This window comes from Wolbachia endosymbiont (group B) of Parapoynx stratiotata (assembly GCF_947250635.1).
GTDB lineage: Bacteria > Pseudomonadota > Alphaproteobacteria > Rickettsiales > Anaplasmataceae > Wolbachia.
Genome location: NZ_OX366335.1, coordinates 461,372 through 692,057, shown reverse-complemented (window position 1 = coordinate 692,057; position 230,686 = coordinate 461,372). Strand labels below are relative to the sequence as shown.

Below are 230,686 nucleotides of genomic sequence, written 5' to 3'. Positions count from 1 at the left end.
GAAGAGCCATACCATTCATACAAGCTGCCATAGCGTGCTCTCTCACTCCATAGTGGACATAAGAGCTACTATAATTATTACTATCTATTGTCTGCATATGCTTATATTTAGTACAATTTGAACCGGTAAGATCAGCAGAGCCACCAATTAGTTCTGGCATAGACTTAGTTAATAGTTCCATTACTCTGCCGAAAGAAGATCGAGTAGCTTCGTTTGGCATTAGCTTACATATTTGTTTCTTCAGATCAGCCAAATCACTCTCGATATTATTCGGCAAACGTTTCTCAAGTCTTCTTTGTAGTTCTTTATTGATCAAGGATGTATAGTTTTGCTTTGCCCTCTTAACTGTTTCTATCCAAGCGTTTCTCACATCTTCTGGTACATGAAATGGTTCATAGTCCCAATTTAATTTTTCTCTCATCTGTTTTACATCTTCCTCTGTAAAGGCACCACTATGAGCAGAAGATGTGCCAGCACGGCTCGAAAATTTTCCGATAATAGTTTTGCAACAGATTAGTGTAGGTTTATCAGACTTTTGCGCCTGCTCTATTGCAAGGGATATAGCATCAAAGTCATGCCCATCGATTTTGTCAACATTCCATCCATACGCTGAAAAACGCTTTTCTACATCATCAGAGCAAGAGAGGCTAGTAGAGCCGTCTATAGAGATGTCATTGTCGTCAAAAAGTGCTATCAGCTTATTTAATTTAAGATGCCCAGCAAGGGACGCTGCTTCATGGCTTATACCTTCCATAAGACAACCATCTCCTAGCATTACATAAGTGTAGTGACTGATTTCAAACTGCTTTTCAAGAATCGATTCAGCAAGTGCCATGCCAACAGCAGTGGCAAATCCCTGACCAAGCGGGCCTGTTGTTGCTTCTATACCAGAAGTTAAGCCAAATTCTGGGTGACCTGGAGTTTTTGATGTAAGTTGCCTGAAGTTTTTTAGTTCATCTATACTAATGTAGCCTGTCAGATATAATATAGAATATTGCAACATTGAACCGTGACCATTTGATAGGACGAAACGATCTCTACTGATCCATTTAGAATCATCAGGGTTATGGTTTAGATATTTAGCAAATAATACAGTGGCAACATCTGCCATGCCAAGTGGCATACCTGGATGTCCAGAATTTGCTTTTTGTACTGCATCAACTGATAAAAAGCGGACAGCATTTGCCATGGATTTTAGTAGTAGATGATTCATGTATTAATAGGAAAACTTAAAAGTGAAGTATACTATATCATAGTGGCAAAAACAAGTTGACACTTAATGTTAAAATCATTAATAATTTATAGTTAGATTGTGAGAATTTTTGTATGACAACTGTTATCAATAGAAAGTATAGAATCAGTCGCAGGCTTGGTGTAAACTTATGGGGTAGAGCAAAAGATTCAGTCAATAAAAGAAAATACCCTCCAGGTCAGCATGGTATTCTTGGATTTAAGAAGTTATCTGATTTTGGTAAGCAGTTTGCTGCACATAAGAAATTTAAGTTCTACTATGCAATTTCAAGTAAGCAGCTTAGACGTACATTTTTAGATGCTTACAAAAGAAAAGGTTATACGGCTGATAATTTTATTGGTGCCTTGGAATCAAGGTTAAGTTCTGTTTTATATCACTCTGGTTTTGTGCCAACAATTTACTCGGCAAAACAGCTTATATCTCATAAACATGTTACAGTTAATGATAAGGTGGTTAACATATCAAGTTATAGAGTGAAGCCTGGTGATATAGTAAAAATAAGGGAAAGAGCAGCAAAAATTCCTATATTAATAGAGGCTGAACAAAAACAAGAACGTAAGGCTCCAGATTATTTAGAGGCAGATAGCAAAGCACTTTCAGTGAAGTATTTGAGAGCGCCTCAATATTCCGAAGTCCCCTATTCAGCAGACATGGAAGTCAATTTAGTAGTAGAATTTTACTCTAGATAAACAACATAAGGCCCGTGTGGCGGAATCGGTAGACGCAGCGGACTTAAAATCCGTGGGTTTTGCGACCTTGGGAGTTCAAGTCTCCCCATGGGCACCAGTTTAATTTATTAAAAAAGTATGAAATGGCTTGATATAGAAGATATTGCAGAAGCTCTAGAAGAGAAATTTCCAAATGAAGATATAATTAGTATTAGATTCACTGAACTTAAAAGAAAAGTCTTGGATTTAGAAGAGTTTGATGATGATGAAAAGTATTGTAATGAAAAAATATTAGAGGCCATTCAAGCAGCTTGGATTGCAGAAAGATCTTAAAAAACAGATAGCTATAAGAAAATTACTGCATACAGTAAAAAGATAATTTTCTTGGAAATACTATACTTTACCCGAATTTTAATTAGCTTCATAATAATTTAACAAATTAAAATTAAAAATGATTACAAGGTAGGAAACACAAAATTCTGGCAAATGCTAGATATACAAATACTGCTTTTTATGTGTGAGGCCGAGGATCATGAAAACAATAAGTTAGTTTTTTGTATAAGAAAGTTGTAATATAATTTAATTTTAAGCACTGGAAAGATGTTTAAATATAGCGGGCCAAAGAAATTAAAATCTATAATAGAAAACTATGCATTAAAATGCATGAAAAATAAGATCAGCAAAAATGAAATACGTCTTATTTTAAACTGGAAAAGTATAGTTGGAGAGGAATTAGCAGAATGTACAAAACCACAAAAGATCTCATACGCACAAAACGTAAATTCTGGTGTTCTGCATCTGTTAGTAACAAATGGCAGTAAAGCATTAGAAATGCAGCATATGGTTTCTCTTGTAATAGAAAAAATTACAGTGTTTTTTGGCTATAAAGCAGTATACGGTATAAAAATCAAGCAAGGGAGTTGACTATTTAACTATATCAGGTTAACCTAGTTACATAGGATAAATTGGTATATTGAAGTGAGTAGAATTTGTGAATTAACAAATAGAAAAAAGTCTTTTGGTAATAAGGTATCGCACTCAAATCGTAAAACAAAGCGTACCTTTCTCTTAAATTTACATAAGGTTACATTAACGAGTAATATATTAGACAAAAAGTTTAGCTTTCGTATAGCAACAAGAACTTTAAGAACTATAGATTATAAAGGTGATCTTGATGCTTTCTTGCTCAATACAAAAACAATTAAACTAAGTAAAGAAGCGCAAAAGATAAAAAGAAGATTAAAGAAAGTTTTAGCAAAACAAGAGGTAGAGCTAGCTGTTTCAAATGCATAGTAAGCCTACATGGCTCAGAGCAAAAGCTCCAGCTGGTAAAGTATTCAATGAAACCTTAAATACTGTTAAGCTACATAACTTACATACAGTATGCGAAGAAGCTGCGTGTCCAAATATTGGTGAATGTTGGAATAAACGTCATGCTACTGTGATGATTCTCGGTTCTGTTTGTACTCGTGCTTGTGCGTTTTGCAACGTTGCAACTGGCATTCCTGATAAGCTCGATCCTCATGAACCAGAAAATTTAGCAAAAGCAATAAAAAAGTTAAATTTAAAGCACGTTGTCATTACCTCTGTTGACCGTGACGATTTACCAGATGGTGGTGCAAATCAGTTTATAAGGTGTATAGAAGAAATTAGAAAGATAACTTCGGAAACAACAATAGAGATCCTCACTCCTGATTTTTTAAATAAGAAAGGAGCGTTTGAAGCAATAGCTATTGCATCACCTGATGTTTATAACCACAACATCGAAACAGTACCAAGGCTGTATGCAAAAATAAGACCAAGAGCTCGTTATTTTCATTCACTATATTTGCTAAAGATGGTGAAACAGATTAATCCTAAACTTTTCACGAAGTCAGGGCTTATGGTTGGTCTTGGAGAAACAAAAGAAGAAATCTTTCAGGTTATGGATGATTTACGTAGCGCCGAAGTTGACTTCATTACAATTGGTCAATATTTGCAACCAACTCCAAAGCATGTAAAGGTTGATAGATATGTTACCCCAGAAGAGTTTGAGCATTATAAATATATTGCTTATTCCAAAGGCTTTTTGGTAGTTGCATCAAGCCCATTGACTCGGTCATCGTACCACGCTGAAGAAGATTTTAACAGGCTCAAGGCTTGTAGTTAATATCTTAATTTTTTCAGAGTACAGTTTAATATAGTAATTAATATCTTGACTTTATTTAGAATATAATTTAATATAGGTATTGATGAAGCGAAAAAGTTATGGGCGATTCTAACGAAAAAGTTGACTACACTGAGTTATCAAAACGTTCTTTTTCTGACAAAAAAAAGCCAAAAAAAAAGGTCAAATTTTGTCCGAAAGTCCAAGTTAAAGAAATTCCACTTGAAGGAAAAAAAGGAGAGTGTAAACGACGCAAGAAAAAGAAACAGAGCAAAAAAAAGAATTGGACCCGAGGGCAGTACCCGGCGCCTTCACCATATTTTCTGTTAATACGGGGGCGAGTACAGAAAACACAATTATGGGAAAGAGGTGCAGCAATTATTGTTCCACCAGTAATTGGGCTTCTAGGAGGTTTAATAACTTTAACACTCATAACAGAAGAAATAAGTTCACCATTTTTAATTGCAGCTTTAGTTGCTGTAGCTGTTACATTAGCAATATATGGACTTGAGTATTTATTTAAACCTGAATTGCTAGAAAAGCCTGGTGAAACTTTAAAGGATTTAGTAACAGATTCTTTTGTAAAGGAAGAAAAAAACTCAAGAACTGTATAACAATAAATCAGAAAAGCTTAGTGAGTTGCCCTAGGCTTGACTTTTTACTTAGCTGATCACAAAAAGTATGAATTTTACAGCACCTAAACCAGCTGTTTAAGATCTTATATAAGCAATTGACAGCTACTGAGATGCCAGCTAAAATATTTACATAGTATATTAACAGAGGGTAAGGTGGGTTTTAGTGGATATGTACATGATAAAGCTTTAACAATATCAGATGTAAGTGCTAAAATTGATATAAGAGAGCTAGCAAACTTTCTACAGAGTAAAAAAGGCATTAACGAGCTTAATTTAATAAATGTAGAGATTGATAGTAAAGATGTAAAAGAGTTAAGTAAACTTACACATCTTACTTCGCTCACTCTAAGGAACAATAAACTCGGTTTTGAAGGTGCAGGATATATAGGTCAATGCAATCTAAAAAACCTTACTTTACTTGAAATAAGTAATAACAATATTGGAGACAGAGGTTTTGCATTTTTGATTGGCAGCAAACGTCTCCCAAATCTTACTTTATTAAATGTAGAAAACAACAACATTGTTGGAGTGTGGCGCCACCACTATGGAGGAGATATAGCACTCAAAAATCTCACCTCACTTTATGTAGAAGGTAACGGTAAAAAATTCTTAAATGATAAAGAAGTTATCCTTGATAGTATAAAAAAAAGCTCAATAACCGAAGCGCCTGGACACTCTAGAGTAAAAGATGGTGAAGGTGCTACAAAAAAATTAGTAGCTAAAAGAAAAAAAACGATACAAGCTACCAATAGTCAGTCAGATCCTAGTAGTAGGTTAAGTATAGAACTTTCCAAACAAGATGGGCTGCGTGAAATAGTACTTGACACTTAAACTACAGGTCTTGATGTCAATAGCCATCGAATTATCGAAATAGGGTGTGTAGAACTAATTAATCATATTCCAACAGGCAAAGTATTCCATCGATACATCAACCCAGAAAGGAGCATAGACAAAGGTGCATTTAAAGTTCACGGTATCAGCGAAGAATTTCTAAAGGATAAGCCATTATTTTCAGAGATTGCATCTGAATTTCTTAATTTTATATCTAGCGATACTTTGGTAATTCACAATGCTGGATTTGACATTAAATTTTTGAACATGGAACTTGGTAAACTGAATGCCAAATTAATCTCTTCAGACAGAGTGTTAGATACATTACCGCTTGCAAGAAAGAAATTTGGACCACCGGCTTCTTTAAGTGCATTGTGTGAGCGTTTTGGTATATCGCTAGAGAGCAGGGAGTTACATGGAGCGCTAATTGACGCTGAGTTGCTAGCAAAAGTATATGTTGAGCGATTACAAACTCCTTTGGATCGATGTCAGCATGCAGTACGTAACTTATCTCTTAGAGGACACTTGCCAAGTAATGAAGAAGTTAGTGAGCAGTTAGATGAGATTAACGTATCTGTTCATGAGGGAGTAGTAGATAGAAGATTGTAAAAACGCCTTTTGCTTTCAGTAGCGAAATTATTCTCTCAATGAATGTGTTTTCTAGCTTTAAAAATGCGAATCTCAATATCTTATCTTGAATTACTTAACTGTTGGTTCAAGTTTAAGTTCTTATCATGGTATGTATTTACATCTTTTAACACTTTAAGTGGTTCACCTAGAATATGTTCCACTTTTGTCTCAAATTTAAATCCCAAATTTCCAAAAAATTCTTGAAAATACTCAATAGTAATGTCACACAAACTTCTACCACTTGCTTTATAATTTTTCAGCTCTTTCGGAATATTAATAAGCACTTTACCATCCTCATATGTTATGCTTCTACCCTTAGATTTTAACTTAAATTCTACTGAACTGCAAAAACCTGGTGTTTTAATATCATTAACAAGATCACTGCTGCACACCTTTATACAATCCATGCTAAAATTAAATTTTAGACAATTGGAGTCACGGCAATCCATACTATAAGTTATTGTTATGCTAGAATCTAACACAAGTAAGCCAAATGGAGAAAGAGCCTTTAATATATGAAGAAACAGAAAATGATTATACCCTTCTTGATGATAGTTAGTTATCAATTCTTCCATGATAGAGTCACTCGGAACTTCTGCACCAGCATATTCAAATATTTTTATGAAAATTTGCTTAAGAAATGGACTATAGTTCTTTCTTCCATTCTCATCTTCTAAAATGAGATCTTTATGTTTTGAATATAGCTCCTTGACAAGCTCATTGGTTACTTCCTTTTCGTTAATAGTAAGGTTGTGCGATCTACTAAGGTCAATATATGTGTTGTAACCAGAGTTCCAACAATCTGATTTTATTGGCACAGATTTTAAATCAGCATACTTGAGCTTTTCCACTTCAGATTTTAATGCATTAACTATTTTTTTTGCCATATCATAATTTCATATTATATGTATTAATTTTAACACTAATTTTTATTCCATATTTTCCACAATAAGTAAAGGTTATGCTTCAAAGATTTGCACTTATTTTTCGTTCGGAATTAGGCTTCAAAATTATATATGTAATCCCACCAATCGCTAACGCAGATGTTGCCACCGCAGCAACTATTTTAAGGCAAAATCTTTTTCTTAGCTGCATTCCCGAAGAACACACCCCCTACTCCGCACTGTTTGATAATAGAAAGTTCCAACAATTTATTTCAATGATAGCTTTTCCATTGCTGCCTGGTCTACTTCTGCTTCTTCTAGCTTGTTATCCACCTTATGGTATAGATCCTCCCCTTTCATCCAAGATAGGTCACCATTTATTGTACAAACGTAATTGCCATTGTTCTCTCCGAAAGGGAACGTTCAAAAAAGTGTGTCAAACCGAAAAAAAAGTAATAAATTGATATAAAAAATGGAGGTTTGATATGGGTCAAGCAAATAGAACTACTGGTTTGGTAGATTATAAAGAATTAGAAACAAATATCCTGTCATCTATACGAGAAGGAAGACCATTGACAGGAAGAGATGGAGCATTAACACCGTTTATAAAAAGGTTGCTAGAGGCAAGTCTGGAAGGTGAAATAGAAAGCCACATGTCAGCTAAAAGTGAAGAAAATAACCGAAGAAATGGAAGGAATGCAAAAACTTTACGTACAAGTTCAGGCTCATTTGAACTATTAACACCAAGAGACAGAGAAGGAAGCTTTGAACCGCAAATAGTCAAAAAAAGGCAAACAAGCCTACATCCAGAACTTGAAGCAAAGGTCTTAAGCACATATGCCAGTGGCATGGGATACAGAGATATAGCTTCACATGTTGAGGAAATATATGACCACAAAATATCAGCAGCAGAGATATCCAGTATTACTGATAAACTGCTACCAGTAATCAATGAATGGCGCAGCCGCCCACTGCAATCAGTGTATCCAATAGTGTTTATGGATGGCATGTTCTTTAAGGTCAAGGAGGACGGACATTGTATAAGTAAATGCATGTATAATATATTGGGCATAAATCAAAATGGCAGAAAAGAAGTATTAGGTTTTTATTTGGCTGAAAGTGAAGGAGCTAACTTCTGGTTGGGAGTTCTAAATGACCTAAAAGAGCGAGGAGTAGAAGATATTCTAATTGCCTGCATTGATGGGCTAAAAAGCTTTCCTGCGGCTATAAATAGTGTGTTTCCTAAGGCAGAAGTACAGCTATGTATAGTGCATCAGATAAGGAATTCACTGAAATATGTATCTAGCAAAGATGTAAAAGTTTTCATGAATGATTTGAAAAAAATATATCGTGCTTCAAGTAAAGAGATCGCTGAGAATTATCTGCTTGAGCTGGAAGAAAAATGGGGAGAGAAGTATCCTTTAGTTATAAAATCCTGGCAGAACAATTGGGAAAACTTATCCAGTTATTTTAAGTATTCTGGGCAAGTTAGGAAGCTGATTTACACCACCAATCCAATTGAGGGGTTGCATAGACAAATCAGGAAATTTACTAAAACTAAGGGTTCATTTACTAGTACAAATGCCTTGTACAAACAGGTATATTGTGCTATAAAAAAGGTAGAGCAAAAGTGGATTATGGCTCTCCCTAATTGGGCTTTAACTATTTCTCAACTTGATATTTTCTTTCCAGATAGATTGAAAATTGAGTTGAACTAAAAATGCGGCTTGACACACTTTTTTGAACGTTCCCTTATCTGCTGCACCAACTGATGTAGGTCTAATGTACTTCTTAAACTTTTCTTTCCATTGACATCATCATTAATCACTACTTCTTGAATAGGGAAGTTTTCAATATCAAGTGTTTCATAACCTGAAGTAATTGCACATACATCGTTTCCGCTTAGAACAATATTTCTTCTCTCACTTGCATTGAGTTCATTACATACATCTCTCCTCATAGAATCCGCAGCATTGCTTCTCCCTCTATTATTTAAATAACTATCTAAATATAACTTATTTTTTGACTGATTTAAAAAGGTATGCCTTTCAACATCTTCCACTATAGCAGATATTCTACTTGCTATTTGCTGACTATTTTCTTCAGTTAATATTAACTGATAGTCCACTGCAGTTTGATTATAACCATTTAATTCTCGTATGCTACGTCTCTTGCGAGTAGATCCACAATTTTCAATTTTCCACTTAAATTGACCACCCTCTTCATTTGAAGGCCAGGTAAACACATACCGCCTGTTATTGTCAACTTGGAAAGTAGAAGCACTATTAGGTGAATATAAGTACCTTCCATACTCAACATTCTTGAGATACACATTATCACCATTAGGCTCAACCTTCCACTTAAATTTATCACTATTGCTATTTGAAGGCCAGGTAAACGCATACCGCCTACCCCTGTCACAATCGTTTAAGTGGTATGTACAATCATCATTAGGCGAATACAAATACCTTCCATACTCAACATTCTTTAAATACACATTATCGCCATTGAGCTCAACCTTCCACTTAAATTGATCACTATTTCCATTTGAAGGCCAAGTGAACACATACCGCCTATCCCTGTCACACTTGTTTAAGTGGTACATGCAATCATTATTAGGTGAGTACAAATACCTTCCATACTCAACATTTTTAATACATATCTCTGAAGAAAATACTGCATTTCTCACTGATTCTGGTAATTTGTTTTTTAGCTTTTCAAGATCAGATTTCTCTTCTGAATTGACGCTAGGCGTTGTCATGGTCTCTCTAATAGAGTAAGCTAATTTGAACATTGCACCATCATTCTTTGGTATTTTGTCAAACGCAGCTATATAACCTGGAATAAACTGACCAATATAATGGTGACTGCGTATAAACCTTAATATTCCTTCTATACCTACACCCGCGTATGTGTCATTTACAGCTTCCTTAATTGCTTCATTAAACAACCTTTCATCGAAATTATAAACCTTATCTATGAGTTCAATAGTCGAAGCACTACGACTATGCAGTATACCCTCCTTTAGCACCTTTTTGGCTGCACTTTTTATTGAATCTCTTAAACTACTTATACAAGACTCTACCAATCTTTTTGCATTAGATGGAATATTTGCTTGGTTAACAACTTCCTTCTTTAAAAATCCAACCTGTTTTATCATTTTAGATGCGTCATTACTTTTAGTCTTGATCCTGTTACAAAGAAGTTCAATTACACCTGAGTCATTATTGTAAGCAGCTAAGTACAGAGGTGTTCTACCATCGTTGTTTTTAGCCTCGATATCAGCACCTCTATCAAGAAGAAGATTAATTATATTTTGCTTGGCTTCTTCAACAGCCAAATGCAGGGGTGTCTGACCCTCCTTACTTCTAATTTCAATGTTAGCACCTTTATCTACAAGAAAACTAACCATATCAAAGTTGCTGTAATGAACAGCATAGTGTAAAAGTGCCCAATTATCATCGTTGCAACTAGTTAAGGCATTAATGTCACCTTTCTTCTCTAAAAATGATTTAAATACACTTTTGCTTAATTTCACATTACCGTTGTAAACAGCATAATTCAAAGCTGTCCAGTTCTGTGAACACTGATTTTTATGTTCAACATCAGCAGTACTTTTTTTAGCAGCTTTATCAAGAAGAACTTTAACTTCATCCTCTTTACCTTCATAAACTGCTGTGCTTACCAATGGTTTTAATACCCCCAATCCTGAAGTTATCATCCGCTTATTGCACTGATCTATTATGTCTGAATCATAACCATTCAGCAAAAGATCATTTTCTAACTTTTCAAGCAATGTTAAAATCTGATTACTACTTGGCGTTTTATTTTTTAATTCCTCAATTTGTTCTAAATTACAGGAACTTTCTGTAAAGCTAACCCGGTCTTGCAGTGAAGGAAAACCAAGACATTGATGTGCTGAGTCTCTATTTTCTCTTTCAAAATCGTCAACTGATATTAAACATTTAAAGTCATTTTCTACTTTAGGAGTATATTTACTTCTATTTTGGTAATTTTCTGAAGCTTTATCAATTAAAGCTTGTATTTTTCTTACCTCAGATAAACTAAACCTATCTAATCTACGGAGCGTTATTGGTTCTAAACCTAGATCAAACTCCAACGTAGAAATTCTATAAGATTCAGAATTATTCCAATTGTTCATGTTGATCGTATGATTAGACTTCTTATCACGAAATATCAGATCTGTACCACTACTAGAAACTTCAACCTGATCCGGAGTAATATTTTTTAGTACCATTACTCCTATTCGTTCCTCATCTTGTCCTACAGAAATAGAGATATTTTTTTCTAATTTTTGATTGTGCTGAATGATACTAGTAGAATCACTAAAGTCTTCAATATATTCTTTTACAATTCTTTCATAATCACCTCTAAGTTTATCCTTATACTCCACTACATTATCAACATTTTCTAATAAGCCAGAAGATAGGAAAAGGTCATTATTATTCCATAAAGAATAAGAAATATTTTTCCATTTATTTCGGTTAGTATAAAACCCTTCTATTCTAATAATAAAAGGAATTTCACTTTCTCTTATTAATAAGAGGTCATCTTTATCTTTATATTTTTCAATATCTTCAAGACGGGAATCTATCACTACATGATCATCTTGAAAATCTTTAGGTAACACAAACATGTTTTGAGCTTGTGTAGAGTGGAAAAAAGGAACTAATTTACCCTTTCCCGAAGAAGAGGGAGAACAAAACATTGATTGTATATTGGGGATAAAAGTTTCTCCTTTTTTGTTCATAACTATAAGATGCCTATAATTAGGATCTTGAAAGTAATTTTTCACTCGAATGTTACTATTATTGTATTTTAAATACAGATCACATTGCTGGATTGAAAAATCTTTCTCAACTGCCGACATAAATAGTGTATCTAGTTTTTTATCACTTGAGTTATTATCAATTTTAACTTCTCTACTATTTATATCATTGCTAATAAAATACACATCACTTCCTCCTCCTCCCCTAGCAAACATAGTTCCTTGATCGAAGTTTATTACATCATCTTCCAGAGAACCAAAAACCATATGTGGAACTGCACTATTACCATGATTCTGTACTCTATCTCTGATAACACTAAAGACTTTGTAATCCTTGTTATTGTTTAGAATTTTCTTATAATGACTTGCAACATCGTCAAAATTATCTAAGGAATGTTCTGAATGTAATTCAAATGAAGTAATTTTTATAGTTGATGAATCTGATCTTTCAATCTTAGGAACAATATTACTACCATTTTTATCTATTAGTACAAAGTAAGGCTTATTACTGCTTCGCTCAACGTAATTTTTTATATCGAGAGTAAATTGATTATTTTGACCAAAATTTATTTTCAAAGATAAAGTATTACTGTTTTTAGAGTAAGTTATTTGATCACAATCACTTAATAAATCAAATTCAGGAAAACTTACAGTTCCTGTTCCATCTACGTCAATTTCTGAATATAACCCCCTACCCTTATAGTCTGCAGTTTTTACGTAAAAAGTATAATTGCTTTTTCTACCTTTGACTCTAGTATACGGCGAAATAATTACTTTTTTGCAACTTTCAACTACATCTTTCTCATTGTTGTTAGAGCCACCACCACTATCTATGATAACGTCACGATCATCGGTTCCTGTAAAGTGTTCAGAATAACCCATGCACGAAATCTCATCCACCTTGTTCTTTCTTCCAACATAGTAGTAATTAAAGATGCCATTATTATCAATTTGATCATTGATTAGCCAACGACCATTTACTCTTGCCTTTAATGACCCAGAGGCACTAGGCTTAAAACGATAGTCAATCACACCTGTAACTTTATTTTCTGCTAATTGACTTAGATCAAGTATATTAATAGAGTTACTTCCACCAATCATTTTGCCTGAAAAGCTAGGGTTATTTACAAGAACAAACCTGTTCACTACATTATTACCACCAGTTATTTCTGCTGTACCTGAGCCAATTAGAAAATTATTGTGCCACTCATTACTTCCAACAATTGTACCTCTGTTTACATTTTGTAGATCATAAACAATTGTCTTGTCTTTCTGCGCCACGTTTACTCTACCACCTTGGTTAATAACCATTGCATTTTCACAGTAGTATACAGCCGACTTAACTGAGCTTTTAATACCTTTCTCATAATCTTGATTAGTAATCTGTGGTAAACAAAGCATGTTAGCACCTTTGATATAATCAGGTACAACACGTGAAAGATTTTTTGTATTGGCATTTTTCCTATTCATCATAATCGTTGCATAATCTGGACGAAGAGTATTACCACTTACTTTTCCAAGACCAACACCATAAGCAATAACACTATTAGGAGCATTATTTAAAGCCTTCCAAACTTGTTTAGCTAAACTATTAACTATGTCTTTCCTAGCTGCAAGATGCTGCACATCAGCTGCCATAGGTTGAAAAAGAAGTGTACGCCAAAAAATACTCCAATTCTCTCCATGGGTTGTATCATACTTTTTCTTGTACTCTACGATATTGCTAACACCACTATAAATTCCGCAACCTACCATGAGCCCAAACCCAACTGCAATACCAACTACCGGCATACTTGCTGCTGTAAGAGCAACACCAGAAACAAATGACACACCAGAAAAAGATATAGATGCTATATTATCTCTTATTTCTTTCTCTCCACATGGATTATCACTATTCTCTCTTTTTTTACAATCTACAAGATTACTTGCTGACATGCCTATATCAACAATATCAAAGACACCAGTTAAAGCTCCTGCTGTACCTTTCGCTATTGTACTTCCAAATTTTACTCCTGCAACTCGAATAGCAAATTTTGTCTGTTCACCTAAAGCACCTGGTATAACTTTTCCTACAACCTTTTCAGCTGATGTTACAACTCTTGGAGTAATTTTAACCATTACATTCTCAATTGGTTGAGATGCAAAAGACCATCCTATTCCGCCTAGATTTAATCCACAATCCGTTGCTGTTCCATCCTTACAAGACACAATGGCACCATGGATCCCTCTTATTAATTGTATCCCACCAGCAGCATTCATTAACCTGCTTTTTAGCTTTAGATTTTTTGTTAAACTACTCTCTTGATGTACAATATCACCGTGCAAATCCTTGATACGTTCATTCTGGACATAGCGCTCATATCCTTGATCTTCAATTACCTTATCAACTAAATATTTATAGTCACCTTCAATATTTTTGTTCCTAACAAACTCCACTAGTTGAGCATTTTTTGCTTCATCTTGACTATTTTTAACATAAGTTAGAAATTTTTCGCTATCAACTATAATTTTGTCCACATTATTTCCATCTACTTTCCCTTTACTAAACTCTTCCACATCACCCTTTGAAAATAAACAAGGATTGATACTTCTTCTACTTCTACCTCCTCCTACGCAACTATTTAGGTCGAATTTTGGTTGTTGTGTCCCAGCAAGTACAGCCTCTAAGTTAGCTATACGTTGTGGATCTATACTTAATGTGTTTGAAATACCTTCTCTCATACGTATAAAATGATTTTCTCTTCTTTGAATTCGCAAATGGTTACGTATTTCATCAGGAATATTACTTAATCTATTTCCTTGCAACACAGTATTAATATCTCTAGCGTTTTCTAACGCCCATAAGCCGCAATTATAACCATCTCTTTGTTGAATAACAGAAACATCATTAACGGTAATTTGAGCCTGTTGTAAAACTTGACGAATATTATCTGGAACATTATTACCCAACGAGTCTACATAGTATCCATTATACTGCCCATTTTGATGGGAGATGACCAACGTAACCCAGTGATTATTATCTAAATTAACAATTAAAGTTAATGGCCTTCTTTCACCTCTTGTTGTTACTCTATCTTGAAACTGTTGCAATTGATTAACTATATGTTCTGGTGATCCCACTATTTCAAACAATGTGTCAATTCCATAATCGTATTTTATTCTTGCAATATCAGCTATATCATGTTGTTGAAGCCAATAATGATAATCTTTTTCTGCTGTTGCAGATTCTAATGTACGTAAATTCTCCTCTTGTATACCAATATTTTTGAGTCTCTGAGTTACCTCTTGTATTTCTTCTAAATGTTTTCTCTTAGCTATGTCAATAGAACTATGAACTACTATAGCAGAAACAAACTCATCACTCGTTAATATTAAAGAATTTTTATCTTTAGCCTTCATATTAACAACCACACCCATGAAAAACATTTTATCACTATCTGTAATTGCTTTCAGTGCCGCCCCTTTAGCATATCTAACATTTTGTTCTTTTGTTAATTTATCAACTTCTTTTTTCATTCCTTCTTCATCTAAGTTTTTATCTATAAGCTTAAATTCTAGCGCTATAGGAGTGTATTCTTTAGTACCCTGAGGTGAAGGACCAATACCTTGAATTACCATATCTACACGACCACCTGCTCCTACTTGAAATTCAGGTATAATTACAGTCTTTGCAGAATCTTGTTGTTTTGTAGAAGTCTCTTTTAGCTTCAAATCACTGTAACTACTAAGTAAACCATTAAGAACAGCTTGTAACCTTGCTTCATTAGTAATCAAATCTTTAATAGGGTAAATCGTATCTGCTACTTCAGTAAGCAACACTTTATACGCTTGCAATGAACCCTCACCGTCGGAAGCATGTTGAGAAGTGATTGCTTGATCAAATTTTGCCTTTAATTCATCAGAATTAGGTATCTCAATAAACTTGCCATCTGTAAATTGTTGATCATTACCACTTGATTCATATTTACTTATCTGTTCTATTTCAAAAAGGTCTTCAAAAGATAACCCTGTTTCATATTTTTTGAGACTCATTTTAATTTCTATAACATTGCCTACTCTTCCTATTTCAGGTATGTTCAGCACTGGAATTTTTTTATCAGCATAGAATTCTTTTGTATTGGACTCTCGTATATGAAAAATGAATGCTGTGTTTTCTTGCCCTTCATTACCTTGAACAAATATTAATGTCATAACCGGGCTTTTGGACAAAGTGTACTCCGTTCCTCCAGACCAATCCAGAGGGTACTCACCATATGAGTATATATATTTTTTAATGTTACTTTGATCTTGACCAATCTTGTTGATTAAAATTGATTGACCTAATATGTCTCGACTGAAATAGTAATGATCTTTTGTTTCTTTATTTGCTGGAAAAGTATGGTATTCACTTGATAACAAATCCGTTATTTCTTGCTTAAAATCTTCCTCAGAAATTTGTTGATTATCCCACTCGCCAACTAGTTCGATAAATTCCTCCATCAAAGGAGCTGGTGGTTGTTTAATAGGTTGTACTTCGGTTTTAAACGGTTCCGCGTCATCTAAATTTAACCCAACAGCAATGGCATTATCTGCATTGGTTAAAATCCTCATCTTATTTGGTCTAAAACCTTTTATATAATCTTTAGCTTGCTCAAGTGCATCACTTGGATCAACTTGTCCTTCAGTTCCAGCCTTGAGTTCAATAAGAATTGGAACTGAATCAATAGCACGATTAGGCCCACGAACAAGCAAAACAATATCAGCGTAACCTCCACCAGCAAATTGTTCCAAATAGAGTTTGGTATTATCACGATATCGAAAATTATCGAATATTCCTGCTACAAAGCCATGTTGAGCAGCTTCGCGAGCTTTAATACCATAAACATTACCCTGTAAATCTAAATTGGTATGAACTTCTTTTATGTAAGTTAGAATTTTTTCAAGATTATCCTGAACTTGATCTATTTCTGCATCTGGGTTAGCAAGCTTTTCAATATAACTTTCCAGATAGACAGATTTATCTAACTTTTTTGTCACTTCTTGAAACTTTACTGTAGGCTCGATGGGTTGATCTACAATCTTCTTTTTACTTTCTACCTTAATGTTTATTTTTTCATCTTCTCCATCACTCTTTAAGGTATATCCCTTTGCTGACGTGATTCTTGATAACTCCTTTCTAACATCATCACTAAGATCTTTACCTGACTTATCTAAAAACTGCTTGATTTCATCAAAAAATTTATTTTTAAATGCATTATTACCTTTTAATTCATCAGGACCAATTTGTATCGTTTGAGTATTTCCATATACATCCTTAGCTTTACACTTCAATACGTTATTCCTCAAGTATAAATATAACTTCTTCGATTTAACATCTTTATCTGACTTCGATCTGCTTTTTACTAACTCATACTTATCTTTTAAAATTTTTATTACATCAATTTGAAGCTTATGCGCATCTGATTTAGTATAATCTCTACCCATCACATTCTTCCACTCACCTGTGGTGAATTCGAAATTCTTAGTATTTGTTTGTTTAGAATGTTGAGCTTCTATATCTTCAGTGAAAATAAAAACATGTATTTTGGATTCTGTTTCTGCTACAACTTTTAAAGTTCTCGCCCCCTCAAAACGAAAGTGCAATTTCTTTATGCCTAACTTGTCATTAAGTTTAGTATCTAATACACTGGAAAAAGAACCTAAAAATCGATGAGGAAAAAAGCCAGGCTTTTCACTAGAATGTAAATAAGATTGTATTTGATCAACCAACGACTGATATCTTGCTTCAAAAGATTTATCCAGTGAATCAGAAGTTGAAGAATCTACTTTCCCAAAAAGTAACTCCATTAGCTCGAAATCTTGTGGTTTTTCTTGCTGTTGATCGTTATTAACCATAACTAGCCCCCGATTTTAACCCTTTACAAATTTTATCCTCACTAAGCTCTTTGCATGCTTTCGTTTAAGTCTAAGTAACTGAATTTTTAAAAAGAGAAACTCTACACTTCGCCTCTAACACCACTTACCTTCTGCTGTATAGTTTCTACATCTAATGATGAACTTGGCAACTGATCACCACCTCCACCAACTAGTTGCTTATTTCTAACCTTGGCAAATACCTCATACCTTGACTTATCTTTATCCATAATATATTGTATTTGCTCTTGACTAAGTGAATTGATAATTTCTGACAATATCTCAATAGCCATATTCCTTTCAATTAAACAACCAACTCTATATCTGGACGGTGAGTACTGTCCACTTAACTCATGCAAAAAGTGTTGTCTATGAGACTCAAAGCCAGGACAATTCCACATAGAGGTGAGCATGTCACTGCCAGATTTAACACAATTATCATCTGGTGCAGAAACAAGCGAGTTTAATGCTGAAAACATTGATGTACTGTAAGCTTCAGGAGATAAATCTTCTGGCTTTAAATGTTCAAATAGCTTTCTAGCATTTTCGAAAGAATGGTTTCTTCTTAATATACTTAAAGTATAATAACACCCATGTTGTTTAAAATCCCTTTTCAATAACTCATGATACTTATCTTCATGAAGGTAACGTAGACAGAAATCAACCATACCAACATCGTCAGTGGAAAAACGCCCTTTATTATATGCTACCTCCATCAATAAATCTTCTTTCCTTTTTGGGGATACAGAACCAATTGACTGTAACTTATTCCAGAAGAATTCCAAAGCTTCAACATGCTTTTCCAGCATTGCACATTTAAAAGCGTAAACGTATGGATGCTCATTATTTAATTCTAACTGATGTTCTTGGTTATTCATAGCATGTGACCAATAGATCATTAAAGCCCCTTTATCACATCCCTTAACTAAACTCTCTACTGGTTTACCACCTAATGTTAATTTAAATTCTTCAAAAATAGCTCTTATCTCGTCCTCAAAACAACACCAGCAGGCTATTTTGTAGCGATCAAAGGGTCTAATAAGACTTCTTTGCCCATCCAAAGTTTTCAAGGCTAACAATTTTTCCCCGAAAGTATACCTATTGAGTCTAATTTGTCCTGAAGCATCTTCTATCTTCCAACAAGTTTCATCTTCTAAAACTTTCTTAAAAAGGGGTGGTATTATTGTTCTACCCCATTTATTCAGCAATGTCTGATATGCAATACACCATCTTTTAATCTCTAACTCTTTAAGCCCTTTATGAGGATCATCTTCTTTAATAGACGTTAGTAATATCTTTTGTACATCTTCGTAATCCATACTTACCCCTTAACAAGATTTAATATATTTTAGGGATATTGCTCTACCTTTAAAACTCTGTCAATTACTATTTTAGAAAAATTTTCTAACCTAAAGTGGTTTTCAGTAAAAGGCTCTTAATAGTCTTAATATACGATCTTTTGTTCATTTTTTAATTCTGTTTTTTATAAGTCTACCTTAGTGATTATTCTAAAATAAACTAGTATTAATTTAGCAAAATATATTATTAAGATCTCAAGTAAAATAACCACTTCCAGCGTTCAAAATCAAAGTCGGTGAGAAGTGTTTTTCTTGGGATGGCATGGTCTACCAAGTGTACCATACGAACTTTTTAATATAGTGATTTCATTATACGCTAAAACTAGCCACATTAGCACATTTCATCCATATCTACATACGAACTGTTTTGCCTAAGATTATGGAAATAATTTAAATTTTCTATTTTTATAACCCTATTTTACGTGGCTTGTTCTCGCAAATGTATGACCTTTTTTGAAGGAGTAAATAATTGAAATCCTTATGACACTAAGTTGAGTGTTTTTCTATCCAATTTGAAATAAAAGATATTTTTCTACACCTATATACAACAAATTTGCTGTTCTAAAAAATAAACTCTTGCTAATTATATCAAGTGTATAATAATCAAAACATGGATTTTTAGAGTGAGGTAAATTATGTATCCTAATGTACACGAAAATAATGGTAATACTGAGTTACATTGTGCTGCTAAAGATGACAACTTAGAAGCAGTTCAAGCTTTACTAAACAAAGGTGCTGATGTTGAGGTACAAAACGACAATGGCGATACTGCTTTACATATAGCTGCTCAAGAAGGCCACTTAGAAGTAGTTCAATTTCTGTTAGAAAAAGGGGCTAGTGTTGGAGAACAAAATAGCGAAGGCTGCACTGCTCTTCATTGTGCTACTGAAAATGGTTGCTTAGCAGTAGTTAAGTACTTTATAAATGAAAAAAGAATCAATATTAACCAAAAGAACGATGATAATGACACTCCTTTACATATAGCTGCTGAAGATGGCCACTTAGAAGTAGTTCAATTTCTGTTAGAAAAAGGGGCTAGTGTTGAGGAACCAGGCAGCGAAGGATGTACTGCTTTGCATTATGCTGCTAGAGGAGGTCACTTAGGAATAGTTCAAGCTCTATTAGATAAAGATGCTGATATTGATGCACAAAACAACAATGGCGATACTGCTTTGCATCTTGCTGCTGAAAACGGTTGCTTAGCAATAGTTAAATACTTTGTAGACGAAAAAGGAATTAATATTAACCAAGAGAACGATGATAATGAAACTCCTTTGCATATTGCTGCTAGCGAGGGACGCTTAGAAGTAGTTAAATTTCTGTTGGAAAAAGGAGCCGTTTTTGAGGCAAAAGAAAATGATGACTTAACTGCTTTGCATTATGCTGCTACAAATAGTCACTTAGAAGTAGTTCAAGCTCTATTAGATAAAATGGATAATACTGACATACTAAAGAAGAGTTTCAAATATGTCTTGCATATTGCTGCTCGAGAGGGTTACTTAAAAATAGTACAAGCTCTACTAGACAAAGGTGCTGATATTGATGCACAAAACAAGGATGGCGATACTGCTTTGAATGAAGCTGCTGGACGTGGTCATTTGCAAGTAGTTCAATGTCTGTTAGAAAAGGGTGCTAGTTTTGAAACACGAAACAACGAAGGCTGTACTGCTTTGCATATTGCTGCTGAAACTGGTCACTTAGAAGTAGTTCAAGCTCTGTTAGACAAAGGGGCTAACGTTGAAGCAAAAAGCAAAAATGGCAGTACTGCGTTGCATGAAGCTGCTAGAATGGGTCGCTCAGACATAGTTCAATATCTTGTAGAGGAAAAAAAGGCTACTATTGATGTAAAGGACGTTGATTGTAATACTCCCCTGGATTTAGCTGATAGAAGCGGCCACAAAAATATTGTTGAGTATCTTAATTTTCAAAAAAAGAAGCATTCTGAAACTTCAAGAGCAATAAAGACCGGTTTCTCTGTAGGTGTAATAGCCACGTTGACAGTAACCATTGGATGTATTGTTACTCATATAAGTTTATCAATATTAGTTATTGCTGCATTGATAGTTGGAGCCATTGCTAGTGGCATTACATATGCAATATTAAAGCCTAGTACTAAGCTAAATGAATATGAAATAGGGAGACAAAATTTACCAGAACCAGTTACACCTTAAGAGTAAGTGTTACATAGCTCTTGTTTTTTATGTCAAGTATATAATAATAAAATATGGAGTTTTAAAATGAGGAGAGTTATGAGTTTTGATAAGTTGGAAGAAATACTAGCTTCTATTGATACTGACGTTGGTTTAAGTGAGAGTAATGTGTTCAGAAAAGTAGAAGAGAAGCTAAAACAAATAGATACATCTGGCCTATTACAGCTTGCTGTTTTGAAAAATAATAAACGAATGGTAGAGACTCTTATACAAAAAGAGGCTGATGTTAATGGAATGGATATATACGATCGTGATCCATTATATTATGCTATCTTGCATAGAAATACACGAATGGTAGAGGTCCTGATAAAGAATGGGGCAAGTGTTAGGAAGAAATATAATGATGGAAGTACTCCTTTGCATTATGCTATCTTGGGTAACAAAACAAAAATAGTAGAGCACCTAATAAATAATGGGGCTGATGTTAATGCAGTAGATGAAAAAGGTAGGACTCCATTATACTTGGCTGGCCGAAATACAAAAATGATCTCGATTCTTATGAAGAATGGAGCATGTCCCTTACTGGAAAATAGAAATGTTGAATTTTTGAAGTATTTAAAAGATGGTGATATAGATAATTTGGAGAAGAGAGAAGCGAAACAGAAAGAAGAGCAAGTAGATGATGAATATGAATCACTTAAATACTCATTGCTGCTTAGTGATAACAGCTCTTTGATCTCTATTATAAAAAGGAAAGAATTCAATAATTTAATATCTGAGTGGTCTTCAGGTGCACCTGACTTATTAAAAGAGGGCCAAAAAAATTTGAATAAGGCGTTGTTAAGTCTCCTAAAAGACTTTCCATTTTGTAACATTACAAGGTTTGAGAATTTTTTACAAGACAACAAAAGTAATGATGATCTAAAGATTGTTCTCAATCTTCAAAGAGGAAAGTCCAAGTTGACAATACTGCATGTAATACAAAGTATGGAGCGTTTGGCAGTAGAAAAAGATATGGCCTGGGCAGTTGGAGCATTTATAACTTTACTTTTAAAGGCTGGAGCTGATCCTAACATAGTTGACAGTGAAGGACAAACACCTTTGCACTATGCTGCTTATTATAATACTTTAAATATACCTTTACTTCTGAACAAAGGAGCACGTAATCAACCTGATAAACAAGGAAAAACTCCTCTAGATATTGTAATTATTAACAAAAAACCTTTTGAAGTGAATATTTTAGAACAAATCTTTTTAACTCAGGAGCAAATGAGAGCAAAAAGCCATTTAGAAGATATTTGCGGTCATAGCCTTGACACTAATCAACTAAGAGAGTTTTTAAATCAGCACAGAGGAAATGAAGGTCTTAAAGAGATTTTAAATCTTCGTGATTGCAAAGGAAAGTCTCGTATTTTTCAAAAGATTAGAGATGCTTGTTATGGTGATAAAATTCGTTTTAAAGAAGCAGAAAGGTTACTGTTAGAAGCAGGAGCAATTGATTACAAAGGATGGAAGGACAAAGAACATTTACCTAAAGCTTCCACTTTATGGGACATTTTAATATTAAACCAACGGGAGGAATTGAAAACTTTTTTAGATATGGCCAATGCAGCCGAAAACATGAACGAGTTAGAGCAAGTTGTAAAAAGAGCTATAGAAGCAGGAGTAATGCTGAACTTTGCTGTGTCAGGAAGTTTATATGACAAGAAATATGAGAGTAAATATGGCTTTGCAGATTGTATAATAAGAAAAATTAGTGAATTAAAAAAGAACTCTAGAATTGCAAGTGATGTAGAGGTTGCTAGTCGTATAGTATGTAACTTAGTATCAAAAGGAGTAGTACTACATACTATAAGCAGCATCCTTGTCATTGATGAACTAGAAGAGTTTAAAAGCCACAAAGCTAATATGGTAAAAGCCTATGAAAGTTATGCAAAGCGTAGTTTGAAATTTATGGAAATTGTTAAAAGTGCAACTACTGGCAAGGTGAAAAATGTAAAAGTGGATAACTCTATTCTCTATTTGGAATATTCAGAAAATAGTGTAGTTGAGGTTGCGAAAATCATAAATGAAGCAAATTTAACTCATGGAAGTATAGAATCTAGAAGAGATGTAATAGCAATCGGTGAAAGTGAGGTAGAAATTATAACGGAAGATGGGATAAGAAATTATACTAACCTTACGGGCAATATAGTACTGACTTTCTATACTAGTTTGGGAAAGATAGACGTTAAACTGTATCCTGACGTACAAGATAAAAGCAAAATTATAGTAGAAGCGAGTAATAAAGAGGAAGTATTGGAAAAATTCAAAGGTTATGAAGAAGAATTAGGTGAGAGTTGCTTACTTGGTGGAGATAGGGTCTACGATGCTATTGAGCAAGGATATTTTGAAAGATCTGGTGGATATTTAATACGTCCTGAAGTAATAAGCGAGTCTAACAACAAATGGACAGAACGTGAAGAGTTAAGAAGGACTTCTGATCCTAGGAGAGAAGTTTCTAGGTAGATTGATTTGCTAAAAAAGTTGAAGATTATTATTTAAATATAAACTACTATAATTTATAGGTTAAGGAGTTCGTACCAATGTCTTCTAAGAATACTCTTTTATATTGTTTTTAAGCTGGCTACAAAATGAGGATATGGGACATACAATTGGCTGAGCTGCCTTTTACACTCCAGGTCTACTATTAAAATATGCAGCTAAAATTGGATCATTTTCTACCATTGTTGCACCTAATATGCTAAAATCTTCATCACTTGTATTGATATTTTTACATAATTGATTTTGTAACATTTATTTGCTCTTCTATATCGATTTCAACATCTTTTTGTGTGGCCCTTTGCAGTAGCTCCTTTTGTAATAACCTTTTTTAATTTTCTGGCACATACTTTTTTCGATGTTTTTTCATATTGTTACTTTTATAAACGTTACATTGCTAATCCATAAAATTTTTCTATTTGCTCACTCCATAACATCGGTATTTCTTTTAAATCCACTAAGGGAACGTTCAAAAAAGTGTGTCAAGCCGCATTTTTAGTTCAACTCAATTTTCAATCTATCTGGAAAGAAAATATCAAGTTGAGAAATAGTTAAAGCCCAATTAGGGAGAGCCATAATCCACTTTTGCTCTACCTTTTTTATAGCACAATATACCTGTTTGTACAAGGCATTTGTACTAGTAAATGAACCCTTAGTTTTAGTAAATTTCCTGATTTGTCTATGCAACCCCTCAATTGGATTGGTGGTGTAAATCAGCTTCCTAACTTGCCCAGAATACTTAAAATAACTGGATAAGTTTTCCCAATTGTTCTGCCAGGATTTTATAACTAAAGGATACTTCTCTCCCCATTTTTCTTCCAGCTCAAGCAGATAATTCTCAGCGATCTCTTTACTTGAAGCACGATATATTTTTTTCAAATCATTCATGAAAACTTTTACATCTTTGCTAGATACATATTTCAGTGAATTCCTTATCTGATGCACTATACATAGCTGTACTTCTGCCTTAGGAAACACACTATTTATAGCCGCAGGAAAGCTTTTTAGCCCATCAATGCAGGCAATTAGAATATCTTCTACTCCTCGCTCTTTTAGGTCATTTAGAACTCCCAACCAGAAGTTAGCTCCTTCACTTTCAGCCAAATAAAAACCTAATACTTCTTTTCTGCCATTTTGATTTATGCCCAATATATTATACATGCATTTACTTATACAATGTCCGTCCTCCTTGACCTTAAAGAACATGCCATCCATAAACACTATTGGATACACTGATTGCAGTGGGCGGCTGCGCCATTCATTGATTACTGGTAGCAGTTTATCAGTAATACTGGATATCTCTGCTGCTGATATTTTGTGGTCATATATTTCCTCAACATGTGAAGCTATATCTCTGTATCCCATGCCACTGGCATATGTGCTTAAGACCTTTGCTTCAAGTTCTGGATGTAGGCTTGTTTGCCTTTTTTTGACTATTTGCGGTTCAAAGCTTCCTTCTCTGTCTCTTGGTGTTAATAGTTCAAATGAGCCTGAACTTGTACGTAAAGTTTTTGCATTCCTTCCATTTCTTCGGTTATTTTCTTCACTTTTAGCTGACATGTGGCTTTCTATTTCACCTTCCAGACTTGCCTCTAGCAACCTTTTTATAAACGGTGTTAATGCTCCATCTCTTCCTGTCAATGGTCTTCCTTCTCGTATAGATGACAGGATATTTGTTTCTAATTCTTTATAATCTACCAAACCAGTAGTTCTATTTGCTTGACCCATATCAAACCTCCATTTTTTATATCAATTTATTACTTTTTTTTCGGTTTGACACACTTTTTTGAACGTTCCCGAATTATCTGCTTGAGCTGGAAGAAAAATGGGGAGAGAAGTATCCTTTAGTTATAAAATCCTGGCAGAACAATTGGGAAAACTTATCCAGTTATTTTAAGTATTCTGGGCAAGTTAGGAAGCTGATTTACACCACCAATCCAATTGAGGGGTTGCATAGACAAATCAGGAAATTTACTAAAACTAAGGGTTCATTTACTAGTACAAATGCCTTGTACAAACAGGTATATTGTGCTATAAAAAAGGTAGAGCAAAAGTGGATTATGGCTCTCCCTAATTGGGCTTTAACTATTTCTCAACTTGATATTTTCTTTCCAGATAGATTGAAAATTGAGTTGAACTAAAAATGCGGCTTGACACACTTTTTTGAACGTTCCCCGAGAATCAAAAGTTAGGCAAAATAGTACCTTCATTAGTCAGATTCGTTCATATTAGCGAAAAAATTAATCAAGAAGAGGCAAGGTTGGAAATAGCAAAAAATCTAGTGAAAGAAGGGGTTTCAGTTGACATAATTTCCCAAGCAACCGGCTTATCTATTTACGAGTATGATAATACAGAGAAAGAAGTCTGCACTGATTCTATATACTACAGAATAGGGCAAAGAATAAGAGAATGGAGATTGATAAAAAGGTATACTCAGAAAGATTTAGCAAACAAAGTTGGTTTAACACTCAAGGAAATACACGAGTATGAAATAGGATACACTGCCATATCATTTGACAAATTATATCAAATAGCAGAAGGATTATCAGTGAATATTAAAGTTCTGCTGCCTAAAACAAATGAAGATAGTGAACTACTTAATTTACTAAGAAAAACTGAAGAGCAAGAATTAGTGAAGAAATTTTTATCTAGGGATATGAAGAATAGCAAAGAGAAAGTTAAAAAAACAGAAAAGATCAAGGTTGCGAAAAATCTAGTGAAGGCGGGTGTTTCTACTGATGTTATTTTGCGAGCAAGTGGCCTAACTGCCGATGAGTGTGAAAATTGAATTGTGTTTAAGATACAAGTAAAAATAGTCAATATATTAACCATTATAAATCCTTGTTTAGCTAACTCAACTGAAGCATTTTCATAAAGTTTTGCTGCTAATTCGTGTTGTTTGATAAACTTCAAATTTAATGCTTTTAAAATTGATGCTGAAAACACATATTGCTAATGCTAGCAGAGGAGCTAGTTGGTAAAATCGCCACAGCCGTCAGTACTCCCGATTACTTTTCCTGATAATGTGAGAGTATTCGCAAGTATTATCATATATTACAAAAAAATCAGTTAGCATTTCTGTTTATTAAAATTATGCAATAAAGCTGCATTTTATATAACACTTCTCAAATTATTTCTACTAAATATTTATGAATATGGTTAAACAGTAGATAGAAGAAACCTTTTCTATTATTGATCTTTTGTACAGTAAAGTTATCTCATAAAATATTAAATTTGGAGTTTTATGGATCACAGACTAAGAGCTTATTTGCTTGGAGTTACCTGGTTTATACTCAGTTTACTTAGTAGTGTAGTTAATGATACTATATCAAAGTGTCTCGGTTTACACCTTCAAAGTTTTAAGATAATCTTTTTCCGTTTTTTATTTAGCACTATTACTCTTATACCTTTTATATTTTACTATGGAATAGGAGTTTGTAAAACAAGTCGAATATCTATTCAAATAACTAGAGGTGCATTGTTGTTTTGTGGAATGACCTTATGGACCTATGGGTTGACTATTTGCCCAATAGTAACTGCAACAATTATAGGTTTCTCAATACCATTATTTGTTATGCTTCTTGCAATTCCTTTTCTGGAAGAAAATATAATTTGGCAAAGATGGGTAGTAGCTGTCATTGGTTTTATTGGTATTGCTATTACTACTAAAGCTTATAGTGAGGATTTTAATCCTAAAATTCTTATTTTTATTGTATCCGCATTAATCTTCGCTATACTAGATGTACTTAATAAGAAGCTTGTAATGAAGGAGACAATAATAAGTATATTATTTTACTCAGCTCTAACAACAACAATTTTTTCCACTCCATCTTTGTTATTTTATTGGCATATGCCTTCCTTGTTGGAGTTAGTATTACTGCTGATTTTAGGAATAAGTTCAAACCTAATTCTGTTCTTCATGTTAAAAGCTTTTGCTCTTACTGATGCTACTGCACTTGCACCTTATAGATACATAGAGCTAATAATTTCTGCAATAGTAGCATACGTTATATTTAATGAATTACCTGATAAAAGTGCTTTATATGGTACTTTGATATTAATACCATCAACCTTATTTATAGCTTATTCGGAAGGTAAGGCAATTAAGAAAAATAATGTAACAACAAAAGTTTATAATTGTTAATGGTATTTATTTTAGATGCTAAGCTATATTTTTAAGGTGATAATAAAATGCACATAACTATTATAGGAGTAGGGTATGTAGGCTTAGTATCTGGTACAATGTTATCGGAGCAGGGCCATAAAGTTGATTGCATTGACATAAATACTGAGAAGATTGAACTTTTGAAATCAGGGAAAATTCCCTTATATGAACCTGGATTAGCAGATTATTTAGAGAATAATATAAAGTCACAAAGGATAAGATTTTTTGATTCGTATTCTCAAATAAATCCCAATACAGAAGTAGTATTTGTAACTGTAGATACTCCATCAGACTCCCTAGGAAATGCAAATTTAAAGAATGTATATAATGCAGTAAGTGAAGTTTCTGAGAGAGTTAATCAAGATTGCTTAATAGTGATAAAGTCAACTGTTCCTCCTGGTACTGCAGAAAATATACATAATTATTTATCTAATAAGGGCTATAACTTTGATTTAGGAGTTAATCCAGAGTTTCTCAAGCAAGGCTCTGCAGTATCAGATTTTTTATACCCAGATAGGATAATAATAGGAGTAAAAACTAAGCTAGCTAGGGCAAAACTAGAAGTTATATATAGATCATTTATAGATAAGAATATTCCGTTAATAGTCACTGATACAGTTACTGCTGAAATGATTAAATATGCTTCTAATGCCTTTCTAGCAACAAAGGTTGCTTTTATCAATGAGATGGCAGGTTTATGTGAGCTATTAGGAGCAGACATTGACCTTTTAGCTAACAGTATGGGAATGGACCATAGAATAGGTAAGGAATTTCTCAAAGCTGGTCCAGGATTTGGAGGATCATGTTTTCCTAAGGATTTGTCAGCTTTATTAAGGCTTGCTGAAGACTACAATGTTAAGCTACAAATTTTAAATTCAGTTAAAGAATCTAACTATAATCATATAACAAACATTGCTAAAAAGGTAGAATATGTATTAAATGGAGTCCAAAATAAAAAAATAGCAATATGGGGGCTAACTTTTAAGTCTGGTACTGATGATGTAAGAAATAGCCCAGCTATAGATATTGCAAAATTGTTAGTGAATAACAAGGCTAAAATTACTGCATATGATCCAATGGGGATGGATAATGCTAGGCAAGTTCTAAAGGATATAGAGTACGCAGACAATGCTATAGGGGCTGCAAGAGACGCGGAAGCCTTATTATTATTAACGGAGTGGAAAGAATTTAAAAATCAAGATTTTGCAAGTTTAAAGAGTATTATGGCTGCACCTAATGTTTTTGATTTCCGTAATTTATTAGATAGCGAGCTATTACTAAGATATGGTTACCATGTTTATTCCTTGGGTAAAAAATCTATCTACAAAGTTTAACTGTTGAGAAATTTTTTTTACACCGCTTTACTTAGTTTTTTTAGATCTTTGCTTGATAGTATGGAAAAGCAAACGAGTGCAACAACAGAGCAAATGGAAAAAAATGAAAACATAATACTGTTACCACAGTGCTTAACAAGTACTCCTAAGAGCACGCATGAAAATATTGAACTTGCAATATACCCAAATAATCCTGTTAAGCTTACAATTGCACACACATTATTTTGTGGAGCAATTTCTACAGCTATAACACCTGTCAGTACTTGCACTCCAAATATAAAGAATCCTGATAAGATTGCACCAAGGTTCATAAGAATTATGTTTTGACCAAAGTTCATTGCAATAAAAGTGAGTGCTATACCCAACATGTAAAGTAATGCCAGCAAGCTTCTATTTTGAAAGAAGTACATATCACTAATTCTTCCTGTGATTAAAGTTCCAAGGATTCCACCTAAATCATATACGCCTGTTATTAGTGAGGATTGTACAAGAGAAATTTGTAATTTATCCATTAAAATTATAGGAAACCAAAAAAAGATTCCCATTTTTATAATATAAGCACAAAAAGTAGCACAACATAGAAACCATATGGAACTTGTTACCTTGATACCTATTTGAGATTTCTGCACCTTATAATAGGTAGTAAAGTTGGCACTTTCTTTGTAATATGCTTTTAATATTGTATAAATTCCAAAAAGTAAGCATAAGAGACCAGAGTACAAAAATGCACTTTTTGCATCATATATTTTAATTATACTTGGTAATACAATTAAAGTAATACAAGAACCAAGTTGCTGAGATGAGCTCATAACTCCCCATGATGATGCAATTGAAGAGATGCTAGAGTTTGTAACCATAAACTTGGTAATAGCTGGCCAACCTAACCCTTGTGTCCAAGCTAATAATATTAATGTTAACAGTAATAAAGTTAGATTATTATATGATGAAGTTATACCAATGGTTAATAATCCAGTTGCAATATTGCATAGCCCAAACATAAATAATGGATTATTTTTGGAGTCCATGATTATTCCATTAACAAATTTTGATACTCCATAAAAAAAAGAAAAGCAGGCAAAAAAATAGCTTAATTTTACATGGTCAGTATCTATTAACAGTGGTAGAGCAATTGGTATACTTTGTCTTGATAAATAAAGCAGCATATATCCACAGAAGAATAGTAAATATTGAAAGAAGACAAAGTTCACACCTATTCCCAAATAGCTCTATGCAGATGCTAGCATAATACTATATTGGTATAATATTGTTTGACAAGAAGTTTGCAAACAATTAGTGCAGAAAATTACTTACTTAGTATCTTTCTTATAGCAGATACAGTAGTATTAATATCTTCATAGCTTATATCTCTATGTGTTATAGCTCTGATTTTACCTTTGATGTTAGCCATTCTAATTCCATAATTTGTCATTAGTACGTTTATTAATTCTTGAGTAGATATACAATTAGTATGTAATGAAAAATACGCTATATTAGTTTTATACAGGTCGATATCAATTATAACTTGATCTATAGAGCCTAGGCCTTCTATAAGGTGCTGCATTTTTTTATGATCTTCTTCTAAAGAATTTACATTATTATGTAGAGCATATAAACATGCAGCTGAAATAATGCCAGCTTGGTGCATACCTCCGCCAATTTGAAACTTATAGTACCAAGCTTTTTCAATAAAATCTTCACTTCCAAGCAATATTGCGCCCATTGGAGCACCTAATCCTTTACTAAAATCAATAAATATCGAATCAAAATAACTTGCATACTCTTTTGGAGATATTTTAGTATGAGCACAAGCGTTGAACAGTCTTGCTCCATCTAAATGAGTGAATACGTCATTCTCTTTGCAGAGACTTGAGATCTCTTGAATATATTCTAAAGGCCACACAGCTCCACCACCAAAATTTGTCGTTTGTTCGATAGAAACAAGCCCAACTCTCGGAATATTTCTTAAACTAGGACGAGTAATAAACTCAACAATTTGTTCTCCAGTAAATATTCCTCTCGTACCTTTGATGGGCAAAGGAGTGGCATGTGCCTGGGCTGCGATCAAGCCAGATTGTACTATGAGTGGATGTGAAGTTTCATCAAGCAGCAAGTAATCACCAGGTCTTTGAATGTGTACTTTATAAGCAATTACATTGGACATCGTTCCTGAAATCAAAAAGATTCCTGCAGGTTTACCTAATATTTTACATGCGGTTGCCACTAATTCGTTTACAGTTGGATCTTCACATGCAGCTTCGTTTCCAACTTTTGCTTTAGCCATCGCTTCCCTCATTTTAGCTGAAGGGTCAGTGTTTGAATCGCTAAAGAAATCTATTTTTATTCTCATATTAAATTTAACACAACCTCCTTTATAATTTCAGCAGCTTTCATGATTTCTGTTTCCTTTGTGCCAAGATGGGTAACTGCTCTTATATGAGACTCGAGCCAAGGAAAAAGCAATAAACCATAAGCTTGGCACTTACTCAAGAAAACCTCATTAGTTACATTTAGTGCTTTTATACTGAAGCTTACTATATTAGTTTCTGGATAAGGTAGTACCAGTTTTATGTGTGGAATTTCTTTAATCTTATCTGCAAACAATTTAGCGAGCTTATTATCTTCTTTAAGCCTAGAGATATTATTCTGTAGTACGTATTTTGCTGCATTAGCACAATACCCTATCTGATGATAACCACTACCTAGCCAAACCTGTAGCTTTTTAGCCCTTTCAATTATCTCTCTTTTACCCATAAGCATTGAACCAAAAGGAGCGCCAAGTCCTTTAGTAAAAGAAAAGCTCATTGTATCCACATATTTAGCATAATCTGCTAAAGCAATATTTGTTTCGATATGAGCATTAAATATTCTTGCACCGTCTAAATGAAGATTTACATTGTGAGCTTTTAAAAAGTGATATAACTCGACTTGTTTTTCAAAAGGATAAATTTTACCATTAAACCCATTTATACTATTTTCTATAGAAACAAGACTCACCTGAGCAAAAATTTTATACCTCGGCTTAGAATTAATAGCATATTCTACTTCATCAACATCTAAGATTCCGCTATTATTTCTAATACAATTAAATACGATATTATTTACTTTTGCATTGCCTGCGCTATCGAAAAAATTAACGTGGTAATTATAATGAGTTATTAGTTCATCACCAGGACTTGTTTGACTGGCAATGGCTAATCTATTTGCAAGCATACCGCTGGTTACAAATAATGCTTCTTCTACTTTGAATAATTGTTTGCAATATTCTGATAAGTCATTACAGCTTTTGTCTTCACTATAAGCAAAATCTCCAACAGTTGCATTACTTATTGCATGTATAACGTTGGAGCCCTGCAGAGTTGTAGTGTCACTTCTCAGATCAATAATTTTTTCCATCTTATTTTTTGCCATTCAAACAACCAATTTGAGCATTCCAAAGTTCCTTGTAAAGACCTTGCTTAGAAACTAATTCAGCATGTTTACCATCTTGGACAATTTTTCCTTTGTTAAATACTAGAATTCGGTCCATGTGTAAAAGTGTAGAAATACGGTGTGCTATAGTAATCGTAGTTTTATTTTTCATCAATTTGAATAAACTCATTTGAATTGTTTTTTCTGTTATAGAATCTAACTGACTAGTTGGTTCATCGAGAAATAATATTGGAGCGTTTTTTAAAAATGCCCTGGCTATTATTATTCTTTGTCTTTCTCCTCCAGATAGCTTGATGCCTTTTTCTCCGACTGTAGTTCCATATTGATCTGGTAGAGTCATAATGAAATCGTGAATACCAGCCAGCTTTGCAGCTCTCATTATTTCTTCGATAGTAGATTGAAGTCTACCATATATGATGTTTGCTAAAATAGTATCATGAAATAACAATGGGTCTTGAGGTATTACAGATATTTGTTGCCTCAAAGAACTCTGTGTAACTTCTGATACTATTTGATTATCAATCTGTATATTACCTTTTTTAACATCAAATAGCCTTAGAATTAAGTTTATAAAAGTAGATTTACCACCTCCAGAATAACCAACTAGACCTACCTTTTCGCAAGGATTAATGGTAACTGAGAAATCTTGAAATAATGGCTCCTGACCTTCATAAGAAAAAGAAACATTGTTAAACGTTATTCTTCCACTTAATAAATTTAATTCTTTAGCATTTTCCTTATCTTGAATTTCTGGTACAGTAGTCAAGATTGGCAATGCATCTGAAACTTTGCCGAAATGAGTAGAAAATTGGGTAAGATTCCTAGTTAGATGGTTAAGAAACTCTATAATCGATATATTAATTCCAAGTACAAGAGCAATATCTCCTATTGCAATTTTGTTCAATTGATAGTCATAAATTAAAAAGTACAAGTTTACTGCTTGGAGTATATCAAATGAATAGCCATATATAAACCAAAGACAAAAGTATGCCCATTGTAATTTTCTCTCTGCAATAGTTCTTTTCTTGCATATTTGAAAAAATTTGTGTCTCTCATGTGCTTGCTGAGAAAATAGCCTTACTGATATAACATTTAAAATACTATCTGCTATACTAGCTATTACTTGTGAATTTTGTTTAGAGTAATTATCAGCTAGTTCAGTAAGTACACGAAAGCTGAAAATCGATACTAAAATAAAAATGCTTACCCAAGTGAATGTGGCGATTGCAAATTTTATGTTTACTAATGATAAGGTATAAATAGCTAAGACTAATGCTATGCTGTAACCGAAAAAACAATCTATAAGCAATCTTATTAACTCTATCACACTATCCATTAAGTTACTGGCCTTATGTACTAAACTTCCGGATAAATTGTTCTGATAATAGGAATGGTCTTGTTGGAGTAGCCTACAAAAAGACATATCAGCTATTTTTTGACGCATTAAGGTAAACATTCGAATGTCAACAAAATAGCCATAGAATCTAAAAGCAGTAGTGATAAGTAATGCCATACCAAGATAAGCGCTTACAGGTAATAAAAGATTTTCAATTACATTACCTTCCTGATATTTTACAGCTGTATCTAGAATATTTTTTACTAAATACTTTCTAAAAGACAAATCAACAGCTACCACCAGAGCAACTAAAGACATTATAAGTACATTAAGCTTGAATTTAGATACTATATTCAAGATGAACATCAATACACATTTGAAGCTATCAACTCTACTTCTGTTCATTTACAATGCTAGCTCCACTACGTTGACTTTTTTATTGAGAAATACAAGTAGTGAAAACCATAAATTTTTGTATATTTTTCCTGAGATGTCTCCAGCATCATGTAGTGCTGATGCTTGATTTAGAATAAGCAGCTTATATAAATCTCGCTTAGCCTCAGTAGTGTCGATCTCAGAAATATTTGTAGTTGTATCTGTAATAAAGGCTAACCAGCTCTTGATAAGTTCTTCCATGTTTTTTGCTTTTATACTTTCCTGGTAGCCAAACAATGACAAGCATTCTCTCAGTATAGATTCTGTTAACTCACCACAATTGAGTATACCAAAAACTGAAGGCTGAGGTTTTGGCACATAGGGAAGGTCTTGATCTTTTATAATCCACCTTGTTACATAAGCAAATCTATCTTTAGCATCTGTATTCTTATCACTACCATGCCATAACCGTGAATCAAAAACTATCGCATCTCCTGCTGAAATAGGTAGTGACTTAATTTTGTAATTTTCTCGGTTGTTTGAGTACTGATCAAAAAAATATGGGTACCAAAAATCAACTAAAGGCTGTATTTCCCATTTATGACTGTTTTCTATAATTTGTAGTGCACCTGAAGTTTCACTTACATTATTCAAAGCTAACCAAACGGAAAAGTGGTAAGGATCATTGAAACTATAGGAGATGTCTTGGTGAAAGGGAACTGCATCTATTAAATCAGCAGTTTTACATATAACATTTGATTTTTTCTGCAGTATCTGACACTGAAGTGACTTTTCAAGGTAATTTTTAATAATTTTATCTAATGCTTGAGATATAATTCTAGTTACTTGAGATAACATGCCCCATCTGCCGGTACAGTTTAAGTAGTCAGAAGTTGAAACACTTATTTCTTGGGATAGCTTTGATATCTTATTTGTTATATCACTTAAAGACTGAATTATTAGCTCTAAAGGAACCAGATTTTTGATAATAAAAAAACCATTTTTTTGTAATGTTTCCATGTGATTAACATCTGACATCAATAACTGATAAGTAATCTGTTAAAGGTAAAACAGCAAAAATTTTGAATCCTTTTACTTGTTTGAGTATTTTTTCCCAATCGTTTAATGTTCTTAGTTTACCTCCTGTTTCAACCATGACATTAATATCTACAGAGCCTCCAGTTGGAGAGCGGTAATCTAAAATAGTTTCTATCAATAAAATACGAGATATTCCTTTGACCAATTTTAAATAAGACAATACTTTATCATCATCATAGTGCTGTAGAAAGCGGCAAAAGACACCTAATTCATAATTTGTAACTGATAGTTCTTCCTGAGTTATAAGTTTGACTTTTAAATTTTCTACTAACTGTCTTGGTACTTTATGTTCGTTATATAGGCCTATAGAACCTTTATTGTGTATATCAGAATAAGCAAGAAATAAAGAGTGTACACCAAATAGCAATATATTCTTAGCATCATCTATATTAATTCTAGAATTAAACTCTTTAGTATCAAACCTAGAATATCCTAGTAATGCTTGGTAAAATGCTATTTTCTTATCTTCTGATGCTTCTCTTTCCTTAAAAGATTCAAATGAAGAGATAGACTTCTGTTTTAGTATATCGGCCATCTTTAACCAATTCTTTTCAGCGGCAACTCTTGCCCACATTGTTGCTGCTTTTGGCAAAAATGGTATTTCCTTAAAACACTTACCTTTTGATGATAGTTTCCATAAGTCCTCGTCCTTATCGTAATCAATAAACCCTATTTCCCACAACGCCCTTAACAGCCTTTCTAGATTTGGTACGATAATGTTTAACTTTTTAGATAAAAACGGCACAGTTGCAGGTAAAATATTTAACAAATCAAGTTCAATAGCAACGCTTGTTAGGTAAGTTTTCCAAAAGGCTGAAAGTTCTGCAGAAATCCTATGCACTTGAGATTCTTTACCTAAATCAAAAATACTAAACTTTACATTTCCGGTAATATCGATTTGTCCTAACACACCTTCAAAAGTTTCAACTTTTGCCATCCCATTATAAAATGCTTCTACCATTTTAAATCTCTGCTGGTAAACAGGATCACCATTAATATCTATATGAAACCAACCATGTTGATCTTCTGCAATAGAATACCCTTTATGAAAAACATTAAGTTTTTTATACCATTTATTATGTACTAACTTTCCATGATGATTAATATGTGTAGCTTTACCATCCTTATAGACTACAGCGATACCATCCTTAAAATCTCCAACATAATCATATTCCTCCTGATAAATCCTGTTGCCATTTAAATTAATATGAAAACATTTATCATGTCTTCTAACTACACAAATATCTTCCTGATAATTTCCAATCCATTGATACGACTGTTTGTATACTCTACATCCAGATGAATCAATATGGTAACACCCTGTATCATCTTCTACGGCCGCTCTATTAAAGTAGAATCCAAAAGTTTTTAGAAATCTATGATGATAAACTGCTTCTCCTCTTACATTGATATGATAAGCACCTGTCTGATCATAAACCGGTGCAAGACCGGGCTCATGAAATTTACCAACCTTTATAAACCTATCTTCATACAAAGGATTTCCTAGTAATTCGTGAAAACTCTCACACGGTGAAATTTTAATAGATTTAAGATTATCTTTGATTAATTGATCAAAGGTTTTCTCATGTTGCATGTTTTGCATAATTTGTAATTTAAATAATTCTTTTGTAAGCTTAGGTACTCACTACTCTGCCATATTTCCTCGAGTTTAACCTCATTAACATTACCAAAATTTCCTAATGTCTTACGGAGTTCATCTGGAGCACAGCAAGGACTAAACTTTCCTTCATTGTTTATCCATGCTTCTTTACCTAAAAATGGGCATTGACCACCTGGAGCCAAATCCTTAATACCTTCTTGAGAAAGAATTGTAAAATTTTCTAATTTTATCTTTTTACCATTTGGTAATAGCATATTATCTCTAAGCTCATATAACCTTCTCACCTCTGTATTCCATCTACTAATTGCTAACTCATCTCTTCTCATAGATAGATCCTTAATTTCCTCAAAATGTGCCCAAAGATGATGTCCTTTAACTCTATCTATGCCGTTTTTTATGGCCATCTTAACTATGTCATAGAGTTCATGTAAATTACTTTCCAAAAATGTTAATTGTAAAGTAACGGTACACCTTTCACCTGTATCGCTAAAGTATTTATCTCTAACTTCAAGGAAAGTTTTTAAATTTTCTGTCACTACTTCCCATTTTGAACCTTTCATGATTCTTTCATGAGTTTCTTTAGTTGCCCCATTCCAGGAAATCTTAACATCAGATAAAATTGGTACCAATAGTTCAGCCCATTTTCTAGCTCCTTTAATGGGAAAAGAACCATTGGTTGTGAGGTTAAGCTTAAGGCCGAACTCATGGCACAAATTGATTATTTCATCAAAGCTTTTATACATTAAAGGCTCACCCATAGTAGAAGGAATGATTTCCCTTAAAGGTGTGCCAGCTGCTTCCTTAATTACTTTTCTGATAGTTTCTATCGACAGTATCTTAGGTTTTATTCCTTTAGCTTTCTTTTCTTCTTTAACTTTGCTGTATGGTGAAAAACATTCGCACATTATACAAGCAAAATTACAGTAATCTGGATTAGTATCAAAAGTAATTCTCCAAGGACCGGGTTTAACAGCTACTGATTTGCCTTTCTTTTCAATAGCATTACGGTAAATCTTGTTAAGTTTCTCAATATGCTCACTCATAGAAGGTATATTTCCATTTTTAGTATAAGGATAGCCTTTTTGGGTAAGTTTATTGTATAACTCCTGATTTGTAGATAGGACTTGCATTTTTTCTGACAAACTACTTGCATCTCTGTGCTTAAATAATAGTCCATCTCTTACATATTCTGCCATACCACCATAATCGGCTGTTATAACTGGTATTCTAAGTTGCTGTGCTTCATGTATTACTAACGGTGAATTTTCACCCCAAATTGAAGGAACGACTATTGCATCAACTTTATTAAATACGTCAGTAACTATATTCTTATTATCATAACTTCCCATCCACTCTATTCTTTCTTTAACAACAGGTGAAAACTGATCGGCAATCGCTTTTAAAGCTTTAGTTTCTTCTCTTGCTGCTCCCCAAATTCTAAGTTTTGCTTTAGATGATAAGTGAGAAAAAGCTTTCAATAATAGATCAACACCTTTTTCGGGAGTATGAGTACCAATATAACCGAAAATAAACTCTTTTTCTTGTACTCTATTTCTATTCTTAAGACGATTGAGATCAAAACCATAATCAAGATAAGAAATTTTGTTTATCGGAACATAAAAATCCTGAGTAAATTTATCCATCAAGAATTTCGATGGGGAAATAAAGTAATCTATATAGTCTATTATTTTCCTTGTGTGCTTCATTCTAGTTGCAACCCATTGTTCCCAATAATTTAGGTCTGAATTCAGGAATTCTTCATCTCCTGTAAAATATCCCTTGTAACATTGGGTTGCACATTTTTGATCCTTTTGTCCATCACAAAGCTGTAATAAATCTTCAGAATTGCGTTGAATAAACCTTCCTCTTGGACACATTAACCAAAAGTCATGTAGCGTAAAAATTGTAGGTATATTTTCTTTAAAAGCAATTTCTGGTAAAGTAATTGATAGATGATTAAGATGACCAAAATGTATAAGATCTGGCTGAAAGTTATCTATTACTCTTTTAAATTTTATATCTACTTCTTCATTAATAAATTTATAACGATATTTAGCTATGGGTATATTAATTAAATGCAGTAAGATTCGAGAATCACTACGATCTAGGACTGTAGTGTAATAAAAATCAGGTAAAAAGCTATTTTCATACCTAGTAAATACTTGTACCTCATTGTTATTTGCTAGTTCATGAGCAAGAGTTTGGCTGTAAACCTCTGAACCAGCGCTATAATAAGGAGGGTAACCATGAATAACTTTTAATATTTTCATATATTACCATATCTATATTGTTAGGATACTCTTGTATATTGTTTTGTAGACTTTTTATAAAATTGCTTAATCCTACTTCTAATGAATGCTTTGGAGACCAACCAAGTAGCTCTTTAGCTCTAGTAAAATCACCATGGAACTTAGTTACGTCAAAATTTCTTGGAGGATAAAAATCAATTCTAGAATCACTTTTCGTGACTTTTAATATTGTTTTTGCTAAGTTTTCTAAAGTACATGGGCTATTAGTAGTAAGATGAATAGCAGGAAGAGAAGATTTTTCACTTTGTAAATATTTAACAGTTAAGCATATACCCTCTATAACATCATCCAAGTAGGTAAAATCAAAAACACATTCTTTACCTTCTATTTTAATTGGATCACCTCTTAATGCATTAATACAGAGTGCGGGAATTACTCTACTGTTATGATCTAGTAAACCACCGTATACATTTGAAAAGCGTAATATTGCTACATTAAAATCTTTTAAACTTGTTATTTGCTTCTCAATAAATGCTTTACCTTTGGCATAATTATTTATTGGATCGATACTAGCAGATTCTGTAACCGGCAGTTCCTTCTGCTCTCCATAGACTTCCCTACTACTTGCATATATAAACCATGGTTTATTTGGAAGTGACTTACATAACCCTAAAAACTGCATTGTACCATCAACATTAATTTTTTTACACAGTTCAGGATAAAGTTCACCATGTATAACTCGAGAAATTGCAGCCAGATGAATAATTCCTGTACACTTAGCAAGTAGTGGTACTATATCTTCTGAAAAAAAACTGAGTGGATTGTTGCGAAACCTAATATCACAGTTTATTACTTCATGGCCCTGGTTTTCTAACTTTTTCACCAAGGTTGACCCTATCAAACCTGCAGCACCTGTTATTAATATCCCCATGTATACCCTCTCACTACAAATAGGAAAATTTGTCGTACCAATTATCTTACAAGTAAGAATCAAAAGGTATTATAAAACCAGTATAAAACAAATGTCAACTTAAATTAATGAATAAAAAAATGTAGTTATGAAAGAAAAGTTGGCTGCCTTCTTTCTTGAAAATAGTGTTCGGCTTTAATCAAATCCTCTTTATTATTTACTCCCATTGCTTCTCTTTCATCAGAAACTACATAACCTACACTCAAGTTATTGTTTGCTGCAATGGGCACTATATCATTAAGACAATATTCATTGGTCGAATTATTGAATTTTATTTCTTTTACTAAGGTAAAGAGATCTTTAGCATATAAAGCCATTATTCCAGAGTTTGCAAGAAGCATTTTATCTCCATTTTTTAGGATTTTTTGAACATTTCCGTAATTATCAATTACTAATCTTCCATATTGTTCATCTTGACTATTGAATCCAAGAAGAACTAAATTATTATACTTTAAACAATCAGTCATTTTCATAACTGTATCGCTAGATATAAAAGGAGTGTCTCCATACTGTATTAAAACTATGTCTTGATCAGATAACTCCTCCAGATTTTCTAGAGCAATTTTAACTGCAGTGCCAGTGCCTGTAATATCTTCTTGAATTATTAGTTTTATATTGTATTGATCGATTATACTTTTTAGAGTATCAAAGTTTTCTAAATCTTTTAGAAGGGAGTTGTTAACAACAATTGATAAGCTTTTTAGACTCAGCGATTTTGCATTAGAAATTATATGTTCTAAAAGAGTAAGATTTCCCACTTGGTGCAACGCTTTTGGATATTCAGAATTCATTCTACTGCTCTTTCCTGCTGCTAATATTATCAAAATTTTACTCATACATAATTCAGGAATTGATTAGGTAGTAAGTTAATTTATAATTAGTAAGATGTAAAGTCCACTTTGATTTTCTAGAGGAAAATAACTACCATCGAACAGACAAAATTCGTTAAATTAGCATCTGTAGTAATTCTTAAGTAAAATTTTAGAAAGAGACGCCCCATAGTTATAATTGAGTGTGTGCTACTTTCAAGTATGGTTTTTATTGATGAAACCTCTTAGACCACTCTGTTTGAAATAAGGTAACTACTGCTTAATTCACCAAAAAGCCTGTAATTAAGTTCTAAAGCGAGTGTGTCCAACCCAATCGATTGTATCTCTTTAGCGTCTGTAATGCCCTTTAAAATTTGAATAAAATGTACTTATACTAATTCTATTAGTATAAAATAAACTTGCACATGATTTTATCGTCATTTTTATTCATTGTAAAGAAAATTTTGTATGAAGGTTTTTTAGAAAACTCACTTGCCCCTCTTAAATGCTCTCAACATCCTGAAAATTTGAATAAAAGTAATTGCTATTTTCAGAAACTTTTTGAAAAATTACCACAAAACATCTAAATCTTTAATAGGCAAGACCGCACCATTTGCTTGTAGATAGTAATGTGTTGGCTTTATTAACTTGTGCTCTACTTTATCTCCTACTGAAACTTTAAATTCCATATCCTGCACACAAAGAAATCCATATTTAGAATTGGTCCCATATCCTGCAGCATTACGAAAGAATTTAATCTGTCCAAGAGTTGCAAGATTATTTATTCTTTCTCTAATATTGCGCTCACTGCCAAGCCCCTCTTCTCCTTCAAAACGCTTTGCAAATTGTCCAGCAGTATAAATATTACCTTGATATGCGCTACTGCGAATTAAATTCAAGATAACCTCATGTTTTCTCATCCGTTCTAAATCCAACTTTTTACTATATTGATCTCTGATTATTGGTTCTGAATTTAAAACTGAATTGTCATGTACAAATGCCCCATTTTTCCAGTAAAGTGTCATTTGCCCGTTATTGCACTGCGAATAGTTAGATTTTTTGCGCGATAAAATTCTCTCATCAGGAGAAGCATTAGCTTTATCTGGTCTAGTCAAATACCAACGAGACCTTACTGTATTATTCCATGCTGTTGAACCGCCTGTGCCAGTTTTACGTATTATTCCCGCATCAGAAGGGTGGGCAAGTAATAAAACAGCTCCTTTTATTGCTTGAGCTATTCGACCACAACAACCTTGAATAAATTGTCTCACATGAGAACGGTCGTTTTCATTTCCTCCAAATAGGTCTGCTGCTGTATCTAATATCACAAGCTTCGGCTGAAACGATTCAATATCCTCAAGTAACTCTTGAAAGTACGTAGTTAATTGACCAGTATCTTTGTTATTAAAAACCATAAGTTGATTATTGTGCCCTGCTCGTGACCATAAGCCAACATTATCCTGAAAATCAGAAGATTCCATACCTGATTGATAAAATTCATTTATTGCGCATTGCCGACGCCAAAGTTCTTCTTCATCATCTTCACAGAACACACCATATGTCTTTATTTTTTCCAGATCTATTCCAAGCCAAGGTTTACCAAAAGCAGCGGCTGTCATTAATTGTTGAGCAAGGAGAGATTTTCCAACACCACCATCACCATAAAGAGCTGTAACACTTCCTACAGGGAGCCAATCCTTAATAACCCACTTTCTTTCTGGAGGGATATTGGTCCAAACTGTAGTATCAATTCTTTTTGACTTTCTTGAAGAATAAGGGCTTTTGTTGTTAAGGATAAATTCTTCAACGTTCATTCCTTCTAGCACACTATCTGCAGCATCCCAAGATTTTGGCTTATCTTGAGGAATCTTGAGAATAGAAAGTGATGCAACTCCAAAACCAGAAAGCTTTTTTGCGGCTTCTTGAGCATAATCTTTTCCATGATCATCGTTATCTGGCCATATAATAATGTGTTTACCTTTAAGTGGAGTCCAATCAGTTTTCTCAATAGGTGCTTTTGCTCCAAACATTGCTGTTGTTGCAGTGATCCCTTGTTCTATGAGTAGCTCAGCACATTTTTCCCCTTCTACCAATATCACTCTATCAGATTTAGTGATGCCTGGAATGTTATACAGAGGCCTGATCTCAGGTGCAGTAAAGGTAGATTTTTTAGCATCAAATGGTTGATAACTTTTTCCTGAAGCAGTATCATAACGATATTTGCTGGCAATCAACTGATTATCCTGATCGAGATAGTCCCATTGAGTTATTCTCTTTTGCTCTTTAGTAGGTCGCTTGTTACATCCTATCCATTCACTTATCGAAGAAATTACTTCAACAAATTCTATTTTAGCGTTTTTCCCATGTGCAGCTGCCCAAAGATCAATAATGTCACCACCGTCCCCAGTTGCAAAATCAATCCATAATCCGACCTTGCCATACGCTAATTCAACTTTGAGGCTTTTGCCTTTATTACCTTGTACATCACCTATCTGAAATTTGTCACCATGAAAAGTTCCTCTTGGAAATAAATAAGAAAGGCATGATCTGATGTTTAATAATAGTTGTCTTTTTATTTCTTCTACATCAAATTGTTCTAATGGTTCTAAATGTGAGACAGCGTCGTTAAAATCATAATTTAAAGTATTTTTTTCTTTGACATCAGTTAAAAAATCTTGTACCATGGGTTGAAGCTCCTTTTAAAGTTAAGTGTTTGAAAGGTTTTTGAGCAAGGCTGTATTGGTTGCGGTCTTGTTCTCTTATCATGAAGTAAAAAATGTAGTAGGTGGTTCTCTTGGCAAAGCTTGAAAAATATATTAATAAGTGAAGGAAGTCAGTTCAGGTTTACAGTAAAGGTAAGATTGAAGGCTCTTAGAGTTTTCTTTCTTTTAAGACAAAATACTCTAATATAATTCTACAATATTTTCCTCACTATGTCAACTTCCTATTAAATAATCATAATGCTTCTATTTTGTCACATTGATATATTACATATTTATAGTATGTAATATATATTATATATAAGCAGTTGTGTTAAAAGTCAATAGAAAAATACTAAAAATAAATTTTTACTTAGTGGACTATAAAGCCAAAGATGCTTTTAACACATTTTACGTAATTTAAGTTGTAGTATTTGATTTGAATTCTTTTAAGAAGTGTGGATGTGGATAAGTGCTTTCAGTCTGTGTAAGCGCACTTATCCACAACTACACTAATTTTCAATCTAAGCAGCTTTAGGGCTATATTCCTCAGTAAAAACCCTGCCATCTCTGATTAAAGAGTTAGCAAGGATAAGTAATTTTCTCATGGCAGCAGTAGAAGCAACTTTATATGGTTTTTTGTATTGATCGTATAGCCTATCAAAGAAGATTCTTATATAAGAATGGGAACGTTCAAAAAAGTGTGTCAAGCCGCATTTTTAGTTCAACTCAATTTTCAATCTATCTGGAAAGAAAATATCAAGTTGAGAAATAGTTAAAGCCCAATTAGGGAGAGCCATAATCCACTTTTGCTCTACCTTTTTTATAGCACAATATACCTGTTTGTACAAGGCATTTGTACTAGTAAATGAACCCTTAGTTTTAGTAAATTTCCTGATTTGTCTATGCAACCCCTCAATTGGATTGGTGGTGTAAATCAGCTTCCTAACTTGCCCAGAATACTTAAAATAACTGGATAAGTTTTCCCAATTGTTCTGCCAGGATTTTATAACTAAAGGATACTTCTCTCCCCATTTTTCTTCCAGCTCAAGCAGATAATTCGGGAACGTTCAAAAAAGTGTGTCAAACCGAAAAAAAAGTAATAAATTGATATAAAAAATGGAGGTTTGATATGGGTCAAGCAAATAGAACTACTGGTTTGGTAGATTATAAAGAATTAGAAACAAATATCCTGTCATCTATACGAGAAGGAAGACCATTGACAGGAAGAGATGGAGCATTAACACCGTTTATAAAAAGGTTGCTAGAGGCAAGTCTGGAAGGTGAAATAGAAAGCCACATGTCAGCTAAAAGTGAAGAAAATAACCGAAGAAATGGAAGGAATGCAAAAACTTTACGTACAAGTTCAGGCTCATTTGAACTATTAACACCAAGAGACAGAGAAGGAAGCTTTGAACCGCAAATAGTCAAAAAAAGGCAAACAAGCCTACATCCAGAACTTGAAGCAAAGGTCTTAAGCACATATGCCAGTGGCATGGGATACAGAGATATAGCTTCACATGTTGAGGAAATATATGACCACAAAATATCAGCAGCAGAGATATCCAGTATTACTGATAAACTGCTACCAGTAATCAATGAATGGCGCAGCCGCCCACTGCAATCAGTGTATCCAATAGTGTTTATGGATGGCATGTTCTTTAAGGTCAAGGAGGACGGACATTGTATAAGTAAATGCATGTATAATATATTGGGCATAAATCAAAATGGCAGAAAAGAAGTATTAGGTTTTTATTTGGCTGAAAGTGAAGGAGCTAACTTCTGGTTGGGAGTTCTAAATGACCTAAAAGAGCGAGGAGTAGAAGATATTCTAATTGCCTGCATTGATGGGCTAAAAAGCTTTCCTGCGGCTATAAATAGTGTGTTTCCTAAGGCAGAAGTACAGCTATGTATAGTGCATCAGATAAGGAATTCACTGAAATATGTATCTAGCAAAGATGTAAAAGTTTTCATGAATGATTTGAAAAAAATATATCGTGCTTCAAGTAAAGAGATCGCTGAGAATTATCTGCTTGAGCTGGAAGAAAAATGGGGAGAGAAGTATCCTTTAGTTATAAAATCCTGGCAGAACAATTGGGAAAACTTATCCAGTTATTTTAAGTATTCTGGGCAAGTTAGGAAGCTGATTTACACCACCAATCCAATTGAGGGGTTGCATAGACAAATCAGGAAATTTACTAAAACTAAGGGTTCATTTACTAGTACAAATGCCTTGTACAAACAGGTATATTGTGCTATAAAAAAGGTAGAGCAAAAGTGGATTATGGCTCTCCCTAATTGGGCTTTAACTATTTCTCAACTTGATATTTTCTTTCCAGATAGATTGAAAATTGAGTTGAACTAAAAATGCGGCTTGACACACTTTTTTGAACGTTCCCGATAATTCTCAGCGATCTCTTTACTTGAAGCACGATATATTTTTTTCAAATCATTCATGAAAACTTTTACATCTTTGCTAGATACATATTTCAGTGAATTCCTTATCTGATGCACTATACATAGCTGTACTTCTGCCTTAGGAAACACACTATTTATAGCCGCAGGAAAGCTTTTTAGCCCATCAATGCAGGCAATTAGAATATCTTCTACTCCTCGCTCTTTTAGGTCATTTAGAACTCCCAACCAGAAGTTAGCTCCTTCACTTTCAGCCAAATAAAAACCTAATACTTCTTTTCTGCCATTTTGATTTATGCCCAATATATTATACATGCATTTACTTATACAATGTCCGTCCTCCTTGACCTTAAAGAACATGCCATCCATAAACACTATTGGATACACTGATTGCAGTGGGCGGCTGCGCCATTCATTGATTACTGGTAGCAGTTTATCAGTAATACTGGATATCTCTGCTGCTGATATTTTGTGGTCATATATTTCCTCAACATGTGAAGCTATATCTCTGTATCCCATGCCACTGGCATATGTGCTTAAGACCTTTGCTTCAAGTTCTGGATGTAGGCTTGTTTGCCTTTTTTTGACTATTTGCGGTTCAAAGCTTCCTTCTCTGTCTCTTGGTGTTAATAGTTCAAATGAGCCTGAACTTGTACGTAAAGTTTTTGCATTCCTTCCATTTCTTCGGTTATTTTCTTCACTTTTAGCTGACATGTGGCTTTCTATTTCACCTTCCAGACTTGCCTCTAGCAACCTTTTTATAAACGGTGTTAATGCTCCATCTCTTCCTGTCAATGGTCTTCCTTCTCGTATAGATGACAGGATATTTGTTTCTAATTCTTTATAATCTACCAAACCAGTAGTTCTATTTGCTTGACCCATATCAAACCTCCATTTTTTATATCAATTTATTACTTTTTTTTCGGTTTGACACACTTTTTTGAACGTTCCCATAAGAATTGTACTTTTGTGCACTAAGAACACACATATGTAAAACTGTTCTAATCTGTGATCTACCACCTTGAATACATCTTTTTCCTTTACTAAAACCACTATCTCGATTAAAAGGTGCAACTCCAGAAAGGCTAGATATTTCTTTATGTCGGAGAGTTCCTAATTCTGGTAGATAACAGATCATAGTAATAGCTAAGATTCTACCTGCTCCTGGCATACTAGTTATTGATATGTATTTTTCTTTAAGCTCTTGACTTTGCTCAATCAATGTTATCATCTCGTCTTCTAAAACTTGAATTTGACTTTGCAAAATGGCAAGTAGTTCTTCCATTTGTTTGATTATGGATATATCAGTTACTTGATGAGCTTGAGTTTTTTGTATTTTTGCCATTTCCACTAATTGATTTCTGCGAGATAACTTTTGCTTCAAACTGTCAATATTACTAACCTTTAAAGGAGTAACACGCATATCTGTATTATTGATATAACGTGAGATGATGCTGCAGTCTATTTTATCAGTTTTAGTAGCGATACCAAGGCTTTTTGCATAATCTCTAACCCATCTAGGTTGAATAACATATACTTCGAAACCATGGCTTAGTAAAGTATAAGCACATAATTTTTCGTACCCACCAGTTGCTTCAAGTCCAACTTTGGTTACATTATGCAAACGTAAAAAGTCGAGTATTTGATCAATAGCTTGAACGTCATTTTCAAATACTTTATAATGTCCAAGTGGATGAATGTGGATATCTAGCTTATTTTTGCTAACATCAATGCCAGCAATGATATTTGATGAATTCATAATTCCTCCGTAAGAATAATATAATACTGCATTTTCCACCCTTATATACGAGCCTAAAAACTCAATCAGTTGTTCGGAACTATTCAGTATATAAACAGAGAAGAGAACCTTGCTCCAATACGGTCCCTTATGACCAAGATCTATGACGGTTCCTCTTCTCTATACATCTTTATATTACTACTTCTTAATACTTATAAAGACTTGTTTTTAACATATATGGTAGTTGTGCAGAAGTTAAATTGGGAGCTAATAAAAACAAATTCAAAGTCAGTGAGTTTTTGAATAGTAATTTCTGTCAAGATAATGGAATTTCAGGATTTTCAACTCTGCATAGCAATGGAAAAAATGGAATGCACGGTTTTGTTTCTGAAGAAGGAATAAGGCACTATGTTGTAACTGATGGTGCATACGAAATGACTCTGAATTGGTGTGATGAGGACGGAAAAAAGTGCACTATTATAATTAATATTGATGCTAATGGTATAGAACTTATCGAGCGTAATCGTGTTACTGATGATCAATTGAAAGCAAATAAAGATGTAAAAATAGGTAACTTATTCTTGTATCAAATAAAATTTAGAAATAAGGAGAAAGGCAATCATAAATCATCTGAGATTGTGATAGAAAATAGTAATAGAAATATTAACATTCAAACAACTCAAGAAATTGAGCGTGGCATCAAAGAAGCTCAAATAGGTAGTACTAAAATGCAAGACAAAATTGCACAAGTTGTAGATGACAGCTTAAACGAAAGAATTAATAAATTGGAAAAAGAAAATACAAGATTAACTGGAAATAATCAAACTATATTAGAACAATTACAGCAAAAAATGAGAGAGGTGGAGGAATTAAATGGAAAGGTAAGGGAAAAAGATGAAGTTTTGGCTGAAGTAACACAAAAACTCAAGCAGCTAAGTGATTCGGTAGAGAGTGAATTTGAAAGGAGAAAAGTAGAGAAGGAAAAGTTAGAGGAGAAGTTAAGGAAAGCGCAAAAAGAGATACAAAAGTTAAGTAAAGAAAAAGCTGAATTAGTGCAAGAAAAGCAAGATTTAGAAGAATTTGCTGAAGGTCTAGATGTTGAAGTACAAAGACTAAAGGATCAAATAAGGCAATTAGAGTACAGTGTGGCTGTAGCAGTGAATGAAAATAAAAGATTAAAACAAAAATTGAATGATACTCAAAAAGAGTTGGATGGTAAGTATGGTGAAATCCAGAGATTAGAAAGTCAATCACACGAATTAGAAAGTCAAAAAATAACAGAATTGGAAATATACTTAGAAGAAAAAAAGAAAAAAATAGCAGAGTTAGAGGTGCTGTTGGAAGAAGAAAAGGGGGAAGTTTTTAGTTTAGAATCTAGATTATGTAATTCAGAAGAAGAAAAAAGACGATTACAAGAAAAGTTAAATGAAAAAACTCAAGAAGTGATTAAACTAACTGTAGATTTAGAAGAACTAAGTAAGCAATCGGAAGAGAAAGAAACTAAATATTTCAGTAGGATTAAAGAGTTAGAAAAAATTCTTAATAAAGAAAGAAAAAACAGTGAAGAGTTGGAAAATTATAGCATCAATCTGGAGGAAGAAAGTCAAATTCAACATGAAAAGTACAAAGAGTTACTATTTGAGAAGCATTCTATAAAAGAAGAAATTTCAGATTTGAATGATCAATCTTCATTAGTTCATCAGAATCGTGTGAGCTTAGCACAAGATTTGGCAAAAAACATGATATATTTGTTCAAAGAGAATGTAAGAGAAGGAGATAAAGTGATTATATCGCAGGAAACTGTATTAGAGATTTTGAATAGATTGGAGGAATTAATCAAGAATGTTGGAGTCAGTGATCAAGAAATAAAAGGAGTAATTGAAGAAATATCTGTACAAACTAATGATAGCCTTCCTCCTTCAGATATAAGTAATGGAGATTTATCAGCACTACCAAATAAAGAGCTGGATGAAGCTTCATATTCAGAAGATTTGGGAACGTTCAAAAAAGTGTGTCAAGCCGCATTTTTAGTTCAACTCAATTTTCAATCTATCTGGAAAGAAAATATCAAGTTGAGACATAGTTAAAGCCCAATTAGGGAGAGCCATAATCCACTTTTGCTCTACCTTTTTTATAGCACAATATACCTGTTTGTACAAGGCATTTGTACTAGTAAATGAACCCTTAGTTTTAGTAAATTTCCTGATTTGTCTATGCAACCCCTCAATTGGATTGGTGGTGTAAATCAGCTTCCTAACTTGCCCAGAATACTTAAAATAACTGGATAAGTTTTCCCAATTGTTCTGCCAGGATTTTATAACTAAAGGATACTTCTCTCCCCATTTTTCTTCCAGCTCAAGCAGATAATTCTCAGCGATCTCTTTACTTGAAGCACGATATATTTTTTTCAAATCATTCATGAAAACTTTTACATCTTTGCTAGATACATATTTCAGTGAATTCCTTATCTGATGCACTATACATAGCTGTACTTCTGCCTTAGGAAACACACTATTTATAGCCGCAGGAAAGCTTTTTAGCCCATCAATGCAGGCAATTAGAATATCTTCTACTCCTCGCTCTTTTAGGTCATTTAGAACTCCCAACCAGAAGTTAGCTCCTTCACTTTCAGCCAAATAAAAACCTAATACTTCTTTTCTGCCATTTTGATTTATGCCCAATATATTATACATGCATTTACTTATACAATGTCCGTCCTCCTTGACCTTAAAGAACATGCCATCCATAAACACTATTGGATACACTGATTGCAGTGGGCGGCTGCGCCATTCATTGATTACTGGTAGCAGTTTATCAGTAATACTGGATATCTCTGCTGCTGATATTTTGTGGTCATATATTTCCTCAACATGTGAAGCTATATCTCTGTATCCCATGCCACTGGCATATGTGCTTAAGACCTTTGCTTCAAGTTCTGGATGTAGGCTTGTTTGCCTTTTTTTGACTATTTGCGGTTCAAAGCTTCCTTCTCTGTCTCTTGGTGTTAATAGTTCAAATGAGCCTGAACTTGTACGTAAAGTTTTTGCATTCCTTCCATTTCTTCGGTTATTTTCTTCACTTTTAGCTGACATGTGGCTTTCTATTTCACCTTCCAGACTTGCCTCTAGCAACCTTTTTATAAACGGTGTTAATGCTCCATCTCTTCCTGTCAATGGTCTTCCTTCTCGTATAGATGACAGGATATTTGTTTCTAATTCTTTATAATCTACCAAACCAGTAGTTCTATTTGCTTGACCCATATCAAACCTCCATTTTTTATATCAATTTATTACTTTTTTTTCGGTTTGACACACTTTTTTGAACGTTCCCGAAGATTTTGGATATTCTAGTAGATGTTCTACTCCTAGATGTTCTACTCCTGTCTGATGCCACCTTGCATTTTGAGTTTAGTTAGAATATCAACTAAAGTTTATCACTGGTAAAATTGTGATAAGTGTTCTCCTCTACAGGTAAGACAATTTTAATCAATATATATACAAGACTGCTGCAGTTTTGTGTATAGGTGATGAGCAATTTACTTAATAAATATAATACATTTTATTTTATAGCTAGTTCTCTGGCTACTCTCACGTTACTTACATCTTTAGCGCTTATTAATGTACCTAGTTCTTTAATTCTCGCTTTAGCTGTATTATCTGTTTTGGCTTTTATGATTTTGTATAAAATAATTATTGACACTAGGAAAGTGGGAAAGGAATTTGCTCACAAAGAGCGTGAGTTGACTCAAGAAAAGCACAATTTATACGAGGAAGAAAGAAAATTTGGTCAAAAAATAGAAACTGAGAGGAAATCTTTTCTTAAAGAAAAAAAATCTTTGGAGGAGAAATTAGAAGCAAAAATGATCCATATAATTGGAATAACAGACGAATTAGAAAAAGTAACGAAGGAGAAAGATGAGCTTGCTGCACAAGAAAAAGAACTACTCCATAAAATCTCATATTTGTGTAAACAGTTACAGGAAAAAGAAGCTAATCTAACTGAGAGGAAAAAACTTATAATCGAATTGAAAAGAAAAATAGACAATGATAAATATGAGGAATTATATAAGGAAGTAGAGAAATTATCTAAAGAAAAAGAGGAGTTATCTAAGGAAATAGACAAATTACGTAAAGAGAAACATATACTGTATATGAAAAAAGAAGAATTACATAAAAGAAAAGAAGAACTTTGTGTGAAATTAGATGAATTACAATGTAAATTTAAAGAAATTGATCAGAAAAATAAAAACTTATCTCAAGAGTTAAAAAGGAAATTTGAAGAGCTAGATAAAGCAGACGGTTTAATTAAAAATCAATCTTTTGAGTTAGACAGAATAAGACAAGATTGTAATAACGAAGTGAAAAATTTAAGAAATTCACTTTTAGAGCGAGACAGTCAAATAAAACAACTTCAATATGTGATAGATAAGATAGAAGAATCGATAAGAGAAAATGAAACAATTAAAGATTATAGCAAAAAAATAATATTAGGGGAGACTCAGAAAATAAAATTTATATTAGGGCAGCTTGTGCAATTCAAGCCAATGAAAGGTTCCAAAACATCGGAGGAAACGTCTGATTCTTTACAGGAAGATCTTGGATATGCCAGTCGTTCACCCACTCCGACCAGATTATCGTGTTCAGTGTCTGTACAAAGCATTGCAAGTGGACCAATCCCTGAATATGGATTGTAAAATGCAACAATTACTCTTATTATAAAAAAAATTATACAAGATAATGAACCCAATAATATGCGCACTGGATACACAAGATTTGAATGAAGCCATATCTTGGGCTAATGGTCTGCGTGATAAGGTTGGCATGGTAAAACTTGGGTTAGAATTTTTTGCTGCACATGGTCCTTCTGGAGTGAGAGAAGTTGCAAAATGCAATGTACCAATTTTTTTAGATCTAAAATTGTATGATATTCCAAACACTGTAGCTAGAACAGTTGAAGCAATAAAAGCTCTAGATGTTGAAATGCTAACATTGCATATCAGTGGTGGAACAAAAATGCTTAAAGAAGCACTAAGTATAGTGCAAGGAAAGAAAATAAAGCTAATTGGAGTAACAGTACTAACTAGTATGGGCAATGAAGATCTGAGTGAACTCGGAGTAGCAAGGGAAGCAAAATCACAGGTAATTTTGCTAGCAAAGCTTGCAAAAAAGATTGGACTACATGGAGTAGTTTGCTCTGCACTAGAAGCTCAAGAAGTGCGCCAAGAATGTGGTAAAGACTTTAAAATTATTACTCCAGGAATCCGTATGAATCGAGGTCATGATGATCAAAAAAGGACAGCAACACCAAAAGAAGCAATAAATTCAGGAGCTGATTATATCGTAATTGGCAGACCCATTACAGAGAGTAGCAATCCCGCAAGTAGTGCAGAGTTAATATTGAAATCCCTTACTGATTGAAGCAGGGCAGATAAGGTAGCATAGAGTAAAAGCAACAAACGGTATGTATCCGTTCAGCAGGGTGGCAAAACAAGGTAGACGAGAAAAGATAACTAAATGGGTGTCATCCCAGTGCTTGACCATTTTTCTTTTTTTTCTGGATTCCAGCGTCACGCGCTGGAATGACAGGGCTGTGAGTGTCATCGAAGTAGCCGATACAGGCCTTTTTCTTCTGTCATCCCAGTGCCCTGACACTGGGATCCAGTTAAATTTACAGGTATAAAAGTAATCAACGTTTCTGGTGATGATAGAAAAATGGATCCCAGCACAGGATACCATTTATTGTTTTGGCAAATTTGTACGGCTACGTACTTTATTTGCACATTCTCCTGAATAGATACTCAGTGAAAAAAAGTGCTTGACACAAAAAAATGGATGCTGTATAGTACTGACAATTAAGTATAATACTTAGCGTGGTGTAATACTACACTGCTTTTTTTACTTCAACAAGTAATCATTATCATTTTTCTCTCGTTACCAAGCAGCTTACGTTCATTTGTATCTACCATGAAGCCAATGCTAGAATCCAGAAAAAAGACCGGTGAATGGCAGGTACGAGCATTATACGTATACAGTTGTATGAACATTGTTTACCATAAGGGCGCCATCCCAGCACTGGGATCCATATTGTAAACAAGCGTTTGAGTTATACTAAGCTGCCATTCACCGGTCTTTTTTCTGAATGCAGTTTGCATGACAACAAAAAGGTACTGAGATTACTGATAAAGATTACCTTCAAACTACAATACTATTCTAATTTTATTTTTAAAGGAGGCTATTATGTCACTTACTGATATCGCTCACCGTGTTAATGAACTCGCTTCATCATGGGAGCAATTTAAATTAATAAATGATCGCAAACTAAAAGAAATCGAAAGCAAAGGACCTGAGCAGATATGCAAGATAAATAGTAATATTGATAATTGCAAAGAGCGCTTAGATTTTATTGAAACTTCAGCTCAACGCCCAGAGATTAGCACAGATTTTAATACAGGTGATAAATATTTTTCTGATTATATTCGCAAAGGAATGGAAAGTAGGTTATCACACAAAACCCTAAGTGGAGATGACAATGATATTGGAGGGTATTTAGTTACTCCTCACATTGTAAAACGGATAAACAAGCGTATAGCTGATTCATCTCCAATGCGGCAAATATGTTCCAATCAAAGAATCTCTACTGAAACGCTGGATTATATTATAGAAGATTGTGACCGTGCTGGTGCAGGTTGGAGTGGTGAAACAGTAGAAGATGAAGATGGTGGCTATAAATCCAAGTATGATTTTGCAAAAGACACAAGTACACCTAAAATTCAAAAGATTTCCATCACAACTTACGAGCTCTATGCTCAGCCGCAAATATCACAAAAATTGCTCGATGATGCATTTGTCAATGTTGAAAATTGGCTTGTAGAAAAGGTTGCCGAAACTTTCAGTAAGAAGGAGAATGAAGCCTTCATTAAAGGTGATGGCACTTTTCAACCTAAAGGAATTTTAGCTTACGAAAATGGAAATGGTCATAATAAGATAGAGCAAATTAAAGCTGATAAGCTAGACAGCGACGCCATAATGATATTGTACTACTCTCTAAATGAACATTACTCTAAAAATGCATCATTTTTGATGAACAGGAGTACGTTAAAGGACGTGAGGCTACTAAAATCTGAAACAGGTCAGTATCTTTGGCAGCCGAGTTTATCGCTTGAAACACCAGATACTTTGATGGGAATACCGGTATATCAATCTGCTGATATGCCACCTACAATGATTGCAGTAGCGGATTTCAAACAAGCTTATAAGATCGTAGATAACAGAGGAATGAGAATACTTAGAGACCCTTATACAAACAAACCTTATGTTAGATTTTTTGTTACTAAGCGTGTTGGCGGGGAAGTTGTCAACACCAGCGCTATTAAATTGTTGAAAATTGCAAGCAAGTACTAAAATTTTTATGAAATAATTGACATATTATACTTTTTATATAATAATTAAATTATTATTAACTTAAGGAGTAAAATATGTTAAAAAAAATAAAAAACTTTTTTCAGTCGATTGCAGGAAGAATTGCATCAGTCTGGAACAGCATTAAAAACTTGTGGTCTAGTAAACCGCAAAAAAATAGTGTAATTGAACTAGTGAAGGGTGAATCTAATCATTGGGGTGTTATTAAAGAAAATGGTAATAAGCAGTTAGTACTGCATACAAACAAAAAGAATATACCAGGAATTATGGATTGGAGAAATATTAATTGTGAAGATCCATCAAAATATTGTGTATATGTCAAATATGACAAAGCTATATTCAAAATTGCTTACAGCCAACCTGTTGCCACGAACGATAATTCGGTATCCTTTATAGTGGACTCGGTAGATGATGGTAAAACTTCGTCTTGTGAATTAGAAGGAATGAAAAAGATGTTGGGTTTAAATAGTAAGCGTACAGTTGGTACTATAGATCAAATATCTCAGAAACCTGAAGTTGCAAGTTCTACATCTAAAGTGCCTGCAAGTGATAGCAAGGTACTAAGCTCAGAAGAACCTAGTAAGTTCATAAATAATCCATCTAAAGAACAACTTATGAAGTCAAAACTTATTATACCAACTTTCTAAAGAGTATCTTTTCTTCACAAAAGAGCACCTCCTTTGGTGCTCTTTTTTCTTTATAAGTTTTCTCCATAAGAGAAAATTGACAAGTTAAATTTTATATGTAATAATTAAATTATTAATTTAAGGAGTAAAGTATGTGGGAAAGTATAAAAAAATTTTTTAAGTGGATTGCTGATCGTACAGGAATTTCATGGATTGCAAGAAAAATTTCATCAGGTTGGAATTGGCTGTTGAGTAGTAAAAAAAATACTACTCAAGAAAATACATCACCAGAAAGACCTTCAGGTGAGAATAAAAATAAAAGTAATACAATTCCAATTGTTAGCACCCCTATGCAAAATGAGACTGAAGAACCTGTATCTAAAACAGGTACAAACGTCGAGCCAGCAGAAAATTTTCCAGAAAAATCAGAACAACCAAGAAGGCACGTAAATCCTAATAAACCTAATGTTATTCAACAAAGCACAAAGCCAGGGAGTTATTTTGAATTTATCGATAAAAAATTACTATTTGTTATAACAAACGAGAATTATAAACTTCTTGAAGAAAAATGTAAAAATGAAGACAAAAATGGTAAAGTTATACCTGGAGAATTTCGTATATTTGTAGAGTGTGAAAGTAACAAGTTTTGTATTACTGGCCCTTATAGTTCATGTCAAGATGTAGATGATGGAAAGAAATCTGTATCCATAACTTCAGTGAAGAAACAGCATGACAAGGGAACTATTTCAAAAGACCCATTAGAAATGATGTATAAAGTAGGCTTGGATGAGAACAAAAATCTTGCTGAAATAACTAGAATGTCCAAAAAGCCATTTGAAATTACAACACCTAATCTTCCAGAACTTGTTGCTAATGAGCCTAAAGGAGTAGGTTATATTGAACTTGAAGATAATTGCTTATGGTTAAATTTAGAAAAGAGTATAGAAGTTCAGGATTATCAAGGTAGTCAAAACAAGGTAGAACCCCTTTTTAATCTTCTTATATATCTAAGATGTGATAAAGAAGAATATCGCATTACTGGTGTTGGTGATTCTATCTATTATTGTTATGATATATCTGTAAAATCAATAATAAAGAAGAATAGAGATGGTAATTATATCGATGACGATAAAATATTAGTTCAAGACAATATTGAGCATGTGAAAGAAATGTTAGGATTGAAAGATGATGTAACAGAGATTAAAGTAGATAGTATATCTAATGAACCATTTGGAGTGAAAATACCTACTACTACGGCACAACAAATGGTTAACAATAAGGAAGTGACTACTGAATCAGAGGAGTTTTATGATGAAGAAGTTACACAACCAAGTCCAACAATTGGAGTACCATCAACAGAGAGACATTATGTCACTAATCCAAGTGTAGATTGAAACGGTTATTGTTAAAACAAACCCTTCACAAAAGAGCACCTCCTTTGGTGCTCTTTTTTTCTTTATACGTTCTCTATAGGAAAAGTTGACAGATTATGCTTTGTATATAATAATATAAATTATTAATTTAAGGAGTAAAATATGTTTAAAAAAATAAAAAACTTTTTTAAGTGGATTGCTGATCACATAGGAATTTCATGGATTGCAAGAAAAATTTCATCAGGCTGTAAGCGGCTGTTTGGTGGTAAAAAAAGTGAAACAAGTGTTGCGAAACAAAGCATATCACAGCAAGGACAATCTTCAGGTAAAACTACTATTGAAGAAAAAAACAAGAGTTAATAAATGCTTTTACTGCATCTCTTTCTAAGTTTAGAGAAGATTTATCTGATCTTACTCTGAGGAAGTGACTACTGAATCAGAGGAGTTTTATGATGCAGAAGTTACATAACCAAGTTCAACAACTCGAGCACTAGCAACAGAAAGACATTGTGTCTCTAATCCGAGCAAAGTAGGAAGCGGTTATTATTAATTAGTAAACAAATCCTTCACAAAAGAGCACCTCCTTTGGTGCTCTTTTTTTCTTTATACGTTTTCCATAGGAGAAAATTGACTAATTACAATTTTTCGTATCAATTTTCAATAGATTCATCGATGTATAGCTATAGTTTTATCAGTGTAAGGCTAAATATGCTAAGCTTATAAAGATGACAAAGCTTCAAAAAAAGCCTAACATAGTGGAAAAAGCTTTATGAAAATCAAAGTTGGAGTAATAGGCTGCTTAGGCAGAATGGGTAAGAAAATACTCAATGAATTAATTACGAATACCAAAGTGGAAATAGCAGGTGCTGTTGCTCGCTTGGGCAGTGAGTATATAGGCTTAGATATTGGGCCTATTGTAGGCAATAATTGCAATTTAGGAATCAAAGTTACAAGTTCCATTAATGAGGTATTTGAATCGTCCGATGTTGTAATAGATTTTACAACTAAAGAATGTATGCTAGAATGCCTTAAGGCGGCCGTGAAATTTAAAAAACCGCTAGTTAGTGGCACAACTGGAATAGAAGGTCTAAATTTAAAAGAATATGCTGCTAAAGTTCCAATATTATGGTCAGCAAATATGAGTGTTGGAGTTAATGTGTTGCTGAAATTGGTAAAAGAAGCTGCCAAGCTTTTAGGTAATGAGTATGACGTTGAAATTTGGGAAATGCATCACAATTTAAAAAAGGATTCACCATCTGGAACAGCTATAGAGTTTGGTAAAGCAGTTGCTAACGCTGCAAAAGTGGATTTTGAGCTCAATCAATATTCACATAATAATTCAAATATAAGAGGGAAAGGAGGAATAGGCTTTGCAGTATCTCGTGGAGGTGGAGTAATAGGAGATCACAGTGTTATGTTTGTCAATTCCGATGAACGAGTAGAATTAAATCACAAGGCAATTGATCGTACAACGTTTGCTAGAGGGGCGGTTCAAGCAGCAATATGGTTGTGCGAGAATAAACAGGAAATACCAGGACTTTATTCAATGCAGGATTTAGTATGAGCGATAAATACGCTTTCGTTAAAAATTTAAATCTTTGGTATGGCTCTAAACAAGTTTTATTCGATATAAATTTGAATATTTGCAAAAAGAAAGTCACAACTTTTATCGGACCTTCTGGGTGCGGTAAATCGACATTTTTGCGTTGTTTTAATCGTATGAATGATTACGTACCTGGATGTAGAGCGACTGGTGAACTGGTAATCGATGGGCTGGGTAATATATATTCACGTGATATGGATGTTGTATTGCTCAGAGCAAAAGTTGGTATGGTATTTCAAAAACCCAATCCTTTTCCAAAGTCAATATATGATAATGTTGCTTATGGACCTAAATTGCATGGCATGGTGAAAAATAAGCAAAAATTAGATGAAATAGTAGAAAGTAGTTTAACTAAGGTTGGTTTATGGGAAGAGTTGAAAGATAGATTGCAAGATAGTGCACTAAATTTATCTGGTGGCCAGCAACAAAGATTATGCATTGCTCGTGCAATTGCAGTAAAGCCAACTATTTTATTAATGGATGAACCATGCTCTGCTCTTGATCCAATGGCAACCAATGCAATCGAAAATCTTATACAAGAATTGAAATTGAGGTTCACCATAATTATGGTAACTCATTCGATGAAGCAAGCTAAAAAATTATCTGACAGCATAGTTTTCTTTTGCAATGGCAAGATTGTTGAATTCGGAAGTACTCAAGAAATATTTGAAAATGCTCAATCTCCCTTAACGAAGGAGTATATTCTGGATCATTAGCTTAATAGTTGATATTTTAATTTTTTCTATGTATAATTTTATCAAGTTTGTTGTGATAGGGGGTTAAAATGTTTAGTACAAGTGAAGCAACAAAAAAGTTGTTTAAAGCTATTGAATTTCAAAATGCTAGTGGTGAAAGAATAACACCTGAGGAAGCTTGGAATCATTTTCAACAAGCATTGAAAGAAGGAGCGAATGTTAACGCTTTTGAGGATGGGATGACACCTTTGATGTGCATTGCTTCAGCTTTTGTTACTAGTAATAACGAGGAACATCAATATTTAGAGCTTATGGCTAAGTTGCTTGTAGAGCATAAAAAAATTGATGTAAATATTAAAAGCAAGCAAGCTGTTATTAAGAGAAAACCAAAGGAACATGATGGTTATCCAGTTTACGAATTTGAGGGGAGAGAAGTAGTAGATAAGGATATAAAGGGGTTGTGTATACCTTGACAATTTACAACCTGTTAATGAAGGATTTATACCTCAAAATTATGCTCGTGCAGAGGAGGAAATTAAGACCGGCAAGAAGGAAAAAAATACAGCTCTACACATTGCTTGCAAGTTGGGAAATGTAAACATGATAGAAATATTACTTACACATCCAAATATCAAACCTAATATTAAAAACTATGAAAACAAAAGTCCAAGAAATTGTATTGCAGGACATGTCAAGAAAGCAATAGAACCAGAATTCCTAAAGATAGAAGCAGTCGCTCAAAAAAGGAAACAAACTAATTATGCTTGTGCTTTTTTGTTATCTGGAGTACTTGCTGTTGGTCTATGTTTCACAGTTTATAACCCAGTTCCGTTTGCTGCAACTTCGTTGCTTTTTTTGCAATAGGATGTGGTTGTCTGTATAGAGCAAATACAGTTCTTAAAGATGTAAATTTCTCTCAGGTTGATTTCGAACATGCTAAGTGATTTATCTGTTCAGGTAAGGTGTAATTCCAGCACTTGATGCTGGTTTTCATTTAATCTCATTGAATTTAGCATAAGCTCAGTTTACTTGTAAATTTTTCTGGATCCCAGTGTCAGCTACTAGGATGACAGGAGTATGAAATGGGTCTACTTGACCATTTAGTTGTCTTTTCTCGTCTACCTTATTTTATCACTCTGCTGAACGGATACCTTTATTTTCAATAATTTTGTTAGCAATAATACGGCTTTCAAAATCGATACTTGTTATGTCAGATAGTGATTTAATATCAGAGTACTTGTCAAAATTTTCTATTGTTGATTTTACTACCTCTAATATTTCTAAGAAACCGATTCGTGATTTCAAAAATTCGTTAACAGCCATCTCATTTGCAGCATTGAAAACAATACTGTTTGTATGTGGAGAAGAAGAATTTAACACTTCCATACTGAGCTTTAGTGCAGGAAAACATTTGTGGTCTGGTTCTTGAAAGGTCAATTTTCCTTGCTTTGTTAAATCTAATTTATGATTTAAAGTTGATCTTTCTGGCCAAGATAAAGCATATGCAATGGGAATTTCCATATCAGTTTCTGCAAGCACAGCAAAGCTGAACCCATCTTGATAAACTACAACTCCGTGTACTATCGACTCAGGGTGCACTACTGCTTCAATTCTATTTGGACTAATATTAAACAAATGATGTGCTTCTATTATTTCTAGTGCTTTATTCATCATTGTTGCACTATCAACTGAGATTTTCTTTCCCATTTTCCAAGTAGGGTGACTTAGTGCCTGATTTACTGTGATATTTCTTAATTGTTCAAGGCTATAATTTAAAAATGGTCCACCAGAGGCAGTGAGTATAATCTTTTCTACACATTTATCATCGTTTTGCAAAACTTGAAAAATTGCGTTGTGTTCAGAGTCAATAGGGATTATTTGTACGCTCCTTTCTTTAGCTTTTTTAAGTAGTAACTTACCACCGCAAACAATACTCTCTTTGTTTGCTAGAGCAATAACTTTAGTACCGCTTTCTATAACCTTTATAACTGGATCAAGGCCTGCAATGCCAACTATTGCAATAACTGAGAGATCAACAGGTAGAGAAGCAACATTTGCTAGACCTGGAGCACCAACTTCTACTTTGACGTTTGTACCAAGTAGATCTTCTTTTAAATCTTTGTAGAACCTTTCATCAGAAATGGCAGCATATTTTGCATTAAGCAGTTTTGCTTGGTGTGCTAGTAGAGCAAAGTTAGAATTGGCACTTAGTGCTTCCACCTGATATTCTTCCTTTCTCTTTGAGAGCAAATCTACAGTCTTTTTTCCAATGCTTCCTGTTGATCCTAAAACTGAAACTTTTTTCACTAATTACAATAAAATCTTCTTAGTTATTTAGTAACCAAGCTCATGATCATCACCAACAGATGGTGAAGGACCAGGTGAAAAAGATTGGCCATGATGATCACCTGCATCATGCATATCATGCAAACCATCAGCACTTTGAGCCATTTCATTGCTAGCGTGGGGATAATCATCCGGATGATGCCCCTCATCACCGTAGTCCATACCCATTCCTTCTGATGGCATATCTTCTCCACCACCACCTGAAAAATATTCTGCAAGACTTTCAAGAAATTTTATGCCAAACATATTACCTGATTTCCCAAATAACGTTACTAGACTGCTACCACTGACCAACCCTTCAAACACATTATTATAAGCAGCAATTGCTCCTTCATGAAAGTTGAACATCCACTTCATTCCATCCACAATTGTTGCAACAGAGTCACTATGACCAAGACCGAAACCACTTTTCTCACTAGCGGCTTCCTGGTGTTGCTGCTGTGCCTGCCATTCTGCAATATTTGGACCTTGTGCTTCACTCATAAACTTTTATTCTAAGCCTTAAGCTATTATTTTACCAAAAACACTGTAAAATATCAATTGTTTAAGAGAGGTTATCATAAAAATAGCTAACACTAAGCTATTTTTATGATTCTGATTACTCTATACCAAAACATCGATGATGTGCTGTGGTAACAAAGTGATGACTTGAGGTTTAAGACAGCTTCTATTTCTTCTTAGAAGACTGCTCCTCTCTCTTTCCTTTTTATTTTATTATCTTAATATTAATTTACTCATAAATTATTGACAAGTACTAATAATTTAATCATCATTAATATAATATTAATAATGAGGAAGAAAAATGCTTACTAATAATAATAACACACCATCATCAGCTCCGCCACCACCCCCACCTCTACCACCTGCAGATTGGGGAGAAAATTGGAAGCCAGCGAAAAATAACGATAAAAATGAAAACACTCTTGGTAGTACTCCATCAAAAACCAGCAATAGCACTCAATTAAAAAGAGGTCCATCTGAGGTTACTAATCCAAATTTGCTTGAAGATTTGAAAAATAAGATAAAACACAGGAAAGAAGAAGAAAAAGAAAATAATGCGAGTGACAAAACTGCAAATAAAGGAAGCAAGAATAGTATTCATGTTAAGAATCCAGAAACCAGAAATAGCGCTCAGTCAAAAGAAGAAGATAATGCGAGTGACAAAACTAAAAATGACAGAAGCAATACTAAACAGGTTGTGCCGAAAAAACCTATGACTGGACAACATAATGGTGTACAGTCTGATAGTGAAAATCAAAAGTCATCTGTAGCAGAACAAAAAAAGGCAACTGCCTTAAAATATTCAATTGCTATTTTGTTATTGTGTATATCCGGTCCTGTAGCTGGAGTATGCACGTATTTCATCATTTCAGCGGTATTAAGTAGTGCTGCAGTGCCAGTGCTTTTTGCAGTTATTGCTTCTGTTTCTGCATTGGTTATGTTGAGTTCAGCTGCATATCTTATCAATTCACACCTTTCTGCAATAAACAGCGAGAAAAAAGTTGATCCTGGTAGAAAACAATCACAAGATTTACAGAAAGCAAAGGGACTTGAACACAGCAATACTTATACATCATCACTTCCAGTAACGCTTGGAACACCCAGTGCACCGACACCACTTACTCTAAAGAATAATACTACTAATAAATCCATACCCTCAGGATGTGGCAAGCAACAAGGAAGTGGAGATTTGATGGCTGATTTGAACAAAACGCTCAAAAGCCGAAGGAAAGCAATTGATGGAGAGGACGACGTACAACAGCAAAACAACGAAGTATGTCAAAATCAATCACAAGATAGTAGTTTACAGAAAGCAAAAGAACTTGAACATAGCAATACTCCTACACCATCATTTCCAGTAATGTCTGGAACACCCAGTGCACCGCCACCACCACCTCCTCCATTGCCACAAAGTGCTGTTTCACCACCATCTCCTCCTTCAGCTCCAGATGGAATTAATTCATTGAAAAAGACCAATGGTGCTGATAAGCCTGGTGCTGAAGTTAGTAATAACGCTAATCAATCGGATGCTAAAAATGCTATGCTTGCACAGATAAAGCAGGGTGTTAAGTTGAAAAAAGTTGTCGATCAGCCTGAAGCTGCTAAAAAGCCAAGTAATAAAGGAGGTGGAGATCTTATGAAGAATGCATTGGCCACAATGAAGAATTCTCCTCTTCTAGGAGAAGGAACTAAATCCTCAGATAGCAAAAGTGATGACGAAGATGATGATCAAAATCGTACACCCGATAGTGAGTGGGAAGATGAGTCTCCAACCCCGCAATCAGACAGTAACAAAAGAAGCGAGAGTCCTGACAGTGGTCATGAATCTGATGATAATGAAAAATCTAAACCTACATCTCCGTTACATTCTGTGCCAAAAGCAGGTAAGCCACTGGTACCGCCTAAGACTGCTGGTTTACAAACGAAATCTGAAGCTTCTCCTGGAGCACAAGCAAAGAATGTTGACCCAGTGAATAGTGAGGTGGAAAAACCATCTTCTTTGGTTAGTCAAAACATTAATCTTTTTGGTGGAAAAGCACACGCATGTCAACTTAAAAGTGTCACAGATCGAGGTAAGAGAAAGTAGTACACTCTTCTTAAAATAAGTTTACCTACAGGCCTGATTGTATTAAGATTACTTAGTACAATCAGATTTATCAAATGCGTTTATCTCAATATTACCTGCCAACTTTAAAAGAAACCCCGGCTGGTGCTGAAATTATTTCTCATCAATATTTGTTACGTGCGGGCTTAATCAAGCAGACAGCATCTGGAATTTATTCTTGGCTGCCGCTTGGTCTTTTGGTACTTAAAAATATTGAAAATATTATCAGAGATGAAATTGGTGCAATTGAAGTGTTGATGCCTTGTGTGCAGCCAGCAAGTCTTTGGCGAGAGTCAGGACGTTACGATGATTACGGCAAAGAAATGCTACGTATTAAAGATAGGCATGAAAGCGATATGCTTTTTGGTCCAACACATGAGGAGGTGGTAACTGATTTGATTAGAAATACGGTAAAAAGTTACAAAGATTTACCACTTTGTTTATATCAAATTCAGTGGAAGTTTCGTGACGAAGTAAGACCTCGTTATGGCGTTATGAGAGGCAGGGAATTTCTGATGAAGGATGCATACAGTTTTGATGTAGATTACGAAGGTGCACTGAATTCATATAATTTGATGTATAAAACTTACATAAAAATCTTCAAACGCATGGGACTTACTCCAATTGGAGTGAGGGCAGATACAGGACCAATTGGAGGAAATTTAAGTCATGAATTTCATATATTGGCAAGCACCGGTGAGAGCACTTTATATTATGACAATAAATTTTCTGAACTGCTAGAGAGTGAAGATATTGAAAGTCTGAAGAGCATATATGCAGTTGCAGACGATATGCATGATCCTGAAAGTTGTCCTATACCGCAAGAACAGTTAAATGTTAGCAAGGGTATTGAAATAGGGCATATTTTTTATTTTGGTGATAAATATTCGAAACCTATGAAGGCAAGTGTTACTTCTCAAGATGGAAAAAATGTTAACATGCATATGGGTTCGTATGGTATTGGAGTTTCAAGGCTTGTTGGCGCAATAATAGAAGCTTTCCATGATGATAAAGGAATTATCTGGCCAGAGGCAGTAGCTCCTTTTAAAGTTGGTTTGATCAATTTACAAACAAAAGTAACGGAGGCTGCAGATAAAATATACAAAGCTTTGAAAAGCGATGAAGTGCTTTATGATGATACGGACGAAAGTGTAGGAGTGAAATTTGCCAGAATGGATCTGATAGGCTTGCCGTGGCAAATAATTGTTGGAAAAAAAGTAGTAAGTGAAAATACAGTTGAAGTAAAAAATAGAGCAACTGGAGAGGTAGAGGAAATACAAGTTGAAGAAGCAATAAATCGTTTTAGCGCAAAATGATATACGGTATTGGCACTGACATAGTATATATACCCAGAATATTGAGGATATCACAAAAATACGGGGAAAAATTTCTCAATAAAGTCTATACTAAGAAGGAGATAGAGATAAGCAAAAAATATAATAGCCAAGAAGTAAGGGCAAAATATTTTGCTAAACGCTTTGCTGCAAAGGAAGCTTTTGTTAAAGCGCTAGGCACTGGATTCAGCCAAGGAATTATAATGAAAGATATAGAAATATACAGTAATATCAGGGGAAAACCACATCTTGCTATCACAAAGGATTTCATCTCGAAAGACTACAAGATACACCTTTCTCTAAGTGATGATCAAGATTATGCTACTGCGTTTGTTGTAATTTGCGTTGAGTAGATATTGTTTAATACACATACTACATAACATGCTATTTTAATAATAAATTTACTAATAAGTATTAAAATATTAATTTACTAGGAGAAATTTTATGTTTGGAGAAACCAGCAAACTCAACGCAGTAGATACAAAAATTAAATTTAGAGACTTTATTGAAAACACTAACGTGGTAGATTTATGTAAAAAGGAATATTGCATAAGTACATTACATGCAGCACCAAAACGTATAATATCAAATAAGACCATTGAAGAAATATTAGAGAAATTTAACTCAGGCGAAGCATTAGGAAATGACCTTTCATCATGCCAAAGAGAATGCTCGGATTTGAGAAATGCAAAAGCTATCCCAGGTAAAAAAAAATCATCATGCGATAGCCGTTGTAATAAACATTATAACTTAAAAGATAAAGATGAAGGTAAAGATAAAGGTGAAGATTGGTATAAAGAACTCATTAAACCAAAAGTTGAACTTGATTTTTGTAAAAAAAAATGTATCAAAAATGAAGAAGCTATAAAAAGTGCAGCTAAAGAATACTATGAAAATAAAAAAGAAGAAATAGCACAAAAATTATCAGATGATGAGATTGAAAAACATAAAACCCATATAAAGTCATTAATATATAAGAAGTACAATAAATCAATTGAAGAAGCGAATGTAATCAAAGAAGAGCAAGAAAGAAAAATAGACTCATCAGCAAAAGAAACGTTAGTAGTAACTCAAAATGTTGATGCTGAGAAAATGAAACAAGAATTGCTTGATAAAATAAAAGAGCTTATGAGTCCAAAACAAGAATTTTTAAATTTACTTGTTAAAGAGAATTACGTGGTAGATAAAGTATGTAAAAATTATTATTGCAATAAACAAGAAGAAAAAGAACTTTCTAAATGCAATTCAGAATGCGAGGATAGCAAGGAATTTGAGATTCTCAACGACAGAGAGTATAAAGAATGTAAAACAAATTGTCAAAAAGAAAAAGAATCTAAAAAATACGAATGTGAAGGAAGATGTTATTTAAAACAAGAAGATATAAAGAGTGCAGCTAAGGAATACTATCAGGAAATAAAAAATAACACATCAAAAGAAAAATTTGATACCAGTAAAATGGAACAAGGGTTTCTTGATAAAGTACAAATAATTATGGAAAATACATTTCCTTCAGAGTTAGAGTATTCTGTATTATAGTACTGAACTTTGATTAGGTGGGGAATGTAAGAAGTATAGTTTCAAAAATTTTTTTGAAACTATACTTTGACCTACACAGATCGACCTTTCTGTGAATCCTGGTTTCTGCTTTCTTCAACTTGTTTTGCAAAAGACGTCTCTTGTGTGTTCATATGTTGAAGTGGTTTAGCAATTTCGCGCATAACAGCAGCAACTGCAGTTAAAAACGCCTTGAATAATCCACCTAAAACTCCACCAACTGCTTCTCTACCGTACATACGAGCTTGCTTTTCATTGTCATCAGCAGTTTCCCCTGCCCTCCTTCTTGGATCCATTCTATGAGCAATAACTGAAAACAACACCCCCCTAATTGAAGACTTCACTCGTGCTTTTGCCTTCTGAACATCTTCATCACTTGCTACTTCATGTTTTTCCCTACTATTCATTAGCTCCTTTTGTTGTTGAAAACTTAAGATCTCTTCCATCAGTTGTTTCTTTCTCTTTTCCAGAACTCTTTTCTTGGACTCTGATTTATCGCGAGTGTGTTTTGTGGTTTCAAGTTCTACATCAATATCCTCAGATGCTGCTTGGCTATATAAGGTTTCTATGAGCCTATCTATACTTCGCTTTACTTGCATAGTCCTTTCGTAACTATCTAAATTATCAACTCCTTCATCAATTTGACTTAAAATATCCTCGAAAGGTTTTAAATACTCTTTAAATTGCTCTTCGAGCTGATTTTCATTCTTCAAATTCCTTTCTCTTCTGTCATCGCTATTCTCTTCAACATTATCATCACCTTCTTCGAAAAGATCCTCATCGTTCATAATTTTTTTTAATTTATTCCCACTTATTATTATTGTATATGAAAAAATTAAATTAACACTAATGAAAAGTGTTCACAACTTCAGCACTGGCTAAAACTACAGTGAAGCTGTCAAAAATGGCAGGATCATAATATCTCTCATACAATTCAACCGAACACCTGAGTTTTATCTTCTCCTTAGCATTAAAACTAATCTCATAATCATTATTAGAGTTTAACATTGCAGAATTACGCAATAATTCATCAGCCAATACTGAATTTAAAATGCCATTAATTTTTATTGTAATCTTTCTACTTCCAGCACAATCAAGCACTTTTCTCCAGCCAAAAGAGGAAATATCTTTCATCTCCTCTTTGTTATTACGCAAAGTAAACCTTAAGTTTCGTATATTATTCAGCACAACAAAATTATTGTCATGACCTTTAATTTTCAGCTGTAATTTGCTCATCGCTACCTCCTTGTATTAAAATATCAAAATTAATTGTTGAATGTAAAACTTCATCATGCTGATTCATAGCACAATTACTTTCAAAAATGGTCTCACTACTAATGCTCTTTACCACCAAGCTAACATGCTTTATAGCAGCAAGCATGCTGCTTATATGATAAGTATATATGTCGCATGAAAATCTTACTTTTGTAGCAAAATTAGATAGCATATGCAGGTTAACATAATTTACTATGCGCAATCTCAGATAAGGAATAGTAACCTGCTTAGGCAGGTAATCATAGATGTTAGTAACATATTTCTTTAAATCAGAGTTTGCTTTTAATGCTGCATAAATACTATTATACAACTCATTTATAATTTGAATTTTTTCCATCTCACAGATACGGCTAAGAACATTGCAATTTGTAGATAATTTACGTAATAAATGGTCAGTACTTACTGTACGAACATTATCTATCAAGAAGATGTCATCCCATGCCCAGACACTGGTTCACTTTATAATGATGTCATTCCAGTAGCCCTTTCTTGTCATCCAAGTGCTTGACACTGGGATCTAGAAAACTTCACTTTAAATGAGCGCACCAGGTGGCTGTACAATAGAAACTGGATTCCAGACTGGGGATGACACCGAAGGGGCTACTTGAATGACACCATCTGTTGTATCTGCTATTGAATGACAAACAGGAACTACAAAACAACCTTTGGTTCGCGAAATGGAGAATACACCTTCTTCACTTCAGATAAATGGCTACTTACTTCTGATTCACGATTTTTATAGAGAGCAGAAACATGCTGCATAATACCTAGCTTTATTTGCTCAGGAACGCTGTCATAGCCAGCTTCGTATACAACATCAGCCCTTATTATGTTCAAATAATTGAAAAATTCAATATAGCTTCCTATATCACTAAAATAATAACTAAGTTTTCTATTCTTATCAGTAGCCAATATTATTTTATTCACAGGACCATAGCTTAAATAGATTCTACGAGGTATATAACCTTCATATGAAACTTGCCACGTTTGCTTTACTAGAGACTTTTCCATATGCCACTGAGCATAATCAGTTGCCATAAAAATAAAACTTGAAATCAACTTATCATCTTGATCATTTTCAATTCGTAAAAAAGATTTAACCTCTCCTAAAGTTACTGGAAAAGATTTAGGCTTAGACTTACGTTGTATATTTATAATTGGATACTTTAGTCTTGTTGACATAACAACCCTCCTTTTCTATATATAGCTCAAATAAGTAAGACTTATCCATAAAAAATCTTACTTATTTTAGTTATCACTTAATATTAAATTGCAGCAGCAACTCTATCGTACAAGTATATTGAGAAGAGAACGTATTAACGCTGTTTCTCCTTTTTTATTGATCAAGTTTACTAAGCCGGATTTTAGTAGATTGACATTCTGAGAATGAATGTTATTGAAAGTGGAGTTTATTTCTTTAGCAAGTAGACTGCGAAATTTCTGCACACTTTCATATGCGATATTTTCAAGTTCATGTGCAAACTTATCTTGAGCTACAGCTGATATGTCTTCAACTTTCTCATTGAACTCTTCTAGCTTTCTTTCCTTACCTTTAAAATTTTTCGTAAAAGTTTTCATATTAATTGGCCTCAACTATTCTTATAATTATAATGACAATAAAAAGACTACCGAAGTAAAAAATTAGCACTACAATACTGCAAACAACAGCAGCACACCAAACCGGTTCACTTTATAGCGTAAATTCAAGTATGTCATTCAAGTAGCCCCTTTGATGTCATTCCAGCGCGTGACGCTGGAATCGAGTCTTTCAACCGTTGTGTTTTAGCATAAAGCAACTACTTTTGTGCTTACCAACCTAATAAAATTTCTGGATGCCAGTGTCTGGGCATTGACCATTTGCTGTATTCAAAAATGAATGTTCGTACAATTATGTGTCACGTGCTGGAACATAAGGTGTCATTCAAGTAGCCCCTTTTTTCTCATCCCAGTGCCCAGACACTGAGATCCAGGAACCAGCGTCACGCGCTGGAATGACACCCTCTATACAAACGTACTGTTTTAAACGTTTTATAAGCCCGTTTCAGCTTATATTAGGTAGAAATTATTGTGAAGACATAAAGTGCACATAGCGGAAAGATTTATAAGACGCCAACTGTATAATACTTTTGTCGTTTAATCTGAACAGATTGAAGGTAATAAAACACTTTGAATTTTATAGTAAGGAAGCTGAAAGATTTGTCAAGTAGTTTTCTTATCTTTTACAGGCATAATTTACATGCTACAATCAAATTTTCATAACTGGTGAACAAAAATGCAAAGAGATAAAATTAAAGTAGAAATAAAAAAGTTATCACATGGCGAAAGCCTGCCTCTTCCCTGTTATGCAACTATGCAGAGTGCTGGCATGGATCTTTATGCTGCATTGGACGACTCTGTTATTTTAAATCCACTTGAAAGGTTACTTATTCCAACTGGCATTGTAATTGCAATACCAAACGGTTTTGAAGGACAAGTTCGCCCACGTTCTGGGCTTGCTGCAAAACATGGAATCACTGTCTTAAATTCTCCGGGCACTATAGACTCCGATTATCGAGGTGAAGTTAAAGTTTGCCTAATCAATCTAAGTAATCAGCCATATGAAATAAAAAGAGGAGATAGAATCGCACAAATCCTCATCACTCCTGTATCTCAGGTAATTTGGGATGACAGAGAAGAATTCTGCACAGAAGAAACCGTCCGCAATGAAGGGGGCTTTGGATCAAGCGGTAGGTAGTTTTTTATATGTAAGTTGACTGTATTGATTTTTTTATATGTAATATTAATATATTATTAACTTATTTTAAGAGGAAATTATGTCAATTTTAAAAACCCACTGTCATAAAACAAACATTGCAATTGTAGCGCTTACTTCTCTGTATGTTATAGGCACAGCAGTAGCACTTTCAACACCGTATTGGGTGTCTTCAACTTCGATTTTAGCGCCAATTGCAGTTTTTGCAGCTACACCACTTGAAATAAGTGTTTTAGCATTTGCTGCTGTTGCACTGGCTAGTTTAGCAATATATTCCATGACTAAAACTCGGGTAGTTTCTATTATAAAAAAGACAGGAGCAGTTGTGTTAAAAGTCAATAGAAAAATACTAAAAATAAATTTTTACTTAGTGGACTATAAAGCCAAAGATGCTTTTAACACATTTTACGTAATTTAAGTTGTAGTATTTGATTTGAATTCTTTTAAGAAGTGTGGATGTGGATAAGTGCTTTCAGTCTGTGTAAGCGCACTTATCCACAACTACACTAATTTTCAATCTAAGCAGCTTTAGGGCTATATTCCTCAGTAAAAACCCTGCCATCTCTGATTAAAGAGTTAGCAAGGATAAGTAATTTTCTCATGGCAGCAGTAGAAGCAACTTTATATGGTTTTTTGTATTGATCGTATAGCCTATCAAAGAAGATTCTTATATAAGAATTGTACTTTTGTGCACTAAGAACACACATATGTAAAACTGTTCTAATCTGTGATCTACCACCTTGAATACATCTTTTTCCTTTACTAAAACCACTATCTCGATTAAAAGGTGCAACTCCAGAAAGGCTAGATATTTCTTTATGTCGGAGAGTTCCTAATTCTGGTAGATAACAGATCATAGTAATAGCTAAGATTCTACCTGCTCCTGGCATACTAGTTATTGATATGTATTTTTCTTTAAGCTCTTGACTTTGCTCAATCAATGTTATCATCTCGTCTTCTAAAACTTGAATTTGACTTTGCAAAATGGCAAGTAGTTCTTCCATTTGTTTGATTATGGATATATCAGTTACTTGATGAGCTTGAGTTTTTTGTATTTTTGCCATTTCCACTAATTGATTTCTGCGAGATAACTTTTGCTTCAAACTGTCAATATTACTAACCTTTAAAGGAGTAACACGCATATCTGTATTATTGATATAACGTGAGATGATGCTGCAGTCTATTTTATCAGTTTTAGTAGCGATACCAAGGCTTTTTGCATAATCTCTAACCCATCTAGGTTGAATAACATATACTTCGAAACCATGGCTTAGTAAAGTATAAGCACATAATTTTTCGTACCCACCAGTTGCTTCAAGTCCAACTTTGGTTACATTATGCAAACGTAAAAAGTCGAGTATTTGATCAATAGCTTGAACGTCATTTTCAAATACTTTATAATGTCCAAGTGGATGAATGTGGATATCTAGCTTATTTTTGCTAACATCAATGCCAGCAATGATATTTGATGAATTCATAATTCCTCCGTAAGAATAATATAATACTGCATTTTCCACCCTTATATACGAGCCTAAAAACTCAATCAGTTGTTCGGAACTATTCAGTACATAAACAGAGAAGAGAACCTTGCTCCAATACGGTCCCTTATGACCAAGATCTATGACGGTTCCTCTTCTCTATACATCTTTATATTACTACTTCTTAATACTTATAAAGACTTGTTTTTAACATATAAGATTAATGAACAAGATCCTGTGAAAAGGAAAGATATAGAAGATGTAAAAGAACATCTTAGAAAGCAAGATGAAGATAGGCGTCAATTTTCCTATAGTTTTGGCAAGACACCAGAAAATTTCATTGAAAGAAAAGAGGTGGTAAAAAATTTGAACCTAAGGTTACATAGTAGTAGTCAAGAAGTAAAAATGTCACGAGTAGTCTTAATTAGTGGGAAGTCTGGAATAGGAAAAAGCGAACTTGCTAGAGGCTATGGGTTTAGTGAAAGGCGTAAGGCTACTTGGGCAAGGATTATGTGGATAGATGCCTCGTCATGTACCAATCTTTCAAATTCATTTCATGGGTTGGCTGAAAGGTTAGGGGTTTCTAGAAAAAGTGAGCAAAGGAGAGAGAGAAACATTAAATCTATTGTCGAGGATGTATATGAGTATCTTCAAGACACAAAAAGTTTGTTTGTTTTCGATGATGCTAGTAGTTATAAGGAGATTGAGAATTTTTTACCATCCAGCTTCCCTGTTTTTTCTAATAGAGAAAAACCTTACGTTTTAATTACTTCTCCTAACAAGAATTGGAAAGAAGAAATAGAAGATATAGAAGAAATAAAGTTGGGTAATTTAAAAAAAGAAGAAGCCGAGGAATTTACTCGAAAAGCCTTAGGGGAAGATGAATCACAAGGTAAATCTATATCAGAGTTAATAGAAGAGTTTAATTGTTTTCCATTAGATTTGAAAGCAGCAACATCATGCATTAAACAAAAAGGTCTTAGTATTAGAGAATATCTGGAGGAATATAGAGTAGCTCAGCAATCAAAACCTGATTTTGGGGGAACGTTCAAAAAAGTGTGTCAAACCGAAAAAAAAGTAATAAATTGATATAAAAAATGGAGGTTTGATATGGGTCAAGCAAATAGAACTACTGGTTTGGTAGATTATAAAGAATTAGAAACAAATATCCTGTCATCTATACGAGAAGGAAGACCATTGACAGGAAGAGATGGAGCATTAACACCGTTTATAAAAAGGTTGCTAGAGGCAAGTCTGGAAGGTGAAATAGAAAGCCACATGTCAGCTAAAAGTGAAGAAAATAACCGAAGAAATGGAAGGAATGGGAACGTTCAAAAAAGTGTGTCAAACCGAAAAAAAAGTAATAAATTGATATAAAAAATGGAGGTTTGATATGGGTCAAGCAAATAGAACTACTGGTTTGGTAGATTATAAAGAATTAGAAACAAATATCCTGTCATCTATACGAGAAGGAAGACCATTGACAGGAAGAGATGGAGCATTAACACCGTTTATAAAAAGGTTGCTAGAGGCAAGTCTGGAAGGTGAAATAGAAAGCCACATGTCAGCTAAAAGTGAAGAAAATAACCGAAGAAATGGAAGGAATGCAAAAACTTTACGTACAAGTTCAGGCTCATTTGAACTATTAACACCAAGAGACAGAGAAGGAAGCTTTGAACCGCAAATAGTCAAAAAAAGGCAAACAAGCCTACATCCAGAACTTGAAGCAAAGGTCTTAAGCACATATGCCAGTGGCATGGGATACAGAGATATAGCTTCACATGTTGAGGAAATATATGACCACAAAATATCAGCAGCAGAGATATCCAGTATTACTGATAAACTGCTACCAGTAATCAATGAATGGCGCAGCCGCCCACTGCAATCAGTGTATCCAATAGTGTTTATGGATGGCATGTTCTTTAAGGTCAAGGGGGAACGTTCAAAAAAGTGTGTCAAGCCGCATTTTTATGTATTAAACAAGACTTGATCTGACACTTTAAAAAAGTAAGTTATAAAATAATAAAAGAAAGGAGTGTTAGATATGAGTACGATACAAACAAAAATACTAAAACCAAAGTTAGGGTTATTAGAACTAGCAAAGCAATTAGGTAACGTATCACAAGCGTGTAAGGTGATGGGTTATTCGCGTGATACATTTTATCGATTTAAGGAGTTATATGAAAGTGGGGGAGAAGGAGCATTACATGAAATAAGTAAGAAAAAACCCCTATTAGCAAACAGAGTTTCCGAAGATATAGAAAGGGCAATAATTGGCATAGCTACAGAATTTCCAGCATATGGACAACAAAGAGCTGCAAATGAGCTGAGAAAAAGGGGTGTAATAATTTCCGAAGGTGGCGTAAGATCTGTATGGCTAAGAAATGACATTGAAACGTTCAAAAAAAGACTTAAAGCCCTTGAAGCAAAGGTTGCACAAGACGGCATAATTTTAACTGAAGAGCAACTTGCAGCATTGGAAAAAGTTAAAGAGCAAAGAGAAGCTCACGGTGAAATTGAAACAGAACACTCAGGTTATTTAGGGTCTCAAGATACTTATTACGTAGGCAATATCAAGGGCGTTGGGCGCATTTACCAGCAGACTTTTATTGATACATATTCGAGAGTGGCTTTTGCTAAGCTTTATACAGATAAAACTGCTATTACCGCTGCCGACTTGCTGAATGATAGAGTAATACCATTTTTCGATGTACAAAACGTGCCATTATTGCGCATTTTGACTGATAGAGGTACAGAATATTGTGGTAAACCAGAAAATCACGCTTATCAGCTTTATTTGGGAATTGAAAATATTGATCATTCAAGAACTAAAGCCAATTCACCACAAACTAATGGCATATGCGAAAGGTTTCATAAAACTATGCAAGATGAGTGTTACAATATTATCTTTAGAAAGAAAATCTACAGTTCTTTAGAAGATTTGCAGATAGATGTTGATCATTGGTTACGCTCTTACAATGAGACCAGGCCTCACTCAGGTAAATATTGCTATGGTAAAACGCCTATGCAGACTTTTCTTGATAGCAAACACATTGCTTTTCAGAAAAATATTAGTAACGTTAAACAAGAGACTGATATTAGTTTTAACTACCTCAATTCTTCTGTCAGTTAATTCGTTGCTGTCAGATTAAGTTGTGTCTAGTACAATTTTTAGTTCAACTCAATTTTCAATCTATCTGGAAAGAAAATATCAAGTTGAGACATAGTTAAAGCCCAATTAGGGAGAGCCATAATCCACTTTTGCTCTACCTTTTTTATAGCACAATATACCTGTTTGTACAAGGCATTTGTACTAGTAAATGAACCCTTAGTTTTAGTAAATTTCCTGATTTGTCTATGCAACCCCTCAATTGGATTGGTGGTGTAAATCAGCTTCCTAACTTGCCCAGAATACTTAAAATAACTGGATAAGTTTTCCCAATTGTTCTGCCAGGATTTTATAACTAAAGGATACTTCTCTCCCCATTTTTCTTCCAGCTCAAGCAGATAATTCTCAGCGATCTCTTTACTTGAAGCACGATATATTTTTTTCAAATCATTCATGAAAACTTTTACATCTTTGCTAGATACATATTTCAGTGAATTCCTTATCTGATGCACTATACATAGCTGTACTTCTGCCTTAGGAAACACACTATTTATAGCCGCAGGAAAGCTTTTTAGCCCATCAATGCAGGCAATTAGAATATCTTCTACTCCTCGCTCTTTTAGGTCATTTAGAACTCCCAACCAGAAGTTAGCTCCTTCACTTTCAGCCAAATAAAAACCTAATACTTCTTTTCTGCCATTTTGATTTATGCCCAATATATTATACATGCATTTACTTATACAATGTCCGTCCTCCTTGACCTTAAAGAACATGCCATCCATAAACACTATTGGATACACTGATTGCAGTGGGCGGCTGCGCCATTCATTGATTACTGGTAGCAGTTTATCAGTAATACTGGATATCTCTGCTGCTGATATTTTGTGGTCATATATTTCCTCAACATGTGAAGCTATATCTCTGTATCCCATGCCACTGGCATATGTGCTTAAGACCTTTGCTTCAAGTTCTGGATGTAGGCTTGTTTGCCTTTTTTTGACTATTTGCGGTTCAAAGCTTCCTTCTCTGTCTCTTGGTGTTAATAGTTCAAATGAGCCTGAACTTGTACGTAAAGTTTTTGCATTCCTTCCATTTCTTCGGTTATTTTCTTCACTTTTAGCTGACATGTGGCTTTCTATTTCACCTTCCAGACTTGCCTCTAGCAACCTTTTTATAAACGGTGTTAATGCTCCATCTCTTCCTGTCAATGGTCTTCCTTCTCGTATAGATGACAGGATATTTGTTTCTAATTCTTTATAATCTACCAAACCAGTAGTTCTATTTGCTTGACCCATATCAAACCTCCATTTTTTATATCAATTTATTACTTTTTTTTCGGTTTGACACACTTTTTTGAACGTTCCCGAACGTTCCCAACATTTCAAGTGAAACAGCAGATCGTCCTTGTTCATATTCATATATTCTTTGATTTATTATGCCCACTTTACTTGCTAAATCTTCTTGTGTGTATCCTCTTCTCAACCTCCATTCTTTTATTCTTCGACCTACTTTATACGGAATAGAAATTTTTTTTTCATCATTATCATATTCATCAATAGATAAACTGGTCGTTTGAGAGATAACATGAGCAGAAACTCCTTCCTTAACCAAACCCTTTGCTACTTCTATTTTTACCGCCTTTCCACTTTCTTCCTCACTAATACGGATGAATTTAGTTAATAAATAAAACGTTTCACGTAATTCTTGATCCTTAATCTCTTTATGTCTTCTTACTAGATTTAGTACCTCCTCTTCCTCATACCTTCCCTCATTTGATACTTCTTGTCCGCAAGCTAGATCTCTAGCAGTTGTTGATAATGCTTCTGCTAATTCATATAACTTCTTAATTGAAATTCTGCGTGTTCCTTTTTCATATTGCAGTATTACTTGATATGTTGTATCGATTTTTTTTGCTAAATCTTTTTGAGTATATCCCTTTGCTAACCTACGATTTCTTACTTCCTGTCCTATTACTTTGTAATCTAAAAAATTAGAGCATTTATTCTCTTTTTTCACATTTTATACTCATAATCAGAAGAGCCGTTACTTATACTTAATTGGGAACCTTTTTGACAAACTGAACTCATCTCCTTTCAAACAATTTTTCTATATCACTTAGTTTCATTTCTATATACGTTGGTCTTCCGTGATTGCATTGCCCAGCATAAGGTGTTTCCTCCATTTGTCTCATCAACTCATTCATCTCCTCCAACTTCATTGCCCTTCCAGCTCTAATTGACCCATGGCACGCAATGGTAGCTAGTATCTTGTTCACTTTTTCTTCTATAGGTAGCGTATCTCCTATCTCCATTAATCTATCAACTATATTCATCACCATCTCTTTCACATTTATTGTTCCTAAAATTGCAGGTATTTCTTTCACCCTTACTTTATCTTCTGATTCTATTTCAATACCAAAACCCATTTCAAAGAGCCTATCTTTATACATTCCAACCATCTCCATTCCTGCTTGGTTTTTAATCTCAACTGTTTCAGGAAGAAGAAGTTTTTGTCTTTTTATGCTTGATTTTTGCTTTAAGCACTCGTGTATTAATCTCTCATGGGCTGCGTGCTGGTCTACTATAATTAATTTTCCTTTAGCCTCAGCAATAATGTAAGTATTGTAGACCTGACAGCGTGCATATCCTAGAGGATGATCCGCTATTAAATCAATTTGCTTCCTTTCTAAAACCATCGTTCCCTTTTGGGGTGGGGATTCTCCATACTTAAAAGTTTCTGGTAAGCTTTGCCTTCTTTCATCTGGTGCATTGAACTCTTTCATTAGACGATTTTCTAAAAGACTTGGTCTCTTTTCATAAAACTCTTTTTGATCTTTTTTCTCTTGACTATCAATCTGCTCTTGGCTTTTACTATCATTAAAAATTAGCTCCTCTTCAATACCTTGATCACCCGCTGCAAATCTCGTTGATAGTGTTTTTATTATCCCTCTTCTCACTATTTCATATATTAGCCTTTTATTCTGAAATCTTACTTCCGATTTATTTGGATGCACATTTACATCTACTTGGTCATATGGTACTTCTAAATGCAACACTGCAAAAGGATACCTATTGTTTGGAATAAAATCGTGATACGCATATCTAATTGCACCAACAAGTAGATTGTCTTTTATTGGCCTTCCATTAACAAACGTATAAATCTGAGTTGAGTTGCCACGATTGACATTAGGTTTACAGATGTGTCCCTTAAGTTTGATGCCTTCTTCTTCCTCTTTAACTTCCAGTGAATTGCTTTGAAATTCTTCTTCTATTTCACATAATCTGTTGAACAGCGAAGTTTGCTTAACATATTTTAAGAGCTTTTTATTACCAGAAGTGAGAGTAAACCCAATACTATAATTAATCATCGCTAAGTTATTCACAATATCAACAATACTTTGTGTTTCTGCCCTTTCGGTTTTTAGAAACTTTAGTCTATTTGGTGTAGCAAAAAATAAGTCACGAACTTCAATATATGTACCTTGCAACAAAGAACAAGGGGTAATCTCTCTTATTTTTTCTCCTCCCTCATATCTTATAGACCATGCTTCCTTTGCTCCACTTGCCTTGGATGATAATTTCATTCTGCTTACTGCTGCAATTGAAGGCAGAGCCTCTCCTCTAAAGCCAAGATGTCTGATCTCTATTAATTCACCATCGCTTAATTTTGAAGTAGCGTGGCGCATAAACGCAAGTTCCAAATCTTCCTTTTCTATTCCATTTCCATTATCTGTCACAGTGATAAGGTTACGCCCACCACTTTCTATTTTGATCTCTATTTCTGAACTTCCAGCATCTATTGCATTTTCTACTAATTCCTTTACTACACTTGCTGGCCTTTCGATTACTTCACCTGCTGCTATACGATTTATTGTTTTTGTATCTAAAAGAATTATTGCCATAATACTCCACCCAATCTATGAAACTTAGAGTTCCCTCTATTTTTTGGTGATTTCTTGACCTCACAATCTCTATATTTTAGCTTTTTAGATTCCTTTCTAGCAAGTCTATCTGCCTCCTCATTGTACATATTACCGTTGTGAGCTCTAACCCACTTGCAATTAATATCATGCTGCAAAGCAACTTCATCTAGTTCCTGCCATAATTCTCTGTTCTTCACTGGCTTTTTATCGGCTGTCTTCCAACCATTTATTTTCCACTTGTTGATCCACTCTGTTATACCTTGTTTAATATACTGACTATCAGTGTGTACAATAACTTTGCAGGAAATTTTTAACATCTTTAGTCCATTAATTACAGCCTTTAGCTCCATCTTGTTATTTGTTGTGTTTTCTTCACCTCCAGAGATACGTTTTTTGATAAAGACACTTTTATTTTCATACATTACCACGGCTGCCCATCCACCGGGACCAGGGTTTCCAGAACAAGCTCCATCTGTATATATTATAACCTTCTTTTTGTCCATATTGACAGGATATAGATTTAACATAAATTTGCTACTGAAATGTTGACACTAAGTTTCAAGATCTTTATCCTGTAAAGGTGTGGGAGATTAATGAACCTGTCCTCACGATATTAGGTAAATTGTAATTGAGCTTTTGGGCTTGTATTTTTATTAGGAGGTTAATCTCTCACACCCAAAATAAGTGTTTTTAAAGCTCTTTATAGCTCATGAATTCATTTGCTGGGGTTTATGGAGGGAGTTGTAAAAGATGATAAAATAAACAGCTAAGGTGCGCAGTAGCATTCTATGGTCATCTATGAAGGTAGTTTTTTGCCAACTCTTGAAATTTAGCTAACTTTAATAGACTTTAGCACAAAAACGTTGAATATTTCTTCACAATTGTGTATGATTATGAATGCTTTTTATCTTACTTTCTCATGGCTCTTTCCAAGTTTCTCGATCCTAAGAATGATATATCGTTCAAGCGCATCTTTGGTACTGAAAAAAATAAAGATATTCTTATTCACTTTCTTAATGATATTCTTGGCTTCACTGGTAAAAGTGCAATAAAGGATATAGAGTTTTTAAGTACTATTCAAGACCCTGAGATTGCCTCCAAAAAACAAAGCATTGTCGATGTTCTTTGTAGAGATGAAAATGGGCTACAAGTGATAGTCGAAATGCAGGTCGCTAAAACCAAAGGCTTCGAGAAACGTGCCCAATACTATGCTGCTAAAGCCTATTCAAGACAAGCCGATAAAGGTGATCAATACCAGGACCTTAAGGAAATTATCTTTATTGCTATAGCAGATTGTATTTTATTTCCTGATAAGTCTGAGTATAAATCAAAGCACACTATTCGCGATGAAGATACTAATGAACATGATCTAAAAGATTTTTACTTCATATTTATTGAATTGCCAAAATTTCCGAAGACAAAAGAAGATCAGTTAGAGAATATAGTTGAGAAATGGGTTTACTTCTTCAAATATGCAGACGAAACCAGTGAAGAAGAGCTGGAAAAAATAATAGGTAGTGATCTAATAATTAAAAAGGCCTATGAAGAGCTAAATAGATTCAACTGGTCAGAAAAAGAATTTATCGCCTATGAACAGGAGATCAAGCGTATTCGTGATGAACAGGCTGTCCTCGCTCAAAAACTCGATGATGCCACTCAAAAAGGTAGACAAGAAGGTAGACAAGAAGGCATCCAAATCGGTCATGAAAAAGGCAGGGCGGAAGGTCGCAAAGAAAGGGACATTGAAGTTGCAAAAAACCTACTTAAGGCTGGTGTTTCCATTGATATCATCTCCCAAACAACCGGCCTTCCTAAAGCTGAAATAAAACAACTTCAGAAAGAAATTGTCTGACATGATTCTTGTAGCTGCTTGTCTACTGTTGGATCATTTAAATAAGTTTCAGGGTTATCATCTATTCCGTCAGTAGTTTCTTGACTGTTTTCACCCCGATTTAAGGTACCCTTCCTGGTTTTTCTCTTAACTTTAGGATCATTTTGTTGTGCATTACCTAAATTTTGTCCTTGCTCCGTTCTACCAGATGAGCTACTTGACTCAAGGCCTACATTGGTTATTTTGTCTCCTTCACTAATATTCTGTTCATCTAAGAAAGCAGAAGGAGCTTTTCTGACTTTTTTATATAATATATTAAACATCTCATGCCGATTATTTTTGATAAGATTGTTTAAATACTTTGTTTTGTTGCCTGCCTTATCAAAACAAAGATCATGCAATTTTTCAAAGGTAGGGCAAATATTAAGTCCTACTCCATGTAATATCTTGGATAAATCCTTTGGTGTAAAAAGTTCTTTCTTGGCTAAGAAGTGATTTAAATGATTTTCTTTATTAAAATAAACTTTATGAAAATTTCTTAAAATAGAATTGGCATTAGTTCCTGCCATGGACAATATATTGGATAAATCACTAGGCATAAAACCCACCTTACGGAAATCAGCTAAAAGCTGCGTTTTGTTTCCTACCTCATCAAAACAAACATCATGAAAATCTTTTAAAGCAGAACAAATATTAGCTCTTACTCCATGCAATATATTACATAAATTGCTCAGCGTAAAACCTTTTTCCTCATTTAAAAAATGGTTTAAATACTTTTTTGTTTCTCCTATAAAACAAAAATCATGAAATTTTTCTAAACTATCCGCTGCTCCACTTAATATACTGCAAAAATCACATGGCCTAAAACCTGCCTTATAGAAGTCATCTAAAAGTTTTGTTCTTTTTCCTTCGTCATTAAAACAAACGCTATGCAATCTTTTTAAGATGGAAGAAGTATGAATTCCTGCTTTACATAACATACAGGATAAGTTACTTGGCTCAAAACCTGCCTTATAGAAGTCATCTAAAAGTTCTGTTCTTTTTCCTTCGTCATTAAAACAAACACTATGCAATTTTTCAAAAGCATCTTTAGCACTAGCTCCTGCTCCACCTAAAATACTGGATAAGTTATACATCGTAAAAGTTTTTTCCCCATCTTTTTTCTCAATAAAATGCTTTAAATACTGCTTTTCATTTCCTTGCTCATCAAACCAAAGATCACATAAATCTTTAAAAGCTTTAGGAGCATTAGTTCCTGCTCCACCTAGAATACTGGATATATTAGATAGATTTATTCCTTCTTTCTCTAGAGTTTTTAAATATTGTGTTCTATTTCCTTGTTCATCAAACCAAAGATCATACGAGTCTTTAAAAGCTTCTGCAGCACTATTTCCTGCTCCATGCAAAATACTAGACACAGTAGATAGATTTATTCTTTCCTTTTCTAGAATTTTTAAATATTGCGTTTTATTTCCTCTTTTATCAAACCAAAGATTATATAAGTCTTTAAAGGCTTGAGCAGCACTATTTCCTGCTCGATGCAAGACACTGGACATATTAGCTAGATTCATTCCTTCTTTTTCTAGAGTTTTTAAACATTGCGTTTTATTTCCTTCTTCATCAAACCAAAGATTATATAAATCTTTAAAAGCCTTAGAAGCATTAGCTCCTGCTCCACTTAAGATACTGGACATACAAACTAGATCTACTCCATTTTCTCCTAGTTTTGTTAAATATTGTGTTTTTTTTCCGTTCTGATCAAACCAAAGATTATGTAAATCCTTAAAGGCTCGAGAAGCATTAGCTCCTGCTCCACTTAAGATACTGGACATACGAACCAGATCTACTCCATTTTCTGCTGGTTTTGTTAAATATTGTGTTTTTTTTCCGTTCTGATCAAACCAAAGATTATATAAGTCTTTAAAGGCTTGAGCAGCACTATTTCCTGCTCGATGCAAGACACTGGACATATTAGCTAGATCTATTCCTTCTTTTTCTAGAGTTTTTAAACATTGCGTTTTATTTCCTTCTTCATCAAACCAAAGATTATATAAATCTTTAAAAGCTTTAGAAGCATTAGCTCCTGCTCCACTTAAGATACTGGACATACAAACTAGATCTACTCCATTTTCTCCTAGTTTTGTTAAATATTGTGTTTTTTTCCCGTTCTGATCAAACCAAAGATCATATAAGTCTTTAAAGGCTCGAGAAGCATTAGCTCCTGCTCCACTTAAGATACTGGACATACGAACTAGATCTACTCCATTTTCTCCTAGTTTTGTTAAATATTGTGTTTTTTTCCCGTTCTGATCAAACCAAAGGTCATACAAGTCTTTAAAGGCTTGAGCAGCACTCGCTCTCGCTCCATGTAAAATGCTTGACATATTAACTAGGTTTATTCCTTCTTTTTCTAGAGTTTTTAAATATTGCATTTTATTTCCTTCTTTATCAAACCAAAAGTTATATAAGTCTTTAAAAGCTCTTACAGCTTCATCTCCTGCTCCATGCAAAATACTAGACATATTAGCTAGACTTACCTCATTTCTTTTTAGAACTTCTAGATATCTTCTTCCTTCTCCCTTAATTAAAAAATTTAAGAATTGATAAAATGAGGGTGTTCCTTCTCTACCAACTAAGCTTCTAGCAAATTTGATTTCTTCATCAATATTTTTTTGAATTTTCTGATAACTAGACCTATTATTTTTTATATCTCCAAAAAGCTTTTCCATTATTCCCTTTGTAATAGGGCCAAATTCATGAGATTCTAACCAACGTAATGCTATTTCATGTAATTCTTTATAATTGTATGGAACTTTATTAGACTCATTATTTTTTTCTACTTCACTTTTAAGAATGCTGCTCAGTTCTTCTCTACTAGGCTGATTAATTGCAAATACTAATTTACCTAAAAATGCTTCTTTCATTTCTTCCTGAGAAAATTTTCTTTCTTTTATCACTTTCTGTATAGCAGAAGAACATTCTAATCGCTTTAAAAGTTCTTTTCTTGTTATTTTGTCTTGCGAAAATTGATAAAAACTATACCCTTGCGTATTATCGTTCATAAATAAAAAGTCTTTTAAAATGTCACATGCTTCCATATCTATACTATCAAATTTTAAAGGATAAAAACCTTTAGATAGCACTTTTTTTAATTCGTTTTTTCCTGTAAGATCTAGATCTGCATTAGTGTAGATAATAAAATATCTCATATCATTTTTTAACTCTTCAACAAAAAGAGAAAAATGCTTGTTAATAGAAAACGTATTCTTTCCTTTCTGTTTTCTGGAGGGAAATAACTGACTGTAATCAATATTACTACCTGCGTTATGAGCCTTTATGTAATCAGTTCTGTCTTTATAGTTGATAGTAATGCCATTAGATATATCAGAGCTTTTTCCTCCAAGGTTTATAGAAAACATATTTTTATGCAAGAACATATCATGCAAGAAAAACATTAACAAATTAAACTCATACATAATTCCAGGTACAAGTTCTTTATGCTTTTCTGAAGCTGTTAAATCACGTAATGTTTTTTCTTGTAATGTTATATAATTGTCTTGAATTTCACTATTCTTTTCCATTTCATTTTTAATAATGCTGTTCAGTTCTTCTCTATTAGGCTGATTAACTGCAAATACTAATTTATCTAAAAATTTTTCTTTTATTTCTTCCCGGGAAAGTTTTCTTCCTTTTATCACTTTTTGCACAGCAGACGAGCATTCTAATCGCTTTAAAAGTTCTTTTCTTGTTATTTTATCTTGCGAAAATTGATAAAAACCACACCCTTGCGCATTATCATTTGTAAACAAAAAGTCTTTCAAAATATCACATTCCTCTATATCCATGCTATCAAATTTAAAAGGGTAAAAATTTTTAAATCGTCCTTTTTTTAATTCCTTTTCTTCTGTAAGATTCAAGCATGAATTAGTATAGATAATAAGATATTCTATATCATTTGATAAACTATCCGATTTAGATATTAGATGTCTTACAAAACTCTCAAAGTAATCATTAATAAAAGAAAAACTTCGTTTTTCTTTAGTGAATAGCCTAGCATAATTAATGCCGTCATCCATATAATACTTGTCTACATTTTCAACTTGTATATGAATAGACTTCTTTTCGTAACGAAGAACAATATTACTAAACTTATCAATTTCAGAATCTTCAAATGCTAATGACAACGAAGGATATTTATGTTCATACATGGACTTTCTAAGTGAGCAAAGCACCGACAAGTCTAATTGATACATAAGCCCAATCAAATGATGAGGAATATATTTCTTAGTTTGACAAGTATTATCCAGTTCATCATGTTTAGATTCATCTTGTAAATCACTAGGAAACTCTGAGTCTTCATTATTAGTAACATTTATATTAATGCGTGCCCTTTTTATTACCTTACTGTCTTTATCTGTAACAGAACACTTACGTTTTCTAGAGCTTACACCAATTTCACAAATTTCCTTACTTGAACTTCTTGAATAACTACTTTGTTTGCGTGAGGAGTTTTCAATATTTTGCAATGGTATCGAACCGTAAACTTCCTCTCTAGAAACTTTTATGCCTCTCTTTATATCCTTTTTAATATTACTAAGAAGTGGTACAGAATGGTTTCTGTAATTCACTATATAAACAATATTATTACCTGTACCTACCTTACCTTTAGTGACATGTACTCCATCTATCTCTTCATCTCTCAATTCTATAACCCTAATTTTTACGCTATACTTTTCACATATCATTTTTCCTTCAATCTCAGATCTTCCCCATATAGCGTTTTCAATGTTTTCTGCAGTAAATTCAATACGTGAAATATATTCACAAAGTTTTCCATCTTCTCCTTTTAAAGCATTATCCAACCATGAGCCTTTTTTTGATTGATTAACTTGTTGTACATATTGCTTACAACTTTCCCGTAAAAACTTTACACTAAATCCTTTACTACTTGTAATCAAACCTTGATCTTTTAGCTCGTTCAATCCTTGAGCCAAGGAGTCAAAAAAACAATCCCCTTCACCCACAGCAGCCCCTATCTTAAAGCCCTCAGGCAACTTCTTCCTTAATGCCTCTAAAAGTCGATTTAGCTCCTCTTTTCTCTCTTCATTCTCTGCCTTTTTTATCTGACTAAAAATGGAAATAGGCTCTCTAGTCACACAGCTTTCTCGAGCACCACCATCAGATGATGAACCTGGTACTTCACTCAACTTCAACATATCAAACCCACTATATTAAACCTATACTATAGTATAGCAACAAAAATTATTAAAGCAAGTTACTTTTTGATGGCTAACAACATCACTTTAATTAATACATATTATCATATCTTCTATTATTAAATCAATAATATAATTATATTTATACATAATTAACAAGCAAACGTGAGAAGTGTTTTCTTTGGGATGTCATGGTCTACCGCGCGATACATACGAACTTTTTTGTATTCTGACTTTGCTATACGCTAAAACTAGCCATATTAGCCCATTTTATCCATATATACATACGAACTGTTTTGCCTAAGCTTATGGAAATAATTTAAATCTTCTATTTTTATAACCTTATTTTTACGCAACTTGTTCTCAAAAATATACGATCTTTTTTGAAGGAGTAAACAATTGAATTGTTTATAATACTAGCTAGCATGGTATCTTCACTAAAATATTTTTTGAAAAAGTTAATTGACTTATAAATAATTCTCTACTAATACTGGCATGTGTTTGTTTATTCTGCTGAAGTTGCTCCATACAGGTTTGCTGTAAAAACTTCAGCAGTTTCCGTACTCCTTTAAAGCATAATCCATCACGCTCTTAATAATAGTGATATCAAATATAGGTCTTAACTATTTTAATCTATAGTAAAATTAGCTCAAATTTGCAGTCATAAGCAACTTTTAACCTATCTACATACTCCATTGTTACTCACCATAAAAACTTAACAAAAATATGAGTAGTAAAAAGATTGTGTTGAAATTAGCTTGACCAATATTATATATTGTACATAATATATTCTATATCTAGGCTAGGAGGTAGTATGGATACAGAGTCAGTAAAATATGTTGTAGAATCTATCAGTGAACAAAAGCTAGGAGAGGAATTAAATACTGAGCCATGGCATTCAAAAATTGAGCGTAATAGCAATGAGGAACCAACGCCTGAAGATGACATAACAGATTTAGATGATTATAGTTTGTTTGTTCAAGGAATAAGTAATCGTTCGGAATGTTATGACCTTGATCAGAGACATGAAACTAGGGAGGCTGTTGACACATGTGTAAAACATACATTGTCGTATCAGAGTGAAACTGATGATAGTGATTTATATTGGAAAAATTACTCTATTAGTCCAAGAGACTCTGCTTTAATTAAGTTAGATCTACTACTGACTGAAAGTGAGAGAAGTCTAATTGATGAATTTCGTAAAGAGTTAAAAGATGTAGTAACAAAAAATGATCAAGGTTATAGGGATAAGCATGAAAATTTTACAAACACTGCTTTAGAGCGTATAGAGTGCATAACAAATAAATATTTGCAAAAAGGGATAAGACTCAATTCAAAATATAACGATGATAAGTATACTATAACAAGTTTAATTTTTAAGGAAATAAGAAATATCCCTGATAGAATACGACAGCATAAGGGATTACCACCTTATGAGAGTTTATCAGACGATAGTGAGACTATAACAAGTTTAGTTTCTAAGGGAATAAGAGATATTCCTGCCTACGAGGGTGTATCAGATGATAAAAATATAGGTATTATACGCAATATCATGAGTAATTTACTATTAAAAGGTGGAAGAGTAAAATGCAGTTCCTTTTATGATGATAAGTTATTGTATGCAACTTATGGGTTCAGTTATGAGATTTTTGCAGAACGTGAAGAAATCGATAACAAGCTAAAAAGTGTAGCAGATGAAGGTATTATAAACAGTAGTGCCCAAGGCAAAGCTTTACACGTAGAAATGGATAATGGATATTTTTATGTAAAATATTCGCAAGATAGCACTGTTGAGGTTGCAAAAGTTATAAATAATCCAAAAGTGAAAGATTTAAGTTTTAGACATCATATATTTCATGTTGGAAAGAGTATAGTAAGAGTTGAAAATGTAGGAGGAAAAAGAAATTATACAGACGTTTTAGAAGGTGGCATTGAAATGTCTTTTACTACTGAAGTAGGAAAGATTAGTATTCATCTACGTTCTAGTGATAAAGACAACAATAAAATTGAAGTAAAGATAAGTGACGATGACAAGAAGAAACTTGATCAATTAAAAGATAAGGAAGAAATAGGAGAAAATTGCTTACTTGGTGGATATTCAGTACATGATGCGATTAAACGAGGATATTTTGAAAAACATGAAACACTACGTCAATCTTCTGAAAAAATTACCTTATCTAATGAAAAGAAAAAAAATAGTTGGTGTGAGATAGTAACAAATTCAAAACAGACAACAAGCCGTACTGTAGGGTAAATGCTAAACTGCTTGATTGTCTAAAGATCTTATATTACTCACCATAAAAACTTAACAAACGACGTGAGTAGTAAAAAGATTATGGTTATTGATTTAATGTTATATATTGCATATAATATATCATATGTTTTAGCTCAGAGGAGTAAGTATGGGTAAATTTACTGGGATAACAAAATCTATCATCAATCAAATAAAGCTAAAATCCAAACCAGAGCCATCTGATTTTGAATATGAATCAATTATAGAACATCTATCATCTAAAGAGCATTTATTAAATGAGCTGATGAATGATATGTGGTACTCAGGAGACTTACCATCAGTCAGAAACTATAATGAACCATTATCTTTGATAGATAGCAAACTTGGATTAAGTGAACAGATTTGTGTTTGGTTTGCTCTAGATCATGACCTTACACCAAGTCAAAAAAATTTAAACAAAAAGTTACTTAGTGCTCTAAAATGTTTAACTTCTAACTGTGGTTCATTTGATAATACTGAGCCCCTTGAAGAATTTTTACATGATAATAGAAACAATAAAGATTTAAAAGTAATTCTTAACCTAAGAAGAGGAGAATCTCAATCAACAGTATTGCATGCAATTGCAGGAGCAAAGATTGGTGGATTTCGTCGCACAGGAAATCAGGCTATAGATTTACTCTTAGAAGCAGGCGCAGATCCTAACATACAAGATAATAAAGGAAAAACACCATTATACCTTGCTGCTGCCAAAGGTCACCACGATAATGCAAACTCTCTTCTTTTGAAAGGAGCTAAACCTAATATAACAAGTAGAAAGGGCAAAACTCCACAACAAATAGCAACTAATAAACTCTGCTATAATATAGAAGAATTATTTTTAACTGATAAACAGAAAAAGTTGAATAAGGAATTGTATGACTTACTTGTACTCGATTCAGACTGCACTAAAAATTTAAAGGAGTTTTTAAGTAAGCATAAAAGAGATTCAGACCTAAAAGTAGTGCTAAATATTAGGCAAGGAATGGGTGAATCAAAAGTGTTTTCGTATGTTGATCGTTTTGCTTGGGATAATGAAGATCTTGCTCAAGAGTTAAGAAAAATATTTCTAGAAGCAGGAGCATTAGATTATGGTATAAATATTTATCGTCAGCAAAAGAAAGGACAGGTCAGTAAATTACTCGTTAATTTAACCTCAAATCAAAAGGAAAAGTTAAATGAGTTTTCTGATAAGGTGTTTCAGGCTCAAAACATGGCTGAACTTGAAGAGATTGTAAACGATGCTATAAAGTCTGGTGTACGATTAAACTATTCTCTTTCACAAGATTTCTTTTCAGGTAATGAGTACACTTTTACCGATTATGTGATGAAAAAAATCAGTGAGTTGGAAAAAAATCCTAAAGTTGCTAGTAATATAATATGTCAATTAGTATCAAAAGGGGCAGTGTTTGGTAATACAGTTGATGCTAACACACTGACATCAGAATTTAAAGAGCATAAAACTAACCTAAAAAAAGCTTATAGAGATTATATTAGCAATTCTCATAAGTTTATTGAAATCGCAAAAAGTGCAACCAATAGCGAGCTAAAAGATGCAAGAGTAGACAACTCCGTTTTTTACTTAGAATATTCTAAAGATAGTAAAATAGACATTATAAAGATAACAGATGGGGCAAGGGATTTAGGTCTAACAGATGGAGATGTAAAGTGTGGAAGAAATATAGTAAAGATCGGTAATAGTGAAGTAGAAATTAAAATTGAAGATGGCATAAGGAATTACACAGATCTTACAGAAGGCAGCGATGTAGTATTAACTTTCTATACTAGTTTGGGAGAATTAGAAGTTAGGTTATATCCTGATGAGAAAAATAAAAATTGGATAAAAGTAGAGGTGAGTGAAGAAGGCCTACTTCTACTTGATAAAATAGAAAGTTATAATGAAGCAATAGAAGATTGTAATGAGGGAATAGAAAATTATGAAGAAATAGGACAAAATTGCTTACTGGGAGGTTTATCAGTCATTGAAGCCATAGACCGAGGTGTTTTTGCTAGATCTGGTGGGTTAATGCGTCCTGAATTAATAAGCGAATCCAATAAGCAGAAGGGTTCATGGGTAAAACGTGAAGAATTAAGAAGAGTTTCTGATTCTAGGGAAAAAATTGCTAATTTACCATAAAAGTTGAAAATTATTATTTAAATATAAATTACTACAGTTAATAAATTATTGCAAAGGAGTCGAATCGATATCAATAATCTTTTAAGAATACTCTTTTATGTTGTTTTTCAGGAAAATGAGATGTCATTGTACAGGAGCTGGCCACAAGGTGTATTTTCAGGATATGAGACTGTATTAAAACACGATTGGCTGAGCCGACCTTTTACAGAATTTTTTTTCCAGATCTATAGCTCTTTTCACAATAATCCAAATAAATCATAATATGCTACTGGCCTACTATAGCCATAAACACATATCTTACCCTGTTCGGACTACTATAAGAAAAGCTATACTATTAAAATATGCAGCTAAATTGTATACATTGTCTACCACTGTTGCATCTAGTATGCTAAAATCTTCATCATCTATATTAATATTTTCGCATAATTGATTTTGTAACATCGACTTACATCAATCTCAATATCTTTTGGCATGGCCCTTTGTAGCAGCTCCTTCTTGCACATACTCTTTTCAATCTCCCGTTGCTTTTGTAAATTAAGAGGGAACGTTCAAAAAAGTGTGTCAAACCGAAAAAAAAGTAATAAATTGATATAAAAAATGGAGGTTTGATATGGGTCAAGCAAATAGAACTACTGGTTTGGTAGATTATAAAGAATTAGAAACAAATATCCTGTCATCTATACGAGAAGGAAGACCATTGACAGGAAGAGATGGAGCATTAACACCGTTTATAAAAAGGTTGCTAGAGGCAAGTCTGGAAGGTGAAATAGAAAGCCACATGTCAGCTAAAAGTGAAGAAAATAACCGAAGAAATGGAAGGAATGCAAAAACTTTACGTACAAGTTCAGGCTCATTTGAACTATTAACACCAAGAGACAGAGAAGGAAGCTTTGAACCGCAAATAGTCAAAAAAAGGCAAACAAGCCTACATCCAGAACTTGAAGCAAAGGTCTTAAGCACATATGCCAGTGGCATGGGATACAGAGATATAGCTTCACATGTTGAGGAAATATATGACCACAAAATATCAGCAGCAGAGATATCCAGTATTACTGATAAACTGCGGGAACGTTCAAAAAAGTGTGTCAAGCCGCATTTTTAGTTCAACTCAATTTTCAATCTATCTGGAAAGAAAATATCAAGTTGAGACATAGTTAAAGCCCAATTAGGGAGAGCCATAATCTGTACTAGACACAACTTAATCTGACAGCAACGAATTAACTGACAGAAGAATTGAGGTAGTTAAAACTAATATCAGTCTCTTGTTTAACGTTACTAATATTTTTCTGAAAAGCAATGTGTTTGCTATCAAGAAAAGTCTGCATAGGCGTTTTACCATAGCAATATTTACCTGAGTGAGGCCTGGTCTCATTGTAAGAGCGTAACCAATGATCAACATCTATCTGCAAATCTTCTAAAGAACTGTAGATTTTCTTTCTAAAGATAATATTGTAACACTCATCTTGCATAGTTTTATGAAACCTTTCGCATATGCCATTAGTTTGTGGTGAATTGGCTTTAGTTCTTGAATGATCAATATTTTCAATTCCCAAATAAAGCTGATAAGCGTGATTTTCTGGTTTACCACAATATTCTGTACCTCTATCAGTCAAAATGCGCAATAATGGCACGTTTTGTACATCGAAAAATGGTATTACTCTATCATTCAGCAAGTCGGCAGCGGTAATAGCAGTTTTATCTGTATAAAGCTTAGCAAAAGCCACTCTCGAATATGTATCAATAAAAGTCTGCTGGTAAATGCGCCCAACGCCCTTGATATTGCCTACGTAATAAGTATCTTGAGACCCTAAATAACCTGAGTGTTCTGTTTCAATTTCACCGTGAGCTTCTCTTTGCTCTTTAACTTTTTCCAATGCTGCAAGTTGCTCTTCAGTTAAAATTATGCCGTCTTGTGCAACCTTTGCTTCAAGGGCTTTAAGTCTTTTTTTGAACGTTTCAATGTCATTTCTTAGCCATACAGATCTTACGCCACCTTCGGAAATTATTACACCCCTTTTTCTCAGCTCATTTGCAGCTCTTTGTTGTCCATATGCTGGAAATTCTGTAGCTATGCCAATTATTGCCCTTTCTATATCTTCGGAAACTCTGTTTGCTAATAGGGGTTTTTTCTTACTTATTTCATGTAATGCTCCTTCTCCCCCACTTTCATATAACTCCTTAAATCGATAAAATGTATCACGCGAATAACCCATCACCTTACACGCTTGTGATACGTTACCTAATTGCTTTGCTAGTTCTAATAACCCTAACTTTGGTTTTAGTATTTTTGTTTGTATCGTACTCATATCTAACACTCCTTTCTTTTATTATTTTATAACTTACTTTTTTAAAGTGTCAGATCAAGTCTTGTTTAATACAGTTTATGGATGGCATGTTCTTTAAGGTCAAGGAGGACGGACATTGTATAAGTAAATGCATGTATAATATATTGGGCATAAATCAAAATGGCAGAAAAGAAGTATTAGGTTTTTATTTGGCTGAAAGTGAAGGAGCTAACTTCTGGTTGGGAGTTCTAAATGACCTAAAAGAGCGAGGAGTAGAAGATATTCTAATTGCCTGCATTGATGGGCTAAAAAGCTTTCCTGCGGCTATAAATAGTGTGTTTCCTAAGGCAGAAGTACAGCTATGTATAGTGCATCAGATAAGGAATTCACTGAAATATGTATCTAGCAAAGATGTAAAAGTTTTCATGAATGATTTGAAAAAAATATATCGTGCTTCAAGTAAAGAGATCGCTGAGAATTATCTGCTTGAGCTGGAAGAAAAATGGGGAGAGAAGTATCCTTTAGTTATAAAATCCTGGCAGAACAATTGGGAAAACTTATCCAGTTATTTTAAGTATTCTGGGCAAGTTAGGAAGCTGATTTACACCACCAATCCAATTGAGGGGTTGCATAGACAAATCAGGAAATTTACTAAAACTAAGGGTTCATTTACTAGTACAAATGCCTTGTACAAACAGGTATATTGTGCTATAAAAAAGGTAGAGCAAAAGTGGATTATGGCTCTCCCTAATTGGGCTTTAACTATGTCTCAACTTGATATTTTCTTTCCAGATAGATTGAAAATTGAGTTGAACTAAAAATGCGGCTTGACACACTTTTTTGAACGTTCCCAAAAAATTTTGTAAACACTTTCTCAACCTCATAATTAACAAGATTTCCTATTATCCTTGAAGCCTCAGGTTCGAGTGGCAATTTAACTTCCTTTATTGGCAATGCTGCTCTTCCTTCACGTTTAAACATACCGCTATTTCCTTTTGGCATAACTGCTGCAAATCCTCCTATAAACTCATGCTTTCCTACTTTCGATCCTCTTCTTGTTTTTTGTATCTTGCCAATTGTCGATGCTCTAATGTCATAGAGATTTGCTCTAATCAACACGTCTAATCTGCTAGTTTTCGCCTTAAAAATTCTTAATCTCTTTCTTATCAAACTTAATTTTATCTGCTTTTCTTCACTGATTTCCTTAGCTGCTTGCGCTTTTAACCATAGTGCCGTTTTGTTTAATGCCTTTACCGTTGCTAATTCTACTTTTCTTCTTTTAGCATTTACATTTTCTATTACCTCAACTTCTATATGAACAGACATTTTACACCCCAGACGCTTTTATTTTCCACGTTATTCCAGACTTGTCTCTAAGTGGCGGTGAGTGTACTTTATATCTTCGATCACCTATAACAAAAACATCTCCTACTATTGGCCTTAACACATCAAACGCACTTACTTCTAACGCTAAAGTTTCTTCCACAAATTGTCCTTCACCAATCTCGTATAATTTATCTGGCTGTTGCTTTAATACTTGTACCATGTATGACTTATCCTTTGATTTATACAAAGCCACTTCTCCTAAATGGGCAAAACAATCTTTTAGTAATCTCTTAATATTCTCTTGCATTCTTTCATAAGTATGCTAATAAGGTATATACTAGTAGAGTCCTCTTGTGCCTCACCAACTTGTAGTTACTCTACCAGTATTGTTATGCTGCAACGACTTTTACTAATGTTCCTGGTCTGTGGCACACTGGCAGAGGATTTGACTGTGTATGTAAATCAGTTCCTCTATCAAACCTCCTTGGCTCTTGTTTTGCATATAGTGGCTGTCCAAGGGTATTTACTGTCTCATTAAAGTCTGCTGGTGCAAAATATGTTGTAAATGTACTTGCTGTTCCTACTGGAAAACAGTGCCCTGTATCTCTTTCTATAAATCTTCTCACGGTTCCTTCAGGATCAGTTGCTTGCCCTCTATATTCCTCAAATGTGATTCCACAGAACGTAAACCCTGACCTCATATCATTCCGAAGCGCTGCTCCTTCTTGCCATCTTTCATATGCTTCTTTTACTTTAGTATGAGAAGTAAGTGCATCAAAAAACTCAGGGCTTACTAAAGCATGAATCCCGGTCATATATTCACCACTTAAGTTGTCTTCAATATGCCGCAATACTTCCAGACACTTACGTTTTACATCTGTTGTTGCTGTTCCAAGGGCAAAATTTACTACTTTTGGTGTTATTTTAAATTCGTTGTACAGATTTAATAATTCTGACCCATCAGCATCTAAAATTATTCCTTTCAGCGCTCCCATACGCAAATGCTCCAACGTTATTGCATGTTTATTTCTCATTAGCTGCAAATGGTCAGTTATTACATCTGCCAGCGCTTTCAGTTCACTCTCTGATCCAAATGCCCTTATTCCTTGTACTTCTTCTGGTAACACCACATCATCATGAGGAATATGAGGAATGGTAAATGTCCTTACCTTTCTTTTACCACGTTTTCCTACTGTTGCTGGTGCCCCTGGTACTTGCGTTGGTAGTAGACTTAAAACTCCATTATGTTCTTCTATTGTAATATGTCTAAATCTTACTGACCTACTTGGAAACAAATTTAGATTTTCAACTCGTCCATAATTTATCGGCAATATATTCATCGCATTTGTTAGTGCCGTCATGCTAAATGCTGTATTTGTAAATGGATTTTGCATTCTTTTTCCCCCTTATTAATTTAAGTTACACTCCCTTGCGGACAATGATCCCTCGTCCTTCAAGTTGCTTTATTGCTTCAGCTTTCTGTTCTTCAGTGATATTTGCTGGCCACACAACTGCATGATCTGCTAGTATTGCACCACGAGTAATAATTACTGCTTTGGCATTTTCTGTCGCATTTACATCACTTACTATTGCACCTATTGCTGTTTGTGTGCCATCTGTTCCAGCAGGATTAAGTACTCTAATAAAACCATCTTCCGTCTTTTTGGCAACTACTGCACCAAGCTTAAGATTTTGACCTTTAGCTACTGTTATTTGGTCTCTTGAATATAGGTTGGACACTTCATATTTCAGAAGATCGCCTAAATTATTTCCTTCAGTTATACTTATCATGTCTTTTTCTCTCCTTTTTTTATTTTTTTTACCGCCGTGTTTATAACTGCTATACACTGCGGTTATTACCTTATAATTAGCCATTATGGCGCATTTTGGACACTTATTTACCGCAGAGCACTATATATGGCGGTTATAAAATTTAAATGCACCGACTTTTCGCTACCTGTGTCATCAAATCTTCCTGCGAATTCTGTGGTATTGCACTCAGTATCTCTGTCTTCTTCGTTCTCTCTGCAAGTAATTCCATTAAAACCTCCCTTGCTTGCTCAACACTTACGCCCTGCTCAATAAATTCTCCTATTTTCTCTGGCATTCGTGATAAGTTACATAAACGTATTAATTCAACAACTTCAGTACGATACTTAGTTAAATTATCAGTTTCTAGGTCAGTTGTAGTTTGTTTATTCATAGTATTTTCTCCTTTGTTAATAAATTCAAAAAATGTTGTAACTCCATCTGCAAGACCTATTTCTACTGCTTTCTCGCCAAAATATAGACCTGCTTCTGTTGATCGAATCTTTTCAATTGAAAGACCTCTGTTTCTTGCTATTAGCTGCACAAACATTTCATATAGTCGGTCTACTTCTTTTTGTAAGCTTTCCAGACTTTCAGACGTCATTGGCTCATGTGGATTTAAATCATTCTTTCTCTTGCCTGCAAAAATAGTTGTGTATTTTATTCCTTGCTTTTCATCAAAACCGCTTTGGTCAATGTGACTTGCAATAACACCTATACTTCCAAAACCAGAGGTTCTACACACAAAAACCTTTTCAGCGCTTGAAGCTATAGCATATGCAGCAGAGTACGCATCATCATTTGCTATCGCTATTATCCTCTTTTTTGCTCTTGATTCATAAATAAAATCAGCTAGGTCAAAGACACCGTTTACTTCTCCTCCTGGACTGTCTATGTCAAGTAGAATCGTTTCTATGCTTTTATCTTCTAAAGCGCTCTCTATCTCTTCATGAATATTTTCATACGAAGTCATATCTAAAATATGATCAAAAGCTTCTGTTTTTTTTGTCAACACTCCATAAATACGTATTATTGCTATTCCTTTTGGGTTTATATGAAAATGCTTTAAGTTCTTAAAGATAGGTTGTTTGCTATTATATAATGATAATAGTTCAAAGCTTCTTCTCTCTACCATTACTGGTTTATTTATCCACATCACCTTCCTTCCCTTTGATGATTAACGTCAGAATCGAAACAAAGTCCAAAAGAATTAGCTCGCTTTTGATCTTCTGCTATTTCTTGATCAATTTCTTCTACATCATAACCCATTTCTGATACTACTTCCGATCGACTCTTAAATCCATTCCTTACTGCCATTTGCTGTGCTTGCTGGTCTTTCAGTGGATCCACCCAATCAAATCCCTGTGGTATCCATTTTACTTCTTCTTTCGCTGCTTTTACTACTTTTTCATCTATACTCAGTTCTCCACAAAGCACTGCTAACTCTAGCCATCTATTCCATACTGGTCTGCAAAACTGGAATACCATAATGTTGTGTTGCAGCATAGCGCATCTACGACGAAACTCTATTAATCCAGCTCTGATTGATGAATAATTAACACCTGTTAAATCTCCTGTTAGCTGCTCATATGTTATTCCTGTACCTATTGCTATTGCCCTCAGTTGCTGTCTTATAAACGCTTCATAACTTCCTCCAACATCAGATGGTTCCGAAAATTTGATGTCTTCTCCTGGGTCTAAAAGCTGCATTGTTCCAGGTTCTAGGCCAGATAGTGCTACTCCTTGCTCACTTGCTTCACCTTCTCCCATGATATTTGCTTCAGGATCGAGCCTTGTAATAAACCCTGCAAACATTGCTGCAGTTTTCTTTCTCACCAGCTCTGCATCATCATATTGATCAAGCTCATAAAGCTTTAGCAGTATACTCGAAAGCCAAGGCTCACCTCTGATTTGCCCAGGTCTTAGTGGTCTATAAATATGTAAAACATCATTTGCTGGTACTCTTACTGATTCTCCAAATGAGCCTTCGCCTGGATGTTCTCTAAATAAGTAATATGCTTCTCTTTGCCCAAGCTTGTTAAACTCAATCCCGTTTCTTATTACATTACCATTTGCTAAAGTTTGATTTGTTTTATTGTCTAAATGTTCAGACTCAAGTACTTGCAGTTGTAATTGCACAGAAAATCTATCTTCCAGCTTTCTCGTTCTTAAACGTACAAAACATTCTCCTCCCTCTATCATACTTCTACATACTAGAGCTTGTAATCCATAAAAATCACTTACTCCATTACTGTCTGCTTCATCTGTCCATTTTAGCCATAATTCTTGTACTTTTTTGCGAAATTCTCCATCTCTTGCTTTTGATTGTGGTTTTATTCCTGTTCCAATAGAGTTACTTACTATCGTATCAATTATATTTGCTGCATATGGATTTTTTCTCACCATATCACGTGATCTACTACGCAGGTGCTCAAGGCTTTGAGAAAGCAAATTATTTATGCTTCCCGCTTCTCCTTGCCAATACATTACCCTTCTTCCTGAGCCCGCTGCATCCCATGCTAAACTTTTTATCTTTGGTTTGCTAAATAATTGCTTGAACGATTTTAACAGCATTACTTTTCCTTATCTGAAACTTTGGATAACTCAGCCTCTAGCTCTTCTATTGTTGGCAAGGCTGTCTTTACATTCTCTGGTAGATTTTCAGTAATTTTATATTCTGCCAACCCTATCGGTTTATTTATGTCTTTCAGTGTATACTTAGCTAGCACGTTATCCTTTGACTTGCATAAAATTAATCCTATAGATGGTTGATCTGTCTCGTGCTTTAGTAAATCATCAACGGCTGAAAGATAAAAATTCATTTTACCTGCATATTCTGGCTTGAAATCTTTGTCTTTTAGCTCAATTACTACAAAGCAACGTAACTTTAAATGGTAAAACAATAAATCAATATAGAAGTCTTTATTTCCAACATCTAAGTGAAATTGCCTACCTACAAATGCAAATCCTTCCCCTAGCTCAAGCAAAAACTTCTCTACATGGCCTACAAGACCTTTTTCCACTTCTCTTTCATGAGCGTCATCTCCTATACTCAAAAAATCAAAAATATATGGATCTTTTAATGTATAATGTGCTAAATCTGACTGGGGAGAAGGTAACTTATCTTTGAAGTTAGTAACAGCTTTTCCTTGACGTTTGTGCAATTCACGTTCGATTTGCATCACCATTATACTACGTGACCAACCGTGCTCTATAGCTTTTTGAAAATAAAATAGTCTTTCTTTTGGATCTTTTACTTTATCTAAAATAACTACAATATGAAACCAAGGCAATTGTGCAGCAACCTGCTGCGTAAATTCAGTATCTTGATATTCTGCAGCAAATTGACGCATATAAGTAAGATTCCTAGCACTAAATCCCTTCATTTCTGGAAATGCGCTTCTCAAATCCTTACTTAGCTGATCTATGATTTTAGCACCCCAACCATGTTCTTTTTGGCGCCTTAAGATCTCTGTACCAATATAGTGATAAAGCACAATGAGTTTGCTATTTACTGCTAGTGCTGCTTTATAACGACTAGTAGCAATCTGTTCTTTGAGCTGCTCTAAAAATTCTGTATATTCTTTTGCTATAATTTTTGTCATACGGTTCCTTTTAACGATTTTTATCATTATATGATCCCTTTACTCGTTGAAAAAGGGAACGTTCAAAAAAGTGTGTCAAACCGAAAAAAAAGTAATAAATTGATATAAAAAATGGAGGTTTGATATGGGTCAAGCAAATAGAACTACTGGTTTGGTAGATTATAAAGAATTAGAAACAAATATCCTGTCATCTATACGAGAAGGAAGACCATTGACAGGAAGAGATGGAGCATTAACACCGTTTATAAAAAGGTTGCTAGAGGCAAGTCTGGAAGGTGAAATAGAAAGCCACATGTCAGCTAAAAGTGAAGAAAATAACCGAAGAAATGGAAGGAATGCAAAAACTTTACGTACAAGTTCAGGCTCATTTGAACTATTAACACCAAGAGACAGAGAAGGAAGCTTTGAACCGCAAATAGTCAAAAAAAGGCAAACAAGCCTACATCCAGAACTTGAAGCAAAGGTCTTAAGCACATATGCCAGTGGCATGGGATACAGAGATATAGCTTCACATGTTGAGGAAATATATGACCACAAAATATCAGCAGCAGAGATATCCAGTATTACTGATAAACTGCTACCAGTAATCAATGAATGGCGCAGCCGCCCACTGCAATCAGTGTATCCAATAGTGTTTATGGATGGCATGTTCTTTAAGGTCAAGGAGGACGGACATTGTATAAGTAAATGCATGTATAATATATTGGGCATAAATCAAAATGGCAGAAAAGAAGTATTAGGTTTTTATTTGGCTGAAAGTGAAGGAGCTAACTTCTGGTTGGGAGTTCTAAATGACCTAAAAGAGCGAGGAGTAGAAGATATTCTAATTGCCTGCATTGATGGGCTAAAAAGCTTTCCTGCGGCTATAAATAGTGTGTTTCCTAAGGCAGAAGTACAGCTATGTATAGTGCATCAGATAAGGAATTCACTGAAATATGTATCTAGCAAAGATGTAAAAGTTTTCATGAATGATTTGAAAAAAATATATCGTGCTTCAAGTAAAGAGATCGCTGAGAATTATCTGCTTGAGCTGGAAGAAAAATGGGGAGAGAAGTATCCTTTAGTTATAAAATCCTGGCAGAACAATTGGGAAAACTTATCCAGTTATTTTAAGTATTCTGGGCAAGTTAGGAAGCTGATTTACACCACCAATCCAATTGAGGGGTTGCATAGACAAATCAGGAAATTTACTAAAACTAAGGGTTCATTTACTAGTACAAATGCCTTGTACAAACAGGTATATTGTGCTATAAAAAAGGTAGAGCAAAAGTGGATTATGGCTCTCCCTAATTGGGCTTTAACTATTTCTCAACTTGATATTTTCTTTCCAGATAGATTGAAAATTGAGTTGAACTAAAAATGCGGCTTGACACACTTTTTTGAACGTTCCCTTGAAAAAACAATCTTTCTCTTCGGTTTCATTCCAACAATCTTTAGCTCAGCTTTAATACGTTGTCTTAAGTTTAGTAAATCATTTATCTGAACTTCAGCATATCTCACTACATGGTCACCATATGCAATTGATACTACTCGCTCTCCGTTTTGCAGCTTCTTTATCGCTTCTTCGACTTGAACTAAATACTCTTCGTTATACATTTTCCAGCCACTTACTCTGTCTTACTTTCTTAGGTTTTTTACTTTCTATTTTTCCACTCAAACTATTCCATTTACTCTCTGGCCAACGATCAATTCCAAGCGCAATAGATGCTGCTCTCGCATAAATTCGGCAATCTAGTACTTCATTTCTTTCTCTTACTTTTTGCCACTCTTGTTTGGTGTATCCTTTTACTACCTTGCTGACTAATTGCTCTGCCGTTAGCTGCTTAAAATACTCAGGTGCATACTCGGGAAAATGACAATATCCTGCTGGCACTTTCTCTTCTTCTTTTAAAATATTAAGTAGCTGAAAAAGCTCTGACTTTAATATCGATACTCCCACTGGCCAAAGCTTTATTCCTCTTTTTAGCTTTTGACCACCAACTGTTATATCAACTCTACTTGGGCTGCTAAGTGGTACTAATGCTTTATTTACACCTTTTACTGCCATTACTCTTCCAGAGCCTTGATGACCTCTTACCCAATTGTATACTTCTTGTGTCGCATACCCAGCATCAACCGCCATCATACTTATCATGTATTCAAGACCATTTTCACCGATAAAATGATGATTGAGGAGCTCCGAAAGTTTTCCCCATACTTCTCCTCCTCCAGTATCACCTTCAAATACCTGGTAGTCTATTGACCAACTTTCACGACTTTTTCCCCATGCTACAACTTCCACCTCTAGACGATCTTTTTGGACATCTACTCCTGCAGTAAGTACCACTTCTCTCCTTGGTACTGTGCCAATCTGAAAAAATTCTCTCCTGTTAAATAATTGCTTCCAGTCTGGTACTTCTCCTTTATCTACCCAGGTTTCTCCAAGTGTAGTATTTATCCAAACCTTCAGTAATTGTTCACTTTCTTTTGCATGAAGAAAATCTTCTACTGCTTGAGTCCAGCTATACCAGCCTACTGGACTATAAAGACTTGAAAGATGAAATCCTTTTTTCTCACCTTTTACTCTATTAGTAGGCCTCCATTCTCCACGCTCAAGCATCTCTGTCTTTTGATGATTTTCTATCTTTTCACCACATTCTATACATATATAGTGTGCTGTATTTGGATTTTTATCTTCCCATTTTATTTGTGACCATTTTAATATTTGGTAATAATTACAATGCGGACATGGTACAAAAAAATATCTCTTATCTGTTGCTTCAAATTCTTTCTCAATTCTGCTTATTCCATGAATCGTTGGCGTTGATACTAAAAAGATCTTTCGCCGTGCAAATGTATTGGTACGAGCTATGCTGAGCAGTACTGGATCTCCTTCTCCTCCTGAGTCTCCTGGATATGCATCTATTTCATCAAGAAAGAGGTATTTTACTGGCATAGAGCGAAGTCCTACACTGCTATTTGCACCTGTTATTACTACAATTCCACCTGGAAATTCCTTACTTTGTACAGTATTCCCTGAATCTCTTGATCTTGGGTCTTTTACTTTACTTTTTAAACATGGTGTACTTTCAATCAGTGGCGCAAATCTTCCTTTTGACCAACGTTTTCCCATTTCAACTGTTGGCTGTACTACTAGCATTGGCCCTGGTGTTTGATCGATGATATAGCCTATCCAATTGTTACCAGCTTCTGTTCCCCCAATCTGCGCTCCTTTCATGAATACTACTTTTTCTGCAGGTGAAGAAGGAGAAAGTGAATCCATTATTTCTTTTAAATAAGGAGTTCTTTCTGTTCTCCATTTCCCTGGCTCTGATGCTGCAGTTGGTGCTAGAACTCGATACTCATTTGCCCACTCTGATACTTTAAGCTCTGGATCTGGTCTTAAACCTTCAGAAAAAGCTCTAGCGTATATCATTGTCTGCATCTACTCATAATTGACTCTATCTCAACATCATTAACAGTAGAACTACACTCTTCCAGTTCCATAAACATCTTTTTCTGAAATTCCTTTTCTATGTATCTTTTGCTCATCTCACTTATCATTATTGCTATAATAAGCGCAAGTATTCCTGTTGTTGTTGCAAAAATGATTGTACTGCTTATTGTTGTTGCTGTTAAACCTATATATGCTGCCATTGCTACTGCGCTAACTGTAATACAGATGCAGATAATATTATTATGTTTTTTCATCCTTTTATCTGCTATTTCTCTCTGTGCTATATATTTATTATGAAGGGTTGGAAAATTAACAACGGTATCTCTGCAGAGTAACGCTCCATTTTTTTCAGTAAATAAAACTTTAAGTAACTCTAAATTATTTGACTTGATTGCTAAGTGCAAAACAGGTGTATAGTTTGCTCCTTTTTTCAGTAGTAATTTTACTACATGTAAATGTCCTTTTTCTGCAGCAAGGTAAATAGGTGATAAACCTTTATTATTTACAATATCAATATCAATTTCTTCCTTTAAGATTGCATCTACAAGCTCAATTTCTCCTCTTTGTGCAGCTAAATGGAGTAGACTATTCTTTTCAGAACCGTATTTATTACTCATCAAAGCCTTCTTTATCTCAGGTTTAGCGTAATCAAATGGTGTCTTGCCCCTATCGTCTTTTACCAGAGGGTCTATATCTTCTCGCGTTAGTAAGACCTCTATTGTTTTAAGTCTTTCAGCGTAATGTAGAGGTGTTCTATTTTCGTAGTCCTGCAAATTGACTTGAGCATTAGGCTCCTTTATTAAGCATTTGAGAATATCAAGACATAAATCCCTTTCATCGTAATTAGTATTACTTACAGCTATATGCACAGGTGATAATTTCATCGAGTTTTGTCCTACACGTGCGCTATTTACATCTGCTCCTAGCTCCAGTAATAACTTTACTATCTCCAACTTCTTGTTATTAACTGCATAGTGCATTGGTGTCTGATTTCGTGCATCAAAGACATCTATTTCAGCGCTTCCTTCTTCCACTAAAATTTTGACAACATTTTCATGTCCTATGCCTGCTGCTAGATGTAATGGAGTATGATGCAGAGCATTTCGTACATTAACGTCAATACCTTTTCTGATCAAATATCTAACTGCATTAATTTCACCTATCATTGCAGCTAAATGAAGTAAGCTATCTTGTTCTGATCCGTATTTGTGATTGATTAATGCTTGTAATATTTCTGCTTTTTTACCTTCTTTGGCATAATCTAAGGAGGTTTTGCCTTCATTGTCCTCAACAAAAGGATTAATGTTCTTTTTCGTGAGTAACAGATCTACCATACTTAATTCATCAAACTCTATAGCGCAATGCAGTGGAGTTTTTCCGTTTAACCCTCTGACATTAACATCTAATCCAGGTTGATTAATGAGGCATTTTATTAACTCTAAACTTAAGTTATCAGCCATTTTATATTCAAAATCTTTTTTATATTTGAAATTTAGTATTAGATAATTCTTGTAATGAGTTTGTAATCTCTTCGGTTAGCGCCATATGAATCTTTTCAGTGTCGCTCAGTGATGCAAGCAGTGCTGAAACTCTATTTGGAATATTAAGCAAATTATTACGTACAACTCTTGCTACATTAAACGCATCGCGCTTTACTTCTTCTACTGCTACAAGTTCTCCTATCTCAGCCTTAGCTTTCGCCTCAAGAAGTTTACCTCGCTCCATTTCATTTTTTATTCGCGTTTTAAGCAACATCGTGGAAAGTTTTTCTCCGCTTTCTGAATAGTTTTTTCTTCTCAGTGGTTGACTTGGATCTCTGATTGTTTCTATAGCCCTGTTTGCTTGTTCTCGGTCAATGAGTCCATCTTCCAGCTCAACTATTCCTTTTTTTACTAAAGAACAGACATATTGCTTTGATACTCCTATCTCTCTTGCCCATTCTGTTTGTGTGATTTTTTCCACTCTTTTCCTCCTCTCTTTTCGCTCCTTTTTACGAATTTTCTTCTTGAATTTCCGCAAAAGTTTTACCAGTACTGGCTAAAAGGGCATCTCTTCCGGTATATATTTGCCAACGTTTTATGGTTACATCTACAAATTTTGAATCTAGCTCTATTGTCCTACAGATTCTTCCTGTTCTCTCACATGCAATCAGTGTACTTCCAGAACCACTAAATGGATCAAATACTATATCTCCAGGTCTACTGCTATTAACTATTGCTCTCTCCATTAGCTCTACTGGCTTCATTGTTGGATGTAATGAGTTATGTGTTGGCTTATCATAAAACCACAGATCACTTTGATTTCTTCCTCCATGCCACTCACGTTTATTACCGCTTTTCCATCCATAGAGCATTGCTTCGTATTGTCTTTGATAATCTGATCTTCCTAGCGTAAAGTGACTCTTTGCCCAAATGATAAATGTTGACCATTTTCCTCCTGCCTCCTCAAATGCTTTTTTCAACGTTGAAAACTCTGATGATGATATGCAAATGTAAATTGCTCCCTTCGTATATGCTAAAATATGGGAACAGATGTCATAGAGAAAAAGCTCATACTTTTCACCTTGATTATCGTTTAGTATCTTTTTATCCTCTCTTTCTTGACTGCTACCATAATCAACGTTATATGGAGGATCACAAACAGTAATGTCTGCCATTTTATCATCTAACAGCGCTTTATATGATTCAACTACAGAGCTATCACCACAATAGATTCTATGATCACCTAAAATCCATAAATCCCCTGGTTTTGTTATTTCTACCCTTTTTTCATCACCAACCAAGTCAGAAAAATCTTCTTTTTCACCATCTAAGTCATCAAGGAAATGTTGAACTTTTTCTAGCTCAAATCCAGTCATTTTAAGATCAAATTGTAAATCTTCTAACTCTTGAATTTCCACCTTCAAAAGATCATCATCCCACTTTGCCCAATTAGCTGATTGATTTGCCAGTAACCGAAAAGCTTTGGTTTGTGGTTCATTTAAATTATCACTTAAGACCACTGGAATACTCTCCATACCAAGTTTTCTTGCTGCTTTAAGTCTTAAATGGCCATCAACCACAGTCCCATCGCTTTTTGCAACTATTGGTATACGAAAACCAAACTCCCGAATAGAAGCACACATTCTATTTACTACGTCATCATTTTTACGTGGGTTACGCTCATATTCGACTAGATCTCGAGTAGGATAGTAGTGGATTGCTAAATTCATATATGTTTAAATTCTTAATAATTAAAAAGTTAATATTCAAAATATGTCTAACACTAGAAAAGGCCTGAGGTTAGCACCACCAAACCCGCCAGTATGGCTGAAAGGACCCACTTTTTATGAGCTTATTAATATCTTTCCATAACATAGAACATCAAAGCTAAAGCATCTGCTTGATTATCATCTCTAGGTGAAAAACCTTTTTCACGTATCGCTTCAATAACTTCACTCTTACTTGCATTGCCTTTGCCTGTGATAAAGCGTTTTATAGTCTTAACAGGAACACTCTGATAGGGAATATGATTCTCTTCACACCAAGCAGAGAGAACTGCAAGAAAACCACCATAACAATGCGCTGCATCAGTTCCAAGGTGTCTTCTCACTTCCTCAAAATAAACTGTTTCAATACTTGGAAATTTTTCTTTCATTTCATTCAACCACTTACGAAAATTTAGAAATACCATGCCACCTCCACTAAAACGACTAGTATGAAAACTCTCACTGCCACTTTGAACTATTCCATCATGTAGAATAGCCCATCCGGTTTGTTTCCCTAAATCTAGTGTTAGTATTGACATTCTGTAAGATATTTGTTTGGAGGTAGCCTAAGCAATAACATGGACACTTAAGTTACCTCTTGAAAATAGTGGGAGTGAAAATTACGAGTTTCAAACTTTCATACCCCTCTACTAATATATATCGCAAAAACTTCACAGAATGTTCAAAAAAATATTATTTTTTATGTTTTTTCAAATTACGCTGAACAAATTCATTTCATTTTGCGATTAATTACTTATGAGGAAACAGAAAAAATCCCTGATAAGTTTTAATGGAGAATTTATGAATATTTCATGCGATTTCAACAATACTATTTCACAAAGTTATCTACCATCATCAGAAGAAACAGCGAACATAAAATTAAGGCTTCTGGCCGATCTCAGATCTTGTCTTTCTTACTTGCTACCAAATGGGGTTTTTCATGGTAATAGGTTTTATGTAGGTGATGTACATGGTAATCGAGGAAAAAGTTTAGTAGTAGAATTAACTGGTAGTAAAGCTGGGCTTTGGAAAGATTTTGCAACAAATCAAGGTGGTGATATTATTGATCTTTGGGCAGAAGTACACTCCAAAACAGAATTTCATGAGATAATGGCTTCTATAGCTGAGTGGCTTGGGTATAACAAAAAATATACAGAGAAGCAATACATTGACGAAGACTTTGAGAAATTTATTACCTACAGTTGGAATTATTATGATGAAAATGGTCAGGTGATTGTAAAAGTTTACCGTTCTGATTTTCCTGGAAAGAAAAAAGTATACAAGCCTTTTAATGTTAAAACGTTGAGTTATAAAGCACCTGATACAAGACCACTATACAATATCCCTGGTATTTTGAAGTCTGATAAAATCATTCTTGTTGAAGGTGAAAAATGCGCAGAAGCACTAATAGAAAAAGGAATTACTGCAACAACCACAATGTCTGGAGCAAATGCAGATGCGGACAAAACTGACTGGTCACAACTTAAAGGCAAGCATATTGTTATTTGGCCGGATAACGATGAGCCTGGTAAACAATATGCTGAAAATGCTACTACAAAACTTCTCAGCTTAGGTATTGCATCGCTTTCTATAGTCAAAATTCCAGAAGGTAAACCAAAAGGTTGGGATGCTGCGGACTATGTACAAGAAAACACAAATGTTTCTGACTTCATTGAAAATAACTTGAAAAAGGTAATTATTAGACCACCACTGAACATTTTAGACTGGAGTGCAGATCGTTTTGTAGGTCCAGTACCAGAGCAAAAGTTTCTTGTTGAAGGAATATTTCCTTTGGGTGTTACTTCAATAGTAGCTGCTATGGGAGATACAGGTAAGGGTATGCTACTCCTCGATTTGGCGCTTAAGGTTGCAAGTGACACAGATCAGATATGTGGTTTTGGTTCACCTGTTACTGAACATGGATCAGTAGTAATCTTTTCAGCAGAAGATGATGCAGGCGAGGTACACCGTCGGCTTGAACGTCTTGATCCTGAATGTAAAAGATTAAAATTTAAAGATAAGCTGTTTATAGTACCACTACCAAACGTAAGAGGATCACTGACAATACTGAGAAGTATTCGTGGTAAAATTATTGAAGTTTCGCCTGAATTTGAGTCTATAATAAAACAACTTGATAAAATTAAAGATCTGAAATTAGTTGTGTTTGATCCTCTTGCATCGTTTATTCATGCAGACATAAATGCTGATCCTGCTGTAGGAGATTATCTAATGTGTTTATTGTCTGATTTAGCATGTAGTACCGGAGCTTCGATAGTTACTGCTCATCATCTGAGAAAACCAAAAGGAGAAAAGCCTATATTAACTGCTGAACAAGCACGTGATGCAATTAGAGGCACATCTGCTCTTGTTAATGGTGTCAGATGCTCATATGCTTTTTGGCCAGTAGAAGGTACAGCTAAGCCAGAGATCTTTCAATCAATAGGAGAAGCTCCAAGACAGAATGCGTTATTTTATGGAGCAGTTGTTAAGGCAAATGGTTTAGCTGACCGAACTGTACGTACTTACCTGAGAAACCAAGAAACAGGGCTATTAGAAGATATAACAGTGCAACTAAAAGGTAAAAATGCTAGTGAAAAAGACCTTAAAATGTATCTTGTTGATGCAATTGCAAGATCTGCTGTTGCAGGGCATCCATTCACTCATACAGGAAATACAGGAGTATACAAACAACGGCACAGATTACCTGATATTCTTCATGGTCTAGGGAGAGATAGACTAGAGCGTATAGTACAAGAACTTCTACAAACAAAGAAGTTAGTAAAAGGAATGTCTACAGGCTCGAGAGAAGATAAATGGCTTGATGTTAGAGAAGGCCCTTTTGCTCGTGGTGTTGGAAAATTTACTCATGGAGCTGAAGGTATTATACCAAATCTCATTTCTAACAAGACAAATTAGAAACAGCCCTTTTTGACTATAATTGAAGAGTTTAAGCAAATTCATAATATGTTCTATTTGTCTTTCCAATAACAAAATTAGTTGTAGATAAAATTACGGGTAAGCTCTTCAAGCATCTGAGGGTTTACCCTATTTTTTTATTACAAGCATTGGAATACATTATATATTATAACTTCAACTAGAAGTTGATAGAATATATAAAAAATCATACCACTAATAATTGAATTATGTTCCTATTCCTGCGTTACTGAATCAGTAATCAGAAATTAAGGAATGAAAAATACCTCTAGAAACCTAAACTTTATACTCTCTATTCCTAAAAGTGTTCCTAGAAAGCACCCCTCTAAAGTTGGCCATTATGGCTGATTCTACGTTCCTAAAACCCTTATATTATTATATAATATATATGAGTAATAAATAAAAGTAATAATAAATATAAATAATAGTAAATTACAAACAGTATAAAATGTTAATGAAAGTAAAAAGACTACAAAAATATTACTAAGATATTTAAATTGAATAAAAAAGAACAAATGACTGACAATAGCGTTTTTAAAAGATTCTACGACTTTAAGGTCAATTATACTACCTTGAACTAAAGAACGCTTATAAACCACATTAAAACCGATTAAAAGGCAATTAACACTACATTTTAACTTCGCAAAAGATTCCTACCCAACTTTATCATGTTTTATTTTAGTTATAAAGAAATTTTTTTTAAAGCTGAATTAACTTGAAAGAACATAAAAAACCTAACAAACAGTGGAAGGATAAACATGCTGAGTTTTAAAATCAAAGTCTTTAGTAGATTTAAAAGGCCTAATCATTTTTGTCTTTTTGATGAGCTTTATCGAACCAATTTTAAAATTATTTAAACTTTTTTTGAAAAATTTCCGGAAAAAGTTGTGACTAATCCGGTATAATTATTATAGAGGACTATGAATTTTAGATGCTCCAGAAAGAAGCGGTTAAACAAATGCTTAGAAAAAAATAAAATGACCTTCAATTGCGTTTCAAGACGATTCTGTAATGAATTATACCACCTCTATGCAATAACGCTTGTTGTTTGTAAAGAAATTTCTTACAAGCCTGACAAAAAAATTCACCTTTCTTTATAGGGTTAAAAAAGTTTTATAAAATCTTTAATTCTTTAGTAGAAATCTTATTGGATCAACCTATTTTTCTTCTTTTCACCGAACCATGTCTGAACAAATTTTTCACATGGGGGATGCTTCAAGAAAAAAGGCCAGAATATCAATAGTTTTATTTTTTCATATGGGGGAACGAATTTTTCCCATGCCGTACAAAGTGAGGTTAAAACCCTTCATCCTTATTCCTTTCAATCTTTCATGGAGTGCTATATGCAATCTAAAAATAAATATCCTGGTATTGATCCTTCAATCATTAAACAAATACGAAAACGTGCTAGACAAATTAAATCTTATAAATGCTGTGTTAATTCTGATATTGAAGATATAAAGCAGCAGCTCTTATGTGAAACTTGGTCTGATTTAAGCCAGTATAATGGTGAAGAAAGTGGTAGAAATGCATTTATTCATAGTGTCATAAAAAACCATGCAATAAGCCTTCTACGCAAACAATCCTGTGCTAAACGTGGTAGTAAAGCAGGCGTAGCATTTGTTGATATTACTGACTTGGATGATGTTATTGATGAAAATAGTAATTTTGCAGATAAAGTAGCAGCTAGTGTTGATATAAACGAAGCAATTTCAAAACTACCAAAGCTCTGGCAGGACATTTGTTATCAGCTTGAATCTCATAGTATCTCTGAAATCGCAGAAATACATGGAATATCTAGAACAACCATCTATGACATTAGAGAACAAATACGCGCTAAATTTGCTCATCTCAAAATGTATTTATGAAAATTTTTGAACAAATCGTCGTCATTTTGCGATTACATATTATGAAGGGGTAATAAAACTATGACTTTAAAAATAATAAATAGTGAACAAAGAGTAAAAATGGTAACAGGTGTGAAGATAGTAATCTTCGGACCATATGGAATTGGTAAGACCAGTCTGCTTAAAACTTTGAATGAACCGACACTTTGTCTTGATTTTGAAGCTGGGCTACTTGCTGTTCAAGATTGGCAAGGGGATTCTATAAGTATTCGTACCTGGAATCAAGCTCGCGATATTGCCTGCCTAATTGGTGGACCTAATCCTGCATTAAAATCTGATTCAGCATATAGTCAAAGACACTATGAGCATGTATTCAGTAAGTACAAAGATCTAGAATTCTCTAAATATAGCTGTATTTTTATCGACAGTATTACAGTAGCCTCGCGGTTATGTCTTTTATGGGCAAAAATGCAACCAGAAGCTTTCTCTGACAGAAATGGCAAACAAGACATGAGAGCTGCATACGGGTTACTTGCTCAAGAAATGATGGCTTGGCTCAATCAGTTTCAACATATTCCCAATAAAGATATCATTACAGTTGGTACGTTAGGTCAATATTTAGATGACTTCAATCGCCCAACTTGGCTACCACAATGCGAAGGAGCTAAAACTGCCAGTGAAATACCTGGTATTGTTGATGAAGTAATTAGCATGGTAAGCATCAAGAAGGATGATGGTACAGAGGTACGTTCCTTTGTTTGCCATACTATTAATTCTTGGGGATATCCTGCTAAAGATCGTAGTGGTTGCCTTGATATGGTTGAAGAGCCGCATTTAGGTAAATTACTTACAAAAATCAAAACTAAAACCTTTTCTACTTCTACTCAATTTATGCCACACAACTAACTTTTGGAGGTTACATATGTTACAAGACTTTTTAACTACTGGTCAAAAGATTCCCTTTTTCAGTATGAAAGAATATTTGAATGACCAATCACCTATACCGAAAGACATCGTCTCACCAAGAATTTTAACTCAGAGAAGTTTATTGGTTCTAGGTGGCCCTCCTAAAATAGGTAAAAGTGACTTTTTGATCTCTTGGCTTGTCCATATGGCTGCAGGTGTTTCTTTTCTTGGTATGACTCCAAGTAGACCTTTGAAAATCTTCTACATGCAAACTGAAATTGAATACGAATATATGAAGGAACGTTTGCAATGTCTTCAACTTGATCCAGAACTTTTGGCAATAGCTGCTAATAACCTAATAATTACGCCAAAAGTGCATTTATCATTTTGCCATGAAGAAATAAATTACATAAAAGAAATTGCGAAGGAACGCTTTAAGCCTGATATTTTGGCAGTGGACCCTCTGCGCAAAATCTTTAGTAGTGAGTATGGCAATGAAAACGATAATAGCGCTATGCTATTCTTTCTGCAAAAAACTCTTGAAAAACTACGTAATGCTATTAACCCAAATGCTGGAATAATATTAACGCATCACACGAAAAAATTATCCAAGAAAATGCTCGAAGAAGATCCATTTCAGGGCTTAAGTGGTGCTGGATCTCTCAGGGGATTTTACACTACTGGCATGGTGATGGTTGCTTATGATGAGGAAAGTACCAGACGTCAAATAGTATTTGAGCTACGCAATGGTGAACGTGTGCCAAATAAACTTATCGATAAGATCAACGGTAGCTGGCAGCTTCTTGATCAATGGAATAACTGAGCTTTTTTTAAAAATCAATTGATATATAGGGGGCAACTTATGCTGCAAGATTTTTTAACTGATTTCAATAATGCGAAACTACAGAGTAGTTTAATACCTAAAGGTACAATAGTCAAGGTAAAAATGGCAATTAAGCCTGGTGGTTACGAAAATTGGTTCACTAAAAGCTATGATACTGGCAACATCTATTTAAACGCTGAATTTACCGTCATTGAAGGTCCATACGCAAAATGTAAGATTTACCAAATAATTGGTATTAAAAGTGGCAAATCAGAAGGTAAAGAAGATACTTGGGGAGAATCTGGACGTTCTATGATTCGCAGTATTTTAGAGTCAGCTCGTAATATTCATACAAATGACACATCAGAAAAAGCAGTTCTTGCGCGAAAAATCAACTCAATTGCAGATTTAAACGGCCTGGAGTTCACAGCAAAAGTAGGCATTGAGGCTAATAATACCTATGGAGATAGGAACAGAATTGCTACGGTCATTACTCCTGAACAAGAGAAAAATTCAGACGCTGATTGGATACCATTCTAAATAAATTGCAACTATTTTTATAGTAAATTAATCGGAGGTTACATGGAGTTTTGCATTACTGAATCAAGACAAGAGATAAAAATGTTATTGGCTCACAATATTAAAGAGTGTCTGTCTTACTTATTGCCTGGTGGTAAATTTGGTTATGGGTTCTATTCTGGAAATATTAATAAAGACCACTTGATGGTAGTGGCAGAAGGTAAGCAAACTGGCACTTGGTATAACTGTGATAAGAAAACTAACGGAGATATTATTGAACTCTGGAGCATAATAACCAATAAAACTGATTTTTCTGAGATTACCAGCCTTATAACCAAGTGGCTTAGTGAGCGTATAATAGCAAAATATAGCTACCTTGATAAAAATAATGAGGCTATAGCTTATGTTTATTTGTATAAAAACAATTATAGACATATATGGAATCTAAGAACCTCTAGGAATGGTCTGAAGCCATTATATAACATTCCCGGTATTATTAAGTCTGATGAAGTGATTATAGTTAAAGGTGAAAACCGTGCTGATAGTTTAATAAAGAGAGGTTTTACAGCAACAACTGCAATAGATGATGATATTGAGAAAACGGATTGGTCTATGCTAACAGATAAGCATATAATAATTTGGCCGGAAAAAGATGAACAATATGTTAAAAAAGTAGCAGTGGAACTAGACAATTTAGGTATGTCCTGTGAGAATCCTGAAAGTTTAGGTATATCATCTGAGAACCGTGAAAGTTTAAGTGTATTATCTGAGAAAAAAGCATTTCCTGCTAGTCATTATCTAAATGATAAATCTCCATCACCAGAGGATATAATTTTACCGAGAATTCTTACTCCTGGAGGACTTTTACTACTTGGAGGAGCTCCAAAGGTTGGCAAGACTGATCTACTGCTTTCTTGGTTAGCACATCTGTCAGCGGGACTACCGTTTTTGAGTATGGTTCCAATTAGACCATTAAAGATCTTTTATCTTCAAACTGATCTTGAATATCCCTACATTAAGGAACGGCTACAACAATTGAAATTTGATGATAAATCTCTAGAATTAATATCAAAAAATTTAATTATTACACCAAAAACAAGCTTACTTTTGAATTCTCAAGGAGTAGAAGAAGTAAAAGATATTATAGCAGAGAGACTAGACGTTAAAACAGTTGATATCATTGCTATAGATACACTACGTGGTGTTTTTGATTTCAATCAATATAAAGGAGAAAATAGTAATAGCTCGATGTTTTGTTTTTTAAAAGATAGAGTTGAAAAATTGAGGTCTATAACAAACCCTAGTTGTGGAATCATTTTAACGCACAATACTAACAAGGTATCGAAAAAGTCATTAGTAGAGGAACCATTTCAAAACTTTAGCGGAGCATCGGCTTTAAGAAGTTTTTATACTTCAGGGATAATGATGATCAAGCCAAACGGAGAACAAAATACTCGTCAATTGATATTTGAACTTAGAAATGGTAAATCTATTTTACCTATGCAGATCGAAAAAGTAAATGACAGTTGGCAAACTGTATCAGAAAAACCAACTGTAAAACAACGTCGAAAAAAAAGTTATGACATCATTTTACGGTTAATTAATGAGAGAGCAGCTAAGGGAAAATTTTATACTAAAAGCCAATTTTGCTATTTATTTGAAGATACATTTGGTTTGAAGAGTTGTCATTCCATTCGTAGATATGTTAACGCATTAGTTGCTTCAGGTTATATTAAATTCTATGAAAAAGAAATACCAGAGCGCGTAAAAGTTATGAAAGTGGCTGAGCATTTAACGAGGAGAGATATTTAATAACACTCATTTTTTAAGAACAATAGTAAAAGGATTAAGCCTGTAGCCATATTCCTTAGTACCTATCCCTGACCATGGCAGAGTTTGAATAATATCGTCTTTTTTGACATTTAAACCTAAAGTTATAGCCAATTTCTCTGCTATAGTTTTTTGCATTCTATTTATTGGTTTGCGAATTTGTTGTTCAACATCGTGAATGTTTTCTAAGCGATTTGCAATTTCTCCAACGTTTAAAGTTTTGTATTGCTCTGGAGAAATTCCACTTTTAAAGTCATGAAAAAATTGATCTAAGAAAATAAAAAATATTCTTCCAGACTTTGACTGTGTTTCGATAACTCCTATACCATTAACACAAATGTCATTGCCTTTAATATGGAGCTGAAAAGTCTTTTCTGCTGGAGTAGACTTAGTCTGTTGCAATGGAATGTAAGAATAGCAATTGAATGCCTGAAAAGAAACATTAGGTAATAATTCTGGTACTCCTTTTTCTACTGTTTGATGCAATACTTCATTTAAACTTTGATCTTCGCAAATTAGATCTGCTATAGGAACAATGTGTAGATTCAGTGGTGGCTTAAGACTCTCCTTATTAAAAGTTATTAAAGCAGTAGGGGTGGTTTTTAACTTATCCACAGCAGAGTATGAGTTATCAGGACAGCATTCGGGAATAATTAAGCTGATAAGGCTTGTGTCAACAATAACATAATAAACTCCGGTTGCTACTTTATTACAAGTAATCTTTAAACTTGCTAATTGCTTTTCAAACCATTCTATAACTTTCAAATGATTAACTTTTACCTCTAAAGAAAAGTAACGCTGTTTTTTATAAGTATCAGGTAAAATATCACGTTCACAGAGGTCACACATTATTGGGTTATCATAATCTTCATCATAATCGCTGACAATTTCTAATCTATTGTTGCAGAAAGGATTTATTACATGAAAATCAAACTCATCTTCATCATTAGCACAGATTATAAAGTAATATTCTCTTAAATTTACAAACCCAAGACTTGACAGGTATTGTGCAACTTCTAAATAATCTCTGCTAGGTGTATCATAAGAGTCACTCCACCGTAGCAGATTAGTAACTATTTGCCTGTAGAAAGTTGGATTTTGCTTTTGACAGAATGGTAAGTCCATAAGTATTGGAAAACATTAACTTAAAATCTTCACGTTCTTTTTTATCAAGTACGTGTTCTGAATAATTGATCGCTATATAGTCTGTATTGGCATGAAAAGATAGAGTAACTTTTTTGTTTCTAAATATCACCTTTATATGTTGAACAAGACTAATATTGTAGATTATACTGCCAATTGAAGGCTCTAACACCTTTAACCACTTTTCTATGGAATTTGTGTTTAATGTAAAATAAGTGCTTGGTTCAGGTGACGTAAACTTTAATTCAATTAATTTGATGTCTTTTATTAATTCATGTACACAGTCAGTCAAGAATGTACGCACTTGGGCAACTTTATTCTGATTACGTAGATTAATAAATGAGCATTCACGTTGAAAATATCGACTGGCAATGCTGTTTGCTATTTCTAAGCCACGTTTGAGGTTTTTAGTACACAAATTTACCTGATTGCTATTTAAAGAGAAGTCAAGAATAATCCAGTCAGGTTTGTAACCGTGTATTACTTGGTTTGAGCTAAGTACCAGGTCTGAATCACTAGCACGACGTATAAATAAGTAAATGCGGTCTTGGTAGTAAAAAAAACCTTTGAACTTACTTTCAAAGTTGTCATTTGCTAGAGAATCATGTTGAGTTAATATCTCTCGCAGTACCTCTTTCGACAAAAAATCTTTAAATGAGCTCTGTCTTTGTCTTGGAGGATTATTTAAAATAAATGATGAAAAACTTCTTTTTTGAACTTTATTAAAAAGAAAGACGTGCTTCAGCAAGTTATGGTCAATAAGAAAGAGAGTAAATAGTATAGATTTTTTATCATATTTTACATCGCCACTCAATATAGGCTTTGCTATCTCAATTATGGCTGAATCAGACTTCAAACGGCTAAAGTAGCTGATTAAATAATAATTAGGTAAATAATCAAGGTTGCTGTCGATAAGGAATTTACGCTTTTGCTGAACTGACCTATAGTCATAATAAGGACTATTATCAAACAAATGCTGTTGATAATTGAAGTGTTGTTTAAGAATAACATTTAATTGCTTATTATTAAGAGAGTTAATCCAACTTTTGCACAAATCAGGATTTTGAAAACTCAATAGTAACTCAGTAGCAGGAACTTCAAGATCATCTTCCCAGAATTCTTGATTGGCAATCATTATCCAAAAGAAAAAATATTATGACAACTGTAGTATATTAAACAGTTGCGTCAATACTACCATAAAAAAATAATAAAAAAAAATTGAACAAATTGAAGAGAAAAAGCGATTATATATAATAGGAGGGTTGAAAACAGATAATGTCAATTCTAACGCAATCAGGCAGAGCAGCAATAGCAGCCAGCATAAAAAAGCAATCTATCCATCTTGCTTGGGGAAGTGGTGATGGAAGCTCTGGAAATAGCCATAAAGTAGAAAAAACTTTCGTTAAGGGTGAAATAAAACTTGATCATCAACCTGTTAAAGATGTGAAGGTTGTTACAGGACAAACAATGCATCAGCCAAGTGTTGACTATACAGTTGATAGCAGTACTGGTGTAATTAAACGTACGGAAAATAGCTCTATTCCAGTAAGTGATAAAGTTACCATAGAGTACATTCAAAGCACACCACCTGAACCTATAAATTCTATAAAGCTCTTGAATGAACTTGGCAGACGTACTGCAGATGAAGTGCTATTCTGCACAGGTGATGAAAACGGCGAACTTATAACTCCTTCTGGAAGGTTTAGGCCTTCTGATGTACCAACCAATAATCTTTTTCTCAAATTCACTTTCGATTTCACGGATGCAGCAAATCGAGTAATCAGAGAGCTAGGGGTTATGGTTGGTACTAAAGTAAAAAAAGAATTACCTGAAGGACAGAGATATTTTGAACCTCAAGATATAGAAGACCATGGGATTTTATTGGTTTTGGAACATACCGTACCACTTATCAGAACATCTGCAACTCGGGAAACTTTTTCATTTGTTGTAACTTTTTGAAACAAAATGACTTTAAACGCCTATTATAACCGTTTTAATCCTGACAAAGAATACGAAAAAAGCTTGTTCCTGGCAGGAAGAGGTTTACAGTCTGCAGAATTAAATGAAACTCAGGAGTATGCTCTTTCTAAGCTTAAAGGCATAGGAGATGCAATATTTCGTGATGGTGATGTTGTAACAGGAAGTAATTGTATTATAGATAGAGAAACTGGTAAAGTTACACTTGAAAGAGGAAAAATCTATCTTCGTGGAGCAGTTAGAAAAGTCGAAAAAGAAGAGTTTGTTATTCCACTGAGTACCACAGTTCGTATAGGTGTTTATTATCTAGAATCTACAATTACAGAACTTGAGGACGAAAATCTTCGTGATCCTGCAGTTGGTACAAGAAACTATCAGGAAGTAGGAGCTGCAAGGCTTAAAGTTTCCACCATTTGGGGTTATCAAGCAGAAGGTCTTTCTCCACGTTTTTCTGAAGGAGAATTTTATCCAATTTATAACATTGAAAATGGAGTATTAATAGAACATTCACCGCCACCACAAGCAAACATAGTAACTACAGCTCTTGCTCGTTATGATAAAGAAGCAAATGGATCTTACGTAGTAAACGGTCTAGAAGTAATTTGTTTGCAGAGAGAAGAAGGGGACGAAAAGGGGAAAAAAATATTTGTGATTAATGAGGGCAAAGCTCATGTTGATGGCTATGAGATTGAACTTCCTCACAGTATTCGTGTTTCTTTTGATGACGATCCAGATATAAAATCAGTTGAATCAGAACCACATACTTTTCAGCCAAATAGCCAAAGAGTAATGGAACTGAAGGTGAATGATTTTCCAATAAGTGAAATTAAAAAAGTAGATATAACTGTTCAAAAAACCATTACCATTACTCACGGTTCATACTCAGGAGCTGTTGATCCAATACCTGACTCTGCGGTACTTGAGATTATTCAAATTAAACAAGGCAATGTTATTTATGAAAATAGTATAGACTATAAGTTAAATGCAGGAAACGTTGATTGGTCATTACCCGGCAAAGAACCAGCACCTGGAAGTAGTTACCTTATAACCTATCGCTGTCGCACTCAGGTAAGTCCTGAAGATATAAATGAAGAGGGATGTAAAGTAAGAGGTGCCGTTGATAACAGTCTGGTTCTGATTGATTACACCTGGAAAATGCCACGCTATGATTTAATTACTATCGATAGCAAAGGAGCAGTAAGGAGAATAAAAGGTATAGCTCACCCTTGGCGACCATCAATGCCTAAAGCACCTAGCGGACAACTTTTGCTCTGCTACATTCATCAGACATGGAAAAACGGAGAAAAAGAAGGGGTAAAAATAGTGAATAATGCTATTCATGCTGTACCGATGAATGAGCTTGAAGCAATGAAAAAAGGAATAAATGATCTTTATGCGCTGGTTGCACGGGAACGTTCAAAAAAGTGTGTCAAGCCGCATTTTTAGTTCAACTCAATTTTCAATCTATCTGGAAAGAAAATATCAAGTTGAGAAATAGTTAAAGCCCAATTAGGGAGAGCCATAATCCACTTTTGCTCTACCTTTTTTATAGCACAATATACCTGTTTGTACAAGGCATTTGTACTAGTAAATGAACCCTTAGTTTTAGTAAATTTCCTGATTTGTCTATGCAACCCCTCAATTGGATTGGTGGTGTAAATCAGCTTCCTAACTTGCCCAGAATACTTAAAATAACTGGATAAGTTTTCCCAATTGTTCTGCCAGGATTTTATAACTAAAGGATACTTCTCTCCCCATTTTTCTTCCAGCTCAAGCAGATAATTCTCAGCGATCTCTTTACTTGAAGCACGATATATTTTTTTCAAATCATTCATGAAAACTTTTACATCTTTGCTAGATACATATTTCAGTGAATTCCTTATCTGATGCACTATACATAGCTGTACTTCTGCCTTAGGAAACACACTATTTATAGCCGCAGGAAAGCTTTTTAGCCCATCAATGCAGGCAATTAGAATATCTTCTACTCCTCGCTCTTTTAGGTCATTTAGAACTCCCAACCAGAAGTTAGCTCCTTCACTTTCAGCCAAATAAAAACCTAATACTTCTTTTCTGCCATTTTGATTTATGCCCAATATATTATACATGCATTTACTTATACAATGTCCGTCCTCCTTGACCTTAAAGAACATGCCATCCATAAACACTATTGGATACACTGATTGCAGTGGGCGGCTGCGCCATTCATTGATTACTGGTAGCAGTTTATCAGTAATACTGGATATCTCTGCTGCTGATATTTTGTGGTCATATATTTCCTCAACATGTGAAGCTATATCTCTGTATCCCATGCCACTGGCATATGTGCTTAAGACCTTTGCTTCAAGTTCTGGATGTAGGCTTGTTTGCCTTTTTTTGACTATTTGCGGTTCAAAGCTTCCTTCTCTGTCTCTTGGTGTTAATAGTTCAAATGAGCCTGAACTTGTACGTAAAGTTTTTGCATTCCTTCCATTTCTTCGGTTATTTTCTTCACTTTTAGCTGACATGTGGCTTTCTATTTCACCTTCCAGACTTGCCTCTAGCAACCTTTTTATAAACGGTGTTAATGCTCCATCTCTTCCTGTCAATGGTCTTCCTTCTCGTATAGATGACAGGATATTTGTTTCTAATTCTTTATAATCTACCAAACCAGTAGTTCTATTTGCTTGACCCATATCAAACCTCCATTTTTTATATCAATTTATTACTTTTTTTTCGGTTTGACACACTTTTTTGAACGTTCCCGAAATTTACTAAAACTAAGGGTTCATTTACTAGTACAAATGCCTTGTACAAACAGGTATATTGTGCTATAAAAAAGGTAGAGCAAAAGTGGATTATGGCTCTCCCTAATTGGGCTTTAACTATGTCTCAACTTGATATTTTCTTTCCAGATAGATTGAAAATTGAGTTGAACTAAAAATGCGGCTTGACACACTTTTTTGAACGTTCCCGATTTGATAGAGATTTTATAGTTTCACCAAGCACGTTATGGCAAAAGTGTTTTCCTTCAAGTTCAGGAAAACCTTTTTTCAACTCTCTATTTTTATGAGATAAAAATTCCTTGAGCTTCTTATTACTGAAAAGATCATAAGAACCATTTGAAAAGCTTGACTTCATAGAATGAAAAAGTGTTTTTTTTGTAGTAGATGCTATACTAATTGCATCTACCTCTTTAGTTTTTTTATCCATATCTTCTAACTTTGTATCAACATTTCTCTTCTCTTTTTTCAATTCCAGTAACTCTTGATTATTTAACTTTAGTTGTTTCTGTAACTGTTCTTGCGCAACTGACAAATTTTCCTTTAAGCTATCTATTTTAACTAACAGACCTCTTTTTTCTTCCTGTAGTTTTGTAATATCAGCTTTCGCTTGATATTCTGCTTGCTTACGTTCCTCTTGTAACTGCTCAATCTGCTTCTCTTTCTTTGCAGAAGTTTGCTTTAAGCTATCATCTATTCCAGCTGATTCCCACTCTTTACCTTTTTCTAATGTCTGTACTTGTTCTTGTAACTTTTTATTCTCTTCTTGTGAAGATTTTAATTTTCCCTCCAAATCTGCCTTTTGTTTCTTTATTTCAACGTTACTTTCTTCTAATTTCTGTGATTTTTCCTGCAATTTGTCAACTTCACTTTCTAAGACTTTTTTCTCCTCTTTAGCAGCATTTAGTTTACTACTTGAATCCTTTAATTCATCTTTTAGATTAGTCTTTTCTTGCACTAATTGTTGCTGAGTACTTTTCAATTTTTTTCTAAGATCCTCTAATTCAGCATCTTTTTCCTTAGCTTGTTCTAATTCTGCTTGTTTCTCCTCAAGTTGATTTTTTAATTCCTTTATTTTAGTATCATATTTGTTTTTCCACTCAATAGCTTTACTTTCTAAATCTGTGTTTTGCGCTCTTAGGCTTTCATTATCTTTCCTCACAGTTTCATTTATGTCTTTATTTTTATCAGTAAGTGAAGTAATTAAAGCGCCTTGTTTGTCTATTTTTTCCTCTCGATCAAGTATGATTTGCTGTTGTGCGTTATTTTTATTCTCCATTTCCTTTTTCTCTTGTTCTAATACTTCATTGAATTTCGTAAAACTAACTATTTTCCCATCTTTTTCTTCTATATCTGCTGAGAGCGTTTCTATTTTATTTGCAAATTCTTTGCTGCACTCAATTAATTCTTTCTGCAAATGTAATATCTCCTCAGACTTTTCCTTGAACTGTGCTAAAAATTCTTCTCCTCTTTTTTGTGCAATTTCTACCAATTCACTATAGTTCTTTTTAAGTCCTGCAAGTTTAGACTTTAACTCTCTATTTTTCTCTCCTAAGAAATCATTTCCTGATTGTAAGCTTCCAATCTGCTGTGCTTGATTATTACAGAGCCCAATAAATGCTTCGAGTGCCTGACTTACACCTTCCAGTTGCTCCTTTAATTTTTCATTCTTATCCTCTGTCTCAACAAATTCAGTCTGAATTTCTGTATCTTTAAATGTAGTTTTACCTTCACTAATTATTTTACTTTGGACCTCTTGTGCTACAACTTCAGAAATTTGAACACTTTGATCTACTACTTCGGGAGCATCAGTTTGAACTCCATTATTCACAATAACTTTATTGTGGTGTAGGATATTCTCTGCCCATTTATTCAATCTCCCTGGCAATATTCGTCCGATTGTTTTTAGATATAGCCAAGCAAGCACAGTGGATAAGCTATATTTTTTTTCCTTTTGTTTAATACTAGGTTCGTCATTAATATTATTTTTAGTATTTACCATAAAATTACCTAATTTTTAAAGTATTGAAGTTATATATATTAATGTAATTATTAAATAAATAATAATATAAATGTTAAATTGTGTGAAAATTTTTATAGATTTTAAGTAGAAATACACATGTTCGTAAGCACAGAATTTGCTTTTTCTATTGCTCTTGCTAACATTTCTTGTTCATTGTAATGATTCTTCACATTGATTACCTGAGCTGACAAATTTGCAGGGAAAGTGACTAAACTAACTTCCCATAGCTCCACTTGTTTTAACACTCGAGCTCCGCTTTCATGATCAACATCATACTCTATTGGTATATAGCCAATCGAAAGCCCGTTAATAGTTCCAGTTTTGAGCATTAAATATGCTTCCTCTGCTTTTTGAATACCAAAAAGCAAATGTGCAGTTATATATAGGCCAACATCATTTTCGCAAATATCTGTAATATTACCTATAGGCTCACTTGGGTTGTGCTGCCAAAGAAGTTTTATCTGACTTTTATTTAAGTTGTTCTTAAATGCTCCGGGTAATATCAGATCATTTTTCTTATCAACTATATTAAAAACGCTCGCATAGCCAGAAAATACTCCGTTTTCTTCTATGCTTTTTATTGATAATGGTGAATAGAGAAATTTCTTATTCATAAGTCCTCCTTGTAAATTATGGTATTGGGTTTGCCAGCGCTCTGAGCCAGCTTAAAATGTTGTATAGATTGTTTTCCTATATCTCAGGATGAGTATAAGGCACTACAATATAATTCTATTGTATGCAGTGCTGTGAAAATGGGGAAGTACTTTTTTAGTTATAAAATTTGTCATTTTATATACATAAGGGTAGGGTTTGTTGCACATTGGGTTGTTCAACAGCAGCGTTTTCCAGATTTGTAGAAACAGCTTCATTTGTAGAATTTTTCCTAGAAGGAAGCCAAATCCCAAAGAAACAGCGGCTATAAAACCATTCATTAATGCATGTTTCTCCCTCGTATTCTTGATAGATTTTAGAATATATCATTGTGCCTAAGAATGCTCCAATCATTGATCCAACCAGTTTACTTGTTTCAGCTACTCTCTGTCTTCTCAACTCAACTTCTCTTAGACCTTTATTATTGGCTTCATTCAGGTTTAAATTTCTTTCCAACTCTTCTGATGTTTTCTCCTCAGCATCTTGGGATTTTGTTGATGAACTTTTCTGTAAGTTTTCTAATTCTTGTGTGTCCATCAACACCTCACTATTAAAGCTTAAGTACAAATCATACAGCACTATAATTGTTTAGTCAAGGTAAATACTAGTATATTAAGTAAATATTTACTATATTAATATGATTGCTTAAATTAATCACTAAAAGAAAATAAATTAAGCTTTTCTGGACTGCAAAAACCAGCTATATGATTTGCAGTGAGTTGTAATTTCAGTAAAAACTGTACGAACATTTTAGATAATTTTCATAGTAGAAAGTGCTATCCCAGTTTTACAACACTGGGATAACGGTAAAAGTAGCTATATGCTCTGTCCTTGAATATTTTGTTGTTCAGTGGTAGATTTTCGGGAGTGTTAAATAAACTGTGTCAAATCGCATTTTTAGTTCAACTCGATTTTTAACCTACCAGGAAAAAAGATATCAAGTTGAGAGATAGTTAAAGCCCAATCATGTATAGGCATAGTCCATTTCTCTCCTGCATTCTTTATAGCACAATACGCCTTCCCTCTAGCAGTTTTTTTATAAATGGTGTTAATGCTCCATCTCTTCCTGTCAATGGTCTTCCTTCTCGTATAGATGATAAGATATTTGTTTCTAATTCTTTATAGTCTACCAAACCGGTAGTTCTGTTTGCTTGACTCATTGTCAAACCTCCATTTTTTTATCAATTTATTACTTTACTTCTCGGTTTGACACAGTTTATTTAACACTCCCAACTCATGTTCGTATAGTAGCTACTTGCATTTGTTGTAAACTCACTTTTACTCTATAGTTATCTTTTTACTACCTTATCTATTTTCTGAACTGATTTTCGTATTAAAAAACATCCAATAAGAAGAATTATAAAAGGAATAAACCATAAAATGTAGGTACTAGATTTTACAGGTGGTACAATGATAATTGAATCTCCATAAGAATTTTTTAACTCTGAAACTATTTGCTCGTTAGTATATCCATCACTGATCTTCTTGCGAATTGTCTTACGCATACCATATGCAACTTGAGACTCAGATTCGGATAATAATTCACCAGAGCATACTGGACACTTTATTACTGCAAATAAGCTACTTGCTCGCTCTTCCATACTTTCGTCTCTTAGTTTATCATCCAAAGTAAAAGCATTTATGCTTAAATGGAATATCAATGTAAAAAGTAAGCTAATTACTATTCTCATTCTTGGTGAATTGAGTGATAAAATCAGTAGTGGATAATTTTCCAATAAAGCCTGAACCTACATTATTGTCGTACTTTATTGAAAATTGAATGTCGTTATCAGTGATTTTTTCTGATAAGGAAGATATTGATTTTTCCAATTTATCTGCAGTCTTTGAATCATTAGTCACAAACGAAATTAATTCTTTATAATTTGATATGGCTACATTGATTTTATCTTCAAATGAAGATGTAACTAAATTGTAATTACTTACTCCACCATTCGCAGCAATAGAAAAGTTATTACTCTCAATCAAAAATTTTTCTATGTTGAAATTAATCTTAGAAGCTGAAATATGGTTTACAAATTCATAATCTAATTTAGCGTCGACACTAAGGTAATTTTCAGGACTTGCAGTATGTTTATAACGGTAAGTATAAAAATCAAATTCTAGTTTAGTATTTTCATTCAGTTCTTTATCAAAGTGAAATTGAATGTAATTACTTTTATCATTCACTTCAGTTATAACACTTTGCTGATTTTCTAAAACATCACATTTTAATCCATAATCTTCGTAACGAAATGTATCTATATAGTCTATTACAGTGCTATTTCTGTTGAATTTTAATGAAGATAGTAAATCATTTAGTTTAACAACAAAGTGGCTACTCACGTGTGTGTGACACTTTATATTCTTTTTCTCATCACTACGGACAGCAATGTTTACTTTATTGCTTGGTATATAGATATATACTGACTTATCAAATAATCTGTTTTTTATCACTAAAGCTTCAGATGAAACAGTTAATTGCTCATTAGAAAATTTTGGATTCGTTACACGAAAAACTAGGTTAAAAGGAAATCCCTTAAAATCATGTGAAATATCAACTTTTTCGTCATTAATGTAATCAGTTAAAAGACTTTTTACCTTAAATGCAGAAAAATACCAAAAACCACTATACGCTAGAGGAATAAACAAAGGTAAGGAGATTAGAATATAGATAAAAATTTTACGCATTATCCTCTTATTTATCTAATGATATATTTCTTGTACCTCTGGGCACGGTTACGCACAAACCGTCAATATCTTTTGTGATTTTTATTTGGCATCCAAGCCTCGATGTCTCTGTTAAACCGAAAGCTAGATCCAGCATGTCATTTTCCTCATCAGATATAGGATTATGTGTTTCTACAACATCATAAAATTTTGGATCAACAATCACATGGCATGTAGAGCAAGCAAGAGAACCTTCACATGCACCTTCAAGCAGATCTGGATCACTTCTATGGGCTAAATTAAGAAGAGTTTCTCCCTCTGCAGCTTCATAACTTTTCTTACTTCCATCAGGTAAAATAAAAGTAACGGATGGCATACTATTAAAATCTCTACTAATTTCTCTATATTCTACAAATAATAACTAATATTTGCAAACTCTTTGTAATTCCATTGCCTATCTCTTGTCATCTATATTCCTATCAAGAAAGTAAGATAGATATCACCAGCATCTCACAGAGTTGCAAGTATAGAATTTTCTTAGTTTTAGATTTTACTAAATATATTACTGAATTAACATTATTGAACTTGATCTGCCATTTCTTCTGATCTTAAGTTATAATTTTACTAATGCCATTTGATTAATTGCAACTTCAGCATTGCTATCTTTCAATAAATTTGCAGGACTATTACAATGGTATATGATTGCAGCAACAACAAGACAACAAACTCCAATTCCTATCCCTAACGCTAACATTCCTGAGTAAACTGCAATAGCTACTTCTAAAGCAACTCCTACTACTGCTAACGTAGAAGCAACTATGATAGAAGTATTACGACACTTAATACGAAGCTCATTTAGTTTATCTAATGCAGTAGTACCATCTTTATATTTTAGCTCTCTTAGTACATCTTTATTTTCACATTTGTTAAGCAACTTCCAAGCATAACTTAACCTTGACGCTTGACCATAAAACCCCTTCTCAACATATTCAACCAAGAGATCAAACGGAGTTTCACCTTGGTCATTTTTAACATAAAATCTCGCACCTGCACTCACAAGTGATTCAACTTTGCAAAGCATTGACTTATCGGAGTGTAAGTTTCTTAAAGCATGATGTAGAGCTGTATCCCCACTTTCATCTTGATAGTCAATTTTATTTTTATGTAAAAAGCAATCAAAAATCTTTTTATTGCAATTGCTTGTAACGATATTTTCTAAAGTAATACTTGAAATTTTTATGTTATTTTCGACTAGAAGATTTAGAGCTTCTTTATGGTTACATTCAACAATAATATCTACTAGTTTATTTAATGCAGGTGTACCTTCTAGCTTCTTTAGCTCATCAGTTTTACAACAACTAAGCACCACCGAAAGATTATTTAATCTTTCTATTTTTCTCTTAAGAAAAGGGTATGTAGCATAATTGACCAAGAGATCAAATGGAGTTTCATCTTTGCTATTTTTAACATCAAGCCTTGCACCTTTACTAAGAAGTGACTTGACAAAACCTTGGTATTTTGATTTATCCAAATCCAACCATTTTAATGTATGATGTAAAGATGTATTTCCTTTTTCATCTTTATAGTTGATATTTAATTTATCTAAGCACTCATTAAAAAAATAATCCAAAAACTTTTCAGATTGGTATTCATAAGCATATCTTAAGATTTCATTTAGTGATATTTCTATCCTTCCTTCAAAGAGCTCGAAAAGGGAACGTTCAAAAAAGTGTGTCAAGCCGCATTTTTAGTTCAACTCAATTTTCAATCTATCTGGAAAGAAAATATCAAGTTGAGACATAGTTAAAGCCCAATTAGGGAGAGCCATAATCCACTTTTGCTCTACCTTTTTTATAGCACAATATACCTGTTTGTACAAGGCATTTGTACTAGTAAATGAACCCTTAGTTTTAGTAAATTTCCTGATTTGTCTATGCAACCCCTCAATTGGATTGGTGGTGTAAATCAGCTTCCTAACTTGCCCAGAATACTTAAAATAACTGGATAAGTTTTCCCAATTGTTCTGCCAGGATTTTATAACTAAAGGATACTTCTCTCCCCATTTTTCTTCCAGCTCAAGCAGATAATTCTCAGCGATCTCTTTACTTGAAGCACGATATATTTTTTTCAAATCATTCATGAAAACTTTTACATCTTTGCTAGATACATATTTCAGTGAATTCCTTATCTGATGCACTATACATAGCTGTACTTCTGCCTTAGGAAACACACTATTTATAGCCGCAGGAAAGCTTTTTAGCCCATCAATGCAGGCAATTAGAATATCTTCTACTCCTCGCTCTTTTAGGTCATTTAGAACTCCCAACCAGAAGTTAGCTCCTTCACTTTCAGCCAAATAAAAACCTAATACTTCTTTTCTGCCATTTTGATTTATGCCCAATATATTATACATGCATTTACTTATACAATGTCCGTCCTCCTTGACCTTAAAGAACATGCCATCCATAAACACTATTGGATACACTGATTGCAGTGGGCGGCTGCGCCATTCATTGATTACTGGTAGCAGTTTATCAGTAATACTGGATATCTCTGCTGCTGATATTTTGTGGTCATATATTTCCTCAACATGTGAAGCTATATCTCTGTATCCCATGCCACTGGCATATGTGCTTAAGACCTTTGCTTCAAGTTCTGGATGTAGGCTTGTTTGCCTTTTTTTGACTATTTGCGGTTCAAAGCTTCCTTCTCTGTCTCTTGGTGTTAATAGTTCAAATGAGCCTGAACTTGTACGTAAAGTTTTTGCATTCCTTCCATTTCTTCGGTTATTTTCTTCACTTTTAGCTGACATGTGGCTTTCTATTTCACCTTCCAGACTTGCCTCTAGCAACCTTTTTATAAACGGTGTTAATGCTCCATCTCTTCCTGTCAATGGTCTTCCTTCTCGTATAGATGACAGGATATTTGTTTCTAATTCTTTATAATCTACCAAACCAGTAGTTCTATTTGCTTGACCCATATCAAACCTCCATTTTTTATATCAATTTATTACTTTTTTTTCGGTTTGACACACTTTTTTGAACGTTCCCCTCGAAAAATTCCACACGATCGTACGTAATAGCAATTTGCACTAGAAATGTAATGTCACCAGCAGCAATTGTAACTTTCTTTATTATATCAGAACACTTTTCATACTCATTTGACGAGATATTGCACAACAATTCCATAATAGTGTTTACATATTCGAGTTCGGTTAATTTTTCAGTCTCTTTAGCTTTGCCCATCTTGCCTATTTGTTTAAAACGCTTGATTAACCTTTCTGATTCCTCTTTGATTAATTTTTGACTTTTCAACAAATACATATTACATATTTCATAAAAAATTTTCATTCTTTTATTTTCTTGTTTAAGTTTACTTATCAGTTCCATCAGTTTTGCCCGCAACAACTCCAGTTCATCACTACAATCCCCATCCTCATACTTTCCTCTATCGTACTGGCTTCTTGTTGTTGGGTTAGATAACACTTCGTGTGCTACTGATATTTCCTTGAACTTTGTCAATTTCTCTTCAAGTTGAGCCCGTTGATCTTCTTCCGACTGTGATAGTAGCTTTCCGTCCTTCTTCTTTCCTTCTAGCCTATCTAGCTCTTTCGCTTCCTCAAGCAATTTATCTGGATGAAGCTTCAATGCTAATTTGCGATATGCTTTTTTTATCTCATCGTGAGTAGCATCTCTTTTTACTCCTAATATTTCATAATAATCAGGCATTTGTTTCTCCACTATTTTGATACATTTTTTATAACATTAGTAATACTATGTCTTTAAAAGAATTGGTACTATATAAGTATTTTAGCAAATATTATAATATTTGTCAATTTATCAACAAATTGAGTGAAAATTTAAAGAGTTGTTTATGGTAATTGAGGAGCTACAACCGTACGACGTCTGCCGTTAATAACTATTTCACCTATCGCAACTGCTGCAAAAACAAAACAATAATATACTTTTGTTAGTACGATGATAGGTGACAGAGAGGCAATGCTGCTTGCTAGTAATACGTGAGAACCATAAGGTAAGATACTTTTTGTGATAGAAGTAAATATCTCTAATAAGTACGCACTACGGTGTGGTGCAATGTTATATCTTTGCGCAAGCCTTTTAGCAATATTACTAGTTAATAAAATAGCAACAACATTGCTGGAAACTAAAATAGTAAACAGAGATGATATTCCCGCAATCATAAGTTCAGCTTGACTTCTTGTGAGATTCACCTCATCGGTGAATTTATCTATCTTTTTCTGACTGTATTCGTACATTAAGTGGCTTAATCCACTACTGAAAAGAATAAATATCATTACCTCATTCATCTTATTAAAACCCCTACATATATCATGAGAATAATCAATAATAGAATAATCAAAAAAAGCTATTCCTAATATTCCAGCAACAACCATATTAACAGCTAATGTTACCAGTGTGTTTATTTCAAATAAACCCATAATTATTAAAGATATATAAGGGATAATTTTGACTATGGATAAATAATTCAGACTTGAGAGAGAAACAACTTCTGTGCTATTTGAAATCATTACTAGATAAGTAAGTATTATAAGACCTGTAACAGATCCTGTCTTTAGGGTTAGTTTTAGTTTATCCTTTACTGAAGCTCCTTGTGAAGAAGTAGCAGCAATAGTAGTGTCAGATATCATTGAAAGGTTGCTGCCAAACATAGACCCACCTATCACAGCTCCAACGCCCACCGCACAATCAAAAGCTCCATTTTGTGCTAGATTCACAGCTATTGGTGTTATAAGTGCAATAACTCCGATTGATGTGCCTATTGCACTTGCAATAAACGCAGAAATTAAAAACATTCCAGGAAGTAATAATTGTGCTGGAAGAAAGCAAATAGTTAAGCTAGCAATAACATTTATACTACCAAGCGATTGAGTAACAGTAGAAAATGCCCCAGCAAGGAGAAAAATCAAACACACGGTAAGAGTAGTTTTATTCCCCATACCTTTTATAAGAGTATCAACGCTATGCTGAATTTTGTTTTTATTGAATAGAATAGCAAAAAATAATGCTGGTAATAAGCAAACTAACGGTGAAATTTGATGAAGAGGATTGTCAAGTCCTATAAAGGAAAAATAAGTACCACTACCAAGATATAAGGTTAAAAAAATAATGAGAGGGAGAAATGCAAACACTTGTCGTAATTAAATAAATTGAAAATATACTAGAATAAGCTATTTTAAGCAACTACTAATACAGTGTTTTTCTAATAATTTTGAACATCTTAAGCCATCTACTTTTGAATAAATTCCATTTGCATTTCTTGTATACTATCCTCTATTTGCTTTATTTGTTCTATTAGCCTTTCCTCTAAGTCAAAATTACCGCCCAGCCTTGCTTTAATTTTTTCTTCTTGTAATACATTTAATTCTTTCCGTAATACTATGTTATTCCAGACAGTTTCTGCCGATCTCTTCTCACTTAATTGACTATTTAGTACGCTAGTTTTTTCAAATATAAACTTTATAACACTAGACTCCTGTAGCAGAATTTCTTTATTAAAGTTGCTCTCACTAGTTACCATATTAATTACGCACTGTTGTAATTTTTTCATCTCATTAGTAAATTCGAAATGAGAAAATTGCTCAAAAAATATAGGACGGTTCAAGATTTCAGGAAATTCTACGGCTATACGCAAAATTATGGCCTGATTTTGCTCTGCTTCAATTAGCTCTGGAGATTTATTGTAAAGATACTCACCTTTTGTTGCTTTGATATTAAAAATCAGCTTTTTAAAGTTTCTTCTTAATTCACTGACCTTATTGTAAAAATAATCTCTATAATACCTTCTAATACTGCTGTTACCGATAGCATTGACATATTTCATGAACTTGTGCTCAAGAATTGAATATTTTTCCGGAGCAAATTTTTCATAATTTTGCAAATTGCTACCAATTATGTGATGCCATAAATATTCAGAGTGCAGTTCTGTTGAGTGGTTAAAAGCAGAGAGTACGTCTTCTGTCTTATATTCTAGCTCATTGCATATATCGTATGGGTCCTTATTGTTTGGCAAAGTCACGAACTTCAATGTGTATCCAGGCTCCAGTATCGGTAGAACAAGTTCTGCAATTCGAATAGCAGCATGACGTCCGGCACTATCGCCATCCATACAGATAGAAAATTCTTTAGCAAGTTTCCAAAGATTTTTTATCTGCTCTGCAGAAATTGCGGTACCAAGCGGAGCAACTGTATTGCTAATTCCCGCTTGATGTAGTGCTATTACATCCATATATCCTTCAACAACAAATAGATGCTGTTTTTTGCGTATTTCACTCAAAGCAAAGTTTAATCCATATAAATTTTCTCTTTTCTTAAAGAGCTGATTCTCTGGGCTGTTTAAATACTTCGGCTGTTGCTCAGAGTTCAGCGCACGTCCTCCAAAACCAATAACTTTGCCCGTGATGTTGTGTATAGGAAATATCAGCCGATCATAGAAATAATCACGAGAATTCTTATTTATTAACCCAACATCGATCAAAATCTCGTCTTTAATACCAGAGGAGTTCAAATATTCCTTCAAGCCAGAGCTTGGTGCATAACCTATTCTAAATTTATCTATGATTTTGAGTGAGATCTTGCGCTGCCTTAAATAAGCCATAACACCTCGATTTTTCTGCGCGAACCAACTTGCAGCTAAATTCAGTGCTGAAAACAGTTTGTCATTTTCTTTAGCAAAGGTGAGGTTTTTGGGTAACTCAACACCTGCAACAGATGCCAATTTTTCCAACGCTTCCTTAAAACTTAAGCCTTCAGTTTGTGAAATAAATTCAAACACATCACCATGAGCTGAGCAACCGAAACAATAATATAAACCCTTAATATTGCTGACCGAAAAAGATGGAGTTTTTTCGTTATGAAATGGGCAGAGTCCAACAAAACTATCTCCTCTTTTTATTAACCTAACTTTTTTTCCTACTATGTCGGACAACAATAATTTTGACTTTATAATATCTATATGATCCATTTTACCGAATTAGTAGTGGTAGGATAAAAATTATATAGAATTTATGCATATCTGACTCGAAATTTATTCAGAAAGATCAGGAGAGCTTGACAAAAAGCTCAAAATAAATTACCCATATAAATACCCTTAAGTTGCAATTTCTTATATGTCAGATGTGATATCAGTTGCTTCAGACCACGCAGGTTATGAACTAAAATCAGAAATAAAGGCTTACTTGGAAACTTTAGATTATACAGTGATAGACCGTGGCTGCACTGCTGAACAAAAGAGTGTAGACTACCCTGACTATGCTGCTGAAGTTGTAGAAGATATAACAAACAAAAAAGCAAATTATGGAATATTAATTTGTGGTACAGGTTTGGGCATGAGTACTGTGGCAAATCGTTTTGAAGGAATCTATGCTGCTTTATGTAATAGTGTTGAGATCGCAAAATTAGCTCGCGAGCATGGCAACGCGAATATACTTTGTCTTGGTGCAGGGTTTACTGCGAGTGGATTAGCAAAAGACATAGTCAAACAATTCCTCGAAACAGAATTTTCAAAAGAAAGTAGACATAAAGAACGCCTTGATAAACTTAGCAATATTAGCAAGAAAAAAACCACAAAAACTTATAACGAAGATGAAATATCAAAATTCGCTAAAATAGCAGGTGAATGGTGGAATGAGAATGGCAAATTCAAGCCATTGCACATGATGAATCCTGTGAGAGTATCATACATCGTTGAGAAAATAAAAGAATTAAAAAAATGCGATTTAAAAGAACTATCATTGCTCGATGTTGGTTGTGGTGGTGGCATTTTGTCAGAGTCAATGGCGCGTATTGGTATTAGCGTTGCAGGAATAGATGTATGTGAGGAAAACATAAAAGTGGCACAGTCGCATGCGAAGAAAGTAGGGTTAAATATAGAATACACACACACTAGCATTGAAGAGCTAAGCAATGACAAGAAGTATGACGTGGTTTTGTTGATGGAAGTGGTTGAACATGTCGATAATTTAGAGTTTTTCATGAAAAAAGCAATAGAGCTGTTGAAGCCAGAAGGGCTAATTTTTATATCGACGATAAATAGAACTATTAAATCCTTCTGTCTTGCAATAGTCGGCGCAGAGTACATATTAAACTGGCTGCCAAAAGGCACACATAATTGGAATAAATTTCTCAAGCCATCAGAAATTGCAAATCATCTAAGGGAAAACAACGTAATACTGCAAAACATGGCTGGTATGGAATATAATGTAATAAAGCGTGAATGGAACTTGACCAAAGGTGTGGATGTTAATTATATACTTTGTGGAAACGTTGTAACTTGAAATCTCATTCAAGTACTAGAAGGTAATGCAAATATTTTAGGCAGTTTTACTTTACTTAGCAGCTAATTTATCATATGTATTTCCATAGGATATCGCTATATTAGAATATGTTACAATTACTAACCTTACTTGCTGTTATCACTTCGGTTGTATTTTTTGGTCATCTAGTTCCAATGGAAGTGAAAACCTTCTTGTATTCAATAAGCCTTAGTATAAAAGAGATCTTACTATTTATAATGCCTTTTATTGTTTTTGCATTAATCTTTAGTAGTGTTAACAATCTTAAGCAGTCGGCTATAAAGTTTATATTGTTACTTATTATAACGATTTTCTTGTCGAATCTAGCTTCAAGTTTAATAGCTTATTCTGTTGGGCATTTCATCACACAAAACACTTATTCAATACAAGATATAACATATGAAGAAACAATTGTTCCTTTATGGTCATTTAGGATACCTGCATTGCTTTCTAATTTTTATGCCCTTGCTTGTGGATTTGTGTTAAGCATATTAGTGTCCACAATATTACCAAAAAAAAGCAAAGAGCTCTCGAACAAAATGTTAGATTTAACTCTCTTTATTTTGAAGACATTTTTGACGCCAATTATTCCAATGTTTGTACTTGGTCTTGCTTTAAAAATGGAACATGATCAGGTTTTACCCATAATATTTAAGGATTACTCAATAATTTTTATTATTATATCATCTGCAACTTACCTTTATGTTTTTCTCTTATATGGAGCAGCAAATTCGTTCAAGATCACAAGCTGGATAGCTAGTATAGGTAATATGATACCAGCATTTATTACTGCAATGAGCACAATGTCTAGTAATGCAGCTATGCCGCTTACTCTTGAAGGAAGCAAAAAAAATGTAAAGCAGCATGATATAGCATCGTCTGTTGTGCCAATAACTGCTAGCTTTCATTTAGTAGGTGATTGCTTTTTTATTATAATACTATCAATGATAATGACTTTTGGTGGTGCATTGTCTGCAACAGACTATGTGACTTTCCTTCTCTACTTTCTGTTATTTAAATTTGCTATTGTTGCAGTTCCAGCGGGAGGAATTATGGTAATGTTGCCTGTTCTTGAGAAGTATCTTAAATTCTCTCCAGAGATGCTTTCATTAATTACAGCATTGTATATAGTATTTGACCCAATAATAACTTCAGCAAATGTTATGGGTAACGGTGCGTTCACTATGATGTTTACAAAGCTCTATGATAAGCTTAAGTGATGTCCATTCTAGCAATTAATACTGTAGGTGCTGGTAGTTCAATAGCAGTAATTGATTACGATGGTAATTGTTTTGTAGAACGCAATTCTGCAAACAATAGCCATGCAGAATCATTTTTTCAAATACTGAATACTTTGTTTGATAAGCATAATTACAGCTACGATAAAATAGACCATTTAGCAGTGATAGTTGGACCAGGAAGTTTTACTGGAATCAGAGTTGGTATATCAACTGCACAAGGTATAAATCTTGCTACAAATAAGCCGTTATATGGGGTTAGTGCCCTGGAAGCTCAAGCATATGCAATATCGCTACTTTGTACAAATAGCAAAAAAAATATTAAAGCTATAATCGAAGATGATCAAAAGTTTTATACGCAGTTATTTGATTTCAATTTGTTACCGCTATCAAATCCTGCTGTAGTAAGTGAACTCCAGCCTGAAACGCACTGCATTACATATATGGATTGCAGTTTACCAAAGTTGGATGCTAGCCATGCAGGGCTATTAGTCCGTTATAGACTAAAAAATAAACAAAAATTAAATGGAGTTGAGGCTCTATATTTAAATGAGCCTCAGTATATGAAATCGTTGCCTATTGCGTAAACACTATTAATTTGGCCAAGTTTGTACATCTGACTTACTATTTCTTCTGCTACTTCTTTTATACTCATATTTGAATTTTCTACCTCTATAGCATTTTGTGGTACAAATAAATCTTCCTCCCTAAATTTAATACTATTTATATTAGTAACCTTCCTATTTTTTCTTTGCTTTTTTGATATAGTACGCTCTTGTAATATCAATGGATTGCACCTAAGTACTATAGGGAGGATTTTTGTGCTCATTTTTTTACTAAGTTCTACTACTGAGTTATATATTCTTATGTTGTAATCATTATTTTTAATTAATTCATCAACAAATATATAATTTTTTGAGTCAATAGGATAGGCTTCTATTGCCTGAAACATAACATGTGTAGTGTTATATATTCTATCTCGAGCTTCTTTGGAAGTTTGATTATATTCAAGTCCACTTACAATTACTGCATTTATCATACTAGATAATACTATTGCTGTAGAAAGTTTACCACTTCCTGGAAGACCAGTGATATATATGAAAAATTTTGTTAGCTGTTTTTTTATGTCAACGTTTATCATATTATTTTTAATATTAAAACCTACAATTATAATAACATAAAAACAAGGCTTTAAAACATATGAAATATTACATAAAAAGTCGCTTTTATAGTTAAAATACTATGTAATCTAGAAATGTAAACTCTAATCACCTAAGGCAAGTAAAAGTGCTTAGTATTTTAACGTAGGTTCACCTTTTAGTTTGTAATAAACTTTTTTTTACGTATAAATCTTTAGAAAATTTTAGTCAAGAGCTATGTTATTAACAAATAGTGAGTTGAAAAGAGACCTAGTTAACGCCTATCAAATTTTATCTTATCTTAAATTAGATGATCATACGTATACTCATCTCTCTGTACGTTCTGAAGATAAAAAGTCATTTTATGTTTATCCGTTTGGTATACGTTTTTATGAAGTAGATGAAAGTTCATTGATGAAAGTATCGTTTGATGGGAATATAATTGAAGGCAAAGAATATCAATATAATAAAACTGGCTATGTAATCCATGGCTTCATTTATCAAGCAAGGAAAGATATTCAAGCAATTTTTCATCTACATACACCTTCTATTGTAGCAGTTTCTTCTCTCAAGGATGGATTATTCCCAATAAGTCAGTGGGCGCTGCACTTTTATAATAAGGTATCTTACCATGATTATAATTCCCTGGCACTTGATGATACAGAAGGAAAAAGATTAATAGCTGATTTGAAAGAAAATTTTGTGATGTTAATGCGCAATCATGGATCTATAACATGTGGTCAGACTATACAAGAAGCAATGTTTTATACGTATCACTTAGAACAAGCTTGTAAAACTCAATGCCTGACGCTAGCAATGAATAGGGAGTTGTCAATTCCAAGTGAAGAAATTTGCTCAAAAGCCGTAAAGGATCTTCTGTCTTTCGAAAGCAATCTTGGTGAGAGAGATTGGCACGCATGGGTTAGGTTGATTAAAGGTAAGTTATAAAAGTTTCTGACTCTTCGATAGATATTAGATTTCTTGCATAACCAGCCAGTCTGAAATCCAATAATGGTTTCACACTCTGTAACTCTTCAATTCATGCAAGAAGTCTAATGTCTCCATCTCTACTTAAGTTAACACCCTTAACTAAGCAGATACAAGTAAATAACTAGTAAGTTTTTTCAATCCTGCTCCACAGCAAATTTTAATGCTATGTGAGTAGTTATAGTGCTGTTAACAATTAAAATGACAAAAACTAAGATGGTGATTAGTAGTGTATAAATATTCAAGGATAAATTTTCAAATTGAGTTAGCAATTTGAAATATACAAAAGTTGGCATTATCATTGGCAAAACAAGAATTTGCGACACTCCTGATGCTAAGTTATTTCGACCAATCATCAATGCATTTCCAGTAGCTGAAATATTAATGATTATCAGCGTATTAAATAATAAAGACACTCCAACTGCTATTGAATGTTCAATATTATTGCCTAGAATTGCAAAGCTGAACATGAAAGAAATCACTGAAATCGGTAACCCAAATAACAACCAGTGAGCGAAGATTTTATAAGCAACTATCAGCCTAGAAGAGAGTGGCTGTACAAAGATTTGCTCTAATATTCCATCATGATAATCAGATGTAAATAAATTATTTGTAGAGATCTGCAAAACAAATGTAGCACATATCCATGTTAATGTTAATATGACTTCTTGTTTACTGTTGTTTTCAAGTGTATATGAAGATAAACTTAACATTATAATAAAAATACATACTATATAAGTAAGATTATTATCATTTATTACTAATTTTTTTACCGAACTAATCATACCAGGATTTTAAATGTTTATTATAAATTATAGTGTTTACTTTGAGGGTAGTATAATTTTTTTTGTTTATAAGTTATATAAGTTTTAATATATTTTATTGATAATGCTATGGAAAAATTAATAAAAATAAAGTTACCGGAAGATTACGTTCCTTCAGAAAATGAAGAATATATGAACGTAAAACAACTGGAATACTTTAGCTTAAAGTTAAAATCAATACTCTCTGAACTGGAGAAACAAGATCTAGAAGATAGTAGTATTTATTCTGATAGTGAAAATGGAGAATTAATTAAGCGCCGAAAAGATAGAAAAGAAAAAATTAAGGAGGCGTTGGAAAAAATAAAATTAGGCATTTATGGTTACTGCGATGGAACGGGAGAAGAAATAGGAGTCGAAAGACTTAAAGCTAATCCGCTTGCTATGTATTGTATTGAAGAACAAGAGAGAATAGAAAAAGAAAAGAACGTGTATAACATTAATGATTAGAACTTGTCGGGAGTGTTAAATAAACTGTGTCAAACCGAGAAGTAAAGTAATAAATTGATAAAAAAATGGAGGTTTGACAATGAGTCAAGCAAACACAACTACCGGTTTGGTAGACTATAAAGAATTAGAAACAAATATCTTATCATCCAACTTGATATCTTTTTTCCTGGTAGGTTAAAAATCGAGTTGAACTAAAAATGCGATTTGACACAGTTTATTTAACACTCCCAGAACGTAATAAATTATTACGTAATTGGTCTCTAGGTGGAGCTGGTCTTGGAGGAGCTTGTGCTTTTTTCTTTTGACTTCGTCGATTTTTCTGTCAGATAATTCACGCTTGTCAGATTAAGTCTAAACTATTACACTTTATTGTATAACTTGCTTTTTTCAAATAGAGGACTATATGAGTAATATAAGTTTTTTGAGAGACATTGACTCCATTAGAATGAAATTGAATTCGGAATGTCTTGAGCGAGCGAAAATGCTTCACGCAAACCAAGATGAAGAATTATTAGAGCTTATGTGTATGGAGCAAGCTGAATTGATGTCAGCAAAGCTTGGATGCATTGAATATAATAATACAGAATTAGAGAAATTTGAGTGCCTTACAGAGCAGGAAAATAGGTTACAAGAATTATGGCTAGTCAAGAAGAGGTGCTTATGAGCTCTGATCAAGTTGGTGTAGTGTAGTATGATTTGAGTGATTCCATAAACGTAGTTTCAATAAGAAATGATAATTCAAGTTGAAAACAAATTGAGAATTGAAAGAAAAACTAGCCTTGTATTGGCTGAAAAAGAGGTTAGTTTTTCTTGTGTTATGGAAAAAACTAAAAAGAGAAATACCGATGTTATGGGGTGAACAACTGGAGAGGTTTTACGGGTTTAAGCAAGCTGTCTGCCAATAAAAAATAAGATAATTTCTTTAAAAGAATATATAAATTATTAAACTTTCTGCAATTCTTTAATCTCACTTATGGAAAGATTAGTAAATTTAACACTCCCACTAAATTGGATAAATTGACTGCAAAAAAATAACATTTTCAGGAAGGTAGCCTTTCATAGGTAACAAAGCCAACCTTCCTGATATTTCTCCTTACCTTGAGTTATAATCATTCCACTGTTATTTGATTCACTACAATTTCAACATTGCTATCTTTAAGTAAATTTGAAGGACTATTACAACAGTATATGACTGCAGCAGCAATTAGACAACAAACTCCAACTGCTATTCCTACCGCTAACATTCCTGAGTAAAATGCAATAGCTATTCCTGAAACAATTCCAGCTATTGCTAATGTGAAAGCACATACAGTAGGCAGTTTATTTTTTTCTTTACTTCGTGGAGCATCATTTGTTGGTGGAGAAACTTGTTCATCCGAAAAACAAGCCTGACTAACTGCTGGAAGTTGCTCAATATTTGGATTACAAAGATTTCCTTCTAGTAGTTTATTTTTTATGCAGTATTTAGCTGTCTGTACTGACAGTTTAGGACAGCTTCTCTCTTCACAATCTATTAAGTATTTTAACCTATCAGAATTAAACCTGCCCATAATACTGCCTAAACGCATTGGATACTTTTTGAATATCTTATCCTGTTTCCGCTTATCAAAGAAGGAGCATATACCGGAAAATGTTATTGCTCGAAAATTACATTTATAATATGCTTGTAGCCAGTGAATCAGTGGCTTCTGATTATGCAGAAAAATTTCTTTTTTTACTTTATTAGCTTTGTTAATTAAAATGTCAGCATATTCTGGATATTTCCCTTTTAAACCCTTTTCATTATCAAATTCATTACGTACATTTTCATTTTTTTCCCATATGTCAACCATTTTATTAACGTCACTTTCCCTTAAAAAGTCATATAGTGGCTCATTTCTTTCTTTAATCTTTTGAACTTCTTTTTCACATTTTTGAGAATGCTGGCAATAATTTTTTCTCTCCTCTGAAGAGTTTATAAATTCATTTTTTTTTGTAGGTTTTGATCACTTATATATAACTCAATAGCTTCTAACTTTGTTATATGATTTACTATTAGCCTACTCAGATCTGTGTTTTTAGCATTATCAGCAGTAGTAAGAGGCGTTTCCCCAGTTCGATTTACCGCATTAATATCTGCTCCTGCTTTTATTAGAGCTTGCACCACCTCTGTAGCGTTACGTTTTCCAGCTAAATTATAAGCATTTATTGAATTAATACTTAAGCCTATTTTTATTAGATCTAGCATTGGCTTTGTATAGACATATTTAGCAGCTAAATGCAAAGGAGTCTCTCCATCATTTGTTGTATTAACATCTCCTCCGTTTCTCATTAATATCTTTACTAACTCTAGCATTCCCATTCGAGCAGCAAAATGTAAAAGAGGTTTTCCTGGTATTCGATCTTGTGAGTTGATTGAGAGAGGGTATCTATCAGGATTTTCTAATATATATTCAATAACTTTTTCTCTAGGATCAAATAAAGCTGAATCCATAACCATCTTTTCTACGTCTTTTTCACCTGCAATTTGGTTATCAAAATATACTTTTGATAATAAGAATCTATAAAAGATCTGATATTCATTGCTGAATAATTTATCAAACTCAATTCTATGATCACGAAGTTCAGCTATAGCTTCAACTATTTTACAATCAATACTTCTGCTATGTATAATAAGCTTTTCAAGATTTTGTAGATGTGGAGATTTAGCTAAAGTTTTTATAGCTTCAACATCAATATCCTCCAAATTTAGATTAAGCTTTCTAAGATTCTGTAGGGATGAAGATTGAGCTAAAGTTTCTATAGTCCGAGTGCAGTACCAAGAATCTTGAAGACTAAGCTCTTTAATATGCTTGTTGCTTTGCAAAAATTCTATGAGTTGATTTACCAATTCTTGTTGCTTCTTGCTCATTATTTCTTGGACGACTTCTTCCCTTTCTTTCTCTTCTATATGCTTTTTATCATTTATTTTTTTAGTTGAAATCTTCTCATTTTGACCTAGATTTATTAGTGATAGCATAAAAGATGAAACTGAAAGTTTTTCACCTTCAACATATTGACTAAAATTAACTCTCATTGCATATTTGTTAATATTCTGACATTATTATAACAAGTATTACAATATTTATCAATTTATTAAAAATAACATAAAAACTTTTAGAAAATACTAGGTTTTGTAGTGTTACAAGAAATTTGTTTATTTACTCTTTCCAAAAACCACAAAAAAGTACCTACCTTTGTGAGAGCAGCTGAAATAAAAGCAGGGTTATAAAAATAAAAACGCAAAGTTGTTACAACAAAGTTAGGCAAACTAGTTCGTATATAAATTTAGTGAAAGTAAGCCAATATAGATGATTTTAGCGTGTAATAAAATCACTATATTAAAAAGTTCGTATGGTACACTTGGTAGACCAATCCATCCCAAAACAAACTCTTCTCACGGCCCTTGGTTTTGGTTGCTGGAAGTGGTTGTGTTTTTTAAGTTTTTAGCAATATTTATTCCTAGATTAATAACAGATTTATCTAAGAATGAAGAAGAATTAAGGTAAATTTATAGCAAAGATATAATAAAATAAACATAATCTTGCTTGTCAGCGCTAGTTTCAACTTTAAAAACATAAGCCTAGTGACTCAATTAAAGCTTGCATTTCAAAAAACGTAAAACAAATTTATGGATTATTAATGTGATGCTAATAGGCTGTTAATAGAATAAAATTATCGGATTATACTGACTGCTAATTTGTAGCTATTATTGCGATCTCTTGAATATTATATCTAATACTCTGGACTCATACATTGAGTCATAAAATTTAACTTGCTTATTTTTGAATACCATCAATAATTAAGAAAGTGATAATGGAAGCAAGGAGTGTTTTTTATGTTAGGCAAAGAGCGTTCGAAACGATTACGAGATGCTAGAACTACCCCATCAGAACAAAGTAGTGGTTCAAGGAGTTCAGCCAAGGAAAGTCCTGAAGCTGGTTCTAGCTCTGGAAAACGGAGGCGTTGTGTTGACGTAGTATCGAAGAGGCTGCACAATGAGGAAACTAAATTTGCTAAAAGTGTGATTGGTAGAGATGGAATACCTGAATTTGATCAGTTCTTAGATTGTTTAATTAGAGAAAAAAGACTAGAAATTCTGAAAAGAAATGGAATAAACCCAGCTAATATGTCCAGTATTTTACATAGAGCACGAGCTAATGCTGCAAAAGCTTTTAAAGAATTATATGACCTTTGGTTTGATGTAGAAGGAAATAAAACTCAATACTTAAAAACTCTAGAAGAAAAACGAATAAATCTATCTAGTGTCTCCAGTATTTTAAGTAAGGCAGGAGCTAATGCTGTAAAAGCTTTTAAAGAATTATACGATCTTTGGTTTGATACAGAAGGAAAAAAAACACGATACTTAATAAAACTAGAAGAAAGTGGAGTAGATCTAGTTCGTATGTCTAGTATTTTGCATGGAGCAGGAGCTAATGCTGTAAAAGCTTTTAAAGAATTATACGATCTTTGGTTTGATACAGAAGGAAAAAAAACACGATACTTAATAAAACTAGAAGAAAGTGGAGTAGATCTAGTTCGTATGTCTAGTATCTTAAGTGGAGTAGGAGCTAATGCTACAAAAGCTTTTAAAGAATTATATGACCTTTGGTTTGATGCAGAAGGAAATAAAACTCAATATTTAAAAACTCTAGAAAAAGAAGGAGTAAATCTATCTAATGTATCAAGTATTTTAGGTAAAGCAGGAGCTAATGCTGCAAAAGCTTTTAAAGAATTATATGACCTTTGGTTTGATCAGAACGGAAAAAGGACACGATACTTAATAAAACTAGAAGAAAGTGGAGTAGATCTAGTTCGTATGTCTAGTATCTTAAGTGGAGTAGGAGCTAATGCTACAAAAGCTTTTAAAGAATTATATGACCTTTGGTTTGATGCAGAAGGAAATAAAACTCAATATTTAAAAACTCTAGAAAAAGAAGGAGTAAATCTATCTAATGTATCAAGTATTTTAGGTAAAGCAGGAGCTAATGCTGCAAAAGCTTTTAAAGAATTATATGATCTTTGGTTTGATCAGAACGGAAAAAAGACACGATATTTAAAAACTCTAGAAAAAGAAGGAATAAATCTATCTAATATATCGAGTATTTTAGGTGGAGCGGGAGCTAATGCTGCAAAAGCTTTTAAAGAATTATATGACCTTTGGTTTGATGCAGAAGGAAATAAAACTCAATATTTAGAGCACTTTATTAAGAACAAAGATGGGAAAGAAGGTTTTACGTTACATAACTTATCTGGTATGTTAAGTAGAGCAGGAGTTAATGCTAAGGGTGCTTTTAAAAAATTGCATGATCTGTGTTTTAATGAAAAAGGGGAAAGAACAGAACTTTTAGATGATTTCTATAGGGAAGGTTTTAAGCCAAGCAACTTATCCTGTATGTTATGTGGATCAGGGGTTCATACTTCTTCTAATTTAAAAAAGTTGCATAGTGTTTGTTTTAATGAGAAAAGGGAAAAAACAAAGCTTTTAGATGATTTATATAAGGGAGGTTTTAGGCCATGTGATTTATGTAGTATACTGAGTGGATCAGCTGATAGTTTAAAAAAATTTCATAATTTTTGTTTTATAGGAGAGACAAAAAAGTATTTATACCATTTTTTAAATAAAGAAGGGGGTTTTACAGCAAGTAATTTATCTGGGATATTACACGGAGCAAAAGCTAATATTTGTTCTGCTTTAAAAAATTTTCATGATGTTTGTTTTGATGAGACGGGAAACGTAACACAGCTTTTAGATGATTTTTATAAGGAAGGTTTTAGGCCGGATTATCTATCAAATGTATTATCCATGGCAGGAAATAATGCCTCTTCTATTTTAAGAAATTTTCACACATCATGTTTTAAAGAAAATTATTTAAATCACTTCCTCACCGAGGAAAAACTTTTTACGCCGAAAAATTTATCAAATAAGATATTATATGGAGTAGGGATTAATGTTTGTCACATTTTTGAGAAGTTACATGATCTTTGTTTTGATAAGGCAGGAAATAAAACAGAATATTTAAACAATCTTATCAAAGATAATCGGCGTGAGGTATTTAGTATACTATATGAAAAAGTTAGAAGAGTTCCTTTTACTCCCTTGGATGATATATCGCTTCAACAACAGAATATTAGTGGAATAGGGAAAAGCAAATAAGAAGATGTCAATGATCTTGCGCGGTAGACCAACTGATTCCAAGAAAAATTGTTCTCACCGTCCCTGGTTTTGAGCACTGAAAATGGCTATATTATTTAAGCTATTAGTAAAATACGTTGTTAGATTAATACTAATTTTCTTAAGGAGGAATTTAAGGCAAACTCATAATGAAAACAGAATTTGAAGGTAAAGAAAAATCCCGTACCGACCTTCTTAAGAGACTTTTGCCTAAAACTACTTTGGGTTAGAAAATTTTCTACAATAATGATTGACAAGTTTTAAAGATAGAATACTATACTTAAAATGTAATTGATAATCTAATTAATTAAGGTAGTGGCTATGTTGCGTTCAGATATTCCAAAAGTTTTGTTTTCGTCTATTAAAGAGGATGATCCCCATAGAGCATCTAAGCTTTTTCAAATTGAACGCTGGTGCTATGCAAATTGGCGTCTGCACCAAAAAAGTGGCAAGAAAGGACGTAATTTTCTTGCACAGGTATTGTCTAGCGAGGATTGTTGGAAAAAAGTAGACAATTTACACGGAGTTAAGCTTGATAGGCAAATGGTAGGTAAAAAATTGATTGTGCAAAATTCAAATAGTCCTTTTAGTACTGATAAAAGATATGAGATTGCCTGTCGTTATTGCCTGGAAGAAGATATTATTGCTCTATTTGAAGAGAGAAAAAATAAACTATCAGCTCAAGGTAAGAGCAGTCTGTTGGAGTATGGTCACTTAGTTAAGACTCTAGGAGGCAACCTTTTAATAGTTTTTTGGTCACATTTTGTTAGTGGTTACATCTCTAAACTAAATTTAGATGGCTGTCATCCATATGAGTACGGGCTTAAATGTGCTGTGAGTCTTAAGCAAGAGCAGGCAGTGGAATTCTTCTGGAATAAAATAAAATCATTACCTGAAAGTGAGATGAGCGAACAGAAAAAGGATGAAATCTTGATGAAGACAGCAGTATATGTAGCAGGGAACCGTTGTAATAGTTATCCTGAAATATTCGAGTTTTATTTTAGTCAAATAAGTCCTGATAAATATCCAGAACTTCTAAAAAGAGACTTAGCTGAAAATGGTTATTATGGTAGTCTAAACACGCTACAGGGTGCACTTCGCTTTGATCAATTTCAAGCATTGTTTGACTATTTGAAACCAAGTAATGTTTCAGAAGATAAATATCTTGTCTGGCTACACTATATAAAAACAGAAAACAGCTCATATTATGCTGGTGAAGGTGCAAAGCTTTTCATGCATATGTGGAGAAAGGAGGGATTTGATAGCCATCGTACTTATGTGCTGAAGGAAGAAGTTTGTAATAGATCTTGCTTTCTTGTTACAAGTTTATTAGTACCTTGGGTAAATCAAAATTACATGGAACCGGTATGGGCAATATTAGATAAGGCTAATTCTGATCAAATTAAAGAATTTATGGATTCTAGGCAAGCGGAGTATATACGATCTGTGTTAGAGCAAAGAGATATTGATTCATTAAATAAATTTTTATCATACGGTAAGTCTACAGCTGAAGGGTTTACTAGCTTGACTGAGGTTAAATTAAGCAAAGCATGTGAGCAATTAGGGTTGGGCAATTAAGGTATTATAAGGCAATTCTATAAAACAGGTGATGGTTTCTTGTTACTACTTTAGCTTCTGTCAAAAAGGCGTTGCATTATAATATAAATGTTATATATCCAAGTTAGTATGCAGGTAAAAATAGCTTATATTGTTGATATCTCTGATAATAAATAGTGGATTTGGTATAATGTAATGAAGGGGGCTTTATGTTTAAGACACAATATCTAACAGATCACCTAAAAAAAGAAGGCGTTAATTCAAAGATTACCGAATTATCGGATCAAATACAATATATAGAGCAAGCTAAAGAATTTTATCAACTTAAGCGTTATCGTAGATCTGATGTTGATTCCGAAAGTGGAAGTCAGGTTAAGAGAATCGATGTTCCAGGAGACGGTAGTTGCTTATTTTGGTCTGTTACTATGGCTTACTTAATACCCGTCAGAAACGACGATGCTTTATTTCGACAAAGGTATGAAGTACTATTTGGAAATGATGGAACTGTAACCCAAAATTTAGATCATATTAGAGGTTTGGTTCGGAATTTAGGTGCTGCGAATTATGATGATACATTTGCAAATTTAGTAAGAAACGTATTTCGTAATCGAGTAGTTGATCACATAAGTTCTTATAGAAATGAGTTCAGAGATTTTGTTGAAGGTGATTTTGAGCGTTACTTGGAAAACATGAGGAACCCTGATACTTGGGGAGGTGAACCTGAAATAAGAGCAATGAGTGGAATGCTTAGCGCAACGATTAGTGTTTCTGGTGAGGTTGAAACTCAATATGGTAATGGAAATACTCAAATACAGTTATTTCATGTTGGTGCACCAGGTAAACGAAACCATTATAATTTTGGTCTTGAAAGGAATATTATTGATAATGATAAAGAGCTTGCAAAAGGCTTAAAAAGAGTCATGGGTAAAGTAAGACCACAAGACTTTGAGTTAATACAGTTATTGATAGAGGAAGCAAGTAAAGAAGTTGGTATAAGCCAGCAAGATGAGGATTTTAAATCTTTTGAACCGAGATTTCAGTCATTTGTGGATCAGATTCCATCTTATTTACACTCTGTAGAAAAAGCAGGATTTTTTACACACTTCTTCCTAGGGAGCTTTTCTACTTTGCCAGATATAAAAATTGCAGAAAAGTTAAATATTAAAAAGATTTATTTTAGTTTTGATACTTCAAAAACTTTAAAAGTAGCTATTGTTAAAAATGGTCAAATTGGAAATGCTGAAGATGCTATTAATAATATAGATTTATTTTCCATTTCAGAAGGTAAGCGTGGCCATCAGTTTACTGTTAATGAGTTGGAGAACATATTAAGAAAGAATATAGATAGGAGTAAGATTAGAGATCGGGATGTTGAGAATGAGATCCTAAATATTAAGAATGAAATTCAAGATAGAATAAAATCTAGATTAGTACAGATCTATAAAGGAAAGGGTGATATTTTTGTTAATATGGAAGCTAAAGAGATACTTGATTCTGCTACTAGCAAGGAATTTTATGAAATAGAAAAAGGAATATGGAATAATCCGGAAGGTGATATAGCGAAGCTATCTGATTCTGATGCGCAAACAGTTAGCAGGTCTTTAAAAAAAGTTCTTGAAAAAATTAATAACGTTCATTCTGAGTATGTAGGATCAGTAGTCTATGATAATAGTGCACGTGAAGCAGCACATCATGGATTTATGGTAGGCGTTTTCATGAATTTCCACTATAGGTATAATCTTAGAGTTTACCCAGAGCAATTTGCAGGAAGGGGTTATGCAGATATTATCTTGCTGGCTCGTGGTCCTGATCGTGCATTGGATTCTATTCCCATTATTATTGAATTAAAAGCGGGAGCAGGTTCTAATGCTACTCCAGATAAGGCTTTGCAGCAAGCAGAAAGGTATGCACAAGGTTTCCAACCAAATGTTCAGCGAGTTTTAACTACTGCAGATAACATTTTATATGTTGGTGTCAACCTTGATAATCCGTCTCCTATCTCTGATATTAAAGTATCAAATCGTGGAGAAGAAATAATTCCTCTTTTTCAAGATATGTTAAAATCCTCTGATGATTGGGATACGCAAGAGATTGGTAAAAGAGAATTAAAAGAACAGATAAAAGATAATATGGAACGTATTTATCATACGTTTCCTGGTACATCAGAGAAGGGAGATAATCATTATTTTAGTAGGTTTTTACTAGGGCAATCATTATTATTAAGTGAAGATTCAGGAACAAGTTTAAAAAAGTATATTTTTATCTATGGAGACAATATACCTACTGAAGTGCATCCTAATCTTCGTAGGCTTGGACGTCCGGCAGCTCAAAGAGCCAGAGAAAGACTGTCAGCTAACCTTGATGCAAGCCATGCAGTTGTAACAATGGTGCTCATCCCAGAAAATACAGAGAAGTTGGTTTATGTGATGAATATTGTTGAAGCTAACAGAAAAGATGTTTTGAACGGGCTGAATGAAGTTCTTCCTCTTGATAGATTAAATAGAGAAATAGGGAATAGGGAAATAATCGAATTAAGTCTTAATTTTGATACTAGATACAAGTCAGATTTTAAAAGATATCTTACTATTTGGGCTGAAAAATACAATTCTTTACAAGAGTACAACAACGGAGATAATAGATTTCAAGGTACTTTTAAAGAAGTTACTTATCCTAATGAGTTAAAAGAAACATTTGATAAAGCACTAGATATCCAATCCTTATCAATAAGAGGATATAGTAGATTATTAGAAAAAATTGGAGAAGGAATCTTTCCTTTTAAGAGTCTCGTTAATAAAGAAGCTCATTTCCAGGGAATATTGAATGGAGTGTTTAGTTATTATAGTGACTTAAAATTACAGGAATCACCAGAAACTAGAGCATTAGTTTTAACTGAGTTTCAAACTGGTAGAGGGGAACGTATTGACATGCTAGTTCATGGTATTAAGTTTGTGGCTCAAGGTGGAAATGCTGAGGAGTACACTCCAATAGGGTTAGAACTTAAGGCATCAAGGCAGGGTAAAGGGGCTCAAGCTTTATTGAGGGAAGCAAATGATCAAATAAATGAAGAGTACAAAGAAGGTGTTACCTATAAAACACTTACAGATGGTGATGAGGTAAAATTTATCGGTGTTGTTTTCGATAAAGGATCTAATAATCCGAATAAACTTATTTTAACAAGTAGGACAACCAAGGAAGGATTTATTCCTGTTGAAGTAGTTCATAGTTCAGTTCATATGCTGCCTACTGGTGAAGCAACACAATCTTTGAATAAGTTAAATCTTAATGGCTGTGCAAAGCAAAGCAATAGAAAGAAGAGAAGTATTAAATGTTTATTTTCAAAGGATGATGTGGAAAAGTTTAGTAAAGGAAGGGTAGATAAAAATAATGTAGGTAAGGTTATAATTGATAGTGAAAAGTTCCTAACTTATGTTAAAAGCAGTCAAGATGAAGGGAAAAATGCTCAGCTAATAGAGTTTATTGGAAACAAAAATATTGAGGGTGACTATAAATATTTAGTTGATAAGGTGATTGGAGCAGTTGTGTTAAAAGTCAATAGAAAAATACTAAAAATAAATTTTTACTTAGTGGACTATAAAGCCAAAGATGCTTTTAACACATTTTACGTAATTTAAGTTGTAGTATTTGATTTGAATTCTTTTAAGAAGTGTGGATGTGGATAAGTGCTTTCAGTCTGTGTAAGCGCACTTATCCACAACTACACTAATTTTCAATCTAAGCAGCTTTAGGGCTATATTCCTCAGTAAAAACCCTGCCATCTCTGATTAAAGAGTTAGCAAGGATAAGTAATTTTCTCATGGCAGCAGTAGAAGCAACTTTATATGGTTTTTTGTATTGATCGTATAGCCTATCAAAGAAGATTCTTATATAAGAATTGTACTTTTGTGCACTAAGAACACACATATGTAAAACTGTTCTAATCTGTGATCTACCACCTTGAATACATCTTTTTCCTTTACTAAAACCACTATCTCGATTAAAAGGTGCAACTCCAGAAAGGCTAGATATTTCTTTATGTCGGAGAGTTCCTAATTCTGGTAGATAACAGATCATAGTAATAGCTAAGATTCTACCTGCTCCTGGCATACTAGTTATTGATATGTATTTTTCTTTAAGCTCTTGACTTTGCTCAATCAATGTTATCATCTCGTCTTCTAAAACTTGAATTTGACTTTGCAAAATGGCAAGTAGTTCTTCCATTTGTTTGATTATGGATATATCAGTTACTTGATGAGCTTGAGTTTTTTGTATTTTTGCCATTTCCACTAATTGATTTCTGCGAGATAACTTTTGCTTCAAACTGTCAATATTACTAACCTTTAAAGGAGTAACACGCATATCTGTATTATTGATATAACGTGAGATGATGCTGCAGTCTATTTTATCAGTTTTAGTAGCGATACCAAGGCTTTTTGCATAATCTCTAACCCATCTAGGTTGAATAACATATACTTCGAAACCATGGCTTAGTAAAGTATAAGCACATAATTTTTCGTACCCACCAGTTGCTTCAAGTCCAACTTTGGTTACATTATGCAAACGTAAAAAGTCGAGTATTTGATCAATAGCTTGAACGTCATTTTCAAATACTTTATAATGTCCAAGTGGATGAATGTGGATATCTAGCTTATTTTTGCTAACATCAATGCCAGCAATGATATTTGATGAATTCATAATTCCTCCGTAAGAATAATATAATACTGCATTTTCCACCCTTATATACGAGCCTAAAAACTCAATCAGTTGTTCGGAACTATTCAGTATATAAACAGAGAAGAGAACCTTGCTCCAATACGGTCCCTTATGACCAAGATCTATGACGGTTCCTCTTCTCTATACATCTTTATATTACTACTTCTTAATACTTATAAAGACTTGTTTTTAACATATAAGACCAAGGGTATGAGCGCTATATTCAGAATGAGCGTATCAAGGATTTATATGGTGACGTTTTACAGCAAAACAGTGATTTAACAAAAAACCCGAAATTAAAAAGCAGATTAATGAATGCTGCAGGTGGAATACAATTAATAAGAGGAATTCATGGTGCTATTGTATCTTGCAAGGATGGAACAGCAACGGATTGTGGATTAAATCTAGGTGGAATAGGATGGTCTTTTGCGTCTCAACCAATTGAGAATGTAATGGTTAAAATTGCTCCAAAAGTTGTAACATCAGCTGAAAAAGTTGTAGGAAGGATTATACCGGGTACTTTAGGTAAGCAGACAAAATTTGTTGTTCAAGTTGCAGGAGTAAAATTTGGAAGTAAAATAGCGAAAGGCACGGCAGGAGCTATAGCTGGTATATTTGATATTATTGATATAGGCATATCAGCAAATAACCTTGTAGACTGTAAAAATAGAGAAGATAGTAATAATCCATGTGGAGAAAAGGAGATAAGAGATAATATAGCTTCTATAGCCTTTTCTGGTGTGTCATTTGTTTCTGGTGTTGCTCTTACAGCAGCTAGTCTGCCTGGAGTTGGTATTGGAGTTGGATTTGGACTCATGGTAACTCATGGAGTTTATAGTGGTATTAGCAATATTATAGAGTATGAAAAGAAGTATGATACAACTCATGGTGAGAATTTCGATATCTTTTTGCATACGCTTTTACTTTCATCTATGCCATATGATCTGGAACACCTTGCAGCCAGAAATAATATGGTTAATAGTCAAGCTAAAAGAGCCTGGAAAGCTTTAAGTGATAGCCCTAATGATGTAGTTGCCTATGGAGTTGGTTTTGGGGTGGATAGCGACACGCCATCTCTTCATGCAGGGTATGGAAAGATTCTAATGAATAGAACAGATGCTGATACAACAAACCTTTCACGTGTTATACCTGACCCAATTCAAAATGCTACGATGATTTGCTTACCACAAGTCACTAGCGAAATTTATGAAAAAGGTATTAAAAAATCAGTTCCAACAGCTGTGCATCACTGTGAAAATACAATGGTTATTGCTGATAGAAGAAGAATGCAAAATGGTACAATAATTCTTTATAATTTAGAAAGCATAGATGAAGGTACCATTGTTGGAAGTAATACATTAAATAACTACTTCTTGATTTTTAGAGGAAACACAGGAATAACTGGTGGTAATAATACTGTTAACAAATTTATTCTTGTGAAACCTGGAGGTTTTTCGGGTAAAATTATTGGTGGAAGTAATGCTACTAATATACTTGACCTAAGTCAATCAACAGAATACGACTTTGTACAAGCAAAAATTGACTATCGTTTTAGACCTAACGCTCCCGGTCTTTTAAGGTTAACAACAAATCTTCATCGATTGATCAATGATTATGTTGATAGCAATGTCGATGCTTTCAGGTATAGCTATATTGGAAGGCAAAATAAGACAGATAATGTTTTATGTACATATAATTCTAGGCGCCTTACTAGAAACGATAATCGTGACGTCTTTATAAATAGTGGTGGAGGTTTGAGCAAAAATGAGAAGGATACAGTTGATAATTGTAAAAAAGTAGCTATTGCGCCATACACTAAAGTTACAGGTGCAGAAAATGATTATACCTTTTATATAAAAACCACAGATTACGAGGCTAAAGATTTATATTCAGAAATTGATGTAAAAGGAACGGGAACTGTAATCTTTCCGGAAACTAATCTGCTAGATGATTGTGATGAAATATCTTATTTCTCGACTAATAATACTTTATCTTTAAAAATAGGGCTGGGTCAAGGTAATCAATATACCCTTGATATTAAAAATTATATTAAGCAAGGCAGTAATCAACCTAATTTTATGCTGATAGATAAAAATGGTAGTAATATTATTCCTAAAATTGAGAAACTAGAATCATCCATTACAAAAATTAACTCGTTCGAGTTACATACAGAACATTCTCTTGATAGCTTTGATGCTGCAGAAAATCATTACAAGGAAATACTCATTAATAATAAGGACTATAAAGTCTTTGGTGTTGTTAGAGCAAAACTACAAAGCAATAGCGCATTCCAACATATGGTATTTGGTTCTTCAGGAGAAGATATAATAAATTTTGACCAAAGGAGTATGTTTGCTAGAGGTGGAAATGGAAGTGATATGTATGTTATTGATAGCAACACAGAGAAAAGAGAGATTATTATTGATAATAACTCAGGTGATAAAAAATTAGATATGTTGGTTATGCCAGAAGTTCCTGAGGAGTTTTCAATTCAACAGTGTAACTTGCATTTAAACTATAGTAATACTCATGTTCAAGTAAGAAATTATCTTAAGGGTAACAGCTATAGGCACCTTATGGTTATGAACAGTAAAGGAGAAACCTTTATTCCTTATGTACAATCAATGTCATGTGCTGGCTCTTCCGTAGAAAGTGGCAAATTATCTCCCTTTTTCCATGCCACACAGACTCAGAATATGTTTTTGTTGCCTAAGGATTTTGAAGGTGATCATTTAGTGATTGATTCTAATCTTGAAGATATCGAGAAATATAAAGATGAAGATGATCTCTTATTAACAAGAGAAGGTGAGATTCCTTTTATTATTAGAGTAGAAGATTTTTATAATGACCAAAGTAAATGGAGAGATGTTAATTTTCTTCTGTGGAACAATGGTAATTTTTTTCCATATTTAGGTTTACAGCAAGAGGTTGATGGAATAATGGACTATCAAGATAAACTTAAGAATGATTATGAAAAAATTATAAAAGAATATGTTATAGATTTCACTAAGTCTATCAGTATCACACATAATCAAGATGGCACTTTAACTTCGGTGGGGCAAGATGAAGAACGCATAGGAGTAGTGATATTAAAAGATATTACTCCAGATCAGATTAGGGTTTCCAGTAGTAATACAGATTTGGTGTTTTCCGACGAAGTATCTAACCATGTAATCAATGTAAAAAATTGGAATAATTCTGAGTCTTATAGGATTTCTACATTGGAATTCGATTTAGGGTTAGAACCAATAATAATCCGGAGATTAGACAGGTTTAGTTTGTCTGATATAGCAGAAATACAAGGTCTGATTAATAAAGCTTCAGAGATTTGCCAAAAGAAGGCTGGGTGCGAAGCTAACATTGAAGCTAAAAATAACGATGGCCAAACACTTTTTCATGTTGCTGCTCAAGAAGGCAAATTGCGTTCTATTAGGTTTCTTATAGGTAAAATTGAAAGTATGAATTTTGAAGATAATTTGTATTCAGAACCTGATGAACTAGTAAAAGCAGTTCGCCAAAGAGAAAGATTAAAGTCTCTCATAAATGAAAAAGATAAGTTCGGTTATACACCGCTACAATATGCTGCTAAAAATGGCAAGTGGGATATAGTTAATCTTTTCCTTGATAAAACTGCTGAAAGAAATCAAGATGACGTTGCAGATAAAGATAAATTCTCAACAAGCTGGACTACCGTGCACTATGCCGTTTACAATGGTAATATGAGTCTATTTAATGATATATTTCAATTTCTTTCAGATAAAGAAACTATGATTAATACTAAAGACAGTAGTGATTGGACACCTCTACACTATGCTGTATATTACAATGCTTTAGATGTGGTAAAATTTCTTGTGAACAAAGGAGCTGATATCAGTGTTAAAGATAAGGATAGTAAAACACCTTTAGACTTAGCTGCTCAAGAGAATGACACAAATGTAGCAGAGTTTCTAAAGCAAACGGAATTAGATAAAAAATTGTTAGCTGCAGTGCAAGATGCAGGTCTTAATGAAGTTAAAGATCTTATTAATCAGAAGGCTAATATTAATGCTAAAGACATGTACGGTTGGACGCTTTTACACTTTGCTGCTTCTCGTGATAAACTTAGTGTAGTTGAGTTTCTCTTCAATAACAATGCTAATATTAATGCTAAAGATGTGTATGGTAATACACCATTACATGTAGCTGCCCAGTACAGTAGTAGTCTTGAGATAGTTAAGTTTCTTTTAGACAAGGATATTAGCGGTATTAATAATATAACCAATAATGGTTGGACACCATTGCATGTAGCTATACAAGGAAACAAATTAAATACAGTCGAACTCCTTCTTGGCAGAGGTGCTGATATTGAAGTTAGAGATATTTATAACCAAACATCTTTAGATTTGGCTACTCGAAAAGGTTACCTAGATATAGCAGGAATTTTGAAGCAAGTACAATTAGATAGAAAATTGTTGACTATTGTGGAAAGCGGTGGTTTTAATGAAGCTAAAGGTCTTATTGCTCAGGGTGCTAACATTGATACCAATGACAAGAACGGTAATACACTACTGTATTCAGCTGCTGAAATCGGTGATTTAAACCTAGTTAAACTCCTTCTTGATAACGGTGCTAATATTGAAGCTAAAAACGGAGAATATCAAGCAACTCCATTGCATGGAGCGGTTGAAAACTACAGGATAGATGTAGTCAAATTACTTCTTAATCGTGGTGCAAATGTTAACGCTGAAGACAAAGACAATTGGACACCTTTACATTATGGTGCTGATACCAACAGTCCTGATATAGTAAAAGTTCTTGTCGATGCTCATGCTAATCTTGGTGCTAAAGGTAATTACGGTAAAACACCGCTAGATATTGCGAAAGACAAGGGGCACAATAATATTGTGGAATACTTAGAAAAAAAGCTCAGGGGAGGAAGAGGAGAACGCAAACGCCGTCATCACCATGGAGATCACAATTCTCATAACTTATCACGCAAACCCCTTGCTATAGACCAACCTCAGATAGCAACAAGCAGTGGCGCAAAACCATCTTCATGGATAAATGATTTATTTAGTCGGGTGAAAAGCTCTGTAGGTAGATTATTGAGTTCTAAATCTGAGGGGACTGCAAGTTCATTATCACAAGTTGATGGGCAATTTGCCAAAGCGTCGATAAGTAATAGTAGTTTCACAGGTACCACACTACCATCTGATGGTACAGATAAAAGACAAGAAAATGGAGGTTTCTTTCGAGACAACGTCGATTATGTAAATGCAAATCTAAAACGAATGTGTGAAAGGCAAGCACCTGTTAAATTTAAGCCTAAGGATAGAAATACAATATTAGAAATGGGAGATCACTATCTATCACAGGTTGACTTTAATGGTACAATAACTTTATTTGACTTATTGATTAGAAGGGTTACAGGTCAAAAGTATATTTCTACAATAGATCAGTCTATATCTCCACTAGAGGCACAGGAATATACACTCAATATTACAAAGGGATTTGAGAAAGTAGTAGAGCAAGCTGGATTAAAAAGTGGTGTGTCAATGCATCGATTAAATATTGATTTTGTGGAAATACAGAAAGAAGTTACAGGAAAAATCATGAGTGGTAAATTTGATGAGATTTCGGGGATTTTCAACTCATATGTAGAGAAAGCATGTTCTGGTAAAGAAGCTGGTAAATTAAGTCCGAAGAAATTTGAAAAGTTTATAGCTCAATTTAATAAGGGTCTGCTAAATCAATCAATAGAGCAGATATTACACAACAGAGATGGTAGATTAGAAGTTGATGGTACAAAAAAACAGCAGATAAGTTTAGAGCCTCAAAGTTATTTAAGTAATGCTTCAGTTCACAGCCATTCAGAAGTATCAACTTGTCTTTCTGAGATAGGAGTAACCAAGCTTGGAGGTAATATCAATAGGTAGGTTATAATATAAGAGGTGCAGCTATAAAATGCCAAGTAGTGAAAATTTTAAAGTGAAGGTAGCAAAATTAGCCAAAATAATTAGGGAAACCAGTAGCAAGTTTGATGGTCCTAATACTAAAATGGATGAAGTAGACATTAAATACTAAGTGGTTAATGTGTTTTCCATATTGAACTTACGGGAACGTTCAAAAAAGTGTGTCAAACCGAAAAAAAAGTAATAAATTGATATAAAAAATGGAGGTTTGATATGGGTCAAGCAAATAGAACTACTGGTTTGGTAGATTATAAAGAATTAGAAACAAATATCCTGTCATCTATACGAGAAGGAAGACCATTGACAGGAAGAGATGGAGCATTAACACCGTTTATAAAAAGGTTGCTAGAGGCAAGTCTGGAAGGTGAAATAGAAAGCCACATGTCAGCTAAAAGTGAAGAAAATAACCGAAGAAATGGAAGGAATGCAAAAACTTTACGTACAAGTTCAGGCTCATTTGAACTATTAACACCAAGAGACAGAGAAGGAAGCTTTGAACCGCAAATAGTCAAAAAAAGGCAAACAAGCCTACATCCAGAACTTGAAGCAAAGGTCTTAAGCACATATGCCAGTGGCATGGGATACAGAGATATAGCTTCACATGTTGAGGAAATATATGACCACAAAATATCAGCAGCAGAGATATCCAGTATTACTGATAAACTGCTACCAGTAATCAATGAATGGCGCAGCCGCCCACTGCAATCAGTGTATCCAATAGTGTTTATGGATGGCATGTTCTTTAAGGTCAAGGAGGACGGACATTGTATAAGTAAATGCATGTATAATATATTGGGCATAAATCAAAATGGCAGAAAAGAAGTATTAGGTTTTTATTTGGCTGAAAGTGAAGGAGCTAACTTCTGGTTGGGAGTTCTAAATGACCTAAAAGAGCGAGGAGTAGAAGATATTCTAATTGCCTGCATTGATGGGCTAAAAAGCTTTCCTGCGGCTATAAATAGTGTGTTTCCTAAGGCAGAAGTACAGCTATGTATAGTGCATCAGATAAGGAATTCACTGAAATATGTATCTAGCAAAGATGTAAAAGTTTTCATGAATGATTTGAAAAAAATATATCGTGCTTCAAGTAAAGAGATCGCTGAGAATTATCTGCTTGAGCTGGAAGAAAAATGGGGAGAGAAGTATCCTTTAGTTATAAAATCCTGGCAGAACAATTGGGAAAACTTATCCAGTTATTTTAAGTATTCTGGGCAAGTTAGGAAGCTGATTTACACCACCAATCCAATTGAGGGGTTGCATAGACAAATCAGGAAATTTACTAAAACTAAGGGTTCATTTACTAGTACAAATGCCTTGTACAAACAGGTATATTGTGCTATAAAAAAGGTAGAGCAAAAGTGGATTATGGCTCTCCCTAATTGGGCTTTAACTATTTCTCAACTTGATATTTTCTTTCCAGATAGATTGAAAATTGAGTTGAACTAAAAATGCGGCTTGACACACTTTTTTGAACGTTCCCGAACTTACAGCACGTAGCTTTGATATAGAAGTTTGAGTAACGTTATGATAGTAATTTATATAATTCTATGTGCAATCCTTATAGCTATTTTAGACAGTTCATTAGATTCTTAATTAGGGAATATATCTAACTTAAAGAAGATTTTCATAAATGTTGAAGTGAATAAGTTGTAGTATTTATGTTTTTTCCCTGAGTTGTAAAATTTCAGAATGAGAGAGACCGGTAATTTGAGCTATAACATCTATAGGGACATCGGCCTTGAGTGAATTTTTTGCAACTTCAATTTTACCTTCAATTTTACCTTTTTCATGGCCGATTTGGATGCCTTCTTTCCTGCCTTTCTCTTCTCCAATTTGGATTCCTTCATGTTTAGCATCATCGAGTTTTTGAGCAAGGATAGCGTTTTCTTTCTGCACGCTCAATATTCTTTCTTCATATGCGATCAAATCCTTTTCATTCCAGCGAAACCTGTCTAATTCATCATATGCTAGCTTTATTATCGGAGCTTCTGCTGCTATCTTTTTTAGATCTTCTTCAGTTGTATCTTCTGCGTATTTAAAAAAGAAACACCATCTCTCTGTAGTATTCTCTAATTGCTCTACCTTATTTTTTGTAAATTTAGGCAACTCAATAAAGACAAATTGTAAATCTTTCAAGTAATGCCCATTGGTTTTGATATCGCGTATATTATGAGTAGAAATATAGTCAACTTCTTCAGGCAGAAGGTTACAATTGGAAATAGCAATAAAGAAGACTTTCTGAAGATGAATGTAATTACCAGATTTATCTAATTGCCGAGAGTAAGCTTTAGCAGCATAAAGTTGAGCACGTTTCTCAAAGCCTTTATCACGAGCGAGTTGCATTTCGATAACAAATCTATTACCAATAGAGTCTTTGCAAAGAACATCAACAATGCTTTGTTTGTCAGAGGCAATTTCAGGATCCATAATGGTACTAAGGAATTCAATTTCCATTATTTGATCAGAAGTAGAAAAACCTAAGATATCGTTGAGGAAGTGAATTAAGATATTTTTATTCTTTTCAGAGCCAAAGATCTTTTTAAAGCTCAAGTCATTTTTGGGATCAAGAAATTTCGAAAGAGCCATGACGAATTAACCTAAAAAGCATTAGTAATTATACACAATTGTGAAGAAATATTCAACTAAAATTCAAACATAGAAAGAAGCATCCCTTTTGTATATCTTTATTTGGTAGTATTAAACTGTATAATATTTATGGCAAATATCTCTATAAGGTATCAGATAGCACAAAAAGTAAGGAGCTGGAGGTTAAAGCGAGGCTATACTCAAAAAGATTTAGCGGGAAAAATCGGCGTAACATATCAAATAGTACTACAATATGAAAAAGGAACACGAAAAATTTCGATTGAAAAGTTGTGCGCTATAGCAAAGGTGTTATCAATTAATATTACGGATCTTATTCCTGTATCAAATGAAAAAATCTGTTTTGAAGATAAGGGAGAGGAAATATTAAATCTAGTAAGAAAATATAAAACGATTAATGATCAAGAGTTGCGCAAGGTGTTTTACTTGCTAACAAAATTTACCCGAGTTGGTGAGAAAAGTAGTAAAAAAGCAGAGAAAGTAAAAATTGCAAAGGGCCTGGTTAAAGCAGGGATTTCTGTTGATATTGTTTCACAAGCAATTGGCCTCTCTGCTGATGAATGTGTTGAAGAAAAAATAGGTTCTATATACTGCAAAATAGGAAAGAAGATAAAAGAATGGAGACTAGTGCGGGAATATACTCAGAAGGATTTAGCAAAGAAAATGAGTACAACACGTGATGAAATAAGCAACTATGAACAAGGAAGAACTGCTGTTCCACTGGGAAGATTATATGAGATAGCAAAGGCGTTATCGATTAATATCATGGACCTACTTGAACTAACAGAGGATGCAGAGGGAACGTTCAAAAAAGTGTGTCAAACCGAAAAAAAAGTAATAAATTGATATAAAAAATGGAGGTTTGATATGGGTCAAGCAAATAGAACTACTGGTTTGGTAGATTATAAAGAATTAGAAACAAATATCCTGTCATCTATACGAGAAGGAAGACCATTGACAGGAAGAGATGGAGCATTAACACCGTTTATAAAAAGGTTGCTAGAGGCAAGTCTGGAAGGTGAAATAGAAAGCCACATGTCAGCTAAAAGTGAAGAAAATAACCGAAGAAATGGAAGGAATGCAAAAACTTTACGTACAAGTTCAGGCTCATTTGAACTATTAACACCAAGAGACAGAGAAGGAAGCTTTGAACCGCAAATAGTCAAAAAAAGGCAAACAAGCCTACATCCAGAACTTGAAGCAAAGGTCTTAAGCACATATGCCAGTGGCATGGGATACAGAGATATAGCTTCACATGTTGAGGAAATATATGACCACAAAATATCAGCAGCAGAGATATCCAGTATTACTGATAAACTGCTACCAGTAATCAATGAATGGCGCAGCCGCCCACTGCAATCAGTGTATCCAATAGTGTTTATGGATGGCATGTTCTTTAAGGTCAAGGAGGACGGACATTGTATAAGTAAATGCATGTATAATATATTGGGCATAAATCAAAATGGCAGAAAAGAAGTATTAGGTTTTTATTTGGCTGAAAGTGAAGGAGCTAACTTCTGGTTGGGAGTTCTAAATGACCTAAAAGAGCGAGGAGTAGAAGATATTCTAATTGCCTGCATTGATGGGCTAAAAAGCTTTCCTGCGGCTATAAATAGTGTGTTTCCTAAGGCAGAAGTACAGCTATGTATAGTGCATCAGATAAGGAATTCACTGAAATATGTATCTAGCAAAGATGTAAAAGTTTTCATGAATGATTTGAAAAAAATATATCGTGCTTCAAGTAAAGAGATCGCTGAGAATTATCTGCTTGAGCTGGAAGAAAAATGGGGAGAGAAGTATCCTTTAGTTATAAAATCCTGGCAGAACAATTGGGAAAACTTATCCAGTTATTTTAAGTATTCTGGGCAAGTTAGGAAGCTGATTTACACCACCAATCCAATTGAGGGGTTGCATAGACAAATCAGGAAATTTACTAAAACTAAGGGTTCATTTACTAGTACAAATGCCTTGTACAAACAGGTATATTGTGCTATAAAAAAGGTAGAGCAAAAGTGGATTATGGCTCTCCCTAATTGGGCTTTAACTATTTCTCAACTTGATATTTTCTTTCCAGATAGATTGAAAATTGAGTTGAACTAAAAATGCGGCTTGACACACTTTTTTGAACGTTCCCGATGCAGATGATAAAGTGGTACCTAATTTAATTGAAGAATACAAAAAAATTGAAAGCCAAGAACTACGTCATGCACTAATGAAATCTCTGTTTGAAAGCATACAAATTTGCGAAGAGAAAGTGAAAAGAGCAGAAAAGATGAAAATTGCAAAGGATTTAGTTAAGGAAGGAATTTCTATCAATATTATTTTAAAAACAGTAGGCATCTCTTTAGACGAAATTCAACAAATTTAAAATAAAAAATCAGTATCTATTAATATCTTTACTTTTTGATGAAAAAATAAGTAAAAAAGATTGAAAAATTGATTTGACTTCACTCGGAAGCTATGGCTCTATGCCAATGCTGATAAAGCAGTAAATATTAAAAAAAAGTTTGTTGTTAGTGAAGGGTAAATTATATGAATAATAATAAGAATAAAGAAGAAATAGAATTCAGAATATTAGAAAGCAAAGGCAAAGCACTACTTGATCGTGAAATAATGGAAACATTTTTAAGTGCAGTACATGAAAGGCCGCAAGCTCAAGAAATTGCTAAAAATCTGGTGAATACTTATGCAGGAGTAGGAAGGATTTTAGGTAGAGAAATGGATGACCTGAAAGTTATAGAAGGAGTAACTGATTCTGCAGTAGCAATGATTATGTGTGTTAAGGAAACACTAGAAAGGGTACTGAGAGAAAAGCTCAAAAGTGAGCCAATAATGGACTTACAAGGGCTAGTAGAGTACTTAAACGTAAGTATAGGCCACTCAGAAAGGGAATGTGTAAAAATACTGTACTTGAATAAAAGGCGTCAACTAATTGGAGAAGAATCCTATATTGGTGAAATGGAAAAAGCACCAGTATACATAAAGGAAATTACAAGAAAAGCATTAATAAAGAATGCAACATTAGTAATAATGTCACACAACCACCCTGGGGGAAGTTTAGAACCTTCAGAAGAAGATCAAGAAGTAACAAAGAGCTTAGCAGCAGCATGTAGTACTGTAAGCGTTAGATTATTTGATCATATTATCATTACAAGTGGGGAACGTTCAAAAAAGTGTGTCAAGCCGCATTTTTAGTTCAACTCAATTTTCAATCTATCTGGAAAGAAAATATCAAGTTGAGACATAGTTAAAGCCCAATTAGGGAGAGCCATAATCCACTTTTGCTCTACCTTTTTTATAGCACAATATACCTGTTTGTACAAGGCATTTGTACTAGTAAATGAACCCTTAGTTTTAGTAAATTTCCGGGAACGTTCAAAAAAGTGTGTCAAACCGAAAAAAAAGTAATAAATTGATATAAAAAATGGAGGTTTGATATGGGTCAAGCAAATAGAACTACTGGTTTGGTAGATTATAAAGAATTAGAAACAAATATCCTGTCATCTATACGAGAAGGAAGACCATTGACAGGAAGAGATGGAGCATTAACACCGTTTATAAAAAGGTTGCTAGAGGCAAGTCTGGAAGGTGAAATAGAAAGCCACATGTCAGCTAAAAGTGAAGAAAATAACCGAAGAAATGGAAGGAATGCAAAAACTTTACGTACAAGTTCAGGCTCATTTGAACTATTAACACCAAGAGACAGAGAAGGAAGCTTTGAACCGCAAATAGTCAAAAAAAGGCAAACAAGCCTACATCCAGAACTTGAAGCAAAGGTCTTAAGCACATATGCCAGTGGCATGGGATACAGAGATATAGCTTCACATGTTGAGGAAATATATGACCACAAAATATCAGCAGCAGAGATATCCAGTATTACTGATAAACTGCTACCAGTAATCAATGAATGGCGCAGCCGCCCACTGCAATCAGTGTATCCAATAGTGTTTATGGATGGCATGTTCTTTAAGGTCAAGGAGGACGGACATTGTATAAGTAAATGCATGTATAATATATTGGGCATAAATCAAAATGGCAGAAAAGAAGTATTAGGTTTTTATTTGGCTGAAAGTGAAGGAGCTAACTTCTGGTTGGGAGTTCTAAATGACCTAAAAGAGCGAGGAGTAGAAGATATTCTAATTGCCTGCATTGATGGGCTAAAAAGCTTTCCTGCGGCTATAAATAGTGTGTTTCCTAAGGCAGAAGTACAGCTATGTATAGTGCATCAGATAAGGAATTCACTGAAATATGTATCTAGCAAAGATGTAAAAGTTTTCATGAATGATTTGAAAAAAATATATCGTGCTTCAAGTAAAGAGATCGCTGAGAATTATCTGCTTGAGCTGGAAGAAAAATGGGGAGAGAAGTATCCTTTAGTTATAAAATCCTGGCAGAACAATTGGGAAAACTTATCCAGTTATTTTAAGTATTCTGGGCAAGTTAGGAAGCTGATTTACACCACCAATCCAATTGAGGGGTTGCATAGACAAATCAGGAAATTTACTAAAACTAAGGGTTCATTTACTAGTACAAATGCCTTGTACAAACAGGTATATTGTGCTATAAAAAAGGTAGAGCAAAAGTGGATTATGGCTCTCCCTAATTGGGCTTTAACTATTTCTCAACTTGATATTTTCTTTCCAGATAGATTGAAAATTGAGTTGAACTAAAAATGCGGCTTGACACACTTTTTTGAACGTTCCCAAATTTCCTGATTTGTCTATGCAACCCCTCAATTGGATTGGTGGTGTAAATCAGCTTCCTAACTTGCCCAGAATACTTAAAATAACTGGATAAGTTTTCCCAATTGTTCTGCCAGGATTTTATAACTAAAGGATACTTCTCTCCCCATTTTTCTTCCAGCTCAAGCAGATAATTCTCAGCGATCTCTTTACTTGAAGCACGATATATTTTTTTCAAATCATTCATGAAAACTTTTACATCTTTGCTAGATACATATTTCAGTGAATTCCTTATCTGATGCACTATACATAGCTGTACTTCTGCCTTAGGAAACACACTATTTATAGCCGCAGGAAAGCTTTTTAGCCCATCAATGCAGGCAATTAGAATATCTTCTACTCCTCGCTCTTTTAGGTCATTTAGAACTCCCAACCAGAAGTTAGCTCCTTCACTTTCAGCCAAATAAAAACCTAATACTTCTTTTCTGCCATTTTGATTTATGCCCAATATATTATACATGCATTTACTTATACAATGTCCGTCCTCCTTGACCTTAAAGAACATGCCATCCATAAACACTATTGGATACACTGATTGCAGTGGGCGGCTGCGCCATTCATTGATTACTGGTAGCAGTTTATCAGTAATACTGGATATCTCTGCTGCTGATATTTTGTGGTCATATATTTCCTCAACATGTGAAGCTATATCTCTGTATCCCATGCCACTGGCATATGTGCTTAAGACCTTTGCTTCAAGTTCTGGATGTAGGCTTGTTTGCCTTTTTTTGACTATTTGCGGTTCAAAGCTTCCTTCTCTGTCTCTTGGTGTTAATAGTTCAAATGAGCCTGAACTTGTACGTAAAGTTTTTGCATTCCTTCCATTTCTTCGGTTATTTTCTTCACTTTTAGCTGACATGTGGCTTTCTATTTCACCTTCCAGACTTGCCTCTAGCAACCTTTTTATAAACGGTGTTAATGCTCCATCTCTTCCTGTCAATGGTCTTCCTTCTCGTATAGATGACAGGATATTTGTTTCTAATTCTTTATAATCTACCAAACCAGTAGTTCTATTTGCTTGACCCATATCAAACCTCCATTTTTTATATCAATTTATTACTTTTTTTTCGGTTTGACACACTTTTTTGAACGTTCCCATCAAATCAAAGTGATGGTAAATTTGAAAGCAATAAGTTACTTGAATTATTAAAAAATAATTTGAAAAAATTAGCAAGTGAGATCATAGAAGCTGAAGTTAAAGGAGTTGTCAAAAAATATTGTAATATTGGAAATATAGATAAGGAGTTACGTGATGGTGTGTTAAAAGACAAGCTGTTACTTTCTATTAAAAAATGCATGAAAAATTTAAGTTGGGATGAGGAAGCTGCTAATGCAATTACAGATTCTGTCTTGAACAACTTTCATAGCAAAGATAATAGCAATCTCCAAGAAATTGTTTCGGAGGAGTTAATAAAAGGTAGAATGGAATTTTTTTCAAGTAATATCGAGTTGTTACAACTAGCATCAAGTATAAGAGATAAATTTTTATCCCCAGATCAGGGAATGTGTAATCAGACTCAAGGAGGAGTAAACGAGTATCAATTAACAGAAAAAGCTAAAAAAGAATACACACCTAATTCTTCCATGAGTCACACTACTATATCAAACATGAAGAGATTAGCTAGATAACTAGAGTAGGCTCTTAGCATAAAGTATTAGCTCCTCCTTTGTTAAAGTGTAGGAGCTGTCTTCCCAATGTTGTCGTAGCAATTCCAAGTTTCTACCTAAACTTTTCCCTGGTTGATGACCTATAGTTATTAAATCATCACCAGATAAAGGAAATTTTGGAATGTTAAACATCTTAGCAAATGAAATATACTCATCAACATTTATTCCAGACTCAATACCACAAATCTTCATTAAGTCACAATATAATTCCTTACCAAATAAAGATATGTATTTCTTTTGCTCTTTTTCTGAAAGCTCTGTTTTGATATTGTTTGATAATAAAAATAATATTTTTTTCTTTTGCTTATTTGAAAGACGTAAAAACTTGCTCACTTCTTCCCCAAGACTAACTCTATCTTCAGCAGTCCTAATAAGCAACGCTAATTTTGTTAGTGCATCGATTGTGGGATCTAGGAAAGGCGTATGGACATACGCTGAGGGTTTTGTAGGAGGTTTAGTGTTGATAAGAAGTGGTGAAGATAAAATTTCGCATTTTACTTCTTTTGGAATAATTTTTTGTAAAACATCAGATTTTTGCATGCTCTTAAGTGTCGGAGCAGGATCATTGCATTCCAAGAGTTTAAATATTTCTTCTCTTATCCTCTCTCCAGAGAGGTTTTGAATCATGTGTGAATGCTTTTTGCACACATCCAATATTTCATCACTTAAATCTCCTATGCATATTTTAGCGTGAAAACGAAACGCTCTTAAAATACGTAGATAGTCTTCCTTAATCCTATCTTCAGCGTTACCTATAAAGTTTAACTTTCGTGCTTTTAAGTCCTGAATGCCACCAAAGTAGTCGTATATATGGCCATATTTGTCTGCATAAAGAGCATTAAACGTAAAGTCGCGCCTTGAAGCATCAGCTTGCCAATCATTAGTAAATTCTACCTTCGCATGTCTACCGTCACACTTTACATCATGCCTTAGCGTTGTAATCTCAAAGGATCTTTTATTTAAAATCGCAGTAATAGTTCCATGTTTTAAGCCAGTTGGAATAGTTTTTATATTACGGAGTTTTAACGCTTTAACTGCTTGATTAGGCAGCAGATTAGTAGCAAGATCAATGTCGTGAATTTCACGCTGCAAAATTGAATCTCTAACACATCCACCAACAAGTCTTGCCTCACCACCAAATTTCTCTATGGCCTCAATAATTACACTAGTTTCGTGATCAATTTGCATTTAGGTTACACATACTGAAAATCATGTTACAAAAAATGCGAAACTTTTGCAAAAATCCTCATATAAAAATATATAGGCAGGAGAGTGGTAAAATAAGAGGGTAAAGTGATAGAGTAAGTCTACAACAAATCCAGTGCCTAGAAACTTATAAGTATAAAAGTAATGTTAAAATACAATGTTTTCGATGATTATAAAAAAGCTGGATGAGCTACTTGCATGACACCTTTGTAGCCTTCTCTTGTCATCCCAGTATCTGCTCAAGTAACTGACACTGGTTCCCTTTATGATGGTGTTATCCGAGTAGCTCATCCAGATTTTTATCAGGAACGTTGATTACTCCTTATTCTTCGCCCTTCCTGCACGCTTACGTTCATTCGGATCAAGTGTACTTTCATTGTCTATATACGCTCTCTAAAAAACCCTTTAATATTATTCTAGCGTATATTGACACATTAATTTTAATAATTAAACTACATTGACTTTAAAGCGAGGTTACAAAAATATGCTAAATCATCAAAATTTAACACGAAAACAAAAAGATTTGTATTTTCAGTTAAAAAGGGCCATATGGAATAGAAAGAGCATTAATAATATTTTAGAAGCAGCCTCAGAGAATGATTTACTAAAAGTTCTTACAGTTGGATATACTACACGATTTCCAAGAGGTGGGGGACGCACTCTAACACTGCTGAACCTTGCTATATATAAAGATAATAATGAATCTGTTGATCTTATTTTAACACACTCTAACAACAAAGGTATACTGCAAGAAATTCTTAAGACTTCAAGTACTATGAACTATACAATAAGAGGTTATACTTACACTTTGACACCACTTGCGTTTGCTATACATAGAAGTAATAACGAATGTATCAATTCTATTTTAATGCAGGCTCAATATAGTGGTATACTGCACAATATCCTTGCTTCTAAAGATATTGTACAGTTTCCAGGTCTGACGTATATCATCACACCACTTAACTTTGCTATATATAAAGGCAATAACGAATGTATCAATTCTATTTTAATAAGAGCTCAAAATAGTGGTATACTACACAATATCCTTACTTCTAAAGATATTATGCAATTTCCAAGCCTGACGTATGTCATCAAACCACTTGCCTTTGCTATATATAAAGGTAATAACGAATGTATCAATTCTATTTTGATACAAGCTCGAAATAGTGGTATACTACAAGAAGTCTTTATTGCAGTAAGTACTGTACTGTCTCCATATGTTGAATATACTTTAAATGCTTTTGAGCTATCTGTAGTTATTCATCAGAACGGTACTAATGTTAGAACTGCATTAGATAATGTATCTATTTCTCATAGACTACAAGAAAATAGAAGAACTTAATCAGTGTCCGTTCAACAGAGTGGCAAAAAAGCCCAGTATCAATAATGTCGTGACAGTACTTCTTCTCCTATCATGCAAGTAGTTACACTGGGATTCAGATTTTTATCAGGAACGTTGATTACTCTTTATTCTTCGCCCTTCCTGCACGTTTACGTTCATTTGGATCGAGGAATCTCTTGCGCAGACGTATAGACTTTGGAGTTACTTCTACCAATTCATCATCATCTATATACGCTATCATGTCCTCCAGTGTCATTATTTTTGGTGGAGTAAGCTTTATAGCTTCATCGCTACCTGAAGCTCTTACGTTTGTTAATTGCTTACCTTTAAGTACATTTATTTCTAAATCATTGTCACGACTATGCTGACCGACGATCATGCCACAATATACTTTATCCTGTGGCTTAATAAACATAATTCCCCTATCTTGCAGATTGAAAATTGCATACGCTACTGCTTCGCCTTTGTCTGTTGAAATTAAAACCCCATTACGCCTTCCGGAAATTGAACCTTTATGTGGAGCATAACTGTGAAATAAACGGTTGATTATACCAGTGCCGCGAGAATCAGTTAAAAATTCTCCTTGATAGCCAATTAATCCCCTTGATGGCACTAAAAATGTCAACCTAGTTCTGCCACTACCAGAAGGTCTCATGTCAGTTACTTCACCTTTTCGAAAGCTAAGTTTTTCCATGATGATTCCACTATACTCATCATCTACATCAATTACTACTTCCTCTATAGGTTCAAGTTTTTTGCCATCTTCTTCTTTAAACAGCACTCGAGGCCGTGAAACTGAAAGTTCAAAACCTTCCCTTCTCATATTTTCAATCAGTACCCCAAGCTGCAACTCACCACGTCCACCTACTTCAAATGCTTCACCACTTGGAGCCAAAGTTACAGTAATTGCAACGTTTGTTTCTGCTTCTGCATATAAACGATCTTTTATAACAGTTGAGGTAAGTTTTGTTCCCTCTTGCCCAGCAAAAGGTGAGTCATTCACGCTTATAGTAATCGCCATTGTTGGCGGGTCAACTGGAGTTGAGCTGATCGCAGTTGTAACTTCTGGTGCTGCTATAGTGTCTGAAACTGAAGCTTTCTCAAGTCCTGCAATGGCAATGATATCACCAGCTACAGCTTGCTCTACTGGAACGCGTTTTAAGCCAGAAAATGAGAGTAACTTAGTTAATCTCCCTCGCTCAACCACTTGACCATCAAGATCAATTACCTTAAGATCTGAGTTAACTTGCGCGATTCCTTGGTAAATCTTTCCTGTCAATATTCTGCCAAGAAATTTATCAGATTCAAGTAAAGTAACTAGCATAGCAAAAGGTGCATTTTGATCATAAACGGAAGGTTTTATGTAATCTATCACCGTTGAAAATAATGGGCTTAAATCTTTTCTCTCATCAGATAGCTCCTTAGCACACCAACCATTTCTACCTGAAGCATAGAGTACTGGAAAATCTAGTTGCTCGTTGGTTGCATCAAGGTTAAAAAATAACTCATATATTTCATTTAGTACTTCATCAATTCTGCTGTCTGGTCGATCAACCTTATTGATTATCACAATCGGTTTTAAATTTGCCTTTAGTGCTTTTGACAACACAAACTTAGTCTGTGGCATTGGACCTTCTGCAGCATCAACCAGTAGTAATACACCATCTGCCATGCAGAGCACCCTTTCCACTTCTCCACCAAAATCCGCATGTCCTGGTGTATCAATGATATTGATTTTCTTATCACCCCACATTATTGACGTACATTTTGCAAGTATTGTAATCCCACGTTCACGTTCTTGATCACCACTATCCATCACTCGTTCTTGAACTTCTTGATTCTCACGAAACGTGCCACTTTGTTTTAACATGTTATCAAGTAAAGTAGTTTTTCCGTGGTCAACGTGTGCAATTATTGCAATATTGCGGATTGATTTAAATTCACTCATTTCTTATCATTTCAAATTTATTTAATAACAAGTATACGTATAATATATTTAGAGTAAATAACTAAAGCCGTGCTTTCAGAGTATTTTAGGCAGATCATGGAACTCTAACAAAAAGGTTTCATGTTCGCTGTACTTTGTAGCAACTAACACCAAGACAAAGAAGAAGAATCTTGCTTTAGCAGTACATTTATATAAAATTAAAATAAACTAAAGTAATCATTTAAATGCTAACAAGATTCGCTCCAAGCCCAACTGGCTACCTACATGTAGGAAACATACGCACTGCACTCATTTGTTGGATGTACACACGTAATCAAAATGGAAAATTTTTACTACGTTTTGATGATACTGATCTTGAGCGTTCAGATATCAAATATGTAGATAATATCATAGAAGACCTAAAATGGATTGGCATAAATTGGAATTCAAGTTTTAAGCAATCAGAGCGTTTTGAGCGCTATAACGAGGTGTTCTTACAGTTAATGAAAGAAGGTCATATTTATGCATGTTATGAAACAAGAGAAGAATTAGACACTAAACGAAAATTGCAGTTAAAACAAGGACTTCCCCCTATTTACAATAAAGGTGCGTTGCTTTTAACTGAGCAAGAGAAAATTCGTTATGAGCAAGAAGGACGAAAACCACATTTCAGATTTAAATTGGATAGAAATAAAACTGTAAAATGGAATGATGAAGTTAAAGGCGAAATAAATATTGCAACAATTCATATCAGCGATCCTGTAGTAAAAAGAGAAGATGGAATTTATACGTACATGCTACCTTCTGTCATTGATGATGTTGACTTTAATGTAACCCATGTTGTACGTGGGGAAGATCATGTAACTAATACCGCAGTTCAGATTCAAATGATTCAAGCATTAAAAGCGAAAATTCCTATCTTTGCCCACCTTCCCCTACTACACTTTGATGATAGCAAAATATCGAAACGGAAAGGTGGGTTGGATATTAAGTCCATAAGAGAAGATGAGATTGAGCCAATGGCGCTAACTAGCTATTTAGCAAAACTTGGCACATCTGATCCAATAGAAGCTCATGTTGATATGCAGCCTTTAATTGACTCATTTGATATCAAAAAATTTAGCTCAGCATCTTTACAATTCAGCTTGAGTGAAATGTATAAGCTAAATAGCAAAGTGCTGCAACAAATGCCATTTGAAATGGTGCAAGATCGTTTAAGTCAAATTGGCTCAGAGTTTTGGTATTTTATAAGGAGTAATATAGAAAAGTTTTCTGAGGTGGCCAAATGGTGGAAAACATGCAAATTTGGTATAGAGCCTGTGGTTCTTAATAAAGAGTTTATAAAAATAGCGCTAAGCACATTACCTCAAGGTGATTGTAATGAAAATACGTTATCAGAATGGGTTAAAAATATTCGACAGACAGTTGATATAAAGGCAAAAGATCTATTTATGCAGTTGCGCCTCGCTTTAACAGGAACAGAAACAGGTCCAGAACTCGCTAAATTATTAATTTTTATCGGTAGAGAGAGCATTGTTGCAAGGTTAGAAGAAAATCATACAAAAGGTTTAAATGCACCGAATGTATTTGAATGACACCAATAGTTAATCTCATGCTGAAAGATCATTTTATGATTCAGATCAGTTCTTTTACAGGTCACTTCCAAGCTCATCAAATTTTCTAAGATCTTCTTAAGTTCTGAAAGTTGCAAACTTTTCAAATGAGATTTAAAACTCTGCAATTGTTTGAAGAACAATGGAGGACTCAGCTGGTCAATTGCAGCTTGTTCATTCATTCCATTTTGTATTAACAGCAAAACGCTTTCTAGCCGTAGAAAATAATTTGATATAATACGGATTAATGCTATCGGTGAAAAATTCTCTTGTAATATCAATACATCGGAAATTTTGATGAATTGTCCCATGTCTTTACTCACTATTGCAGAGCACAGATTATCAAGTGTAACATAATCATTGCCGGAGGTTGAAAAGCATAGATCTATATCAGCAAGTTTAAGATCTTTTCTTTTTCCTAGATATAAAACTAATTTTTCAAGCTCTGAATATATAGGCAGTTTGCTATGATTAAAATAAGACTGCAAGTGGTAGATTATCTCACTTGTGCACTCTATATCATTTTGTTTCAAGTAACTTGATATAATATCACAAAGATTACTACCGCTGTCCTTATAGCAGGTAATGACACCGAAAATTTTTGAGCTTTCCATATAACTTTTAGTTGTAGAACTATATGGAAGATCATTTGCTATCATTACTATATAATGATCGCCTATATTATGATCCAATATGTTTCTTAACTCTTTAGATATACTTCCACTGACATTTATCAGCTTAACTAACCTTTTTTTAGTAAACATCGAAATGTTTGCCAACTCGGAAAATAACAAGCCAGGCGACTTATTCACTACTGCAAAATCCATCACCTGAACTGAATACTCATTCAAGTTGGCAATTATTTCCTGTACAAAAATATCGACCTTACTATTGTCACTCCCATGAATTAATACACCACTTAAAGTATCGGGTTTCTCAAGGAATTTTTTAACTTTAGATGGCGTGATTCTCATGCCATCTATATTATATGATCACTATTTGGTGGTACATCATTTGATTGCACATCAGTTTCCAACAATTCTGAGCTTTCTTGATTTGCTGTATTCTGCATATCATCAGACACTTCTTTCTTTCCCGTAACATAATTATAAAAATTTTTTATAGGCTGTCCTATATATCTAGAAAAAAATCCTTCGGCCATATCTTTCACTCCACAAATTAACAATTAGCACATAAAAACAACGTAGCAAAAACTACTTTACGCTCAGATAGTTACACTCATTTGTTAATGAATTATGAACTTCCGAGACCAAAATTAAGTCGATCTACTTAACACCAATCTTATAAAATAAGCAATGATTAAATACACAGCTGCGATAAGTATAATTGCAGGTCCAGTTAATAAGTCAAAACTTGCAGATAATATCAAACCTGATACTCCAGAAATCACAGAAAAAACTGTTGCAACAATAATCATTTGCATTGGAGTTTTTGAAATGAGTCTTGCTGATGCAGCAGGTATTAACAAAAATGCAGCAATGAGTAATATTCCTATTAATTGAGCAGAAATTGCAATAAAGATAGCGAGTATAATCAAAAATTCTAGCCTAACAAAATTAACATGTACTTTCTCAACTGTTGCCAAATCTTGATTAATCGAAATCATCAGCCAATAGCGCCATCTAAATATTAATATCAAAGTAACTATTACGGAGGTTAGAAAAATTGATATTATATTACTTTGGTCAATCATTAATATGTCACCAAAAAGTGAGCTAATAATACTATTATTACCTGATGGAAGAAAAGACATAAGTATTAAACTCGATGATAAAACTACATTGGTAACTATGTTCAATATCGTATCAGCAGAGTATAATTTATTAAAATTAAGAGAAAGTAGTATAGCAAACATAATTGCAATGAGCATTATACTTACCGATGGGCTGATATTAAAGATCAAAGCAAGTGCAATACCAAGCAATGAAGAATGGGACAAACTATCACCTAAATACGATAACCTTTGCCATATCATAAATGACCCTAGAGCTCCTGTGACTAGGCTAATCATAATTACCGCAATTAGACTGTTTATAAAAAAACTCTGTGTAAATATCTCTAACATGCTATCAGATAACTGACAACAAATCTATCTTCAGATATTAAAACGTTATGGGTTCTGCATGCAGAACCCGTCGTCATAAATTCAAAATTTAAATTCTTTTGCTCCATAAGATAAGACTTCATTGAACAATCGCGTATCTTACCAGTACCTATTATCAAAATCTCTATTTCCTCTGTTAAAAAAGATTTAAAATACTCCTTGTTATTTATATCACTTTCTTTCAATTTAATCACCTTTTCAGGAAAAATTATAATTGAGCCATGATATTCTTGATTATTTACCCAAAATCTTTCTTCCCTGTAACCATCTATAAGATTTTTCTTCTTGGAAATTAAGGGCATAAATCAAACTATTAATTCCGTGTCGCACACCCACCATTCTGGATATTCCTTTTTGATATTTGCCGCTGCAGCTTTTGCATTTTCTTCACTATCAAACATTCCAAAACACGCTACACCACTACCTGACATACGAGAAAGTATAGAGCCTTCTTGTGACTCTAGTGTTGATATTACATTCTGAATTTCAGGTACAAAACCTATTGCTGCTTCTTGAAGGTCATTTTTTGTCTCTTTAAGAAGCTCTAACAAATTCTCCTCAGTGTTATCACTCCACTTAATTGGATTAGAGAAATCCTCTTTATACTTGGAAAATACTTCTGATGTATTCAAAAACTTTTTTTTTGGTTTCACAAGTACCAGACTTATGGGTAAAGAGCATTGTTTAATGGGACATAATTCCTCACCAACACCTCTAACAAAAACTGGCTTACTATCTACACTTGCAGGCACATCAGCACCAACGCTTAAAGCTATATCACTTAAAATTTGCCTATCAATATCCCACAGCTCTCCTAGCGTGCGTATCACAGCTCCAGCATCTGAGGAACCACTACCAAATCCTGCAGCAATTGGTACATTTTTTATAACCTTTACAGTGACTTTAGTTCGTATAGGAGCGTACCTAAGCAGTAGACTCAATGCTTTCGTTATAGTATTATATCGATAATTTATTTTAAACTCAGAGTTTACAAATTGAACTGTAGAGTTATCATATCTAAAGTTTTTTTCTCCTACTTTTATCTCTAAAAAATTAGAAAGTTTAGCAAAGACAACCAAACTTTCAATTAAATGATACCCTCTTTCTTCTCTATTTATAATATGTAAAAAAAGATTGATCTTTGCAGGAGCCTTTACACAAAAACTTTCCATCTGTATATCTTCACTAACACTATCTTATTTACTATACTTGAAATGCCACTTCAGTCAAACTTTATACACTCCTAATGAGATCAAATGCCATAAATCCTAACTTCTCTGTATGGGTAAGTGCATCAGCTGGTACAGGTAAAACAAAGATCTTAATAGACAGAGTATTAAGACTTCTATTAGAGAATAAGAGAAATATTCTCTGCTTAACATTTACCAATGCTGCAGCAAATGAAATGGAGGATCGCATTTACAGTACACTTAGTAAGTGGGCAATATGTCCAGAGGGTATATTGGTCACAGATTTAGAACAATTAGCCCAGTGTGTGACCAGAGAAAATAAAGATTATTTAACAAGAGCAAGAAGGCTTTTTTCTGAACTGGAAAATCTTGGTCTTAATATTCAAACTATACACGCCTTTTGTTACAAATTAATCTCCAGCTTTCCTACAGAAGCTGGTATCGCTCCAAATTGTACGTTGAGCGAATGTAAAGAATTGCATTCCATCGTATTTGAAAAAACGCTTCATAACGAAACTGTGCAGGACGATATCAATATCGTTGCAGCTGAAATTGATGAAAATAAGCTGCGTGATTTGCTCTATACCTTATGTATAAAGAGATCAGCTCTAGAAAATAATTTAGGATATATAAAAGATAAACTAAGCGTCCCAGACAAGATTGACAATTTACAGAATGAAACGATTGAGCAGATAAAAAGATTAGCTAAAATATTAAGTAAGGGAAGCAAAAGAGATCAGAGTTACAGTGCGATACTTTATGATTGGTGTAATAGCACAAAATCGTCCGTACCAAATGTTATCATCCCAGTGCTTGACACTGGGATCCATATTTCTTTTTTTCTGGATCCCAGTGTCAAGCACTGGGATGATAACAAGATAGAGAACTTAGCTAAAGTATTTCTCAAATCAGAGTCGTACGAAAAAAAGAGCATATCATCCATTATAACAAAGGGTGCTTTGGAAAAATTTGAAGACGTAGAGCAAATGATAGAAAGCATTCAAAATGCATTGTTTACCCATGTAAAGGACATAAATTCTTATCAAATATTCGGAAGAACCAGTAATTTACTTAGTATATTTAAAGTATATGTTGATCTATATAATAATGAAAAATCAAAGAATGCACTGCTTGATTATGATGATATCATCAATTTAGCAACAAATCTCCTTAGCAATCCAGTCAATAAAGATTGGATATTGTTTAATCTAGACCAAAAAATAGACCACATTCTTGTTGACGAGGCACAAGACAATAGTATTAGTCAATGGAAAATTATAACAAATCTCTGCAATGAATTTTTTACCGGTGGTGACGAAAAGAGAACTTTATTCGTTGTTGGAGATGTAAAACAATCAATTTACAGATTTCAAGGAGCAAATCCCCATCTATTTAATTACATGCAGCAATATTTTCACACGAAAACCGGTGGCAGAGATTGGGTATCATGTCAACTTGAAAAGTCATTTCGCTCAACTCCAGAAGTTTTGATGCTTGTAGACAGAATATTTAACAATTTTCGTGAAGAAATATCTTTCAATAATAACAAGATAAAACATATTCCATATAGAGAAAACGATCAAGGATACATTGAAATTTGGCCGTTACTGACAGGATATGAAGAGGAAGAGCAGCAAGCCTTACAAATTCATTTAACACAGAGGAAAGATTATGTAGTAAAGGATCGATTACTTGCTCAGGCAATAGCCCAAAGAATTCACAATTGGTTAAACGAAGGGCGGATTTTAGTCACCAAAGATCGCCATATAGAACCAAGGGACATTATGATTTTGGTACGGCAACGAAATGCGCTAGTTGACTACATAATAAGTGAACTAAAAAAAGTAAATGTACCAGTTATAGGCCGAGATTATTTTAGAATTATGGATTACATAGCTGTGCAGGACTTAATAGCTTTAGCTGAATTTTTGCTCCTCCAGGCAAATGATCTTGCTCTTGCAAATGTTTTGAAATCACCGCTATTTAACTTTACTGAGGACGATTTATTCAATATTGCATATAATCGTAAAGAGCAGTCATTGTGGGAAAAAATTCATGATTATCATGAGGTTATTTATAGCGAATTAAACTATCTGATTAACTTATCTCAGACAAAATCCCCTCTTACATTATTCACGCATATATTACGCAAAGGTAAAAAGAAATTTGCTGCAAGGCTAGGTCTTGAGTGCTTCGAGATTCTAGACGAATTTATGAACCTCGTATTGCAATTTGAGCACCCATCTCTTCAAGCATTTGTTCAGTGGATCAAAGAAAATAATCCTGAGATTAAAAACGATATGCAATCAGAACTCAATGCTGTACGAATAATGACAATTCATAAATCAAAAGGTCTACAAGCTCCAATAGTGTTTTTAGTTGACACAAATACAGTACCAAGAAACAGCGAAAATATTTTGTTTGATGCAACGGAAGCACCATTTTGGTGTGGCAAAAATAGTAATGCTTATTGTAATCAAGTAAAAAGAGAGAAAAAACTAGAGGATTATAACGAATATTTGCGTTTGCTGTACGTGGCACTTACGCGTGCTGAAGATGAGTTATACATTTTAGGCAAAGAGCCAGTGCAAAAGGGCTCTTGGTATGATCTAGTTATTCAATATGGAGCATTATATGAGAGGAAAAAACTATACTTACAGCCGATATTTAAAGAAAAAGTTGAAGTGCTATGCATGAATGCAAACTACCCTTCTATTTATAAAAAACGTGATTATTTTGATGTTCCAGTGATTTCACTTCCATCAAACCTATCAATGTCATTGCAGCACATGACGCTGGAACCTGGAGAAAAAAAGCCAGTGTCAAGCACTGGGATGACAGATGAGAATGCTGGAATGACAAAAAGGAGCATTGGGACGACAGACAGCTATGCAAGAGGCTTAATAATTCACAGTATATTGCAATATATGCCCAAGATAGAGAAAGACAGGAGAAAAAATTGGGTTAGGAAATATCTTGATAGCATAAACACTAGTGAAGATAAGGATGAAATTTACAGCAAAATATTAACCTTTAATGAAAAATATGATTACCTGTTCGACTTGGAGGGCAAATCAGAAATTCCACTTAGTGGAACAATTGACGGAAAACCAGTATTAGTGCGGCTAGACAGACTGTGTATAACAGAAGACAAAGCAATCATAATTGACTATAAATCACACCATAACGTTTCTATTTCCTCATCAAATGAAATAAAAAAGCAAATGTTGATCTATAAAACCTTAGTGCAAGAAGTCTACCCAGATAAGCAGGTAGAGTGCGTGGTTATTTGGATGGAAGATTTAACCTTACAATCTTTGATCTAAACTCAAAGGGAACGTTCAAAAAAGTGTGTCAAACCGAAAAAAAAGTAATAAATTGATATAAAAAATGGAGGTTTGATATGGGTCAAGCAAATAGAACTACTGGTTTGGTAGATTATAAAGAATTAGAAACAAATATCCTGTCATCTATACGAGAAGGAAGACCATTGACAGGAAGAGATGGAGCATTAACACCGTTTATAAAAAGGTTGCTAGAGGCAAGTCTGGAAGGTGAAATAGAAAGCCACATGTCAGCTAAAAGTGAAGAAAATAACCGAAGAAATGGAAGGAATGCAAAAACTTTACGTACAAGTTCAGGCTCATTTGAACTATTAACACCAAGAGACAGAGAAGGAAGCTTTGAACCGCAAATAGTCAAAAAAAGGCAAACAAGCCTACATCCAGAACTTGAAGCAAAGGTCTTAAGCACATATGCCAGTGGCATGGGATACAGAGATATAGCTTCACATGTTGAGGAAATATATGACCACAAAATATCAGCAGCAGAGATATCCAGTATTACTGATAAACTGCTACCAGTAATCAATGAATGGCGCAGCCGCCCACTGCAATCAGTGTATCCAATAGTGTTTATGGATGGCATGTTCTTTAAGGTCAAGGAGGACGGACATTGTATAAGTAAATGCATGTATAATATATTGGGCATAAATCAAAATGGCAGAAAAGAAGTATTAGGTTTTTATTTGGCTGAAAGTGAAGGAGCTAACTTCTGGTTGGGAGTTCTAAATGACCTAAAAGAGCGAGGAGTAGAAGATATTCTAATTGCCTGCATTGATGGGCTAAAAAGCTTTCCTGCGGCTATAAATAGTGTGTTTCCTAAGGCAGAAGTACAGCTATGTATAGTGCATCAGATAAGGAATTCACTGAAATATGTATCTAGCAAAGATGTAAAAGTTTTCATGAATGATTTGAAAAAAATATATCGTGCTTCAAGTAAAGAGATCGCTGAGAATTATCTGCTTGAGCTGGAAGAAAAATGGGGAGAGAAGTATCCTTTAGTTATAAAATCCTGGCAGAACAATTGGGAAAACTTATCCAGTTATTTTAAGTATTCTGGGCAAGTTAGGAAGCTGATTTACACCACCAATCCAATTGAGGGGTTGCATAGACAAATCAGGAAATTTACTAAAACTAAGGGTTCATTTACTAGTACAAATGCCTTGTACAAACAGGTATATTGTGCTATAAAAAAGGTAGAGCAAAAGTGGATTATGGCTCTCCCTAATTGGGCTTTAACTATTTCTCAACTTGATATTTTCTTTCCAGATAGATTGAAAATTGAGTTGAACTAAAAATGCGGCTTGACACACTTTTTTGAACGTTCCCCTATTTTATCAATCTTCTCTTTGTAAATTTGCTTTCTTTGCAATAAAAATTCTACCCATATATTCAGTTCATCTCGTGATTCTTGATTATCAATTCTTCTATATTCTCTTGCCAAACTTAATAATTCACTTTCTCCTTCGCAATCATTTTCTTTGTACTCCTTTATCAGATCTTCAGCATTCACTGATAATTCTCTTGCTATCTCCCACAACCTTTCACTTAAAAGAGTAACGCTACCTTGTTCATAATGATGTATTTGCGAAGGTCCCACATTAAGCTTTTTTGCCAATTCTTCTTGAGTATATCCTCTGATTATTCTCCACTTTTTTATCTCTTGTCCTCCGTTTGGCTCGTATCTCTCTTTATCAGCATATTCTTCAATTGATAAGCCCGTTGCTCGATAGATAACCTCAGTATTAAACCCTGCCTTAACTAGATTCCTTGCAATTCTTGTTCTTGCTGCTTTTATATTACTTTCTTCCTCAGCTTGGACAGATTTGGTTAATGTATAAATTGCTTTGTGTCCTCCTGCTTTTTCTATGAAATTATACATTTCCTGGGTTTTAGCTTTGTCAAAACAACTGCTTTCTTTTAGTACTCTTCGCCCAGGAAAGAGATTTCTAATAGGAATTGATAATGACTCTGCTAATATTTTTAACTTTTCAATTGGAATGCCACATATTCCTTGTTCATATCTTAGCAGCGTGTGGTAGTTTATGCTTGCTTTGTCTACTAAGTCTTTCAGAGTATATTTTCTCTTTAACCTCCAGCTCCTTACTTTTTGTGCTATTTGGTACCTTATGGAAACAGTAGTATACTTTGCCATACAGAAATAAATATTATACAGGTTAACATAAATCAAGATTGTTGAACATTTCTTCAAAATTGTGTATAATTATGAATGCTTTTTATCTTACTTTCTCATGGCTCTTTCGAAGTTTCTTGACGCACGCAACGATTATGCCTTCAAAAGAATATTTGGCACCGAAAAGAATAAAGATATTCTCATTCATTTCTTGAACGATATTTTAGGCTTTACTGGCTTAGCTGCTATTCACGATGTTGAATTCTTAGCTACCATCTTGGATCCTGAGATTGCCGCTAAAAAGCAAAGTATTGTCGATGTTCTTTGTAGAGACTCTCAAGGTTCAAGATATATTATAGAGATGCAGTTCACTAAGACTAAGGGCTTCGAAAAGCGTGCTCAATACTATGCTGCCAAAGCCTATTCAAGTCAAGCTGATCAAGGTGATGATTATCATAACCTTAAAGAAATTATCTTTATTGCTGTTGCTGATTGTATTATTTTTCCAGATAAGGCTGAATACAAATCTAATCATGTCATTTTAGATCAAAATAGCTTTGAACATGACTTAAAGGATTTTTACTTCGTATTCATAGAACTACCAAAATTTACAAAGACAAAAGAAGACCAATTAGAAAATATAGTAGAAAAATGGTGTTATTTTTTCCGATATGCAGCAGAAACAAACGAAGAGGACTTAGATAAAATAGTTGGTAGTGACGTAATAATAAAACGAGCTTATGAAGAGATGAATAAGTTTAATTGGTCAGAAGAAGAGTTACTAGCATATGAACAAATGAAAAAACGCATAATGGATGAGATTGCTGCTTTCGCTCAAAAATTTGATGAGGGTCTTAAAGTAGGTCACGAAAAAGGCAGACAAGAAGGCATCCAAATCGGCCATCAAAAAGGTAAAATTGAAGGTAAAATTGAAGGTAAAATTGAAGTTGCAAAAAATTCACTCAAGGCCGGTGTCCCTATAGATGTTATAGCTCAAATTACCGGTCTCTCTCATTCTGAAATTTTACAACTCAGGGAAAAAACATAAATACTACAACTTATTCACTTCAACATTTATGAAAATCTTTCCTCAGTTAAACATATCCTATAATTAAGAGTCTAATGAACTGTCTAAAACAGCTATAAAGATTGCACATAGAATTATATAAATTACTATCATAACGTTACCCAAACTTCTATATCAAAGCTACGTGCTGTAAGTTTAATACGGATAGTATATTAACCATTTATTCCCCAACTCTAGTCTTGTATTCCTACTTCATTCATGTTAGTATTAGAACCATCAAACTTGCTACTGGTATACCTAATTATTTTGTAGCTAATTTTGCCACCTTCACTTTAAATTTTCCACTACTTGGCATATTACCTCTTATATTATAACCTACCTATTGAGATTACCTCCAAGTTTGGTTACTCCTACATCAGAAAGACAAGTTGATACTTTTGAATGGCTTTGAATAGAAGCATTACTTAAATAACTTTGAGGCTCTAAACTCATTTGCTTTGCACCATCAACTTCTAATCTACCATCTCCGTTGTGTAATGTCCTTTGTATTGATCGATTTAGTACAACATTTAGCCTGCTATTAAACTCTACCATAAACTTGTCAAGCTTCTTCGAACTTAACTTACCAGGACATCCTGCTTCTCTACCAGGACATGCTTTCTCTAAATACGAACTTAAAACTCCTGAGATCTCATCAAATTTACCACTCATGATTTTCCCTGTAACTTCTTTCTGTATTTCCACAAAATCAATATTCAATCGATGCATTGATACACCACTTTTTAATCTAGCTTGCTCTACTACTTTCTCAAATTCCTTTGTAATATTGAGTGTATATCCCTGTGCCTCTAGTGGGGATATAGACTGACCTACTGTAGAAATATACTTTTGACCTGTAACTTTTCTAATTAATAAATCAAGTAACATTATTGTACCATTTACATCAATTGGTGCACTAATTTGTGAGATTGAACTTTGAGTGAATGTTTTCTCAGGTAAAGCAGCTCTAGAACCTAATAACCCACCTATAGAGCTCTTTACCCAACCAAATAAATCATTTATCCATGAAGATGGTCTTGCACCACTACTTGCTACTATTTCGGGTTGATTACTCGAATCTATACTACGAAGCTTGCGTGATAAGTGATGAGAATTGTGATCTCCATGATGATGAAGACGTTTACGTCGTACAGGTTTTTCTCTTTCTTTACTGAGCTCTTCCTCTAAATAATTTACAACATTATCATATCTTTTATCTCTAGCAATATCTAGAGGTGTTCTACCGTCAGCAGTTGAGGCATTAAAATCAGCACCTCTTTCAACAAGACGCTCAACGACGTCTAATGAACCCAACTGCACAGCCCAATGAAGAGGTGTCCAAGCTTCATTATCTTTGACCTTAATATCAGCACTGTTATCTAAAAGAAGTTCAACTATATTAAAATTATTGTTTTGAATGGCCCAGAATAAAGGAGTCCAACCCTGACTATCTTGAGCATTAACATTAGCACCTCGTATGATACTGTCTCTAACTTTTTCAAGATCTCCTTTTTCTGCAGCCATTAATAGTTCTTTATCTAATTGTGTTTGTTTGAAAAACTCTACTATATCCGCATAATTTTCTTGAATAGCTAATTCCAAAGGTGTTTTTTCATCTTTATCTTTAGCATTGGTATTGGCCCCTTTTTCTATAAGGTACTTTACCACATCTAGTCTGTGATGCTTAGCAGCTAAATGCAAAGGTGTTTGTCCATCCATATCTGTAGCATTTATATTGGCTCCTCGATCAAGGAGAAGTTCTAATATGTCCAGCCTGCCTGCTTTAACAGCAATATGCAAGGGTTTTTCATTATATGTATTTTCAACCTCAATATCAGTACCTTTATCAAGAAGAAATTGAACCATATCCAAATTTCCTTCCTGAACAGCAAAATGTAAAGGTGTTCCTTGATATGTTATTTCATTATTAAATTTAGCACCGTTACTAATAAGAAGTTTTACCACATCCCATTTACCTGACTGAGCAGCATGAAGTATTGGCGTGTAACCAAAGTCATCTTGAACTTCAATATTAGCACCTCTATCAACAAGAAATTGAATCATATCTAAATTATTCCCTGATACAGCAAAGCATAAAAGTGTTTGACCTTCCTTATCTTGAGCATCAATATCAGCACCATAATTAAGAAGAAGTTCTACCACACTCCATTTACCTGAATGAGTAGCAAGAAATATTGGTGTGTAACCAAACTCATCTTGAACTTCGATATTAGCGCTCTCATCAAGAAGAAGCTTCACCTTATCCCATTCACCCGCTTCGGAAGCAAGATGCAAAGATGTCCTATCAAGTTTACCTCGAGCATTTATTTCTCCACTGTTTGTAACTTCAAAAGACGCAGAATTTTCCTGTAAATTGAGAATAGAGCTAACATAATTTAATTTATCAGCACTTTCTGATTTGTATATTTTATCTATTTCATCAATTAATAACACCTCTTTATCAGCAAACCTTATGGATAAAGTTTTCATTTTAGGTTCTTTATAGAAATCTCTAAAATATATAATATACAACTCATTTGCTTCTATGTCAGCATCAAAGGCATTGGTAATCATCAAGTCATATTTATCATGAAGATAAGTATATTGTCCTGCTCTTTTAGATATAATTAGTTTATTACTTTCTTCTACATCTTGAGGTCTTACTAAAGTAATTTTTTCATCAGAAATAAAGAGTGAAGGCTTCAAATCTAAACTATCACCTATTTCCATAGGTGCATTATCAAAAATAATTTGTAATTTTTTATACCACTTATTTATAAGTGCATCTTTTAGCCTAACTGTTATTATATCTTGCCTTAAGCCAGTAGCTGATATAGACAACTTAATTAACAAATCACTTGCATCTTTAATAACCATTGATATTGGTTCAATACCCAAATCCTTATCTATTTGTTGTACCAACTTATACAAATCTAACGTACTCCTCAAACTCCTTTTTCTGTTGATATTGTCATTAATTACTACTTCTCGGATAGGTAAGTTTTCTATATCGAGTGTTTCATGGTATGAAGTAATTACACGTATACTGCTTTCTTCTACAACAATATTTCTCCTTTCACTTTCTTCTCTATTAAGTTCATTGTGTATATTTTCCAAAAACGCTGGACAAAAATCAGAGCTTCTTTTCCTCCTTTTACTTAAACATCTACCTAAATCTAACTTATTTTCTGATTGGCTGAGGAAAGTAGATTCTTCAACACTCTTAACCATGGAAGATATTTTACTCTGCTGATTATTTTCCTCAGTCAATATTAATTTAGAGCACTTACCTACTATATTTTGATCATATCCATTTAATAAAAGATTGTTTTGTAAATTCTTTGATAACGCTGAAACCTGAGTGCTCTTCGATTTATCTCTAAATTCAGTGAGTTGTTCTAAACTACAGAAATTTTCAGTAAAGCTAATTTGATTTTGGACTGACGAAAAACCTAAACATTGATACGTTGAATTTTTATTTGCAAAACCATCAATTGATATTAAACATTTAAAGTCAGTTTCTACTTTAGGAGTATATTTACTTCTATTGTGGTAATTTTCTGAAGCTTTATCAATTAAAGCTTGTATTTTTCTTACCTCAGATAAACTAAACCTATCTAATCTACGGATTACTATTGGTTCTAAACCTAGATCAAATTCCAACGTAGAAATTCTATGAAATTCATTATTATCCCAATCTTTTATATTGATCGTGTGATTAGACATCTTATCGCGAAATATCAGATCTGCACCATTGCTGAAAATTTCAATTTGACCAGGAGTAATATTCTTTAATATCATTACTCCTATACGTTCCTCATCTTGTTCTATAGAAGTAGAGATATTTTCTTCCAACTTTTGGTTGTGATGAATAATACTAGTAGAGTCACTGAAATCTTCAGTGTATTCTTTGAAAATTCTTTCATAATCATTTCTAAGTTTATCCTTATACTCCATTACATTATCAATGTTTCCTAATAACCCAGAAGATGGAAAAAGATCATTGTTATTCCAGAGAGAATAAGAAATATTTTCCCATTTACTTCGATCAGTATAGAATCCTTCTATTCTAATGATAAAAGGATTTTCACTTTCTCTTATTAATAAGAGATCATCCTTATCTTTATATTTCTCAATATCTTCAAGACGGGAATCTATCACTACATGATCATCTTCAAAATCTTTAGGCAATAAAAACATATTCTGAGTTTGTGTAGCTTGTAAAAAAGGAACTAATTTCCCTTTTTTTGAAGAAGAACATGACATTGATTGTACATAAGGAATAAATGCTTCTCCTTTGTGATTCATAATTATAAGATGCCTATAATTAGGATCTCGAAGGTAGCTTTTCACTCGAATGTTACTATTATTGTATTTTAAATGCAGATCACATTTGTAGATTGAAAAATCTTTTTCAACTACTCGCATAAATAGTATATCCAGTTTTTTATCATTTGAATTATTATCAATTTTGACTGCTTTACTACTTATATCATTGCTAACAAAATACACATCTCTTCCTTCTCCTCCCTTAGCAAACATAGTACCTTGATCAAAGTTAATTATATCATCTCCTGAAGAACCAAAAACCATGTGTGAAACTACACTATTATTTTGACTTTGTGTTTTACCTCTAACAACGCTCAAGACTTTATAACCCTTATGATTATTTAGAATTTTCTTGTAATGATTTTCTACAGCTCTAAAACCCTTTAGAGAATGTTCTGAATGTAGCTCAAATGATTTAATTTCTATAGTTGGTGAGTCCGATTTTTCAATTTTAGGAACAATATTACTACCATTTTTGTCTATTAGTGCAAAGTGAGGTTTATTACTGCTTTGTTCAACATAATTTTTTATATCGAGGGTAAATTGATTATTTTGACCAAAATTTATTTTCAAAGATAAAGTATTACTATTTTTAGAGTAAGTTATTTGATCACAATCACTTAATAAATCAAATTCAGGAAAACTTACAGTTCCTGTTCCATCTACGTCAATTTCTGAATATAACCCCCTACCCTTATAGTCTGCAGTTTTTACGTAAAAAGTATAATTGCTTTTTCTACCTTTGACTCTAGTATACGGCGAAATAATTACTTTTTTGCAACTTTCAACTACATCTTCCTTATTTCTATTAAAACCACCGCCACTATCTATTATAACATCACTGCTATCACTTTCTGTAAAATGCTCAGAATAACCCACGCATAAGATCTCATCTACCTTGTTCTGTCTTCCAACATAATGGTAATTAAAGAGGTTGTTACTAACATAATCATCAATTAATAAACAATTATTTATTTTTACCTTTAATTGTCCATAGGCACTAGGCTTAAAACGATAGTTAACATTCACTCCTATAACTGTATCTTTCAATTGGCTCAAATCAAGTATATTAACAGAGTTACTTTCACCAATAATTTTACCTGAGAAGTCAACGTTATTTACAACAAACCTATTTACTACCTTATTACTACCACCAGTTATGTTTGCTGTACCTGAGCCAATTAGAAAATTATTGTTCCACTCGTTACTTCCAACGACGGTACCTCTGTTTACATTTTGTAGATCATAAACAATTGTCTTGTCTTTCTGCGCCACGTTTACTCTACCACCTTGGTTAATAACCATTGCATTTTCACAGTAGTATACAGCCGACTTAACTGAGCTTTTAATACCTTTCTCATAATCTTGATTAGTAATCTGTGGTAAACAAAGCATGTTAGCACCTTTGATATAATCAGGTACAACACGTGAAAGATTTTTTGTATTGGCATTTTTCCTATTCATCATAATCGTTGCATAATCTGGACGAAGAGTATTACCACTTACTTTTCCAAGACCAACACCATAAGCAATAACACTATTAGGAGCATTATTTAAAGCCTTCCAAACTTGTTTAGCTAAACTATTAACTATGTCTTTCCTAGCTGCAAGATGCTGCACATCAGCTGCCATAGGTTGAAAAAGAAGTGTACGCCAAAAAATACTCCAATTCTCTCCATGGGTTGTATCATACTTTTTCTTGTACTCTACGATATTGCTAACACCACTATAAATTCCGCAACCTACCATGAGCCCAAACCCAACTGCAATACCAACTACCGGCATACTTGCTGCTGTAAGAGCAACACCAGAAACAAATGACACACCAGAAAAAGATATAGATGCTATATTATCTCTTATTTCTTTCTCTCCACATGGATTATCACTATTCTCTCTTTTTTTACAATCTACAAGATTACTTGCTGACATGCCTATATCAACAATATCAAAGACACCAGTTAAAGCTCCTGCTGTACCTTTCGCTATTGTACTTCCAAATTTTACTCCTGCAACTCGAATAGCAAATTTTGTCTGTTCACCTAAAGCACCTGGTATAACTTTTCCTACAACCTTTTCAGCTGATGTTACAACTCTTGGAGTAATTTTAACCATTACATTCTCAATTGGTTGAGATGCAAAAGACCATCCTACTCCGCCTAGATTTAATCCACAATCCGTTGCTGTTCCATCCTTACAAGACACAATGGCACCATGGATCCCTCTTATTAATTGTATCCCACCAGCAGCATTCATTAACCTGCTTTTTAGCTTTAGATTTTTTGTTAAACTACTCTCTTGATGTACAATATCACCGTGCAAATCCTTGATACGTTCATTCTGGACATAGCGCTCATATCCTTGATCTTCAATTACCTTATCAACTAAATATTTATAGTCACCTTCAATATTTTTGTTCCTAACAAACTCCACTAGTTGAGCATTTTTTGCTTCATCTTGACTATTTTTAACATAAGTTAGAAATTTTTCGCTATCAACTATAATTTTGTCCACATTATTTCCATCTACTTTCCCTTTACTAAACTCTTCCACATCACCCTTTGAAAATAAACAAGGATTGATACTTCTTCTACTTCTACCTCCTCCTACGCAACTATTTAGGTCGAATTTTGGTTGTTGTGTCCCAGCAAGTACAGCCTCTAAGTTAGCTATACGTTGTGGATCTATACTTAATGTGTTTGAAATACCTTCTCTCATACGTATAAAATGATTTTCTCTTCTTTGAATTCGCAAATGGTTACGTATTTCATCAGGAATATTACTTAATCTATTTCCTTGCAACACAGTATTAATATCTCTAGCGTTTTCTAACGCCCATAAGCCGCAATTATAACCATCTCTTTGTTGAATAACAGAAACATCATTAACGGTAATTTGAGCCTGTTGTAAAACTTGACGAATATTATCTGGAACATTATTACCCAACGAGTCTACATAGTATCCATTATACTGCCCATTTTGATGGGAGATGACCAACGTAACCCAGTGATTATTATCTAAATTAACAATTAAAGTTAATGGCCTTCTTTCACCTCTTGTTGTTACTCTATCTTGAAACTGTTGCAATTGATTAACTATATGTTCTGGTGATCCCACTATTTCAAACAATGTGTCAATTCCATAACCATATTTTATTCTTGCAATATCAGCTATATCATGTTGCTGCAGCCAATAATGATAATCTCGTTCTGCTGTTGCAGATTCTAATGTACGTAAATTCTCCTCTTGTATACCAGTATTTTTAAGTCTCTGAGTTATCTCTTGTATTCTTTCTAAATGTTTTCTCTTAGCTATGTCAATAGAACTATGAACTACTAGAGCAGGAACAAACTTATCACTTGTTAATATTAAAGAATTTTTATCTTTAGCTTTCACATTAACAACTACTCCCATGAAAAGCATTTTGTCGCTATCTGTGATTGCTTTCAGTGCTGCCCCTTTAGCATATCTAATATTTTGTTCTTTTGTTAATTTATCAACTTCCTGTTTTAGCTGATCTTGATTTAAGTTTTTACCTATAAGCTTAAATTCCAGTGCTATAGGAGTGTATTCTTTAGCACCCTGAGGTGAAGGACCAATACCTTGAATTACCATATCGACACGACCACCTGCTCCTACTTGAAATTCAGGTATAATTACAGTCTTTGCAGAATCTTGTTGTTTTGTAGAAGTCTCTTTTAGCTTCAAATCACTGTAACTACTAAGTAAACCATTAAGAACAGCTTGTAACCTTGCTTCATTAGTAATCAAATCTTTAATAGGGTAAATCGTATCTGCTACTTCAGTAAGCAACACTTTATACGCTTGCAATGAACCCTCACCGTCGGAAGCATGTTGAGAAGTAATTGCTTGATCAAATTTTACCTTTAATTCATCAGAATTAGGTATCTTAAGAAAACTACCTGTAAATTGCTGATCGGCACCACTTGGATTATATTTACTTATCTGTTCTATTTCAAAAAGTTCTTCAAAAGATAATCCTGTTTCATATTTTTTGAGACTCATTTTAATTTCTATGACATTTTTTACTTCTCCTATTCCAGGTATGTTCAGCACTGGAATTTTTTTATCAGCATAGAATTCTTTTGTATTGGACTCTCGTATATGAAAAATGAATGCTGTGTTTTCTTGCCCTTCATTACCTTGAACAAACATTAATGTCATAACCGGGCTTTTGGACAAAGTGTACTCCGTTCCTCCAGACCAATCCAGAGGGTACTCACCATATGAGTATATATATTTTTTAATGTTACTTTGATCTTGACCAATCTTGTTGATTAAAATTGATTGACCTAACATATCTCTACTGAAATAGTAATGATCTTTTGTTTCTTTATTTGCTGGAAAAGTATGGTATTCGCTTGACAATAAATCTTTTACCTCTCTCTTAAAAACTTCCTCATAGGCTAACTGATTATCCCACTTACCAATTAGTTCGATAAATTCCTCCATCAAAGGAGCTGGTGGTCGTTTAATAGGTTTTACTTCAGTTTTAAACGGTTCCGCGTCATCTAAATTTAACCCAACAGCAATGGCATTATCTGCATTGGTTAAAATCCTCATCTTATTTGGTCTAAAACCTTTTATATAATCTTTAGCTTGCTCAAGTGCATCACTTGGATCAATTTGTCCTTCAGTTCCAGCCTTGAGTTCAATAAGAATTGGAACTGAATCAACAGCACGATTAGGCCCACGAACAAGCAAAACAATATCAGCGTAACCTCCTCCAGCAAATTGTTCCAAATAGAGTTTGGTATTATCACGATATCGAAAATTATCGAATATTCCTGCTACAAAACCATGTTGATCAGCTTCACGAGCCTTAATGCCATAAACATTAGCTTGTAAGTCTAAATTGGTATGAATTTTTTTAATATAATTTAGAATGGCTTTAAGATTTTCCTGAACTTGATCTATTTCTGCATCTGGGTTAGCAAGCTTTTCAATATAACTTTCTAAATAAACAGACTTACCCAACCTTTTTGTCACTTCCTGAAACTTCACTATAGGCTCGATGGGTTGATCTACAATCTTCTTTTTACTTTCTACCTTAATGTTTATTTTTTCATCTTCTCCATCACTCTTTAAGGTATATCCTTTTGCTGACGTGATTCTTGATAACTCCTTCCTGGCATCATCACTAAGATCTTTACCTTGCTTACCTAGAAACTGCTTGACTTCATCGAAAACCTTGCCTTTCAATTGGTCACGACTAACCTCGATTGTTTTAACATTACCATATACATTCTTAGCTTTATACTCTAGCACACCATCCCTTTTCAGATATAAGTATAACTTCTTTGATTTAACATCTTTGTCTGATTTAGGCTTGCTTTTTACTAACTCATACTTATCTTTTAAAATTTTTATTACATCAATTTGAAGCTTATGCGCATCTGATTTAGTATAATCTCTACCCATCACATTCTTCCACTCACCTGTGGTGAATTCGAAATTCTTAGTATTTGTTTGTTTAGAATGTTGAGCTTCTATATCTTCAGTGAAAATAAAAACATGTATTTTGGATTCTGTTTCTGCTACAACTTTTAAAGTTCTCGCCCCCTCAAAACGAAAGTGCAATTTCTTTATGCCTAACTTGTCATTAAGTTTAGTATCTAATACACTGGAAAAAGAACCTAAAAATCGATGAGGAAAAAAGCCAGGCTTTTCACTAGAATGTAAATAAGATTGTATTTGATCAACCAACGACTGATATCTTGCTTCAAAAGATTGATCTACTGCATTAGAAGTTGAAGAATCTACTTTCCCCAAAAGCAACTCAATTAACTCGAAACCTTGTGGTTTTTCTTGCTGTTGATTGTTATCAACCATAACCTCCTCCTGATTTTAACCTTTTACAATTTTTACTCTTATTTAAACTCTTTGCATGCTTTCATTATAAGTCCAAGTAACTGAATTTTCCAAAAGAGAAACTCTACACTTCGCCTCTAACACCACTTACCTTCTGCTGTATAGTTTCTACATCTAATGATGAACTTGGTAACTGAGTATCACCTGCCCCACGATGCAATTGCGTGTTTCTAACTCTCATAAACAGCTCATATTCTGATTTATCTTCTTCCATAATAGAGTACATTTGCTCTTGGCTAAGGGAGTTAACAATTTCAGATAATATTTTAACAGCTTTATTTCCCTTAATAAGAGAAGCAACCAAATCTCTGGTTGATGAGAGTTGTTCGCTTAGCTTATTTAAATAGTGTTGTTTATGAGACTCAAAGCCAGGACTATTCCACATAGAGGTAAGCATATCACTACCAGATTTAATAAAACTATCATCTGGTACAGAAACAAGTGAGTCCAATGCTCCAAACATTGATGTACTATAACCTTCAGGAGATAAATCTTCTGACTTTAAATGTTCAAATAGCTTTTTGGCACTTTCAAAGAAATAACCTGCTGTTAGCGTGCTTAACGTATAATGATACTTATTTTGCTTAAAATCCCTTTTCAATAACTCATGATACTTATCTTCATGAAGGTTACGTAGACAAAAATCAACCATTCCAACATCATCAGTAGAAAAACGTCCTTTATTATATGCTACTTCCATTAATAAATCTTCTTTCCTTTTTGGGGATACAGAACCAATTGACTGTAACTTATTCCAGAAGAATTCCAAAGCTTCAACATGCTTTTCCAGCATTGCACATTTAAAAGCGTAAACGTATGGATGCTCATTATTTAATTCTAACTGATGTTCCTGGTTATTCATAGCATGTGACCAGTAGACCATTAAAGCCCCGTTATCACATCCCTTAACTAAACTCTCTACTGGCTTATTACCTAATGTTAATTTAAATTCCTCAAAAATAGCTCTTATCTCGTCTTCAAAACAACACCAGCAGGCAATTCTGTAACGGTCAAAGGAATCAAGAAGAGATTTCTGTTCATCTTCAGTTTTCAAGTCTAACAATTTTTTCCCTAGTGCATACCTATCGAGTTTAATATAACCTAAGGTATCATCGGCTTTCCAACAAATTTCGCTTTCTAGAATTTTCTTTAAAAAAGGTGGTAGTATTATGCTATTCCATCTACTAAATAGTCCCTGATATGCAATACAATATCTCTTAATCTCTAACCCTTTAAACCCTTTATGAGGATCATCTTCTTTGATAGACGTTAGTAATATCTTTTGTACATCTTCGTAATCCATACTTACCCCCTAACAAGATTTAATATATTTTAGGCATATTGCTCTACCTTTAAAACTTTGTCAATTACTATTTTAGAAAAATTTTCTAACCTAAAGTAGTCTTCAGTAAAAGGCTTAATATACAGTCTTTTGTTCACTTTTTAATTCTGTTTTTTATAAGTCTACCTTAATTATTCTTCCGCAAGTAAATCAATATTAATTCAGCAAAATATATTATTAAAATCTCAAGCAAATTAACCATTTCCAAGACCCAAAACCAGGGGCGGTGAGAAGTGTTTTTCTTGGGATGGGATGGTCTACCATTTGTACCATACGAACTTTTTATATGGTGATTTTATTACACGCTAAAACTAGCCATATTAGCCCATTTTATCCATATCTATATACGAAATGGCTTGCCTAGCTTTGTTGCAACAGTTTTGCATTTTTGTTTACACAACCCTATTTTTACGCAATGTGTTCTCACAAAGGTAGGCATTTTTCTTGCATCTTTTAAAAGAGTAAATGATTAAATTTGTTGTAACGCTATAGAATTCAGTATTTTCTGCAAACTATAATATAGTTCAGTTAATATATTCATAAAGTTGACGATTGTTAAGAACATTTATTATAATTGTTAATTAAATAACATTAGTAGGATAAAAATGGATTTCAGTGAGTATGTTAAAGGCAACATATTATATGTTTTTAGTGAACAAGTAGATATCAATAATTTGATAAGCTTTTTGCAAGAGAACAAAAATATTACAGAACTTTCTCTCATTTGGTGTATGATTGGTAACAAAGGAGCAAAAGCTTTAGCTGATGTTAATCTTACAAACCTTACTCAACTTAATTTAAGTGGCAATAATATTGGTAACGAAGGAGTAGAAGCTTTCGCTAAGAGTAATCTTACAAACCTTACTAAACTTGATTTAAGTGCCAATATTATTTGTGTGAAAGGAGCAAAAGCTTTAGCTGATAGTAATCTTACAAACCTTGCTCAACTTGATTTAAGTCTCAATAAGATTGGTAACGAAGAAGCAAAAGCTTTAGCCGAATCTGAGAAATACTGCGAATTCATAGATAAAATTACTCGTACAGAATTTAATAACGAACCTATGGATTTTTGTAAACGTCTGAAAAAATCATGGTCTCAAGCAAGAGCAAAATCTAAGAGTAATGTTCCCAAGCTAGATGAAAGCACTATAAGGAGTTTGTTTTTTGATCTTGCACAACATGGTTATAAAGGGGGAATAGAGGTTTTGCTCGATGACTATGATAAATATCCTTTTCTAATTAATTCAAGAAATGAGCAAGGACACACACTATCTCATTTCTATAACGACGACCTTGAAATGCAAAACTTTTTCTTTAAACGTGGTATGATACCTGAACAAAGAAGAGATGACTGGCACATTGCACGAGACCGTCAATCTGTTCATAGAGGTTCAGTAAGTAAGCGGATAAAGTTTTTTACTAAAAAATTGGTTGAATCCACGGAAGCCAGTGAAGAACAGTTAAAGCAAGCAGCGACTTCTTACGTAGAAAGTATAGAACTACTTGAACAATATCAGAATGATCCAATAAGACTAAAGTTTCTCAGTTCAACTGACAGTGAAAAAAGAAGTGTGATGGAGAAAACATTAGGTGATAATCCTGTACCAAATGACAAAGAGTTTATAAAAACTGTAATCGACAAAGCTAAAGATGCATTAAACACTAAATACTTAAGGAAAAATCAATTTGGTGAATATGACCTAGGATACCCTACAGAACCATTACAATATGATTATACGAGAGATGATGCAAAGATTACTATACCTGAATCTATAGGTTATATAAAACTACTTATTGATAATTTTTCCGTTCCACTGGAAGAAAAAAAGGAGTTGCTAGTCACTCTTATGGAACAAAATCCAGATTTGGTAAAGAACAAATCATCTAAGGTAAAAGAAAAACTTGGAAATAGCGTAATCCTCGATAAAGAACAGTTTAATAAAGAAGAACTACATGGATTATTAAATGTTATAGATGACGGTAAAAAAGTAGATGAGTTGTTTAAAGAAATCAGTGACTTAGATATAGAAAAGATCTGGAGAGAGCAAAAAGAGTTCGTTCTTCTAAAACAAATATATGTAGCGTCAACAACATATGGTGAAAATGAAAGTGCTTGTACACCAGGTATATGGAGTCAAATTATGATTAGTATAAACGAAATTAGCTCTGAGATCGTGGATCAATATGATCGCTATTTAGAAGAAGAACAAAAACTAGAAGCACAGAAAAATGTTATTACAGAAGAGAACATTAAACCATTTCTGGAAGATTTGGCTAAGAATCTAGTTCAACATGCGGAATCTCATCCAGAATTGAAAGAAGCTCTTGAAGATTTTGCTATATGCAATGTAAATATTGATAATCCTGAAGAAATTACCCTTGAACGGCAAAAAATTTTAGCAGAGATAAATAAATATTTTTATGAACATATTCAAGATGATTTACCGAATTACTATGGACTTATACCAAATAAGGATGAATACAAACTTATCATCAATGGACTGTCAGGGGTAAAAGAAATGAAAGATTTTGCACAAGAGCCATCTAATCAGCAAGAGAATATTACAAGAGAAACGGAAGCTCAAATTGATGAGAACAGTGATGATGAGTTTTTTGATGCAGAAGATGATAATGAAAGTCGTGCAACTATTAGAGAGAGCGACACAGATGAAAAATCTAAAGATGTTAATGAGTCAATTTTTCTAGAGGAAAATAACACACCGTTAGTTTTAGGAAGATTACACTCAGAAACTTCAGTTGTAGCAACAGATCAAACAAATGGTATTCAAAATAATAATCAACAGCCGAGTAATTTAAATAATGATGCTCCACGAAGTAAAGAAAAAAATAAACTGCCTACTGTATGTGCTTTCACATTAGCAATAGCTGGAATTGTTTCAGGGATAGCTATTGCAGTTTACTCAGGAATGTTAGCGGTAGGAATAGCAGTTGGAGTTTGTTGTCTAATTGCTGCTGCAATCGTATCCTATTATGATAGGCCTTCAAATTCACTTGAAAATAGCAATGTCGAAGAATTTGTAACTAATGAGGAACATACTATTGTTTAGAGGCTTACGCTTAAATGAACTGGAGTGGCAAAGAGAAACTCTTTTGAAATTGCTTACCTAACATTCCACTCCATAAAAGTCACTCTTTATATTTGAAGCTTAACAAATACGGTTTTAGACGTAAAAATATTGAATATTTGTGCAGAATAGTGTATAATTATTAATTTTTCTCTGAGTACTATGGCCATTTCTAAATTTCTTGATGCACGCAATGATATAGCTTTTCGTCGTATCTTTGGAACGGAAAAAAATAAAAATATTCTTATCCACTTTTTGAACGATATCTTAGGATTTTCTGGAAGTAATGAAATAAAAGAAATTGAATTCTTAAGCACTATCATGGACCCTGAGATTGCCTCTGATAAACAAAGTATTGTTGATGTCCTTTGCAAAGATTCTATTGTTAATAGATTTGTCATCGAAATGGTGCGACCTGAAAGTCTTCGGTCATATTGTTTAAAAGGAGAGGAATTCATTCAGAAAGAAACTGAAAGGATTCTAAAACTTATTAAACCAGATGTTTTGCCATCTGAGTCTACGCATCAGTGCGAATCGGGCAACCGGTTGGTGCCAAGCGATGCGGACAATGAACCTCCTCTTAAAAAAGAAGATGCTCAATCGTGAGAGGAGCATAAACTACAAGCATCATGTGGTTGGAGGGCTAGGCTAGTGGTATGGTGAACGTAAGTGAAGCTTCATAAGTATCGTAATGATTAAGGAGCTAAAGATGCTGATAAGCTCTGACCAAAAGGTAATGTGGATAAGTTACATTTTTCATTTCTAGATGTACGCAAATAATAACTCCACCGGTATAGAGAAGTCACCTAACCTACTATTGTATGACAGAAGGAACAGGGTAAACCTGTATTTTTGCCTACATGGCAAGCAAACCGCAAGGAATGCTGATGAAAGTGCAGGTAAAGGAGAATGGAGAAAGCGAATGCCATTTTGTAACGAAATGGATAGAATTTGTAACATTAATTCGCGTGAAAACGAGCAGACTTCCATTTGGTCCCTCGTGACAAGAAACTTTGTTAACCACTTAAGGGAGGAAAGCAGATGATTACAGATAAAACTGTAAGTGCACCTACCGACAACTCCGAAGCATGGAAACAATTGCCATGGAGGAAGTGCCAAAAAGTTGTTATAAGGCTACAAAGACGTATTGTTAAAGCTGTCCAACAGGGAAGATGGGGTAAGGTAAAAGCTTTACAGCGTCTTCTCACACGCTCCTTTAGCAGCAAAGCTTTAGCTGTTAAAAGAGTAACTGAAAACCAAGGAAAAAACACGGCAGGTGTAGATTGTCAACTGTGGTTAACTTGCAATGCTAAATTTCAAGGAATAAAGCAGTTAAAGCAAAGAGGATATAAACCTTCTCCGCTAAAACGGATTTATATCAGTAAATCTAATGGCAAAAGAAGACCTCTTGGAATACCAACGATAAAAGATAGCCATGCAAGCATTATATCTGTTTGCCCTGGAGCCAGTATCTGAAACGATCAGCGACCGTCACTCCTATGGCTTTAGACCTAAAAGATCCTGCGCGGATGCTATTGCTGCTTGTCACTTATTACTGGCAAGACGCAATCGACCACAATGGATACTAGAAGGTGATATCAAAGGGTGCTTTGACAACATTAACCATGAATGGCTTATGAAGCATATTCCTATGGAGAAGAAAATTCTTCATAGATGGTTAAAAGCTGGTTTCCTAGAATCGAAAACTCTGTATCCCACAACTGCTGGCACTCCGCAAGGAAGTATAATAAAGGTGGTAAGTACATTGATTTAAAGAAGGTTTTCTTTATTGCTATTTCCAATTGTAATTTATTTCCTGATAAGCCTGATTATATATCTAGCCATACCATAAGAGATGAAAAAACTAACGAGCATGACTTAAAAGATTTTCAATTTATTTTCATTGAGTTACCAAAGTTTCCTAAGAGTAGAGAAGAGCAGATAGAAAATGTAGTAGATCGTTGGCTATTTTTCTTCAAATATGCAGAAGAAACGACCGATGAAGATTTAAGAAAAATAGCAGAAAAATCACCAATAATAAAGCTAGCATATGATGAATTAGATAGGTTTCGCTGGAATGAAAAAGATTTAGTAGCTTATGAAGAGAGAATAATGGATCTACGTAAAGGAGAAGCCATCCTCGCTCAAAAACTTGATGACGCTAGAGAGGAAGGGAAAATTGAAGTAGCAAAAGCGATGCTGGCTAATAATGTTGATATTGATACTATTGTAAAGTGTACAGGTCTTTCCATAAGTGAGATTAAAGAATTGCAGGAAGTTTGGAAGTGTTAAATAAACTGTGTCAAACCGAGAAGTAAAGTAATAAATTGATAAAAAAATGGAGGTTTGACAATGAGTCAAGCAAACAGAACTACCAGTTTGGTAGACTATAAAGAATTAGAAACAAATATCTTATCATCTATACGAGAAGGAAGACCATTGACAGGAAGAGATGGAGCATTAACACCATTTATCAAAAAACTGCTAGAGGGAAGGCGAGATAGAAAACCATTTGTCGGCTGAAAGCGAAGAAAACAACCGAAGAAATTCAAAGACTTTACGGACAAGTATTTGAACTATTGACACCAGGAGATAGAGAAGGAAGTTTCGAGCCACAAGTAGTCAGAAAAAGGCAAACAACCGAACTTGAAGCAAAGGTTTTAAGTACATATGCCAGTGGCATGGGATATAGCATCGCATGTAGAAGAAATATAAAATATCTGCAGCAGAGATATCAAGTATTACTGACAAATTGTTACCGGTAATCAACGAATGGCGCAGTCGTCCGCTGCAATCAGTGTATCCAATAGTGTTTATGGTTTTTTAAGGTCAAGGAGGACGGGCATTGTGTAAGCAAATGTATGTATAACATATTAGCAAAATGGCAGAAAAGAAGTTTTAGGCTTTTATATAGCAGAAAGTGAGGGAGCTAACTTTTGGCTAGGGATGTTAAATGACTTAAAAGAGAAAGGAGTAGAAGATATCCTGATTGTATGTGTTAAAAAGCTTTCCTAAAGCAATAAACAGTGTATTTCCTAAAGCAGAAATGTATAGTACATCAGATAAGAAATTCACTGAAATATGCATCGAGCAAAAGTTTTCATGAATGATTTGAAAAAAACATATCAAGTAGAGAAATTGCCGAGAATTATTTACTTGAACTGGAGGAAAAATGGGGAGAAAAATATCCGTTGGTTTTGGGAGAATAATTGGGAAAATTTGTCTAGTTATTTAAAATATTCTGGCCCTGTAAGAAAATTAATTTATACCACAAATCCTATTGAGGGACTACATAGACAGATCAGAAAATTTACTAAAACCAAGGGCTCATTTACTAGCACAAATGCCTTGTATAAACAGGTATATTGTGCTATAAAAAAGGTAAGAGAAAAATGGACTATGCCTATACATGATTGGGCTTTAACTATCTCTCAACTTGATATCTTTTTTCCTAGTAGGTTAAAAATTGAGTTGAACTAAAAATGCAATTTGACACAGTTTATTTAACACTCCCATTCTTCTATCAGTTAATTCATTCCCGTCAGATTAAGTTGTGTTTAGCACAATTTGTTCCACTGTTCTTCATATAAAATTTCCACACCCAATTCCATTGCTTTTTTATATTTTGAACCTGGATCTTCTCCTGCAATTAAATAGTCAGTTTTAGTAGAAAGGCTTGAACTGATCTTTGCCCCTAAAACTTTAGCTCTTACTTTTGCCTCCCCTCTGCTCATAGCACGTAGCTTACCAGTAAACACTATAATTTTGTTATTCAAAAAAGAATCGCTAGAGTTGGAGCTCACGGGAAGAATTTGCAGATATGCAGTAAGATCATTTAACATTTTAATGTTACGTTCCTGAGAAAAAAACGATTTTAAAGATTCAGCTACTTTTTCTCCTATACCATCTATACCTACCAACTCAACATCATTTGATGACATCGAATTATACCAGTTATCATAAGATACATAATAATTTGCGAGCAATTCTGCCGCAACTTGGCCGATAAATCTGATACCCAAAGAAAATATGAACCTATCTAGAGTGATTACTCTTCTGTTTTGTATAGCACTTAATAGATTAGCTATTGACTTCTCGCCCCAACCATGATGCTCTTTTAAGGAAAACTCTTTTAATCTTTCCTCTAAAATAAAAATGTCTGGAATTTGTCTTATTAGTTCCAGGTCATAAAAAAACTTTATTTGTTTTTCACCAAGGCCAACAATGTCAAATGCATCTTTTGACACAAAATGTTTTAGTTTTTCTACTATTTGAGCCTTGCAATTAAATTCTTTAGGACATCTTACTGCAACTCCTTCAATCTGCACTTTACTACCACATTCAGGACATATGTCAGGAAACACAAATTCAGGCATATTTGCATGACGAGAACCTTCATCTACTTTGACAATTTGAGGAATTACATCTCCAGCTCTTTTAATTGTTACAACATCTCCTTCTCTTATGTCTTTACGTTTTATCTCATCTTGGTTATGTAGACTTGCTCTGCTAACTAGCACTCCGCCAATATTGACTGGTACCAAATCTGCAACTGGAGTTAAAACCCCCGTTCTACCCACCTGTATAAATATTTTATTTAACTTTGTCTTTGCATAAACCGCAGAAAATTTATATGCAAGCGCTGAGCGTGGCGCTTTGTGTGTACTTCCCAGACGACTTTGTAGCACCAAATCATTCACTTTATAGACTATCCCATCGATATCATAATCCAAGTTATAACGATAATCATAGATCTCGTTATAGAACTTTATCATTCCATTCAAACTACTTGTTAAGGAACGATGCTCATTTACGCAAAAACCAAGTTTCTCAAGTTTTTCTAGTACTTCACTTTGACTTTTCTCTATTCCACCAATTAAAGAATAAGCAAAATATCTAAGAGGCCTTTTTGCTGTAATGTTCACATTCAATTGCTTTAAAGAACCAGCAGCTGCATTTCGAGGATTAGCGAATTCATTATTTTCATTTAACTTTAAAAAGTCGCTGTTACTGATATATATTTCACCCCTTACTTCTAGTCTTCCTTGCACATCTTGTAAAAACTTAGGAAAGCCTTTTATTGTTGCAACATTGTGAGTTACATCCTCTCCTACAAAACCGTCACCTCGAGTTGCAGCTTTAACAAAATTCCCATCTTCATAAATTGCAGAAAATGACAATCCATCAATTTTTGGCTCACATAATATCTCTATTTCATCTGCAATTAAAAATCTCTTTATTTTAGACAAAAATTTTTCTACACCTTGTTCATCATAAGCATTCTCAAGAGAAAGCATAGGTTCTTGATGTTCCACCTTAGAAAATCTCTCATCAGGCGGAGCACCAACACTATCTTGTGTTGCATAAGCTTCTGGCTCTATTGCAGCTAACTTTTTTTTCAGTTCATCATATTCAGCATCACTTATCTCTGGCTTACTTTTTTGATAATATAAGATATTATGATAATTAATTTGATTTTGCAGTTTTTCTCTCATCTTTTCCAAGTCAGTCATGATACCAATATAATGCTCTTTGTCGTCAAGTCATGAATTTTTTCAAAAGGTACTATAAATTTATACTACTGCCCTGAAAAGCAATACTAATATTAATATAATTTTTGTACTTGTATATTAATATTAGTATAGTTTTTAAATTAAGGAGTATATTATATGGCAAAATATAGTAATAATTCGAACGATCAACCAAGCTATTATAGTCTAAGATCAAATTTTGACCTGTTCAATTCACTACCAAAAAATTCGGAAAGTCAATCGAGTTACGACACACAGAATACAGTATGGAAAGTACACAGGAACCAGCCACAAAATTCAGAAGGTCAATTGAGTTCTGAAACTTTAGCATATGGTGTGAGTGATACATTAGGAGGCTGGTTGGGCATAGATAAAGCAGCAAAAAAAGCAGCAGAACAAGTAATATCTAAAATGGGTAACGATTTAAAACTAGAAGCTAGAAAAGCAGCTCAAGATGAAGTAAAAAAAATAGAAGGAAAAATGCTAACTTTAGCTGAAGAGAAAGCTAACAAAATAGCTACCGAAAAAGCTAATCAAATAGAAAAAAAAATATCGACTTCAATTGATAAGACAGTAAAGTCAGTAGAAGCAAATGCTGAAAAAGCAGCAAAAAATGCAGCTGAAAAAGCAGTGAAAAAAGTAGGACCAGAAGTTGCAGATTTGCTAAAGCCAGAAATAAAAACTCAGGTAGAAGAAGAAGTAAAAAAATATACTGAAGAAAAAATTGAAAGCCTTATAAAACCTGAAATCACAAGCAAAATAGATTATATTGTCACTTCACAAAACAAAGAAGTAAGGAAGCTTTTAGAAGATGAAATGAATAAATTAATCGAAGATGCACATAAAAATTTGAATGGGAAAATAGATCAGATTAAATGTGAACTTACAAAAGTAAAATCTGATCTCTTAGAAGCTAGTGCAAACAGTTTCCTTGAGAGCGCAAAATTATTGTCTTTTGCTGCACAAGATGAAACATGTGAAAACCAAGATTTAGTGTATTTTTAATCACAACAGGGGTTTTATATAAGGTTTTTATGGGTTTTTTAACCCATAAAAACCTTAGGATAAATGAAGAGAAAAGTATCTGTTAAGTTGCATGGCTACTGTGCAAAATATTGAAGCAAAAAGGTTTCATCCCAGTGCTTACTACCTTGTCATCCCAGTGCTCAGACACTGAGATCCATTGTTCTTTTCTGGATTCCAGCGTCACGCGCTGGAATGACACCTATTTGTTTTAGTAGTTCCTTTCCTGTCATTCAAGTAGCCTTTTCTTGTCATTCCAGTGCCCAGACACTGGTGCTCACAAGCAAACTAATCATAGGAGGTATTATAATAAAAACAACGTTTTCAATGAAACTACATAAAGCAAGTGTCACGAACCGGAATGACACCTATTATTGTTTTTACTTTATATCTTTATTTGTCTATCTTATTTTGCCATTCTGTTGAACGAATACAGGAAAATAAACTGTAATATCTAACTTTGATGCAAAAAGATCAACATATAACACGTAAAAGTTACTGAATCACTTTAGCCATATATAGAATTATTTTGTTAAATATTCTCTACTCCCAGGTTTCATTATAGGTAATTGTTTTAATTCACTTGGCAGTTCTTCCTCGCTATAGTTTTTGATATTTAGTTCAATCAAAGATATTACAGGAAAGGGCAGTTTTGTTTCACTATTTCTCTTGATCAAAGAAGCTCCAGCAACAACTTTACCTCCCTTCTCTTCTGCACATTTTACTGCTTCAAGTGAAGATTTACCTGTGGTAATCACATCTTCAATTAGTAAGATTTTCTCACCTTGTTTAATCTCAAATCCACGGCGTAATTCAAATTTACCATTAACACGTTCGCAAAATATTGTTCGGATTCCAAGCTGTCTACCAATCTCATAACCCACGATTATTCCACCAATCGCAGGAGATAGTATTAAATCTATGGGTTCAATAAGCTCTTTTCTTATTTTATTCGCCAATAGCTCACAAACGTTCATTGCTCTGCTTGGATTTTCAAAAATTTTAGCGCATTGTATGTAAGTGTTGCTGTGCAGCCCTGACGAGAGTACAAAATGTCCTTGCAAAATCGCACCAGCCTCTTCAAATTCTTTTATTATTGTATTATCTAATATCATTCTTGAGTTTGAAATTCTTTATTAATTATCTGCGTTATACAGATATCAGACCACACATTTATTGCAGTTTCAAACATATCAATGATTGTATAAATAGGTAAAATCAATCCCATAATGTACAAAGGAACATTCATTGATACCAAATAACTAGTTGCCATAAAATAGCACCCCATCGGCACTCCAGCGTTACCAATTGCAGCTCCTGTAGCTAAAAAAATCCATATGAACATCTCACTTAAGGAAAATGTGTGCCCATTCATCTCTGCAACAAACATCACTGTGATTAAAATAAATGCAGCACACGCATTCATATTGACTGTTGTGCATATTGGTAGAATAAAAGATGACAATTTCTTTGGTACCTTTAGCTGATTTTGCACACATTCTATAGTTGTAGGCAGCGTTGCACTAGATGATTTAGAAAAAAACGCAAGTGTAAGTGCTGGCATAACACCTTTCATCGTTTGAATTGGTGATATACCTTTATACCACATGAGTAGTGGCAAAATCACAAATGCTTGCACGAAATTTGCAGACATTATGCAAGCAAAATACCAAAAAAGACTATGGAATTCGCTGCCACCTTTTAACTCGTATAAAAAACATGTGATAAAAGACCATACAGCAAGAGGAATAAACTTTAATAACCCTTGAGCAATTCTAAGAAGTGTATCAAATAGTGCAGAAAATATTTGGTGTAATATATCTTGTTTTTCTTTTGAGAGCGAAATAATAGCTCCACCCATCAAAAAAGCAATCAATATGCTACCAATAACATTATTTTCAAGAAAAACTTGCACAAAATTCGAAGGAATGAGTGATTTTAAGTATGAAAAGTAATTGTGGTTGCTGTCACTCACACTTTCTATTGTGTTACTTATGAAATTTTTTCTTACTGGATCTATGAATAAATAGAAAGATAGCGCAACAAATGCAGCTATAATGGTTGTAAGCAGCGTATAAAACAGCGTCTTCTTAAGTAATACTTTAATTTCAATTGAGTCTTTAAGCCCTGAAATTGTGGACACTATAGATAGAAAAACTAAAGGTAAGCTAATCAATTTCAACAGACTGATGAATATATCGCTAAATAGCTTTGCTATTTCAAATATTACTTCATTGTTTAAATAGTAAGCAATTACCGCAAACAGTATAGAAAAGAGTATTGCAAGTTTGCGCATTGAAAATAAAACCTCAAAATAACATTATATAACAATTTTTGGAATTAGGTTAGATAACTTTACAGATGAAGGAAAAATGAGTAACATTTCATTATTAATTAAATATACATAGAAGAAGGTATGGGTCCAGAAATTAAAAAGCGTTTAAAGTCTTATGGGATAGCAGCTATAATAGGAACACTTATAGGCTTTAGTTTAAACTTTGCAGCTTTATCACCTTTAATCATAGGCGGAATTATTTCTTTGGTTTCTACATACTCATTTCTCATTTTAATTACTTCCAGAGAAGATAGTCTTAAGCATTATGAAAAAACAAGCCAAACAAAGCTAATAGCTTATTTTTTATGTACCTTAGCTACCACTGCCGCAGTAGGGATTGGTCTTGGTACAGCTATAGGTACTATTTTTCCTGCTGTAATGTTAAATATGGAATCAGCAGCTTTGATGAGTGCAACAATAGGAGTTATTGCACCAGTTGTAAGTCTTTTTGCATTAGGTTTATTAGCATTGACGGCTGAAAAAATAAATGAATGTATTATAGAACCTACAGTCGAAAAAATAAAAGAATGCTTTTCTTCAAAGGAAGCATAAATTATCCTCGCAAAATAGTGTACCTTGGACTTAAATTGAAGTGTACTCAATTGAAATAGGTCATATTAGAGAAGGTTAGAAGTTACCTACCCAAAACCCTTATCTCCCACTCAAGTTCAATGTTAAATCTATCTTTTACTGCATCTTGTACTCTGTTGCCAAGGTTTTCTAAGTCAAGTGCAGTTGCATTATTGTAATTGAGTAGAAAATTACAATGTTTCTTAGAAATTTTAGCTACACCATTATCTAATCCTCGGCAGCCAGATTCATCAATCAGTTTCCATGCCTTGCAGCCTATTGGATTTTTGAATATACAACCAGCAGTTTTTCCTCTTACTGGTTGGCTTTTATTTTTTTTATCAATAACTTCTTTCAATCTTTGAAATATAAGCTCATACTCTGAACTTACTCCTTTAAATTCAGCTTCAATAAAAATCCACCTGCCTTTTAGACTGTGTCCACGATAAAAATATCCCATTTCTTCGCTGGAGAATTCATATAAATTTCCATCTTCTAGATTCACTGCCCTTATAAATTTTACAACACTCGCAATATCACTACCATATGCACCTGCATTCATCTCTACCCCACCGCCAACTGTTCCTGGAATTCCAGCAAGAAACTCAAGCCCACTAATTTGCTGTTCCCCTGCAAAGTAGGCAAGGTTACTAAGTAGTGCAGCACCACCTGCAACTATGGAGCTATTATCTTTACATTTAATATACGCAAATTCCTTGCCTAATTTCACCGTTATTCCTCGAATGCCACTATCTCGAATTATTATGTTGGATGTTGCACCGATAACGCTAATTGGTAACTCCGCATCTTTTATCAAGCACATTAGATCTTCAATGTCACGTGGCTTAAATAGTACATCAGCTTGGCCACCAACATTTAACCAAGTCATTTTAGACATTGAAACATTATAACGGTAGATTCCACATACTTTAGGTAAGCTTATAAGCATTTTGATTTTAACTCTAATCCTGCATCCATACCCATTTTTTCTGCATCTTCTACAAACGAAGTGCGTTCAGTAAAGTATATAACTCTCTCGCCCGCTAACATACAATAAAGATGTAGCATGTTTTCACTCACATATTCTGCTAAAGCTGCAAGCGGTGTAAAGCATGAACCATTTACTGTCTTCATGAAACTGCGCTCTGATTTTGCCCTTATAAAAGACATATTATTATTAATTTTCTCTAAAAGATCGATAACTTTTATATCATTCTTTCGGCATTGAATGCAAATTGCCCCCTGCCCTACTGCGCTTAACATGACTTTTGGTGGCAATACCTCTGTAATTAAGTGATATTTTTTTAATCTTATCAGCCCTGCTTCAGCTAAAATCATTCCATCAAAATTCTGATTTTGCAGTCTAGTTGTCACATTTCCACGCAGTGTCACTACATTTAAGTCTGGCCTGAGATTTAACAGCTGAACTTTTCTTCTTATTGAAGAAGTTGCAATTGTAGCCTGCTGTGGCAAAGTTTTTAGGCTCTTATATTTATGAGAAATAAATACATCACATGGACTTATCCTCTCTAAAACACAAGGAATTGTTAAGTCCTTCGAGAAAAACGCAGGTACATCTTTTAGCGAATGAACCGCCATATCTATATTATTTTTGAGTAATTCAGCCTCAATCTCCCTGAGGAACAGTCCTTTACCTCCTATTTCAGCAAGGGTTACATTAGCATATTTATCACCAGAAGTTTTGATTTTAATGATCTCAACGGATAGATTAGGAAAAGACTCTAATAATCTTTGTTTTGCTTCCAAAGCTTGGATGATCGCAAGGTCGCTTCCTCTCGTACCTATTTTAACTAGCATATATCCTTCATATTATATGTCTATATTCTATGTCCATTTTTTATTATCTCCAGTTTAGTTATTGAATACTTTATAATTAGTGCATAGTATCACGAACATTTAGTAATCGACGAGTATGTATGTTTGATATTTTAAAAGATTCTAATGGCAGATTTAATAAAAAGAATATTTTACCTCTTGTAGGTGCCACTGTCGCTATTATTCTAACAGCATTAAGTTCAGTAGTAGCAATTCCCAGATTTTCCTCTCATCCTTCTCTATCTAGTCCTCTCGGTTGGAAAGATCCAAGTTATAGTGAATTTCTTGCTATTCACATACCAGCTACCATAGTTACTTTCTCAATACTTGGTTTATGCATTTACCTTCCGATTGATAGCATTAGAAAAAATAAACAAATAGAGAATCTTAAAGCTACCTCTGAACCTCATTCATGGATTTATAATGATATTTTAGAAAAACAAACGCAGACCATCAATTATAGATCAGGGCTTTAGGCGGTCCTAATCTTTTAGGTGCTTGTGATTAGCAACTATTCGGTCTACAATGCACTAATATAGTTTAAATTTATGCCAAACAAGATAATAGTTAAATCTCTTTCAGTGTTACTAATTTTTTTGCTGTCCTTATATATAATACTGCCAAATTTTATTGATAATAAGTTCTTTACCTCAAAAAAGAGAATAAATTTAGGGCTTGACCTGAAAGGTGGATCATCTCTGCTTCTAAATGTAGACTTAGATTTTTACTTCAAAGAGAAACTAAGCATGCTAACCGATGAAATAAAAGAAGGTCTGTTAACACAAAAGATTGAATTTAGCGCAAAAAACGATAAACAAGTGGTTGTAACTTTAAATAATATTGATGATTACAAAAAAGTTTCAACGTTAATACATAAAATAAACCCAAATTTAGAATTGAGTAGAAAAAATATTGCAATTTTCATTTCATATAAACCGCATTATAAGAATTCATTAATCAATGAAGTAGTTTCAGAGTCAATAGTTAATGTTCAAAGACGCTTAGATAAGCTTGGTACTAAGGAAGTAAGTGTGCAAAAACAAGGACAAAATAAGATATTAGTCCAAGTTCCTGGAGTAGAAGACACTCAGCAGATAAAATCTCTGCTTGGCAAAACAGCCAAGCTGGCCTTCCATTTGGCAAACACCAATGTAGCTAAAATGCAAGATATCGATCATGACACTACGATTATGCTCAAGGATTCTTTGGGTAATTCCTACCCGATATTCCGCAAAACTGAAATAGGCGGTGATTCATTAGTTAACGCATCAGTTAGATTTGGCAATTTAGGTAAACCAACAGTACATTTCAAATTCGACAGCATAGCAAGCAAAAAATTTGCAAAAATTACTAAAGAAAATGTAGGAAAGCCTTTTGCAATTGTTTTAGATAACACAGTCTTAACTGTACCAACAATACGTGAACCTATTCTAAATGGAGAGGGAGAAATTAGCGGTAATTTCACTGAAAAACAAGCGAGTGAACTTGCAATACTTTTAAAATCAGGTGCACTACCTGCACCACTTAAAATAATTGAAGAAAAAAACATTGGTCCAAGCCTTGGAGAAGAGTCAATAAAAGCAGGAGAAATTGCAGCAATAATCTCTATCATAGCCGTTGGTTTATCTATAATCATTACTTACGGCAAATTAGGCTTGTTAGCGTCTGTTGCACTCGTTTTTAATGTAATCTCTATACTACTCATTCTTACCTTACTTGAAGCAACTCTTACTCTCCCTGGAATTGCTGGCATTGCTCTAACTGTTGGCATGTCGGTAGATGCAAATGTTTTAATATTTGAACGCATTCGCGAAGAAATAAGAGCAGGAAAAAGAACGGTTCGTGCAATTGAAGAAGGATTTAAAAACGCAATAAAAACAATCCTTGATTCAAACCTCACTACACTAATTGCTTCAGGAATAATGTTCATTATTGGTAGCGGAGCAATTAGAGGATTTTCTATCACTTTATCGATAGGAGTTTTATGCTCGATGTTTTCTGCAATTATAGTCACAAAACTTCTGATAGAATTGTGCATCAACCCACAAAAGCTAGTACTTTAGTATCTGTTCAGCAGAGTGACAAAATAAGATAGACGAGAAAAGACAACTAAATGGTTGTCATGAAAGTAGCTATCCAGTCTTTTCGTCGTCAAAAACGTTGTAACATGCTCACCAATTTAGTGAGCATAAAACCAATATATTTGTGGAGGAAAAGGAAAAAAGAAACAGAAACCATCTTCAGGCTATCACAAAGGATATGGCCATAAGATTAAAGATATGGATAGATTTATCAAATTTCTGAATGGAAATCAGGATATTAGAATTGAAAAGATATTATTACTAAAAATTAAACATCAAACCAACTTCAATATTATGAGTGGATATATCGTCTGCAATAGGTGTTGGAATATTAAAGTAACGATAGCCGAGAAAGGTTTTAACTTCTGGAATTACTGAGTAATCAACACCAAGCTTTATTTGATAAACAAGCCAAGGAACATTCAGTGGCATTAAATTTTTAGATGATTTATCAATCCTTTTTAATCTAAAAACTGTTGATCCTATACCAAGACCAATATACGGAGCAAATTGAGTATTTTGAACATTAGGGTTATAGTAAAAATTTAATAAGAATGCAGATACACTTGCTGATTTATCAAATACCGGAGGAGAGTTACTATCTTCAATATTGACTTTAGAATACATGGTCTCAAAATCAACTCGGCCATTTTCTCCAGCATAGTAACCTACAGATATGCTGCTAAGCCACTGAAAATCAATTTTACCGTTAAATTTTTTTATGTTTTTAATTTCATCTCCTAAGAATAGGTCTAAAAGAAAACCACCATAACGGCCCTCAGCTAAAGCAAGAACTCTTTTTCCTATTGCACGTATACCCTTCACAAATACTTCTGAGCTATCAGAATATATCTTACCACCATTAGCACTAACATAGAAACCAAGTTTTTTTGATTTTTCCTTTGTAGGTTTAGCTTGATCTGCAATACTTGGCCACATATTTTTCTGATTAGCTACTTGGAAAACAGAAGGTGAACTACTTTCAAGTTCTTGACATTTTATTGGCACTTCTTTTTCAGTAACTTCTTCAGAATGTATCACACTTTCATTATTGTCCGTTTCTAATTTTAAGGGCTGCACTTGCTCAATGTGTGTATTGTTACTGATATAAGTAATAAAAAAATAGACACACGGAATGAAGATGAAAAATAAAGCAATAGATATTCTAATTATCATAAATGAATTATCACTTATAGTATAACTACTATATCATATATTCCTTTAATGTACAAAAATTAAGAAATAATATTTCCAATTAAACAATTATTTTCTATTCCTTTAACATGAGCTTTCACAATACTTTTAGCTTGAACTCTTGATGTAAGTTTTATTAATGCAAAATTTTCTGTTCTACCAATATTATTCTGCTCAACCAAAACGCTTTGCTCAGTGCCGAGCAAAGATTGATAAAAACTGCTCATCATTTCTTTATTTATTTCTCTGAGATGCTTTACTCGTTCTTTACGTACATTCTCTGGTATTTGTGGCATCCGTGCAGCAGGTGTGTTTTTCCGCTCTGAATATGGAAAAGCATGTAGATAAACTACATTTATTTTTTTCAGTAAATCAACTGTATCCTGAAACATTTTATCAGTTTCTGTTGGAAATCCAGCAATAATATCAGCGCCAAATGCTATATTAGGTCTTAAGCTCTTCATTTTATGATAAAATTCTATCACCTGTTCTCTATTGTGACGACGTTTCATTCTCTTTAGTATTAAATTATTACCAGACTGTAGACTCAAGTGTAAGTGAGGCATAAGTCTTGACTCATTAGCTATTAAATCCATTAGTTCATCATCAACTTCAGCAACATCAATAGAGGAAAGTCTTAGTCTCTTTAACTGTGGTATATCCTTTAAAACTCTTCTAATCATTGAACTGAGTGATTGCTTACCAAACAAATCTGTACCAAAGTCAGTAATATCAACACCTGTAAACACCACTTCTTGATACCCATTTTCTATAAAAATCTTAATTTGCTCTATAATATTGTTTACTGGCACAGATCGATTATTTCCTCTTGCCTCAGTAATTGAGCAAAATGTACAACTATGATTACAACCATTTTGAATTTCAATAAATGCCCTTGATTTATCTTCAAATCCATTAATGAGAATAGGTTCTACTTGGTTATCACTGACTAAGATTTCATCATTATTTAGTAGATAATTTTCAGCTCTTAGCTTGTCTTGATTACCTAGCACTTTACTTACACCAGGAATATCACTATATGATTTAGGATCTAATTGAACGGCACAGCCAACTACGATAATTTCTTTACTTGGGTCGTTTTTATAGATCTTACGTATTTTTTGCTTCACTTGGCGTTCTGCTTCGTTTGTCACTGCACAGCTATGCACTACAACAACATTTTCTCTCTTTGCTTTTTTTAATGCTTCTTTGATTAACTCACTCTCGTAGAAATTTAGACGACAACCAAATGTTATTACTTCATTCATGCTTTTGCTTTAATAGATCTAAATTATATCAAATATCCAAGCAAAATGACTATTTTTTTGGTAGATATTATAATTTAAGCATAACCTCTAGAGTTGAAAATCACAGGAAGAATTTGTAGATATACAGTAAGATCATTTAGCATTAAAAAAAGCTTAAGGCCAATGATGTTAACCTCAAGCGAATATAAACCAAAAAACATTTTGCTAAACCTTGAAGCTCTACCATGCAAATTCATCTATATCATTTGGTACATAAGTGTCAGAATAAGCTTCATCCAAACTTTCTGCTTTCCATGGAAGCCATGAAGAAGGTTTTATCTTCTCTAAAACTTTACCTGGTATTGATGTTATCTCTTGCTTCACGTCTTCTTTTAATTTTTCTATTTGTAACCGAGCAAAATCTTCCACGCGAACCATGAGTTTATCTGTTAGCTCTTTTATCATGTCTTGATTTTGTTCTGCAACTTTCTTTGTAATAGGTACGAAAATTTTACTTATAATCTCCGTTCCTAATGGAACAACGATTTGCTTTGCAACCTGATCACTAACAGGTTTAATAAGGTAATCTGCTATACTCTTTGCTGTATCTCCAGTCAGATTTGTTATTTTTTTTAAACTATCACCAATAATACCATAGTTTTTTTGGTACATCATATCTTCATCAGCAACTTCATATCTTCCTAAATCATCATACATTCCCATTTGTTGGTGAGACAATCCATTTGCATCAGATACATATCCGTATTTATTAAGTGAATTGGAATTAGACCGCATAACATTCTCCTAATTATTTATATATGCCTATTTTAGTATGAAACAACTAACAAAACATTAACTTTTAAGAACTCTTCTCAATTAATACATCAATAAAGGTAAGACCATATAATTTTCTCCTTTCTTGATACTATTCTCCTCCGAACTTAGTTCACACAGTTATTCAGACACTTCTTAATTTACCACTTTATTCCACTGATCTTCATCTAGAATTTCCACACCCAATTCCACTGCTTTTTTATATTTTGACTAGGTCTTCTCCTACAATTAGATAATCAGTACTCTTATCTGAAATGTACCATATAACTACACCAAGCTACAAATATGACACAAGAGTTTAGATTATTTTAGTTATTCTCTTGTATAAGATACTCTTTATATCAAAAAGAGGACCATATGAGTGAAGCAACTTTTTCTGAAAAAAATCAGCTTTCTAGAGAAGACATAGCAGAGTTAACAGAACTTATGTGTCTTGAACGAAGTGAAGTAAGTGAAAGTGGAACAGGGCTATTAGAACTTATAGCTGAACAGGAGCAAATACTTGAGGATTTAGGAATAGAATCAAAAGAGCTTTTATGTTCTCAGCATACAGGAATGTATGAGAACCTTAGTCAGCCCTATTCTACGGATCTCGAGGTTTTATAGCAGATATATAGATTATCATTATTATTGATACCTACTCAAGAGTTGCTATGGCAAACAGAGAAAACTGCAATTACTGCCGCTAATCTTTTTAATATATCTTTCTTTGATGGTGCTATTATCGCGCATTTTGACTGATATGGGCTATGATAAACCAGAAAATCACAGCTATATTTAGGAATTGAGACAAGGCCTCATTTAGGTAAATATTGCTATGCAGACTTTTCTTGATAGCAAGCATATTGCTTTTTAGAAAAATATTAGTAGCATCAAACATAGAGATTGATATTAGTTTTTCTGTCAGATTAAGTTGCGTCTAGTACAACTGACTATGCAAATAAGCTAACAGAACTTGAGATATTTTAATTGTTAGTTTTAGAGTGTATTTTCGTGTTCATTGCTATGAATGGGCAGAGCTACCTCTTCGAGGTAGCTCATCGGATCACCTAAATCATGCTCTATTTCTACTTCAAACTTGAACCCTAACTTCTCGCAGAATTTATAGAAATATTCTTTAATAATATCAAATAAACTTATGCCATCAGTTTTATAATCTCTCAATTTTCGAGGTACAGTAAGTGACAATTTGCCATCTTTATATATCACATCATCTTTCCCATCTTGAGATTCAAGTGCGAATTCTAGTGAGCTGTTCAATTTACATAATTCTTCATTTGGCTTTACAAATACGGTGGCAGAGATTAGCTCTTTAACTGTGACTTCTACACGTTCTGAATTACTGCAATTAATATATGTTGTATGACTGGAGCTGAAAGTTAATTTATGTATTTTAGTTACATGAAAAAGAGGACTATCCTCATTATATAATGCACCTACATAAGCAGCTTGGTTACAGTTAGTAACTAGTTCTTTTAAGATAGAATCGCTTGGAACTTGAGCTTCAGCATATTTGAACATTTCCTTGAAAACTTCTTTTCCAAACGCACGATAACTTTTATTTTCATCTCCTTCTTTTGGTAATAGATGAGCGTACCCTTTACCTAGATTATAAAACCTTTCAAACTCCTCTTTATAATATTGGTCGGTTTTTTTATTGCCAGGTATCCCTTGATTTTTATAATACCTATCCCAAACTTCATCAAAATTGTATTGCTTAGCTCCGTCTATCAATGCACCAATTAAACTTTGGTCTAGATTTTTGCTGTTAATAACAAATCTCATTCTTCGAAAATCTTCATACATCTGCTCACCAGTGTTTGCTGACTCATTGGTTTTATCAGCCCTTAACCTGCTAAAATCAAACTTTTCCGCTTGAGCCTTTAGCGTAACTACTGGATTTCCCTTTTTTTCCTGTATAGAGTTGTTCATTGTTAATACTTTGATATGAATTGCTGATAGTATAATAATACATAAAAATAGTTAATATATCAATAATATACTTAACATAGACAGTCATAATAGGGTGACAGGATTTTAGTAAGGCTCTATTATGAATAAACGGTTTTACACAGTATGAATGTTGATGAGCAGTCAAGTGTGCTGACTTTTCTAAATAGTAAAATTGAGAATATACTAAAGTTTCATTCCGCAATATTGCCTAAACTTTGCGGTGGAGACAGAGTAATGGACTTGCTGTTTTATAGGCCGCTCAGTTATGTGGATAGAAGTAAATCACTACCTGATGCTCAAGTGGGAGAATTTACAACTTTTGTGGCAAAAGTGTATGAGCACCAGCGCCCCACTGTTAGAGGTAGGCCATATAAAATAATCGTTGAAAGTGAAAGTCAGTATTTATTTATAGTTTTTTTTAATTACTCAGTTAAATATTTGTATAAATTATTTCCAGTTGGAACAGATATAGTAATCAGTGGTAAACTTGAAAAGTTTGCCGAACATTGGCAAATTACTCACCCAGATTACATGTTGTCTGATATCAATCTATTTAAAGAAATAGCCTGCATAGAGCCAATTTACCAATTACGTCGCGGTATTACTAACAAGAGCATTAGAAACATAATAAGTTCTAATCTAAAAGATTTGCCTGATTTGCCAGAGTGGATAGATGAAACATTAATCAAGCAAAAGAAATGGCTGAATTGGAAAGAAAGCATCATAAGATTGCACAGACCGAGCTCACTCGCAGAAGCAGAAGTTTGCAGAGAAAGACTTGCTTATGATGAGCTATTTGCGTACCAGTTGGCACTAAAGCTTGCAAGGGAAAATCATGTAAAAAAAGAGGGAAAAGAATTTATAATATTGAGTAAATACAAAGAGCAGGTCTTAAATGAATTACCGTTCCAATTAACAAATGATCAAATTCGAGCGATAGATGAAATCTCAGAAAGACAAAAATCCAGATACCGCATGGTAAGTCTGCTGCAAGGTGACGTTGGGAGTGGCAAAACTGTAGTTGCACTCTTTGCGATGCTGAATGTGGTAGAAAATAACATGCAAGTAGCTCTAATGGCACCAACTACTATCTTGGCTGAGCAACATTATAATTGGATCGAAGAAGCTCTATCTTGTACTGATATAAAAGTTGCTTTGCTTACCGGTAAAACTGCGCGCAAGGAAAGAAAGATTATTATGAACGAACTTGCAAGTGGTATTTTAAATATAGTAATTGGTACTCATGCATTATTTCAAGCCAACGTTACATTTAAAAATTTAGGACTCGCAGTCATAGACGAGCAACAGCGATTTGGAGTGATGCAGAGGAATCGGTTGGTAGGAAAAGGAGAAAATACCGATATACTTTTTGTTACTGCAACTCCCATTCCAAGAACCTTGCAGCAAGCTATGTATGGTGATGTTGAATGTTCTATTTTAAGGGAAAAACCAAAATCTAGATTGCCAATAAAAACCGTTATTATGAACGTTAAAAAAGTATCAGATATTATTCAAAGACTGAAAGATGCTATAAATAGAGGCGAAAAAGCATATTGGATTTGTCCATATATAGAAGAAAACGAAGAACTCAATATTGCCGCAGCAGAAATGCGCTTTCAGGAACTACAAAAGACATTTTTTGATAGAGTTGGAATAATACACGGAAAACTAACTCAAGAGCAGAAAGATCAAGTGATGTTTTCCTTCAAGAGGAATGAATTTTCTCTGCTTGTTGCAACTACTGTGATAGAAGTTGGCATAGATGTACCAGATGCAACTATTATGATTATAGAGAATGCAGAGCAGTTCGGGTTATCGCAATTACATCAGTTGAGAGGTAGAGTAGGACGAGGAAATAAACCGTCTTTTTGTGTACTGTTATATGACAATCTCAGTAAAAGTTCGTATTCAAAGTTAAAGATTATGTGTGAGTCACAAGATGGATTTTATATTGCTGAAAAGGATATGATGCTGAGGGGTAGCGGAGATATTCTAGGCACAAAACAATCAGGGTGCATGGAGTTTAAATTTGCTGATTTATATGAGGACAGAGAATTGCTCAACCTTGCATATAATAGTGCAAAAGGTACAATAGCTAATTTTGAATTACTGCTTGATATATTTGAATATAGAAGTAGACTACATTTTTCAAAATTTCAGTAATCTTCCAAGCCATAACCTTCATGAGTAGAAATTCCTTGACAGACGGGAGTATTTAACAAACCATATGCGTCAAGTTAAGGAAAAATAAGAGTGAAGAAGAAGTTTTTACCATAAGAATAAATTGTGCAGAGTTAATAGCAGGCCCTGTAAACAAAATGTTAGCAGGTCAAATTAATCAAGGGCAGGAAGTATAAAAATGGAAAAAAAGCGGTAACTTAGCCTAATGACAATAAATATATATATAGAAGGTACCGTTTTAAAGAGCACAAAAGGAATACACAGTAAAAGCGAGAAGAAGTTGAGAATATGTATGGAAGCAGTGTGGAGAAGTGGCTGCCAATGATCAAAAATTTACCACAATTACAGAAGTATACACAAGAGGTTTAAAAGGTGATGCAAAAAGGGAATTTTGGCAAAATGACTTAAGTATGCACAACAAGATTTGCATAATTGATGATCAGATGTCATTCATGCTCAGCCTATATATAGAAAAAATTCTCAAGCTCAAGAGGGCTTAGGGTGGAACTAAAATTCATGGACTTGTTGACGCACGTAATTAATTTCTTTTTTTTAAGTTAATTAATGTTAACAAGCCACGTCTGCCTGTAATCATGTTAATACCAAAATATAATGTAAGAGAAGAAATGGGCAGTGCTATGCAACAATTTTTGTTTCTTTCTAACCATGCTTCCATATGAAAAACATATGACATAAAAAGGAAAACAAAAAGCTAAGAACCTTGACGCGCTTTACATCTTGGCTTTACCTTATTTATAATATAAACCTTACCACCCCTTTTCACAACTTTACAATTTTTATCTCTGTTACGATGAGATTTTAGTGACCCTTTAACTTTCATATCTACAGTAAGAATAGAATTACCTTACATTATGATCACTGACAGAGAGTTAGTCAATTGATAAATTTTTCACATTTTATTAAAATACTGTATAATTGTTGCTGATACTTCTTCGATTGACCTTTGCGTGACATCAATAATTGGCCAGTTATTTTGCTTAAAGAACTCCTCTGCTTCTTTAATTTCCTTTTCTACTTTTCTAGGGTCAGCATATATATTATTACCTTCATTATTAATTGAAGTCAGTCTATTTTTGCGTATTTCTATTAGCCTTCTTACGTCTATTGTTACTCCTATAGTCAGTTTATTTTTTAATTTTGCTAAGTCGACGTAAAAGGGTATCTCGCTAACAAAAGGAACATTTGCAACTTTATAGCCTCGGTAAGCTAAATACATACTGGTGGGAGATTTTGATGTGCGTGAAACTCCAACCAAAATTATATCGGCTTTATCAATATCTTGAATATTTTGTCCATCATCATGATTAATGGTATAGTTTATTGCCTCAATGCGCTGAAAATATTCGTTATTTATCTCAGCATGTAAGTCAAGTTTTTCGTCTTTTTCAATTTCAAGATAGGATGAGATTTCCCTAATAATGTGTGATAATATCGCTCTGTAGGGAATTTTTAGCTTTATACAATTATTTTTTAGATATTTTCTTAGCTCATCATTAGTAATAGTGCATATAACAAAATTATGCTCATCACTTTTTCTATTAATTTCCTCTAAAATTTTGTCAATCTGCTCTTCTCCTTTTACGAAAGACCAAACATATTCGATCGTTTCTACAGAACGAAAGTGTTTCAGAGCTGATTTTGCAACTGATATAACAGTTTCACCACTTGAATCTGACACTAAGTGTAGGTTAAGCTTTTTAAGGGTCATCAACGTTATACTAAAAATAATAGCAAGCAATCTGCTACTGAAATTGTGCTAATTTATTATACTACGTAAATATAGAAAAACTATCTTGTTGATAAAACTCAAACTAATTGATAAATTCTTAACACAATTATTCTCAAAACAAATGTTTTTATTAAAGCCTACAAATTTCACTTCTTTTACTAAAAAAGCTCTACCTTGGCTTGGGGTTATTTGTTTCGCATGTTTTTTAATTGGAATGTTCTTAGCATTATTCTTCTCCCCAGGAGATTATAAACAAGGAGAAATCGTACGAATTATGTATCTTCATGTGCCTTCTGCATGGCTTGCTCTTGGAATATACGGACTCATTGCATCACTCAGTTTCATTTCATTGGTATGGAACAATAGTGTTGCTAGTGTCTTAGCACATGCTGCTGCTCCTGCAGGGACAGTCTTTTCGGCAATATGCTTAATCACAGGTAGCGTCTGGGGAAAAGGAACATGGGGTACTTGGTGGGTATGGGATGCAAGGCTTACTTCAATGCTGATTTTGTTTTTTCTGTATGTTGGTTATCTTTCATTGTGGAGCGCTTTTGATAATCAAGCAAGAGCAGAGAAATCATCAGCAGTATTTGCCATTTTTAGTGCTATAAATATTCCCATAGTAAAATTTTCTGTGAATTTATGGTCTACTCTTCATCAGCCAGCAAGTATTTTTAGAAAAGGTGGAGTAGCAATAGAAGGTTTTTTACTGCTGCCACTCATTGCAATGTTTATATTTTGTACCACACTTTTTTTAGTAGTGTGGATACTTAATGCCCTTCATTTAATTAATTTGCAGAAGATAAAGAGAGAAATCAGCATGCGATATTAGGTATATAGTTCCAGAGTGTAATGTTGTGAACAGCGACGGAAATTAAAATGTAGAGCAATCATCAGCAGAGACTAAGTGGTATAAAAAATAGCTGAAGAATGTAAAAAAGGAAGTGGTATAGATAAACCTGTTACCGATAGAGAAGGTGAAATTGATACGGGCGAACCTGTTACTGATGAAGGAGAGAATGAAAATGGAGAAATTACATCTCGAAAAGTAACCTCAGATTGTTCCAAGTATGAAAATTGTGGGCCATATTCTCATTTTTATAAAGTTGATAATAAGATAGGTTGTCAAGGTTTTAGTTCATCTGATTTACTAAAGGAATTATATCCCGAGATGTACAGCAATTCTAAAATTGCAAAATATATAGAAGAGGGAGCAAATGGTAATTATGGTGCAGTAAATTTTAAATTTGCCTTTACAGAGGATCTTAATTCAATATCCTGGCTTGGTAATATAGAATGTGAAAAATGTGTGGATAATCAAAGAGAGTTAGCGTGTCAAGAAGAAGAGATTAAGAGTGTCTGTTACCCGAACGTTTACCATAGTAATCCAGAATTCAACAAGAGCTTTTTTTCCAGAGGAGCATGTCCTAATCTCTTTAGAGAGTCCAGTGAAACAAGTGTTGTAAAAGCAAAACAAGTTGCACCATTGATACTTGTTAATACCTTAGGACAAATGATAGATAAAGAGGGTAATAACACTAAAGTATACTATGATGCATTGAAGCGTTATCTAAATGATGATAGTAAAATCAAGGATTGTGGAGATAATCAAAAGTGTAAGGATTATATTCCAATTATGGAGAAAGTTGCATGGAATAGTGATAAGGAAGTACTATTAAAAACTGCTGTTAATAATACGCAAGAAGCAAATCCTTACTATTATGGAAATGAGGATAATTCTACTTCCGTTGAATTTGGTTCTATATAAGGCTGAATTTGTCTAATTTTTTCTACACTAGACACAATTTAGTCGTATCTGAACAAATACATAATCTATATAAAGAGGACGTAGGTACCATCTGTCCTTTTAAGGCATTTATGTCAATGATATGCGTAATCCATGATTTTAAACATGATGATCCTCCTAAGTAATACAAAAAAACTCAGAAAAATGTATATAGCTATGATAGAAGTTATCTATACATAAGTACAATATACTTTAACTAGAGATTATAAATTAATGAAGTTGAAAAGTCTGCAGACGAAGATAGATTTCGAGCTCTAGAATATCTTCACTATCAAAATAACAAAGCTGTCAAAATTTGTCAAGTAATTTTTATCGCAACTGTACAAACATTGCACAGGACAAATTTAAAATGCTGTAAAATGGTGTCTGTTCAGACGCATGTGAAACCAGTGCTTCTTTTCATCCCACTTCCATACGGCTAAACCCTTTTCATAATCTCCTATCTATCATTTCTTAAACCACTCCCCTGAACGGATACAATTAAATACATTTTTAACATTTTTATAGAAAACTATTAGTATAGATTTGTATGCTGCCCTCATGGCTATTTTAAAATGTTTAATACTCCTTTTCATTATTTCTTGTACACATCTACCTAACAAGCAACATTCTGTTAATATAGACAATTATAAGCACGATTATTCGTTGCAACAATATAATACTCCTTTGAAGAATAACGAACCAGCAATACCAGAAATGATACCTTTACCGGTAGAGTTTCCCGATCTTACAACCAGTAATCAGTTTCTTTCGATTAATGTTGATGAAAAAGTACCAGTAAAGGATTTACTGATTGAGATAGGAAAACTTTCTGACGTTAACTTAGACATAGATCCCAAAATATCAGGTAATATTATTTTAAAGCTAAAAGATAAGAACATAAACGAAGTAATTCAGAATATAGCCAACAGCGCCAAATTGCGTTACTCAATGAATAATGGTGTAATTAGAATTGAACAAGATTTGCCATATGCACAAAATTATTACGTAGACTTCATCAATATTCAACACTCTGCGCAAAGGAGTTTTATCATTGGTAACAATATTACCGACAGTGATGGTGATAGAAACTATATGAAATCTCAATATAGTAGTGATTTATGGAATTCATTAGAAAAAGGCTTAAATGCAATAATGGATGTTAACGGAGTAGATGATGGTGAGTTTCTTTCATCCAACAGAGAAGCTGGTGTCATTATTCTAAATGCTAGAAAAGATATTCACAAAGCTGTTGAAGAATATATTAATAAAGTTAAGAAATTGGCGTCTTCTCAAGTAATGATCGAGGCCAAAATAGTTGAAGTTTTATTAGACGATAAATACCTTTCTGGTATCAACTTAAATGATTTGCATAATGAAACCAAATCTATAACAAATCAAGGTAACTCTATTATTGACCTAGCAATTAACTCTAGTGTGAGTGATTTAGGAGATTTAGTAAAAATTTTAAATAAATTTGGCACTTCAACCGTAATTTCAAGCCCTAGAGTACATGCTATAAATAATCAGCAAGCAATGATTTCATTTACTAAAAACCATATCTATTTTACTTCCGATATACAGAAAGATACCGGAAACTCCAATCATGCCTTAATTACCAAGATGAATAGCACTCCAATAGGTGTGGTGTTAATAATCCACCCAAGCATTAACATTGATACTAATGAAATATTCATGGATATACACCCAACCTTATCAAGAATTAACGATTACACTAAAGACCCAAATATAGAATATGTCGCACAACAGAATAAAATGAAATTAAATAGTGACATTCCAATTATTGAAACCAGAGAAATGCACTCTACGTTAAAAATTAAGAGCGGCGAAGTTATGGTAATTGGTGGGCTTATAGAGCATAGAAAAGATAACCAAAACTTATTGCATCAAAAGTCAAAAAAACTGGCTAAGACAGTAGAAACCGTCATCTTCCTGAAAGCAACAATCGTACCAACACTTGGTTTATTAGATATAAAAGATAGGAATTTATATATATATTAAACGTATCCGTTCAGGCAATGGCATCAACTTAAGGAAAGATGTTGGGGTTGCTATTATGATAAGAAGAGAGTATCAGAATGATAATTAAGACAGCTTAATCAAAAATCTGTTGCGGTAAATTTAAGTTGCTTTAGTCATATATTAAAGTTTTTAAACAGGTCTTAGTTTACTTACTTTATTGTTTTCTTTATTATCAAATATTGCTTTAAATAATATGGAGGAGCACATTGTCAGCAATTGCCGTTATTGATTTTGGTTCACAGTTTACACAGCTTATTGCAAGACAAATCAGGGAAATGGGCGTTTACTGTGAAATATTTCCAAGCAATATCGATTTCGAAACAGTATCAAAATTCAATGGATTTATTTTTTCTGGAGGACCGCAATCTGTAAATGACAATTGCTCTGAAGTAAGTGAAGTAGCACATAAAATTATAAAACTTAACGAAACAATAAACACTCCTATACTTGGAATATGTTATGGACAGCAACTCATTTGTCATTATTTCGGGGCAAAGGTAAGAAAAGAATTCAATCAGGAATTTGGCAAAACTAAAATCAAGATACTAAAAGAATCCCCAATTATAAAGGATACTTGGAACGTTAATTCCGAAGTCGATGTGCTAATGAACCATGCAGACAGTGTCGAAACTATACCGCAAGGATTTACTGCTATTGCCTCAGGTATAATAAATCAAACAATCGCAATAATTGCCAACGAACAGCGGAAGATTTACTGTACTCAGTTCCATCCTGAAGTTAAACCTACGACAAATGGTAGTAAACTTCTCTCTAATTTCTTAGATATTGCAAATTGTGAGAGAGATTGGACAATGAAGTCATTCATTGAAAAACAGAAGGAAAAAATTCAAAACTTAGTAGGGGAGAAAAAAGTAATTGCTGCAGTAAGTGGGGGGGTTGATTCAAGTGTTGCAGCAGTTCTTACACACAAAGCTATAGGAAAACAATTAAACTGTATTTTTATCGATACTGGGTTATTGCGTAAGAGCCAGACCACTGCTATGTTAAAAGAAATTCCAATAAATTACGTTGATAAATCAAACTTGTTTTTAAGTAGGTTAAAGGGAATAACTGATCCGGAAGAAAAGCGAAAAATTATCGGCAATACTTTTATCGAAGTATTTGAAGAAGAGGCAAAAAAAATAGGTGATGTGGATTTTTTAATGCAAGGCACCATTTACTCTGATGTAGTTGAATCAGGGCACGCTTCAGGAAACACTAGTACAATTAAATCTCATCACAATGTTGGTGGGTTGCCAGAAAAAATGAATCTGAAACTAGTAGAACCTTTACGCTATCTCTTTAAAGATGAAGTAAGGCTGCTTGGCAAAGAAATTGGGCTTTCAGATGAGATAATATTTCAACATCCATTTCCTGGGCCTGGACTTGCAGTGAGGATCATAGGTGAGGTTGATGAAGAAAAGGTACGAATATTGCAAGAAGTAGATGAAATATATATCAACACAATGAAAAATTATGATCTGTATGATAAAATATGGCAGGCTTTTGCTGTACTGTTACCAGTAAAAACTGTGGGAGTTATGGGAGATAATCGTACATACGGATATGTTTGCGCTTTAAGGGCTGTGACTTCATCTGATGGCATGACAGCTGATGCATTTCCATTTGAAAATAAAGATCAACATTCGTTAGTATTTTGGAGGTTTTTGCAAGACGTCAGTAGTATAATTGTTAACAAAGTTTCCGGAGTAAATAGGGTTGTATATGACTTAACTTCCAAGCCACCAGCAACTATTGAGTGGGAGTAGCAATAATTTCATTCCAGTTTCAGCTACTCGAATCATACCAAAGAGGCTGCTTGCATAACTCAAATTTTAAGGAAAACTATTTAATGTCATTCCAGCGCGTGACGCTGGTTCCTGGATCCCAGTACTGGGATGACAACGAAGTTGAATGACAACGAAGGGTTATTTGGATGATAGCCGTACTTGATCTGGATTCCAGTGTCAAGCTACTCGGATGACAGAAAAAGGAGTACTGGGATGACAACGAAGTTGAATGACACCACAGAGGCTACTTGAATCTAATTTACTATTCACAATCCCAGTTATTAGCTTGTTTTGATTGACTTTTTATCATTATTATGTAATAATTAAATAATTCTTTTAATATTGAAGGTAAAATCATGATAGGAAAGTATAAATCACTGAAAACAGTACTGAGGACGATTGAGGCTAAGAAAGATTTAAATAAAGATAATATAATTAAGAAAATACAAGAAGAACTAAAGAAACAGAATCAAGATCTATATCAAGAGTGGGAGAAAGGTAATTTTGATGTAAATCATGTATTTGATATGTACCCATACGAAAAGTGGACGTTATTAATTATAGCTGCTGAGAATGGTTACAAAAAGACAGTAGGGTTTTTAATCGGAGCAAAAGCAGATGTTAATGCGAAAGATGGGTTTGATCGCACTGCTTTGTACTATCCTGCTTTGTATGGTTTCAAAGAGGTAGTAGAGGTTTTAATCGGAGCAGGAGCAGATGTTAATGTGAGAGATAAAAGTGGGTACACTGCTTTGCACTTTGCTGCTTACACAGAGATAGTAGAGGTTTTACTCAAAGAAGGAGCAAAAGTTAATGCAGTAGATAAAGATGGAAAGACTCCTTTAGATCATGCTAAGAGTCAAGACGTAGTAAAAGCTCTATTAGACGCAGGAGGAGGCTCTTTTGTAAAAGCACGTAATAAAGCAAAGATTGCCGGTGGAGTAACTGGATTATTAGGCACTGCTATAGCAGTGGCACTTTTTACAACTGGAACAATTACAGCTCAGTTGACACCTATCGTTATAGCAGTGGTTGCAGTTACAGCAGCAGCACTGGTAGTTGGTTGTGCTACATATGCATTACTAAAGCCTAGTACTAAAGTTGATGGAGCAGAGAAACCATCTGCCGTTTTAACAACAAATGAACAGCAAGGAGCTGCTTGACAGTAGAGCGTGTGACGCACAGCTGTATGAACATTATCTGTAGGATGCCAGTGTCTGGGCACTGGCATCCAGTTAAGTTGGTAAGCATAAAAGTAATGTAAAAATACAATGTTTTTGATGATGGAAAAATGGATCCCAGTGTCAAGCATTGGGATGACACCTTCCTGCTAGAAAATGTTCGCACAGTTGTACGTCACGCACTGATTGGATTTTTGCTTCGTGTAAAATAGTTTCAAGGCTGTATTTTCTTTATTTTGCTTATAACTTCCACAAGCAATGCAAACATAAATGAAGAATACAAATATGCTTTTGGTAGTTCTATGTGAAGCCCTTCAAGTGTTAGATATACACCGACGAGTAAAATAAATAGAATGGCAATTACTTTTAAGCTTGGGTTGGATTTTATTACCTGAGCGGTATAACTTGATGAAAATAGCATCGCTAGTATGGAAAATGTAAATGCTATGGCAATGATTATCATATTGTGAGTTAATGCTATGGCAGTTAATATCGAATCAACCGAAAAAACTAAATCTATTAATATAATTTGTAGCACAACTAAAAAAAATTGTGATTTAACATTTGCCTTTGTTTTATTCTCCTTATGTACAAAAATGTCGCTCCATAACTCCATAGAGCTTTTAACAATAAGGAATAACCCTCCTGCAATCATAAGTAAATCCTTTACTGAGATATCCAGAGATACAGTGTGAAATATAGGCTTTTGCATTGATAATATATATGATGTAAAAAATAGTATTACAAAACGCATCAATAGCGCCAAGCCAAAACCTATAAGGCGGGCTCTTTCTCTCAGCAGATTTGGCACCTTATCTATTGCTAGAGAAATAAAGATTAAATTGTCTATACCAAGTATAGTTTCAAGTAGCGTAAGTATCAATAAAGTCCAAGCATCAGCTAGCATTTTCATTCCAAAGTCAGATTTTGTACTTTACAATAGATGTGTAAAAATTAAGTAACTTCGCCTAGGTAATTAAAAAATCAGCCTTACCCGAAAAAGGAAGAGAAAAAAGGTCATTTTTATAATAAAAGTACTTTTTTAAGAAGAGTAATAAAATTGAAAATCTAACTCTCTTTACGAAAGTTTTAAATAGGTTCTAAAACAATTATACTAGAAAATATATACCTCCTGTGTAGACTAAGATTTTTTTTTAATTTAAGATAGATACATAGTAAAAGGAATTTATGACAAAAGAATCATTAGCAAAAACTGATATAGTGAAAGTTGAAGATAAGAAAGCACCAAAGAGCTTTTTTAAGATACTAGGTGAAGTAGCAAACGCTGTAAGATCATGGGTTGGCAATATTGGCCCTGATTTAAGTAGTAGTCGCGATGTCGATAGTTTAGTCTTGAAGATGAACGAATGCTTAAACCCAAAGGGGGGTGAAGTCTCAGCACGTAAGAACACCGTATCTCTTGGTAATTTGTACTTGAGTTTATCAGAGGCAGGTCAAATAAAATTTTTACAAACCCTGGCAGAAAAGTTCAATCCGGATAAAACGAAAATAGATGAAGAAATAAAAGTATATAAGAAAAATCAAGATTCTGAGTCGAGCTATAAGTTTGAACAAGACTTAATAAAAGTCCTTGAATCACCACGCTCTAAAATATTGAAGCAGTTTATCTCCTTACCAGAAGGTCTTAAGTTTATTGTTGATATGCGTTCTGATGTGCTTAAGCTAAAGAACCAATATGAAAATCTAAACCCACTAGAAAATGAATTAAAAAATATACTCTGTACTTTGGTTGATGTTGATCTACTTGATCTTCATCAAATCACCTGGGATTCACCTGCATCATTGTTGGAAAAACTTATAAAATATGAAGCTGTACATAAAATTTCTTCTTGGGGTGACCTAAAAAATAGGCTAGATTCTGATCGTCTCTGTTTTGCTTTCTTTCATTACAAAATACCAAACGAACCTCTAATTTTTGTAGAGGTTGCATTGATGAATGAGATTTCAGATAGTATTCAACACCTTTTGGATGAGTCAGTGCCCTCAAGTGACCCAAGCAGTGCAAGTACTGCTATATTCTATTCAATATCAAACACTCAAACTGGTTTATCTGGAATTAGCCTCGGTAACTTTTTAATAAAGAGAGTCGTAGAAAAACTATCGCAAGAATTTAAAAGCGTAAAAGTGTATGCAACTCTTTCTCCAGTTCCTGGATTTACAAAATGGCTAAAAAATCAAGACGTAGCTTTATTAGGTAAGCTTAATATAAAACAATCAGGTACAGAAATTTTAGAAAGCATAAAAACTAACATTGAATGCGAAAAACAGTCCCTACTGAAACTTTGTGCACATTATTTGCTAAAGGTTAAAAGCAGTGGTGGGGGTGCTTATGATCCGGTCGCACACTTTCATTTAAGCAATGGTGCATCAATCAAACAAATCAACTGGATGGCTGATACTTCTGAAAAAGGCATTAGTCAGTCAGCCGGAATAATGGTGAATTATTTGTACGAATTGCCTAAAATAGATAACAATCATGAGAATTATATGATCAATAAAGTGGTTTCTCATTCAAAAAAAGTGTCAGCTATGTTAAAGGAATAATAGGAAGTGCGCAAGCATATAGAAAGTGCTAACATTCCCTAATGTTTATGTATATAATATTGAATAGTTTTATGAGGTAAAATGTATTAGTAGTGAGATATTAAAAAAAATAAAACAAAAAATACAAGATAGAGTAACACGTAAAGAACTGTACAGTGTCTTTACATATTCTGAAGAAATAAAGTCATTTAATGATTATGTTAGTAGTATTAAACGTGATGGAATAAACTCAGAGAAATCAAGTCTATTGAAAGATATTTATGAAGGCCTTAATTCTATGTTTACTAACATTGCTATCGACTGGGATAGCAATCGAGGTAGCCTAAGTAGTGAAAAAATTAATATACATTATCAAAACTTAGGGTCTATCTTAGAGATGGTAATCATAATTGAAGGATTGAAGACAGGATTGGGCCAAGAATACGTGATACTCGGCATTGATGAATCCACGTTAATT

Annotated in this window: 165 protein-coding genes, 1 tRNA gene and 23 pseudogenes (2 of these 189 cut by a window edge); 95 read left to right on the top strand and 94 right to left on the bottom strand. The window is 33.8% G+C overall.

All coding sequences use genetic code 11. The features are described from left to right. Positions 1–1,213, bottom strand: the 5' portion of a protein-coding gene (gene tkt / locus OOT12_RS03030) for a transketolase (RefSeq protein WP_264375330.1). It extends 716 nt beyond the left edge of the window; the window shows 1,213 of its 1,929 coding nt (coding positions 1–1,213); its start codon is at positions 1,211–1,213; its stop codon lies beyond the left edge, outside the window. Between the two features lie 113 nt (positions 1,214–1,326). Between tkt and rpsD the strand changes: the two genes are divergently transcribed. The 8 genes and pseudogenes from rpsD to dnaQ all read left to right on the top strand — a co-directional run bounded on the left by rpsD (position 1,327) and on the right by dnaQ (position 6,141). Beyond that, positions 1,327–1,941: a 30S ribosomal protein S4 gene (gene rpsD / locus OOT12_RS03025; protein ID WP_006012690.1), complete on the top strand. Its 615-nt coding sequence runs from the start codon at positions 1,327–1,329 to the stop codon at positions 1,939–1,941. A 10-nt stretch (positions 1,942–1,951) separates the two neighbouring features. After that, positions 1,952–2,038, top strand: a tRNA-Leu gene (locus tag OOT12_RS03020). A gap of 20 nt (positions 2,039–2,058) precedes the next feature. Beyond that, positions 2,059–2,253, top strand: a complete 195-nt coding sequence (gene iscX / locus OOT12_RS03015; protein ID WP_007302643.1) for a Fe-S cluster assembly protein IscX — start codon at positions 2,059–2,061, stop codon at positions 2,251–2,253. Positions 2,254–2,520: 267 nt separating this feature from the next. Next, positions 2,521–2,844: a DUF721 domain-containing protein gene (locus tag OOT12_RS03010; protein ID WP_006012687.1), complete on the top strand. Its 324-nt coding sequence runs from the start codon at positions 2,521–2,523 to the stop codon at positions 2,842–2,844. A 54-nt stretch (positions 2,845–2,898) separates the two neighbouring features. Further along, positions 2,899–3,213, top strand: a complete 315-nt coding sequence (gene rpmB, locus OOT12_RS03005; RefSeq protein WP_006012685.1) for a 50S ribosomal protein L28 — start codon at positions 2,899–2,901, stop codon at positions 3,211–3,213. Next, complete coding sequence (lipA, locus tag OOT12_RS03000; protein WP_264375331.1) at positions 3,206–4,069, top strand: lipoyl synthase; 864 nt, start codon at positions 3,206–3,208, stop codon at positions 4,067–4,069. The genes rpmB and lipA overlap by 8 nt, the downstream gene beginning before the upstream one ends. Positions 4,070–4,167: 98 nt before the next feature. Beyond that, the gene (locus OOT12_RS02995; protein WP_264375332.1) at positions 4,168–4,680 is read left to right on the top strand and encodes a hypothetical protein; all 513 of its coding nucleotides are present in this window, start codon (positions 4,168–4,170) and stop codon (positions 4,678–4,680) included. Between the two features lie 801 nt (positions 4,681–5,481). Continuing rightward, a pseudogene (gene dnaQ, locus OOT12_RS02990) lies at positions 5,482–6,141 on the top strand (DNA polymerase III subunit epsilon). 80 nt (positions 6,142–6,221) lie between these two features. Here dnaQ and OOT12_RS02985 read toward each other — a convergent pair. Then, positions 6,222–7,049, bottom strand: coding sequence for a hypothetical protein (locus OOT12_RS02985; RefSeq protein ID WP_264376429.1), 828 nt, complete (start codon positions 7,047–7,049; stop codon positions 6,222–6,224). Positions 7,050–7,531: 482 nt separating this feature from the next. Between OOT12_RS02985 and OOT12_RS02980 the strand changes: the two genes are divergently transcribed. Then, positions 7,532–8,764 carry an IS256 family transposase gene (locus OOT12_RS02980; protein ID WP_264685173.1) on the top strand — a complete coding sequence of 411 codons (1,233 nt, stop codon included), beginning with the start codon at positions 7,532–7,534 and terminating at the stop codon, positions 8,762–8,764. Here OOT12_RS02980 and OOT12_RS02975 read toward each other — a convergent pair. Beyond that, the gene (locus tag OOT12_RS02975; RefSeq protein WP_264685383.1) at positions 8,761–17,709 is read right to left on the bottom strand and encodes an ankyrin repeat domain-containing protein; all 8,949 of its coding nucleotides are present in this window, start codon (positions 17,707–17,709) and stop codon (positions 8,761–8,763) included. The genes OOT12_RS02980 and OOT12_RS02975 overlap by 4 nt on opposite strands. A gap of 101 nt (positions 17,710–17,810) precedes the next feature. Then, positions 17,811–19,046, bottom strand: a complete 1,236-nt coding sequence (locus tag OOT12_RS02970; protein WP_264685382.1) for a hypothetical protein — start codon at positions 19,044–19,046, stop codon at positions 17,811–17,813. Between the two features lie 674 nt (positions 19,047–19,720). Here OOT12_RS02970 and OOT12_RS02965 point away from each other — a divergent pair. Both OOT12_RS02965 and OOT12_RS02960 read left to right on the top strand, forming a co-directional pair. Continuing rightward, the gene (locus OOT12_RS02965; protein ID WP_264685381.1) at positions 19,721–21,256 is read left to right on the top strand and encodes an ankyrin repeat domain-containing protein; all 1,536 of its coding nucleotides are present in this window, start codon (positions 19,721–19,723) and stop codon (positions 21,254–21,256) included. Positions 21,257–21,334: 78 nt separating this feature from the next. Beyond that, entirely contained in the window at positions 21,335–23,743 is a 2,409-nt protein-coding gene (locus tag OOT12_RS02960; protein ID WP_264685380.1) for an ankyrin repeat domain-containing protein, read from the top strand. A 162-nt stretch (positions 23,744–23,905) separates the two neighbouring features. On the opposite strand, the gene OOT12_RS02955 is transcribed toward OOT12_RS02960, so the two are convergent. Together OOT12_RS02955 and OOT12_RS02950 are read right to left on the bottom strand one after the other, a co-directional pair. Beyond that, positions 23,906–24,031, bottom strand: a complete 126-nt coding sequence (locus tag OOT12_RS02955; protein WP_010405125.1) for a hypothetical protein — start codon at positions 24,029–24,031, stop codon at positions 23,906–23,908. Between the two features lie 240 nt (positions 24,032–24,271). Beyond that, positions 24,272–25,504 (bottom strand): IS256 family transposase, encoded by a 1,233-nt coding sequence (locus OOT12_RS02950; protein ID WP_264685173.1) that lies wholly within the window; start codon positions 25,502–25,504, stop codon positions 24,272–24,274. 71 nt (positions 25,505–25,575) lie between these two features. Between OOT12_RS02950 and OOT12_RS02945 the strand changes: the two are divergent. The 4 genes and pseudogenes from OOT12_RS02945 to OOT12_RS02930 form a co-directional block, all read left to right on the top strand. After that, positions 25,576–25,917: pseudogene (locus tag OOT12_RS02945) on the top strand (transposase); the annotation flags it as partial. Between the two features lie 35 nt (positions 25,918–25,952). Then, a pseudogene (locus OOT12_RS02940) lies at positions 25,953–26,564 on the top strand (helix-turn-helix domain-containing protein); the annotation flags it as partial. 456 nt (positions 26,565–27,020) lie between these two features. Beyond that, positions 27,021–27,920, top strand: coding sequence for a DMT family transporter (locus OOT12_RS02935; RefSeq protein WP_019236555.1), 900 nt, complete (start codon positions 27,021–27,023; stop codon positions 27,918–27,920). A gap of 47 nt (positions 27,921–27,967) precedes the next feature. Next, positions 27,968–29,275 (top strand): UDP-glucose dehydrogenase family protein, encoded by a 1,308-nt coding sequence (locus OOT12_RS02930; protein WP_264376253.1) that lies wholly within the window; start codon positions 27,968–27,970, stop codon positions 29,273–29,275. 17 nt (positions 29,276–29,292) lie between these two features. Here OOT12_RS02930 and OOT12_RS02925 read toward each other — a convergent pair whose 3' ends face one another. The 12 genes and pseudogenes from OOT12_RS02925 to OOT12_RS02870 form a co-directional block, all read right to left on the bottom strand. After that, positions 29,293–30,438: an MFS transporter gene (locus OOT12_RS02925; RefSeq protein WP_264685379.1), complete on the bottom strand. Its 1,146-nt coding sequence runs from the start codon at positions 30,436–30,438 to the stop codon at positions 29,293–29,295. Positions 30,439–30,578: 140 nt separating this feature from the next. After that, positions 30,579–31,622, bottom strand: a complete 1,044-nt coding sequence (locus OOT12_RS02920) for a threonine aldolase family protein (protein WP_211908064.1) — start codon at positions 31,620–31,622, stop codon at positions 30,579–30,581. After that, positions 31,619–32,668 carry a threonine aldolase family protein gene (locus OOT12_RS02915; RefSeq protein WP_264685405.1) on the bottom strand — a complete coding sequence of 350 codons (1,050 nt, stop codon included), beginning with the start codon at positions 32,666–32,668 and terminating at the stop codon, positions 31,619–31,621. Before OOT12_RS02915 ends, OOT12_RS02920 begins: the two co-directional genes overlap by 4 nt. A 1-nt stretch (position 32,669) precedes the next feature. Continuing rightward, positions 32,670–34,445: an ABC transporter ATP-binding protein gene (locus OOT12_RS02910; RefSeq protein ID WP_211908065.1), complete on the bottom strand. Its 1,776-nt coding sequence runs from the start codon at positions 34,443–34,445 to the stop codon at positions 32,670–32,672. Further along, positions 34,446–35,435 (bottom strand): phytanoyl-CoA dioxygenase family protein, encoded by a 990-nt coding sequence (locus OOT12_RS02905; RefSeq protein ID WP_211908674.1) that lies wholly within the window; start codon positions 35,433–35,435, stop codon positions 34,446–34,448. 4 nt (positions 35,436–35,439) lie between these two features. Then, positions 35,440–37,116 carry a WG repeat-containing protein gene (locus tag OOT12_RS02900; RefSeq protein ID WP_263858704.1) on the bottom strand — a complete coding sequence of 559 codons (1,677 nt, stop codon included), beginning with the start codon at positions 37,114–37,116 and terminating at the stop codon, positions 35,440–35,442. Continuing rightward, positions 37,077–39,404 carry a glycosyltransferase gene (locus tag OOT12_RS02895; RefSeq protein ID WP_264377003.1) on the bottom strand — a complete coding sequence of 776 codons (2,328 nt, stop codon included), beginning with the start codon at positions 39,402–39,404 and terminating at the stop codon, positions 37,077–37,079. Before OOT12_RS02895 ends, OOT12_RS02900 begins: the two co-directional genes overlap by 40 nt. After that, on the bottom strand, positions 39,361–40,314 hold the full coding sequence (locus tag OOT12_RS02890; protein WP_264685378.1) for an NAD-dependent epimerase/dehydratase family protein: 954 nt from the start codon (positions 40,312–40,314) through the stop codon (positions 39,361–39,363). The genes OOT12_RS02895 and OOT12_RS02890 overlap by 44 nt, the downstream gene beginning before the upstream one ends. 125 nt (positions 40,315–40,439) lie before the next feature. After that, complete coding sequence (locus OOT12_RS02885) at positions 40,440–41,189, bottom strand: NTP transferase domain-containing protein (RefSeq protein ID WP_262986641.1); 750 nt, start codon at positions 41,187–41,189, stop codon at positions 40,440–40,442. 542 nt (positions 41,190–41,731) lie between these two features. Further along, on the bottom strand, positions 41,732–43,846 hold the full coding sequence (locus OOT12_RS02880) for an AAA family ATPase (protein ID WP_264685377.1): 2,115 nt from the start codon (positions 43,844–43,846) through the stop codon (positions 41,732–41,734). A 539-nt stretch (positions 43,847–44,385) separates the two neighbouring features. Continuing rightward, positions 44,386–44,571 carry a hypothetical protein gene (locus tag OOT12_RS02875; protein ID WP_264377021.1) on the bottom strand — a complete coding sequence of 62 codons (186 nt, stop codon included), beginning with the start codon at positions 44,569–44,571 and terminating at the stop codon, positions 44,386–44,388. 9 nt (positions 44,572–44,580) lie between these two features. Beyond that, positions 44,581–44,922, bottom strand: a pseudogene (locus tag OOT12_RS02870) (transposase); the annotation flags it as partial. 71 nt (positions 44,923–44,993) lie between these two features. On the opposite strand from OOT12_RS02870, the gene OOT12_RS02865 reads away from it, so the two are divergent. Beyond that, positions 44,994–46,226: an IS256 family transposase gene (locus OOT12_RS02865; RefSeq protein WP_264685173.1), complete on the top strand. Its 1,233-nt coding sequence runs from the start codon at positions 44,994–44,996 to the stop codon at positions 46,224–46,226. A 35-nt stretch (positions 46,227–46,261) separates the two neighbouring features. Here OOT12_RS02865 and OOT12_RS02860 read toward each other — a convergent pair. Together OOT12_RS02860 and OOT12_RS02855 are read right to left on the bottom strand one after the other, a co-directional pair. Further along, positions 46,262–47,158 (bottom strand): annotated as a pseudogene (locus OOT12_RS02860) (IS256 family transposase); the annotation flags it as partial. A gap of 34 nt (positions 47,159–47,192) precedes the next feature. Continuing rightward, positions 47,193–48,035 (bottom strand): annotated as a pseudogene (locus OOT12_RS02855) (IS110 family RNA-guided transposase); the annotation flags it as partial. A 278-nt stretch (positions 48,036–48,313) separates the two neighbouring features. On the opposite strand from OOT12_RS02855, the gene OOT12_RS02850 reads away from it, so the two are divergent. After that, a complete protein-coding gene (locus OOT12_RS02850) occupies positions 48,314–50,101 on the top strand; it encodes a hypothetical protein (protein WP_406721074.1) in 1,788 nt (595 codons plus the stop codon). Here the strand turns inward: OOT12_RS02850 and OOT12_RS02845 are convergent. Further along, positions 50,042–51,274 carry an IS256 family transposase gene (locus OOT12_RS02845; RefSeq protein WP_096097236.1) on the bottom strand — a complete coding sequence of 411 codons (1,233 nt, stop codon included), beginning with the start codon at positions 51,272–51,274 and terminating at the stop codon, positions 50,042–50,044. The two genes, OOT12_RS02850 and OOT12_RS02845, sit on opposite strands and share 60 nt — an antisense overlap. 266 nt (positions 51,275–51,540) lie before the next feature. Here OOT12_RS02845 and OOT12_RS02840 point away from each other — a divergent pair, with 266 nt between their 5' ends. From OOT12_RS02840 to OOT12_RS02795, 10 genes are all read left to right on the top strand, one after another. Further along, on the top strand, positions 51,541–52,707 hold the full coding sequence (locus tag OOT12_RS02840; RefSeq protein ID WP_405197549.1) for a hypothetical protein: 1,167 nt from the start codon (positions 51,541–51,543) through the stop codon (positions 52,705–52,707). 43 nt (positions 52,708–52,750) lie between these two features. Next, positions 52,751–53,431 (top strand): orotidine-5'-phosphate decarboxylase, encoded by a 681-nt coding sequence (gene pyrF / locus OOT12_RS02835; protein WP_012481735.1) that lies wholly within the window; start codon positions 52,751–52,753, stop codon positions 53,429–53,431. A gap of 819 nt (positions 53,432–54,250) precedes the next feature. Continuing rightward, positions 54,251–55,414, top strand: coding sequence for a phage major capsid protein (locus tag OOT12_RS02830; RefSeq protein WP_264376345.1), 1,164 nt, complete (start codon positions 54,251–54,253; stop codon positions 55,412–55,414). Positions 55,415–55,488: 74 nt separating this feature from the next. Then, complete coding sequence (locus tag OOT12_RS02825; protein WP_264374700.1) at positions 55,489–56,079, top strand: hypothetical protein; 591 nt, start codon at positions 55,489–55,491, stop codon at positions 56,077–56,079. A gap of 131 nt (positions 56,080–56,210) precedes the next feature. Further along, a complete protein-coding gene (locus OOT12_RS02820; protein WP_264374699.1) occupies positions 56,211–57,452 on the top strand; it encodes a hypothetical protein in 1,242 nt (413 codons plus the stop codon). A 141-nt stretch (positions 57,453–57,593) separates the two neighbouring features. Further along, a complete protein-coding gene (locus tag OOT12_RS02815) occupies positions 57,594–57,791 on the top strand; it encodes a hypothetical protein (protein WP_149168885.1) in 198 nt (65 codons plus the stop codon). Between the two features lie 409 nt (positions 57,792–58,200). Then, on the top strand, positions 58,201–58,995 hold the full coding sequence (gene dapB, locus OOT12_RS02810; RefSeq protein ID WP_264374698.1) for a 4-hydroxy-tetrahydrodipicolinate reductase: 795 nt from the start codon (positions 58,201–58,203) through the stop codon (positions 58,993–58,995). Next, positions 58,992–59,750, top strand: a complete 759-nt coding sequence (gene pstB / locus OOT12_RS02805; RefSeq protein WP_010401422.1) for a phosphate ABC transporter ATP-binding protein PstB — start codon at positions 58,992–58,994, stop codon at positions 59,748–59,750. The genes dapB and pstB overlap by 4 nt, the downstream gene beginning before the upstream one ends. A gap of 68 nt (positions 59,751–59,818) precedes the next feature. Then, positions 59,819–60,202 carry an ankyrin repeat domain-containing protein gene (locus tag OOT12_RS02800; RefSeq protein WP_264685374.1) on the top strand — a complete coding sequence of 128 codons (384 nt, stop codon included), beginning with the start codon at positions 59,819–59,821 and terminating at the stop codon, positions 60,200–60,202. Positions 60,203–60,314: 112 nt separating this feature from the next. Further along, positions 60,315–60,593, top strand: a complete 279-nt coding sequence (locus tag OOT12_RS02795) for a hypothetical protein (protein WP_264376287.1) — start codon at positions 60,315–60,317, stop codon at positions 60,591–60,593. 267 nt (positions 60,594–60,860) lie between these two features. On the opposite strand, the gene dxr is transcribed toward OOT12_RS02795, so the two are convergent. Together dxr and OOT12_RS02785 are read right to left on the bottom strand one after the other, a co-directional pair. Beyond that, positions 60,861–62,036, bottom strand: coding sequence for a 1-deoxy-D-xylulose-5-phosphate reductoisomerase (gene dxr, locus OOT12_RS02790; protein WP_264374696.1), 1,176 nt, complete (start codon positions 62,034–62,036; stop codon positions 60,861–60,863). Positions 62,037–62,063: 27 nt separating this feature from the next. Then, complete coding sequence (locus OOT12_RS02785; RefSeq protein ID WP_264374695.1) at positions 62,064–62,558, bottom strand: hypothetical protein; 495 nt, start codon at positions 62,556–62,558, stop codon at positions 62,064–62,066. A gap of 319 nt (positions 62,559–62,877) precedes the next feature. On the opposite strand from OOT12_RS02785, the gene OOT12_RS02780 reads away from it, so the two are divergent. The 4 genes from OOT12_RS02780 to OOT12_RS02765 all read left to right on the top strand — a co-directional run bounded on the left by OOT12_RS02780 (position 62,878) and on the right by OOT12_RS02765 (position 67,550). After that, positions 62,878–64,662 carry a WH2 domain-containing protein gene (locus OOT12_RS02780; protein ID WP_264374694.1) on the top strand — a complete coding sequence of 595 codons (1,785 nt, stop codon included), beginning with the start codon at positions 62,878–62,880 and terminating at the stop codon, positions 64,660–64,662. Between the two features lie 74 nt (positions 64,663–64,736). Continuing rightward, positions 64,737–65,996, top strand: coding sequence for a proline--tRNA ligase (proS, locus tag OOT12_RS02775; RefSeq protein WP_264374693.1), 1,260 nt, complete (start codon positions 64,737–64,739; stop codon positions 65,994–65,996). Then, positions 65,993–66,367, top strand: coding sequence for a holo-[acyl-carrier-protein] synthase (locus tag OOT12_RS02770; protein ID WP_007302804.1), 375 nt, complete (start codon positions 65,993–65,995; stop codon positions 66,365–66,367). Before proS ends, OOT12_RS02770 begins: the two co-directional genes overlap by 4 nt. Positions 66,368–66,458: 91 nt before the next feature. Further along, a complete protein-coding gene (locus OOT12_RS02765; protein ID WP_264374692.1) occupies positions 66,459–67,550 on the top strand; it encodes a hypothetical protein in 1,092 nt (363 codons plus the stop codon). Between the two features lie 71 nt (positions 67,551–67,621). On the opposite strand, the gene OOT12_RS02760 is transcribed toward OOT12_RS02765, so the two are convergent. Genes OOT12_RS02760 through gp17 form a run of 3 tightly spaced genes read right to left on the bottom strand, consistent with a single transcriptional unit; the run spans position 67,622 to position 69,180 of the window. Then, positions 67,622–68,356, bottom strand: a complete 735-nt coding sequence (locus OOT12_RS02760; RefSeq protein ID WP_264374691.1) for a hypothetical protein — start codon at positions 68,354–68,356, stop codon at positions 67,622–67,624. Positions 68,357–68,414: 58 nt separating this feature from the next. Then, positions 68,415–68,804 (bottom strand): phage tail protein, encoded by a 390-nt coding sequence (locus OOT12_RS02755; RefSeq protein WP_264376289.1) that lies wholly within the window; start codon positions 68,802–68,804, stop codon positions 68,415–68,417. Next, positions 68,779–69,180, bottom strand: a complete 402-nt coding sequence (gene gp17, locus OOT12_RS02750) for a tail completion protein gp17 (protein WP_264374690.1) — start codon at positions 69,178–69,180, stop codon at positions 68,779–68,781. Before gp17 ends, OOT12_RS02755 begins: the two co-directional genes overlap by 26 nt. Before the next feature lie 171 nt (positions 69,181–69,351). On the opposite strand from gp17, the pseudogene OOT12_RS07455 reads away from it, so the two are divergent. Next, positions 69,352–69,420: pseudogene (locus OOT12_RS07455) on the top strand (WPE palindromic element domain-containing protein); the annotation flags it as partial. A 74-nt stretch (positions 69,421–69,494) separates the two neighbouring features. Here OOT12_RS07455 and OOT12_RS02745 read toward each other — a convergent pair. Beyond that, positions 69,495–70,025: a head-tail connector protein gene (locus OOT12_RS02745; protein ID WP_010401151.1), complete on the bottom strand. Its 531-nt coding sequence runs from the start codon at positions 70,023–70,025 to the stop codon at positions 69,495–69,497. A 102-nt stretch (positions 70,026–70,127) separates the two neighbouring features. Further along, positions 70,128–70,421 (bottom strand): hypothetical protein, encoded by a 294-nt coding sequence (locus tag OOT12_RS02740; RefSeq protein ID WP_063631247.1) that lies wholly within the window; start codon positions 70,419–70,421, stop codon positions 70,128–70,130. A 694-nt stretch (positions 70,422–71,115) separates the two neighbouring features. Here OOT12_RS02740 and dut point away from each other — a divergent pair. Together dut and OOT12_RS02730 are read left to right on the top strand one after the other, a co-directional pair. Next, the gene (gene dut / locus OOT12_RS02735; protein ID WP_264376290.1) at positions 71,116–71,577 is read left to right on the top strand and encodes a dUTP diphosphatase; all 462 of its coding nucleotides are present in this window, start codon (positions 71,116–71,118) and stop codon (positions 71,575–71,577) included. A gap of 79 nt (positions 71,578–71,656) precedes the next feature. After that, positions 71,657–72,013 carry a hypothetical protein gene (locus OOT12_RS02730; RefSeq protein WP_264376291.1) on the top strand — a complete coding sequence of 119 codons (357 nt, stop codon included), beginning with the start codon at positions 71,657–71,659 and terminating at the stop codon, positions 72,011–72,013. 100 nt (positions 72,014–72,113) lie between these two features. Here OOT12_RS02730 and OOT12_RS02725 read toward each other — a convergent pair whose 3' ends face one another. Beyond that, the gene (locus tag OOT12_RS02725; RefSeq protein WP_264688607.1) at positions 72,114–73,073 is read right to left on the bottom strand and encodes an IS110 family RNA-guided transposase; all 960 of its coding nucleotides are present in this window, start codon (positions 73,071–73,073) and stop codon (positions 72,114–72,116) included. 129 nt (positions 73,074–73,202) lie between these two features. Here OOT12_RS02725 and OOT12_RS02720 point away from each other — a divergent pair, with 129 nt between their 5' ends. From OOT12_RS02720 to OOT12_RS02705, 4 genes and pseudogenes are all read left to right on the top strand, one after another. Further along, positions 73,203–74,162 carry an NB-ARC domain-containing protein gene (locus OOT12_RS02720; protein WP_264685373.1) on the top strand — a complete coding sequence of 320 codons (960 nt, stop codon included), beginning with the start codon at positions 73,203–73,205 and terminating at the stop codon, positions 74,160–74,162. Between the two features lie 21 nt (positions 74,163–74,183). Continuing rightward, positions 74,184–74,414: pseudogene (locus tag OOT12_RS02715) on the top strand (IS256 family transposase); the annotation flags it as partial. A gap of 52 nt (positions 74,415–74,466) precedes the next feature. Beyond that, positions 74,467–75,030: pseudogene (locus OOT12_RS02710) on the top strand (transposase); the annotation flags it as partial. A gap of 87 nt (positions 75,031–75,117) precedes the next feature. Next, positions 75,118–76,206 carry an IS481 family transposase gene (locus OOT12_RS02705; RefSeq protein WP_019236582.1) on the top strand — a complete coding sequence of 363 codons (1,089 nt, stop codon included), beginning with the start codon at positions 75,118–75,120 and terminating at the stop codon, positions 76,204–76,206. Positions 76,207–76,244: 38 nt separating this feature from the next. On the opposite strand, the gene OOT12_RS02700 is transcribed toward OOT12_RS02705, so the two are convergent. From OOT12_RS02700 to rnhA, 4 genes are all read right to left on the bottom strand, one after another. Continuing rightward, the gene (locus OOT12_RS02700) at positions 76,245–77,477 is read right to left on the bottom strand and encodes an IS256 family transposase (protein ID WP_096097236.1); all 1,233 of its coding nucleotides are present in this window, start codon (positions 77,475–77,477) and stop codon (positions 76,245–76,247) included. Between the two features lie 16 nt (positions 77,478–77,493). Continuing rightward, the gene (gene wmk, locus OOT12_RS02695) at positions 77,494–78,198 is read right to left on the bottom strand and encodes a WO male-killing family protein Wmk (protein WP_264685372.1); all 705 of its coding nucleotides are present in this window, start codon (positions 78,196–78,198) and stop codon (positions 77,494–77,496) included. 67 nt (positions 78,199–78,265) lie between these two features. Then, positions 78,266–80,083, bottom strand: a complete 1,818-nt coding sequence (gene mutL, locus OOT12_RS02690) for a DNA mismatch repair endonuclease MutL (RefSeq protein WP_264376343.1) — start codon at positions 80,081–80,083, stop codon at positions 78,266–78,268. Further along, entirely contained in the window at positions 80,074–80,607 is a 534-nt protein-coding gene (gene rnhA, locus OOT12_RS02685; RefSeq protein WP_406721091.1) for a ribonuclease HI, read from the bottom strand. Before rnhA ends, mutL begins: the two co-directional genes overlap by 10 nt. A 416-nt stretch (positions 80,608–81,023) precedes the next feature. Here rnhA and OOT12_RS02680 point away from each other — a divergent pair, with 416 nt between their 5' ends. Beyond that, positions 81,024–81,956, top strand: a complete 933-nt coding sequence (locus OOT12_RS02680; protein WP_264376342.1) for an Rpn family recombination-promoting nuclease/putative transposase — start codon at positions 81,024–81,026, stop codon at positions 81,954–81,956. Here the strand turns inward: OOT12_RS02680 and OOT12_RS02675 are convergent. Continuing rightward, positions 81,938–87,151, bottom strand: a complete 5,214-nt coding sequence (locus OOT12_RS02675) for a CCDC174 family protein (protein ID WP_264685371.1) — start codon at positions 87,149–87,151, stop codon at positions 81,938–81,940. The two genes, OOT12_RS02680 and OOT12_RS02675, sit on opposite strands and share 19 nt — an antisense overlap. Positions 87,152–87,965: 814 nt before the next feature. Between OOT12_RS02675 and OOT12_RS02670 the strand changes: the two genes are divergently transcribed. The 3 genes and pseudogenes from OOT12_RS02670 to OOT12_RS02660 form a co-directional block, all read left to right on the top strand. Then, positions 87,966–89,405: a hypothetical protein gene (locus OOT12_RS02670; protein ID WP_264376879.1), complete on the top strand. Its 1,440-nt coding sequence runs from the start codon at positions 87,966–87,968 to the stop codon at positions 89,403–89,405. A 148-nt stretch (positions 89,406–89,553) separates the two neighbouring features. Then, entirely contained in the window at positions 89,554–91,557 is a 2,004-nt protein-coding gene (locus OOT12_RS02665; protein ID WP_264685232.1) for an ankyrin repeat domain-containing protein, read from the top strand. 610 nt (positions 91,558–92,167) lie between these two features. Next, a pseudogene (locus OOT12_RS02660) lies at positions 92,168–92,620 on the top strand (transposase); the annotation flags it as partial. Positions 92,621–92,774: 154 nt separating this feature from the next. Here OOT12_RS02660 and OOT12_RS02655 read toward each other — a convergent pair. Then, complete coding sequence (locus OOT12_RS02655; RefSeq protein WP_019236582.1) at positions 92,775–93,863, bottom strand: IS481 family transposase; 1,089 nt, start codon at positions 93,861–93,863, stop codon at positions 92,775–92,777. A 68-nt stretch (positions 93,864–93,931) separates the two neighbouring features. On the opposite strand from OOT12_RS02655, the pseudogene OOT12_RS02650 reads away from it, so the two are divergent. Further along, a pseudogene (locus tag OOT12_RS02650) lies at positions 93,932–94,660 on the top strand (IS256 family transposase); the annotation flags it as partial. On the opposite strand, the gene OOT12_RS02645 reads toward OOT12_RS02650, so the two are convergent. The 7 genes from OOT12_RS02645 to OOT12_RS02615 form a co-directional block, all read right to left on the bottom strand. Then, positions 94,605–95,168 (bottom strand): phage tail protein, encoded by a 564-nt coding sequence (locus OOT12_RS02645; RefSeq protein ID WP_264685370.1) that lies wholly within the window; start codon positions 95,166–95,168, stop codon positions 94,605–94,607. The pseudogene OOT12_RS02650 and the gene OOT12_RS02645 overlap by 56 nt on opposite strands. Position 95,169: 1 nt before the next feature. Further along, complete coding sequence (locus OOT12_RS02640; RefSeq protein WP_214303342.1) at positions 95,170–95,475, bottom strand: head-tail joining protein; 306 nt, start codon at positions 95,473–95,475, stop codon at positions 95,170–95,172. Between the two features lie 82 nt (positions 95,476–95,557). Continuing rightward, a complete protein-coding gene (locus OOT12_RS02635) occupies positions 95,558–96,562 on the bottom strand; it encodes a major capsid protein (RefSeq protein ID WP_214303341.1) in 1,005 nt (334 codons plus the stop codon). Between the two features lie 25 nt (positions 96,563–96,587). Continuing rightward, complete coding sequence (locus OOT12_RS02630) at positions 96,588–96,959, bottom strand: head decoration protein (protein WP_214303461.1); 372 nt, start codon at positions 96,957–96,959, stop codon at positions 96,588–96,590. Positions 96,960–97,101: 142 nt separating this feature from the next. After that, positions 97,102–98,133 carry a S49 family peptidase gene (locus OOT12_RS02625; protein ID WP_264377087.1) on the bottom strand — a complete coding sequence of 344 codons (1,032 nt, stop codon included), beginning with the start codon at positions 98,131–98,133 and terminating at the stop codon, positions 97,102–97,104. Continuing rightward, complete coding sequence (locus tag OOT12_RS02620; protein WP_264685369.1) at positions 98,133–99,551, bottom strand: phage portal protein; 1,419 nt, start codon at positions 99,549–99,551, stop codon at positions 98,133–98,135. The genes OOT12_RS02625 and OOT12_RS02620 overlap by 1 nt, the downstream gene beginning before the upstream one ends. Further along, on the bottom strand, positions 99,551–100,582 hold the full coding sequence (locus tag OOT12_RS02615; protein ID WP_096097252.1) for a PDDEXK nuclease domain-containing protein: 1,032 nt from the start codon (positions 100,580–100,582) through the stop codon (positions 99,551–99,553). Before OOT12_RS02615 ends, OOT12_RS02620 begins: the two co-directional genes overlap by 1 nt. Before the next feature lie 124 nt (positions 100,583–100,706). Here OOT12_RS02615 and OOT12_RS02610 point away from each other — a divergent pair, with 124 nt between their 5' ends. Continuing rightward, entirely contained in the window at positions 100,707–101,939 is a 1,233-nt protein-coding gene (locus tag OOT12_RS02610; RefSeq protein ID WP_264685173.1) for an IS256 family transposase, read from the top strand. Here the strand turns inward: OOT12_RS02610 and OOT12_RS02605 are convergent. The 6 genes from OOT12_RS02605 to OOT12_RS02580 form a co-directional block, all read right to left on the bottom strand. Further along, positions 101,936–102,178, bottom strand: coding sequence for a gpW family protein (locus tag OOT12_RS02605; protein WP_264685368.1), 243 nt, complete (start codon positions 102,176–102,178; stop codon positions 101,936–101,938). The two genes, OOT12_RS02610 and OOT12_RS02605, sit on opposite strands and share 4 nt — an antisense overlap. Further along, positions 102,171–103,997, bottom strand: coding sequence for a phage terminase large subunit family protein (locus OOT12_RS02600; protein ID WP_264685403.1), 1,827 nt, complete (start codon positions 103,995–103,997; stop codon positions 102,171–102,173). The genes OOT12_RS02605 and OOT12_RS02600 overlap by 8 nt, the downstream gene beginning before the upstream one ends. Then, positions 103,994–105,478 (bottom strand): ankyrin repeat domain-containing protein, encoded by a 1,485-nt coding sequence (locus tag OOT12_RS02595; RefSeq protein WP_141457102.1) that lies wholly within the window; start codon positions 105,476–105,478, stop codon positions 103,994–103,996. The genes OOT12_RS02600 and OOT12_RS02595 overlap by 4 nt, the downstream gene beginning before the upstream one ends. 19 nt (positions 105,479–105,497) lie before the next feature. After that, positions 105,498–105,980 carry a hypothetical protein gene (locus OOT12_RS02590; protein ID WP_141457100.1) on the bottom strand — a complete coding sequence of 161 codons (483 nt, stop codon included), beginning with the start codon at positions 105,978–105,980 and terminating at the stop codon, positions 105,498–105,500. Between the two features lie 28 nt (positions 105,981–106,008). Then, positions 106,009–107,229 (bottom strand): DNA modification methylase, encoded by a 1,221-nt coding sequence (locus tag OOT12_RS02585; RefSeq protein WP_264377086.1) that lies wholly within the window; start codon positions 107,227–107,229, stop codon positions 106,009–106,011. Between the two features lie 125 nt (positions 107,230–107,354). Next, positions 107,355–107,804 (bottom strand): crossover junction endodeoxyribonuclease RuvC, encoded by a 450-nt coding sequence (locus OOT12_RS02580; protein ID WP_264377085.1) that lies wholly within the window; start codon positions 107,802–107,804, stop codon positions 107,355–107,357. A gap of 262 nt (positions 107,805–108,066) precedes the next feature. Here OOT12_RS02580 and OOT12_RS02575 point away from each other — a divergent pair, with 262 nt between their 5' ends. From OOT12_RS02575 to OOT12_RS02550, 6 genes are all read left to right on the top strand, one after another. Beyond that, on the top strand, positions 108,067–110,181 hold the full coding sequence (locus OOT12_RS02575; RefSeq protein ID WP_264377290.1) for an AAA family ATPase: 2,115 nt from the start codon (positions 108,067–108,069) through the stop codon (positions 110,179–110,181). 1,361 nt (positions 110,182–111,542) lie between these two features. Then, the gene (locus tag OOT12_RS02570; protein WP_264685366.1) at positions 111,543–112,067 is read left to right on the top strand and encodes a sigma-70 family RNA polymerase sigma factor; all 525 of its coding nucleotides are present in this window, start codon (positions 111,543–111,545) and stop codon (positions 112,065–112,067) included. Positions 112,068–112,127: 60 nt separating this feature from the next. After that, positions 112,128–112,952, top strand: a complete 825-nt coding sequence (locus OOT12_RS02565; RefSeq protein ID WP_012482039.1) for an ATP-binding protein — start codon at positions 112,128–112,130, stop codon at positions 112,950–112,952. 16 nt (positions 112,953–112,968) lie between these two features. Continuing rightward, entirely contained in the window at positions 112,969–113,775 is an 807-nt protein-coding gene (locus OOT12_RS02560) for an AAA family ATPase (protein ID WP_264377289.1), read from the top strand. 39 nt (positions 113,776–113,814) lie between these two features. Continuing rightward, a complete protein-coding gene (locus OOT12_RS02555; RefSeq protein WP_264685365.1) occupies positions 113,815–114,315 on the top strand; it encodes a hypothetical protein in 501 nt (166 codons plus the stop codon). A gap of 42 nt (positions 114,316–114,357) precedes the next feature. Next, the gene (locus tag OOT12_RS02550; RefSeq protein ID WP_012482040.1) at positions 114,358–116,106 is read left to right on the top strand and encodes an AAA family ATPase; all 1,749 of its coding nucleotides are present in this window, start codon (positions 114,358–114,360) and stop codon (positions 116,104–116,106) included. Positions 116,107–116,112: 6 nt separating this feature from the next. Here the strand turns inward: OOT12_RS02550 and OOT12_RS02545 are convergent, their stop codons facing one another. Together OOT12_RS02545 and OOT12_RS02540 are read right to left on the bottom strand one after the other, a co-directional pair. Beyond that, positions 116,113–117,249 (bottom strand): hypothetical protein, encoded by a 1,137-nt coding sequence (locus OOT12_RS02545; RefSeq protein WP_007303017.1) that lies wholly within the window; start codon positions 117,247–117,249, stop codon positions 116,113–116,115. Continuing rightward, positions 117,191–118,402, bottom strand: a complete 1,212-nt coding sequence (locus OOT12_RS02540; protein ID WP_007301877.1) for a hypothetical protein — start codon at positions 118,400–118,402, stop codon at positions 117,191–117,193. Before OOT12_RS02540 ends, OOT12_RS02545 begins: the two co-directional genes overlap by 59 nt. 140 nt (positions 118,403–118,542) lie before the next feature. Between OOT12_RS02540 and OOT12_RS02535 the strand changes: the two genes are divergently transcribed. Beyond that, positions 118,543–119,226: a hypothetical protein gene (locus OOT12_RS02535; RefSeq protein ID WP_264377288.1), complete on the top strand. Its 684-nt coding sequence runs from the start codon at positions 118,543–118,545 to the stop codon at positions 119,224–119,226. Positions 119,227–119,232: 6 nt separating this feature from the next. Continuing rightward, positions 119,233–120,660 (top strand): annotated as a pseudogene (locus tag OOT12_RS02530) (DUF4815 domain-containing protein); the annotation flags it as partial. A gap of 26 nt (positions 120,661–120,686) precedes the next feature. Here OOT12_RS02530 and OOT12_RS02525 read toward each other — a convergent pair. Further along, a complete protein-coding gene (locus tag OOT12_RS02525; RefSeq protein WP_264685173.1) occupies positions 120,687–121,919 on the bottom strand; it encodes an IS256 family transposase in 1,233 nt (410 codons plus the stop codon). Between the two features lie 71 nt (positions 121,920–121,990). Between OOT12_RS02525 and OOT12_RS02520 the strand changes: the two are divergent. Next, positions 121,991–122,164: pseudogene (locus tag OOT12_RS02520) on the top strand (IS256 family transposase); the annotation flags it as partial. Here the strand turns inward: OOT12_RS02520 and OOT12_RS02515 are convergent. The 12 genes and pseudogenes from OOT12_RS02515 to dnaG all read right to left on the bottom strand — a co-directional run bounded on the left by OOT12_RS02515 (position 122,161) and on the right by dnaG (position 134,349). Then, entirely contained in the window at positions 122,161–124,008 is a 1,848-nt protein-coding gene (locus tag OOT12_RS02515) for a hypothetical protein (RefSeq protein WP_264685364.1), read from the bottom strand. The pseudogene OOT12_RS02520 and the gene OOT12_RS02515 sit on opposite strands and share 4 nt — an antisense overlap. A 101-nt stretch (positions 124,009–124,109) precedes the next feature. Continuing rightward, the gene (locus tag OOT12_RS02510; protein ID WP_264376368.1) at positions 124,110–124,643 is read right to left on the bottom strand and encodes an HK97 family phage prohead protease; all 534 of its coding nucleotides are present in this window, start codon (positions 124,641–124,643) and stop codon (positions 124,110–124,112) included. A 175-nt stretch (positions 124,644–124,818) separates the two neighbouring features. Continuing rightward, entirely contained in the window at positions 124,819–125,217 is a 399-nt protein-coding gene (locus OOT12_RS02505; protein ID WP_264374755.1) for a hypothetical protein, read from the bottom strand. A gap of 485 nt (positions 125,218–125,702) precedes the next feature. Further along, a pseudogene (locus tag OOT12_RS02495) lies at positions 125,703–125,840 on the bottom strand (IS256 family transposase); the annotation flags it as partial. A 129-nt stretch (positions 125,841–125,969) separates the two neighbouring features. Next, on the bottom strand, positions 125,970–126,371 hold the full coding sequence (locus tag OOT12_RS02490) for a cytochrome c-type biogenesis protein (protein WP_010401557.1): 402 nt from the start codon (positions 126,369–126,371) through the stop codon (positions 125,970–125,972). Next, positions 126,355–127,368, bottom strand: coding sequence for a hypothetical protein (locus OOT12_RS02485; RefSeq protein WP_264374757.1), 1,014 nt, complete (start codon positions 127,366–127,368; stop codon positions 126,355–126,357). Before OOT12_RS02485 ends, OOT12_RS02490 begins: the two co-directional genes overlap by 17 nt. A gap of 7 nt (positions 127,369–127,375) precedes the next feature. Then, positions 127,376–127,723, bottom strand: a complete 348-nt coding sequence (locus OOT12_RS02480) for a ferredoxin family 2Fe-2S iron-sulfur cluster binding protein (protein WP_006013713.1) — start codon at positions 127,721–127,723, stop codon at positions 127,376–127,378. A 237-nt stretch (positions 127,724–127,960) separates the two neighbouring features. Continuing rightward, the gene (locus OOT12_RS02475; protein WP_264685363.1) at positions 127,961–129,085 is read right to left on the bottom strand and encodes a TomO hydrophobic C-terminal domain-containing protein; all 1,125 of its coding nucleotides are present in this window, start codon (positions 129,083–129,085) and stop codon (positions 127,961–127,963) included. Positions 129,086–129,094: 9 nt separating this feature from the next. Beyond that, the gene (locus tag OOT12_RS02470) at positions 129,095–130,327 is read right to left on the bottom strand and encodes an IS256 family transposase (protein ID WP_096097236.1); all 1,233 of its coding nucleotides are present in this window, start codon (positions 130,325–130,327) and stop codon (positions 129,095–129,097) included. A 646-nt stretch (positions 130,328–130,973) separates the two neighbouring features. Further along, positions 130,974–131,075 (bottom strand): annotated as a pseudogene (locus tag OOT12_RS07335) (DnaJ domain-containing protein); the annotation flags it as partial. Between the two features lie 143 nt (positions 131,076–131,218). Continuing rightward, positions 131,219–132,517, bottom strand: coding sequence for a Na+/H+ antiporter NhaC family protein (locus tag OOT12_RS02460; protein WP_264374760.1), 1,299 nt, complete (start codon positions 132,515–132,517; stop codon positions 131,219–131,221). A 98-nt stretch (positions 132,518–132,615) separates the two neighbouring features. After that, positions 132,616–134,349 carry a DNA primase gene (dnaG, locus tag OOT12_RS02455; protein WP_264374761.1) on the bottom strand — a complete coding sequence of 578 codons (1,734 nt, stop codon included), beginning with the start codon at positions 134,347–134,349 and terminating at the stop codon, positions 132,616–132,618. A gap of 145 nt (positions 134,350–134,494) precedes the next feature. On the opposite strand from dnaG, the gene ubiG reads away from it, so the two are divergent. The 3 genes from ubiG (at position 134,495) to tsaB (ending at position 137,504) form a co-directional block, all read left to right on the top strand. Continuing rightward, complete coding sequence (ubiG, locus tag OOT12_RS02450; RefSeq protein WP_149168875.1) at positions 134,495–135,661, top strand: bifunctional 2-polyprenyl-6-hydroxyphenol methylase/3-demethylubiquinol 3-O-methyltransferase UbiG; 1,167 nt, start codon at positions 134,495–134,497, stop codon at positions 135,659–135,661. A gap of 107 nt (positions 135,662–135,768) precedes the next feature. After that, positions 135,769–136,899 (top strand): cation:dicarboxylate symporter family transporter, encoded by a 1,131-nt coding sequence (locus OOT12_RS02445; RefSeq protein WP_007302676.1) that lies wholly within the window; start codon positions 135,769–135,771, stop codon positions 136,897–136,899. After that, a complete protein-coding gene (gene tsaB, locus OOT12_RS02440) occupies positions 136,899–137,504 on the top strand; it encodes a tRNA (adenosine(37)-N6)-threonylcarbamoyltransferase complex dimerization subunit type 1 TsaB (RefSeq protein ID WP_007302675.1) in 606 nt (201 codons plus the stop codon). Before OOT12_RS02445 ends, tsaB begins: the two co-directional genes overlap by 1 nt. On the opposite strand, the gene OOT12_RS02435 is transcribed toward tsaB, so the two are convergent. Continuing rightward, positions 137,474–138,058 (bottom strand): adenylate kinase family protein, encoded by a 585-nt coding sequence (locus OOT12_RS02435; RefSeq protein ID WP_250120390.1) that lies wholly within the window; start codon positions 138,056–138,058, stop codon positions 137,474–137,476. The two genes, tsaB and OOT12_RS02435, sit on opposite strands and share 31 nt — an antisense overlap. Before the next feature lie 235 nt (positions 138,059–138,293). Between OOT12_RS02435 and OOT12_RS02430 the strand changes: the two genes are divergently transcribed. Further along, on the top strand, positions 138,294–139,004 hold the full coding sequence (locus OOT12_RS02430) for a class II aldolase/adducin family protein (protein ID WP_264374762.1): 711 nt from the start codon (positions 138,294–138,296) through the stop codon (positions 139,002–139,004). Positions 139,005–139,180: 176 nt separating this feature from the next. Here the strand turns inward: OOT12_RS02430 and OOT12_RS02425 are convergent, their stop codons facing one another. Then, entirely contained in the window at positions 139,181–139,828 is a 648-nt protein-coding gene (locus tag OOT12_RS02425; protein WP_264374763.1) for a heme exporter protein CcmB, read from the bottom strand. Positions 139,829–139,936: 108 nt separating this feature from the next. Between OOT12_RS02425 and OOT12_RS02420 the strand changes: the two genes are divergently transcribed. Continuing rightward, positions 139,937–140,314 carry a TraR/DksA family transcriptional regulator gene (locus OOT12_RS02420; RefSeq protein WP_254229723.1) on the top strand — a complete coding sequence of 126 codons (378 nt, stop codon included), beginning with the start codon at positions 139,937–139,939 and terminating at the stop codon, positions 140,312–140,314. 403 nt (positions 140,315–140,717) lie between these two features. Next, positions 140,718–140,978 (top strand): hypothetical protein, encoded by a 261-nt coding sequence (locus tag OOT12_RS02415; protein WP_264374764.1) that lies wholly within the window; start codon positions 140,718–140,720, stop codon positions 140,976–140,978. A gap of 445 nt (positions 140,979–141,423) precedes the next feature. Here OOT12_RS02415 and OOT12_RS02410 read toward each other — a convergent pair whose 3' ends face one another. Both OOT12_RS02410 and OOT12_RS02405 read right to left on the bottom strand, forming a co-directional pair. Beyond that, positions 141,424–142,146, bottom strand: coding sequence for a TomO hydrophobic C-terminal domain-containing protein (locus OOT12_RS02410; RefSeq protein WP_264374766.1), 723 nt, complete (start codon positions 142,144–142,146; stop codon positions 141,424–141,426). A gap of 122 nt (positions 142,147–142,268) precedes the next feature. Further along, on the bottom strand, positions 142,269–143,369 hold the full coding sequence (locus OOT12_RS02405; protein WP_264374767.1) for an ankyrin repeat domain-containing protein: 1,101 nt from the start codon (positions 143,367–143,369) through the stop codon (positions 142,269–142,271). Between the two features lie 801 nt (positions 143,370–144,170). Between OOT12_RS02405 and OOT12_RS02400 the strand changes: the two genes are divergently transcribed. The 3 genes from OOT12_RS02400 (at position 144,171) to OOT12_RS02390 (ending at position 151,696) form a co-directional block, all read left to right on the top strand. Beyond that, positions 144,171–146,489, top strand: a complete 2,319-nt coding sequence (locus tag OOT12_RS02400) for a hypothetical protein (RefSeq protein ID WP_264685361.1) — start codon at positions 144,171–144,173, stop codon at positions 146,487–146,489. A gap of 339 nt (positions 146,490–146,828) precedes the next feature. Beyond that, positions 146,829–148,085: a hypothetical protein gene (locus OOT12_RS02395; RefSeq protein WP_264376371.1), complete on the top strand. Its 1,257-nt coding sequence runs from the start codon at positions 146,829–146,831 to the stop codon at positions 148,083–148,085. Positions 148,086–148,273: 188 nt separating this feature from the next. Beyond that, the gene (locus OOT12_RS02390) at positions 148,274–151,696 is read left to right on the top strand and encodes an OTU domain-containing protein (RefSeq protein WP_264685360.1); all 3,423 of its coding nucleotides are present in this window, start codon (positions 148,274–148,276) and stop codon (positions 151,694–151,696) included. Between the two features lie 100 nt (positions 151,697–151,796). Here the strand turns inward: OOT12_RS02390 and OOT12_RS02385 are convergent, their stop codons facing one another. Continuing rightward, positions 151,797–152,756, bottom strand: a complete 960-nt coding sequence (locus OOT12_RS02385) for an IS110 family RNA-guided transposase (protein ID WP_264688607.1) — start codon at positions 152,754–152,756, stop codon at positions 151,797–151,799. 329 nt (positions 152,757–153,085) lie between these two features. Here OOT12_RS02385 and OOT12_RS02380 point away from each other — a divergent pair, with 329 nt between their 5' ends. Together OOT12_RS02380 and OOT12_RS02375 are read left to right on the top strand one after the other, a co-directional pair. After that, positions 153,086–158,689 carry an ankyrin repeat domain-containing protein gene (locus OOT12_RS02380; RefSeq protein ID WP_264685359.1) on the top strand — a complete coding sequence of 1,868 codons (5,604 nt, stop codon included), beginning with the start codon at positions 153,086–153,088 and terminating at the stop codon, positions 158,687–158,689. A 249-nt stretch (positions 158,690–158,938) separates the two neighbouring features. After that, on the top strand, positions 158,939–160,171 hold the full coding sequence (locus OOT12_RS02375) for an IS256 family transposase (protein WP_264685173.1): 1,233 nt from the start codon (positions 158,939–158,941) through the stop codon (positions 160,169–160,171). Positions 160,172–160,381: 210 nt separating this feature from the next. On the opposite strand, the gene OOT12_RS02370 is transcribed toward OOT12_RS02375, so the two are convergent. Next, positions 160,382–161,311: an Rpn family recombination-promoting nuclease/putative transposase gene (locus OOT12_RS02370; protein ID WP_262986565.1), complete on the bottom strand. Its 930-nt coding sequence runs from the start codon at positions 161,309–161,311 to the stop codon at positions 160,382–160,384. A 129-nt stretch (positions 161,312–161,440) separates the two neighbouring features. Between OOT12_RS02370 and wmk (OOT12_RS02365) the strand changes: the two are divergent. The 4 genes and pseudogenes from wmk (OOT12_RS02365) to OOT12_RS02350 form a co-directional block, all read left to right on the top strand. Beyond that, a pseudogene (gene wmk / locus OOT12_RS02365) lies at positions 161,441–162,106 on the top strand (WO male-killing family protein Wmk); the annotation flags it as partial. A gap of 90 nt (positions 162,107–162,196) precedes the next feature. After that, positions 162,197–163,429 (top strand): IS256 family transposase, encoded by a 1,233-nt coding sequence (locus OOT12_RS02360; RefSeq protein ID WP_264685173.1) that lies wholly within the window; start codon positions 162,197–162,199, stop codon positions 163,427–163,429. 61 nt (positions 163,430–163,490) lie between these two features. Further along, a pseudogene (locus tag OOT12_RS02355) lies at positions 163,491–163,697 on the top strand (WO male-killing family protein Wmk); the annotation flags it as partial. Positions 163,698–163,861: 164 nt separating this feature from the next. Beyond that, positions 163,862–164,524: a JAB domain-containing protein gene (locus OOT12_RS02350; protein WP_264685358.1), complete on the top strand. Its 663-nt coding sequence runs from the start codon at positions 163,862–163,864 to the stop codon at positions 164,522–164,524. On the opposite strand, the pseudogene OOT12_RS02345 reads toward OOT12_RS02350, so the two are convergent. Beyond that, a pseudogene (locus tag OOT12_RS02345) lies at positions 164,521–164,697 on the bottom strand (IS256 family transposase); the annotation flags it as partial. The gene OOT12_RS02350 and the pseudogene OOT12_RS02345 overlap by 4 nt on opposite strands. Before the next feature lie 69 nt (positions 164,698–164,766). On the opposite strand from OOT12_RS02345, the gene OOT12_RS02340 reads away from it, so the two are divergent. Next, complete coding sequence (locus OOT12_RS02340; protein WP_264685173.1) at positions 164,767–165,999, top strand: IS256 family transposase; 1,233 nt, start codon at positions 164,767–164,769, stop codon at positions 165,997–165,999. Between the two features lie 7 nt (positions 166,000–166,006). Here the strand turns inward: OOT12_RS02340 and OOT12_RS02335 are convergent. After that, positions 166,007–167,098: pseudogene (locus OOT12_RS02335) on the bottom strand (IS256 family transposase); the annotation flags it as partial. A 131-nt stretch (positions 167,099–167,229) separates the two neighbouring features. Here OOT12_RS02335 and OOT12_RS02330 point away from each other — a divergent pair. Continuing rightward, positions 167,230–167,700 (top strand): hypothetical protein, encoded by a 471-nt coding sequence (locus OOT12_RS02330; protein WP_264685357.1) that lies wholly within the window; start codon positions 167,230–167,232, stop codon positions 167,698–167,700. Here the strand turns inward: OOT12_RS02330 and OOT12_RS02325 are convergent, their stop codons facing one another. Further along, entirely contained in the window at positions 167,701–168,927 is a 1,227-nt protein-coding gene (locus tag OOT12_RS02325) for a CCA tRNA nucleotidyltransferase (protein WP_264374751.1), read from the bottom strand. A 502-nt stretch (positions 168,928–169,429) separates the two neighbouring features. Here OOT12_RS02325 and OOT12_RS02320 point away from each other — a divergent pair. Beyond that, positions 169,430–170,287, top strand: coding sequence for a WD_0033/WD_0034 family tandem repeat-containing protein (locus OOT12_RS02320; protein WP_264374750.1), 858 nt, complete (start codon positions 169,430–169,432; stop codon positions 170,285–170,287). Between the two features lie 118 nt (positions 170,288–170,405). On the opposite strand, the gene typA is transcribed toward OOT12_RS02320, so the two are convergent. Continuing rightward, positions 170,406–172,235 (bottom strand): translational GTPase TypA, encoded by a 1,830-nt coding sequence (gene typA / locus OOT12_RS02315; RefSeq protein ID WP_264376366.1) that lies wholly within the window; start codon positions 172,233–172,235, stop codon positions 170,406–170,408. 224 nt (positions 172,236–172,459) lie between these two features. On the opposite strand from typA, the gene gltX reads away from it, so the two are divergent. Next, entirely contained in the window at positions 172,460–173,809 is a 1,350-nt protein-coding gene (gltX, locus tag OOT12_RS02310; RefSeq protein WP_264376365.1) for a glutamate--tRNA ligase, read from the top strand. On the opposite strand, the gene holA is transcribed toward gltX, so the two are convergent. The 5 genes from holA to OOT12_RS02285 all read right to left on the bottom strand — a co-directional run bounded on the left by holA (position 173,770) and on the right by OOT12_RS02285 (position 177,124). Further along, entirely contained in the window at positions 173,770–174,801 is a 1,032-nt protein-coding gene (gene holA, locus OOT12_RS02305; RefSeq protein ID WP_264374747.1) for a DNA polymerase III subunit delta, read from the bottom strand. The genes gltX and holA overlap by 40 nt on opposite strands. 5 nt (positions 174,802–174,806) lie before the next feature. Then, positions 174,807–174,989 (bottom strand): hypothetical protein, encoded by a 183-nt coding sequence (locus OOT12_RS02300; protein ID WP_264374746.1) that lies wholly within the window; start codon positions 174,987–174,989, stop codon positions 174,807–174,809. Positions 174,990–175,103: 114 nt separating this feature from the next. Further along, the gene (locus tag OOT12_RS02295; RefSeq protein WP_007302687.1) at positions 175,104–175,913 is read right to left on the bottom strand and encodes a metal ABC transporter permease; all 810 of its coding nucleotides are present in this window, start codon (positions 175,911–175,913) and stop codon (positions 175,104–175,106) included. After that, positions 175,907–176,254: an Mth938-like domain-containing protein gene (locus OOT12_RS02290; RefSeq protein ID WP_017532635.1), complete on the bottom strand. Its 348-nt coding sequence runs from the start codon at positions 176,252–176,254 to the stop codon at positions 175,907–175,909. Before OOT12_RS02290 ends, OOT12_RS02295 begins: the two co-directional genes overlap by 7 nt. Before the next feature lie 3 nt (positions 176,255–176,257). Then, positions 176,258–177,124, bottom strand: a complete 867-nt coding sequence (locus tag OOT12_RS02285; protein WP_264374745.1) for a 4-(cytidine 5'-diphospho)-2-C-methyl-D-erythritol kinase — start codon at positions 177,122–177,124, stop codon at positions 176,258–176,260. 74 nt (positions 177,125–177,198) lie between these two features. Between OOT12_RS02285 and OOT12_RS02280 the strand changes: the two genes are divergently transcribed. Beyond that, positions 177,199–180,468 (top strand): UvrD-helicase domain-containing protein, encoded by a 3,270-nt coding sequence (locus tag OOT12_RS02280; protein ID WP_264376364.1) that lies wholly within the window; start codon positions 177,199–177,201, stop codon positions 180,466–180,468. A 77-nt stretch (positions 180,469–180,545) separates the two neighbouring features. Continuing rightward, entirely contained in the window at positions 180,546–181,778 is a 1,233-nt protein-coding gene (locus OOT12_RS02275) for an IS256 family transposase (protein ID WP_264685173.1), read from the top strand. On the opposite strand, the gene wmk (OOT12_RS02270) is transcribed toward OOT12_RS02275, so the two are convergent. Beyond that, a complete protein-coding gene (gene wmk, locus OOT12_RS02270; RefSeq protein ID WP_264685356.1) occupies positions 181,775–182,638 on the bottom strand; it encodes a WO male-killing family protein Wmk in 864 nt (287 codons plus the stop codon). The two genes, OOT12_RS02275 and wmk (OOT12_RS02270), sit on opposite strands and share 4 nt — an antisense overlap. A 97-nt stretch (positions 182,639–182,735) precedes the next feature. On the opposite strand from wmk (OOT12_RS02270), the gene OOT12_RS02265 reads away from it, so the two are divergent. Then, on the top strand, positions 182,736–183,665 hold the full coding sequence (locus OOT12_RS02265; protein ID WP_264376258.1) for an Rpn family recombination-promoting nuclease/putative transposase: 930 nt from the start codon (positions 182,736–182,738) through the stop codon (positions 183,663–183,665). 354 nt (positions 183,666–184,019) lie between these two features. On the opposite strand, the gene OOT12_RS02260 is transcribed toward OOT12_RS02265, so the two are convergent. Further along, positions 184,020–193,862 (bottom strand): ankyrin repeat domain-containing protein, encoded by a 9,843-nt coding sequence (locus OOT12_RS02260; RefSeq protein WP_264685355.1) that lies wholly within the window; start codon positions 193,860–193,862, stop codon positions 184,020–184,022. A gap of 103 nt (positions 193,863–193,965) precedes the next feature. Further along, a complete protein-coding gene (locus tag OOT12_RS02255; RefSeq protein WP_264685354.1) occupies positions 193,966–195,204 on the bottom strand; it encodes a hypothetical protein in 1,239 nt (412 codons plus the stop codon). 644 nt (positions 195,205–195,848) lie between these two features. On the opposite strand from OOT12_RS02255, the gene OOT12_RS02250 reads away from it, so the two are divergent. The 6 genes and pseudogenes from OOT12_RS02250 to OOT12_RS02225 all read left to right on the top strand — a co-directional run bounded on the left by OOT12_RS02250 (position 195,849) and on the right by OOT12_RS02225 (position 201,809). Further along, a complete protein-coding gene (locus OOT12_RS02250) occupies positions 195,849–198,311 on the top strand; it encodes a TomO hydrophobic C-terminal domain-containing protein (RefSeq protein WP_264374914.1) in 2,463 nt (820 codons plus the stop codon). A gap of 180 nt (positions 198,312–198,491) precedes the next feature. Next, positions 198,492–198,737, top strand: a pseudogene (locus OOT12_RS07305) (PD-(D/E)XK nuclease family transposase); the annotation flags it as partial. Positions 198,738–199,370: 633 nt separating this feature from the next. Beyond that, positions 199,371–199,805, top strand: coding sequence for a reverse transcriptase N-terminal domain-containing protein (locus OOT12_RS07450; protein WP_264685353.1), 435 nt, complete (start codon positions 199,371–199,373; stop codon positions 199,803–199,805). After that, complete coding sequence (locus OOT12_RS07445; protein WP_264374917.1) at positions 199,765–200,103, top strand: reverse transcriptase domain-containing protein; 339 nt, start codon at positions 199,765–199,767, stop codon at positions 200,101–200,103. Before OOT12_RS07450 ends, OOT12_RS07445 begins: the two co-directional genes overlap by 41 nt. Beyond that, positions 200,076–200,621: pseudogene (locus OOT12_RS02230) on the top strand (Rpn family recombination-promoting nuclease/putative transposase); the annotation flags it as partial. The gene OOT12_RS07445 and the pseudogene OOT12_RS02230, both read left to right, overlap by 28 nt. Before the next feature lie 60 nt (positions 200,622–200,681). Continuing rightward, positions 200,682–201,809 (top strand): annotated as a pseudogene (locus OOT12_RS02225) (IS256 family transposase). A 77-nt stretch (positions 201,810–201,886) separates the two neighbouring features. Here OOT12_RS02225 and ligA read toward each other — a convergent pair. Then, positions 201,887–203,842 carry an NAD-dependent DNA ligase LigA gene (gene ligA, locus OOT12_RS02220; protein ID WP_264374921.1) on the bottom strand — a complete coding sequence of 652 codons (1,956 nt, stop codon included), beginning with the start codon at positions 203,840–203,842 and terminating at the stop codon, positions 201,887–201,889. Between the two features lie 156 nt (positions 203,843–203,998). On the opposite strand from ligA, the gene OOT12_RS02215 reads away from it, so the two are divergent. Then, on the top strand, positions 203,999–204,865 hold the full coding sequence (locus OOT12_RS02215) for a hypothetical protein (RefSeq protein ID WP_264374922.1): 867 nt from the start codon (positions 203,999–204,001) through the stop codon (positions 204,863–204,865). A 542-nt stretch (positions 204,866–205,407) separates the two neighbouring features. Here OOT12_RS02215 and pyrE read toward each other — a convergent pair. Next, complete coding sequence (gene pyrE, locus OOT12_RS02210) at positions 205,408–205,998, bottom strand: orotate phosphoribosyltransferase (protein ID WP_264374923.1); 591 nt, start codon at positions 205,996–205,998, stop codon at positions 205,408–205,410. Further along, positions 205,995–207,179 carry a dicarboxylate/amino acid:cation symporter gene (locus OOT12_RS02205; protein ID WP_010402120.1) on the bottom strand — a complete coding sequence of 395 codons (1,185 nt, stop codon included), beginning with the start codon at positions 207,177–207,179 and terminating at the stop codon, positions 205,995–205,997. The genes pyrE and OOT12_RS02205 overlap by 4 nt, the downstream gene beginning before the upstream one ends. A 120-nt stretch (positions 207,180–207,299) precedes the next feature. Between OOT12_RS02205 and OOT12_RS02200 the strand changes: the two genes are divergently transcribed. After that, on the top strand, positions 207,300–207,770 hold the full coding sequence (locus tag OOT12_RS02200) for a hypothetical protein (protein ID WP_264374924.1): 471 nt from the start codon (positions 207,300–207,302) through the stop codon (positions 207,768–207,770). An 82-nt stretch (positions 207,771–207,852) separates the two neighbouring features. Here the strand turns inward: OOT12_RS02200 and murB are convergent, their stop codons facing one another. Continuing rightward, positions 207,853–208,737, bottom strand: coding sequence for a UDP-N-acetylmuramate dehydrogenase (gene murB, locus OOT12_RS02195; protein ID WP_264374925.1), 885 nt, complete (start codon positions 208,735–208,737; stop codon positions 207,853–207,855). Further along, complete coding sequence (gene hemC / locus OOT12_RS02190) at positions 208,728–209,606, bottom strand: hydroxymethylbilane synthase (RefSeq protein ID WP_064085264.1); 879 nt, start codon at positions 209,604–209,606, stop codon at positions 208,728–208,730. Before hemC ends, murB begins: the two co-directional genes overlap by 10 nt. A gap of 119 nt (positions 209,607–209,725) precedes the next feature. On the opposite strand from hemC, the gene OOT12_RS02185 reads away from it, so the two are divergent. Both OOT12_RS02185 and secD read left to right on the top strand, forming a co-directional pair. Beyond that, positions 209,726–210,100: a hypothetical protein gene (locus tag OOT12_RS02185; RefSeq protein ID WP_264374926.1), complete on the top strand. Its 375-nt coding sequence runs from the start codon at positions 209,726–209,728 to the stop codon at positions 210,098–210,100. 72 nt (positions 210,101–210,172) lie between these two features. Continuing rightward, complete coding sequence (gene secD, locus OOT12_RS02180) at positions 210,173–211,687, top strand: protein translocase subunit SecD (protein WP_264374927.1); 1,515 nt, start codon at positions 210,173–210,175, stop codon at positions 211,685–211,687. A 279-nt stretch (positions 211,688–211,966) separates the two neighbouring features. Here secD and OOT12_RS02175 read toward each other — a convergent pair whose 3' ends face one another. From OOT12_RS02175 to OOT12_RS07325, 4 genes and pseudogenes are all read right to left on the bottom strand, one after another. Continuing rightward, entirely contained in the window at positions 211,967–212,881 is a 915-nt protein-coding gene (locus OOT12_RS02175) for an outer membrane protein (protein ID WP_264374928.1), read from the bottom strand. 59 nt (positions 212,882–212,940) lie between these two features. Further along, positions 212,941–214,167 (bottom strand): tRNA (N(6)-L-threonylcarbamoyladenosine(37)-C(2))-methylthiotransferase MtaB, encoded by a 1,227-nt coding sequence (gene mtaB, locus OOT12_RS02170; RefSeq protein WP_264374929.1) that lies wholly within the window; start codon positions 214,165–214,167, stop codon positions 212,941–212,943. A 219-nt stretch (positions 214,168–214,386) separates the two neighbouring features. Next, positions 214,387–214,941 (bottom strand): hypothetical protein, encoded by a 555-nt coding sequence (locus tag OOT12_RS02165; RefSeq protein ID WP_264374930.1) that lies wholly within the window; start codon positions 214,939–214,941, stop codon positions 214,387–214,389. Between the two features lie 174 nt (positions 214,942–215,115). Next, a pseudogene (locus OOT12_RS07325) lies at positions 215,116–215,224 on the bottom strand (BRCT domain-containing protein); the annotation flags it as partial. A gap of 113 nt (positions 215,225–215,337) precedes the next feature. Between OOT12_RS07325 and OOT12_RS02160 the strand changes: the two are divergent. Then, positions 215,338–215,586, top strand: a complete 249-nt coding sequence (locus tag OOT12_RS02160) for a hypothetical protein (RefSeq protein WP_007301923.1) — start codon at positions 215,338–215,340, stop codon at positions 215,584–215,586. A 372-nt stretch (positions 215,587–215,958) separates the two neighbouring features. Here the strand turns inward: OOT12_RS02160 and OOT12_RS02155 are convergent, their stop codons facing one another. Further along, the gene (locus tag OOT12_RS02155; RefSeq protein ID WP_264374931.1) at positions 215,959–216,912 is read right to left on the bottom strand and encodes a hypothetical protein; all 954 of its coding nucleotides are present in this window, start codon (positions 216,910–216,912) and stop codon (positions 215,959–215,961) included. A 144-nt stretch (positions 216,913–217,056) separates the two neighbouring features. On the opposite strand from OOT12_RS02155, the gene recG reads away from it, so the two are divergent. Together recG and OOT12_RS02145 are read left to right on the top strand one after the other, a co-directional pair. Further along, on the top strand, positions 217,057–219,096 hold the full coding sequence (recG, locus tag OOT12_RS02150) for an ATP-dependent DNA helicase RecG (protein WP_264374932.1): 2,040 nt from the start codon (positions 217,057–217,059) through the stop codon (positions 219,094–219,096). A gap of 329 nt (positions 219,097–219,425) precedes the next feature. Beyond that, complete coding sequence (locus OOT12_RS02145; RefSeq protein WP_007301926.1) at positions 219,426–219,614, top strand: hypothetical protein; 189 nt, start codon at positions 219,426–219,428, stop codon at positions 219,612–219,614. A 212-nt stretch (positions 219,615–219,826) separates the two neighbouring features. Here OOT12_RS02145 and ykgO read toward each other — a convergent pair whose 3' ends face one another. Then, positions 219,827–219,955, bottom strand: coding sequence for a type B 50S ribosomal protein L36 (gene ykgO, locus OOT12_RS02140; RefSeq protein ID WP_006015378.1), 129 nt, complete (start codon positions 219,953–219,955; stop codon positions 219,827–219,829). A 69-nt stretch (positions 219,956–220,024) separates the two neighbouring features. After that, on the bottom strand, positions 220,025–220,843 hold the full coding sequence (locus tag OOT12_RS02135) for a pyruvate, water dikinase regulatory protein (protein ID WP_264375245.1): 819 nt from the start codon (positions 220,841–220,843) through the stop codon (positions 220,025–220,027). Positions 220,844–220,985: 142 nt separating this feature from the next. Between OOT12_RS02135 and ccmC the strand changes: the two genes are divergently transcribed. The 5 genes from ccmC (at position 220,986) to OOT12_RS02110 (ending at position 227,646) form a co-directional block, all read left to right on the top strand. Further along, entirely contained in the window at positions 220,986–221,696 is a 711-nt protein-coding gene (gene ccmC, locus OOT12_RS02130; protein WP_264374933.1) for a heme ABC transporter permease CcmC, read from the top strand. 339 nt (positions 221,697–222,035) lie between these two features. Beyond that, positions 222,036–222,632, top strand: a complete 597-nt coding sequence (locus OOT12_RS02125; protein WP_264685352.1) for a hypothetical protein — start codon at positions 222,036–222,038, stop codon at positions 222,630–222,632. Positions 222,633–223,196: 564 nt separating this feature from the next. Continuing rightward, positions 223,197–224,672: a type II secretion system protein GspD gene (locus OOT12_RS02120; protein ID WP_264377143.1), complete on the top strand. Its 1,476-nt coding sequence runs from the start codon at positions 223,197–223,199 to the stop codon at positions 224,670–224,672. A gap of 227 nt (positions 224,673–224,899) precedes the next feature. After that, positions 224,900–226,462, top strand: coding sequence for a glutamine-hydrolyzing GMP synthase (gene guaA, locus OOT12_RS02115; protein WP_064085733.1), 1,563 nt, complete (start codon positions 224,900–224,902; stop codon positions 226,460–226,462). Positions 226,463–226,839: 377 nt separating this feature from the next. Then, positions 226,840–227,646: an ankyrin repeat domain-containing protein gene (locus OOT12_RS02110; protein ID WP_264374936.1), complete on the top strand. Its 807-nt coding sequence runs from the start codon at positions 226,840–226,842 to the stop codon at positions 227,644–227,646. Positions 227,647–227,878: 232 nt separating this feature from the next. On the opposite strand, the gene OOT12_RS02105 is transcribed toward OOT12_RS02110, so the two are convergent. Next, the gene (locus tag OOT12_RS02105) at positions 227,879–228,571 is read right to left on the bottom strand and encodes a TerC family protein (protein WP_264375246.1); all 693 of its coding nucleotides are present in this window, start codon (positions 228,569–228,571) and stop codon (positions 227,879–227,881) included. A 281-nt stretch (positions 228,572–228,852) separates the two neighbouring features. Here OOT12_RS02105 and OOT12_RS02100 point away from each other — a divergent pair, with 281 nt between their 5' ends. Together OOT12_RS02100 and OOT12_RS02095 are read left to right on the top strand one after the other, a co-directional pair. Further along, positions 228,853–230,229, top strand: a complete 1,377-nt coding sequence (locus OOT12_RS02100) for a malonyl-CoA decarboxylase (RefSeq protein WP_264376447.1) — start codon at positions 228,853–228,855, stop codon at positions 230,227–230,229. A gap of 277 nt (positions 230,230–230,506) precedes the next feature. Next, positions 230,507–230,686 carry the start of a hypothetical protein gene (locus OOT12_RS02095; protein WP_264374938.1) on the top strand. It continues 681 nt past the right edge of the window, so 180 of the gene's 861 nt are visible here — the first part of the coding sequence; its start codon is at positions 230,507–230,509; the stop codon falls past the right edge of the window.

Excerpts from the sequence above, each read along its gene's own strand:
- pstB (WP_010401422.1), top strand. The coding sequence starts at position 58,992 with ATGAGCGATAAATACGCTTTCGTTAAAAATTTAAATCTTTGGTATGGC.
- rnhA (WP_406721091.1), bottom strand. The coding sequence starts at position 80,607 with ATGGACAAAAAGAAGGTTATAATATATACAGATGGAGCTTGTTCTGGA.
- OOT12_RS02560 (WP_264377289.1), top strand. The coding sequence starts at position 112,969 with ATGTTACAAGACTTTTTAACTACTGGTCAAAAGATTCCCTTTTTCAGT.
- tsaB (WP_007302675.1), top strand. The coding sequence starts at position 136,899 with ATGTCCATTCTAGCAATTAATACTGTAGGTGCTGGTAGTTCAATAGCA.
- OOT12_RS02755 (WP_264376289.1), bottom strand. The coding sequence starts at position 68,804 with ATGAGCAAATTACAGCTGAAAATTAAAGGTCATGACAATAATTTTGTT.
- OOT12_RS02895 (WP_264377003.1), bottom strand. The coding sequence starts at position 39,404 with ATGAAAATATTAAAAGTTATTCATGGTTACCCTCCTTATTATAGCGCT.
- OOT12_RS02610 (WP_264685173.1), top strand. The coding sequence starts at position 100,707 with ATGGGTCAAGCAAATAGAACTACTGGTTTGGTAGATTATAAAGAATTA.
- OOT12_RS02785 (WP_264374695.1), bottom strand. The coding sequence starts at position 62,558 with ATGAGTGAAGCACAAGGTCCAAATATTGCAGAATGGCAGGCACAGCAG.
- OOT12_RS02165 (WP_264374930.1), bottom strand. The coding sequence starts at position 214,941 with ATGCGGTCTAATTCCAATTCACTTAATAAATACGGATATGTATCTGAT.
- OOT12_RS02980 (WP_264685173.1), top strand. The coding sequence starts at position 7,532 with ATGGGTCAAGCAAATAGAACTACTGGTTTGGTAGATTATAAAGAATTA.
- pyrF (WP_012481735.1), top strand. The coding sequence starts at position 52,751 with ATGAACCCAATAATATGCGCACTGGATACACAAGATTTGAATGAAGCC.
- dapB (WP_264374698.1), top strand. The coding sequence starts at position 58,201 with ATGAAAATCAAAGTTGGAGTAATAGGCTGCTTAGGCAGAATGGGTAAG.
- OOT12_RS02955 (WP_010405125.1), bottom strand. The coding sequence starts at position 24,031 with ATGTTACAAAATCAATTATGTAAAAATATCAATACAAGTGATGAAGAT.
- ykgO (WP_006015378.1), bottom strand. The coding sequence starts at position 219,955 with ATGAAAGTTAAAGGGTCACTAAAATCTCATCGTAACAGAGATAAAAAT.
- mtaB (WP_264374929.1), bottom strand. The coding sequence starts at position 214,167 with ATGAATGAAGTAATAACATTTGGTTGTCGTCTAAATTTCTACGAGAGT.
- OOT12_RS02625 (WP_264377087.1), bottom strand. The coding sequence starts at position 98,133 with ATGTGGATAAATAAACCAGTAATGGTAGAGAGAAGAAGCTTTGAACTA.
- OOT12_RS02935 (WP_019236555.1), top strand. The coding sequence starts at position 27,021 with ATGGATCACAGACTAAGAGCTTATTTGCTTGGAGTTACCTGGTTTATA.
- OOT12_RS02400 (WP_264685361.1), top strand. The coding sequence starts at position 144,171 with ATGTTAGGCAAAGAGCGTTCGAAACGATTACGAGATGCTAGAACTACC.
- OOT12_RS02865 (WP_264685173.1), top strand. The coding sequence starts at position 44,994 with ATGGGTCAAGCAAATAGAACTACTGGTTTGGTAGATTATAAAGAATTA.
- wmk (WP_264685356.1), bottom strand. The coding sequence starts at position 182,638 with ATGGCAAAGTATACTACTGTTTCCATAAGGTACCAAATAGCACAAAAA.
- OOT12_RS02995 (WP_264375332.1), top strand. The coding sequence starts at position 4,168 with ATGGGCGATTCTAACGAAAAAGTTGACTACACTGAGTTATCAAAACGT.
- OOT12_RS02215 (WP_264374922.1), top strand. The coding sequence starts at position 203,999 with ATGGCAAAATATAGTAATAATTCGAACGATCAACCAAGCTATTATAGT.
- OOT12_RS02405 (WP_264374767.1), bottom strand. The coding sequence starts at position 143,369 with ATGAGAGTTAATTTTAGTCAATATGTTGAAGGTGAAAAACTTTCAGTT.
- OOT12_RS02415 (WP_264374764.1), top strand. The coding sequence starts at position 140,718 with ATGAGTAATATAAGTTTTTTGAGAGACATTGACTCCATTAGAATGAAA.
- OOT12_RS02815 (WP_149168885.1), top strand. The coding sequence starts at position 57,594 with ATGTTTAAAAAAATAAAAAACTTTTTTAAGTGGATTGCTGATCACATA.
- OOT12_RS02930 (WP_264376253.1), top strand. The coding sequence starts at position 27,968 with ATGCACATAACTATTATAGGAGTAGGGTATGTAGGCTTAGTATCTGGT.
- OOT12_RS02280 (WP_264376364.1), top strand. The coding sequence starts at position 177,199 with ATGAGATCAAATGCCATAAATCCTAACTTCTCTGTATGGGTAAGTGCA.
- OOT12_RS02595 (WP_141457102.1), bottom strand. The coding sequence starts at position 105,478 with ATGGCTGATAACTTAAGTTTAGAGTTAATAAAATGCCTCATTAATCAA.
- OOT12_RS02550 (WP_012482040.1), top strand. The coding sequence starts at position 114,358 with ATGGAGTTTTGCATTACTGAATCAAGACAAGAGATAAAAATGTTATTG.
- OOT12_RS02975 (WP_264685383.1), bottom strand. The coding sequence starts at position 17,709 with ATGGTTAATAACGATCAACAGCAAGAAAAACCACAAGATTTCGAGCTA.
- dut (WP_264376290.1), top strand. The coding sequence starts at position 71,116 with ATGCAAAGAGATAAAATTAAAGTAGAAATAAAAAAGTTATCACATGGC.
- OOT12_RS02285 (WP_264374745.1), bottom strand. The coding sequence starts at position 177,124 with ATGGAAAGTTTTTGTGTAAAGGCTCCTGCAAAGATCAATCTTTTTTTA.
- OOT12_RS02420 (WP_254229723.1), top strand. The coding sequence starts at position 139,937 with ATGGAAAAATTAATAAAAATAAAGTTACCGGAAGATTACGTTCCTTCA.
- iscX (WP_007302643.1), top strand. The coding sequence starts at position 2,059 with ATGAAATGGCTTGATATAGAAGATATTGCAGAAGCTCTAGAAGAGAAA.
- OOT12_RS02470 (WP_096097236.1), bottom strand. The coding sequence starts at position 130,327 with ATGGGTCAAGCAAATAGAACTACTGGTTTGGTAGATTATAAAGAATTA.
- typA (WP_264376366.1), bottom strand. The coding sequence starts at position 172,235 with ATGAGTGAATTTAAATCAATCCGCAATATTGCAATAATTGCACACGTT.
- OOT12_RS02675 (WP_264685371.1), bottom strand. The coding sequence starts at position 87,151 with ATGTTGAAGTTGAGTGAAGTACCAGGTTCATCATCTGATGGTGGTGCT.
- OOT12_RS02845 (WP_096097236.1), bottom strand. The coding sequence starts at position 51,274 with ATGGGTCAAGCAAATAGAACTACTGGTTTGGTAGATTATAAAGAATTA.
- OOT12_RS02155 (WP_264374931.1), bottom strand. The coding sequence starts at position 216,912 with ATGAACAACTCTATACAGGAAAAAAAGGGAAATCCAGTAGTTACGCTA.
- OOT12_RS02375 (WP_264685173.1), top strand. The coding sequence starts at position 158,939 with ATGGGTCAAGCAAATAGAACTACTGGTTTGGTAGATTATAAAGAATTA.
- OOT12_RS02745 (WP_010401151.1), bottom strand. The coding sequence starts at position 70,025 with ATGTCAACAAGACTAAAGTATCCAATTATAAATATACAACGTAAGTCT.
- OOT12_RS02430 (WP_264374762.1), top strand. The coding sequence starts at position 138,294 with ATGTTATTAACAAATAGTGAGTTGAAAAGAGACCTAGTTAACGCCTAT.
- proS (WP_264374693.1), top strand. The coding sequence starts at position 64,737 with ATGCGTTTATCTCAATATTACCTGCCAACTTTAAAAGAAACCCCGGCT.
- OOT12_RS02100 (WP_264376447.1), top strand. The coding sequence starts at position 228,853 with ATGACAAAAGAATCATTAGCAAAAACTGATATAGTGAAAGTTGAAGAT.
- OOT12_RS02135 (WP_264375245.1), bottom strand. The coding sequence starts at position 220,843 with ATGACCCTTAAAAAGCTTAACCTACACTTAGTGTCAGATTCAAGTGGT.
- OOT12_RS02765 (WP_264374692.1), top strand. The coding sequence starts at position 66,459 with ATGTTTGGAGAAACCAGCAAACTCAACGCAGTAGATACAAAAATTAAA.
- OOT12_RS02350 (WP_264685358.1), top strand. The coding sequence starts at position 163,862 with ATGAATAATAATAAGAATAAAGAAGAAATAGAATTCAGAATATTAGAA.
- OOT12_RS02640 (WP_214303342.1), bottom strand. The coding sequence starts at position 95,475 with ATGCAAGAGAATATTAAGAGATTACTAAAAGATTGTTTTGCCCATTTA.
- OOT12_RS02320 (WP_264374750.1), top strand. The coding sequence starts at position 169,430 with ATGCTAAATCATCAAAATTTAACACGAAAACAAAAAGATTTGTATTTT.
- OOT12_RS02900 (WP_263858704.1), bottom strand. The coding sequence starts at position 37,116 with ATGCAAAACATGCAACATGAGAAAACCTTTGATCAATTAATCAAAGAT.
- OOT12_RS02830 (WP_264376345.1), top strand. The coding sequence starts at position 54,251 with ATGTCACTTACTGATATCGCTCACCGTGTTAATGAACTCGCTTCATCA.
- OOT12_RS02820 (WP_264374699.1), top strand. The coding sequence starts at position 56,211 with ATGTGGGAAAGTATAAAAAAATTTTTTAAGTGGATTGCTGATCGTACA.
- OOT12_RS02600 (WP_264685403.1), bottom strand. The coding sequence starts at position 103,997 with ATGATATACGCTAGAGCTTTTTCTGAAGGTTTAAGACCAGATCCAGAG.
- OOT12_RS02655 (WP_019236582.1), bottom strand. The coding sequence starts at position 93,863 with ATGAGTACGATACAAACAAAAATACTAAAACCAAAGTTAGGGTTATTA.
- OOT12_RS02410 (WP_264374766.1), bottom strand. The coding sequence starts at position 142,146 with ATGGTTGACATATGGGAAAAAAATGAAAATGTACGTAATGAATTTGAT.
- OOT12_RS02370 (WP_262986565.1), bottom strand. The coding sequence starts at position 161,311 with ATGGCTCTTTCGAAATTTCTTGATCCCAAAAATGACTTGAGCTTTAAA.
- OOT12_RS02485 (WP_264374757.1), bottom strand. The coding sequence starts at position 127,368 with ATGCGTAAAATTTTTATCTATATTCTAATCTCCTTACCTTTGTTTATT.
- pyrE (WP_264374923.1), bottom strand. The coding sequence starts at position 205,998 with ATGATATTAGATAATACAATAATAAAAGAATTTGAAGAGGCTGGTGCG.
- OOT12_RS02720 (WP_264685373.1), top strand. The coding sequence starts at position 73,203 with ATGACCAAGATCTATGACGGTTCCTCTTCTCTATACATCTTTATATTA.
- OOT12_RS02175 (WP_264374928.1), bottom strand. The coding sequence starts at position 212,881 with ATGATAATTAGAATATCTATTGCTTTATTTTTCATCTTCATTCCGTGT.
- OOT12_RS02545 (WP_007303017.1), bottom strand. The coding sequence starts at position 117,249 with ATGGACTTACCATTCTGTCAAAAGCAAAATCCAACTTTCTACAGGCAA.
- OOT12_RS02110 (WP_264374936.1), top strand. The coding sequence starts at position 226,840 with ATGATAGGAAAGTATAAATCACTGAAAACAGTACTGAGGACGATTGAG.
- OOT12_RS02295 (WP_007302687.1), bottom strand. The coding sequence starts at position 175,913 with ATGTTAGAGATATTTACACAGAGTTTTTTTATAAACAGTCTAATTGCG.
- OOT12_RS02950 (WP_264685173.1), bottom strand. The coding sequence starts at position 25,504 with ATGGGTCAAGCAAATAGAACTACTGGTTTGGTAGATTATAAAGAATTA.
- OOT12_RS02535 (WP_264377288.1), top strand. The coding sequence starts at position 118,543 with ATGTCAATTCTAACGCAATCAGGCAGAGCAGCAATAGCAGCCAGCATA.
- OOT12_RS02570 (WP_264685366.1), top strand. The coding sequence starts at position 111,543 with ATGCAATCTAAAAATAAATATCCTGGTATTGATCCTTCAATCATTAAA.
- OOT12_RS02630 (WP_214303461.1), bottom strand. The coding sequence starts at position 96,959 with ATGATAAGTATAACTGAAGGAAATAATTTAGGCGATCTTCTGAAATAT.
- OOT12_RS02725 (WP_264688607.1), bottom strand. The coding sequence starts at position 73,073 with ATGAATTCATCAAATATCATTGCTGGCATTGATGTTAGCAAAAATAAG.
- OOT12_RS02255 (WP_264685354.1), bottom strand. The coding sequence starts at position 195,204 with ATGGATTACGAAGATGTACAAAAGATATTACTAACGTCTATCAAAGAA.
- OOT12_RS02265 (WP_264376258.1), top strand. The coding sequence starts at position 182,736 with ATGGCTCTTTCGAAGTTTCTTGACGCACGCAACGATTATGCCTTCAAA.
- OOT12_RS02880 (WP_264685377.1), bottom strand. The coding sequence starts at position 43,846 with ATGGTACAAGATTTTTTAACTGATGTCAAAGAAAAAAATACTTTAAAT.
- dnaG (WP_264374761.1), bottom strand. The coding sequence starts at position 134,349 with ATGGATCATATAGATATTATAAAGTCAAAATTATTGTTGTCCGACATA.
- OOT12_RS02585 (WP_264377086.1), bottom strand. The coding sequence starts at position 107,229 with ATGAATTTAGCAATCCACTACTATCCTACTCGAGATCTAGTCGAATAT.
- OOT12_RS02105 (WP_264375246.1), bottom strand. The coding sequence starts at position 228,571 with ATGCTAGCTGATGCTTGGACTTTATTGATACTTACGCTACTTGAAACT.
- OOT12_RS02200 (WP_264374924.1), top strand. The coding sequence starts at position 207,300 with ATGGGTCCAGAAATTAAAAAGCGTTTAAAGTCTTATGGGATAGCAGCT.
- secD (WP_264374927.1), top strand. The coding sequence starts at position 210,173 with ATGCCAAACAAGATAATAGTTAAATCTCTTTCAGTGTTACTAATTTTT.
- OOT12_RS02490 (WP_010401557.1), bottom strand. The coding sequence starts at position 126,371 with ATGAGAATAGTAATTAGCTTACTTTTTACATTGATATTCCATTTAAGC.
- OOT12_RS02665 (WP_264685232.1), top strand. The coding sequence starts at position 89,554 with ATGGGTAAATTTACTGGGATAACAAAATCTATCATCAATCAAATAAAG.
- OOT12_RS02390 (WP_264685360.1), top strand. The coding sequence starts at position 148,274 with ATGTTTAAGACACAATATCTAACAGATCACCTAAAAAAAGAAGGCGTT.
- OOT12_RS02250 (WP_264374914.1), top strand. The coding sequence starts at position 195,849 with ATGGATTTCAGTGAGTATGTTAAAGGCAACATATTATATGTTTTTAGT.
- ligA (WP_264374921.1), bottom strand. The coding sequence starts at position 203,842 with ATGACTGACTTGGAAAAGATGAGAGAAAAACTGCAAAATCAAATTAAT.
- murB (WP_264374925.1), bottom strand. The coding sequence starts at position 208,737 with ATGCTTATAAGCTTACCTAAAGTATGTGGAATCTACCGTTATAATGTT.
- OOT12_RS02160 (WP_007301923.1), top strand. The coding sequence starts at position 215,338 with ATGAGTGAAGCAACTTTTTCTGAAAAAAATCAGCTTTCTAGAGAAGAC.
- OOT12_RS02580 (WP_264377085.1), bottom strand. The coding sequence starts at position 107,804 with ATGTCAATACTAACACTAGATTTAGGGAAACAAACCGGATGGGCTATT.
- OOT12_RS02125 (WP_264685352.1), top strand. The coding sequence starts at position 222,036 with ATGTACAGCAATTCTAAAATTGCAAAATATATAGAAGAGGGAGCAAAT.
- OOT12_RS02605 (WP_264685368.1), bottom strand. The coding sequence starts at position 102,178 with ATGTATAACGAAGAGTATTTAGTTCAAGTCGAAGAAGCGATAAAGAAG.
- OOT12_RS02910 (WP_211908065.1), bottom strand. The coding sequence starts at position 34,445 with ATGAACAGAAGTAGAGTTGATAGCTTCAAATGTGTATTGATGTTCATC.
- OOT12_RS07445 (WP_264374917.1), top strand. The coding sequence starts at position 199,765 with ATGCAAGCATTATATCTGTTTGCCCTGGAGCCAGTATCTGAAACGATC.
- OOT12_RS02800 (WP_264685374.1), top strand. The coding sequence starts at position 59,819 with ATGTTTAGTACAAGTGAAGCAACAAAAAAGTTGTTTAAAGCTATTGAA.
- OOT12_RS02960 (WP_264685380.1), top strand. The coding sequence starts at position 21,335 with ATGAGTTTTGATAAGTTGGAAGAAATACTAGCTTCTATTGATACTGAC.
- OOT12_RS02905 (WP_211908674.1), bottom strand. The coding sequence starts at position 35,435 with ATGGAAACATTACAAAAAAATGGTTTTTTTATTATCAAAAATCTGGTT.
- OOT12_RS02730 (WP_264376291.1), top strand. The coding sequence starts at position 71,657 with ATGTCAATTTTAAAAACCCACTGTCATAAAACAAACATTGCAATTGTA.
- OOT12_RS02670 (WP_264376879.1), top strand. The coding sequence starts at position 87,966 with ATGGATACAGAGTCAGTAAAATATGTTGTAGAATCTATCAGTGAACAA.
- OOT12_RS02680 (WP_264376342.1), top strand. The coding sequence starts at position 81,024 with ATGGCTCTTTCCAAGTTTCTCGATCCTAAGAATGATATATCGTTCAAG.
- gp17 (WP_264374690.1), bottom strand. The coding sequence starts at position 69,180 with ATGGAAAAAATTCAAATTATAAATGAGTTGTATAATAGTATTTATGCA.
- OOT12_RS02920 (WP_211908064.1), bottom strand. The coding sequence starts at position 31,622 with ATGAGAATAAAAATAGATTTCTTTAGCGATTCAAACACTGACCCTTCA.
- OOT12_RS02700 (WP_096097236.1), bottom strand. The coding sequence starts at position 77,477 with ATGGGTCAAGCAAATAGAACTACTGGTTTGGTAGATTATAAAGAATTA.
- OOT12_RS02825 (WP_264374700.1), top strand. The coding sequence starts at position 55,489 with ATGTTAAAAAAAATAAAAAACTTTTTTCAGTCGATTGCAGGAAGAATT.
- OOT12_RS02300 (WP_264374746.1), bottom strand. The coding sequence starts at position 174,989 with ATGGCCGAAGGATTTTTTTCTAGATATATAGGACAGCCTATAAAAAAT.
- rpsD (WP_006012690.1), top strand. The coding sequence starts at position 1,327 with ATGACAACTGTTATCAATAGAAAGTATAGAATCAGTCGCAGGCTTGGT.
- OOT12_RS02635 (WP_214303341.1), bottom strand. The coding sequence starts at position 96,562 with ATGCAAAATCCATTTACAAATACAGCATTTAGCATGACGGCACTAACA.
- OOT12_RS02260 (WP_264685355.1), bottom strand. The coding sequence starts at position 193,862 with ATGGTTGATAACAATCAACAGCAAGAAAAACCACAAGGTTTCGAGTTA.
- OOT12_RS02615 (WP_096097252.1), bottom strand. The coding sequence starts at position 100,582 with ATGACAAAAATTATAGCAAAAGAATATACAGAATTTTTAGAGCAGCTC.
- OOT12_RS02185 (WP_264374926.1), top strand. The coding sequence starts at position 209,726 with ATGTTTGATATTTTAAAAGATTCTAATGGCAGATTTAATAAAAAGAAT.
- OOT12_RS02620 (WP_264685369.1), bottom strand. The coding sequence starts at position 99,551 with ATGCTGTTAAAATCGTTCAAGCAATTATTTAGCAAACCAAAGATAAAA.
- OOT12_RS02340 (WP_264685173.1), top strand. The coding sequence starts at position 164,767 with ATGGGTCAAGCAAATAGAACTACTGGTTTGGTAGATTATAAAGAATTA.
- hemC (WP_064085264.1), bottom strand. The coding sequence starts at position 209,606 with ATGCTAGTTAAAATAGGTACGAGAGGAAGCGACCTTGCGATCATCCAA.
- OOT12_RS02555 (WP_264685365.1), top strand. The coding sequence starts at position 113,815 with ATGCTGCAAGATTTTTTAACTGATTTCAATAATGCGAAACTACAGAGT.
- OOT12_RS02385 (WP_264688607.1), bottom strand. The coding sequence starts at position 152,756 with ATGAATTCATCAAATATCATTGCTGGCATTGATGTTAGCAAAAATAAG.
- OOT12_RS02360 (WP_264685173.1), top strand. The coding sequence starts at position 162,197 with ATGGGTCAAGCAAATAGAACTACTGGTTTGGTAGATTATAAAGAATTA.
- gltX (WP_264376365.1), top strand. The coding sequence starts at position 172,460 with ATGCTAACAAGATTCGCTCCAAGCCCAACTGGCTACCTACATGTAGGA.
- OOT12_RS02380 (WP_264685359.1), top strand. The coding sequence starts at position 153,086 with ATGAATGCTGCAGGTGGAATACAATTAATAAGAGGAATTCATGGTGCT.
- OOT12_RS02435 (WP_250120390.1), bottom strand. The coding sequence starts at position 138,058 with ATGATAAACGTTGACATAAAAAAACAGCTAACAAAATTTTTCATATAT.
- OOT12_RS02540 (WP_007301877.1), bottom strand. The coding sequence starts at position 118,402 with ATGATTGCCAATCAAGAATTCTGGGAAGATGATCTTGAAGTTCCTGCT.
- OOT12_RS02970 (WP_264685382.1), bottom strand. The coding sequence starts at position 19,046 with ATGGATTACGAAGATGTACAAAAGATATTACTAACGTCTATTAAAGAA.
- OOT12_RS02890 (WP_264685378.1), bottom strand. The coding sequence starts at position 40,314 with ATGGGGATATTAATAACAGGTGCTGCAGGTTTGATAGGGTCAACCTTG.
- ubiG (WP_149168875.1), top strand. The coding sequence starts at position 134,495 with ATGTCAGATGTGATATCAGTTGCTTCAGACCACGCAGGTTATGAACTA.
- OOT12_RS02840 (WP_405197549.1), top strand. The coding sequence starts at position 51,541 with ATGAGCAATTTACTTAATAAATATAATACATTTTATTTTATAGCTAGT.
- OOT12_RS02760 (WP_264374691.1), bottom strand. The coding sequence starts at position 68,356 with ATGAACGATGAGGATCTTTTCGAAGAAGGTGATGATAATGTTGAAGAG.
- OOT12_RS02575 (WP_264377290.1), top strand. The coding sequence starts at position 108,067 with ATGAATATTTCATGCGATTTCAACAATACTATTTCACAAAGTTATCTA.
- OOT12_RS03010 (WP_006012687.1), top strand. The coding sequence starts at position 2,521 with ATGTTTAAATATAGCGGGCCAAAGAAATTAAAATCTATAATAGAAAAC.
- OOT12_RS02445 (WP_007302676.1), top strand. The coding sequence starts at position 135,769 with ATGTTACAATTACTAACCTTACTTGCTGTTATCACTTCGGTTGTATTT.
- OOT12_RS02505 (WP_264374755.1), bottom strand. The coding sequence starts at position 125,217 with ATGGACACACAAGAATTAGAAAACTTACAGAAAAGTTCATCAACAAAA.
- recG (WP_264374932.1), top strand. The coding sequence starts at position 217,057 with ATGAATGTTGATGAGCAGTCAAGTGTGCTGACTTTTCTAAATAGTAAA.
- OOT12_RS02965 (WP_264685381.1), top strand. The coding sequence starts at position 19,721 with ATGTATCCTAATGTACACGAAAATAATGGTAATACTGAGTTACATTGT.
- OOT12_RS02325 (WP_264374751.1), bottom strand. The coding sequence starts at position 168,927 with ATGCAAATTGATCACGAAACTAGTGTAATTATTGAGGCCATAGAGAAA.
- OOT12_RS02525 (WP_264685173.1), bottom strand. The coding sequence starts at position 121,919 with ATGGGTCAAGCAAATAGAACTACTGGTTTGGTAGATTATAAAGAATTA.
- OOT12_RS02510 (WP_264376368.1), bottom strand. The coding sequence starts at position 124,643 with ATGAATAAGAAATTTCTCTATTCACCATTATCAATAAAAAGCATAGAA.
- mutL (WP_264376343.1), bottom strand. The coding sequence starts at position 80,083 with ATGGCAATAATTCTTTTAGATACAAAAACAATAAATCGTATAGCAGCA.
- OOT12_RS02480 (WP_006013713.1), bottom strand. The coding sequence starts at position 127,723 with ATGCCATCCGTTACTTTTATTTTACCTGATGGAAGTAAGAAAAGTTAT.
- OOT12_RS02705 (WP_019236582.1), top strand. The coding sequence starts at position 75,118 with ATGAGTACGATACAAACAAAAATACTAAAACCAAAGTTAGGGTTATTA.
- OOT12_RS02565 (WP_012482039.1), top strand. The coding sequence starts at position 112,128 with ATGACTTTAAAAATAATAAATAGTGAACAAAGAGTAAAAATGGTAACA.
- OOT12_RS02205 (WP_010402120.1), bottom strand. The coding sequence starts at position 207,179 with ATGCGCAAACTTGCAATACTCTTTTCTATACTGTTTGCGGTAATTGCT.
- OOT12_RS02780 (WP_264374694.1), top strand. The coding sequence starts at position 62,878 with ATGCTTACTAATAATAATAACACACCATCATCAGCTCCGCCACCACCC.
- OOT12_RS02885 (WP_262986641.1), bottom strand. The coding sequence starts at position 41,189 with ATGAGTAAAATTTTGATAATATTAGCAGCAGGAAAGAGCAGTAGAATG.
- OOT12_RS02275 (WP_264685173.1), top strand. The coding sequence starts at position 180,546 with ATGGGTCAAGCAAATAGAACTACTGGTTTGGTAGATTATAAAGAATTA.
- holA (WP_264374747.1), bottom strand. The coding sequence starts at position 174,801 with ATGAGAATCACGCCATCTAAAGTTAAAAAATTCCTTGAGAAACCCGAT.
- OOT12_RS07450 (WP_264685353.1), top strand. The coding sequence starts at position 199,371 with ATGATTACAGATAAAACTGTAAGTGCACCTACCGACAACTCCGAAGCA.
- OOT12_RS02740 (WP_063631247.1), bottom strand. The coding sequence starts at position 70,421 with ATGAAAACTTTTACGAAAAATTTTAAAGGTAAGGAAAGAAAGCTAGAA.
- OOT12_RS02925 (WP_264685379.1), bottom strand. The coding sequence starts at position 30,438 with ATGCTGCTTTATTTATCAAGACAAAGTATACCAATTGCTCTACCACTG.
- OOT12_RS02770 (WP_007302804.1), top strand. The coding sequence starts at position 65,993 with ATGATATACGGTATTGGCACTGACATAGTATATATACCCAGAATATTG.
- OOT12_RS02515 (WP_264685364.1), bottom strand. The coding sequence starts at position 124,008 with ATGGTAAATACTAAAAATAATATTAATGACGAACCTAGTATTAAACAA.
- OOT12_RS02395 (WP_264376371.1), top strand. The coding sequence starts at position 146,829 with ATGTTGCGTTCAGATATTCCAAAAGTTTTGTTTTCGTCTATTAAAGAG.
- OOT12_RS02915 (WP_264685405.1), bottom strand. The coding sequence starts at position 32,668 with ATGGAAAAAATTATTGATCTGAGAAGTGACACTACAACTCTGCAGGGC.
- OOT12_RS02985 (WP_264376429.1), bottom strand. The coding sequence starts at position 7,049 with ATGGCAAAAAAAATAGTTAATGCATTAAAATCTGAAGTGGAAAAGCTC.
- ccmC (WP_264374933.1), top strand. The coding sequence starts at position 220,986 with ATGTTTTTATTAAAGCCTACAAATTTCACTTCTTTTACTAAAAAAGCT.
- OOT12_RS02645 (WP_264685370.1), bottom strand. The coding sequence starts at position 95,168 with ATGTCTGTTCATATAGAAGTTGAGGTAATAGAAAATGTAAATGCTAAA.
- OOT12_RS02425 (WP_264374763.1), bottom strand. The coding sequence starts at position 139,828 with ATGATTAGTTCGGTAAAAAAATTAGTAATAAATGATAATAATCTTACT.
- OOT12_RS02290 (WP_017532635.1), bottom strand. The coding sequence starts at position 176,254 with ATGCCCTTAATTTCCAAGAAGAAAAATCTTATAGATGGTTACAGGGAA.
- lipA (WP_264375331.1), top strand. The coding sequence starts at position 3,206 with ATGCATAGTAAGCCTACATGGCTCAGAGCAAAAGCTCCAGCTGGTAAA.